Genomic DNA, 230,686 nt, shown 5'->3' with positions numbered 1-230,686 from the left:
TCGTCAAGCTTTTCGGTCCACCCCAGCTTTTCAGCAATGTCACGCCGTCCATGCTTCCACAGCAGCACAGAAAGCTTGGCGTAATGGAGACTATCAGAAGGCAGCGTGGTCAGCATGTTCATTGCTCAGCAGCGGTTACAGCTCAGTGGTTACAGCCAGAGACCTCCGATCGCGAAACGAAATCCGTTTGCAACGAGGGTGGAAACCCTTGGCGGAAAAGCAAACGCTATGCCGATGACGCCGATCGGCCATTGGAATCCGGTGCACGGTGACCGTGCGCCTGTTCATTGATGCAACGCCGACCACGCTGGTCGATTAGCGAACACTGCGTTGATGGGTCCAGCAGCGAGTGGCGATCCGTTTCAACGTGACTCGCAGTCGTGAAATCGAAATCGGCTTGGACAAAAAATGCGTCCCGGCGAATTGCTTTGTCCTTGCCGCGGTGGTGCGTTCATCCAGACTGCTGACGACGATGACCGGCAACACGCGTATCCGGCGGTCTTGCGAATGACGGATCGCCTGCAAGAGATCAAACCCGCTCCAGAGGGGCATTTCGACGTCGGTGATCACCACATCAACGCGTTGGTGCTGAAGCTGCTTGAAGGCTTCTTTGCCATTTCGGGCTTGAATTGTCGCGACGTCGAGTTGCCGAACCGCACGATCGACGATGGCTCGCATCGCCGGGACATCATCCACGATCAGCGCGGTTCGCATTCCCAACGACGTCAGCGACCGAATGGGTCCGTGAAACGGGATCGGCTTAATCATTCGGCTTACCTGGGTTTCAGTGTTGGAATCATCATCCCCAGCAACGCTGCCCCAGGATCAGGGCGCCCCCAAGATCAGGCCGTTTGGTTGTCCATTGCGGTTCTGTCGCTTGCGGAAGGAGGGAGGGCCGAAAGCGGTCGCGGAGATCGACCGATCACGGCGCTGCATGCCTGGAATGACCAGCTGAATTTAGTCAGCAAACCACATGCCGAAAGCCATCACGCTTCCAGCCAACCTTCCACATACAGCCGCTTCGTCCACAACATCGCGATCGCGACCAGCGGCGTGGCGAACACCACGCCCCAAAACCCGAACACCAACCCGGCGACGATCTGCGCCAGGATCACCGCCGCCGGAGGCAGCGAGACTTGGTGCTCTTGAACCATCGGCGTGATCAGGTAACTCTCGACAAACTGGATCGTCAGATAAAGCGCCAGAACACTGATCACCGCCGTCGACCCTTGTTGGGATGCCAGCAGCAAGGCAGGAATCACCGCCGCGATCCCGCCGAGATTGGGGATGAAGGTCACCAGGGCGGCGAAAACACCCAATTCCACCGGCATCGGGATCCCGATCACGGCCAGCCCGGCACCGAACAGACAGCCGACGATCAGCATCGCCAACAAGCGGCCGAGCATCCAGCGCCAAAGCGTTTCGCCGGAATCATCCAACAGCGTTGACAACCGGTCACGCCAACGGATCGGCACGCTCCGAATCGCCGCGGCACGATACTTATCCGGGTTAAACCCGAAATAGGCCGCCAGGATCAACAGAATCAAACAGTCGGCCAACCCTCCGAATGCGGTCGCGAAGAAGTTCTTGGCCAACCCGAGCGATTCGGTCGACGATGGCAACAGAGACGAGAGTTCGGACCCCTTGCTTAGATAACGCTTCACCAGCGGCTGCTCCTTGGCCGCCTGGACGACCTTGGCCACCGATGCGTCGACTCGATCGGTCAATCGCACGATCTGCTCGCTGGCCGAATTGGCAAACGCATAGGCCGAACCGATCGTCAGCAATAACAGCGCACCGATCACCAACGCGACCCGCGTGCGTCGCGACAGTCGATCCAGTAACCGACCGCCCAGCTTGCCTGCGATTCGATTGAGCACCACCGCAATCAAAATGGCACCAAACACTAACGGCAATAAATTGCGTGCCACAAACAATAACGACGCGACGGCCGCCACGGTGATCACCAATGCGCAGACGGTCAACGTGTTACGGACCAGGCGTTGATCGTTCATGAAAGCTCATCCGCCTGTTGCACCGAGTTGGCGACAGCCTCCGCGATCGCGGGGCTTTTGAACGTCAGGGTGCGGTAGGGGAACGGAATCTCGATGCCCGCGTCGTCCAATGCTCGCTTGATCGCCGCAACCACCTCGTCTCGACTGCGGCGGATCTCGACCGGTTTGGATCCCGTCCACCAGGCGACTTCGAAATTGATGCTGGAACTGGCAAACTCTTGGGCAAACACTTCAACGGTCCGTTTGCCCTGCACACTCTGGCACGACTGAACCGCCTGAGCGATCACGTCCCGCGATTGGTCGACATCTTCGTCGTACGCCACACCACAGATGATCCGGACGCGGCGTTGCGGCTGGCTGGTCAGCACGTCGACATTGTTTTTAAAGAGTGTGGCGTTGGGAATGACGGCCAGTTCTCCGTCGAGTTTCCGAATCATCGTGTTGCGGATCGTGATCTCTTTCACTTCGCCGGTCAGGTCGCCGCAAGTGATGTAGTCGCCACGGTCAAACGGGTACCGCCACAGAATCAGAATTCCGGCAAAGAAGTTTTCAAAGATGTCTTTAAACGCGAATCCGATGGCGACCGAACCGAGCCCCAGAACCGTCAAGGCTTTGGACGGTGTCATCCCGGGAAACGCGACCACGGTGGCAACCAAAAAGCCGACGATCCATATCAGGATCGCAGTGATCTGGTAAATCAGGTCTTTTAAACTGGCTCGCATCCCACGCTGATCCAACAGGCGATGAACGCCCCAGCCGACTCCCTTGGCAGCCAGACTGGTGAGCACCAGGATGACCAACGCCGCCAACAGCAGCGGCGATCGAGCCAGGAAATCAGTCCACAGTGTATTGAGCGAGTCTGCGACCACATCGCTGGTTGATTCCAAATCGACTTGGTGATCGACGGTCAATTCATTGATCACCGCCACCACATCTTCCGTTTTGCGGGCGACGTTGGCCGCCCACTCGCGGTGCTCCTCGGTGTCAGACTGTCCTTTTAGCGTCACGATACCGCTGTCGAGCACCACCTCCGCCTCGGACAACCAACCCGCCTTTTCAGCCGACTCATAGATCCTAACCAGACGTTCTCGGATCGCCGCATCGTCCGTCACGTCCTGCACCGAAACGGTCTCAGCGGGCTCATTGGCATCGCCACCTTCCTCTGGGACGTCAACCTCTTGAGCGGCAGCAAACGGATCCTGGGCGACGGCGAACGAAGGAAGTCCGAGCGACGGAAGTCCGGGCGACGCCAGAACGAGTGCGAAAAATAGCAGTGAGAATGGAAGTCGTGACATGATTTCGGTAAAGGTCTACTGTTGAAGATGCTCGATCTGATCGCCGATCAGATCGTTCAGGGATTCGTTCTTGGAGATCGCAGTCACCTTTTGCAGTGAAGAAACGAAGTAGCGAGTGACGTTCCGATCCCGCTTCACGTACGGGACCAATTGCGACAACATCGATTCGACGAAATCGGAATGAGTCACTTCGGTCGTGATGATCCTGACGTTTCCGTCGCAATCGGTGCGATGGGAGGAAGGAATCTTTCGCTCGGCGAGCTTGACCAGTCCGACGGACAGCCAATCGATACACTGCATGGCGGTAAACGGGTCGTTCACGCCTGGTGAAAGTGCCCGGGTCGCGACTTCGACGAATCGATTCAAGACAAAGAACACGTCCTGCGTCGGTGTCCGAATCGACCCGATGGTGACTCCGTGACGGACCTGGTCGGCGTGATCGTCAGACCAATCCTCCAGCGCGGCGACCTCCGCGATGACTTCGTTTTCGCGAATGAAATCACCCGGCCGTCGCAGCAATCGCACCGCGGTCGCGTTGGCTCTGGCAAATGCCAACAACTCGGTATCGTCGACACCTTGCAAGTAACCGCTGCGCGTCGCCTGGACCCGGTGCCGAAAATCAAACTCCGGTTCGGGCTGCTTCGACTTCACGGCAAAGGGGTCGCCGAGTGTTTCGGGATACAGCTCGTCGAACTTCGCCGTCATGTCTGTCGCCAGCCGCTGCAGTACCGTCGAGATGTGAATGCTGTCGGGAACATGGTGAATGAAATAGATCAGTTCGGCCACGCTGGCGATGGTCAAAACCAACGCGATGATCAGGGCGAACTGAGGCACAAAGGCTTCCATCGTCACGCCCATGGCCGTGGATTCCCAATTCCCGCGGATGACGCGAAGCACTAACAAGCAATACAGAAACGTCGCGACAAACGTCCCTAGCGTGATCTGGTTACCACGATCACGCATGAAGTTGTCTAGCAATCGGGGGCCGAAGTGGCTCGTGGCGTGCGACACGGCCAGGATAGTCAACGAGAACGTGACGCCGGCGACCGTGATCATCGAACCGGCGACCGTCGCGAGAAAAGCTCGCGCACCATCGGGCTGGTTCATCGAAGTGAACCAGAATTCCTTGGTCCATTCATTGCCGATCGCACGGTCCACCCAAATGGCGCCCTGCGACAAGACAAACGCTGCGATTACCATCAACGACGGGATGAACCAATAGCTGCCCTGGATGCGGTAAACGAGTTGCTGTAGGTAAGCCCTCATCGGACCAGGCTCGCTTGGGTGGACGCCGGACCACGATCGGCCGCGCTGGGATCGCACCCGATTTGCATGCTGATGCGAGTCGTCAGGTGGCGGTGGAACAATCGCATAATCGACTGAGAAAAAAGGGAATGGGGACGAATGGCACGGGCTTAGTGAGCCGACGGCGCTAGCCGCTGGCGTTGATACGCCTTTAACTCGGCGGCAAGGCCCGGGGCTAGCGCCGTCGGCTCAGCGTATTGGCTTAAGCGGTAAGGCCCGGGGCTAGCGCCTACGGCTCAGTGTATTGGCTTGAGCCCATGCCATTCGGAACGGGGGAAATGGGAAAGGATCCGGAATGCGGCCTGTCCTCATGAGGCATCGGCTCGAAACGCAGCGGGACGCAAACCGCGTTCCGATTGGGATGCGGCCGATCTGGGGACAACGGACCAGCTGTCGCCTGGACGATTATCGCCCAAGCTGCGCTCCGCCACTCCACTCGCTCGTCTGATTCCACCTCACTGACCCGGAATTCACTCCTCCGTTCCGCTTTGGCCCGCGATATGCGTCGCCTGAAGGCGGAGTCCCGTGATCGGGAACACGAACTTTACATCAACGGAGGACAACTCAATGGTTGACCGACAAGAACTTAGAGGGCAATGGAACGAAGTCAAAGGACGATTGAAGGAGCATTGGGGACAACTTACCGAAGACGATTTCCGTCGTGCCGAAGGGTCGGCCGACCAACTTGTCGGCGTGGTCCAACAGAAAACGGGCGCAACGCGGAATGAAGTCGAATCCTTCCTCGAAAATGTGCTCCATGGGAGCTTCACCGATCAAGCCGCTGATACCGTGCAGCACTACGCCGATGCAGCGCAGGCCGTCGCGGCCGACGCCGCAGCATACGCCCGGGATCACTATCGCAGGTTGGCAACCCAGTCGGGCGACTACACCGCAAAGGTTGCCGAAACCGTGCGAAGTCGACCCGCCGAATCACTGGCGATCGCCTTCGGACTTGGCATCGCGGCGGGCGCCCTGTTCTTCATGGGAAACAAGAAATAGTCATGGCCAATACCCTTGCAACGCGGAAGCAAGCCGAGGCGATCAAGCAGCGGATGTCGGAGATCCGGACGGAATTGCCGTATGACGTCGACGACGCGCGGCGGCGAGTCCGCCAGTTGTCGGACTGGAAGTACCACTTGGCACGGCACCCGTTGCCGGTCCTCGCGGTCGCGGTCGGGATCGGCTACTTGCTGGTCCCGAAAAAGCACTCCGGCGGGGAAGGCGGTGGGCGTGGTTCCGCAATCGGCCACTGCAATTGCTCAGCGGCCGACACCCAGACCGCATCGCCGCCAACCGTTAAACGGGGGTTCGTCGGAGGCGTTACCGGAGCGATCGCGTCATTAGCGATGAGACAGCTTACCTCGATCGCGGCCAGTCAGATCAACCATCTCTTGTCAAAACCGAAAACACCATGATTGCTCCAGCACTCCCGTCTCGCCCCCGCGACGATCGTCGCAGCGGCGACGCCGATCTTCCGCCGGGCGGCGATCAGACGCAAGGCGGAAAACTTGGTTTTATCCAGCAGACGATCGCCGATCATCCCACCTGGGCACTGGCCGCGGCCGGCGCCGTCGGTCTGACGCTCGGCTGGCTCGTGAAACGTCAACGGCGGTGATTGTGATGCAACAACAATCCAGTATTCAAAAAGTGATCCGCGACTTTGTCGACCTTTGGGAGTTGCAAATTCAACTGCTATCGGTCGATTCACAGGCTGCGAAGCGCAATGTTGCAAAGGCGATCGCTTGCGCGATGACCGCAATCCTGTTGACCGGTACCGGTTTGACGGTGGCTCTGTTGGGAGCCGGATTCTTGCTCGATGAGTTGACGCAGCTATCCACTGGAGCCGCATTATTGCTGCTCGGCGGTGCGACGTTGGTTTTCGTCGCGATCCTGCTTCTGATTGCGCTGCGGGCACTCAATTCGGCATCCGCTGCGATGAGTGAGTCGAAGGCGGAATTTGCCGAGAACCTGCGTTGGTTGAAGGCGACGTTGGTCGCTCCCCGGTCCTCACCTCGAAATCAATTTCGTCGTGAGTCATTTACCGACGACAGCGGTTACGGTCACCGCTACCACCCCCACTCAGAAACTGTTTCCCCACATTCACCGAGGTAAATTGATGTCCGACAAAACGACTTCCCGGTCCGCCACCTCCGACGCTGCGTCAACCGACTCGAGCAACCACAGCTCGCATGACAACGGTGGTGTCTCCAACCAAGCTCGCCAGACCGCCCATCGGGTCGCCGCCGGCGCGATGGAAATTGGCCAAGACGCCGCCCAGCATTACGTCCGAGAGCCCGCCAAAGACCTGTTCAGTCTGGCGAAGGACTACGCCAAGGACCACCCGGATGTCGCCGCTTGCTGGGCGTTCGGGCTGGGGGTCATCGTCGGTTGGAAGTTGAAGCCGTAATCGCGCATAATGGATCAAGTCAGGCGGAGATCGTTGGAAAAGGGCTTTCGGCCCAGTTGATGCTGCATTGACACGCTGGAAGCCGATCCCACACCGAGTGATCCGCCATGTACTCTGAAACGTCCGGTTCCCGCAAGACGCTCGGCGACGTTGACGTCCTGTATCACGATGGCATCTATCACCTGTTCCATCTGGTGCTGCCCAACCATGACTTCATTGCACACGCGGTCAGTGATAACTGTATGAACTGGCGGCGCGTGGAAAACGCGTTGTTCCTCGGGCACCCCGGATCGTGGGACGATTCGATGTTGTGGACGATCCACGTGTCACCCAATCCTCATCGACAGGGTTCGTGGCGGATGTTCTACACCGGGCTTTCACGTCGCGATCACGGACAAAAACAGCGGATCGGGATGGCCGAAAGTGACGATCTTTACACGTGGCGAAAAGCCCCGGTCAGCTGGAAAGACGGACGCTCGGCACTGCCGTATGATCTTCCCGGACGGCCGGCTCAACCTCCGTTCGAATACGACGCATCGAGTTGCTTTCCGCTCGATCCCGACGGTCGGTATTATGAAGCGGAATTCAATGAAGGGCGGCACTGGCTGTCGTGGCGCGATCCGTTTTATTATCGCGAGGGGAAACGGGGTTGGTTGTTGGCCGCCGGCCGCGTCAACCACGGGCCGGTCGTCCGGCGTGGCTGCGTTGCCGTGATGGAAGAGACCGCACCGAACCGGTTCGAAGCGCGGCCGCCGCTGCATCATCCGGGATTGTATGACGACGTCGAAGTCCCCAACCTGTTCAAGATCGACGGCGAATATTATTTGGTCGGCAGCATGCGTGAAGATGCCAAGATACGTTACTGGCACACCACCCAGATCGATGCTCCGTGGAGAAGTTATGCGGACAACGTGCTGCTTGCCGAGGGGAACTATGCCGGCCGAGTCTGTCAGGATGATCGCGGTCTGTTGCTTTGGAATTTCTTCACCCCCGGGGCCGCCGACCGGTTGTCCAACAATCTGATGCCGCCACCCAAACGACTTTCACGCTGCGAATCCGGTCAGCTGCACGTGCACACCTTCGAAGGGTTCCAATCCGTAATCGATCGCCCGGCTTCGTTGGACATGGACGGTCCGTTGAAGGATCAACGCGAAGGCGCGTTGGAGCGACCCGCCAGCGATGCCCTGGAGCTGCATTGCGGGTGTGGATTTCAGATCTTTGCGCTGCGCGAATCGTTCCGTTGTTTTCGCCTTCAGGCCTCGTTAAAGATGCTCAGCGAGGGCAAATGCGGGCTGGTCTTCCGTCTCGATCGCCAAACGCACGACGGCTACTACCTTTCGCTGGACCTGTTCAAAGGCGTCGCGCAGCTGCGAGCTTGGGGAAGCGGCCCCGATGGCAGCGGTGAAGAGATGATGCAGTTCCGCTCCATTCAGTCGGCCTTCTGGGAACAAAAGCAGCGTGGCGAAGCCGAAATTAAAGTGTTGGCCTACGGCAGTTACCTCGAGGTCTCCATCGGCGGACGCGTCAGGCTTTCTTTGGCCGACCAGACGTTCACACACGGCGCACTCGGTTTTTGTGTCGAAAGCGCACGAGTGCAGGTCACCGATTTGCGCGTCGATCATTACCTGCCGCCGGCGCAAACGGACGAGCATCTGGCCAACGGATAACCACGCGGCTGCCGGGGACGGGGGCCGACCACGCCCACACTGGCTCGTTTTCGTCCAGCCTGGTCGATCAGCGGCCAGTGATTGTTGCGATCCCCAACGAGCTGATCGTTTTCGAACCGTCGCGATGCGTGTGTCCCATTGCGTTCGCGCGTCTGTCGCCGTCGTCACATGATGGGCGCGCCGTTTGCACTCTGATGAGATCATTGTTCTTTTTTTCATCCTTGACTGCAATTTCGCTCGGAGCATTTCTTCGATGGACACCTGCAACCATCCTCCCCTGATTCAAACCAACCACGGTGTTTGTTTTCCTTTGGTCGGCCCAAAACGTGTCGATCAAGTCGAACTTCTAGAAGCGGTCGATTCCGAGGAGTTGACGACGCAACGACACGATGATGACACTGTCGAAACGGAGGCCGAGTCCGTAGCTGTGGCGGAAGGCTGATTCTGTGTAGCGTGTCTCGATCACCCACCCGGACCATTGTGAGTTCTTGATCGCGATCCCCCAGGTGCCTGATTGACGGCACCTGATTGACGGTGTCGTGCCCAACGCATTCAATCTCAGTGCATTCAATCTGCAGATGCGGGGCAGCACAGTGGGCGTGCGTTTGAGGTCAGGTCGGTCGGGGTTTCCCTGCTTCATCGCCCAAGATTCTTCTGGGGAAACGTGGAATGGGCGATTTTGTTTCGAATTTCTTTGACACCTCCGACTTCCCGGCGCGATGGCACTGTGGCAATTGGTCGGAGTTTCTCGGTTGGCTGCACATCGTCAGCGATGCCGCGACCTTCGGGGCCTATTTCGCCATCCCGGTTGTTCTGGTTCACTTCGCTCGCAAGCGAGACGACATCCCGTCCACCCGGCTGTTCTGGTTGTTCGCCGCCTTCATTTCGGCTTGCGGTTTGGTGCATCTGATCGAAGCGATCATCTTTTGGCATCCGCTCTATCGGGTGTCGGGGTTGATGAAATTCATCACAGCCGTCGTGTCGTGGGGGACGGTGATCGTCCTGGTGCAACAGATGCCACACCTGTTGCGACTGCCGTCGATCGTGGCAACCAACGAACGGTTGCAAGAAGAAATCGGTCAGCGGGAAGAGACACAGCGCCAACTAAGGCTGGTTAAGGCGCGGTATGAAGCGTTGCTGTGGGGGACGCGGAGCATTGTCTGGACGACAGATCCCGCGGGCGGATTTACGACCCCGCAGATCTCTTGGGAACGCTACACCGGACAAACGTGGACCGAACACCAACAATTCGGTTGGATTAATGCCATTCACCCCGATGACCGCCCTTCGTTGAAGCGTCGTTGGCAAGCAGCGTTGGAATCTGGAAAATACCAGGCGAGCGGTCGCATCTGGCACCAAGACAGCCAGGCCTATCGTACCTTTGCGGTGGAGGCGGTGGCGGTGAAGAACGACGACGGCACGATCCGCGAGTGGGTGGGCACCGTCGGAGACATCGAAGAACAACACCAAGCGCAGACAAATCTGGGGGTGATCCAATCGGAACTCGCCCGCAAGAACCGCGAGCTGGAATTGATCTACAAAGCGGCTCCGGTCGGCATGAGTTTGATCGACCGCGACCTGAGGTATTTGCGGGTCAACGAAACGTTAGCCAAGATCAACGGGTTCACCCGCGATCAACACATCGGACGGCGTGCCGATGAACTGCTGAAAGGGTTGAACGATCAGCTGTTGCCGATTTATCGCCGCGTGTTTGCTACCGGCCGGCCGGTTTTGGGCGTAGAAATCGTCGGCAAGACGCCGGCATCGGACCAGCAGCGGACTTGGTTGGCGAGTTATTATCCGCTCGAATTGCCCAGCGAAAGTGGCGATGCGAACAAAAATACCGTGACGGCCGTCAGCGCCATCGTGCAAGACATCACTGACCGCAAGGAACAGGAACAACGACTCAGAGAGAGCGAGCAAATCGCTCGGGCCGCCAGTCAGTCCAAAAGCGAGTTTCTGGCCAACATGAGCCACGAGATTCGCACTCCCATGGCCGCAATACTGGGCTATGCCGATGTCCTGCTGGGACACTTGCAGGATCCGGACAACCGCAACTGTGTCCTGATCATGAAAAAGAACGGTCAGTTCTTGTTAGAACTGATCAATGACATTTTGGACCTGTCACGGATCGAAGCCGGCAAGTTGACGATGGAGCCCGATGATTGCCCGCTGCCCCAAATGGTCGCCGACATCCAATCGCTGATGCTGGTTCGGGCCGAGGAAAAGCATGTCCGATTTGACGTCGAATTCGAAGGCAAGGTGCCACGGACGATCACGACCGACCCGATTCGGCTGCGCCAAGTTTTGATCAATTTGATCGGAAACGCGATCAAGTTTACCGACGAAGGTGAAGTGCGATTGAAAGTCCGATTCATTGATGATGCAGAACCGCCGGTGGTTGAATTTGCGGTGATGGACACCGGGATCGGGATGAGTGACGACCAGATCCGGCGGCTGTTTAAACCCTTCTCCCAAGGCGACTCGTCCGTCACGCGACGCTACGGCGGCAGCGGTTTGGGGCTCGCGATCAGCCAGCGTCTGGTCGAAATGATGAACGGCGAAATGGATTTGGTCAGCACCGTCGGTCAGGGGTCGACGTTTTATGTCCGTTTACCGATCACGTCGTTCGCGGAAATCCAACTGATCAAACCCGATTTGGTAACGCGAACCAGCGAACCGGAAGCCATGCTCGCTGCGCCGGCGCGACTTTCGTGTCGGGTGCTGGTGGTCGATGACCGACGCGACGTGCGACACATCAGCCAGCACTTCCTGGAAAAAGCCGGCGCGCGCGTGGCGACCGCCGAAGACGGCGGGCAGGGCATCGACGCGGCGATCGCCGCACGCGAGTCCGGCGAACCGTTCGACGTCATCGTGATGGACATGCAAATGCCCAACGTCGATGGCTTGCAAGCGACCGCGATGTTGCGCTCGCTCGGGATCCAGTGGCCCGTGATCGCCTTGACCGCCGACGCGATGAAGGGAGATCGCGACCGCTGCCTCAACGGCGGCTGTGACGATTACCTGGCCAAGCCCATCGATCAGGCCAAACTGGTCGCCATGGTCGCCCGGTACGCCCACCAGGTTCCGGTGGAGCGGTTACAGGAAAAACGCAAATCCCGGGCGAATCAGCTGCGGGCCAGCCTGGAAGATGATGAAGTCTAATCCCGCGATCCGGTCGCGTTTGGCCCGCGTTTTGCTTGATCAGCGACCACTCCGATCGACAAACCGCTACCGCGACGATATTTTTTTGTTTAGGTGATCTCCGATGCCAACAGGCGCCACTTTACCCCAACCGACGTCCACCCTCCTTTCCAAGTGGTCCAAAGCGATGCCTAACCTTTTAGTCATTGACGATGACCGAACCATTCTCGCGCTCGCGGAAAAGGCGCTCTCCCCGATCGCGGACATCACCACCGCCGCCAGTGCCGGCGATGGGCTGGCCGAGTTGCGCCGTGGGGCGTATGACGCGGTGTTGTTGGATATCCAATTGCCCGACCAGAACGGATTGGCCGTTTACTGCGAAATCCGGGAACACGATCGTCGGATCCCCGTGATCTTCATGACGGTCGAAGCGGCCAGCAACACCGCGATCGAAGCGATGCAGCTGGGCGCGTTCGATTACATCGCCAAGCCGTTGCACATCGAACCGTTGCGTGATCTGGTCGAAAAAGCGATCGAGCAACGCCAGATCAGCAGCGTGCCGGTCGCCATCTCGGCCGACGACGAAGGGGGGGATCAGTCGGCAGAGCTGTTTATCGGTCGATCACCTGCCATGCTGGACGTTTTCAAAGCAATCGGAAAGGTCGCCAAGCAGGACGTGCCGATTTTGATCCGCGGGGAAAGCGGGACCGGAAAGGAGCTGGTCGCGCGGGCGTTGTTCCAATACAGCCATCGCAGCGACGAGACGTTTCTGGCGGTCAACTGTGCCGCGTTGCCCGACAATTTGCTCGAAAGTGAACTGTTCGGCCACGAAAAAGGTGCCTTCACCGGTGCCGAAAGCCGCCGGATCGGGAAGTTCGAACAGTGTAACGGCGGCACCTTGTTCCTGGACGAGATCGGCGACATGGCCCCCTCGGTCCAGGCCAAAGTGCTGCGTGTGCTGCAAGAACAACGCTTCGAGCGGGTCGGCGGTAACAAAGAACTGACCACCGATGTCCGCATCATCGCGGCGACCAACCGGCCGCTGGAACAGATGGTCCAGGACGGCGATTACCGCGAAGATTTGCTGTACCGTCTCAACGGGGTGACGATCGAATTGCCGCCGCTGCGCGATCGTTTGAGCGATGTGCCGTCGCTGATCCGGTTCTTTCTCGCACAGGCCAAGAAGGAGTTCAATAAACCCGATCTGGAGGGGCTTTCCCCCGAAGCGGTCGATCTGCTGACCGCCTATGTCTGGCCCGGCAACGTCCGACAGCTACGCGCCGTCATCCGTCGCTGCGTGCTGGACACCGTGATGCCGGTCATCACCCCCGACACCCTTCCCGATGAGATTACCGGCTCCGTTTCGGTGGCCGAAAAGACGCCCCGTGACGATGCGGCGCCGAAACCAGAGTCCGTCGCCGGCAGTCAATTGCCTCAATTGGTGCAGCGTTTGCTGAATGAACGTTCGACCAATATCTACGCCGAAGCGATGGAGTACATGGAACGGTACGTCATCCTGAAAGTGTTGCAAGCGACCGACGGAAACCAGAGCCAAGCGGCAGAGATGTTGGGAATCACACGAGGAAAACTGCGAGACCGAATCAACTCGTACAACATCGTGCTCAAAAGCGACGTTCTGGTCGAGGAGTAACCGAAGACGATGAATGAATCTCAACGACAGCGCTTCTCCGATGCCCTCGTGCGAGTCGCCGGCGACGAGGAAATCTTGGAGATGTTGGCGAAGATCGCCGCCGAAGACGCGCCCGGATTGATGTCCCAATTGGACGACCACGTCAAACAATCCGAACTCGCCGAAGCAGCCCGCGTCGGCCATGCGCTCAAAGGTCTGTTGAGTACCTTCGAAACCGGCGAACCCACCTGTGAGCTACAACCGCTGATCGACGCCGCCCGCGCCGGCGACGAATCCACCGTCGTGTCGGTGCATTCGGCGATCCAGCCCGACCTCAACATCCTGGTGAATGAAATCGACGCCCTGGTCGGTTGAAAACTCGGCCACCTGCGGATCCGCCAACGTTCACCCCGCGGTGAAACTACCTGGGGGCAGGCCGCTTAGCGGCGATCGGTCCCTCGGTCGCTTGAATTGGAGGTGGAGCGATCACCATGATCGGCGGATGGTGCATCCCCGTCGCCCTGCCTCGGCGATAGATGTTGTCGCGATGCGGACGGTGCTCTTTGAAGCGTTCTGTTCAGACATCAGAGGAGAATACCGCGTTACCAGTGGCGGAACGGTGGGGTTCACCGAGCACGAGAAGTCAAACTCTCAATTCTCAACAAACGCACCACCCGTGCTTCGATGCAACACCTGGGTACGCCCGGCACGGGCATGATTGTGATGGGGTGAAAGTCGTCTGTGGTAGCGGAATTCGCCAAAAATTTCGGCTTTTCCCGTGTGAACTGCTGCGAGACGAAAGCCTTGGCGGCTTCCGCTACACATTTAGGGAGAAAGCCTCGACGAGGGCAACTGCTCAAGGGCGACCGACCGTGTGGAGGAAGCCTGGGTAACACCCCGAATGGTGCTACCCACGAATCAATCGCTACCACATGGAATTGCTTGCAGTCTCGCGTCGAGCGTTCGCCGCACGTTGATGGGTGGCAACAGATCGGCGCATCAAAGACGAAGGCAAGGGGGAGAGATTAAAACGCTGAGGCGCAGAGAGCGCAGAGGATAAGACGCTCAATTCCGTATCTCTGCGCCTCTGCGATTCAAAATCATTTGCGAGTGGTGCCATCCAACGCTGGCAATGATTTCTAAGCGATGCGTTCAATCACGGGCGCCGAATCGCGAATGATGTCACCCACTATTCAAGTGGGCACCATGGATTTGTTAGCAGTCGCGCGTTGTCCGAAAACTTGATGGGTGGCACCAATTGCGTTCCGCTACCCGCTTACAACCACCCAGTCACCCAAAACGGGCCCTGACCCTTTTTCTCCACCCTGGCGGTGGAGCAGGACGTGGATCGGAAGGAGAGATGGTAAAAAAATGGGAGGCTCAAAAGACGGTGCCGGTTTATTGCTGATTTTTTGACCAACCAATTTTTTGACCCCCACTCCTCACGATCGGGACATGCCATGAATTCGATAGCAGGTACAACGTCCGCTTGAATCATGGCGTGTCCCCGACGAGTGCGACAACGAAAATGACCCACAGGTGCTAGCGCGTCCCCGCGGATCCGAGGCTGCTTTTCATCCGTGGGACCGCTCTGTCATCCGTGGGCCAAATTGATTGCGGATTTGGGGCTGTCCTCTGGAGTCGTTTGCCGAAGGGCAGCTCACGCGGGAGTGCCGCACCTAACGCGTAGAAGCTTTGCGGAACGGGATGATGAATTCGGCTGTACGTTTTTCAGACGCGTTGGTCCGAAGCAGCAAACGTTCCGGTGCAACGACTTCAACTTCGTATCCCATCCGAGTCAATTGTTTCGTGAGCAGACGGCTCAATTCCTCGGACAATAACGAACGGGTGGCAATGGTGATTTCTTTACCCGTGAGTTTGGCAACGAAGAATCGTTCCGTAAGAACCCCCACATCAGAATCGCCGTACGACAAAAGTAACGTCGATTGAGTCAACGCTCGATCAACGAATGCCGACATCACTTTCAAGACCTTGGGGTCCAGGTTGAGTGTCGCTTGAACGTAAACTCTCTGTTTGGCATCGGTTTTTTCTGGCATCTCAAGGAAGCAGATCCACGCGTCTTGCTCCTCTGATTCGTTGCCGAGTGTAGGTGTACAAAGGAACGCAAAAACAACAAGACAACAGATCGCTTGAGAGAGATGACGAATCACAGCAACACCTCGAATGGATTCAATTCGACCAGAGAACGATTTGCGATCTGTCCGAGCATGCGTCGCAGCGGGGATAGATCGTGCGTGAGAACTTTATCGACCTTCAGGTGGGCCGGTCGCGCCGCTGAATTAGAACCGATCCTGGTGCAGCGTGCCAGTTTCTCGGTCCCACGCCGCCCGACGTTCAAGGATCGGGGTGCCTCCCGTTCGGTCGGTTCCGTCTATTAGTCAAAGAAGAACCCCTCGGACCAGATGACGCCCGCGACGGGGAAGCCGCGCGCCGATCGATCAATCGCTGGGCCACGAGGAACCAAGACGTCGGTCGAAATCCAACGCCGACGACCCTGCGGTCAGGAAATCTAAGAAGCTGGCGATTGCCTTAAGTCCAACCGCCTTGGCGGTGCAACAGCATATGAATTGGAAGGCGAGGTGGTCAAAAAATGGGAGGGTTAAAAAATGAAGCCAATTGCTTGCTGATTTTTCGACCACTCCCCCAAGGCTGGCCACTCATTCATCCAAGATGCCTGCCCCCGTTGATGCGTTCCATGAATTTGCTAGTAGTCTTGCTTCATGTGTTCGCCGTTCGTTGATGGGTGGCAACGGATCGGCGTACCAAAGACGAACGCAGGGCGAGAGATTAAAAACGCAGAGGCGCAGAGAGCGCAGAGGATGATGCACTCAATTCCGTATCTCTGCGTCCTCTGCGTCCTCTGCGACTCTGCGATTCAAAACCATGTGCGAATCGTGACACTCAACGCTGACGATAATCACTACGTGCTGCGTCCAACGACGGTGTCGAATCGCGAATGATCCCGCCCACGATCCAAGCAAGCACCATAAATTTCAAATTCGACTGGGGCGTGAACATCAAACCGGTCCGTGATGGTCGGGCCGTTCTGAAGTACTTGGCGCCGTACGTCTATCGCGTCGCGATCAGTGACAATCGGATCGTGTCGGTCGATGAGCAAGGCGTGACCGACAGCGACGGCCGTTGGCTCTGGCGGCGCCAGCTTGCTGTGCCAATCAGAGCAAAACCCAATCGGGTATTTCGCCGATTCCGAGCTTCTTGAACAGAGAATTTGAGCATCGGCTCTTCCGCCGGAGTGGACGCTGCCCTTCGGCTGCAAACAGGGATTAGAGAGAGACACCGCTCGTCATTCACGCGATGTCAAATTCTTATTGGTTATCCGCTTTCCCCAGGTTGCGTCGGCGGCTAAGGTCATTGCATCGACCACGGCCACACTCTGTTCACATGACCGCATTCCGGGCATTCGCCACCACGCTGCGGTTGCTGGGATACGCCGCGACAGTCGATCCACGCTGTGAGTAGTGCGAAGGGAGCTATAGCAAAGACCGCACCACAAAGAAAAAGCGGAACCCACCAACCTAGATAGTAGAACGGCGCGGCAGCAAGCAATGCCGCGACGATTAGCCAGAAAAATACGGCAGGTGGTGACGATCCGCCGGGTGCCGGCTGGTATCTATCCACACCGAAGCGATGTTTGCATTGCGAGCAGTGCATAGATTCTGTCGGCGAACGAAATGCGATCTATCCGGGCACGGGACGTGCAGGGATAGATCGTGCGTTGAAGTTTGTCGGCTCGACTTGGCCGGGTTCGGGTCGACCGCTATTAGAATCGCTGCAGTTACCACGTGCCAGCGTTGGCGTTTGATTCAATCGCTCCCACATGGAATTGCTAGCAGTCTCGCGTCGGGCGTTCGCCGCACGTTGATGGGTGGCAACGCTCTTGCCGTATCAAGAACGAGACCTGCGTACGAGATCGTCAACGCAATTCTCGCAAAAACCAAAAAACAACCCAAGACCAGTCCAATGGCACTACTGAGAGACTGGTTCCCTGGCAGTGAAATGAGCATTGTTTGGATCCCAATGCACAAGGCCAGCAAGATAATCAAAGCGAACACAAAAGCGAAAAACCGGGTGACACGCAATTCAACAGCAGGTTCGTTGAGATAGCGAGTCACCTGTTTCAAGAACAGCAAGAAGCAGATGTTGCTTAGAAGGCTCGGGAAAAAACTTAACGCAGCAATGGACGGAATCATATTTCCAACAGATTGCGTTACGAATACGTTCATCGCGATCGCAGCGAGGCGTAACGCCACTGCGATGCTTAAAAAAAGTCTGGCGTCTGTTTCTGGCGGGATACTAAAGCATAGAAGTTGTCCGGCAAAACCGGACAAGGAGAATACAAGAAGCAAGATCACGACAAGGAAAATGGTATCATGCACGGAGACTTGCAGATCCGCTGCCAGACAAATAAGTGTAGCCGGAAGCACTCCAGCGAGCGTCAAAACCGCGCCGCAAATACCGAAGAAGTATGTGAACAAGCCGACTCGCGTGCTTTTGTAGGCGCTTGCATCGAGAGTCACGGTGGACGCAGTCGAGTCCAGAGTTGCGACCGGTTGACCGACTGAATCCATTTCTAGGCCGCAAAGTCGGCACGCTCCGTCGTCCGTCGGGCGGACCATTACTTCGCAATGACGGCACAACGCTAATCGCGTATCGCGTTCTTGAGGTGGCGCCGCAGGAGCGGAAGGCACAGTTACGAAGGGCTTGTTGCAAAGTAAGCAGGTCGTAGCCTCCTTCTTGTGCGTTGTCAGTCCACAATAGGTGCATTTGCGAGGCATAGTACTTCAATAAAATATGACTCGGCGACTCCCCTTCATCGCGTTGTTACTCGCCGTTTTTCGCCCTGGGTTTAAGCCACCACGAAATTGCGCGGAGTGACCGTCTTTCGTAACTGTCTTCTGGTTGCTCCGACGCGAGAGACGCGGATTTGGTAATCACACAATCGACACCATATACGTCAGCAAGGAAATGCGGAAGTTCCTTAACGCTAAGATTCCACGTTGGCGCAATTTGCTCAAGCAGTTCGCCAAGCCGCAAATCGCAATCGTTGGCGACAGCGGGCAAGAATCTCGCGCAGTCCTTTTGGCCGCTGTAGTTGTTTGAATGTGTAAACAAGTGGAGCAACGTATCCAACCGTTCGCCGCTGGGAATCGCGAGGAAGCGTTTCTTCAGTTGAACAGCCCGATGTTTATGCACGGGCTTCCGAATGGCTTCAATGAATCGAAGCTGCTCGGATGATAGCTCCATTGATTCTCATGTAAGTCGGGTATCATCGACGATCACCCCCTTCACGGGCCGACCGGTTGCCGGTGAAGGTGGAGTGGGTGTCGCACACGGTGTAAAGGTCTGTCGATCGCAACAACGAGTGAACTGGGATGCATCGTTTGGTTCGCGCATTCGGTCGGCACGCCAGTGGGCACCATCGCCGTTGTTGGCCAATGTAGTCGATCGGAAGGGCAAGGGAAATTCGTTTCCCCATTCGACGGTCGGCACTTCGAGCGTTGGATTGTCTCACCCATGTTGGCACACAGGGCCGCCACTTGCATCTCTCGGACTTCATCGTCGTCAGTGGTCACCGCGTCGGCTTGTCGACTTCGGCCGAGTCGACCGTGCACCAAGTGAGACAAGAATCACGCAAAGACGCCAAGCCGCAAAGAAGCGGGGTCAAATCTTTGCGGCTTGGCGACTTTGCGTGAGGCCCTTCCAGCAAGTACGTCAGCGCACCTGTCGAACCCTGACTTCAGGAGCGAATAACAGGAAACGCAGGTCTGAAAAAATCGGATGGCGCATTTCGAGCGCACCAATCAAACCGTGGATGAATGATCAACCACAGAGGTCACGGAGTGACACAGAGAAGAGGTGGGCCGTTGCGGTCAGACGCCGGTTAGCAGCAGTGGAAAACCTGTCGATAAACAGCAAAATTTAGGTGCAAACAATGTCAGGAATTTTCAGCCCAAATCCCCGCGCCCCCTAGACACGATGCTTCAGATGTCTCCGTTGCAACCCATGGTTCTGCCCTCAGTCGCGTTCGCCGGAGGCTGGCGTGCCGTAATCAAGTTTGCGTTCCTAGGTGTTTACGATAGTAGTCGTCCCGGAAGGCTCGTATCTCGTCCTGGATCGCGTCCCAGGCATCCGCCCCGTCTTGTTGAGCAATGTGGTCAAGTGCAAGCGAATTGTAGCCGCGTTCATACGACAGCTTGTTGGAATCTGTAATGTCGCTGACGTGCTCGACGTGAATGTCGTAGCGTTCAGCCATAAGATCGTAGGTGAATCTTCCCCACGCCCCAATCAGTTGAGCGTACATTCTTCTCGTGCCATTCGCCCAGTCAGCAGCGGCCTCGTTTCGCCCGCGTTCGTATTCGTGTTGTATTAGTTCGATCGTTGAATCTCAGTTGAAGATCACCACGCCATCAGTGGCAGAACGTCCGCCGTTCACCGCGGCACGGCGAACGACATTGTGTTTTCGATTGACGCCGACTCCGCGCCTGCGTGTGCGGGCGGATGGTTCACGGGTCGGGCCACGACGACGGTTCGAACCATCGCCGCTGTTTGCCAAAGTACTCGATTGGAATCGTCACGGGAAATCGAACGTCCCTGGCACCACTCATTTCATTGGACAGTTGCAATGAAGCCCGGAGGGCTGGCACAGTGTCTGCCGGTGGTGTCAACCACCGGTCTCAAATGCAATGAACCACAGAGGCCCGAAGGGCCGGCACAATCAGTCTCCTAGCCGCCCGGAAGCGTTGGAAGCCCGAATACTGTGTCGGCCCGCTGGGCCTTGAGCATCGCTTGGAATCCGTCCCCGGTGGCTGACGCCCTCGTTGTTATACACAATTCATTCCCCTGATCTGGTTGCATTTGGACCAAAGCTTCGCCAACAACTACTGATGTCGTAGAGTCGTTCCATGCCGCGCATGACCGTATCGGTGCCAGGCTCGTCATGTCGTGGTCGGTCGATGTAGCCGCCAAGCCGAGCGATCATGCGGACGATCTCCTTCAACGTCGGTGGTTTCTTTGGCGGATCTTCCCCGGTGACGATCTTGTATACCGGCTGCCATTCGTCGGCTACGAATACTGCTTCACAGCTGACGTCTGGACATTCGCGACCGATCCGCACGCTGTAGAACGTTCGCCACGCCAAGATCATCGAAACAGCGAGACAACGCTCGAATCGTTCGATCTTTTCAAACCGCTTTGCTTCGATGCGAGTGCCTGATTTGAGAGTTCGGAAGAATACTTCGATCAACCAGCGAATGCAGTAGTAAGACAACACCAGCTCAATCTCTTCCTTGTTCGAAATCGGCATATTGGTCAGCAACAGCCAACTGATAGGCGTATCCCCTTCAGGCGGATCGATCTCGTGAGCCCAAATCGCGTTGACTTTCGTGGGCCGTAGGTGTCGATCGGGCCGATAGGGGTTCTTCAGTGTCAGCGTCGTTGCACGCACCTCGAGTTCGCATTGGCGTGCCTCTCGCGGTTGATTGCGTGCTCGTTTGTCACAGGCTAACTTGGGTTGGTGCGAACGAATCGTTATCGCTTTGGTGTAGCGTACTTTGCTCGCGGCGAGTTTTTCATGCAGATTTCCTGATGGCCGACCGTGCTGATCAACGATCGAACGGTCATAGCAACTGCGAATAATCCACCAAAAGTTCTTTGGAGAATCGGAATTACACTCGATGACTTCAAAGATGTCCGCTTCGCTGTCAGCCACGCAGACAACTTGCGTTTCGGGGTGCTCGCTAGCGATTAACTGTGCTTCGCGGTGGTTTTCAAGCCATCGCAGAGACTCCTTCTCTTCAATCGGCACTTTCTTTCGATCATCGGCTTTTGACGGACCTTCCTCGCGAGTCCAAAGTTCCGCTGCAACGGTTCCTAAGGGCGTGCCGGTGGGAGTGAACGCCATCAGCGGGTGAAGCAACTCGCCGTAGCGTGAACTGCCATCTAGCGGACCGGCCCCTTCTACTTGCGTGTTAGGTTTCGTCAAATCCAGTTCCGTCGTATCGTGAGCCAAGATGACAACTTCTTGCTCAGCAAGACGCTTATAGCAGGCATCTATATGGGGCGCTAAAATGTCCTCAAAGCAGATCGCATCGTTATCAAAAAGTCGGTAGGCTGCCGTTGTTTCGTTGTGTCCTGCGCCGACTGCAGCAGGAATGCTCTTGCTCGGCAAACCAGCCATGGCGGAGAGCACTTCGGCAAGTCGTTCATTTCGTCTCTTGTCGCCAAGATCCACCGTTTCTAATTCGTCAATCACCCATTGGCTCACCATCGCAAACACTCCGTTGCTACCTGTCGTGCACCTGAACTCCCTGTGAGCAACAGTTTGAGCGATTTCGCGAATCAATACATCATCAAAAATTTGTGTATAACAACGAGGGCTGACGCCACCGGCAGACACTCTGCCGGCCCTCCGGGCCACAGACACATCGCCCGGGCAGCCGGTCCGTTGGATTCAGCAATGACTTTAAGGTCGTCATATCAGTCGTCGGTTTGTCAGCGCACCAGTCAAACGACGAAACCAAATGCGAATCCCAGGAAACAGAGGTCTGAAAATCCCGATGGGGGCTCTTCGAGCGCATCAATCAAACCGGGATGTCAGGCCTAGGACCGCGATGGGAACAGCGGAAAAGAGAGCAACCACGAACGACGCGAAAAACACGAAAGTTGACCCGGCGTTGCCGCCACGCGTCGGGTAGGAGCGCGAACTTGATTATTACTTGGTCTCGCCGGCCGGGGGGCTTATCTGCCGCCTTATCCCCGGGTCGATAAGGATTTGGCGGTCTTATCCCCAGCTCGGCGGTAAGTGATCGTCGAATTATCCGGTTTTATGCTCGCATGAAAAAGCCGGGGGAGGTCTGGCGATGCCCCGGACAGGGGGGCTGGGCGTGATTGGCGAAATAAGGGTGCAGACGTTCAGGCTGGGGGCATCGGCTCGCATTTTTCTGACCGCCGCTGGCGTGGTTGCTGGCATCGGTGATCGGTCAGCAGAAAACCCCACGAAACTCCCGCGGGAGGGTTGCCCGCGGGGTGGTCGACTAAACTCACGGTTCATTGGAACTGTGCGAAATCTTCACCGTTCGGGGTAACCTGCCCCGTTCTGCTGCCATAAACCATCTGAAATGGCAATTGATCCCCCCTTCGACGATTCGCAGACCGAATCTGCTCTCCGGCGCGTTCGCAGCGGTGAAACCGCGGCGTTTGAGACCGTGGTGCGCGGCTACGAACGGCCGCTGCGGGCTTGGTTGGCCGCCCACGCGCCCCCGGGCGTGGATGTCGACGAGATCGCACAACGCAGTTTTTTGGCCGCGTTCACCCGCCTGGACGAATACCAACCGGGGACGGAATTCGCCGCCTGGTTGTTCACCATCGCCCGGTTTCAGCTGCGGACCGAGACGACCCGGCTGCGGCGGATCGCCGACTATCACGCCCGCTACGGCCCCGATCTGTTGCAGCGTGAACTCGACCGACGCAGCGACGAGACGCCGGAGATGTGGACGATGCGGCTGGAAAGTCTGCAAATGTGCCTGGACTCGCTCGGTGATTCGCTTCGCCGGTTCGTCACCTGGCGCTACGACGAGGAAATCCCCTTGGAAGAAATGGCGGCCCGCTGCGATCGCTCGGTCCCCGCCGTCAAGAAGCAGCTTTGGAAAGTCAGGCAGAAGCTGCAATCGTGTATCGAAACCCGTATGGCAACGGCGAAGGGAGGTTCGTCATGAATCCGGAAGATCGTTTCGCCCAACTTTGGACCGACTACCTGGAAGGCGAGTTGGATGATCAGTCGCTGGCGGAGCTTCGGGAACTGCTGGCGGCTGACGAGAGCCGCGTGACGTTGGCCGCGGATCTGTTTCAAACGCATCGGCTGTTGGGCTTGGTGGTCGAAGAGGAACCGTCACGCCAGGATGATTTCGTTCGCGAGACGATGGCCAAGCTGCCGAGTGATCCGGACGACTTTGTCGGCCGCGTGATGTCCAAGGTGCGGAAGACAAAGCCGGCGGATGCCGATCTGCGGGGTGCCGGTGGGGTGGATGACAAATCGCATCGACCGTACCGCCCGCCTGTCGCGGCCGTCGGACTGTGGGTCGCCGCGGCGGTGTTGTTGCTGGCCGCCGTGTCGTTTTATCTGCTGCCGGGCGGGCCGAACGAAATCGAAATCGGATCGACCGGAAAACCATCCACGGGAAACGCATCGGTCGGCGGCGAAGTGCGGCTGGCCAGCAGCGCGCGGGCGACGTTCTTCGGCGAGCTGTCGCCGCCGGTCGGGACGGTGCTGGTGCCGCAGCGTGAGTATGTGCTGATGACCGGGATGGTGGAGGTCGCGTTTCCGGCCGGGGCGTCGGCGATTTTGGAAGGCCCGGCGGTGTTCCGCGTGACCAGCGGTGAGAGCTTGGCGTTGGACGTCGGTCGTTGCAGCGTGCACGCACCTGATGGTGCCGAAGGGTTCCGCGTCGACACGCCGGCCAGTCGCGTCGTCGATCGCGGGACGCGGTTTGCCGTCAGCGTGTCCGAAACCAGTGTCACCGAAGTGCATGTGACCGAAGGGGCCGCGGATGTGTATGAGAACGCCGATCCGGCCGCGGCCGAAACGAACACTCAGACACGATTGGTCGGGGGTGAGGCGAAGGCGTTTTCCACCGCCCGCGGCATCAACGTCGATGCGGTGCCCTTTGACGCCGGTGTGTACCGGGACGGATTGCCCGATCGCGTGGTGTCGTATGAAGCGAGCGAAGCGGACGGCGGCGGTGCCGAGCTGCTTCGAAGCGTGACGATCCAACGTGGCGGACGCGTGATGAAGATCGCGGTAAGCGACTTGATCCCCGCGCGGTTGACCTGGTTCCGTGCCACCGAGCCGCGCGCGTTCCTGTGCGGCAGCCAGGAGTTGCCTGTTCCGTCGACCGACGTCGTCTTTGATCGCAGTTTGGTCACCGGCGTGATCAATCCCGACGGCAGCGAACAACCGCTGACGAGCGACCCGATCATGGAAGGCGATTCGGGGACGCCCGGCATGGCGTTTCGATTCGATCGACCAATTTTCAACGGGCCAGGGGCCGACGTGGTATTCTTTGATTTGCAAACGTTCGGCAACCCGATCGACGGAGACGCGTTTCACGTCAGCCCGTTGGTGTTTCGCGAGGGATTGCACTCGCACACGATCCGACACTACGACCTGACGATGGAATCCCCCGAGACGCAGGTGCTGGCGAACTTTTACGTTCATCTGTTCGCCCAACCGGCCGACTCGGTCACACAGTTGCAGACGCTCGGTGCGGTCCAACAACGCCAGGCGATGCGGTTCCGCGGGTTGGCCGTCGGGATCGATTTGTCCGATCTGGGTTACGCCCCAGGGGAGAGCGTCGACGGATTGTTTCTTCAAGACGCGCTGGATGACAAACACATGGTTGACCCGGTCTTCATCGCCGGCCTACCGGAGCTGAAATGAATATGGCAAGAGTGTCAAGAATCGCATGCGTGCTCTGCTTCAGCCTGCTGACCACGCCGCTGGTCGCCGCCGACGCCACGCCGGCCCAGCGTGATCTGTTCGAGATTCATGTTCGCCCGATGCTGGTCAAGCACTGCATCAAGTGCCACGGTGAATCCAAACAGGAGGGCGGGTTGCGGCTCGATTCATTCGACGCCCTGACCAAGGGCGGCGATTCCGGGCCGGCAATCGTGGCGGGCAAACCGGACGAAAGTTTGTTGATCGAGGCGCTGCGTTACGAATCGTTCGAGATGCCGCCGAGTGGTCAATTGGAAGATTCGGTGACCGCGGGAATCGAACAGTGGATCCAGGCCGATTCACCCTGGCCGACCGGACTGGTGCTCAAGCCGATGGCGAAGATCACCGACCAGGACCGCGACTGGTGGTGTTATCAACCGATCGCCGATCCCGATGTTCCGGAGGTGGATGATGAGGGTTGGTGCCGCAACGAAATCGATCACTTTGTCTTCCGGCGACTCGATCAAGAGGGCCTGCGCCCGGCGAGCGAGCCCGACGCTCGAACGCTCCTAAGGCGTGTCCATTTTGCCGTGACCGGTTTGCCGCCGCACGATCAAGCCGCCCAGTCGATCACGAATGATGACAACTGGTACGAAACGCTGGTCGATCAATTGCTCGACGATCCCGCGTACGGCGAGAACCAGGCGCGGTATTGGTTGGACCTGGTCCGCTACGCCGATTCGGACGGCTACAACGCCGATCATGGACGTCCCGAAGCGCACCACTATCGCGAGTACGCGATTCGATCGTTCAACGAAGACAAACCCTATGATCGATTTGTTACCGAACAACTGGCCGGTGATGAAGTCGATCCCGGCAACCGTGACGCGTTGATCGGGACGATGTATCTGCGTCATTGGATCTACGAATGGAACCAACGCGACGTGGAAGGCCAGTGGGATCAGATCCTCAGCGACGTCACTGAAACAACGGCGGACGTGTTTTTGGCTCAGGGATTGAAGTGCGCCCGCTGTCACGATCACAAGTTCGATCCGCTGTTGCAAAAGGACTACTACGCGATGAAGGCGTTCTTCGCACCGCTGCAACCGCGCGAGGACCAGCCGATCGCCGACGTTGAAACACGCACCAAGCATTTGCAACAACAGCAAGCTTGGGAGGCGGCCACGGAAGAGATTCGCCAGCGGTTGCACGAGATCGAAACGCCGGTGTTGCTGAAGCATGCCACGCGCGAGGGCTTTGACAAGTTCACCAAGGAGATCCGGTCGATGATCTCCAGCCGTCGTCCTGAACGCAGCCCCTATGAACATCAAATCGCATCACTGGCCTCCAACCAGTTTGACGTGCATCCGGAAAAACTGGCCGAGTGGCTGGACGAGGAAACCGAAGCCGAACGTCAACGCTTGCACAAACAGCTGGCCGAGTTCGATCATCTAAAACCCGAACCGCTGCCGACGCTGAAGTTTGTCGCCAGCGATGTCGGGCCGATCGCGCCGCCGACGACGATCCCCGATTCGGCGGATGCGTCGCCGATTGCTCCGGGATACCCGACGATTCTGGAGGACAAGCCGGCCGAGGTTCAACCGCCGCCGGCCGCGCTGCAATCGACCGGACGCCGAACGACGTTGGCACGCTGGATCACCGACGAAAACAACCCGCTGACGGCGCGGGTGATCGTCAATCGCATCTGGCAACAACACTTTGGTCGCGGGCTGGTGGAAACGACCAGCGACTTCGGCCACCTGGGCACGCCGCCGTCCCACCCCGAATTGCTCGATTGGTTGGCCCGCCGCTTCATGCAGGACGGCTGGAGTCTGAAAAAACTGCATCGGTTGATTTTGACTTCGGCGACCTACCGACAATCGTCCCAGCGACCGATGGACGAGCAACTGGCGAAGATCGATCCGCAGAACGTCTTGCTGTGGCGGATGACGCCGCGACGGCTGTCCGGCGAAGAGATTCACGATTGCGTGCTTTCGGCCAGCGGCGAAATGGGGAAAGGGAAACGGGCGATCTACAAAACGGTCAAACGCAACAAGCTGGATCCGCTGTTGGCAGCGTTCGACTTTCCCGATCGAGTGGAAAGTCAGTGCAAACGACACCGCACGACCACTTCGCCCCAAGCGTTGTTGTTGATGAATGATCCCTGGCTGCATGATCGGGCCAAACACTTGGCGGCCGAGATGGAATCGGAAAGCTTCGACACGCTGCTCCAGTCGGCCTACCAACGGTTCTTTTTTCGCGCACCGACCGACAAGGAGCTTCGGCAAGCCCGGCAGTTCGTCGAAACCTATCAATCGATCACACCGCAACCCGAACCGCCGAAGTTGCTGGCATCATTTCCTGGCGGGCGTTCGGCGATCGCGTTGAAATCCGACCCGCCGACAAAGATTCAGATCCCGCCGGTCAAACCACTGCAGCCGATGTCGGACGAAGGCGACTTTACCATCGAAGCGACCGTGATGTTGGATTCGCTGTATCCGGATGCGTCGGTGCGAACGATCGCGGCCAACTGGTCGGGCAATCAGTCACATCGCGGCTGGTCGCTGGGCGTGACGTCCACCAAGAGTGCGTTCAAGCCGCGCAACTTGATCCTGCAGCTTGTCGGATCACGCAAAGAACAGGGCGGCAAACCGGAATACGAAGTCGTCGCGTCGAACTTGCGGCTGGAATTGAACCGGCCGTATTACGTTGCCGTTTCGATCGACTTGGATGACCCATCGAAGGACGGCATCACGTTCTATTTGCAGGACCTGTCGAAACCAGATGCGAAACTGCAAGTTGCCGGTGTCGCACACCAGGCCCGCTGGGACGTGCAAGCCGATCGTCCGATCGAACTGGGCGGCCGCTCCGGTTCACATCGTTGGGACGGATTGATTCAGAACGTTCGACTGCATCAGACGGCACTTGGCGGTGACCAAGTGGCGCGGCAATTGGCCGGCGAGGGATCGATGTCGCATTTGGTTTTTGATGTTCAGTTTGACGATGCCGATGAATTGGGCCGCGATGTGTCCGGCAACAATCTGCATGCCATCGTCAACTCGGGTGATGACACGACGGCGTCACCCCAACAACGCGCCCGCGAGGCGCTGATTCACGCGCTCTTATGCTCCAATGAGGCGATCTATGTCGATTGATAATTCGAATCGCGAAACGATGTCACGTCGCCGGATGTTGCTGCACAGCGGCAGCGGGTTTGGTGCGATGGCGTTGGCGGGGATGTTGCCGCAGGACAATGCGGAGGCGGCCAAACGGTCGGCCCCCTCGCCGCTGGCTGCGAAATTGACAAACCATCCGGCGAAAGCCAAAAGCGTGATCTTTCTGTTCATGGATGGCGGGCCGAGCCACTTGGACACGTTTGATCCCAAGCCCGCGTTGGAGAAGCTGGCTGGCAAGCCGATCCCTGAAAGCTTTGGCCGGGTGATCACGGCGATGGGCGAATACGATTCGCCGATCCTGCCGTCGCCGCGGAAATGGAAACAGCACGGCGAAAGCGGGTTGTGGGTTTCCGACTGGCTGCCACACACCGCGGAAATGGCCGACGAGTTGGCCGTGATCCGGTCATGCTGGACCAACGGCATCAACCACTCCGGAGGCATCTGTCAGATGAACACCGGCAGCCAGTTCGCCGGACGGCCGTCGCTGGGCAGCTGGGTGACGTACGGATTGGGGACGGAAAACGAAAACCTGCCCGCCTTTGTCGTCATGCAAGAGGGCAAGGGACGCGTGATCAACGGTGCCCGAAACTGGGGCGCCGGGTTCATGCCGGCGATCTACCAGGGCACGACGATGCAGAAGACCGGCCAGCCCTTTGAAAACCTGAGCCCTCCCGACCACGTGGCGTCCGACCAGCAACGACGGGAACTGGATTTCCTGGCCCAGCTGAATCAACGTCATGCCGCCGAACGTCAAGACAACACGGATTTGGAAGCGCGTATCCGCAGCTTTGAACTCGCCTTCCAAATGCAATCCCACGCGCCCGAAGCGGTCGATTTGTCACAGGAGTCGGCCGACACGCATCGCTTGTACGGTCTGGACGATGACGCGACCGCACCCTACGGTCGCAATCTGTTGATGGCACGCCGGTTGGTCGAACGCGGCGTGCGGTTCGTGCAGTGTTACCACGGCGCGGGCAGCAAGTGGGATGCGCACGACAACATCGAAGACAATCACACCCGGATGTGTCGCGGCATGGATCTGCCGGTCGCCGGATTGCTGAAGGATTTGAAACAGCGAGGCTTGCTGGAGCAAACTCTGGTGGTCTGGGGCGGCGAGTTCGGACGCACACCGATGAGCGAAAAGGGCGACGGCCGCGACCACAACCCGACCGGTTTTACGATGTGGATGGCCGGCGGCGGCGTGCAAGGCGGACAGGCCTATGGGACGACCGACGAAGTCGGACTGCACGCCGTGGAAGATCGTTTGCATGTCCACGACATCCACTCGACGGTGCTGCACTTGATGGGCGTCGATCACCGCAAGTTGGTTTACATGCACAAGGGACGCCCGGAGCGGATCGATCAAAACGAAGGCCGCGCGTACACGGAGATCGTGGCGTCATGAGGTTGGGTCAGTGTTTATTCTTCTGTCTGGCGTTGTTTGTCGGTCTGGCATTGTTCTTCGGGGGCAGCGTGTTGGTTGCCCAGGATCAGGACAACGCCAACTCGGGTCCGCTCGCGCGCTGGGACTTCGGCGGCAACGATGTCGTTCCCGCAGCCGTTCGAGGCGGCGTTCAGCAGAATCTGCCGGGACCGCGCCCTCCGGAATTTCCCGACTTTGCCGCCGACAACACCGCCGTGCGCTTCGATGGCGGGTACCTGGCCATCACCGACACCGGGGCGGACAGCGAGTTCGACTTCACCGACGGGGATGCCGTCACGCTGGAGGCCTGGGTGAACCCGATCGGAATCCGTCCCGGAGATCTGTGGTATGTGATCGGCAAGGGGCGAACCGGTTCGCCGGGCTTTGCACGCGACAACCAAAACTGGTCGCTGCGATTGACCGGTGACAAGGGCGAAGCACGCGTGAACTTCTTATTCGCGACCGAGCCGTCCGGCGGCGACCAGCATTGGCACCGCTGGACGTCGAAGCTAGGGTTTCCGCTGAACACCGGGTGGCATCACATCGCGATCACGTATCGATTCGGCGAACCCAAATCGATTCGCGGTTTCGTCAACGGTCAGCCGACCGATGGCACGTGGGACATGGGCGGTGCGACCAGCGATCCACCGGTGGTCGATGACGACCAAGTTCGTATCGGCAGCCGTTTCAAAGGCATGATCGACGCGGTCGCCATCCACCGCGAAGTGCTGGATGACCAAACGATCGCGGCAAAGTTTCGACGCGTCGGTGGGCCTCGTGTGGTCAAGCTGCAACCGGAAGTCATGCCCGAGCTGGCTGATGTTCCCGAAGGCCGCGTCGTAATGCAGTTGTGCAGCGGTTTTCCGACACACGACCGCTGGTTGTACGACGGTGAAACGCAGCCGGACGAATCGGCGCGTTGGATCGGCGATGAATTCCTGATCCCACGGATCCCGCTCGAGTTCGATGACTGGGGGATTCGCACGGGCTGGAATGCGCCGGTGTTGATGCGGATGGCGGGCGATGTCGAGTTGCCGGTCGGGACCCATTCGTTCTTGATGCGTGCACGCGGGTTGGGGCGGCTGTGGATCGACGGCCAGCTGGTGGTGCGAACCAAGGCCCACAACAAGGCCCCGCCCAACGGCGAAGAACCGATGACACCGCTCGCCGTGCCGCCGTTGCCCGGAGTGCGAGTGCATGGGTACCGGCAACAAGAAGTCATCGCCGATGCGACGATCGAGCCCGAGGGCGAAGGCACCACGCGGCGGTGCCGAGTCGTGATGGAACTTGTCGTCGGCGGCAGCAGTCGACGCACGGAAACCGGCGAAGTCTGTGTGGCGATGTTGACCGACGACGGAACATCCTACGACGTCTTGGGCGCGGGGACGAAACGCTTTCCGTTGACCGATGCCGCCGTCGAGCCCGCACTGGACCGCATCGAAAACTCGCTCGCACGATTTGACGATGCCCGGCGCCGTGACGCCGCGGCATCGCAGGATTCGTTTTGGCGTCGCCGTCACGAGCTGGCCCGCCGATGGGCGGAGCAACACCCGACGCCGGAAATTCCCGCGTCGGAGACTCATCCGGTCGACGCGTTTGTCGAGCAAAAGATTGAAACCGCGCTGGCCGCATCGGCTGCCGTCGATGATTCCCAAGCCGAACACTTTCACGGCAAGGTCCTACCGCTACTCCGCGAACAATGTTTCCGCTGTCACGGCGAAAAATCCAAGGGCGGTTTGAAGCTGGATTCGCGCGACGCGGCCCTGGCCGGCGGTGAATCCGAGATTCCCGCGGTGGTTCCCGGAGATTTGGAATCGAGCGAGTTGATCAGTCAAATTCGCAGCGGGGCGATGCCGCCGACGGATGAAGGATTGTCCGAGCAGCAGATCGAATTGTTGGAGCAATGGGTCCGCGACGGAGCGGCTTGGCCGGCGCCGCCGTTGGAGGCCGACCGCGTCGCATTGGCGCCGATCGTCGACGACGAAGCGTTCTTGCGCCGCGTTTATCTGGATTCCGTGGGCGTTCCGCCGAGTGCGGATGAAGCAAGGGCGTTTCTTGAAGATGAACGCGATGACAAACGACAGCGTCTGATCGACCATCTGGTGGCCGACGAACGCTTTGCCGATCATTGGATGAGTTTCTGGCAGGATCTGTTGGCGGAGAATCCCTCGCTGCTGAACGCGTCGCTGAACAGCACCGGACCGTTTCGTTGGTTCCTGTATGATTCGATGCGAGACCACAAACCGGTCGATCGGATGTTGACCGAATTGTTGTTGTTGCGTGGCGGCGCGTCCGAAGGCGGCAGCGCCGGGTTCGGTGTGGCCGCGGAGAATGATTCGCCGATGGCGGCCAAAGGGCACATCATCGCATCGGCTTTCTTGGGCATCGAACTGCAGTGTGCACGCTGCCACGATTCGCCCTACCACAGCACGACGCAGCACGACCTCTATTCGTTGGCCGCGATGATGGCTCGCAAATCAATGAAGGTCCCCGCGACCAGTCGCGTCCCGGCCGGGTTCTTTGAGAACCAGCAAAACCGAGAATCGTTGATTCAAGTGACGCTTGCGGCGGACGAATCGGTCTCGCCCCGGTGGCCGTTTGCTCAACAAACCGGTGCGGTCGACAACGCGGACATTGATGCGTTGATGATGAAGCCGTCCGATACCCGCGAGCGACTCGCCGCACTGGTCACCGCGCCGCAGAACACGCGGTTTTCAAGCGTCATCGTCAATCGGGTTTGGAAACAGTTGATCGGAGCTGGCATTGTCGAACCGGTGCACGACTGGGAAGGCCGCGGTGCGAGTCACCCGGAGTTGCTGGACTGGTTGGCCCATGATTTCGTCGCGCATGGTTACGACCTGCGGCACTTGGTTCGTCGCATCGTGTCCTCGGATCTGTACCAGCGCGATGCGGTCGGAGCGAATCAGCAAGCGTCGCCGGAGCTGCGTTTCTTTAATGCACCGGAGCGTCGTCGATTGACGGCCGAGCAGATCGTCGATTCGCTGTATCAATCCACCGGAAATGCGATCGACGTTGAAGAGCTGACGTTTGTGCATGACGGTCGGCGTCCACTGAGTAACCGTCAAACGCTGGGGCAACCCCACCGCGCGTGGATGTTCGCCGACATCAAGAACGAACGCGATCGGCCCAGTCTGTCGCTGCCGAAAGCGCGGGCGGTCCTGGATGTCTTGGAAGCGTTCGGCTGGACGGGATCGCGTCAAATGCCGATTGCAGAGCGTGAGACCGATCCGAACGTGTTGCAACCGGGGATCCTGGCCAACGGCACGTTGTCGATGACCCTGATGCGGGCCTCGCGGGAGAGCGATCTGGCGCGTCTGGCGATCGATGCGGTGTCGCCGGAGGACTTGGTCGAGACGCTGTTTTTGCGCGTGTTGTGCCGGATGCCGAATCGGCAAGAGCGGGCGGAGTTCACCGACGCATTGGCCGAGGGTTTTGACCGGCGGATCATTCCCGACGCGGACGTGATGAGCTACCAGCCGCCGGCGCCGTTGCCGCTGGTGACCTGGTTCAACCATCTGCGTCCCCGAGCCAACGAGATTCAAGTGGAATTGGAACGTCGCGTTGCCGCCGGCCCGCCGCCCGACCCGCGGCTGGAAGCCTCCTGGCGGGAGGTCTATGAGGATGTCATCTGGAGCCTGGTCAACCATCGCGAATTTGTTTGGATCCCGTAATCGAGTCATGAACATGAGAGCTTTCACAAGACGCGACCTGTTGGCCGCCGGTGCAGCAACCGCGGGCGGAATGGCCCTCGCGTCTCAAGCACGTGCGAACCCATCCAGTCATGCAGCGCCGGGCAATCCGATCCAAGGCAAAACCGAGCACGTGATTTCGATCTGGCTCGGCGGCGGCATGGGGCAAATCGATACCTTCGATCCCAAACGCAAGGGCGATCCGAAGAAGAAGCAGGCGGGATCTTATTACGAATCCATCGACACCGCGGTCGATGGGGTGCAGGTCTGTGAACACTTGTCGAAGTTGGCGCCGTTGATGGATCGGGTCACGGCGGTCCGCAGCGTGCATCACGAAATGATCGACGAGCATGCCGCGGCGACCAATCGCATGCACACCGGCCGGCCGATCAGCGGAACGGTGACATATCCTTCGCTGGGATCGATCATCGCGCACGAACGTGGTGCCGCCGGCGATGCAGCCCCGCCGTACGTTTTGATCGGGTATCCGAACGTGACCCGTGGGCCGGGGTTCCTGGGTGCCCGCGACAGTTACCTGTATCTGACCGACACCAGCCAAGGCCCGGCGGGGTTGAGTCGTCCCGACGGGATCACGGCGAAGCGTCAATCGCGGCGCGAGCGGTTTCTGGCGACGCTGCAACGAAGTGACGATCCGACCGCCGAGCAGCGTTTACTGGATTACGACGCTGCGATCCGTCAGAGTTTGGAACTGAGCGGCCCGAGCTTCAGTCGCGTGTTCCAACTGGATCGTGAACCGGCCGATCTGCGCTCGCGCTACGGCGGCGAGTTCGGCCAGCGCTGTTTGCTCAGCCGCCGGTTGGTGGAGCGTGGCGTGCGGTTTATCGAAGTGTCGCACAACTTGAACTTTCTCAATGGTGCCGGTTGGGACGTGCACAATGCGGGAATCGAGCAACAGCACAAATTGATTCAGGAGATGGACACGGCGGTGTCGGCGTTGATCTTGGATTTGGAGCAAAAGAAGCTGCTGGACAAGACGTTGATCGTGATCACCAGTGAATTCGGACGTCCACCGGAGTTTGACAGCGGCGGCGGTCGGGGGCACCAAGGCACGGCGTTCAGTTGCATCCTGGCCGGCGGCGGGTTGGCCCACCGCGGTGCCTGGGGCGAAACCGATGAACTGTCAAAAAAGATCGTGTCCAATCCGGTCAGCGTGCCCGACTTCTTCGCGACGATCTTTGCCGCCGCCCAAGTCGACTACGGCAAGAACCTGTACGCCGGCGACCGCCCGGTCCCGATCACCGACCGCGGTCAACCGATCGCGGAGTTGCTGGGGTAGGTTTTTTTGGGGGTTTCGCTCGGTTCAACCGCTGTGGTGAAGAGGCCCGCGGTCGATAGGACCAAGAGGACAGATGGGACATATATGTCGTATGTGTCCTCTTGGTCCTATTGCACGATGGGTGCTCCGACTGGCACGACCAGCACGCACTTTGCCAACCCTCCAGAATCCTGCGTATCGCGTTTGAAAGAATCGCTATGATCGAACGACTTTGTCGCTACCCATTACTCCTGTTCGTGTTGTTGGCCGCGAGGTGTGTGGTGGCGGACGATTCGGGGATTCAGGTTTACGTTTCTCCCACGGGGTTGGATTCGCAACCCGGGACTTCAGAGCAACCGTTCGGCTCGATCGCACGGGCTCAGCAAGCGGTTCGTGCCGCTCGGGCTGGCGGTGATGATCAGGCGGTGACCGTTCACTTGGCTGCCGGTCACTATTCCTTGGGGCAGACCATCGTCTTTACTCCGTCCGATTCCGGTGCATCGCCGGAGCGTCCGGTGCGTTATCTCGGCGATCCCGCCGGCGAAGTCGTCTTGTCCGGCGGGCGGCGGATCGATGGCTGGCAGGTGGATTCCGAACATCCCGGCTTGTGGAAGACGCGCGTCGCGGTGCCGGAGTCGGAGGACAAAGACACAAGGCGGTTTGAACAACTGTGGGTCAACGGACGTCGCGCCACGCGGGCCAGAACGCCCAACGATGGCGACTTTTTCAGCTTGTTGGGCGTTGGTGAAACGCCCGTGGAATCATCGCCGTCAAGGATGAGACACACGTTCGCCACGCGAGCAAGCGATTTGGCGTCGCTTGGCGCTACCGATCAGGACGCGCTCCGCGATGCCCAAGTCGTCGTCTATCACAAATGGGACACCACGCGTGAATGGTTGGAATCGTGTTCGCCAAGTGAAGGTTATTTCACGACGCATGGCACTACGATGAAGTCTCACAATCCGATGAATCGCGATTGTTTGTACTTTTTCGAAAACTATCGCGATGCACTCGATGCCGCCGGCGAATGGTTCTTGGATCGACAGGGATGGTTGTTCTATCGTCCGCGTGAAGGCGAGACGATTGCCGAGGTCGAAGCGTTCTCGGCAGAGCTGCCGCGATTGTTTGAATTCCGAGGGGACGTCGATGATCCCCAGCGGCGCGTCCAACACATTCACTTTGAAGGGCTGACACTGCGGCACACCGAGTTTCGCATTCCCGAGCAAGGCATCCCGCCGAATCAGGCGGCGATGAACGTCGACGCCACCGCGATCCAGCTCGACGGCGCTCGGAACATCCGCTTTACCGATTGCGCGGTCGAACACATCGGTGGCACCGGATTTTGGTTTCGCCAGGCGTGTCGCGATTGTCGTGTCCAGCGTACCCGTGTGTTTGATGTCGGCGCCAGCGCCGTGCGAATCGGCGAGACTCGGCTGGTGCCTGAAACGGAGCGCACGTCGGCGATCACGGTCGACAATTGCATCTTGCACAGCGGTGGGCACAGCTTGCCGTGTGCCGTCGGGGTCTGGATCGGACACAGCGGCGACAATGCGATCACGCACTGCGACATCGCCGATTTTTATTACACCGCTGTGTCGGTCGGTTGGCGATGGGGCTACGCCGACAGCGGCGCGAAACGCAACCGCATCGAGTTCAATCATCTGCATCACATCGGGTACCGCATTCTCAGCGACATGGGCGGCGTCTATACCTTGGGGCCATCGGAAGGCACGCGAGTCGCCGGAAACGTGATCCATGACGTCTACGCGACACGCTATGGCGGATGGGGACTGTATCCCGACGAAGGCAGTTCGCACATCGTGTTTGAAAACAACTTGGTGTACGACGTCCGCGACGGCGGATTTCACCAGCACTATGGCCGCGAAAACATTGTTCGCAACAACATCCTGGCGTTCAGCGAAGAAGGGCAAGTCGCGGTGACACGCGCCGAACCCCACCTCTCGTTCACGTTCGAGAGGAATTTGGTTTACTTCGACGATGGTCAATTGCTCGGGTATTCCGGATGGAACAACGGTTCCAAAGTCGCAACGAACCACAACCTGTATTGGCGGGCCGGTGGCAAACCGATCGACTTCGCCGGCAAGAGTTGGCAGCAATGGCGCGACGCGGGGCATGATCAAGATTCGATCATCGCGGACCCGTTGTTTGTCGATGCCGACAATCGCGACTTCCGACTGCGGCCCGGATCACCCGCGTCCAAGATCGGGTTCGTCCCTTTCGACATCGCGTCGGCCGGCGTTCAGGGCGATCCGGCATGGAAAGACCTTGCCGCGTCAACGCGTTTCCGCGAACCGTATCAAGTTCCGCCGCCACAACCGATCAACGTCCACGATGATTTCGAATCCGACCGCCCGTTGTCGCTGGTCAGTCTGGCGACGTTGTCCGACGAAGGCCGAAAGTCGTCGTTCGCCGTGGTAGCGACACCTGATGGTGATGGACGTTGTTTAAAGGTGCAGGATACGGCGGACATGCGGGCTGCATTCAATCCCCACTTCTATTGGGACCCCCACTACACGCAAGGTGAGTCACGTTTGAGCTTTCGCATCCGCTTGGAACCGACCGTCGCGGTGTCATGCGAATGGCGCAGCAAGGGTCACCCATACCAAACCGGACCCAGTTTGCAATTCAGCGGCACGGCGGTGCACAGCCGCGGTCGCCTGTTGATCGACGTGGACGCGGAAACCTGGTTGCATGTCACGATGGAGGCGATGCAAGGAGATTCGGCCGGCCGTTGGCGGGCGACGTTTGTCTTGCCCGATGGTCGACGTCACGAAGTGGACGATTTGACGTGTGATCCTGGTTGGAGCGAAACCCGCTGGGTCGGGTTCATCGCGTCGGCACGCAGCAACGGCGCGTTTTATTTGGACAACGTCCGGATGGAAAACGACTGAAGTTGCTCGTAGCGGAAGTCGTCAACGAATGGTTGATTTAATCAGCCGTTTGGCGCGAGCCTACGGGCGCCAGTGCGTTTTCACGGTGTTGGAGGCCCGTACGCTCGCGCGAAACGGCTGATCCCACGTGTGATCGGAATAAATCAGAATTGCGTCAAGATTTTCGTTCACAGGGGTGCACGAAACTCTTGACGGGTTCCGCTACACGATTGACTCACTTACTCCGTTTTCAGGAAGTCGTATTCCGGGTTCACACATTTTCCCGCTGACGATTTGTAGACCAGTCGTAACGACTCGCGGCTTTCGGGATAGCGTCCCTTGTCATCGGTCGCGTCCTGCCACTGTTGCAATTGCTGACGATGTTCCTGGAGCACCGATTGGTAGTCCGGATTGTCGGCCAGGTTGATCGTTTGGTGGGGATCGGTTGTCAGGTCGTACAGTTCGTCTTCCGGGCGATGTTCGACGTCGTAGTAGGACGCTTGGAGCTTGCTGAGCTTTTCGGCGGCGAGCAGTTTGCGAAGCGTGACGAAGGTCGGGTAGTTTTCGCGGTATTGCGGCTGGTACAACGCGCGATCGGTTTTGTAGTTTCGGATGTATCGAAAACGCGGTGAGCGGACGGTGCGGATGCGGTCGATCGCGTTGCCCATCCGGTCGCGGGCCGAAATCACGTACTGGCGGGGCGTGAAGTCGTCGGCGAACAGATCGCGGCCTTCCATGAATTCCGGGATCTCGATCCCCGCCAGCCCCAGTGAACTGGCCGTGATGTCGATCCCGCTGACCAGATCCGATCGTGAGTTGCCGTGACGTGTGATTGAGTCGGTTCCGGCCGGCCAGTGGACGACCAGCGGAATCTTGGTTCCGTCCTCGTAGAGAAACTGTTTGGCCCGCGGCAGGGGGCTGCCGTGGTCGGTGAAGAAGAACACGGCGGTGTTGTCCCACAGGCCGTACTCTTTCAATGCCGAAATGATGGCGCCGACCTGCGCGTCGGTTTCGGCGATCTGTTCGTAGTGTCGCGCGATCGCGTTGCGGAACACGGGATGATCGGGGTACTGCGGCGGCACATTCACTTGAGCTTCCGCGACGCGGCTGGCGGCCGGATACTTTGATCCCGTTTCGCCTTCGAACTTTCCACCCTTGAGTTGGATTTGGCCGAAGAACGATTTGCCCTGCAATTGTTTCAACCAAGAAACGTCACGGCCGATCATGTGGCTGTTGACTTGTTTCCGGGTGGGCCGTTTGAACTCCGGCGAGTACATCGTGTCGCGATCGCGTTGGAAGTTGTAATCGTCCTTGGCCTCGTTGAAGGTCAGGTAGCCGGCGTCACGAAACAGTTCGGGGACCGTCACCACGTCGTCGGGCAACGGTTTTTTGATCATGGTGCGATGTTGATGCAGACCGTGGGTCGTTTGCATCGTACCGGTGATCAACGCAGAACGGGTCGTCGAACAAACCGGCGCCGGCATGTAGGCACGGGTGAACAAGACACCTTCCTCGGCCAGGCTGTCGATGTGTGGTGTTTCGGCCAGCGGGTCGCCGTAGCAGCCCATCCAGTCGCTCATGTCATCGACATAGATCCACAGAAGATTCGGGCGATCCGCCTGGGTGTTGTCGGCAGAGAGCGAAAGCAGAGCAGCCGCCAGCAGGATCAAAACGAATGAGAATCGCAGGGGATGCGAAAAAGGGAGAGGGATCATGTGGTGGACGTCGGGAAGTGATCGAAGGGGGAGACCATGGTTGGCCGGTGAGACTCGTTGGCCGGTGAGACCGCCACCTATCTTAGCCACGCTCGCCCCGACGTGGGAAACCACCGTTGAGTGACGGCAGGTAGCCGGACAGCGCCACTTTGCACGGGAAATATCGTAAATCGCCGGTCAAACGTAGCTACCTTCGCTAGAAGGTGGGGCACCGGGGGGGCCACGCTCTGGCGAGCGTAGCTACGTCAAAGCGGCGTTGTGCGGTTAGGAGCAATCGCTGGCCGGATCGCATGCCGGTTCGACTTTCGTCCAGACAAACAATTGTAGCGGCGGCAGGTTCATCGGGACGATTTCGGTTTTTGGGGGACCGAACAGCGGGCGGGCATAGTCTTTCACGTCGGAAACCACCTGATATGCGATGAAGACGCCTCCCGGACGAAGGACTTCGTGGACCGATTGGGTGATCCGCTTGGCTACCATCGGCGGCAGCTGGCTAAAGGGGATCCCCGAGACAGCCACATCGGCTTTGCCGAAGTCGTGTTTGGTCACGAGATCGATCAAGTCACAGGCATCAGCGAATTCCAAGGTCAGACGCGGGTCGGAGATGGCGCCCAGTGATTCCGCGAACGCGTCTGTTTTTTCGACCGCCAGCAGCCGAGCATCGGCCCGCATCGACTTCAGCAGCGCTTGAGTTGTACCACCGTCTCCCGGCCCGAGTTCGATGATGCGGCTGGCGGTTCGCACACAATCGCGATCGGCCAGATGTTCCGTCAAGAACGGCGAACTCGGGCAGACGGTGGCGACTTCAGTCGGGTTCTGGATCCAGGCCTTCAAGACGCACCACATCCGTTCGGCGAAACCGCGGCGTTTCGGGTGACCGGACGTGTGGCCTGGGGGCGACCGACGGACAGGGGAAAGGGTGGTGGTGGGCATGGGGATTCCGCTGGCGGGGACGTTGACCACGTGCTGGATGATTGATGGCGTGGTCAATGGAGCAACTGATGTACCGGTCGCCGTTTGTGACAGACGTCAACGGAGACTGTCGCCGCGCTTGATCTCTGGGCGATCACATTGGTTGCTAAGGGAGCAGCGACAGGTGCGCGACAGTCGCCGTGTTCTCCGAACTCGGCGCGTGCGATAAAGCGAAGCGTTGCGCCGCGCCGACCTCGGAGAGGACGGTGACTGCAAAGCCAATCGAAAGCCATGCGGCGCTCGACGGCTGGAAGCCTGTCCGTTTGTCGCTAACCGGCCCAGAACGACAGGGCGAGTAAATAGGCGAGCAGGCCGATCGGGTAGACGAAACCGACGTTGGCCATGTTGGAACCGGTCAGGTTATCCAGGGCTTCCTGGGTGTCATTGAGCTGGCCCAATTGACCGTCGCGTTTGGAGGCCGCGTAAACGGCGAAGAAGCTGACCATTTCCGGGATGCTGGTGACGACCCCAAGAATCCAGCCGGCGATGGCCGGATGCACTTTCAGTTCCTCGACCACGGTTTTGGTCGCATCGCCCAAAAAGATCCCGGCGACCCCGATCGCGATCAGCGTGGTCACGCCGATCGTGATCCCCAGATGAAGGTTGCCGACCGCATCGGTGCCCACGTTTTCATGGTGTACGCCGCGATTGATGCGGATATCCACAAACCGATAGACGACGAAGAAACCCAGCAAAATCGGGATCAGGTACCACTGGCTGTCCATGCCGAATCGCATCAAGACGATCGGGACCGCGACGGCGAGTCCGGCGAAGATGATTTCATCGAGAAACCGGATGTTAAACAGCTTGCCGAATTGTCGATAAAAGCCTACCGCCAACAGCATCAGAACGACGTTGATGATGTTGGAGCTGGCGATGTTCCACAGTCCCGCTTCCCAGACCCCGGCCAAGCCCGCGGCGACCAAGCACACAAATTCGGGAACCGACGTCGCGTATCCGGTCAGCTGGCCGCGCGCCTTGGCGCTCCAGTTCATCGCACTGGCGATGTGGTCGATGCCACGCAGCAGCCCGTACTTGACGAGCAAAATGATCGCCGCAGCGGAGACGATCATGATCAGCGCAGCCATTTCAAAACTCTAAGAAGGCGGTGAAAGAACGATCAATCCCACAATATAGGAAGAATTGGGATGGGTGCCAGATGCGATCAGCGGATGGTTGTCCGACGAGAATCTGAGACACAGCTAAGGGGACCGTCCAGCTTGGGGCTGAGGCAAAACGCGACAAATCCGAATGATCTGACTGATCGGGTAAGGGGTGGGCGGCGGAGGGGGTATGACGTCCTTTCTAGGTCGTCGCGCAGAGCCCCACGGGCGACGGCCCGGAAGGGCCATGGTACACCAGAAAACGATCGCCCTAAGCTGGACGGTCCCTAAAGCCTTAGACACCAGCGCGCGGACGGTTGCACGCGTGCGCTCGCGATGCTCTGATTGCTCCTCTCCCACTTTTACGCCCGTTCGAGAACGACCATGAATTCGACAGCTTCGGCGTCCGGCAAGGGACGGTCCCCGCTTTCCATGCTCCGCTTTGCCGTCATTTCCATCGCCGTTTTGGCCTTGGTTGTCTGGATGATTCTCCCCCCGATGGAGACACTTCGATTCCAAAAATACAACCTGGAATCCACACGGGCATTGACGCTGCCGTTGATCTCGCTGCCCGACGTCGGTCCACGTCCCGTGCTGGCGTTCTCGGCTGACGGACAGTCCGCCGCATTCATTTCAACCAGGGCCGCGGAGGACGATGAGGGCCAGCAAACACAGATCACGGTCATCGATGTCCCGTCGGGAACGGCCAAGGCGGGGCCCTTGGTCATTTCCAATTCACGCACACCTCCGTCCCTTGAGTTCAGCCGCGACGGAAACTTCCTGGCCGCCGCCGGTGCGACGGAGGTTCGCGTTTGGGATCTGCGTGATTCACGCGAGGTCACAACGATCACACTGCCCGATGTGCGACTGCAATCGCGGCGATACGTCGCGGTCAGCCCCGACGGATCCCGCGTCGCGACGTCGGTCCAGGAGCCCGATCAAGACCCCGGGATTTGGGTGTTCGAATGTGAAACGGGGCTGCCGTTGATCGAGATGGAACGTACCGCGGGCACCGCCAACGACGATCGGTTCGTGTTTCATCCGTCGGAGAATCAGTTGATCGGGCCGGCTGACTCCGATGGCGACCAATCGCATCTTTGTGTTTGGGACATCGGGTCCGGCAAAATCGTCCACGAGGTCATCGGGCACGAAGATTGCCAGACACTCGCATACACGTTCAGTCGCAATCACGACCGAGTGGCGGTGGCGATGTACCACGGGTCACGCGAGTATTATCCCTACGTGACGACGGTTTTCGATTCGGCCAGCTGGACGCCGGTGACCAAAATCGACAACGGCAACTACGTGTTTTGGATGGCACTCCATCCCGATGGCACTCACCTCTCGCTCGTCGACGGAAGCGGCGAGGCGGCGCTGTGGTCGGCCGACAGCGGGATTCGATTGCAGAACTTTCAACTCGGCCTGCCCAGCGCCACCGCGTTTGACCCCGACGGCGGGTTGTTGCTGGTCCGTAACGCCGACGACCAGCCCGATACGGCCTCCATCGTCACCCTCCGTGTGACGGACGGCGCGACTGAGTAGTACCCAAAGAGTCAGGCTTTCGGGCTCGTCGAGACAGCTGATGACACGCTGGAGGCCTTTCCCCGTGCATCTTCTCAAGTCATCGACGCCCGCGTCGTCGCATTAGCCCACCCGACGCAAACACGCCGATCAAAAAAGCTAGCGACGTCGGTTCGGGGATCGCGACCACCGTGATGGTTCCAAACGATTGACCGTCGGCGGCGACCAGGTCGGCCAACTGGTCTTCGTAGGCCCCGACGAGTGTTGAAAAACTGTCGTAGCGATCGCCCGCCGGAGCGCTCGAGCCCTCCGGGACCTCGATTCCCATGTGCGTGCCGATCAGCCCCAACTGACCGTCGATCTCAATTAGCGCGGCGTTGCCAGAATCGCCGCCGAGCAGTCCGATCTCGTCACGGCCCAAGCCACCCGTCCCGCCGTTGGCGTCGGTATCGTAAGAAAACCGAATGGTCCAGGTGTCGCCGCCACCGGAATCAAACTCCGCGATATCAATCGCATCGATCACGTTGCGACCGGCCCGCATCTGGTTGTCCATGGCGAAAAACGTCTGTCCGATCAAGACGTTCAGATCTCCTACCACGATCGGAACTGGCACGATGCTTGGGTCGACGTCCGAGGCGAGCGTGTAAACACGGATGTCGCTGCCGACGGGCCCTTGGCCGGGGAGCGATGTGGTCAAGTCCTGTGCACTCGTCGATTGATAGGTCCGTTCAATTCCATCGGTGCCGCGGAAGGTCACTTCAGGGGTGTGAACATGCGCGGCGGACACATAGTGACGCGGGGTGATCAACACGGCGCGTTGCAACGCCACACCGGAAAGCTGCGATTCGTCCATCAGAAACGTCGGGTTGATCGAGCCGTCGCTGGAGAATCGATCATGTCGCGTCGGATCCAGTCCGTTGATGATCGCCGCGGAACTGGAAGATTGGAGGGATAGCAGTGCAATCCCAAGGACGGCGAGCAAGCGAAGTGGAATCACGGAAAAGGTCTCGATGAACGCGAGCGTACGTGAGGCAAAGGAAGCACCTACGGTACTCCATTGCGATCGCCTCATCAAATGTTAGCCCCGGATGAGCGGTCTGAAATTACGACGTCCTTTTTAGGTCGTCGCGGTGAGTTCTAGGGGCGACGGCCCGGAAGGGCGAGTGCACTCAGAAAAGCGGTCGCCTGAAGGCTAGACACCAACGCCTACTCCAGACCCTCCAGAAACCGCTCCGCGTTCTCGAGGTGCTGATCGCGCTTCTGCTGGTCCATCTTTTCCGCCATGCTGCACATCATCGCCCAGCGGGGATTTTTTCCCAGTTCTTCGGTGTGGTTCCAGATCCATCGCCAGTAAAGTCCGTCCCATGTGTCGCACCACGGTGCCGACTTGTAGTGGCTCATTTTCTTGATGTAGGACGATCCGGAAAAGTAAGGTTTGGTCGTGATCAGCCCGCCGTCGGCGTTTTGACTCATCGCATACGCGTTGGGCACCATCACCCAGTCATAGCTGTCGACGAACATTTCCATGAACCAGCGATAGATGTCGTCGGGATCGATTTCGCAAAGAAACATGAATCCACCCAGCACCATCAGCCGTTCGATGTGGTGGCAATATCCGGTTTGCAAGACGCGCCGAATCGTTTCGTCGATCGGCTCGATGCCCGTCGTCGCGTCGTAGAAACACGCCGGCATCGGCCGGTGATGTTTCCAGTGGTTGGTCGTTCGCAATTTGACGCCCAAGTCTTGATAGGTCGCGCGAATAAACTCCCGCCACCCGATGATTTGACGCACGAACCCTTCCAGCGAATTCAGCGGCACGTCATGGTCCTCGGCGAATGACAACGTTTTTCGCAGCACTTCGTCCGGCGTCAGCAGTCCGATGTTCAGCGTAGGCGTCAGCACGCTGTGCCAGAGCCACGATTCACCCTGGACGATCGCGTCTTCATAGTCGCCAAAGTTGCCCAGTCGCTTTTCCAAAAACTGACTCAGCCAATACCGCGCCGAAGCTCGGGACGTCGGGTAATAAAGGGTGTCAATTTCCCCCGGATGGTCTCCGAAATGCTCTTGGACATAGTTGACTGCTTCTTCGTCGATCGCGTCACGTTTGGGATTCGGGATCGGCGGAAGCGATGAAAGCAGTTCCTTGGGGACCTTCTTGCGATTGTCCTCGTCGAAACTCCACTGATCGCCGACCGGATCGTCACCGTCCATCAAGACGTCCAGTCGTTTCCGTTGCCATTTGTAGAAGTCTGCCATGAACCAGCGGCTTTTGTCGGATCGGTACTCGTTGTTCTGCTCCGGCGTGTTCAGGAAACCGGGGTTGGGGAGAATCTTTAATTCCATTTGCAACTCGTCACAAGCCGCGCGCAGTCGCTTTTCGAAGATGAAATCGGTGGGATGTGCGATCGCAAGAGTTTCGCCCTTGCGTTCTTCTGGCGACATCGCCTTTTGGAGTTGATCGACGAGCTTGGGACTGTCTTTGTCATAGTCGACGTACTGCGTGGAAAACCCTTTGTCCTTCACTTCGGATTCGTAGCGTTTCATCGAAGCACGATGCAGCCAAAGTTTCTGTTTGTGGAACTTGGCCGGATAACGCCAGTCGCCGAAAAACAGCGCGTCTTCCAGCAAGACGACCTTCGACGGTTTCTCGCGCAGCCCCGGGTGATCGGAGAACAATTGATTGGGAAGGATGGCCAGGATCAACGTCGTTACCTCGGGCGGGAAATCGAGCGGCCCAGAAGGCCTTGGAACCGTGGGGAACTGTAGTGGATGGAGAATGGTTGTGCGTCGGGTTGTTGTGCGTCGGGTTACCGCAGCGCGTCATCGTGCAGCCCGTCAGACACGATTCGGCGATTCGCCGGGGAACGAAACTCTTGGCGAGTTCCGCTACCTCTGATTTCCCCCGGCATCGAGAGTTGACCCAGCACTAAAGTTCCGCCGGGTAACGAAAATCACTGTTACGTCAGACAACTAAACACGGAGAAAGCACATGGCTGAAACAAACGACACGAAGAACTGGCCCGAATTGGCAATCGGTTTGTATGACAAGCTGACCGGTCGCAACGCGGAAATCAGCTATTCGTTTGACAATTTTGAGTTGAACGTTCCCAGTTCGACGGCGCCGAATGCACCGAGCGCCCATTGGAAGATGAACGGAACGCTCCGCATCTCGACCCGCGACGGCATCAACGGCCAAGCGGGGTGAAGGTGAGTCATCGCAGGTCGCTGACGGTGGCGGGTTCGGTCCAATGCGAGGTCGACGGACACCGTTTTTCGGTTTCTGCGGGGCCGGAATCGATCGTCGTCGACTTCCCAGACATGCGTTCGCTTGTCTATGCGGCCCGCCATACGGGTCCCGGAGCCTCGCTTCGATCGCGTCTCAAACAGACCGGGAAAGTGCTGGTACGAACGGAAAACAGGCTCGATCTTTGGATCAAGGGTCAGCCTGTCGGTTCGCTGGGATTCGGTGTTCGCTCGGGCATCGGTTTATTGATGGGCGTTCGGCATTTCCGATTCGCTCTCGGCCCCCTGCTTCGTTCGCTAACATGAATGTGGGGAGAGGTTTCCCAGTCCGTCAGTGATCAACCGCATTCCAGCGGTGCAACGATTGAAACAGATTTTGGCGTGAACCGTCCGACATCAAATCACGAGCGGCGGTCGCGCCGCACCCCGGTGGCGGTGACTTTCGCACCCTTGCTACGGCCGACGTCCAGAGGGTTGTACTGCGAGGCGGGCGACTTCTATGTCGACCCGACGCGACCGGTCGATCGTGCCATCGTCACACACGCCCACAGCGATCACGCACGGTGGGGGTGTCGCCGCTATCTCGCTGCCGCACCGAGCGAAACGCTATTGCGAATGAGGCTGAGCGAGGAGGCGGAGTTTCAGTTCCTTCCGTATGGCGAATCGATTCTGATCGGTGGTGTTCGCGTCAGCTTTCACCCTGCCGGCCATATGCTCGGCTCGGCCCAAGTTCGCTTGGAGTATCGCGGCAAGATCGCGGTGGTGACAGGTGATTACAAGCTGAGTCAAGATCCTACTTGCCAGCCCTGGGAACCGGTCAAATGTCATTTGATGGTGACCGAAACAACCTTCGGCTTGCCGATCTATCGGTGGCCTCCGGCGGACTGCGTTCGTGATGAAATCAATCGTTGGTGGCGGCGCTGTCGCGACGACGGAAAGTGTTGCGTGTTGTACGGGTATGCGGTCGGCAAAAGCCAATCGTTGTTGGCGGGCTTGGATCCGAGCCTGGGGCCAATCTTCACCCATGGCGCGGTCGAAAAGGGAACGCAAGCCTATCGCCAGACCGGCGTGGCGTTGCCGGAGACTCGCTATGTCGGCAGCGTCGAGGGGAAACCGGATTGGAGCGGGGCGATGGTCGTGGCGGTTCCGAGTGCACACGGGACACCATGGATCAGGCGGTTCGGCCGCATCAGCACCGCGATGGCCAGCGGTTGGATGGCGGTGCGTGGATCGAGGCGACGGCGGGCAATGGATCGAGGATTTGTTGCCAGCGACCACGTCGATTGGCAATCGTTGCTGGAAGCGATCGACCAGTGCGATCCGGAGACCGTCTGGGCGACACATGGCTACACCGCCGCGGTGGCGCGTTTTCTGAACGAGAACGGCCGCGAAGCGCACGCGTTAGAATCGGGAGGACGACGCGAGGAGGATGAAGATGCGATCCCACCAGCCGACGAGTCGACAGGATGATTCGATTCGCCCAACTGTACAACGAACTCGACTCGACCACGAAGACCAACGAGAAGATCGCGGCGATGGTTTTCTACTTCGCCGACGCCGCTCCGTCCGATGCCGCTTGGGCGACTTATTTCCTGTCCGGCAATAAACTTCGACGTCTTGTGTCGACTGCCCTATTGCGGGACTGGGCCGCCCAGCGGGCCGGGATTCCACAGTGGTTGTTCGAAGAGTCGTATCACGCGGTGGGCGATCTGGCAGAAACGTTTTCGCTGGTCGTCCCGTCAGGGGAATCGCCAACCGACGAATCGTTGACTCGATGGGTCGAGTGCCGGTTGAAGCCACTGGGTTCGATGAGCGAAGCGGAGCAGCACGAGGCGGTGCTGCGGATTTGGGCCGACACGCCCGCGCGGATGCGGTTGGTGGTGATGAAGCTGATCACCGGCGCCTTTCGCGTCGGTGTCAGCAAACGCTTGGTCACCCGGGCGATCGCCGGCCACGCCGGGCTGCCCGTTGATGTGATTGCTCACCGGCTGATGGGAGATTTCGTTCCGTCGGCCGATGCGTTTGCGTCGTTAATCGACCCGGCGACCGGGGATGCGGTTCCGAGCAAGCCGTACCCCTTTTGCCTGGCACATCCGATCGACATCGACAGGGGCCCTGAGGTTCTGGGTGACGCGTCGGAGTATGTCGCGGAGTGGAAGTGGGACGGGATCCGTGGGCAAATTATCCGTCGGTCCGGCGCGAGTTTTCTTTGGTCGCGTGGCGAGGAATTGATGGAGAATCGCTGGCCGGAGATCGAGTCGGCGGCCGAATCGCTGCCCGATGGAACGGTACTGGACGGTGAGATCTTGGCGGCGATTCCCGGCGGTCCGGTCCTGCCCTTTTCTCAATTGCAGCGCCGGATCGGTCGCAAGAAGGTCGGTAAAAAACTGCTCGCCGAAGTGCCCGTCGTCTTCCATGCCTTCGACATTATGGAGCATCACGGCCAGGACATTCGCTCGCTCGGCTATGCCGAGCGCCGGGATCGCTTGGAAGAAACACTGGCATCGATCGAGCATCCGCATCTTACCGCGACCGAATTGATCGAAGGAGAAAGCTGGGATGTGTGGGCGGAAACGCGAGCGACCAGTCGCGGGCAAAACGCCGAAGGATTGATGCTGAAGAAGAAGGACGCACCGTACGACGTCGGTCGCGTTCGCGGCACGTGGTGGAAATGGAAAGTCGCCCCACACACCATCGACGCGGTGCTGATTTATGCACAGAAAGGTCACGGTCGCCGATCGGGATTGTTCACCGACTACACGTTTGCACTTTGGCAAGATGACCAGTTGGTCCCCATCGCCAAGGCATACAGTGGGCTGACGGATCAAGAGATCCGTCAGGTGGATCGATTCGTGCGACAGAACACCAACGACTCGTTTGGCCCCGTCCGAAGCGTCACTCCGACGTTGGTGATGGAACTGGCGTTCGAGGGACTGCAGCGGAGCGGCCGGCACAAGAGCGGGGTCGCGACACGATTTCCAAGGATCCTCCGTTGGCGGCACGACAAACGCCCCGAGGATGCGAACACGCTGGCGGAACTACTCGCATTGCTGCCGGAATCGTGACGCAGAACACCCAAAACGAAACGCCTGCCCAGGCCGTTGACCGCTACTTTGCGTCGCTGGGGTGGAAACCGTTTCGATTCCAGCGAAGTGTTTGGCGAGCCTACCAACAGGGGTTGAGTGGCCTGGTTCATTCTGCGACGGGCACGGGCAAGACGTTGGCCGTCTGGTTGGGGCCGATCCTCAAATGGATGCGGGAGAATCCGGATCGATCGAAATGGAATCCGAAGCGACCGCCGCCGTTGAAGGTGATTTGGATCACGCCGCTGCGTGCCCTTGCCGGTGACACCGAGAGTTCGCTTCGCTCGCCGCTGGACGCTTTGCAGATTCCTTGGCGGTTGGAGTCGCGGACCGGTGATAGCAAGACCAGCATGAAAGCGCGGCAACTGAAACGGATGCCGACGGCGCTGATCACGACGCCGGAAAGTCTGTCGTTGATGTTAACGCATGAAAGGTTGTTGGAGCAGCTTGCCGGCGTCGAAGCCGTCATCGTCGACGAATGGCATGAGTTGCTCGGCACGAAACGCGGGATCCAAACCGAATTGGCTCTTGCGAGGCTGCGTCGGCTTAATCCGAAGGCACGTACCTGGGGCGTCTCGGCCACGCTGGGAAACTTGGACCAGGCGCGGGAATCGCTGCTGGGCATCAATTCCGAATACCAGACCCGTTTGATTCAAGGCTACAAACGCAAGCGATTGAAGCTGGAGTCGGTGATCCCGGATCACATCGATCGCTTCCCCTGGACCGGACACATTGGAACCAAAATGGTCCCCCAGGTGGCCGAGTTGGTCGAACAGGTCAACAGCGTGTTGATCTTCGCCAATACGCGCTCGCAGACGGAAATCTGGTACCAGCAGTTGCTGGCACAGCGGCCGGATTGGGCGGGGCGGATCGCACTGCACCACGGTTCGCTGGACCGTTCGGTTCGTCGCTGGGTGGAAAGCGGTTTACGCGAGGGCTCGCTGCGGGCCGTCGTTTGCACGAGCAGTCTGGATTTGGGAGTCGACTTTACCGCGGTGGATCTGGTCGTCCAGATCGGCAGCCCCAAGGGTGCCGCGCGTCTGTTGCAACGGGCAGGCCGCAGCGGACATCAGCCGGGTGCCGAGAGTCGTCTGGCATTCGTGCCGACCAACGCGATCGAGCTGATTGAACTGGCGGCCGCACAAGACGCGATTCGATCCGGACACTTGGAAGCACGTCCCCTGATCAACAAACCGCTCGACGTGCTCGCCCAGCATGTCGTCACGATCGCGATCGGGGGAGGTTTTCGATCCGAAGAACTGCTTGACGAGATCCGGTCCGCCTACGCTTATCAATCACTCAGCAAACAAGAGTGGCAGTGGGTTTTGGACTTCGTCGTTCGAGGCGGTTCTTCATTGGATGCCTACCCCGATTTTCATCGCGTCAAGGTTGACGGTGAACGCTATCACGTCAGTGACCGTCGCACGATCACGACCCATCGAATGAATATCGGGACGATCGTTTCGGACGCTTCGATGGCGGTGAAGTATCTGAAAGGAACGACGCTCGGCAGCGCCGAGGAGAATTTCCTGTCGAAGCTTGAACCCGGTGATCGATTCCTGTTCGCCGGTCGCTTGCTGTCGCTGGTGCGGATCAAAGACAATGCCGCTTACGTCAAGCGGGCAACGGGAACTCCGGATGCCGTGCCGCGTTGGATGGGCGGTCGAATTCCGCTTTCCAGCGAACTGAGTGCCGCACTGCGGCGGAAGATCACCGAGGCGGCAGCGGGTAAGTTGGCTGGCCGAGAGATGAAGTCACTTCGAAACCTGTTGGAGCTGCAACAACGTTGGAGCATTCTGCCAAAGCTGGACGAGTTGCTGATTGAGAGGATCAAGTCGCGCGGACGATACCAGGTGTTCCTGTTTCCCTTTGAAGGCCGATTGGTCCACGAAGGGCTGGCCGCCTTGTTCGCCTACCGGATCTCACGCTACCAGAAAACGACCCTGACGATGGCGTGCAATGATTACGGGCTTGTGCTGGAATCGCCACACCCCATCGACCTTGCCGAAGCGATCGATCGCGGATTGTTTTCGACCGAGGATTTGATCGGTGATCTTTCCAACAGCATGAACGCGACGGAGATGGCAAAACGTCAATTCCGCCAAATCGCTCGTGTCGCCGGACTGATTCACCCGGGGTATCCGGGACAACAAAAAAAGGCCAGCCATCTGCAGGCCAGCAGCAATCTCTTTTTCGACGTTTTCTGTCAATACGACCCCAACAATCTGTTGCTGCAGCAGAGTCGTCGCGAGGTGCTGGACCTGCAACTGGAAGCGAATCGAATGTTCGCGGCGCTGGATCGTATCGGTGAAAGTCGAATTCGGATTCAAGAACCCCGCAAGGTCACGCCGCTTGCCTTTCCGTTGTTGGTTGACAAGTTGCGAGAACGCGTCAGCAGCGAATCATTGCGGGATCGTGTCGCGCGGATGCAAGCGGAACTGGAAAAAGCGGCGGATCGGTCGTCATCTCGAAAGAAGAAACAGAGTTAAACCCATTATCTTGGCGAACAAACTAATGCCCGACACCCTTGCCATCGAACTCGCCGGACACTCGTTTCGGTTATTCGCCCAACGCTGCATGTATTGGCCTGCCGAAGACATGCTGTTGGTCGCCGACACGCACCTGGGAAAAGAAGCAACGTTTCGTCATCACGGAATCCCAGTTCCGGTCGGCAGCACGCAGGGCACACTGTCGATCATCGCGAGTGTTGTGCGTCGAACCGGTGCAAACCGGCTATGCGTTCTGGGAGATCTCTTTCATGCACGGTCGTCATTATCAGCCGAGGTGCGCGAACACGTCGACGCGTTTTTTGACGATTTCGCACACTTGGAATGCTCGCTGATTCCAGGAAACCATGATGCCCAGGTCGGTCGACTTCCAGCTGCATGGTCGATCGAGGTTCGCCAGCCGGGTTTTCGAATCGGTACGGTCGCGCTGGGACATCATCCCATGGATCCTGCTGAGGGTGCGGAGCTGTACCTGTGCGGTCATCTGCATCCGGCGATCCGTTTTCGCAGCGGTCGCGAGTCCGCAGGGGTGTTCCCCTGTTTCTGGCACTCGGCCGGATGTCTGGTGTTACCGGCGATCGGAGAGTTTACCGGAACGCATGTGATTCGCCCGCGCCATAACGACGGGATCTGGTTCATTGCGGGCAATGAAGTGCATGCGTATTAACCCGGCCGTCGTGTGCGGGGACAGGGGCAGCAATCGGAGAGAAATGCTTCAATTTCATCGGGACGACGAATTGCCGTTGTTGCAATCCCGCTATGATGCGTCTCCGGCTCTTGCTTTTTGTTCTTGACGATCACAACGTGCGGACATGCTTGCGACCAAAACCCTGTCGGTAATGGGGAACCTCTTGGCGTTTGACGAGACAGCCCTGCGCGGCATCTCGATCGCCGTGGCGGGGATGTTGATTGTGATGCTGGCGTTGATCTTGATCAGTCTGTTCATCGCGGCGTCGCCACGGATTCTTGCTGCGGTTGCCAAAGTCTATCCGGAACCGGTCGAGCGGCATCGAAAGCGGACCGAGTCAAAAGACCGGGATGGTGGTGAGGAAGCCGTTCTGGCGGCGATCGGGTTTGTGTTGCACACCGAGTTTCAGAAGCAATGTGCGAGCGAAGACGGTCCATCAGCCAGAGATGGTTAAGGCTGACAGGCGACAATGGTTGGCATCGTGGATGGTGAAAGAAACCGATGGATATCCTGCTTGAGTTTGTAAAAACGACCGGCTTCTGGTCGATCGGCCTCGGTAACATCCTGATGATCTTGATCGGGATCGTGTTCATCGCCTTGGCGATCACGAAAGACTATGAGCCGCTGCTGTTGGTGCCGATCGGAATGGGAGCGATCGTCGGCAACGTCCCGCTGATCGAAGGTATGTCGTTAAGCGTTTACGACATGCACCGCTGGGTGTTAGAGGACGGCCAGGTCGTCTATCAGCCGGGCAGCGTGCTGAGTTACCTCTATTTCGGTGTCAGCTGGGGGATCTACCCGCCGCTGGTCTTTTTGGGCATCGGCGCGATGACAGATTTTTCCACGATGTTGTCCAATCCAAAACTGGTGTTGCTGGGTGCTGCGGCCCAAGTCGGTGTCTTTTTGACGTTCCTGGGTGCGATTTGGCTGGGTTTCGATCTCAAACAGGCCGGTGCGATCGGGATCATCGGCGGGGCGGACGGGCCGACTGCGATCTTTCTGTCGTCCAAGCTTGCACCCGAATTGCTGGGCGCGATCGCGATCGCGGCGTACTCCTACATGGCGCTCGTTCCGGTCATCCAGCCGCCGATCATGCGATTGTTGACCACGCGTCAAGAACGCTTGATCCGCATGAAGCCGCCGCGCAAGGTGTCGCGTCGTGAAAAGATGATCTTTCCCGTCGCGGCGTTTTTGATCTGCACCCTGGTCGCGCCCGGTGCGCTGGTGTTGTTGGGGATGTTGTTTTTCGGCAATTTGCTGAAGGAGAGTATGGTCACCGAGCGGTTGGCCAATACGGCGCGGACGGCGATGATCGACATCGTCACGGTCCTGCTGGGGTTTTCCGTCGGCGCCAGCACTGAAGCGAGCACGTTTCTGACGCGACAGTCGCTGCTGATTTTCGGACTCGGCGCCTTGGCCTTCGCGATCGCGACCGCCGGCGGCGTTTTGTTCGCCAAATTCATGAATCTGTTTTTGAAAGAGAAGATCAACCCGCTGGTCGGGGCCGCCGGCGTGTCCGCGGTTCCGGATTCGGCACGCGTGGTTCAGATGGTGGGCCAACAGGAAGACTCGCACAATTTTTTGTTGATGCACGCGATGGCACCCAATGTCGCGGGTGTGATCGGTTCGGCGATCGCCGCGGGTGTGTTGTGGGCGGTGCTCACGTAATTGTTTGTTGAGCGGATTTTGAGAACGAGGAAAACTGACGTGTCGAAGAAGAAGGTCAATTTCATGTGCACCGCGTTCCGCGACGGGTTTCAATCCGTCTACGGCGCCCGCGTGTTCACCAAAGATTTTCTGCCGGCCGTGGAAGCGGCACGCGACGCGGGGATCACCTGGTTCGAAGCCGGAGGGGGCGCGCGATTTCAATCGCTGTATTTCTACTGCAACGAAGATGCGTTCGACATGATGGACGCCTTTCGCGAAACCGCCGGTCCGGACGCGAACTTGCAAACACTCGCCCGCGGCGTCAACGTCGTCGGACTCGAATCACAATCCAGCGACATCGTGAAACTGCATGCCGACCTGTTCAAGAAACACGGCATGACGACGATCCGCAATTTCGACGCGCTCAATGACGTCAACAACCTGATCTACAGCGGCAAGTGCATCGTTCAGGCCGGATTAAAACACCAGGTTTGCGTGACGCTGATGGAATTGCCACCCGGATGTGTCGGTGCCCACGACGCGGAGTTTTACGCTCGCACGTTGCAACAAATCCTTGACGCCGAAATTCCCTTTGACGCTGTTTGCTTTAAAGATGCGTCGGGGACGGCAGTGCCGTCGAAGGTTTACGAGACGATCAAGCAGGCGCGGAGCATGCTGCCCGCGGGGACCTTCATCCATTTTCACACGCACGAGACGGCCGGCGTCAGCGTGCTGGCCAACAAAGCGGCGCTCGACGCCGGCGCCGACGCCATCGATTTGTCCATGGCGCCCTGTTCGGGAGGAACCTGCCAACCGGATATTCTGGTGATGTGGCACGCCCTTCGCGGCAGCGACTATGAATTGGATGTCGCCGTCGAAAAAGTGCGCGAGGCCGAAGAGGTCTTTAAGGATTGCATGAGCGATTACTTCTTGCCGCCCGAGGCGACCGCGGTCGAGCCGCTGATTCCCTGGAGTCCCATGCCCGGTGGCGCGTTGACCGCGAACACCCAAATGTTGCGCGACAACGGCATCATGGAGAAGTACCCGGAAATCATTCTGGCGATGAGCGATGTCGTTCGCAAAGGCGGGTACGGGACTTCGGTGACACCGGTGTCCCAGTTTTATTTCCAGCAGGCGTTCAACAACGTGATGTTCGGGCCTTGGAAAAAGATCGCCGAACCGTACGGAAAGATGGTGCTCGGCTACTTTGGGAAAACGCCGGTCGATCCCGATCCCGATGTCGTTCGACTGGCTGCCGAGCAGCTCAAGTTAGAGCCGACGACCCGGCCGGCGCTCGAGATCAACGACGCCGATCCGTCCAAGGGAATCGCCGCGGCGACGGCGGTGTTGGAAAACGAAGGGTTGCCGGTGACCGACGAGAACATCTTTATCACCGCCGCATGCAAAGAAAAGGGCATCAAGTTTCTCAAGGGCGAGGCCGAGGTGGGGGTGCGAAAGGTCGACCGATCGGCCGAAGCAGCCAAGGACCCCACGGCATCCAAGGTGGCTGCGAAGCGGCAGACCGGGCCGGCTGAGTACACGGTCACCGTCGACGGCGAAGACATCCGCATGGCCTTTGAAGGCGACGTCGTCACCGTCGGCAATCGCGTGTTTCGGGTCGCGATTCGCCCTGAAACCGCCACCGCGCTTCAACAGCAAGCCGCGAAAGCTCCCGGTGCAGTGACCGAAGTGAAGTCGCAAATGCCCGGCGCCGTTTTCAAACAGCTGGTGCAACCGGGCGATCACGTGCATTCCGGCGAACCGATCCTGATCCTGGAAGCGATGAAGATGGAAATGGAGATTCAATCCACCGTCGATGGAACGGTCGATGAAGTCTGCGTCGCGGTCGGTGACCATGTCACCACCGGGCAAGTTTTGGTGACGATCAAGTCCTGATTTGCCCGATTCGCCGTCAACTTATCCGTCACCACAAACACGGATCGCCTGCCGTCGATTAGGATGCAACGTCGGCTTGATGTCGATTCTGCATTGATTTTTTGGAGACGATGGTTGTGATCCGATGAGCAAGAAATACGCGTGGGCGGCGATCGTGATCGTCGTGGTCGCGATCACGGCGTGGGGCTTGACCCGGCCGCGATCTCGCACGACCGGAGGGCAGAACGCGACGCCCGATCCGATGACCCGCGAGATGCCCGGCCCGACTCCCGATGCTGCTTCGGTGTCGCCGAGCGAACAAACCACCTTGGTCGCAGCCAAGCCCGTGATCGACCGCACCAGCGGATACGTCGGGTCAGACTCCTGCAAGCCCTGTCACGAAGACTACCATCAATCATGGCACACCTCGTATCATCGTACGATGACCCAGCCGATCACGCCGGCAACGGCTCCGGCGGCGATCAACGGCAGCCAGGTGCAAGTGGAAGGGCAGGTCTACCGCTTCAGCCGTCGCGGTGACGAATTCTTCGTCGAGCTAAACGACCCGATCGCCGATGGGGATCGTTTGACGCGCCGGTTGGTCTTGATGACCGGATCGCACCACATGCACATCTTTTGGTACGAGTCCGGGTTGGAGCAAACGCCGGCGCAATTGCCGATTCTGTTCCTGATCGACCAGCAGCGCTGGATCCCTCGGCGGAGCGCGTTCCTTCGGCCGCCCAACATGGATAAGGAGCACGAGTTGGGACGCTGGAACGAAACCTGTTGCCAATGTCATTCGACCCATCCCCGCACACGGCCCCAGCCGAATGAATCTGCCTGGGACACACGGGTCAGCGAGTTTGGAATCAGTTGTGAAGCGTGTCACGGGCCGGGCGAAGGACACATCATCGTTCACAGCTCCGGTCCGGCCAAGCCGCAGAGGCTGGAGGGATCCGGGCCGGCTGTCGACGAAATTGTCAATCCCAAGAACCTGCCGGCGAGCACGCGTTCGGACCTGTGCGGCCAATGTCACGGCATCATGATGGTCGACATCGACAACGCCGCCGATCAAGAACAGTTTTTTACACAGGGCCGTCAGTTTCGTCCCGGTGATAATCTGGAAGAGGCGTTTTTCTTGCAGGTCGTCCGTGGCAGCGAAGAAAATTGGGACAGCCCAACCTTTCAAAGGTTCAACGCCATGCCGGGAAAGTTTCACGGTCACTTCTGGCCTGACGGTGAAGTGCGGGTTTCGGGACGCGACTACACCGGCATGATCGAGTCCAAGTGTTTCCAGCAAGGCGAACTGGCCTGTTTGTCGTGTCACACCATGCACCAGCAGGATTTGTCGTTGCAGTCTGAATGGAAAGACGACCAATTGAAGCCCGACATGCGGGGCGACGCTGCCTGCTTGCAATGTCATCCAAAGTACGCGGAACTGGGGTCGCAACACACGCATCACCCGATCGACTCGGCGGGAAGTCGCTGCATGAATTGTCACATGCCACACACCGTTTACGGGATTCTTAAAACGATTCGATCGCACACGATTTCCAGTCCGTCGGTGGCCACGACGATCGACACCGGCCGGCCTAACGCTTGCAACCTCTGTCACCTGGATCACACGCTGGAGCAAACCGCCACGTCTCTTGCCGACTGGTACGGGCACGACAAACCCGACTTGGCACCCATCGAGCAGGTCACGGCCGCTTCGCTGCTGTACTTTTTGGGCGGCGATGCGGCACAGCGCGTGTTGCAGGTCAATGCGATGGAGTGGCAACCGGCGCGCGAAGCATCCGGGACCGATTGGATGTCGTTCTATCTGCTGCTGGGCATGGAGGATCCCTACGACGCGATCCGGCTGATTTCCGAACGCGCGTACAAATCACTTCCGGGGGCGGCGCCGCTGCAGTACGACTTCCTCGCCTCGCCGCAGCAACGCGCCGCATCGCTCCGTCGCGAGTACCAAACGCTGCTGCAGAGCCGTTTACCTTCGCGTCAGGCGTTGTTGATCGGCCCGGATGGCCTTCTGGACCGGTCCCGTTTCGGGTTTCTGACACAGCAACGCAACGGCCGACCGGTCTATCTGCAGGAGTAGCCACACACAGACCATCGTATTCAATCGCTGCTGTTGGTGATTGAGGTGGCGAACTCAAGTGCGGAATGGTTTGCAGTGGACAGCTGATTGAAGATCGCGGACAGCAGCAAAGCGGCCCTTAAATTGGGGGGTGATGGCTTAAGGCCGAGCGCGGGGGGCGGTCGATGGTGAATGTCTTGAGCTGCACGAGCGCCGACGGAACCCTGCCGGTCAACACGTTCGGTCAAAGTTGCTTCTGGCATTTCGTACAGATACATTGGCTGCTCCCATTGATCAGCAGAAATGCCTGCACGCGAGTGCGGTGAGTCGATTGAAAACTGATGACGCTCCCATTTCATGTTGAAACCGATTCTCTCGATTGTCACCGGAAGCAAGATGTTCAACTCAGGTTTGGTGCGAAGGTTCGCGAGTGTTGTAGATTCAATCAGGGACCGGCGTAGATCACGGATACGTCGACGGGTCACGAGTCAATCGAGCAAGCAACGTCGGCGTCGCTCGCTTAGCGAGACGTTGGAACGACGCGATCTACTGGCTGGAGAGCTTGATCCGAGTTTTGGGTCGGCAGGGATCGTGTCGACAGAGTTTGCTTCAGGTGAGGGACGGTTCGAGGAGTTGGTCGATTCGACGATCGACAGCAGCGGGCGAACGGTTGCCGTGTCAAGCGGCGGGGCACTAGTTCGTTATGACGTTGATGGATCAATAGACACTACGTTTGGTGATCAGGGTGTTGCGCGACTTCCGATCTTTGGTCGAGCGGTGGAGTTGCAGTCTGACGGCAAGGTCGTTGTCAGTGGCGATCGGTTAGATGGTGCGATCCTTCGCGTGGCGGTGACGAGGTTCCTGAGCGACGGGACGTTGGATTCAACGTTTGGTGATTCGGGTGTGGCGGCGGCGCAGTTTGATTCCAACAGTGTTGCGGCATCGGAAATGGCAATCCAAAGCAACGATCGTATCGTCGTTGTTGGTTCACTACGTGACACGTCCAATACCATTCGAGACATTGCCGTCGCTCGCTTTCTGCCTGACGGCGATCTTGACACATCGTTCAGCGGTGACGGAAAAGTCACAACAGACGTCGCCGGCATCGACTTTGGACAAGACGTCGCGTTCGACCCATCGGGCAAAATCGTGGTTGCCGGATACTCGGGACCATTTGACGCTGAAGACTTCACAGTCGTGCGGTACAACACGGACGGATCGCTTGACACAAGTTTCAGTGGTGACGGAAAACAAACGATCGACATCGCATCGTTTGGAGATCGTTCCGGGGGCGTTGCGGTTCAGGGCGATGGGAAAATTGTGGTCGGCGGAGAAGCTCGCACGAGTAGTTTTGGTGATGCACTTGAATTTGCAGTGGTCCGATTAAACACGGACGGTTCGCTCGACAGCAGTTTCGACAGCGACGGAATCGTGACGACTGATTTTTTGTTCGACAACGATTCGGCGGGCGATGTCACCATCGATGACGCCGGACGCATTATTGCCGTCGGCACGGCCAGAACGGCTGGGTCGTTTAGTCAAACTCAGGTCGCGGTCGCACGGTACTTAAACAACGGGACTCTCGATGCGACTTTTGATGGCGATGGTAAGGCGACTTTCGATTTCGAAGGCAATGATGAAAATGCGAACCGAGTCACGCTTCAGGGCGATGGCAAGATCGTGGTTGCCGGAAGCGCCGTACCCGACTTCGCTAGTTTCAATGCGCATGATCTGGCGTTGTTGCGAGTGAATCCGAGTGGCTCGCTGGATTCGACCTTTGATACCGATGGCTGGGTCACGACCTCGCTCGACTTTTCTCAGGACGAGGGTCAAGCCGTGGCCGTGGGCGACGATGGAAAAATTGTGGTGGCCGGTCGCAGTCAGGGTGAGACATGGGATTTTGCGGTCTCGCGGCATCTGCCTGACGGGTCATTGGACCCCAGCTTTGGCGGTGATGGAACGGTCACAACTGCAGTGAGTTCCAACGGGATTGATGAAGCCCAAAGTGTGGTCATCTCCGCTGACGGACGCATCACGGTAGGAGGCAGGAGTGGATCGTTCTCGGACTGGGACTTCTCCCTGGTCCGGTACAACGTGGACGGGACGCTGGACACGAGTTTCAACGGATCCGGAAAGCGGATCATCGAGTTCGGGACCAGTGACGACAGCGGCTTTGATCTAGCGCTACAAGCCGACGGCAAGGCGATTTTGGTTGGCGGTGTGCGTCCCGGTGGCGGCTACGATTTTGGGCTCACGCGAATCAACGCTGATGGATCGCCTGACTTTTCATTTGACGGCGACAGTTTGCTGACAACTGATTTTGCAGGCGGTGATGATATCGCCTATGCGGTACAAGTTCTGGATGACGGGAAGATCTTGACGGCGGGATACGCCACCGTCAGCGGCAACGTTGATTTTGCTCTCGTTCGTTACAACGCGGACGGTTCGCTGGACACCACCTTCGGAAGCGCTGGTCAAGTGGCGGTGGATTTTGGCCTTTCGTCAGATTTCGGCCAAGAGCTGACGTTGCAACCCGATGGCAAGATTCTCGTGGCCGGCGGAATCGCTGACGCGTCGGGTTTTGATTTCGGACTCGCGAGGTTTCATGCCGACGGGTCGCTCGACACCAGCTTTGGTTCCGGTGGATGGGTGCGAACCGATTTCGACGGATTCAACGACGTGGCACAAGGGGTGGCCGTCCAGAGCGATGGTAAGATTGTCGTCGCAGGCTATGTGAACAACGGTGTCAACTTCGATTTCGGCCTCGCCCGCTACAACGCGGACGGAACCCTGGATGGTTCCTTCGGAGACGGGGGGCTTCAGCGAACGGCGGTCGGCGCCAGCGATGACTTTCTCGGAGATCTAGTGCTTCAGTCGAACGGCGATATCCTTGTCGCGGGACGTGCGTTCACGCCCGGAGGTGACGCCATTGTTGCGCGCTATCAGGCCGGTGTTGAAACGGCAAATGTTACGGTTGATGGAGACAGCAATCTCCTGATCACCGGAAACGAACAAGACGATCGTCGTCGCATCGAATCCGTTGGCACCGACATCGTGATCACCGATCAGGATCGCGTCCTGGTCACCAACATCCCGGGCGCTAGCGGCAGCGGGACGAATACCGTTACCGTGCCGAAGGCGTCGTTCACCGCGGGGATTGTCATCGATGCGGGTGGCGGCGCCGACACGCTCGTTGTGGATCTGAATGCTGGGAATTTCGATCGAGAAATACGATTCAACGGGGACGCCGGGAACGACGATCTGGTGCTTCAAGGCGGTAGTTTTTCTGACGCGACCTATAACTTTGCCAGTGCCAGTGATGGCTCAATTTCGATCGCGGGTAATGAAACGATCACGTACACGGGACTCGAGCTGATTGTCTCCACCGTTTCCGCGGCGAATGTCACCCTGACCTATTTGGGCGGATCGGAAACGATCGAACTGAGTGATTCGGGCAGCGGCGACAATCTGGTGACATCCAGTGCCGGCGAATCACTTCAGTTTGTCAGTCCCGGCACACGTCTGACAATCGATTCGGGTGATGGAGATGACGTAATCCGTGTCCTAGGGACAGAGGCCGGGTTTCGTGCCGGATTGTCGATCGTTGGGGGGACGGGCGTCGACACGGTGAGTGTGATGTCGCCGGTCACGACTTCCGGCGATTCGGTTTCGATTGATGCCGATGGCATTTCCCTGTCCGCCGCAATCGCGACTTCGGGCGGTGACGTGTCACTGCAGTCCAGCGGGGATATCTCGATCGCCGACCGCATCGCCACCGGCGGTGGACGATTTGAGGCACACGCTGACGGCGACGCCGACGGTGTGGGCGAGTTCAGGCTTGTTCAAGGTTCCCAAGCGGTCTTCGGAGGCGGCCAATCGCTTCTGCCACCCCCGACACTCGGTTTTAACGACCAGTTCGGACTTTCAGTCGCGATGGACGGAAACACCGCGGTCGTCGGTGCCCCGTTTGACGATGACGGTGGAGGTGATTCGGGTGCGGTTTATGTCTACACGCGTACGTCGACTGGTTGGACTTTTCAACAAAAGCTGATCGCGAGTGATTCATCCAACGGCGATCAACTTGGACGAGAGGTCGCAATTGACGGCGACACGATCGTTGTGAGCGCATTTAAAAATGATGCCGCGGGAATCGATGCCGGTGCCTTGTATGTGTTTACGCGACAGTCGGGAATCTGGACCGAGCAACAAAAACTGACGATTTCAAACGCCGTGGCTGGAGACCATTTCCCCGCCTCGGTCGCGGTCAGTGGCGACCGACTGATCGCCGGAGTGGGCAGCAAAGACGACAACGGGACGGATACCGGAATGGCGTACCTTTTCACCCGAACAAGCGGTGTCTGGAGTGAATCTCGTGTGTTTGTTGCACCGGCCCCCGACCCTTCAGACGGCTTCGGTAACGAGGTGGACATCGATGGGAACACGCTCGCCATTTCGGCTGCCGGTGATGATGATTTGGCGACCAATTCCGGTGCCGTTTACATTTATGTTCACGACGGAACGGATTGGGGCCTGCAGCAAAAGCTGACAGCGGCCGATCCGTCGGCGACGCCCAATTTCGGTCGTGCGATTTCGATCGATGGCGATCTTCTCGCGATCGGAGCTGCGACGGACGATACACCGTCGAGCAATTCCGGATCTGCCTATGTCTTCTCGCGATCTGGAACGACCTGGACGCAGGACCAAAAGCTCGTTCCGTCAGACTCAAGTCTGAATGCCGAATTCGGACGGTCTATCGCTTTGAGCGGCACAACCCTGGTCGTTGGGGCGCATTATGATCGCGAACTCGACTACCGGGCAGGTGCGGCGTACGTGTTCACTTCGTCACAAGGAAGTTGGAGCGAACAGGAAAAGCTGCTTGCCGAAGATGGCGGAAGCGAGGATCAGTTTGGACGTGATGTCGCGTTCAGCGGAGATGCACTCATGGTCGGTGCGTTTGGAAATGACGACCACGGCACGGATTCTGGTTCGGTCTATCTGTTCCAACAATCGACACCGGTCGAGGGCGGGCAGATCGCTTCGGAAACTGGCAATGTTGCCATCACGGCGGCTTCGGTCGCACTCGAGGGGGCGGTGTCGGGGACTGCGACGCTCTCGATCAGTCCTAGCACACCGGGCGCGAGCATCGGCCTGGGGGGAGCCGCGGGGGATTTCAATTTGGATGATTCCGAACTGGGGAATTTGATCGATGGGTTTAATTCGATTCAGATTGGTGGAGCGGATTCGGGAGTCATCAATCTGCAAACCGTGACGGTCACCGACCATTTGACCATTACCGGTTCGACGATCAATGATGCACCCATTGGAACGGATGTCGACGCGCCCTCGCTGACGCTACAAGCGTCGGTTCAGCCCGGCCAGTCACCCGGTGTGCTCACAGTCAATGGGAATGTTTCCGTCGAAAATGATCGTCCCGTTGTGCTGGAGTTTGGAGGTTCGAGCCCCGGGACGACGGGTGGCGACCACGATCAAATCGATGCATCCGGCCGCGTCGATCTCGGTAACAACATCGGGCTTTCCATGGCCGCAGTGAATGGATATGTCCCCAGTGGATTCCACGAATTTGTAATCATTCGCCGCAGCGGAGGCGCGGGAACATTTGCCGGTCTCCCGGAAGGCTCCACGATAAATGATTTCCTTGGGACCCCCGGCGTCGATGCGACGATCTCGTACCTCGGCGGAGATGGTGATGACATCGTTCTGACAATTGGCACGCCGACAATCGCACTTTCGGTGGAACCTGCCACGTTTGCCGAAACCGCAGGTGCGAATGCCGCTGTTTTGACCATTTCACGCAATACAGTCACGACCGATGCACTGACGGTCAATTTGTCCAGTGGTGATACCAGTGAAGTGACGATTCCGGCGACGGTCACAATTCCCGCCGGTCAGATTTCGCAAACCGTTTCGATCACCGCCATCGACGACCAAATCGTTGACGGGACTCAATCGTTGACGATTACCGCTGATGCCCCGGGATTTGCTTCCGCAAACATTGATGTTTCCGTTACGGATAACGAGCAAGCAGCAGTGCTCGTCTCACCGTTTGCAGGGCTGACCACGTCCGAAGGTGGAGGTGCGGCGGAGTTCTCCGTCGTCCTCAGTTCGGCGCCGTCAGCAGATGTTTCTTTTCGGTTGGTCAGCAGCAATTCAACTGAAGGCACCATTTCAACGGGGCTGATCACGTTCACGCCCGAAAACTGGAATATTGCTCAATTCGTTGAAATCGTTGGGCAAGATGATGCCATCGTCGACGGAGATGTTGGCTACACCATCATCACTGGCAGTACCGTGAGCGATGATCCAAACTACAGTGGCATCAACCCGACGGATGTTTTGGTCACCAATGTCGACAACGATGTTCTCGCTCTTTCACTTGAAGTTTCCCCGACGAGTTTTTCGGAGTCTGGAGGGACAGCAACGGGCACGATCACTCGAAACGACGCCGACTTGTCGTCGCCGCTCGTGGTCACTTTGGCATCGAATGATACCAGTGAAGCAATGGTGCCTTCGATGGTTAGCATCGAGGTCAATGCCGCCTCGGCAACGTTCGTCATTCAAAGTGTAGACGATCAGATCGTTGACGGAACGCAGACGGCAACCATCACAGCGATGGCAAGCGGCTACATCAACGGCGACGCCGGTGTCGACGTCCTTGATGATGATATTCCCGCCCTGGCTCTGATGATCGATCCGACCGGACTCTCAGAAGCCGGTGGTACATCGACGGGAACCGTCACCCGCAACGACGGTGATCTCTCGTCACCACTGGTGGTCACTTTGGCATCGAATGACACATCCGAGGCGACGGTGCCGGCGACGGTCACGATTGCAGCAAATGCCACTTCGGCGGCATTTGCAATCACCGGTGTGGACGATGCGATCGTCGATGGAACGCAAACCGCGACGATCACGGCGACGGCCGACGGCTATGCTAGCGCTGATGCTTCCGTCGACGTGACCGATGACGACGCTCTCAGTTTGACGCTGACGATCGACCCGGCGAGCATCTCCGAAGCGGACGGAATGGCAACCGGTACGGTCACCCGCAACGACGGCGACCTCTCGTCGGTGCTGGTGGTCACACTTGCATCGAATGACACGACTGAAGCGACGGTGCCAGCGACGGTCACGATTGATGCCAACGCAAATTCGGCCACATTCACCATCACCGGTGTGGATGACGCGATCGTCGATGGAACGCAAACCGCAACGGTCACCGCGACGGCTGATGGCTATGCTGCCGCTGATGCTTCCGTCGACGTGACCGATGACGACGCTCTCAGTTTGACGCTGACGATCGACCCGGCGAGCATTTCCGAAGCGGACGGAACGGCAACCGGCATGGTCACCCGCAACGACGGCGACCTCTCGTCGGTGCTGGTGGTCACACTTGCATCGAGTGACACGACTGAAGCGACCGTTCCTGCGACGGTCACGATTGATGCCAACGCAAATTCGGCCACCTTCACCATCACCGGTGTGGATGACGCGATCGTCGATGGAACGCAAACCGCGACGATCACGGCGACGGCCGACGGCTATGCTAGTGCTGATGCTTCCGTTGACGTGGCCGATGACGACGCTCTCAGTTTGACGCTGACGATCGACCCGGCGAGCATTTCCGAAGCGGACGGAACGGCAACCGGTACGGTCACCCGCAACGACGGTGATCTCGCGTCGCCACTGGTGGTCACTCTGGCATCGAACGACACATCCGAAGCGACGGTGCCGGCGACGGTCAGGATTGATGCCAACGCAAATTCGGCGACGTTCACCATTACCGGTGTGGACGATGCGATCGTCGATGGAACGCAAACCGCAACGGTCACCGCGACGGCTGATGGCTATGCTGCCGCTGATGCTTCCGTCGACGTGACCGATGACGACGCTCTCAGTTTGACGCTGACGATCGACCCGGCGAGCATTTCCGAAGCGGACGGAACGGCAACCGGTACGGTCACCCGCAACGACGGTGATCTCGCGTCGCCACTGGTGGTCACACTTGCATCGAATGACACGACTGAAGCGACCGTTCCTGCGACGGTCACGATTGATGCCAACGCAAATTCGGCCACCTTCACCATCACCGGTGTGGATGACGCGATCGTCGATGGAACGCAAACCGCGACGATCACGGCGACGGCCGACGGCTATGCTAGTGCTGATGCTTCCGTTGACGTGACCGACGACGACGTTCTCAGTTTGACGCTGACGATGGACCCGGCGAGCATTTCCGAAGCGGACGGAACGGCAACCGGTACGGTCACCCGCAACGACGGTGATCTCGCGTCGCCACTGGTGGTCACACTTGCATCGAATGACACGACTGAAGCGACCGTTCCTGCGACGGTCACGATTGATGCCAACGCAAATTCGGCCACCTTCACCATCACCGGTGTGGATGACGCGATCGTCGATGGAACGCAAACCGCGACGATCACGGCGACGGCCGACGGCTATGCTAGNGCTGATGCTTCCGTTGACGTGACCGACGACGACGTTCTCAGTTTGACGCTGACGATCGACCCGGCGAGCATTTCCGAAGCGGACGGAACGGCAACCGGTACGGTCACCCGCAACGACGGTGATCTCGCGTCGCCACTGGTGGTCACTCTGGCATCGAACGACACATCCGAAGCGACGGTGCCGGCGACGGTCAGGATTGATGCCAACGCAAATTCGGCGACGTTCACCATTACCGGTGTGGACGATGCGATCGTCGATGGAACGCAAACCGCAACGGTCACCGCGACGGCTGATGGCTATGCTGCCGCTGATGCTTCCGTCGACGTGACCGATGACGACGCTCTCAGTTTGACGCTGACGATCGACCCGGCGAGCATTTCCGAAGCGGACGGAACGGCAACCGGTACGGTCACCCGCAACGACGGCGACCTCTCGTCGGTGCTGGTGGTCACACTTGCATCGAATGACACGACTGAAGCGACGGTGCCGGCGACGGTCACGATTGATGCCAACGCAAATTCGGCCACCTTCACCATCACCGGTGTGGATGACGCGATCGTCGATGGAACGCAAACCGCGACGATCACCGCGACGGCTGATGGCTATGCTTCCGCTGACGCTTCCGTCGACGTGACCGACGATGACGGAGGAGGGAATTCTGCCCCGGAAATCCTTTCACTTGAGCTTTCAAACGATGCCAAAAGACAAGCCGGCTTCGGTGAGTTGACGCTTTCCGGTCTGTTTCAGGACCGTGATGCCGGCGACACGCACAGTGTTCTGGTCGACTGGGGGGATGGCCATTCGGCAACCTTGTCGGATGAATCGGTTGATCAGATCATTGACTCGTTTGAAGCGGTTCACGTCTATGATCGTAGCGGGGTCTTCGTGATCACCGTTTCAGTCGAAGACCAGTCGGGGGCAGCGGACACGAAGTCAATTACATCATACGTTGCCGGCGTTCGTGTTACCGAAGAAGGCGTTTTGGAAATCATTGGGACTGATGGTAAAGACCGCGTGAACCTGACGCAGAATAGCGGGCGACGTTCATCGGGAAGCTATCAATTGCGAGCAAAACTGAACTTGGGTAGCAGTCAACAACGGTACGACATGGAATTGGACGACCTGCAAGGCGTGTTCGTCGTGCTTCTGGCAGGAGACGATCGTGTTAAGATAGGTTCACGCGTCGGATTGGATGTGACGGTCTATGCAGGAGACGGTAAGGATGTGATTCATACCGGTGCAGGAAACGATTTTGTTTTCGGCGAAGCTGGAGATGATGTAGTGCATACCAGTAGTGGAAATGATGCTGTCGTTGGAGGTCCTGGAAACGACGTCCTCGATGGAGGGCTTGGTCACAATTTGTTGATCGGTGGACAAGGATCTGACAAGTTGCACAACCGCAATGATCGTCTTTCTGATTTGTTGATCGCTGGCTCGACAGTCTACGACAATGACGTTGCTTCCCTGCGGCAGATCCTCAATCAAATGTGGGTCGCACGGATCGAAGATGGTCATCCTCTGGAAGACATTGTCGAGGATTTGGCCTCATCGGTTCTCGCGCCGGGAAACACTGTTTTTAGCGATGAATCGATTGATCATGTAAACACCAGAAACAAATCTTCTGACGCGATCTTTGCGACTATCGCGGCAAACGACTCCGAATCAGATGATGTAGAGTTCGGCACTGACGATCTGGTTGTCGAGCTTGGACCGCTGGCGTAGCGTCGGGGTTCGGGTTTCTTGAAGGCAATCTCTGTGCGCTAAACATCGGAATTCACCTGATTTGCCGGCGCGTACGATTGGTCAGGCAGGTGGTTATGCCGGCGAGAACCAGAGTCGGTCCGGCTCGTAACGCCATCGAGGGCATTGCAATAACGGTCTGCAACAGCAGCACCGCCAGCATGACGACGCTGCCTACGGTAAAGATGCGTGCGCCGATCTTCGTGATCCCGTTGACGTTTTGCCCATTGCCTAGTTCTCGTGCCAAGAAGATGCTGATCATGCCGAGCACGATGCTGTAACTGTGTGTCATGCGTGTCAGCCGACGCGGTAAGTTGTTGTAGCCTCCCATGAACTCCGGCGTCGGAAAGGGGCCATCAAAGGCATACAGCCCGATCAACATCCCCACCGATGTCGATGCGGCGATCAATAACCAACCCCAACGTTCCAACAGGCCACCCTGTTTGAACGCAAACACACATCCCAGGTACACGCCGACCACGACCGCGGTCGACGGGATGGCCAACAAGTATTTCACATGCATGCTGGTGAAGCAGGCGAGGGCCAAGATCAATGGCATGCCGACAGCTCCGGTCGCCAGGCTGATTCCGCCCAGTCGAGCTTTGCCGCGATCGGTGCCGGCGCGGCGGGCGATTCCGTAGTACAGCAGGGTCAACACCGACAACGCAATTGCCGCCACCCGTGCCAGACGCAACATCCGCAAGCGGACACCGTCTTCACTGCCGAATTGCTCCAGAATCCAGGCCTCGGGCAAGATCGGACGCAGGCCCGCCATGAAGTCCATCAGCATCCCGAAGCAGGCCACCGGAAGGATCATTCTGATTTGGCGGGCGTAGACACCCGTCGGACCGACCCCCAACAAGAATGCGAAGCCGCTGAAGTTGACCAGGCTGCCGACCAGCACCAGAGCGTGAAACGCCGGTTGCCAGAGCGCGAGTGCATATCCGGCGCTGTAGCTGGCGGCTCCCACCGCGGTCAGCGACGCGGCGATCTTCCGCGACCGGTGATTGAACGCGGACGTTGCCAACAGATGCGCCATCGCAAGCTGCAAGAACGCCATCGCGATCACCACGCCGTGAGCGTGGCGGATCGCCAAGCGGACGCCGACGTCCGCATCGTTGGAATCAGCCGCGCTCAGTAACCAGGGATCCAATGCCGCCGCCAACGCCAAACCGATCAACAGCGTCGTCCACCCCAGCAAGCGGTTCAGCTTGCCCACCGCGACAAAGCTGGCATCGTTCGCTAGTGTCATGGTTTCGACGCTCCGACGGTTTGTACACTCCACGCTCTGGCGAGCGGAGCTACGGCGGCCCGTCGAAGCTCGGTCAGGCTATCGGCAGTTGGTCGTTGCGTTTGTGACGGCGAGAATACAGGTAGTACTGTGCGAATTGATTTCGCCGCCATTGCGTGAAGTCCTCGCAGTAAAGTCGTTCGGCGAGTTCATGAAACCCCTGCCGAAGCTGGCTGACCGACATCGGCGTCGGCTGGTAGTTCAAATCAAACAACGTGCACCGCTCCCAGGCGCCGGGGTACAGCAAGCGATTGTCTTTTTCCAGACGCCGATAAAGCGGTGTTCCCGGGAACGGTGTTTGATAGGTGATTTGGACGTCGTAAAGCTTGGCTTGCTCGGCAAAGTCGTACACGGCGTCAAAGATTTCCGGGCCGTGCCCGTCCAGGCCGAGGATGAAGCAGCCGTTGACGCGGATACCGTTGCTTTGAATCCGCTCGATCGCCTCGATGTAGTGTGGCCATTGTCGACGTTTCCAATCGTTTTTCAATTCGATCCCTTTTAACCCCGGCAGGATCGGACTTTCCAGACCGATCAACACTTCGGCACAGCCGCTGTCACGCATCATCCGCAACAGTTCTTCGTCTTCGTGTACCGACAGATCCGTTTCGGCGAACCACTTCACACGACGCTGCTTTAATTGTGGTAGCAGCTCTTTCCAATACGCCCGATGGATGAACGAGTTGTCATCGGCAAACTCGATAAACGGACGTGGCCAGATTTCGCAGATGCGATCGATTTCAGCGAGCACCTTCTTGAGGGGCTTTTGTTTGTACCGTCGCGTCAGCAAGATGCTCGATGCGCAGAACTCACAACTCCGCGGGCAGCCACGGCTGGTTTGCACGGTCAGCCGATTGTACTTGGAGATGTCCAGCAGTTCGTACGCCGGCATCGGTGCCTCGGTGAGGTTGAATTCCGCGCCCTCAAAGGAACTGTAGCGGCGTCGCAATCGGCCTGATCGGGCGTCGCGAAGCACATCCAGCCAGACCACTTCGCCTTCACCGACGACCACCGCGTCGCTGTGCCGGAGCGCTTCGTCGGGCAGTGACGTCACGTGCAATCCTCCGAGTACGACGGGGATCCCGAGTGCGCGGTACTGGTCGGCCAGCGTATAGGCTTCCTTGATTTGGGCGGTGAAGCTGGAGATGGCCACCAGGTCAAAGTTTTGTGGCAGCGGGTCGAGCTGTTTCAGGTCTTGGACTTCGAAGTACTCGATCGAATCCTCGGCCGGGGTCATGCCGGCCAGCGTCAGGAGTCCCAGGCTGGGAAGCGACGCAATCGTTTCACTTCGTTCGACGAAGCCGGGCAGCGTCAGCCCTTTGCGGAGCAGTTCCTGATCGCAGCAGCGAATACCACTCATCGCGATCAAACCGATTTTCATGATGGTGCTCCTGTAGGCGTTGTCCGAGTTAGGAATCAGAGAGGGGATGCCAGACGCGACGCGTAAGCGCGGCGCACCCTCGCGGTTACGAGGTCTTCGCTGGCGTTCTGTATTACCTTTCGCGCCAGAGCGTGGATTTCCGACGCATTCCACGCGCTGGCGAGCGTGAAATGCGTCATTGTCTCGCTAGTTCTGTTCAAGCAGTGACTTAAGTTTCTCCATGGATTGGTGTCCCCGTTCTCGAGCGCCGGCCAGCAATTCCTCCAAGCCGTCTTGGTCGGCGAGTTCGGCCGGGATCTCGGCTTCAACGTCCACCGTCAATCGGGTGCCGTTGCCGTCGGGTTCGGCGTTGTAGCTGAATTGACTTTTGATGCCGCCCTCGGTCGCAAACGAATAACGGCGCCCGGGGGCATAATGGACCGTGCGAGCGGTTCCCGTGAATTCATGTCCGAGTAGATCCCATTTCCAATCCCAGCTCTTGGTGACTTGACCCGGTTCGCCTCGGATGTTGGAAACGCTTTTCAGCGATTGCAGGTACTTCAGGCGGTTGCGAAGGTCGGCGATAAAGCGGATCACATCCTCTGGGTCGCGATCGATCGAGACAGAAACCTGGAGATTCTGTTTGGACATTTCCGGTGCTCCTTGGAAAAGGGGAGTTCGTCCGAACGAGTTTTGCGCCGTTGGGGAAGACGACGGGCAAACCCGATTCTAACGCGCCCCGGTGACAGAGAGCCCGCCGGTGGACCGACGCTGCGCCGCGATCAGGCAAGTTTGGCGAGCATTCCGTCCCAGCTTGGTTTTCGATTGGGCTGGACAGTCGCCGTCCTCTCCGAGGTCGGCGCGGGGCAAAGCTTCGCTTTTTCATGCACGCCGAGTTCGGAGAACACGGCGACTTTCGGAACGCATTGGAAACCTGCAAATCCAGCTGCGGTGAATTACTGGTGTTTCGCCAACGTTAGATATTGGGGTTGGGCTGCGAAGCGGTGACCGGAGATCGCCTAAAGGCTAGACACCAACACTTGTGTCAGTGCCGCTTGGTTCAGAAACGGGCAGCGGGCAAAACGATGGGGGCAAAACAATTGTTGACTGAAATCGTTTTGCCGCCTCTTCCCGGATCGGCCGAGTGAATGGGGGTAAGAAGATTTCTGGGGTAAGAAGATTAGCAGCTGCTTGAGTTGCCTTGGTGTGGTGTTTGTACTTCGGCTGAACGGCAAAAGAGATCGCTTGGAAATATTTACGATTGCGAGGAATTTCAGTGGTTGGAGCGTTTTTGGAAGCCCGGTTTCCGCTCGCTGCTGACCTGGTCGTGGCGGATGGCTTGGCCTTTGCTTGGGAATGAGTCCAGGGCTTGTTGCATGATCTTTCGCGCGGCTTGCGTTTCGGCGTCTGCGTCGTCGGTTGGCAGTGGCGATTTCTCCATCACATCGTCGAGGGTGTCGTACAAGTCGCCGTTGTCATAAAGCTTGTATCGCTTGTCACGGGCGTAGCGGACTTCGTAGTGATTGTATTTGTTGTCCAGCTTGGCGGCATAGGGGCGCGGAAAATAATAACCGTAGATCCACTCGCGTTTCTCCCCGGGTTGGCCCAGGCATTGCGGCCAGAAACTGATCCCGTCGCCGTCTTTGATCGCCTTCGGCGGCAGACCCGCCGCCTGGACGATGGTCGGAAAGAAATCGGAAAACGCGATCAGGTCCTCGTTGACTTGTCCCGGCGGGATGACTCCGGGCAGATTGACCACCAGGGGCACGTGCGTGCCGTAGTCGTGGGTGTAACCCTTGCCGCCTTTGATCGTGTTGCCGTCGAGCTCGGATGACAGCACGGCGTTGGTGCCGTTGTCGCCCGTGAAGATCACCAGTGTGTTGTCGCGTTTGCCGCTGGCTTTGAGCGCATCGACCAGGCGGCCGACGCACTTGTCCATGTACGCGACCATGTCGACGTAGTTCTGTTTCTGTCGTTTGGCCGTCCGCTTCGCCTTGTCGACTCGTTTGCCGCCGTCACTGTCCGGCGTGGGCACGAACGGATCGTGGACCAGGATCATCGGGTAATAAGCGAGAAATGGCTTGTCGCTTTTTGCGGTCATGAAGTCGATCAGGAAATCGGTCATCATGTCGGGACCGAACGTGTGGTCCGGTAGGTCCAGCAGTTTGCCGTTTTGGACAAAGGAGGGTTTCCAATAACGTTCTCTCGCTCCGCCGGGAATGTTCCACAAACACCAGGTGTCGAAACCCGCCTCGCCGGGCGTGATGCCCTTGCCGGCTTGCATGGTTTGCAATTGCCACTTGCCGGCCACGGCCGTGCGGTAGCCATGGGTTTGAAAATGGTTCGCGAACGTCGGTTCGCCGGCCGGGTAAATGCCGAAGTCCTGGTAATTGAAGACATTGCTTTTACCGGACATCAAATTGACGCGCGTCGGCGTGCACAGCGGCGTCGAGTGGGCGTTGGTGAACCGGATGCCCTGACGTGCGAGCGCATCGACCCGCGGCGTGTCGTATTCCTTGCTGCCGTAGCTGCTGAAACATTCAAAGCCGACATCGTCGGCCATGATCAACAACACATTCAGCGGGCGGTCCGATGCAGCGACAGGCTCGGTCGCACAGGAAGACGCCGCTACCCATGCGGCCCACAGGACGATGCCCGGCAATACCGTTCGAATGTACATGCTCTCTCCTTGGTGAAGACCAAATGCAATTTGATAACTAATAACGCATCTCGACAATGTCAAACTTTGGGACGGAGTTTGTTGACAGGGAGGGCTGGGCCCCGCGACGACCGCACCAAAATTAGGCTGCAAACGGCAGCTTTTCGACAAAAGCGGTGTTCCAGCCAGCGATTTGGCGTTTCCGCCGAAGACTCTTCTTCGCAGCGTCTCGGTTCAGAAACGCTGTGACGAACCGGCATGTGAGGCTCATCTTCGATTCAGCGTTCTTGGTTCGAAGTCGACTCGAATCCTGGTGATACACGGGATCGAGAACCCAGTGCATGCTTACGAGCATCAGTTATACTGGCGCAGCGATCGGAAATCTTAGCTACGGCTGGGACGACAACAAAAACAAGGCCAGTGAGAGCATCACCGGAACGATGAGCGGCTATGACGACGAAGATCGTCTGATCAATTGGGAACGCGACGACACCAACCTCGACGAATCCTGGGGGCTGTCGCTTTTCGGCGACTGGGACACTTTTGCCGAGAACACCAGCACTCAATCGCGAGTCCACGGTGACGCCCACGAAATCATCTCGGCGGCCAGTCAATCGGTCACCCACGACGTCAAGGGTAACATGACATTGATCCCGGCGGTCCTCCGTCCCGGCAGCGATCCATTGGCACTCTCGTGGGACCTCGACAATCGCCTTGTTTCGGCAGATGTCGACAACGACAGCACCGACGACGTGTTCTATCAGTGGGACGCACTCGGTCGCCGAGTCGCGCGCGACGATGGCACGACGATCAGCGTCTATGTCCAAAATGGCCAACAAACCGTCGCCGACTACACCTCAGCAACCGCGGCAACCAACCCCACCTACAACCACGTCTGCGCCAGCGACATCGCCGAACCCGTCGTACGTGACGGCACCGGCGGACTGCGTTACTACGTTCGCGGCCAACAGTACAGCATCACCGCGCTGACCGATTCGAGCGGGACGATCAAGGAAAGGTACGCTTACGATGCGTATGGTACGCCGACGATCACCGATGCATCGGGCACGGCACGAACGACAACGTCCGAAGGAATTCGTTATCTCTACACGGGGCGTGAGTATGACGACGTTCTTGACCTGTACCACTACCGCGCCCGCATGTACGACTCGACGGCGGGCCGATTCTGCTCCAGAGACCCTATTAGTTTTGATGGGAGTCGCTGGAACTTGTTCGAATACTGTGGTTGTTCTCCTGTCCTTCGCGTAGATCCTCGCGGGGAACGTTGGCAGACTTGGGTACTTACATGTGGAAACTGCGCCGCGGTACTTGGTCCAGGGGCACTGACCTGCATGGGTGCGAACGAGACATTTGATGACAGCTGGGAAGAGTGCATGACGTACTATGTAGGTAATTTGCCTTGGATCCATCGGCAAGCCGCAAAGGTGGCATGTGCTGGCTGTGTAATTCGCATCATTGGTCCACCGGTATATCGATGGGTACTCAGAAACGCCAGTTCCCCCTGCAATAACACATGGGAACAAATAGCAGTTCGCAGCGAAAGAGTCATAAGATTTTCACAGTTGATCAGATGACTTTAAAACCCCCAAAATTGCAGAGTAGTGACAGCCTTCTATCCTTGGTTTTGATTGGTGTGTTTTTCACATTGGTGACTATTGCCTCCCCGTTCAAACATGATCTAGCGGATCGTTGCTTCACGTACTTTGGGCTTTTTGCATCGTGTTACTTTGGGGTGGTATCTGCGGGAAGGCTTCTACCACGAGCGGCACGTTGGTGTCAGATTGAATTTATCGTTTTGCCAATTTGTGCGCTTCCCGCGTTCGTCGCATATGAGTTGATCTCAGGTGCCTATCCGTGGAATCAGATTTTTGTTTACGTCGGATTTTTCTGGTTGACGATTTTGATCGTGGCACTAGCAAGCATTTGCTTTCGCTCTTGCTCCCCCACACAATCAAAAGATTCATCTACGGAAGAGAATAAGGGTCAGAAGCCGAATTGGCAGGATAGTTAGTCTAGCAGCTACTCTCTTTAGACGCGCGGCGGAGGATGAAAAGGGGAAGGGAGGTGAATGGCACGGGCATAATCCTAAGCTGCTGTGGCGTAACGGTTTTGGCTTTACCGAATCTAATGGGGCAGAACCGAATCTAATGGGTCGGGCCTCTTAGATGAATCGGTCGAGGGATCAGCTTCCTAAAACACGAGACTAGACGCGAACAGCTTGGCGTGCACGATGCTCGCCACTGCCTTCGGCACGATGCCGCCACGATGGCGACCGTCCCACTTGGCGTCAGGCGTTGGACTCGGGCATGAGAAAGAGCGAAGCGCAAAGCGACCATGGACGTCGCGTCTGAAAGCCCGCCGGTGGCAGGGATGCCAGTCGAACACGATGTGCCATGGAAGCGGCGAGAAGAAAGAGGAGGAGTTGGGAGTGGGCGAGTTGGGAGCGAAGAGAAAGAGTGTGTCGTGGACAAGATGCCGTGATGGCATGAGCGTGTTCGACCGTAGCGAGGGAGGGATCGACCGAGCGGAGCCGGCGGTGTCTCCGGCGCGGCCAACGTCAACGCGAAGGATGAGCGGGGACGAAAGCGTACGAAGCCAGTGAAGAGAAGAGGAGACAAGGAGAAAGCAGAGGAGCAAGACAGCTCAGTTGATCGTAGGTAAGCGACGCCCGCCGGGACCGAGGCAGGATGCCGATAAGAACAGGCGGAGCCAGGATGGCGGAGCTCGTTATCTAGATGGGCGTAAGTGACCGCGACGAGCTGTAAGCGACGTAAGCCGGGAACGAGCCGATCGGTAAACCATCAACCGACAGCTTGTCTGTTCGGCCAAAGCCCTTTGCGAATCCCCGACAGGCTCCCCGGCTGTCGCGGGCGTGGCGTCCGAACCGTTGGTGTCCAGCCTTCAGGCGCCTCTTCACGACGCCTCCGGCGCTCGAACGTCCGGACAAGGATCGGCTAAAGCCTAGACACCAACTTCGACGCACGAAGCCACTTCTCTCTTCTACGTTTTTTGGCTTTCGCCGATTTCGGACTGATGCCGTCACCCGTGACCCTCCGGTGGCAGTCCGAGAGAAGGCGAGAGACGAAAAACCAAAGTGCGATCGCTAACACCAAGTGCGTTGACTTTAACGGTTGATGGCGAAGCGTTTTTCTACTTTTGCAGCGGTTGGCGGATTGCCCTGTTGACAACCAGGCGGAGCTGTCGCGTCATCGAGGTGCTCCCTGCTCTCGGGCTCATTGACCTTGATCACCACCGCCACCGATCAAGGCCGCCGCTATCGATGACAACCGAGGGACACGCAGCGCAGCCGGCCAGATCGCCAAGGCCACGCGACTCCGCTGGCGTGGATCTTTCCCCCGCGACCGCGCAGTCGCAAAGTTCCCAACTCAAGGTCAACCCGATGGCTTCGACGTTACAAACCCAAGTTCAAAGCGACATCGCTCACCTTCAAGCCGCTTCCGATTCACGCAGGTCGTTGCACCACAACGACCTAACCGCTCTGGCGTCAAACCTGATGCCAATACTTCGCAATGCCCGATTAATCAGAGCCTGGCCATAGGCGCATCGACGCGTCAGTGATGCCGCGTTCTTTGGTCGAGTGTCGTTCACGCGGCCGCTTCCACCCCGTCCGCTGATCCGGGATACCGGTGTGCGCGGACACAACCCCAAGGAAATTCAAAACGATGTCCAATTCACCTACTCGCTCGGTCCTGCTATCCCGTTACTTCACCCACTTGCGAATGAACAACTGGTCCCCGATGGCGATCTCCCGTCGCGATTACGCTCTTGGCAAGTTTATCGTCTGGTGCAGCGATCGCGGCATCGACAACGTCGCAGAGATCACAACCGAGGCGTTGTCCGCGTATCGTCGTTGGCTTTACCATCATCACAGCGTGAAGTCCACAACCGCACTCACTCGGGTGCGGGAGATCGCGAACCGGGCACGTAATGATCATCGGCCCCTGATCGATTAGAATATGCGGTTGCTCTTTCGCACGCTCCGTTCAGACAATCCCCCAAGGCCCATCGATGGAACCACATCAACTCACCGAAGCTGCGCTGTCACTTCCCGAACCTCAGAGAATCGAGTTGGCGGCTTCACTCATTTATAGTCTGGAACCGACGCCAGACCCAAACGCCGATGCTGCTTGGGCAGATGAGATCAACCGTCGACTAATTTCAATTGACGAGGGGAAGGTTAGCCTGCTTCCATCAGAAGACGTGCTGGCAGAAATGAAACAACGTCGAAATGGCTGAGTTGCCAACTAAATTTCACCCTGACGCGCGACTTGAAGCACTCGCGGCGCACGATCATTACGCCGAAAAAAGCAGTGTACTTGGTGAAGCGTTTGAAACCGAGTTGTCCAAGGCAATTGAAGCCATCAGTGCTAACCCGGAAATGTGGGCAAGTTATCTCTTTGGGACTCAGCGATATCTAATGCGCCGATTCCCGTTCGTTGTCGTGTATCGACGACGGAGCGAATCCATAGAGATCATCGCGGTTGCCCATGGTCACCAAAAGCCTGGCTACTGGAATAAACGATCGTAGCGACTCCGGCGACCCATCGGGGCACACGAAGCTTTTTCCGTACAGGGCGACATTGCGCAGGCTGTGATTGCACTGCAATGGTAGGATTCCCGTCGACTGAAACCCGTCGGTGACAGGATGTCAGTCGAAGAACGATGGCAGGAAGCGGGGAGAAAGAGGGGGAGTTGGGAGTGGGGGAGAATGGGGAGATTGTGTGGGTTTGCCCATAGCGGTGGTGCGATCGTCTGGGATTTCGCCTGCTAATCTTACTGCGCGTCGGCGATGTAACGGCGTTGGTGGTCCATCAGTTCGCCCAGTTCTTCCATGGTTTCACAGGTGCATTGGAAGGTGCACAGCAACATCTCGTCGGTCGAATCCTCGCCCCAGCGGACGGTCACCGGCGGCGAGTTCGGGTTGAGCGGGTTGTCCGACGAATTGTCAAACCAGGCGTCGACGATGATCTGGGTGCCTGCGGGCAGAACGATCGGTTTGGCAAATGAATACTGTCCTTGCCAATTAAAGTCCCAGTCTTTGATCCACAGCAGCGGTTTGCTGCGGCCATCGGGGGCTTTTGCCCAGACCTTCACTTCGCTGCCGAGCATGTGCATGTGGGGGACCAGATCCAGAAACATCGTCTGGACCGGTAGGGTGTACGTTGCCCGCTGGTGGTGGTGAGAGGCTCCCGCAGGAATCTCGATGTCCTTGTTGCCCACCTGGACTTCGACGACCAGCTGCCGGGCCGATCGGTGGGCAAAGTAAAGCCCGATCTTGGAGCGGTCCCGCTCGGTTTTTCCCGTCGTCACGTAGTGGATTTCCGCGACGATGTCGCTGCCCTTGTGTACCAGCCGCCCCATTCCCCGGGGCAATTTGCGTGGCGTCATCCCTGGAAACCAACTGGTCAATGTGCCTTGTGATTCAAATTGTGGCCCGCCGAAACCGGAGTACCCAGGTTCCGGGTCGGCTTCATCGAGTTTTCGTCCGGCTCGCCGCGTATCCAAATAAAAACTCGCGTGATGAACCGCCTGCGGCGTACCGGGGTGAAAGTCGATGGCGGTGATCAACCGGTCGTCGCTCAGTCGCGAGGGAATAACAAAGTACTGGCGGATGTCGGGACCGCTGGCGGGAACGGTGAACACGTCCTGCATCTCCAGGATCAAATCCGGTTCGCCCAACTTCCATCCTTTGACGTGCTGGATCGGGGGCGGCAGGTCGGCCGGATCGCCTTGGGGTTTGCCCGATTCGACCCAAGTCTCGATCAGATCGATCTGGTGGTCGCTCAGCCGCATCTCGTCGCGTAGCCGTGTGAATCCCGGCGCGGGTTTCCACGGCGGCATGTAACGGTCTCGAGTGACCTCCACGATTTGATTGGCGTGGCCGCTGACGTCGTCGTAGGTCAACAGCGGAAACGGCGCCGACTGGTTTTCCCGGTGACACGACGAGCAATACGTCTGGATGATCGGCGCGATGTCGCGGGTGTAGGTGACGCTGCCCTTGAGCGTCTTGTTCGGCGGCTGCTCCAACCGGCAGCCGATCGGCTCGGTCGAGGCAACGAGGATCGGTGTGCCCTCGATGGCCGAACGGATCGCGTCGTCCAGGTACTCCGCTTCCGCGGTTTCCTTTTTGCGTCCCAGCTGCACGTAGCGGTCGTCGATGGCACCGCTGTAGATGACGCGGCTGTGATGGTCGAGCACAAAGGCTTGGGGCGTGTGCGTCGGCGCGAGTGCCAATCGCAATTCACCGGAGCCATCAAACAAAACGGGAAAGCGAACCTTGTAGGTCTCGCTGTGGGTGATTGCGTCGGCACGCGTCACCGACGGATCGGAAACCACTCCGTAGAACTCCACGCCGCTACGGCGGTACCGCGACGACAGCTCATTGAGCTGTGGCAGATAACCGTTGCTGATCGGGCATTGTGTCGACATAAAGGTGACGACGACGGCTTTGGTGTCACCCCGTTCGCCCAACCGCCGGAGCCGTCCGTCCAGGTCGATGCCTTTGAGCTGGCCGACTGATCGCGGGTCCCCGGCGCTGGCCGATCCGCAGCCAACGCCGCCCAGCAGACAAACCGTCGCCAGTGTTGCGACGACCGCCGCTGGAAAACGAGCAAAACCGACCGATCCGTTCGTTGCGTGGACGATGGCTGACATTCCGTTTGAAAAGTGCCCCGGGGTGCCGATTCGACGAGTCGAAACGACGCACCGGGTAAGAAGAGGGGGTAAGCGCACTATACGCTTTCCCCGGGGGCACTCGCAACAATTTCGCGCCCGGATGTTCCGTCGATCTCTCGATTGAGGTTGCCGAAAATAGGTAAGAAGATTTCGGGGGTAAGAAAATGGTGGAATGCAGGATCAAACCGGGTCAGCCAATTTTCCTACCTTCAAAATCTTCCTACCTCTCTTTCTAGCCAGCGTAGCCTGCCGAGCCTGGGGAGGGATGGCAGAATGATGGGGGGCAGAATGATGGGGGGCGTGTCGGCTGTCGGCGAACGGTGCCCCGGCAAAAACTGGATTGAACAGGTCCCGCATCAACAGGCGGGAAGCCTGTCCCACGTTAGGCGGTGGCGAAATTGCGGTGCACAAGTGAGTAGACACAGGGGACAAGGACCAGTGTCAGGATGGTGCTAGCAATCATGCCGCCCATCAGGGCTCGGGCCAGCGGGATCATCGCCTCGTTGCCCGGTGCCAGCTGGAACGACAGCGGCAACATCGATGCGACCAGCGTCAGCGACGTCATCAAGATCGGTCGCAGCCGGACGCCGGCTGCCGAAAGCGCCGCATCGTGGGGCGACAGGCCATCGGCGCGACGGCGGTTGGCGAATTCGACCAACAGGATCGAGTTGTTCACCACGACGCCGATCATCATCAACGTCCCCATCAATGATTGGATGTTGATCGTCGTTCCGGTCAGGTACAGCACCAGCAACACGCCGCCGATGCCCAAGGGGACCGCCAGCATGATGATCAGCGGATCGGTGAACGAACGGAACTGAGCCATCAGCACCAGGTAAACCAACAACGTCGCGACCGCCAAACCGACTCCCAACAGGTTCATCCCGGACCGCATTTTCTCAACCGGTCCGCGGAGCGCCACACCGACGCCGTTTTCGAATTCCATCTCCGCCAGCACTGCTTCGATGTCTGCGGCGACCGAACCGATGTCGCGGCCGGAAACGTTGACGTGGACGTCGTTGACGCGGGAGATGTTGTAGTGGGCGATCTCGCCGGGAATGTTGACGCGTTTGACTGTGGCGACGTTGGACAGCGGAATCGTGATCGGCCCGCTGGGGGCATTGAGCGACAGCGGGATGTTGCGAATTTCATCCAACGACTCGAAGGTGTTGCTCTCGTATTGCACGCCCATGAAGAAGTCGACGCCGGTTTTTGGGTCGATCCAAATCGTCGGCGCATAACCGACACTCGACCCGAGTGCGGTCAACACCGTCTGGGCGACTTCTTCCTGGTCCAGTCCCAAGTACTTGGCGCGGGTTCGATCGACTTGCACATCGAACTGCGGGTAGTCCAGCGATTGTGCGATTTGGACGTCTTCGGTGCCCGCGATCGGACGGATGGCCTGGACGATCTGCTCGGCGGCGTCGCGGCATTGTCCCAGCGTGCCGGCGGAGACTTGGACGCTGATCGGTGTCGGCACCCCTTCGTTGAGCGCCATGTTGACGATGCCGCCGGAGACGAACAGAAACTCTTCGAGCGGATAGTCGGCCGCCAGCTTTTCACGCAGCTGGTTGACGTACGTGTTCGTGCTGGTCGAACGGTTTTCCTGCTTCAAGTTGACGATCAGGTAGGCGGTGTCGGGACCGGAGTTGGAACTGAGTACGGTGGAGAACCCGGCGCCTTTGCCGACCGGCAGTCCGATGTTGGCGATCAGCGTTTCGATTTCGTCTTCGGGGATTACCTCTTTGATGGTGTCTTCGATCTCCGCGACCAGTTTTTCGGTTTCAACCAGCTCGGTCCCCGGCAACGTTTTCAGCCGCAACTCGAAGGAACCCGAATCGACGCTGGGGAACAGTTCGGTTCCGATCCGAGGCAACAGCAGGAACGTCGCTCCGACGGCGATGACAATGACCAGGGCGCTGAACGCGGGCACTTTCATGGCGCCCCCGAGCAGTCGGCCGTACAGGCCTCGGGGCATCGCGTCGCCGCGATCTTCATCGGTCGGCTTGTGTCCGACCTTTTCGCGGATGAATGTCGCACAGAAGGCCGGCACGACGGTCAGCGCCAGAATATAGGACGCGCCGATCGTGAATGTGGCGGCCAGCGACAGCGGCGTGAACAGGTACTTGATCATGCCGGTCAAGAACACGGCGGGCAGGAATACGGCCAGCGTGGTGACGGTGCCGGCCAGGATCGCGCCGGAGACTTCCGCTGTTCCCTCACGGGCGGCGTCGAGCGCGGACTTTCCCATCCGCTGGTGACGGATCACGTTCTCGACGACGACGATCCCGGCGTCCACGACCGTGCCGATCGCCAACGCCAGACCGCCCAGGGTCATCACGTTGATCGTCTGGCCGCTGAACGCGAATCCGAGTGCCCCGATCAGAACCGCGAACAGGATGGTCGCGACGATGATCACCGTCGGCAGCAAGCGACGCAGGAAGACGATGACGACGATCGCGACCAACAGCGCGCCCAACGAGATCTGGGTCAACAGGTTGCTCATCGCCTTTCGAATGTAGCTGGACTGGTCGGACACCAGTGTGACTTCGGTGGTTTCGGGGATGTCCCCCCGCTCCTTCATTTTGGGAATCTCACTGCCGATGCCTTCGTAGATTCGGTCGACCACGGCGATCGTGTTTTCGCCCGGTTCGCGCAACAATGGGCAATACACACTGCGTTTTCCGTTGACCCGCACGATGTTGTATTGCAGCGCCGCATCGTCGACGACGCGCGCCACGTCGCGCACGAACACCGGACGCGCATCTCGCACGGTGATCGGAATCGCTTCGATTTCATCGATCGTCGGCAACGTGTTGCGGGGATGGATTTGGTAGTCGGTGCCGCCCAGGCGTGCGGTCCCGGCAGCGAGGACGAGGTTCGATTTTCGCAGCGCGTCGACGACATCGGTCGCGCTGATGTGATACGCCTGCAATTTGGCCGGATCAACGTACACCATCATCTGACGAAACTTGCCGCCGAAGGGGTGCGGGATCTGAACGCCTTTCAATCCGCCCATTTTGTTCCGCACGGCGTAGTAGCCGATCGTATAAAGCTCGGATTCGCTCAAACCTTCGCCGGAGATCGCCGCCAGCACGACGGGCAAGTTGGCCGGTTCGCTGCGAAGGGTGAATGGCCACTCGATGCCTGGCGGCAAGTGGAACATGTCACTGGCTTCCAAGTTGACGATGTCGTTCATCGCCGAACTGGCGTCGGCACCGGGTTGGAAGAACACCTTGATGACGGCCGCGCCGGGAACCGTGCGAGATTCCTGGTGTTCGATTTTGCCGGCCAGGGTCAATGCGCGTTCGACCCGTGACGTGACAGATTTCTCCATGTCCATCGTCGGCAGGCCCGGGTACGAAAAGAAGCTGACGACGACCGGCTTTTTGAAATCCGGCAGGATGTCGATTGTGATGCCGGGGATCACGGCCGCACCGAGCACGCACAGGGCGATCGAGCCGGCGAGAACGGCAAAGCGGTTGCGAAGTGAAAAGTGAATCAATCCCATCAGGTCAGTACTCAGGTGTCAGTTGGCCAGGACGGAGACCTTTTGGCCGTCGGTGAAACGCTTCAGATGGGCATCGATCACGCGTTGGCCGGGCAGCAATCCGGAGCGGACTTGGATCGAGTTGCCATCGTCGAGTCCGGTTTCGATCGCCGCGACGGTGACCGTGTCGTCTTGGCCGAGCACATAGACGGTTGCGTTGCCTTCTTCGCTGAAGCGGATCGCGCGCGAGGGCAACATGTTGGCGGCCACCTTGCTGCCCAGCTTGATCGACGCACGGCCGAACATGCCGGGCAACAATTTCCCCTCGGCGTTCTCCAACTCGACCTCGACAATCATGGTTCGCGTGCTCGGATCCAGGCTGCCCGATTGCCGGGTGACGGCCGCCGTGATCGCTGGTTCGCCGGAGAACGTCGGAAAGGTCAACGTGACTTCGTCGCCCGGGTTGATGTGTGCCGCTTCGGTTTCGGGAACCGGAATACGGACGCGGAGCTTGTCGATTTGGCTGATCACGAACAGCGGCTTGGTGGATGCCTGGTCAGCGCCGCTGCCGACCAGGTCACCGGGTTCGACGTTTCGTTGGGAGACGATGCCCGCCAGGGGGGCGCGGACGGTCGCGTAATCGATCATCACCTGCAACTCTTCCAATTCGCGCTCGGCGATCATCGTTTCGGCTTGGGCGGCTTCCAAGTCCGCTTCGGCAGCCGCCTTTTGTGCTTCGGTCACCGCGACGTTCGCCTTGGCCGATTCGATCGCGGATGCCACCGCTTGCTTGGCCGCCCGTTCGCTGTCACGTTTCTTTCGCGATTCGTCCAGCATCCGGTCCTGCAACGATCCACGCTCGACCAGATCGCTTGTGCGTTCGAATTCGGATTGGGCGGCGGCCAGAGAGGCGTCCACGCGGCTCATTTCGCTCTCGGCCTGGGCCAGACGCGCTTGGGAGGAGCGGACTTGGGCATCGGCCAGATTGACGCCGGCGGTCGCACGTTTCTCCTCGGCTTTGAGTCGCGCGATGCGGGCCTGGATGATCTGGCGTTGTTTTTCCATTTCGGGCACGTCGATTTGTGCCAGGACTTGGCCGGCCTGGACGACGTCGCCGATGTCGACTTTCAATTCGCTGACAAACCCGGGGACTTTGGCGCGGATTTCGGAGCGGTAGAAAGCGTGAACCGACGCCGGTTGCGTCGTTGTCGGCTGGATTTCCGATTCGGTGACGGCGACGGTTCGCACCGCCACCAGACGATCGGCGTCGGCCTTTTGGGCGACAGGGCCGGACGGTTGGCATCCGGAGAGCAGCAGCAGGGCTGCCGCAGAACCGAACGTGATTGCGTTGCCGAAACGACAGGTCATCGAAGGTTGGTCCGTATGTGGGAAGGGGGGAAGGCAGGACAGTCGGAACGACCGGCATAACCGCTACCGGTCGGCAAATCTCGCCGATACTGCCAAGCATCATAGTTGTGACAACGGTTTTTTTCGCTTGGGCATCCCGCGGAATTCGATAAACCAACGGTTGCAGTCGTCATTGTCGGAGCCTCCGTTTGCCGAAGCATGATCGGCAGGACCGCTGCCTCTGGCGCAACGGTGACAACAAGATGGACGGACAAAACCGATAGGCGGCAGGATGCCAAAACGAGTTCTGGTTCTCGGATTGATCAGCTGTATGGGGTGTGCGACCGGCCCCGATCAAGCCCGGTACGTGCCCGATGCGTTGCCGGCTGTCCCCGCAGACCAGGGCGTCGTGGAAACGACCGCCAACATCGATGTTGCCGCCCCCCCGGAGATCGCGAAAGCCGCCGCCGAACCGCGCGTCGCATTGGAGACGGATGACACGCTATCGCTGGTCGACTACATCGCCGAGGAAGATTGGGTGGCGGAGACAGAGCAGTCGAATCCCGCGCGGATGCCGATTCGTCAAGTCGCCGCGGAGTCGGGCGATGCGGAGCAGGCGGAAGCGAGCGTCGAGATGAATCTGCCGTCGGCACTGGCGATGGTTTCGGGGCAGCACCCGATCGTCGGTTTCGCCCGCTGGCGGGTCCAGCAAGCGTACGCCCAATTGGCTCAGGCCGAAGCGTTGTGGCTGCCGTCGATCCAAGCCGGTTTCAATTTCCATCGCCACGACGGCAACTACCAGGCCAGCAATGGTGACATCGTTGACGTCAACCGAAACTCCTTTCAGTACGGTTTGGGAGTCGGCGCCACCGGTGCGGGGACGACGCCCCGTCCCGGTTTGGTCGCCCAGTTCCATTTGGCCGACGCGATCTTCCAGCCGCGGGTTGCCGAGGCAACCGCCTGGGCCAGCGGACATGCCGCCAACGCGACACAGAACCGGCAATTGCTGACCGCGGCGCTGGCGTACATCGACCTGATCGCTGCACACCAAGACGTCAGCATCTTGGAAGCGTCGCGGGCCCGGACCGAAGAACTGGCCAAGATCACCGGGGATTTTGCCGAAGCCGGCCAGGGGCTCAAGGCGGATGCTGATCGGATGCAGACCGAGCTGGCACTGATGGAGAACCGTTTGATCGCCGCGGAGGAACAAACCGCCGTCGCCTCCGCCCGGTTGGCTGAAGCGATCAGTTTGAGCGGCCAGCCGAAGATCCGACCGATGGATGTCACGGTGGTTCCGCTGGAATTGGTGCCGATCGAGTCGGACAAGGCATCGTTGATCGCTGCAGGGTTGGCGATGCGACCGGAGCTGAAGGAATCCCAGGCGCTCGTCGCGGCGGCCTGCCAAGCGTACAGCCGTGAAAAGTACGCTCCGTTTGTGCCCAGCGTGCTGCTGGGATTCAGCACCGGTGGTTTCGGCGGTGGCTTGGGCAACGAACTGGATGACGTCAACGACCGCTACGACATCGATGCCCTGATGTCATGGCAGGTTCGTAACTTGGGCCTGGGCGAAAAAGCGGCACGGCGAGAGCAATCGGCGCGCGTCCAGCAGGCCAAGTACGAGCGCATCCGCGTGATGGACCAGGTGGCCCGCGAGATCAGCGAAGGCCACGCGAGGGTGCAGTCGCGGCATCGCCAGATCGCGGTGACCGAGCGCGCGATCGAGTTCGCGATGGATTCCTACGACCGCAACTTGAAACGGATCCGCGACGGCGAAGGATTGCCGTTGGAAGTGCTGCAGTCGCTGCAGGCGTTGGAGACCGCCAGCCGGGCGTACCTAAGTGCGGTCGTCGACCACAATCGCGCCCAGTTCGAATTGCAATGGGCCCAGGGCTGGCCGGTGCAGGGCGGGTGAGGAGTTGGGAGTTGGGAGTTGGGAGTTGGGAGTTGGGAGTTGGGAGTTGGGAGTTGGGAGTTGGGAGTTGGGAGTTGGGAGTTGGCAGAAAAATGGCGGTGGGGAAGAGGAGAAGGGTCAAAAAATTTAGTAGTCAAAAAATGGGTTGGTCAAAAAATGGGGGACCCCGCGGGACGCGATTGTGACCGTCGGACGACCGGCCGCTATTTTTTGACCACTAAATTTTTTGACCCTTTTCTTGTTCCGCGTCACTGCCACGTGCCGGCCGGATCTGCTGCGCCCCCTGCTCGCGCTGCGGGCGAGTGAATCAACCGGCCGTTATGCCCCTGGCGACCAACCGGGGCGGGGGACGGCGTGGATGACCGGCGGTTGGTCGCCGGCCAGTTTTTCAATCCGCTCGGCCATCTCGGCGACCGATTCGGGATCGGATAAGGGATCGATCGTGACGCGGAAGCAGACGGTTTGTTCGGGCTGGACTTCGACGACGCGATCGTGTGCGGCTTCGAAGGACCGTTGGTTGGGAAAATTGGTGGCCGGTTCGAGTCCGGTGACGTAGCCATCGGCGGTGTCGGCCGTGTTTTTCCAAAGCACGAAGCGCGGCAAGGTCTTGGTGCCGTAGGTGACCGCGAGGGCTTGGGAGGCGTCCGCGTTTTGCAGCATCGCGGTGGTCAGGTTGGTTTCGTCACCGCGGAGTTTGGCAAAGTAGACGCGTTCGACGTAGCCCGACTGCGGCCCGCCGAATTCATTGAAGCTCTCGATTTCGCCGGCGGAGAGTTTGTCTTTGGGGGCCAGTTCTTCGATCGGCAGGAGTAGCTTGGAGCCTTTTTCCAGGACGGGTCGGCCGACGTTGATGTGGTAGAGCATTTGCAACGTCGCCGGAGTCGAACGATCGTTGGTCACGTCGTCCAAAATTTGCACCGAGGGGCTGCCGGCGTGGACGCGGATTCGGCTGTTCAGGCGGAAATTGGAAAAGAACAATCGGCTCTCGCGCAGGTCGCCGATCAATTCCAGGCGTCCGGAAACCTCGTCGAATTCGACCTGCAATCCGTCGGCGGGAAGATTGGCGATCCGGCCGTGCAGCGGGTACACCAGCTTTCCGTTCTCGTCGTGCTCGGGGGCGCCGTTGCTTTCCAGCCCGCAGCGGACGACCAGTTCATCAAAGCCTTCCAGCCAGCCGAGTCCGCTGGGGTCATGAATCGGGACCAGCGAGGGGTGGACGGGGCCATCGACCGGAGAGTGCCAGCCGAAGTGGCCGGTGTCGGATTCGATGCTCCAGATTCCCATCCCGCGTGAGGGCAGCACATTGACGACGACGGCACCGGTGTCGATTCGGATGATTTCGACGCCATCGGCCCGTCCGCCGACGAACCGCCCGTGCCGCGTTTGGACTTTCCCTCGCGGAGATTCAACCGTGACCGAAAGCGGAGATTGATCGTCCCAAACCACGCTCTTGAGCCGATGATCGATCGAGCGAGCGGTCTTCGTTTTTGCCATCACTATTCCTAAATCTGTTTCCGCGGACGAATTGCCGCAGTTCAACTCGTCCGTCGGGTCGACGCGACATCGCGGTTCGCTGTTGTCGGTACAATGACGCCGGGGACGGGATCATTCTGACCCCGATTGTGTCCCATTTCGGGCCTGCCTGCATTCTTGTCGCACAGTGTTCCAATCAATACAACATGCGGGCAGACTTTCCGCCGCAAACGCTCAATAATAATCCTCTCCCCTCACAACCATATAGACATCCATGACCAATGTGAAGCTCGACGACGGACTCATCCGAGGCGATTCGGTCGCCTCGATTTTGGACTCTGCGATGGACGCCGGCGGCGGATTGCTGCGTCTGACGCCCACCTGGGTCCCACGGTCCTTCTTGCACCCGGGCCGTCGGATCAAGCTGCATCCGGGCGACTACTACCGATTCGGCGCCGACCGGGGCGGGATCGATGAACGCTGGTTCGGCAGCACCACCGACGCGGCCAACGACGGTCGCGTGTGGCACGAAGGCCAGAGTTTTTGTCTGTTCGAAGGCAAAAAATTCATGCTCAAGGAAGCCATCGCCGAACGCGGCAACGACATCGTCGGTGAAGCGATTTTCGGGAAATACAACCGCTGGCCCGTGTACAGCAAGTTCTTCGACAACATGGGCCCGATCCCGCACCACATGCACCAGTCGTTCGAAGACGCGGCGTTGGTCGGCCAAGAGGGCAAACCGGAAAGCTATTACTTTCCGCCGCAATTGAACAACGTCGACAACAACTTTGCCTACACCTTCATGGGGCTCGAGCCCGGCACGACTCCCGAAGACGTCCGTCGTTGCTTGGAAAACTGGAACGAAGGTGACAACGGGATCTTGGACCTCAGCCGCGCCTACCGGCTGAAACGGGGCACCGGTTGGTTGATCCCGCCCGGCGTCCTGCACGCCCCCGGCTCGCTGTGCACCTATGAACCCCAATGGGGCAGCGACGTGTTCGGCATGTACCAGTCGATCGTCGAAGGCCGCTATGTGCCGTGGGATCTGCTGGTCAAAGACATGCCGGAGGAAAAGCATCAAGACCTGGACTTCATCGTCGGCCAGCTTGATTGGGACAAAAATGTCGACACTCACTTTAAAGAGAGCAACTACTTGGAGCCGATTGTGGACGAGAACCGCAGCGGTGACGGCTTTGTCGACAAGTGGATCGTGTATGGGACCGTCGACGGCCAACAACGGTTTAGCGCCAAAGAGTTGACAATCGCCCCCGGGACCAAATGCACGTTGAAGGATCCCGGTGCGAGCAGCTGGATCACGGTGCAAGGTCGCGGACGGATGGGGGCGTTGGATCTGCAGACTCCCGCGATGATCCGATTCGGTGAAAACACGTCCGACGAAGTCTTTATCTCGCATGTCGCCGCAACCGGCGGTGTCGAGATCGAGAACTTGGGCACCGAGCCGCTGGTCGGTCTCCGCTACTTCGGCCCCGACACACACAGTGATCTGCCCAAAGGCGGCTCCTGATTCGACGTCTGTGTTCTATTAGAACCCTCCCCTCGCTACGCTCGCCCCTCCCGGTGCAAGGGAGGGGTTCTACCAACGCCCTTCATCCCCCAAGAATCGAAAGACACGATGAAACTTCATAACGCAATGTGGCCCGGATTGGTTGGCAAAGGCGATGGCCCCGACCAAGAGCCGCCGATCAGTTTGGAACACATGTTGGACCTGACGGCCGCGGCCGAAGTGAACGGGCGGAAGTTCGACGGCATCGATTACTTTCTGTTCTTGCCGCACACCGATCCGGAAGCCAGCGACGACGACCTGCGCAAGATCGCCGATCTGATCCAGTCCAAAGGCTTCAGCGTCGGTTCGTTGGTCGCACCGGTCTGGCCGGGCACCATCGGTGATTCGGCGATGGGCGACAAAGAGCAAACCGACAAGTTCCTCTCGGCGGTCAAAATGGCCTGCCGTGTCGCCGGCATCTTCAACGAACACGGCGTCCGCCAGTACGGCGTGATCCGGATCGACAGCGCCGAATTCGGCGTGGAAAAATGGCGTGAAGATCCCCAAGCGAGCACGGCAAAAATCGCCAACACGTTCCGCGAAGCGGCCAAGATCGCCGCCGACCACGGCGAGCGTTTGGCGGCCGAAGGCGAAATTTGCTGGGCCGGCATGCACAGCTGGAAAGACATGTTGGACTTGTTGGAAGCCGTCGGAATGCCCGAATCGCTGGGCTTCCAGGCCGACCTGGCCCACACGTACTTGTACCTGATGGGCTACAACGCCCCCGAACACGCGCTGTTGCACGAAGGGTACAGCGAAGAAGAGTTTTACGCGGCGTATGAGCAGATGACCGACAAGCTGCGGCCCTGGACGATCGATTTCCACGTCGCCCAGAATGACGGCGAAGTCCACGGCGCCGGCGACCACGACAAGACCGGCAAACACTGCCCCGCCGATGACCCCAACGGCAAATTGGACATCGTCAAGTGCGCCGGGTATTGGCTCAAAGACGCCGACCAGCGCGGCATCCAACACATCTGCTGGGACGGTTGCATGTTCCCCAACGCCACCCTGGAGCAGCCCGGAACCTGGAACACGATCCTGGACGCCATGATCAAGGTCGACGAGTCGCTGAAATAGTGCAGCATCGACTGGCTAGAAGCCTCACCCACTTCATCCCCTCACACCGCAACAAACAACTATGAAACCTCTCAACATCGGTATGGTCGGCTACGGATTCATGGGCCGCACCCACAGCAACGGGTACTGCCAGGCCAACCACTTCTTTGACCTGGAGTACAAGCCGGTCCTGAAAGCGGTCTGCGCGCGAAACAAGGACAAGGCGCAAGCGTTCGCCGATCAATGGGGTTACGAATCGATCGAGACCGATTGGCGGGAGATGCTCAAGCGTGATGACATCGACGCGATTGACGTTTGCACGCCCAACAATCTGCACAAAGAAATCTCGATCGCCGCGGCCGAAGCCGGCAAAATGGTGCTGTGTGAAAAGCCGATCGCGATGGACGTCGCCGAAGGCGAAGAGATGTGCGCGGCGGTCGAAAAGGCCGGTGTGGCCAACATGGTCTGGTACAACTATCGACGCGTCCCCGCGGTGACGTTGGCCAAGCAGTTGATCGATGAAGGCCGATTGGGACGGATCTTTCATTACCGGGCGAACTTCCTGCAGGACTGGACGATCAACGCCGATGTTCCCCAGGGCGGTGCGGCGACGTGGCGACTGGATGCCGAAGCCGCCGGCAGCGGCGTGACCGGCGACCTGCTGGCCCACTGCATCGACACCGCGATCTGGCTGAACGGCGGCATCACCGACGTTTCCGCCGTCGCCGAAACGTTCATCAAAGAACGAACGCACGCCGAAACGGGTGCCAAGCAAGCCGTCAAAATCGACGACGCCTGCACGTTCCATTGTCACTTCAACAACGGATCGCTGGGGCTGTTCGAATCGACACGCTACGCACGCGGGCACAAGGCGTTGTACACGTTGGAAATCAACGGCGAACACGCATCGATCCGCTGGGACCTGCACGACTTGCATCGGCTGGAGTACTTCGATCACAGCGACGATTCAATCGTCCGCGGTTGGCGCAGCGTCCACGTCAGCGACGGCGACCAACCCTACATGGGCAACTGGTGGGTGCCGGGATTGAACATCGGCTACGAGCACACCTTCATCCACCAAGTCGCAGACTTCCTGAAGTCGTTGGAAACGGGCGAGCCGATCGAGCCGAGTTTCCGCACCGCGCTGGAAACCCAAAAGGTCTGCGACGCCGTTTTGGCCAGCGCCAGCGACCGAGCCTGGAAGACGATCGAATAAGACGTCGGATGCCAGCACGACGCGTCAGCGAGTGGCCGTTGCGATTCGGTTTCCGGTAGTGGACGAGGCGACGAGTCCATTGGTAGTGCGATCCGCAGGGACTCCTCGCGTCGTCCACTACGGCTTCACTTGTAAATCAACAGGCCGTCACACTACGTCAGCCCGGCCAATTCGCTGGCGCGGCGGACGCGAGTGATGCCGATCATGTAGGCCGCCGTGCGTAGCGAGATGTCGCGTTCGTGCGCGTTTTGCCAAACGTGCTCGAAGGCTTCGGTCAGCGTGCGGTCCAGTTCTTGGCGGACGCGATCGAGTGTCCATCGGTAGTGCTGGCGGTTTTGCACCCATTCGAAATAGCTGACCGTCACACCGCCGGCGTTGGCCAGGATGTCGGGCAGGATCGTCACGCCGTGGTCATGCAGGATCCGATCGGCGTCGGGGTCGACCGGGCCGTTGGCCGCTTCGATGATCGCCTTGGCGGAAACCTGTTTGGCATTTTTTTCGGTGATCACGTTGCCGAGTGCCGCGGGGATCAAGATGTCCACGTCGGGCAGGGTCAACAACGCGTCCTTGGCCAAGACCTCGCATTCCTTGAATCCTTCCAGCAATCCATAAGGGTGTTGCAGCTTGTGGTGCAACGCGGCGGCGATGTCCAACCCTTGTTTGCGATAGTACGTCCCCGTGATGTCGCTGATCGCGACCACCGGGAATTGTGCTTCGGACAAGAACTTTGCCGCGTGGGATCCCACGTTGCCGAACCCTTGGATCGCGATCTTGGTGCCTTCGGGTTTCATCCCCAGTCGCTTGGTCAGTTTGACCGTCAGCGTTCCCACACCGCGACCGGTCGCTTCTTCGCGGCCTTTGGCGCCGTATTCTTCGACGGGTTTCCCCGTGATCACGGCGGGGTTGAATCCGTGGTACTTTTCCCACTGGTTGCGAAACCATGCCATGACGCGATGGTCGGTGCCCATGTCGGGGGCGGGGATGTCGGTGTCGGGGCCGACGATGTCGTGGATTTGATCGACGAACGCACGGGTCAGCCGTTCCATTTCGCGATGCGACAACGACCGCGGGTCGACGCCGATGCCGCCTTTGGCCCCGCCATAGGGAAGGTTGACGACGGCGGTCTTCCACGTCATCAGACTGGCCAGCGACCGCGTTTCGTCCAAGTTGACTTCGGGGTGGTAGCGCAAGCCGCCCTTCATCGGGCCTCGGCTGTTGTCGTGCTGGACGCGAAACCCGACGAACGTCGCCAGGGACCCGTCGTCACGTTCGATCGAAACCTGGACGCGAACTTCGCGGGACGCCATCAACATCGCCTCCCGTGCTTGGGGGCTCAGATCAAGGTGCTCGGCGGCGGCGTGGAAAAATCGGCGAGTCGCTTCAAAGGCTTTCATCGTGGTCGCCCGGTAGGGTGTTTCAAAGGGATCTGTATCAAGTGTAGCCCTGCGTGCGGTGGAGTGACGAGGTCAGGCCACCCGGCGACGCATTTGGGCGCGACGTTTTTCCGCCTGGTGGATCCCGATCACCCGTTGCTTGATGTCGACTTCGGCGGGCAACCACTCGGCCAGCTGACCGTTACGATCGTATTCTTCGGCCAAGGCCCTGATGGAGATCGATTCCACCTGCCGTCGCACCCAGGAGTTCCAGATGCCGATCGGGGCGCGAAGGGTTGCGCCGATCAGTGCCCACCCGCAATGAGCTTTGGGAATCGGGTATCCGGTGTACGATTCCGATTCCTCGGCTGCCCGCTCCAGCACCAGACCGATCGACGTGATCGCCAGGCAAAACAATTCCGCCAGGCACTCGATCGATGGCCCATCGAGTCCCTCGGTGGGGCTTTTCACACCCTGCCGAAACCGATAGCGTCGGACCAGCGGATCGCAGTGTTGGTTGGCGTAGCGGGCCGCGTGCAGCATCAACGAACCCAGCCATTCGGGTCCGTCGGCAAGCTCAATCACAGCGCGGATGCCATCCTGACGGGATTTCTGGACGATCCGATCGTAGGACCGATCAACGCTCCATTCCCACGGCCGATGGATCAAGGCCTCGCGCTGGTTGCTGACGGTATGCAGGGGATCGATCACGTCGGACACATAGTGTGACAGGACGCCGGCGGCGTGAGCGGCATCGCGAAACCGTTCGGCGCGGAGGTACTTTTGCAGCCGGCGATACCACTGGTAGGCGACGCGTGGCGCTCCACCCCACTCGCCGTCGCGAACGTGCAGCACGTGATTCTGGTAGTCACGAAAGCGGATGTCCGGGTCGAGCGCGCCACGCAGGTACGATCGGTGGTAGTACAGCAGCCAGGCCGCGAGTCGTTTGCCGGCATCGGAGCGGATCTGTGGCAGCGCGTCGATCGCGAATCGATGATGGGTGCCGATGCAGTGTGTGTGGCGAACGATCGTGTGCAACCGATTCATCATGGCGTCGATGTAGCTACGCTCGCCAGAGCTCGGATGTGTTTTCGCGACGTGCCGGTCGCATGCGTGGCCGCGCCGGGCCTTGCAGTTCGGCGGCATCGACGCGATTGAGGTGAACGTCCAGCTGCGGATACGGAATTCCGATACCGGCCCGATCGAGTTGGCGTTTGATTTCCACGGTCAACGATTCCGTCATCCGCCAATAGTCGGCAGATTTGACCCACATGCGGACCTTCCACTCGACGGCGCTGTCGCCGAGGTTGCTGAGGATGACCGCGGTTCCGCGGCCTTCCCCATGAATGGCGTCTTGCAAAAACGCGTCGGCTGCGGCGTGCAAGGCTTGACGTGTCGCATCGGTATCGGCGTCATAGTTGACGCCGACGATCACTTCGACGCGTCGATGGGCATGGAAACTGATGTTCTCGATCGTGCTGCCGCTGATCGAACTGTTGGGAATGATCAAGCGTCGATTGTCCGGCGTGTCCAAGGTCGTCGTGAACAGATCGATCTCGTTCACCTTGCCCGAGACGCCGGCGATATTGACGACGTCGCCGACTTTAAAGGGGCGGAAGACGATCATCAGAACGCCCGCGGCAAAATTGCTGAGCGTCCCCTGAAACGCCAATCCGATCGCAAAACCGGCGGCTGCCAAGATCGCCGCCATCCCGCCCAGCGGTGCACCGAGTTTGCTGGCCACCGCGGCGATCAGACTGAGCATCACGCTGTAGAAAATCGCCGTGCCCACGAACCGTCCGAACGTCTCGTCGATCCGCTGGCGAATCGGACGGCTGATGACGCGGGACAAGTACTTCGCGGCGAAGTAACCGCAGAAAATGACCGCCAATCCGATGCAGGCGGGGACTAAGTTGGGCAGCACGGTTTTCCCCAGGTACTCCGCCACGCCGTCAAAGTCGGCGTTGAGCATTTGGCTGAGCGCGCCGTCGAGTGTCGATTCGGGCGGCGTGTCACCGTCGGGCGCGCCGCCGGTTGTGGGGTCTGGAGTCGACATGCCGGCTTGAGCGAGCAACATCGCAATTCATCCTTGAATGACGGGGGAAAGGCGGGTTGAGCTCGCTGTACGAAATCCGACCGGCCGGCGTCAAGTGAGGTTTACTGCAGGTGCCGGTCGGCCATGTCCAGGTATTGCTGCCAATCGTAATCCGTCACGTCGTGCTTGCCGGTCCGCAGGTGATAACCGATCACGCCGCGGTTGATCGCTCGGTCCGCCGCAGGCATCTTTGCCGGTGGGGCGTCCCCGCCCATGCCACGCGTGCCCAACAAACGGTACACCGGGTCGGCCGCAGCGGCGGCCAGGAATTCGCCTTTCGGGTCGGCCCATTGATCCTCGCTGGCGCTGGCCACGTAAACCGGACGCGGTGCGATCAAGGCGATTAACTGATGCTGGTCGACGGGACAAGCGGATTCGTTTTCGTTGTACTCGGTGAACTGGTCACAGAACCAATGGGGAAAAACCGTGTTGATTCGACCGACCGTTTCACCGATCGCCCGTCGCGACAGGGCCGCACCGCCGCATCCGGAATTGTTGCTGACGACCATCGCAAAACGCGGGTCCGAAGCGCCGGCCCACAGCGAGGTTTTTCCCAACCGCGAATGTCCGATCACGGCGACCTTCGATGTGTCGACGCCGAGTTCGGATTCGGATTCCAAACAATCCAGGGCGCGGCTGAGTCCATAGGCCCAGGCCGCGATGCTGCCCCAACGCGATTCGGGGGCGACATCGGCCACTTGGCCGCCGAGCGCGCCGTGGATGCCGTTTTTGAATCCGTCGTCAAAGTCGGGGTCGATGTCACCGTAATAGATCGTCGCCAACCCATAGCCGCGATCCAAGATCATTTTCACCGGCCAGCGTGACGCGGTGGCGCCGCGCGATTTTTCATTCGCCTTGTTGCCGTCGGTGGTGCCATTTCGCCCCTCGCGGAACCAGCCCGGGTTCAATTCGATCGCCGGATCGGCATCGACGCCATGATTGCCTTGGAAATTCAATCCCAAGAACGCGGGGACGGGGCCGGAGCGTTCGTTGGGCACGTACGTCATCATCCGCATCGAGGGTGCGTCATCGGCCAAGCCGAAAAACACGTCGATCTCGCTGCGCGTGGCCAAGCCATTGAACACCGTTTTGCGGCTGACGACCTCGTGACGGATCGGGCAAGGTTTGGGTGAAACACCGTACACATGTTTTTCAAACAGGTCCAACAATTCTGGCCGGCGTACAGTGTTCCATTGCTCGGCCGACGTGATCGGTGCCCCGTCCTGGGAGACCAGCGGATCGGGCAGCGTGTAGTCGGGGATTTTCGACTCGTCATAATTCGGTTCAAACCCGCTCGCCGGCCCGATGGACGGACCGCAGGTCAGAATGAACATCCAACAACAGACCGTCCAGAGTCGTGGGGAGGTGAACCTTTGCATGATGATTGCCTTCGATAAAAGAGTGTCTTTCGATAGCCCATGGTGAATCTCGGCCCCAGATTGTAGAACGTCGCGACAGCGGCATGGTCGGTTTCATTCCCCAAAAAACGAAGATCCCCAATGAACCATACGAACCACGTGATCGGGAATATTATTTCAGCTTCGGCACGACTCGGACTCGGATACGCCGAGCGAATGCTCACGGGCGTTAGCGCCGACCAGTTCGCGCGATTTGCAACCGCTGACGGCCGCGTGATCGAATCCAATCACCCTTGCTTCATTCTCGGCCACCTCAGTTTGTACCCTTCCCGCGTCGTCAGCGAATTGGGCAAGGACGCGTCGTCGGTGCAGCCGAGCGAGACGTTCAACAAGTTGTTCAGCAAGGAAGCGAAGTGCGTTGATGATCCCGACGGGACGGTTTATCCCAGCATGGACGAAGTCGTTTCGGCGTTTCGCAGCGGATACGAAAAAGCGATCGACGCGGTCGAGCAAGCCCCCGATGACATCTTCCTTGGCGAGAACCCCAACGAAGCGATGCGGAGCAAGTTCCCAAACATCGGCGGAGCGCACGCGTTTTATTTGGGCGGACACATCACGTTGCACATGGGCCAGTTCAGTGCTTGGCGTCGGATGATGGGTCTGGGCCCGGCCTAGCCAGCGTGTCGCCGTGTTCTCCGAACTCGGCGCACGGGAAAAAGCGAAGCTTTGCGCGGAGCCGACCTCGGAGAGGACGGCGACGGTTCAGGAAAGAATCGAAAACGAGGCTGCGGTAAACCACTCGTGATTTGTCAGCGCTAACGTTTCGTGTTGTGTTTGTCGACCGGAGAGTTCGCCCAGGTAATTCACGCTCTGGCGAGCGTAGCTACGTCGAGGGACGTTGTCCGGGTTACTTCCCGATACAGAAGCGGCTGAAGACGCGGTCCAGAATGTCGTCGGTGTAGACGGCACCGGTCACTTCTCCGAGCGCGGCGGCGGCCAAACGAAGCTCGGACGACACATACTCGTGGCCGTCTCCGCCGTGGACATAGTCGATCGCCGAACCGATCGCGGTCTCGGCCGCGCGCAGGCTGCCGCCGCAACGGGCCGCCGTGGAGAGGATCGAGACGCCTTCGTTGGCATCGAGCGATTCGATCGAATCGATGATCCGTTGTTGCAGCGAGTCGATTCCGGTTCCGGCGAGCGCGCTGGTGCGGATCCAAGGATCGGGCAAGTGGCGGGCGCCGGGGCCATCGCATTTCGTCGCCACCCACAGGTCGATCGCCGCTTGGCGTTTGTCTTTGGCAAGCTCGCGCATCGCTGCACAGGTCGGTTCCCAATCGGACGATGCACTGTCGACACACCACAGTCGGATGTCGGCGTCGCGGCCGGCGCGGCGGGCTTGGAGCTGGGCTTGGTGCGAGATCTGCTGGAGTGATGAATCGCCATCGGCGGATTCGATCCCCGCGGTGTCGACCAGCACGACTTGATGATCACCCAGCTGCACGGGGACGGAAACGACATCGCGTGTCGTCCCGGCTTGGTCGGCCACGATCGCGGCCTCGTGACCGGCCAACGCATTCAACAGCCGGCTTTTTCCGGCGTTGGGCAGCCCGCGCAGGGCGAGGATCCATTGCGACGTGTCCCGCGTCCGCTCACTCAATTGCTTGCGGGTGGTTGCCAGCGTGGACCGGATCGCATCCAGTCGCTCGACCAGATCAGTGTCGCTGATGAATTGAATGTCTTCGTCAACGAAATCCAGTCCGGCTTCGACATCAGCCAACAGGTCCAACAATTGCCCTCTCAGGAATTCCATCGGTCGCGAGAGGTTGCCGGCCAGTTGGCGTAGCGCGTGATCGAGCGCGCCACGTCCTTCGGCTTCGATCACTCCCAGCACCGCTTCGGCTTGGGTGAGATCCAGTCGGCCGGCCAAGAAGGCGCGCAAGGTGAACTCCCCCGGCCGCGCCGCCCGGGCACCGAGTTCGATCGCACGGGCGACGATCGAATGGAGGACCGGCAACGAGCCGAAGGTGTGCAATTCCAGCGATGGCTGGCCGGTGTAGCTGCGTGACGTCGGCCAGATCAACGCGCGGACGGGGACGTCACCGAGCGGTTGCCCCAGGGTGATCGCGGTGTCGACACAGTGTGCCGAACCGTCGCTGGTCGGCATGATGCCCAACCGCTCGGCGATGTCGATCACGCCGGTGCCTGTCAAGCGAACGACACCACGGGTTGCCGGCATCGTCGACGACCCGATCGCGACGATCGTGTCGTCCATTTCGATGACAGTGCTGGTTCCCATGTCCGCTAAATGATTCTCGGCGAGCTCAGTGGCTGGAATTGACCGCCGAATCCGTCTTGGACGTCAGCCGTGCGGCCTTGCTGCCGGGCCGTGACGCCACCGATGCGTCCAAGCTGGGACCGGCCTGCTTGAGTGCGTCGAGAACCATGGATTGGGTGACGATGTCACGTAACACGATCGGCTTTTGGGGTGTCGTGCCCGGATAGATCGCAAGCAACGGGATCGACTTGCTGCCGAACTCGGTTTCCAGTTTCTTGACAATGTCGTCGGGCAAATCCGTCATGTCGGCCAACATCGGGACGGCATCCAGTTCCTTGAGCAGCTCGCTGGTCGGCTTGGTGTCCAGCGCGATCTCGGTGTTGAGGATGCAGTTGGGGCACCATGCCGCGGTGAAGTCCAGCATCACCGTTCGGCCGGCCGCCTGATGTTCTTGAAGTCGTTGTTCGTCAAATTTTTCCCAGCGAACATGATCGTCCGCGACGTACTGGACTTCACCCGGGCCCGCTGTCGGAGCCGGGTTGCGTTCCAGGTAGGCGAACCCGAACCAGCCGATTGCCACGGCACAGGCGACGCCGATGCTCCATCCCCGCAATCGTTTTTCGATCGATTCCCACGGCGGGACTTTTCCGATCACCCAACATCCGAACCAGACGCCGATCAGGGTGACGAAGACCGGCAGCTTTTGCTCGTCGCTGAACTGGTTGAAAAAGTAAGCGACGGTTCCCAGGAACAAGAACGCCAAGAACTCTTTCAGCGTCACCATCCAGTTCCCGGGCTTGGGCAGGAATCCGACCAGCGACGGGAACAAGCCCAGCACGATGTACGGCAGCGACATGCCCAAGCCGACGGTCATGATGACGGCGGCCGACTGGACGCTGTTGAGGTAGATCGTGTAACCGAGTGCCACACCCAAGAACGGCCCGCTGCACGGTGTCGCCAGGATCGTGGCAAACGTCCCGGTGAAGAACGCGCCACTGTACCCCTCCTTGCTCTGCAGGTTCTCCGACGACTTCCCGGTCGCCACTCCCGGTGTCGGCAATTCCCAGACGCCCAGGTACGACAACGCGAGGGCAAAGATCATCACCGTCAATCCGATCCGCACGGGGAAGTAGGCGAATTGCTGCCCCCATCCGAATGAAAAGACGACCGCCAGTACGGCCAGCCCGGCGAACACGCTCAGGATTCCGGCGACGTAGGCGAAGTTCAATAGCGCGACGCGTCGACGATCTTCACCGGCTTGTTGGACAAAGCTCAACACCTTGATCCCGATGACCGGCAACACGCAGGGCATGAAGTTCAAAATGAATCCGCCGCATAGTGCCAACAGCAAGATGAAGGGTAACGATGCCTTGGACCCGCCGCTTGTAAGGGCATCCGCCGTCGACTCGCTGCTTTCGGCCGTCTGGTTCGATTCGGCCGGTTGCGTTTGGACGACGGTTGCTGCAGCGTCCGGGGCTTCGGTTTGGCCGACCACCGGCTTGGCCGGGGCCTTGTTCAAATCATCGACCCACTGTGTTTCGGCAGCCTGATCGATCGCGGTGACGTACTTCGCGGATTTGATCTCCAGCGGGCCGAGCGTCGCATCGGCGGTGGCCGCGACCTTCACGACCGCGGTGAACTCGAACGCCATCGGACGCAGACAGCTCGTGTCCGTGCAGGCCTGATAGCAGACGTAACCGCGGATCGGATAGTCTCCCTGGGCCGTCCCCGCGGGAACCTTGATCGGCAATGACCAGGTCACTTCTCCCTTGTAGAACTTTACCGGTGGCGTGTCGGGGACGCCGGGGATCGATGGGAACAGCGACTTGGAAATGATCGGTTGATCCGCGTTGGGAAAACCGATCAGCAAACCGCGTTTTTCGGTGACGACAAAGTTGGTCGACGATTCGGAGTCATCGACGACGCTTTTGTAGACGTGAAAGTCGGCTTCGGGGCTGGCTCGGAAGACCAATCGTCCCTGACCGCCGGCGGCGATCGATGAAGAGACGCCGGCCGTCCAAGTCACGTCGTAGTCGTTGTCACGGAACGTCGTCGGCTTGGCTGCGGGATCGGCCAACAGGCTTGCCGCCTTCTTCGCCTCGCCGGCGTCCGCCGCCTTCGCGTCGGTTTTGGCCGCGTCGTCGTCTTGAGTCGCCAGTGATTGCGTGGCCGTATCCGTTGCATCCGTATCGATTACATCCTTCTCGGCTTGACCGGCGAACGTTGCCGTCAAGGTTTCGTTGGCCGGCATGCACGAGCCGCCGGTTTGGCAGACCAATGCTTTAACATCGACCTTGATCGGATCTTGGAAACCGGCGGGCAATTGGATCGCTGCCGACCAGCGAACCACCCCTTCGTGTTCTTCGATCGTGACACCGGGGTAGATGTCCGAGACGCTTTTCATCGGCGGATGATCGGGTTTGAATTTCCCGGCAAGCGACACCGATTTCGGAGACGCGATCGTGAACTTCGTCGGCAGCGGTCCGCCCGGCGGTTGCGTCGTCGAATAGATGTGCCATGACCGACCCACGGTGGCTTCGATTTCCAGCCGCCCTTGTTGCCCGTTGGTCACGTAGCTGGCCGACCAAGTCACCGGTTCTTGTTGCGACTCGCTCAGCCCGCCAAAACTGATTCCTCCAAACACATCGTCGGTCTGTCCCAGCGACGAGGCATCGAAGCTGCCTTGGGCGCTGGCGCTCGGTTGACCGATCGGCGTGAAACCGGCCAGGACGACAGCGACGACGGCGAGTGACGCCACCGATCGTGCAGCGAGCAACAGTGATGCCGTCAAGGAATCTCTGCCGCCAGACGCCAGAGGCCTGAAGTGATGTTTTCTTTTCATAGTGATCGTATCGCCACGGTGATCGCCGCCACGAGTGTAATGGTGGCGGCTAAAAAGCGTCAACGTTTCCATTACCCATCAACAGATTCGATTAATCGACGTAGCCTTTCGGACACAAGCTGCAAATCAGGGAATTGTCTCGACTCGCCAACCAACCAGACAACCCAGTTTGCCAGGCTGATCCAAAGTGATGACTCGGCAATCAGCAGTACCAGTGTACGAAACTCCGCACTGTCAGACGCCCCGAAATCGGTTTCCGGCCCGAGTGGCCGGCCCAGAATCCGGTCAGCTTGGCCGATCCGATCCGGCTTGGCAACTGACCCGGGGGCGGCCGATGGGGTGTCGCCTTGGCTGCCAGCGGGCCGATTTGGAAATGGCGTTGCGGCACGGTAATCCGCCAAAACTCGGTCGATCACGTCCTCCAACGTGCGGGAAGCGTGGGTGAAGCTGGCCGCCCAGCGGGCCAGATCGACCGCGACCGTGTCGATTCGCAAGGCGTCAAAATCAATGATTCCGCTGACTGCGCCTCCTGAAAAGAGCACGTGTTCGCGGTGGATGTCCCGGACAACGTACTGCAGCGGCCAGCGGCGACGAGCCAACGGGGCCAGGGCCGCGGACAATCGCGTCGCGGTGGCTGGCCATTTGTGCTGCAACACGCCTCTGGCCCGCTCCAACGCCGCGGCGACACTTGGGTGAACCCGGCCGTCCAGATTCGCGCTCAGAGTGCGCGGCAGCTGCTCGTCCAGCCAGGCGATCCGCTGCAACCGCTCGGCGAGCGCGGGGGCCGTTCGAAATTGCGAGGGCAAAGCCCCGCTGGGCACGTGTGTGAGCGCTTGGTGCAGGTCGGCGATCGCGCGGGTGCCACGGCCGATCAACTGCAGCGACGCGTCGTCGGTCAGTGGTCGCCCCGGCATCCAAGTGGCCAGCTCCCAAATCAGACCCGACGCGTCGACGGTGTACGTCCATCCGCGTGAATCGATCGGCTTGTACTTTGGTAGCAATTGGAACGTCGATGCGACGGTTGCGATCACTGAGTGGATTTCGTGGACGCGGTTCGGAGCAGTCCCCTGCGGCCAACAGCGCAGCACCAGCGTTTCGTCTCCGTCGCATCGAAACACCCGCGCGCCGCTCAGTCCCGGTGGCATCGGCGTGAGCTGATGCACACCGCGCTGTTCGGTAAGTTGCTTGCGAAGGGGCGCAGGGATCATAGTCGTCGCGGTGCGTTGTACGACGTCCTTTCCAGGTCGTTGTGCCGTTGTACGACGTCCTTTCTAGGTCGTCGTGGTGAGTCCAGCGGACGACGGCCCGGAACGGCCATCGTACTTGTCCTATCCCACACTATTTGCTGGGCATCGCATCGGCGAGTGCCGCCAGGGGGCCGGCCAGCGCGTCGTTTTGCGTGGTCAACGTGATCTGCCGCTGTGGCGCGATGGGGTCATCCGAGGCTGGGATGTCGATGTGAATCCAAAGCGTTTCCGGTGGCAGCACCGATTCGACGCGGTCGGCCCATTCGATCAGCACCCAAGTGTTGTCGGCATCGAACAGTTCTTCGACGCCCAACTCCAGGAACTCGTCTTCGTCGACCAACCGATACGCATCGAGGTGATGCAGTCGAATCGGTCCTGTGTGGATCGTGGCGTCGTAGCTGCAAAGCAGGGTGAACGTGGGACTGGTGACGTCTTCCGGATCGACTCCCATCGCGGCGGCCAGCGATTGGGTGAACGTGGTCTTTCCCGCGCCGAGTGTCCCGACCAGACCGATGACCAGTCGGGCGGGCATCAAGCGGACCAATTCGCCGGCCAACTTGCGGAGCCGGTCGAGGTCGACATCATTGAAGGTCAGGCTGGGCATTGCATTACGGGATCAGCCAGAACGCACCGGTCATCGCGGCCCCTTGAACCAGGGCTCCACGGGCACTGATCGGCACCGGCGGCACGATCCACGGGGCACAGTTGCCCGGGCGGTAGTAACCCAACGCGTACTGACATTCGTTCGGCGGATGGATTCCCATTTTGTACGGCAGGACGGCGATGTTGGCAAAGAAGTGGGCCGAAGAAACGACCGGTTGCAACCAGGGACCGGCGGTGTGTCCGTAGCGTTCCAGGTTGACCTGTTCAAAGTAACGCGGCTTGCTGCACAGATTGGACGCTTTCCAGGTCATGGTCAGCGGAGCCCACGAGCGTGGCGTGTAGTCAACCTTCGCGATCAGGCACTCTTTGGGCAGCCCCCAGTTTTCCGACAGGTAACCCAGGTCGCCTTCGCTGAGCTGGTTGACTTGAAGTTCTTGTTGCGTGCCGTCTTCGGTTTCGATGATGACTTGCTCGTAGGCCAGTCCGATGAATCGTCCGTTGGCGATCACGCTTCCGTCGATGTTGCTCCAAGGCCGGTTGGTCTGTCGCGATTCGAACTTTTCGCGCTGACGCTGATAGTCAGCCGGATCAAACAGATCGGGACGGAACGGAGGGCTGGGGTCCAGCGAAATCTTGTCGATGGTTTCACTCGCGATGCGTGCCCGGAAGTCTTCGCAGGACAATTGATTGGCCTTCAGCATCGAGGTGTCGCCGGGGATGCGTCCGATGGGGGCCTGGTCGGTGCGACCGTTTTGTTCCCGCTGTGTACGGTTTTGGTCAAACGGGTTTTCGTACAGGTACGAATCCGGTTGGCCACCGTCGGTAGGAACGCGATCCGAAGGCGAATCGGTCGGCACGTCGCCGGGTTGGACAGCCGGATCATTCAGCTGGGGGATCGACGGCGGCTGGGCTGATGACTGGTCTGCCGGCGCGTCGATCGACGGCTCGGGGATCACTTGCTGGTCGGGATCGCTGAGCAGGTCACGCATCGAAGAACCGTCGTCCGGCGTCGGCAGACTCGGTGCGGGCAACGATTGGGTGTCGGGGCCGACGCCGCGCAGTGCGTTCGGCGGAAGCTGCTCGGGGGCCGGCGCGGGGGTGCCCGCGGCGTTGCCCTGCGGTGCCGCACCGGGCAGGTCGGGAAGCGTCAGTCCGGGGGCAGAGTCATCGCCGGACGTTTGCGGGGCGATCGCAAGCTGGGCGGTTGCACCGGGGCGACGCTGCTGCAGCGCCACGCGCGCCGCCGGAGCGGATTGGGCCGCTGGAGATTGGGCCGCGGAAGCCTGGGCGGGTGCATTGAGCCCGTCGGCAAAGGGATTGTTGAAGAAATCGTTGGCCTGTGCCAGTCGTTCCGGGGCGCGCTGTGGGGCGGCCGCAGCGCGTCGGTAGTTGCCGACCGGCGCGGCGGTGTTGGGTGCGCTGTATTGGGTTTGGCGAACCTGGCCGATGTCTTGAAAATCTTGCGATTGCCGCGAAAGTTGGGCTTGGCGGATCGTTCGCGACACGGCGGCCTGCTGGAATGCGTTGGCCTGTTGGTGCGAGCTGGTCGGTTGGGACCGCATCGGGTTGGCAACCGCTTGGTGGTGGGCGACCTGGGCGACCTGGGCGACGCCGGACGCGGGCGCGGGATTCGCCGGCGGTGCAGGACTCGCCGCAGTCGCGGCGTGGGCGGGCGTGTGTCGCGGCGGCGTGGAGAAAACGTCTCGCTGGGTGACCGGTGCGGGCGGGGGCGTGACTTTGGGACTTTTGCGCCAACGCAGGTTCCAGCTGGTGTTGGCGGTCGCAGCGGTCGATGCGGCCGGCGTTTGAGCCTGTGCGTCCGCGGTTCCCACCAGGGCGGCCGACAGACAGGCCAGCGCCAGTGCGCGAGACGGTCCGTTCAGACGTCGCCTAATTTTGGTCCGACGAGTGGACGTCGGGGCTGTAATTGGGCGCTTCTTGAGTGATCGCAATGTCATGCGGGTGGTTCTCCCTAACCGTCGCTGCGGAAACGCGGATGAACCGTCCATCGCGTTTCAATTCGTCGATCGTCTTGGTTCCTAAATATCCCATGCCCGCTCGCAAACCGCCGACCAATTGGTAGACGTAATCGCTGAGCGGACCTTTGTAGGGCACACGGCCTTCGACGCCTTCGGGGACCAGTTTTCCAGCCTGGACTCCCTTTTGGCGATACCGATCGCTGCTGCCCTTGACCATCGCCCCCATCGATCCCATCCCACGGTACGTTTTGAACGTTCGGCCTTGGTACAGGATGACTTTCCCGGGGCTTTCGCTCAGTCCGGCAAACAAGCTGCCGATCATCACGGTGTTGGCCCCGGCGACGATTGCCTTGGTAATGTCACCGCTGAAGCGAACGCCGCCGTCAGCAATGACAGGTATGTTTTTCTGCTTGGCGACCGAAGTCGCGCGGAGGATCGCCGAGACTTGGGGCACGCCGACGCCGCTGATCACCCGCGTGGTGCAAATCGACCCCGGGCCGATTCCGACCTTGATCGCGTCCGCACCGGCATCGATCAGCGCCTGGGCCCCTTCCGCGGTCGCGACGTTTCCCGCGATCACATCGATGTCCCAGCCGGATTGTGCCTTAATCTCTTTGACCGTCTCGACCACATTCTTGCTGTGGCCATGAGCCGAATCGACGACCAACAAGTCCACGCCTTGTCGGATCAGCTCCTCGGCACGCTCCAGATCACCCACCCCGATCGCCGCTCCGACCCGCAATCTGCCTTGCGGGTCTTTGCACGCACGGGGGAATCGCTTCATCATGTCGATGTCGCGAATCGTAATCAGGCCCGTTAGTTTTCTATCTTCGTCAATCAGTAAAAGTTTCTCGACTCTTTTTGCCGTTAAAATTCGCTCAGCTTCCTCAAGCGTTACATTCCCCGTCCCCGTCACCAGGTTCTCACAGGTCATGACCTCGGAAATGGGGAGGTCTGGGTCTTCTAGGAATCGCAGGTCGCGGCGGGTCAGGATGCCAGCCAACTTGCGGTTTTCGTCCACGATCGGGATCCCGGACACATTGGCCTGGTCCATCAACTCGGCGGCGCGGCTGACTTTTTCGCCCGGTTGCAGCGTGACCGGGTCGACGATGATCCCGTTGGCCGAGCGTTTGACCTTCAAAACCTCTTCAGTCTGGGCCTCGGTGGACAGGTTCTTGTGGATGATGCCCAAACCACCTTCTTTGGCCAGTCCGATCGCCATTTCGGCTTCGGTGACGGTGTCCATCGGAGAGGACAGCAGCGGGATTTGCAGCCGGATTCGCTGGGTCAACTGGCTGCTGACGTCGACTTCGCTGGGGACGACTTCGCTGTAGCGGGGTTCCAGCAGGACGTCATCGAAGGTGACTCCAGAGTAGCTGATTTTGTCTTCAAACATGCCGAACATTCCTGACCGAGCGAAGCTGCGAAACGGGAAAAGCTTGGCAGTATGACGAAGACGGATCGGGAACGGAAGTCGCCAAACTACAGCGGGAATTCTTCTTCCGCAGCGGCTTCGGCGTACAGCGGCATGTGCCGGTAGTAGACTTCCAGGATCATGGTGGCGAAGGAGGTCAGGCACAGCCGCCCGGCTTCGCTCATGTGGGGGGCACCATTAAAATACCAGCTGCCCTTGGCACCTTTGGATTGATCCTGGGTTTCGACCAGCCAATCCCGCAATTCGGCGTTGAACTTGTCCCACTCCTTTCCGCCGTGGTGGCGGAGCACCTGGGCGGCATAGTAGTTGTAGTACAAGTCGGGCTTTTTGACGCCGATTTTGGCGAGGTGCCCGACGCCCTTTTGGATTCCGGGGTGGTTTTTGTCCCAGCCGGTGTACATCCGGCACAGCAGGCCGACGGCGGTGGTCGCCGGTCGGGGCGTGGTGGACGGTTTGTTGTAGCCGTAGATCGAACCGCCGTCGCTGGAGACGCGGTCCAGGAACAGTGTGGAGCCTTGGATGACGTTGGGCGGGATCATCAGGTGTCCCATGTGCCCACTTTTGAGCGCCATCACCTGCCAGCCGACGACCGACGTGTCGCCGCCGCTGGAGTCTTGTTTCTGGTACCGCCAGCCGCCGTCACGGCACTGCGCCAGGGCGATGTAGTTGAGTGCGGCTTGGGCCGGGCCGGCCAGGTCCGGATCACCTGTCATCGCGTACGCTTCGCACAGTGTGATCGCGGCCAGCCCGTGGTCGTACATGTTGCCGCCGCCGGTGTAATCGATGTAGGGCAATCCCTGTTCTTTTCCGGGTTTTCCGTTCTGAACCAGGAATCGCAAGCCGCCCATCACGACGTCTTTGAATTCACCTTTCAGGTGCGTCTGGCCGGCTCCCATGAACGGCAGCAGGGCCAGCGAGGTGGCGGCATTGAGTTGTTTGGCTCGGTTCGGCTGGGTGCAGCCGTTTCCACAGGCACCGCGACAGACCAATTCGTGTTGGAACGTCCACGCCCCGGCGGTCGGTCCGCTGCGGATTTGATGGCGTGAAAACCACTTCAGCGCTTCGGTGACCGCCGCTTCACTGCTGTCGGTTCCGCCGTATTTTCGCAGCAGTTTCTCCTTCATTTCCGAGCTTCGGCTGCCCATCGGCTTCATGCTCATCGAAGCCATCGACTGCAGCGTCGTCGCGGCGGGGGCCATGTCGGCCGCGAAATCGCTCATGTCCAACGGGACCGCAGCGATGTCCAGTGTGGGCACCTCCATCGCCACCGGTTCGACCATTTCGACCGGGTCGGTGATCTCCACTTCCTCGGTCATCTCCTCGGCCTCTTCGATTTCGCCGGGGTCGAATTCCTCGATCGAGAGTTCTTCGATTTCCGGGCCGTCGTCACCCGAGCTGGATGCCGTCAACACGTTGACGATCTGAATCGGATCGGCGATCGAGACCAATCCCAGGATCAGCAGGATCAGCGCGTGCACGAGCGTGCTGACCAACCACGCCGGCATCGCTTGGAAGACCAGAAACCGGTGACCTGTGCCGACCGGCTCGTCGTCGTCGCCTTCGCCCTGCTCCGCAGCGACCGTTTCGGTAACGCCAATTTCATTCGTCTCCAGGTCGTCGTTCATCGGGACTTGCGATTCGGCGCCGTCCAGTGCCTCATCGGGGCCCAGTGCCTTATCGGAATTGGCTGCTGTGCTCACGAAAGCGATTCCTGGAGTCGTGCGGAAGAAGAGGGGGTCACGTAGAAAACGGGACGACAGTGACCGAAATTGTCGACTGCTTGCCCCTTAAGTATAAGCGAATGAGGGATAAACCAGCACAGCTGAAATCCACATTCTGCAAACGCAATCGCTGCAGTTTTGTACCCACCGCGCGGATCGTGCCAGCTGAATCGATTGAAATTGCCTTCGCGTTTTGGGGGGGCTTATTCCCCTGGCGGGTTTGTTTCCCGCATCTCCACCCGCAGCGGTTCGTAGTCGGCGACCTGGGTCAAGAATGCCGGCACGGCGTTTCGAAACCGCTCGTTCAGCCGAATCTGACGGTCACCGTCGTGTTTGCCGATCCAGCCCTGATCCAGATCGATGATGATTTCGGCGTCGGGAAACCGCTCGGCTTCGGGATCGGAGAACCGCAGCATCATGCACTTGGTTTGCCCCAAACGCGATCGCATCGGTTCGTTCTTCACCGACGACCACAGGTAACTGCGGTCATCGAGCAGCAGGTGACGCAGGTGCCCCAGCCCCGGCATGCCGGTCAAACGAACCGGTTCGGCCCCCTCGCTCAGCAGCTCGGTCGAAGGTTCGCTCAGCGGTTCGGGCTGGACGATCAAGTGAATTTCCGCGGCCAACTGGAACGCCTGGATCGTTTCGGGCCCCCAAAACTTGGTGGTCTGCTCCAACCGTGTTCGCCGCGCCCAGATGCTCAGGGCGGCCCCGGCGATCCCGAACAGCACGACGCCCAGACCGATCAGAATTCCCCGCCGCGAGATCTGGGCGCGGGGGTCGTTGTATTTGTCGGCGTGCCGGTCGGTCTGGTCGTCGTTCGGAGAGGTCATCGGTTAAACTGCCGAAAAATTACAAGGGAGATCGATCTCGAAACGATCACCGAGTCCGTATAGATGACGACACAATGAATTCAGAGCTTGCCAGCGATCCCGGTGAAAGCACCGTTTCAGTCGACTTGGGTGATCGTAGTTATCCAATTCATATTGCCACAGGGGCAACCGGGCGATTTGCCGCTGCGTTTGCCAGATCGCTGGGCGATGTCAGTCACGTGCTGCTGATCTACGATGCCGCCGTCGAACCTTGGGCCGAGGCGTTGGCCGCGCAAATCCGCGTTGAATCCACCCGGGTCGACGCCGCGGCGGTGCCCTCGGGCGAGCCCAGCAAGTCGATCGCCCAGTTCGGCCAGCTGTTGGATTGGATGCTCGACCGGGGGGCGGATCGACGCAGCGTCGTCGTTGCCGTCGGCGGCGGGGTGATCGGCGACCTGGCCGGATTTGTCGCCGCATCGTTCGCCCGTGGAATCCGCTTCGTCCAAGTCCCGACGACGTTGCTGGCGATGGTCGACAGCAGCGTCGGCGGAAAGACGGGCATCAACCTGTCCGGGGCCAAGAACATGGTCGGTGCGTTCTGGCAACCCGAACTGGTTTGGATCGATACGCTGGCGATGAAGACCCTGCCAGACCGCAGCTACTTGAGCGGACTGGCCGAAGTCGTCAAGTACGGCGTGATCGACGATGCCGTCTTCTTTGACTACTTGGAATCCAACGCGAAGGCGCTCGTCGAACGTGATCCCGAGGTGTTGCGGTATGCGATCCGGCAGAGCTGTTTGGCCAAGGCTCGCGTCGTCGGCGAAGACGAACGTGAAACCAGCGGCCGTCGTGCGATCCTGAATTATGGACACACCTTCGCCCACGCCATCGAAGCGACAGCCGGGTATGGAACCCTGCTGCACGGCGAAGCCGTTTCGATCGGCATGCAAATGGCCGCCTCGCTGGCGATCCGGTTGGGCCGCTGCGATGCGGGGGTGCTGGAGCGTCAAACCGAGGTGCTGCAGGCTTGCCGGCTGCCGATCACGTTCCCCGAAGCCGACGTCGCCGCCATGCTGCCGGTGATGATGCGCGACAAGAAAGTCGCCCACGGAAAATTGCGTTTCATTTTGCCGACCAAGATCGGGCACGTGGAATTGGTCGGCGACGTCGATCCCGCCGAAGTCGAAACGGCAATCCGGGCGCATTGTTAGAGGTGGCGATTGGGGTAGGAAGATTTTGGAGGGCATGGGGGCCGAAGAATGACGAAACCCAAGTTGGAAGCATTGATGTCAGCACAACGCACAATGGCTCCCTTCTCCCCCGGCTTTGCGGGGGAGAAGGGCTGGGGATGAGGGGGCCAGCACCGCGGAAACTGGTTGGGTGTACGGCCCCTCACCCCCAACCCCTCTCCCCAAAACAGATCGCAGTCATCATCCTTCCGCGATCAATTTCAATTTCTGTTTACGCGATCTGTTTTAGGGAGAGGGAAGCCACGCTCTAAACTGCGGACCGATTTGTGTAGACACCAACGCACTGGAAGGGAGGGTGACGTCGCGTGTTCGATCGTTCCCCGCCTTAACTTGGCGCCTATGGGGTCGAGCGTAGCGAGGGGAGAGTCGATTCGTCCTCATGAAAGCCTTCTCCTACTTCAACACCGCCTCGGCCGTCCGGCGGCACGTACTCGCATACGACGAGCCAAATAGATTTAAATGGTTCAGCTGGTGGTACAGCATGTAGACGGCGACCCGCCGTCGCCAGCCGTCCGCCATCGGCCACTCGCTGACGTAAGCCTGTTCGAATTCGTCAGGGCAACTGCCAAACCACTTGATCATGCCCCACTCGGCCTCGCGACATCCCCGATACACCGCCGGGTCGATCAACGCGGGTTGACCCGCGGTGTCGAACAAATAGTTGCCGCTCCACAGGTCCCCGTGCAACAGCGACAACGTCTCCTCCCGCCCTGACAGCAGGTCCTCCATCCGGTCGATGATCCGCTGGCAATCGGACTTCAACGTCGCATCGGCCAGCCCCTGGTCGGTGGCCCAACGGATCTGGAACCCGATGCGTCGCGTGGCGAAGAACTCCGCCCACGAACCGCAGGCCCCATTGGGTTGCTCGGCCGACCCGAGGTAATTGTCCTCGGGCCAACCCACGGAATCGCCGATGCTCGCGCGGTGCAGCCGGGCCAGCTGTCGCCCGAATTCGCTGAACGCCTGGGACGATGATCGTGGGGCGGCGTTGGGAATGAATTCCATCGCCAAATACGCCTGTCCCTCCACGACATCGGTGGCGAAAACCCTGGGGACGCGGATCGCGTTTACGTCGGCCAATGCCTGCAATCCGCGGGCTTCGCAGCGAAAATTCGAAACCATGTCCGCCGAATTGCGTTTGATCAGCAGCTGAGTTTGTGGCTCGGCCGCGGGGAGATTTCCGGAGAGTTGCCAAGATTGCGGGTTATCCCAGCGAACCGTCACGACGGAGGCTTCGCTGATGCAACCTCCGCCGAGTGGACGCTGGTCGACGACGTCCAGTGGCGTGTCGAGTAATTCAGACAGGGTGTCTGCAAGCATGATGCGAAGCGATAATTTTCAGCACAAGAATGAAACCTGGCGGTGTCGGCGTGGGTATTCTACAGAGACGATACCGGCTCAATGTAGCTACGCTCGCCAGAGCGTGGAAAAAGCCCTGCGAGGAAGACGATGACACCGGGAATCCACCTTCTGACGAAGGTAGCTACGTTTGTTCCACGATTGACGTCCGTTCGCTAGATCCGAATTGTTTCCCCAACAATCATGATGAAGCTCCAAAAACGAATCCCATTATCCGCGGCCTGTTTCGCTTTGTTGCTCGGGTCATTGGTCCAGCCTTCACCGGCCGATGAACCCGTCGCCTCGCCCGCACTGGGCAAGCGTTTGACCCGCATCGATCTGGATGGCCATCGCGGCCGGCGCTGGCAGCTTGAGGATTTCCAGCAGGATTCCCATTTGGTCGTGGCGTTTCTGGGAACCGAATGTCCGCTGGCAAAGCTCTACGCCGTCCGGTTGCAATCGATGCACAAAACGCTCGCCGACAAGGGTGTCCGTGTGATCGGTGTGATGAGCAACCGACACGATTCGCTGTTGGACATCAGCGCGTTTGCGCAGCGACAAAGCCTGACCTTCCCGATCGTCAAAGACGCCGGTGGTCGACTGGCTGACGACCTCGGTGCGACGCGTACGCCCGAAGTGTTTGTGTTTGACGACCAGCGTCGACTGCGCTATCGGGGCCGTGTCGATGATCAGTATGGAATCGGATATGTCCGCGACAATCCACGTCGCAACGACCTGCGTGAAGCGATCGACGAGTTGCTGGCCGGCACAGAGGTTTCTGTTCCCCGGACCGAGGCGGTGGGCTGCATCATCGGTCGCAAGAAAGACGTCCAGACCGATGCGGCGGTAACCTACGGCGGGCAAATCGCAGCGATCCTCAACCGCCACTGTGTCGAGTGTCATCGCGAGGGCGAGATCGCCCCGTTTGCATTGACCGAGTACGAAGAGGTCGCCGGTTGGGCCGACATGATCGCCGAAGTCGTCCGCGACCAACGCATGCCGCCCTGGCACGCCGATCCCGAACACGGCAAATTTGCCAATGCCCGACGTCTGAGCGACGAGGAGAAGCAGTTGCTCTATGACTGGGCCCAGGCCGGTGCGCCGGCCGGCGACTTGAGCAACCTGCCGGTGCCGCCGGCCAAGGTCGCGGGCTGGCAATTGCCGCGCCAGCCCGACTTGGTGTTCAACGTCAGCTCCCAGCCGTTCGAAGTCCCCGCCGAGGGCGCCGTGCGCTATCAATACTTTCGGGTCGATCCGAAGTTGGATCACGACGTCTGGGTCGAAGCGGCCGAACTGAAGCCGGGCAACCGAAGCGTCGTCCATCACATCCTGGCGTTCGCGGTACCCAAAGGCCAACGCCGTGGGTTGGACGGCGCCCGCGGGTTCTTGGTCGGCTACGTTCCCGGGGCACGCGTCGAACCCTGGCCGGCCGGGCATGCCAAACGAATCCCCGCCGGCAGCGAGCTGATCTTTCAGGTTCACTACACACCGATCGGAACAGCGGCAACCGATCAAAGCGAACTTGGAATCTGTCTGGTCGATGAAGCGACGGTCACGCACGAGATCGTGACCACCAGCGCTGTCCAAACACGATTTGCCATTCCACCGGGCGATGCGGATCATCCCGTCGCAGCGGTCAGTCCCGAATTCCCTGCCGATGCGAAATTGTTAAGCATGAGTCCGCACATGCACGTCCGCGGCAAGTCGTTCGAGTATGCGATCAAGTCCACCTCCGAAGTCTTGTTGTCGATCCCGCACTATGACTTCAATTGGCAAACCACCTATGTCCTCAAGCAGCCGTTGCCGTTGGAGGCCGGTGATCGAATCGAGTGCCGGGCAGTGTTTGACAACAGCGCCGCAAACCTGAACAACCCCGATCCATCGAAGACGGTGAAGTGGGGAGATCAGACTTGGGACGAAATGATGATCGGCTATTACCACTTGTCGGTTCCCCGCGACCGCGACGATTCCGGCCCCACGACGGCCGAACGACGTCGGGCGGCGGTCGAGCGCGCCGTCCGACTCGCGACCTTCGATCGCATCGATCGCGACAAAGACGGCAAGCTGACCAAGGCCCAAACGCCACGCAAGCTGCATAAGGTTTTTGACGACCTGGACGCCGACGGCGATGGCGTGCTGACCCGCCAAGAAGCCGAAACGCAGTGACCCTTGCGAGCGAAGCTCCCTCCGTTGCCTCGCCACGTACGACGGCCCTTCCGGGCGGTCGCTCCGCACCGGTACGACGGCCCTTCCGGGCGGTCGATGCGCCATTGGCATACCACGTGCATCCATCATCCCCACGAAACCCGAAACTGTCGCAATGACAGTCTTCACCGGGCGACCGACCTTCAACTCTTTCGTGGAGCAATCGCAATGCGTATGGTTTTTCCGTCCCCCGCGTCGGGACGTTTGATGGATGAATTGGCCACGGATGTGGGAACACTCGTCGAATCCTTTTTCGGTGAGGCAACCGATCGGGGGCGTGCGGCGCGTCAGAATCGGATGCCGGTCCCGATGGACATCGATGAAACCGACGATGCCTATCAGGTGACGCTGGACGTGCCGGGTGTGCCGATCGAATCGATTGCAATCGATGTGCACGAGAACACGTTGACGATTTCCGGACAACGCGTGTCGGGTGCGAATGCCAAGTCCGATGAAGAAGCAGCGGAAAACGGCTCCGCCGCCGAAAACAATGAAGGTGCGGCGTCGACGGTCAAGCGTCATCGACGGGAACGCCCCAGCGGCAAATTCGAGCGGAAGCTGGAATTGCCGTTGGCGATCGAATCCGATGCGGTCACCGCGAACCTTTCCGACGGCGTGTTGGTCGTCTGGCTACCAAAGGCGGACCCCGAAAAAGGCAAACGCCGAATTCCGGTGACGAAGCGATAATCACCGTCAATTCCAACGCGGCGGGGCAGCAAAATGGCAAGTCCCGTCACGTAGGCGGATCACAGCCGCGGCCCGGGTGTTTACAATTCGTCGGGGCCGTTTGTCGTAGACGGCCACTCCGATCAGCGAGTCAGCACGAACGAATATTGGAATCGACCGATTGGGCGCGAAGCGAGAATCTGAAGAGTCCGAACTGATCGATCGGGCACTCGCTGGCGACCGTTCGGCGTTCGCGGACTTGGTGCGTCAAAACCAGGAACGCCTGTTCGCTTCGATGCTGCAGGTGACCGGGTCGCCGGAAGAGGCCGAGGAGGCGTCGCAGGAAGCCTTCATCCGAGCGTTCGTCAAACTGGACACGTTCCAACGCAACAGCCAATTCTTCACCTGGGTCTATCGGATCGCGTTCAACAGTGCGCTGACGATGCGCCGCAAGAAGAAGGCACGTGTTTCCCTGGACCAGCTTCGTGAAGAAAGCGGGTTGGAAATGGGGGGCAATGATGATGCCGTTGACGAACCGATGCTGCGCGATGAACGCGTCGATCTGGTCCGCCGTGCGATCGACACGTTGACCGACGAGCATCGGAAGATTCTGGTGCTCCGCGAGATGGACGAGTTCGCGTATGAAGAGATTGCAGAAGTCCTGGAGATCTCGATCGGCACCGTCCGCAGTCGACTCAGCCGCGCCCGACGTCAATTGAAGCTTGCCATCGAAGCGATCGAAAAGACGCAGTGACCCATGTCAGCGGGAAGCGTGACGGCCTGTTGATTTAATCAGCCGTTTGGCGCGAGCCTACGGGCGCCAGTGCGTTTTCTTGGGATAGGAAGCCCGTACGCTCGCGCGAAACGGCTGATCCCACAAGTGATCGGAGTAAATCAACGGGCCGGTGAGTGAGCGGCCCTTGTCGATCCCGATGCAAACGCCCGCCACTCGCTGACGCGTCGTGCTGGCATTCACGTGTTGTGCCGGCATTGGCTACTTGGCCAGATAGCTCGCCGTGTAATACGCCTGGGGATGCAGCAAGGGTTGCCCATCGGCGTTCTTAATCTTGTCGCACAAAAACTCGTGGACGTGTCCGCGTTGCAGTCCATCGACGACCAGGCGTACTTTCATGCGATCCTCGGACACGGTCGCTGATCGAATCGTCGGCTGCGTGTGGTCGACTTCGGGGCTGCCGTATTCCGAGCGATACTCGTACGTGTAAGTTTGCAATTGATAGAGCGCCGGGTCGGAAACCGAATTCGGATCGACGGCCTGAGTGAACTCGAGCTCAAAGCCATCGTTTTGCAAGCGGATCGCCAGGATTTCGAAGGGCGTCTTTCCGGTCCAATCGAGGCGTTCGATCGCAAACGGTCGCGGTCCGACCGAGCCCCAGCCGCGGTTGGTCCCGCCGACAAACAATGACCCGCCTGGCGTCATCTCCACGCCGACGTTCCCCGAGGCGAACCCCGATCGAAACGGAAAGCAAACGCCTTGGACATGACCGTCGACTTCTTCCAAGAAGACACGCATGATGGTGCTGGCCGATTGGTCGGCAACGAACAGTTGATTCTTGAACGGGCCGAACTTGCCGTCGGTGGTGTCACAAGCGATCCCCGAGGCGCTTTTGCCCATCTTGGTGTAGGGGAACAGCACGGTCGGCATGTCCAGTTCGTCGATCCGATCGGCTTCGATATGCAATCGCGAACCGCTCTCCGGTTCGACCGGTTTTGGTCCCATCGTCGATTCGGCGTCGGCGTACCATCTGAACCCGCCGGGGTGTCCGACGAACCGTCCTTGTCGCAACGGTTTCAGGGCGCAGGTGCCGTTCCATGGCCCTTGGTTGTCGGTGTAATACCAGCGCCCTTGGGCATCGGCGCCGATGCCGGCCGGGGAACGCACGCCACTGGTCATCGGCAACGTCTTGCCGTCGGGCGTGATCTTCATCGCCCAGCCACGGTACGGCACGTTGCTGTTGAACGAACCGGTCAAGCACAACGTGACGGCCATGTTGCCGTCTTCGTCGAACTTGGATCCGAACGCGTATTCGTGGTAATCGGTCGACACGCCCCAGCCGTCGGCCACGGTTTCAAACACGTCGGCTGCGCCGTCGCCGTCTTCATCACGCATCCGGGTGACTTCACAGCGTTGCGTCGCGTACAGCCAGCCCTCGCGCCAGGCCAGGCTGAGCGGTTCGTGCAATCCGCGTGCGAAAAACGAAAACTGGTCGGCAGTGACGGTCTCGGCCAGCGGGTCGGCGATGCGAAAGATATCACCACGACGACTGCACACGGCCATCGATCCGTCGGGCATCAGCTGGAATCCGCACGCTTCGATCACCTCGCCGATCGGGGTTTCGAACGTCGTGATGGTGTAGTAATCCGATTCTTTGGCGGATTGGGCCGATACGTGTGTGGCGGCGCACAGGAGCGCCGCGGTGGTCAGTGCGAGAAAGGGTTTCATGGGGGTCATGGTTGGTTGACTTCGTCGAACAGGATCGGCGTTACCACTGGATGATTTGGGTGAGCGTCACGGATGTTCCGGCGGGCACTCGGGCTCGCAACTCGCTTTGCCCGCGGGCGGAAATGATTTCACAGGGAACGTCGGCGATGGACAGTTTGAGCGGGCCGGCCTGGTACAAGCCGTCGCCGAGCGCTTCAATCTTGGCCGCCCGCAGGACCCGCCAAATCAGCCCGCGTTTGTCGAAATCGTCCGAGTCGTCGGGGCGGGTGATCGTCAGTTGGCGCTCAAATCCGCCCGGACCGAGCGGCCGGATCGAATCGGAGACCGTTGTGTCGCCGATCGAGTACAGGAACGTCGGGTTGCCGGCTTCATCCAGTCGGTAGCCGCCGAACTGGTATCCGAGATCGCGTCCCGATTCACTCGGCCACGTCATGTCGATCGAATCGCCGGGGGCCAGCGGCGTCCAGGGTTCCAGGGTGTGGATGGAATCGCCGGCCGGCGTCGTGCGGCCTTGACCGCGTCCGGTCCAATGTCTGGCCGCGTCGATGAACTCGTGCTTCCAGATCGAATTCAACCCCATCCGTTCGGCGTCCCAGATCAGGTTGACTTCGCCGGGGAATCCGACCGCGATGCCGCGACCGGAAACGCCTTCGAAAAAGTTGCGATAGATTCTCGGTCGCTGAGCCGCCGCCAACAGGATCGCGCCGACACGCAGCCCCGGTGGCTCCTTGGCCGATTCCCCCTCATTCAGATAGGACCACATCGCGGCGATCTGATTCGCCGGGTCGCCGTCGAACAGACCGGTAAACGCGCTTCGGCCTTCGGGGAAACTGTTGGGCATTCGTGTCCCCGGTCGATACTTCGTCGGGTCTTGCAGGTAGCGATGGAACCAATCGGCGCGCAATCGTTTGGGCATCGCCAGCAGATCGATGACACCGATGCCGCCGCCTTTGACATCGTTGTAGGAGTGGCATTTGATGCAAGACAGTCCGGTGGCACCGGTCAATTTCCGTCCGTCGTTGACATGGGCATCCTTTGCCAGTTCGGCCATCGTTGTGCCGCCGTCGGTTTCTTGGCGGTCCAGTCGCACCAAGCTTTGATGCAACAGGTCCAGGTTCCCGTCACCGAAGCCCGGCATCCGCGTCAGCATGTACGGACGTTCGTTCGCTCCGTGAGCGAACAGATCGGTCAGGTACGACGACTTCAATTTATCGCCGACATCATCCAGCGGCGGCGGCAACCGGCTCTCCCAACCCATCTCTGCCGTGGTCGTTTGAAACGACGCATCGCGTGCCGCTTCGGGGCCGCCCGACGAGCCGCGTCGATGACAGGCGTAGCAATTCAGCCCCGCCAGGGTCAGGTGGACCAGATCCGGATCGGTGATCGTCATCGCCGTCGATCGGGCCTCCTTTCGCAAACCGATCGCGTTTTCGATCGAACGTTTCTGTCGCGGCGACAAGTGAAAGTCGACCGCGGGGCGGGACACCGAATTGGCCAAACATCCGCGGTCCGTTCGAACGTCCGTCAATTTCGGAGCTTGGTCGACCGGCGGGCGTGACGATCCGAATTCATGGCACGAGGCGCATCCGGCGGACTGGAACAGTTGCCCGCCGCGCTGGACCGAATTCGGGTCCGGACGGAACTCGCTGGCCAGCAACGGTTCGGAGCCTTCCTTGTCATCGGTGATCACTTCGCGCAATTGGACACGGCCCAGCATTGGATCGTTCATGTGCGCTTCCAAGGCGACTTCGCCGGCATTGTTGAACCATTCGACGCGGACCGGGTACAGTCCCGCGGCCAATTCGAAGGTGGCCTTCTTGGTGACCTTGGGATGAATGCCGTCGTTGTCGATCTGGTGATCGCCGATGAACAACCGCGACCCGTCGTCGCTGGCGATGGAGAACTCGTATTTTCCCGCGCCCGCGATCCGAATTTGTGACTGGAACACCATGGCGGTGTGCAGCGGGTCGCCGTCGTGTTTCAGTTCCAGCCCCGAAACGAAGTCTTCGGAGACGGGTGTCAGTGCGTCAAAGTCGGGCAGCTTGTCCCACTGGCCTTTGTAGATCAGACGGCGAAATTTGACATCGCTGGCGCGCTCGGTGACTTTGGCCGTCAGATAGCTGGCGATGGCATAGGCGTCGCCCATCGAACCGACCAGCGACGGCATGCGGGCTCCCTTGCGTATGCGGTGTGGCTGGGCGATCAGTTGGGCCAGCGAATCGACGGTGTACTTCACATCCACCGGGCCCAAGGGAACCGTGGTCGCGGTGGGCGTTTCCGTCCCGTCAAAGGGCTGATGACAGGCCACGCACCCGACGCTGTGATACAGTTTCTGGCCGCGTTTGACCGCGGTCGGTTTTGCGGGGCGGTCGACCAGTTCGGAGCTGTCGCCGGCCAACATCAGGTAGCTGGCGATCGACGCGGCGGCCGAGCGACGTTGCTGGGCATTGAGTCCCATCCAGGGATCGGGCATCGTCGTCCCGGTCTTTGTTTTGTGGGGATCGGCGATCATGTCGACCAACGCGTCGGGGCGAACCCGCTGGCGCACCTCGGTCAGCACAGGGCCCGTTTTGATCGGCAACGCGCCTTCGGCACCGGCGTGACAGTTGACACAGCCGAGGCTGCTGATCAGCAGTTCGCCGCCGAGTCCGTTGGGGTCGTCGCGGCCGGCGAAGAAGCGTTCAAATCCGGGGACGATCGGCCGCGTTGCTTCGCGGGTTGCGTCGCGGGGGATCAGCCAGATGTTGCGAAAGCGGACGGGGTTTCCGTGATCTTGCAACACGATCGGTCCGTCGTCGGGGCCTTCGCGGTACTTGGCCGCGGTCGTCGTGGAGGGCACGGCGACATCGTTCTGGACCGTGACGCCATTGAGCCGAACGGTCATCCGTGCGTCGGACAGTTTTGTTTGGCCTTGGTAGCGCGCGGCGGTGAAGTCGACGTCGTAGGTTTGCCACTGCAGGGGAGGCAAACAGGCGTTGGAATCGGGGGCTTTGACGCCGTAGATCCCGCCGGTTTCGTTGGACGCCCCGGACAGCCCGAACGAGTCCAGGACTTGCGTTTCATAACGTCCTTGGTGATACACGCCGCTGTTGCCCCGGGCTTGTCCGCTGGCGGTCGGCATCCACGGGGTGCGAAACTCCAGGTGCAACGTGTAATCGCGAAAGGTCTGTTTGGTCTCGGTCCCCTGTTGCAACAGCCCGTCGTCGGTCAGGGTGCCGTTCTTCCAATTGGCCAGGGTTTCCGCCGAACCGTCGAACAACACGATCGCGTCCGGCGGAGGGGCGGCACCGAGCGTCGGCGAAGCCCGCTCGACACGATCGACTTCCAACGAGTCGGCCAGGTCCAGGACCGTGTCTTCGTCCCCCTCCAGCCGGCGCGGCGGGTTGCCCGCCGCGGCAATCCCCTTGAGCGCGACGTCGTAGACGATGATTTCAAATTCGCCATCGCCCCGCGCAACGACGTGCATGCTGTGCTTTTCGCCGTCGTATTCACCCTGGATGGCGAAATCGGGGTCCGAGCTGTGATCCCTTGGTTCGGCGGCCGAGACACAGGCGGCCAGCAGGCAAATCAATGTCGTGGAGAAAGACGCAAAACGCAGGGTTGCAAAACACAGAGTTGCAGAAAGCAGAGTTGCTGGGAGCAGGGACACAAGGCGCATGGACGATTCGACGGTAGGAAAGAAATCAATCGCTGTGGCGGAACTCGCCACAGCATACACGAACACATCAGTGATGGTACGGGATGATTTCTTGACCGTTGACCGAGGCTTGGGAGCGGTGGATTTCCAGATCCAAGCTGTAATCCATCATGGTGACCCGCCCGTCGGCGAACGCCACGTTCCAGCCGCCGTAGTGCGTCGAGCCGAAATCATGACATTCCAAGCAGTTGGCCCGCGAATCGACCTTGGGAGAACGCGCGGCGTAGCGGACGTACGAATGAGAGGAGATCGCAACGTCGTGGTAGCCGGCCAACGGCGAGCGGTCTCCGAACCCGTCTCCCGTTTCCAGCTTGTTCAGATCCATCGCCTTCTCGCCGATCAGGTAGGTGTTGCTCAACCCGTCAAAAATCGTGTTGAACCGCGTCCGTTGTCCGAGCACCCAGACGCCGTCGTGGGTTAGCCGGATCGCGGGTGCATCGTTGCTGTTGGGCGTTGCACTGGTGTCGATCTCCGCCGAACCGCCGTTCATCGCATAGTCGTTTCTGGCTCCCGAATCGCCATACCGCAAGCTGTACGGTTCGACCAACGGGTACGGCTCGGCATCCCGCCGTGACGGGCAGTGCAACGTTTCCACCGGAACGCGGACGAGCGACTGGATCCGATCCGATGGCGTCACGGCCAGCGATCGGGCCAGCGGTTGAATCCTGGTCGCCAGCTGCGGTTCTTCCAGGTACAGCAGCACCTGCGTGATCCATGTGCCTCCCCCGATGTGGGTTCGAAAGCGGTTTTCGCGTTGCGTGATCAGGAACCCCGGACGCTCCCCCCCATAGCCCGGCAATTCCTTGAACGCCGATTCGTAATTGTGACAGGCCAAGGCGACCTGCTTCAGTCGGTTCTGGCATTGGATCACGCGGGCCGCCTCCCGAGCCGCCTGGACGGCCGGCAGCAGCAATCCGACCAAGATCCCGATGATCGCGATCACCACCAGCAGCTCGACCAGCGTGAACGCGCGGCGGGAAGCGATGTGGCGGTGCGGCGATGAAGTCGAGGGATCAAGAGCCGGCATCGGATCAAACCTGCACAAAGATCGACAGACGAGCGGACGAGCGACGGGCATCAACGGACGCTCCGTTATAGGTGATCTCTCGCTGCGCTGCCAAAGCTTTTCCGATGCGTCGCCTGCTCGGGGACCTCAGCTGCGGATCCAAAACGACAAGGTTTCGGCCAATTGTTCGGCATCCAGGTACTCGTGGGCCAGCAATTCATCGCTGACCGCCGCGATCGCCGCCCAGCACAAATCGTCGCTCAGGTGGTGGTGCAGCAACACCACGACAGATTCCAACAGTTGCGTGCGGCGCCGTGGATCTCGCATCAGCCGTTCACCGCGTCGCCACGCCCAAGCCCAGTCGTGTTGCCAGGGCCCGAACGTGGCCGGATGCAATTTTTCGCCGCGGTAAATCATTTCCGCGACCGGGCCGGCAAGGATCGTCAACACCTCGCGCTGGACTTGCCAATCGCTGTGGGCGTCGACGCGCCCCCAGTTGACGTGGCAATCCCCGAACCGCTCGGGCAGCCAATCGTCCGCTTCGGCGTACAGGCCGACCGATTCGATTTCCCCGCCCAGGGCGAAGCCGACCACCGCGTGACCGGCTTCGTGATACGCGGTCAGGGTCTCGTCGTCGTCCATGATTTGGGGTTGGGCAGGAAGGTGACAGAAAAAGAGGGGGCAGAAAAACAGGAGGGCAGCCGACAAGAAAACGGATGACAAGAAAATAGAGCAGAACCTGCCCCCGCGCAAACCTGAAACCCGGAACTTGGAACTTCTCCCCCGACCGGGTAACTTACACCGCATGGCTGATTTAATCGCACAGGGACCGCAGAATTATCATCGTTGGCGTCGGGAGGTCCCCGATGCGGCGATGCGTCGCGATGTGGTGATCGGTCGTAGTGATGCGGATTGGAACGTCCCCTGGGATCCGATGATCTCACGGGCACATGTGCGGTTGATTCCCCAAGCCGACGGTCGGCTGGAAGTGATCGCGGTCGCTTCGGCGCGGAATCCGGTTTACCACCAGGGACGTCATGCGGTTCGCTTTGTGCTGGTGCCCGGCGACCACTTTGTGATCGGCAAGACGACGTTCACGTTGGCTGCGGCGACGGGCAAACGTTCTCCGGAACGCCTGGGGGATGGTGCCGCCGAAGACGAAGTGGATGTGACCGAAAACGTGTTCGATCACGTGGCCCTGCGTCGCAAGCACTTTCGAGACGTCAATGCGCGGATCGACGTGTTGACCCGGCTTCCCGATTTGATCGCCAGCAGCGACAGCGATCAAGAATTGTTGGTTCGGGTGACGAGTGTCTTGTTGCAATCGACGCCATCGGCCGAAGCGGTCTCGATCCTGTCGGCAGGGGATCTGCAGCACGATCCGGAAGCGCCGATCGAGGTGCTGCATTACGACAATCGCAGTGCGACGCTGGGCGGTTCACCGATCAGTCGACGGTTGGTCCAACGGTCGATCGAGAAACGTGAAAGCATTTTGAATGTGTGGGCGTCGGGCGATTCGATGTTGACCACCAGTGCGTTCACGGCGCGGGAGGACGTGGATTGGGCCTACTGCGTGCCGCTCCGCACCCAGGCCTGTCGCGGATGGGTGATCTACATCACGGGAAAGCTGCCGGACACCGAGATGATGACGGGATCGGGAAGTCCGGTGGATATTTCCGAGCAACTGCACGACGACGTCAAGTTTGCCGAACTGGTCGGGACGACGATGGCCAGTTTGCAACAGAGTCGTCAGCTGCAACGTCGCCAGGCCGCGATGAGCAACTTCTTTGCGCCGATCGTGATGCGTGCGCTCGCCAGCGGTGATAGCGAGAAAGTGTTGCAGCCCCGCGAGGCCGAGCTGACGGTGATGTTCTGTGACCTGCGCGGGTTCTCCAGCCGCAGCGAACAGGACTCACAGCAATTGTTGCAACTGTTGTCCGACGTCAGCGATGCGCTGGGCGTGATGACCAAACACATCCTCGGCTATGACGGGGTGATCGGCGACTTTCACGGCGACGCGGCGATGGGGTTTTGGGGATGGCCGCTGGCGCAGGACCGGTCGATCATCCAAGCCGCCGGTGCGGCCCTGGCGATCCAGGCCGAATACCATCGGTCGGACCTGGGGTTCCGCTGCGGCATCGGACTGGCCCACGGCCGTGCGGTTGCCGGACAGATCGGCACCAAGGATCAAGTCAAGGTGACGGCCTTTGGTCCGGTCGTGAACCTGTCCAGCCGGTTGGAGTCGATGTCCAAACGCTTCGGGGCGGAGATCATTCTTGACGAAGCGGCTCGGGCCGCATTGCTGGCAGCCGGCCGGCACGGATTCCGACTCCGGCGACTGGCCAAAGTCCGTCCCGCCGGCTTTGCCAGTCCGGTCGAGATTTCGGAACTGATCGGCGAGGCCGCCATCGGGACGCACCAAGTCACCGACGCACTGATCGCCGACTACGAAGCGGCACTGGATCTGTTTTGTGCCTCGGACCTGGACGGCGCGCTGCGGTTGTTTCGCTCCCTGCCGACCTGGGACGGGCCGACGCAAATGATGATCAAGCAGATCCTTTCGGGCGACAGCGAGGGTGACGTGATCGACCTGCCCAAATGATGGTGGCGCCGATTGGGTAAAAGGTGGTCGGTGGATGGGTGTACGACGTCCTTTCTAGGTCGTCGCGCTGAGCCCCACGGGCGACGGCCCGGAAGGGCCATCGTACCCCAAGAAAAGCATCGTCCTAAGCTGGACGGTCCCTAAAGGCCAGAGACCGCCGCCACAGCCAATGGACGGCCTGGTCGATTTCGCGTTCATGCTGGTCGGTGGTGATGCCGTCATGATCGAGGCCTTCCAGGATCACCAATCGTTTCGGCCCGGGCAGCGCGTCGAACACTTCCATCTGCAACGCCGGTGGGACCAACTGGTCGCGTTCGGACTGCAGCATCACCGTCGGGACCTGCGCACCGGGCGCCGTCAACGACAGGTTCATTTCCGGCGGAACGCTTTCGGCGATCGCGTCGGTCAAATGCCCCAGCGGGTATTGCCGTGCGACGCGTTTGACGGTCTGGATCAACGGCGGCGGGTTACGCAGAATCAACCCTTCGATCTGAACCTCCGGCCGCGAAGCCAAATAGGTGGCCGTCGCACAGCCGAGCGAGTTGCCGATCAACCAAATCCGCGGCCGTTGGGCTGGCAAGCCGCTGGTGACCAGCGACCAGAATCGAGACGCGCGGCGGGCGATGTTGGCCAGCGTGGCGCGGCCGCTGCTGGCGCCGTAGCCGGGTGCATTCCAGGTGCAGATCTTGACCGTCGATTCGGGCAGCTGTCGGCACGGCCAATCCGACGCCCGCTCGGCGCGACCGGCCGTCCCGGGGAATTTCAGAATCAGCAGGTCGATCGGTTGATGGTCCGGCGAGAGTTCGCCGCAGGTGCCGTCGCCGCGGGCCCGACGATACTCGACGAAATACTCATCCGTCATCCGGTCGACCGTCACCAGCACGCGTTCTTTGGGCGCATAGACCAGTTCGTTTCGCGAGGGCCGCAAAACGAATCGGTCTAACAGATGACGGCGGAACGAACGAATCATGGCAGCATCTTGACCGTCCGATCCGACGCTGTCTAGCTGGACACCGTCAGTTTGACTTCGCAAGGCTGACAAGCACAAGGCTAACAAGCACAAGGCTCACAAGAGCACGGCCACGTCAAGTTGACGTAGCTACGCTCGCCATAGCGTGGAGCACCCGGGAGATCCACCTTCTGGCGAAGGTCGCTACGCCCGTCTCATCTCGGTCCGTCTCAACGCGGCCCGGGCGCGTTGACGTGGTCGGCCGAGCGGTCTTCACCCGGCGTCATCACCCCGTGGCTGTCGCTCGTGTCCTCGGCGAGCGGTTTTCCGGTCTCGCGGTCAAACGTATCGGGCGACAATTTGTCCGGCACGCTGTCCCCGGTTTCGTCCATCCAACGCCGCAGCACCGCGACCAGTCGCTGCCGGGTTTCCGCGTGCTCGGGGTGTGTCGTCAAATTGTTCAACTGATGCGGATCGGATGTCACGTCGTACAATTCCACCTCCGGCCGCGGCGACAGGAACACATCGGCTTGGGCGTCGTTCAAGCTTCCCGACTCACGCAGGGCACGCAGTTGTTGGTGCGAGTCGCTGCGAACCGAATCCGCAGGGCCTTGCCAGGCCAGCTCCGGACGCCGGTTGATGATCAACAAATGATCGCCGTGACGCACGCCCCGCCCGAACGCTTCGTAGTCGTGCCAGTTGTGCTCCGAAAACGCGTACTCACGGACGGAGGCCGAGGCGTTTTCAAACAGCGGCAACATCGAAACGCCTTGCATCGTTTCAGGGATCTGGCATCCGGCCACCGACAACACCGTCGGCGCCAGGTCGATCACGCTGACCAATTGTTCGCTCGCGCCTTGCCACTGAATTCCCTTGGGCCAGTGGGCCACCAGGCCTGTCTTCATGCCCGAATCGTGCAGTCGCGTTTTGGCTCGCGGGAACGGTCGCCCGTTGTCGGCCAGCACATAAATCAGTGTCTCGTCCAACACGCCTTGCCGACGCAGTTCATCAACGACCACGCCGATGCGATAGTCGAAGCGAGTGACTTCGTTGTAGTACGACGCCAAATCCTGACGTGTTTGCGGGTCGTCCGACAAGAACGGCGGCACAATCACGTCCTCGGCACGGTGCATCGGCCCATACTCGGATTCCTTCCACTGCTTGTCCGCGTCCCAGCCGCGATGGGCGTCGTAGGATGCGAACCAAAAGAAGAACGGTTGGTCTTTGGGGCGGTCACGCGTCACACTCAACCAATTCGCCGAACCACTCGAGTCGCCTTTGACCCGCCCGGCATCGACGTGATCGAACGCCTCCGGTCGTGGCGATTCGCCTTTGCCCGGTGCCGTTGATTTCATGTGATGTTTGCCCGACAGCGCCGTGTAATAACCCGATTGCTTCAAGATCTCGGGGAACCATGGCAAGTGCAACGAGATCGGCTGGTGAAGTTCAGCCGCCTTGCCGTTGTTGTGCGGGTAACGCCCCGTGATGATGCTGCTTCGCGACGGGCTGCAACTGCTGGCGGTCAAGTAAGCGCGATCAAAACGAATCCCGCCGGCGGCCAGTTCGTCGATATTTGGCGTTCGCGCGGCGCGATTGCCGTAGCATCCATAATCGTTCCAACTGACGTCGTCGGCGATGAACAGGATGACGTTCGGCCGATCGGCGGCGAGTGCAGTTGATGCGTCAAGCAGCGCGAAACAACAAAAAAGCAGCGCGGTGCGACGAAGGGCAATTGATAGCATTTCAGATCCGTTGATGAACGGTAAAAAGTTGGGCGTTCAGACCGATCCCTAGCTTAATCGGTGCTCGAAACGGATGTGACACCGGGTATGATTCGAAAGCGGGAGCGGCTTCCAGCCTCTCCCACTTGGTTTGCCGGGGGTCAGACGGATGTTGGAGTCTCTTGACGATCGTTTGCGGCGGTTTGAGATCAACGCCGATGTGAAGCTGTCGCCGGCCGCCGATGGGTTGCGTGGGCAGGTCTGGCTGGCGCTGACGTCCAGCCACCTTGGCAAATCAACGCGTCTGCATGCCCAGGTCTGTCGCTACATCAGTCGTGCGATGATCGACGCGCGGCAAGCGGGGCGCGTCGTGTTGGTCGCGGCGGGTTCGGCGATCGAGCCCTGGGCGATGCGCGCGGCCGATCTTTTTGCGGTGCCGATGATACGGGTGGCGGTCAACGAGCCGATTGACGAGCACTCCGCCGATTTAGGTCGAGCGCTGGAATCGCAACCGCGGATCGAGGTTCGCGCCGACGACACACTGTGTCGCGACACGACGGTCGTCGCGCTGGCCGATCGCGTGGATTGTGTTTTTTGTCGGCCACGCGGCAATGTCCAGCGATCGCTGCGAACGCGTTTGCAGCGGGATCATGAACCGACCATTCGGATCGCGATTCATGACGACCGAGTGGACAAGAAAGCGCAACGCACCGCACGCGCGTTGATGGATTGCGGTGCCGTCGGATGGTATTGTTGTCCACACGGAGTGACGGACCCGTCGCCGACCGATTCGGCACCAATCCATTCGTCTCGGTGGGCCCTCACCCGCGGCGAGTGGTTGGTTCATTGCACCCGCAGCAGCCAAGGTCCTTGGCCGGGGCAAACCGACCGACAGCACCGCGACGCGTTGTTATTGGGTGGCCCCGCGTCGGCGACGGCGGAGCGCACGCCGCTGGATTCACTCGAACGGATCATCCGCATGCGTCGTTTGGTGGCGTCGGCGATTGCGAGCGATCGGGCCTGGCCGGTGGTTTGTTTTTCCGAGCAGTCGCTGGGGCGATTGTTGGCAGAACGCAGCTATCGATCGCATTTGCACCGCTGGGATTACGAACCGTACGGCGTCGCGATCCGAAAGTCGGCCGCGATCGCCGCCGGTTTCCAGCCGGTGATCTACGGCACCGCGAAGGACCGCCGCTGGATCCCGCCGCGGGATCAGTTCCGGTTTCAAGCGGTGGGCAAGACCTACGATTGGACGCGTGAATGTGAATGGCGGATCGCGGGTGACGTGGACCTGGACCGCTTTGATCGCCGTGACGTGCGCGTGTTTGTCGCAAACCAAGCCGATGTCGGTCGTGTCGCCGGTCGATTCGCCGTCAGCGTGGTGGGCTAAAACCTGGATACCAGCGCACGTTGGTGTTTGGCCTTTAGGCGACTCCCCCTCGCTGCAACGCAGCGACCCCGGGGCGGCTAAAGCCTGGACACCAGCGCACGTCGGTGTTTAGCCTTTAGGCGACTCCCCCTCGCTGCGAAGCAGCGACCCCGGGGCGGCTAAAGCCTGAACACCAGCGCACGTTGGTGTTTGGCCTTTAGGCGACTCCCCCTCGCTGCGAAGCAGCGACCCCGGGGCGGCTAAAGCCTGGACACCAGCAAGCCCGCGCCAACGATCTAACCGCCGCTCCCGGATTCGATTCGGCTTTCCATCTTCAGCACCGGCAAGCGTCCCCGCACATCGATTTGCGATCGGATCGATGCGGGGGTGTTGTCGGCCGGACGGGGGCGGTTTTCCGGCAACAGAGTCGGGGGGCGATAATGGGAGCCTTGGCGAGTGCCGCGACGTTTGAATTCCGTTTCGATTTGCAGTTTCAGCGTGGATTTTTCCAGGCACCACTGGGGACCGATCAGGTACTTCGGCGGTGCGTCGCCGCTGATCCGTTCGACGATCGTCGTGGGGGGGATGCGCTGCAGGAAATCGACGACGGTGGCGACGTAAGTGTCCTGTTGCATCAATTGAATTTTTCCGCTGGCGACTTCTTCGCCCAGCGGTGTGCCTTGGACGGCATACAGATTGTGCAATTTGATCGCATCGAACCCCAGCCGTGCCACTTCGTCGGCCGTCTGCATCATCATCGCGTGCGTTTCGCCCGGGATGCCCAAAATGATGTGGACGCAGCACTCAAACCCTTGACCGCGGCAGCGGTCGATGGCATTGACCAGGTGCTCGTGGTTGTGGGCGCGGTTCATCCAATCGAGCCCCGGCTGATGCATCGTTTGCATCCCCAGTTCCAGGGAGACGTAGTGGTCCTGGGCCAGCTTACGAGTCAAGTCGACGACACTTTCGGGGATGCAATCGGGGCGGGTGCCGATGGCCAGCCCGACGATGTCCGGGTGCCAGCGCAGCGCCATCTGAAAGACTTCTTCGAGTTGATCGACCGGGGCGTAGGTGTTGGTGGCGGGCTGGAAATACGCCAAAAACCCCGCGACCTGCTTGTAACGCCTGCGGACGCTGGTGATTCCGCCGTCCAATTGTTCCCCGACGCGTTTCAGCCGCACGCGGCGTGAGGGGCTGAACGAGCGGTTGTCACAGAAATTACAACCACCGCGGGCGACGGCGCCGTCGACGTTTGGACAGGTGAATCCGGCGTCGATACTGACCCGCTGGATTCGCCCGCCGAAGCGACGTCGCAGCGCGGCGCCGAACGCGTTGAACGGCAACCCTTCGCGCTGCCAAGCCAAACGATCGTTACAATGGGAATTTGTCAAAGGAGTCCGTTGCCAAACAGGGTTGCTCGATCGATAGTAGTAGGTGGCGGAGTTCCGCCCCTGATGATTTGATTCTTTTTGTAGCACGACCAGTCTACCGCGATAGACCGTTTTGCCACATCCCGCGAGGACGACGGTGAATTATTACGACGACGACGCCGATCTGGATTTTGCCGGCCCCTACGGCCAGTTGACGCCCGTCGGGGGCGGTGACCCGATCCCCTTGATCAAAGAACGACTGACCATCGGCCGCCGTGCCGAAAATGACATTCAGCTGAAGTTCAATAATGTTTCCGGCCAGCATTGTCGTCTGTCCCTGGAGCACGGCTATTGGTTCATCCGCGACATGAACAGCCGCAACGGGATCAAGGTCGATGGCCGTCCGGTGATCCGCAAACGGTTGGATCCGAAGTGCAAATTGTCGATCGCGCGGCACGAATACCTGGTCGAATACGACCCGCAAACGCTCGGCGCCTACGGTCCCCCGCCGGCCGATGACGAATACCTGGACGAACTGATGCGGAGCTCGCTGATGGACCGCGCCGGGCTCAGCAAACGCGACAGCAAAAAGCCCTTCGGCAACAAGGACCCGGAGTAAAACAAGGCCCCGGAGTAAAACAAGGACCCGGAGTGATTGGGGCGGGACGTAGCCACCTTCGCCAGAAGGTGGATCCACCGCGTTTTCCACGCTCGCATCGAGCGTAGCAAAATACTTCGTTACCTGCGGCTCAGTCTTACCTGCGGCTCAGTCCGCTTGAGCCGGAGCCTGTTGTGTCTCGGTGATGTCGACCCCCGCCGCACGTTTGGAAGTGTCCCCTTCGGCCGGCTCGCGGACGGTCGCGGGAACGTGGGGTGAATCTGGATCTCGGCGGCGTCCGCGATGGATCCGTTCGTCGTCGACGCGGCGGACGAAGATCCAGAGCGTGCCGCTGACCAGCAAGATCGACAGCAAGGCTGCGGCACCTTCCCACAGCAGGGTCTGTTTCATCACCCCGACCGGCGCGAACACCTTGCTCAGTCGGTACTGAACCAGCACCAGCAGATCGGCCTGATTGTCGCCGCCGGATCCGAACTTGCCTTCGCCGGGTACGGCGACCGGTTGCATCGCCGCGATCCAATTGCCCCCATAGGCCTGGGCGTCTTCGGCGACTGCCACGGGGTCTTGGTAATCGACATCGCCGCCGCGCAGCAGGTCGTCCATCTTGTCGGCCGCGACCTTGTACGGGTCTCCGGCGTTGCGCATCCCCGCCCGGTGTCGGGCTTCCAGGTACGGGTGCTGCAAGATCGTTCCGCGCACCTTGCCTTCCCGAGCCTCGACCAGCACGGCGACCTGATTGGCCCCCTCGTCGCCTTGCAGCAATTCAAAGTCACCCAGATTGACCGTGGCCACGAACACCGCGTCGGGCTCGCCGGATCGATCCTCGGACAAGTACACCGGACCGCTGATCGCGACCTTCCACAGCCCCGTCGCGGTGGACTGGAAGGCGGCCGACAGGTGCATGTGATCGAGCGGTTGGATCGAATCGATCGGGGTGTTTTTGGGCAGGTCGTTTTTCTGGGCGTGGTAGTACGTCCGATACGCGTAATTGCGTCCGGCACTGTTCTGATCACGTGCGACCGGGCTGTCATAGGCGATGGAAAAAATGGTGCCCCAGCGGTCGGTGACAAACATCGTCGCCAATCGCGGGATCCGCGAATCCTCGCTTTCCCGCGTGTACTGTTTCAAGCGTTCGTCCAAGTATTGATCCATCGCGACGCGCGCGGGCAGATCCAGCAGCGTGTCGCGGGTGTCGACCATTTTCAGGGCCCGTTCGCTGGTGCCCTGGTCGGCGATGATTTTCAGATTGCGACTGACCGCCGGGTCATCGAGCGCGGCGGCAAGGGACGCTCGAAAACCGGGTTCGTCGATTTCGTCACGGCACAATCGAAAGTAGCGTTCCAGTTCGCTTTCAAGCGTGCGCGCGGCAAACTTCGCCGCCAACTGGTTGCTGCTGAAGGCTTCCTTTCGCAGCGCCTGCTTCGTTCCTTCGCTGGCACGGTTGATCGTTCGTGCCGCGAAGATGCTGGTGGCGACCAACAACAACAGCGGCCCGAGAATCCCCAGCAACATCAGCGGTCGCTTCGCACGCATTTCCTCGCGGCGATCCAATCGATCCAGAATCTCCTGGACGTTGGTAAAGCGGTCCTCGGGGTTCGCGGCAAGACAACAGCTGACGATCCGGGACAGTTCGCGGTCCACACCGGAGCGTTGGATGTGGCGGACCGGCGGCGAGGCCTTTTGGATCGATTCGCGGTAGCGTTGCAACCGCTTGGGCAAGGAACCGGCCGTGTCGAGTTGTTCGATGATCGAATCCTCGCGGTACGGCGGGCCACCGGTCAGCATCCGGTACATGATCGCCCCGACCGCGTAAACATCCCAGGCACTGCTGGGCGTGGACTCCAGATCGGCCTGTTCGGGCGCCATGTAAAACAGCGTTCCCAAGGACGGCGACTGGTCGTGCGTCATCCGGCTTTGGCCAAAGTCAGCCAATCGCGGTTCGTGGTCCTCGCCCAACAGGATGTTGGCCGGTTTGAGATCGCAGTGCAGCACCCCCTTGCTGTGGCTGTGGTTGAGCCCGATACAGATCTTGCGAAACATCTGAACCGACTCGGCGACCGGCATCGCCCCTCGCTCGGTCAGTTCCTCCTCCAGCGAGCCCCCCGTGACCAGTTCCATCACATAATACGGCGGATCGCTGTCCCAGCCGACTTCCAGCACTTGGACGATGTGGCGATCGGAGGACAATTGCACCAGGTTTTTGACTTCGTGGCTGAGCAGCGACCAATTGACACCGCCACGGTGCAAGAAGAACTTGATCGCGACCGGTCGGCCGGTGTTCAAGTCCCGCCCGACCCAGACCTGCCCGAATGCGCCGCTGCCCAAAAATCGCTCCAGCCGATACCCTGGGACATCGGCCGGGGGTGTCGTAGCCTGCATCGACAGCCTTTTGCTGGTCGATCGGCCGCCCTCGGTTTGATACTGCGTTTGATCTTCGTTGCTCACTCCGTCACTCTCGCCCTCTTCGAGCCCACCGTCCGTCTTCGATGTATTTTCACCTTCTGCGATCACCGTGCTCCATTGTAGCGACCGAGGCACCGGAGAAATCCGTGGCGGAGCCAAAGCTTGCGATCGGTCGATGCATTCGTCCAGCGGCGGCCGAACGGTTCGCTCGCTGGACAACGCCACTTTGCACACGAAACATTGCGAATCGCCGGTCAGACGTCGCTACCTTCGCCGGAAGGTGGATCCTGGGCGTCTTCCACGCTCTGGCGAGCGTAGCTATGTCGAAGTGGCGCTGTCCAGCGAGGCTTCTGGCTGCCCTGGTCGTCGTCACGATCGCGCCGAAAACGATCGTCGCCCAACGTCCCGACCCGCAAAAATCGCGTCCGGCGGAAACCCGCGATCGGTCGGCCGACGATCGACCACCGCTGCCGCTTGAGCTTCCGCTCGATGGCCGCGACGGGCGCGAGTTGTTGTTGCGGAATTTTCGTCCCAATTCCAAGCTGGTTGTGCCGCAGAACCCGAGACACTCTGCGACGATGCCCGTGGTAGACGTGCACACCCACTTTCATTACCGGCTTCGTGACAGCAAAGAAGCCCTCGATGACTTCGTCCGCTTGATGGACCGCAACAACATCGCGGTCTGTATTTCACTCGATGGCAAGCTGGGTGACCAACTTGATCGTCACATGGAGTATTTGTGGACGGACTATCGTGATCGATTCGCCATCTTCGCGAACATCGATTGGCAGGGGAACGCCCCCCGAGACCAGCCGGCACTCTGGCCCTGCCACCGACCGGGGTTCGCCGAGCGGACGGCGGCGGAGCTTGAACAGGCGGCAAAACGCGGTGTCAGCGGCCTGAAGCTGTTCAAGCGGTTCGGGCTGAAGTACAAGAACCCCGACGGGACCTGGATGAAGATCGACGACCCGCGATGGGATCCGATCTGGGCCAAGTGCGGGGAACTCGGGCTGCCGATCATCATTCACACCGCCGACCCGGCCGCTTTTTTCGATCCCGTCGACGAAACCAATGAACGCTGGGAGGAACTGAGTCGCCATCCCGATTGGAGTTTTTACGGCGACCAATTCCCCTCGCGACAGGAACTGCTGGACGCCCGCAACCGTGTGATCAAACGCCATCCCGAGACACAATTCATCGGTGCCCACGTCGCCAACAACCCCGAGGATTTAAAGGTCGTCGCCGAGTGGCTTGATGAATACCCGAATCTGTGGATCGAACCGGCGTCGCGGATCGCAGAATTGGGACGCCAGCCTTTCACCTCGCGCGATTTTCTGATCCGCTATCAAGACCGTCTATTGTTCGGCACCGACGGCCCCTGGCCCGAAACGCGTGTCCGACTGTATTGGCGTTTCTTCGAAACCCGCGACGAGTCATTCCCCTACAGCGAAAAAGTGCCACCGCCACAGGGGATGTGGCAGATCTATGGGGTCGATCTGCCCGATGAAGTGTTGCGAAAGCTGTACTTTGAAAACGCGGCCAAGCTGATCCCGGGGATCGCTGAGCGGCTGGGGAAGGTGTCTCGCCGGACCGACTTGCGGGGAATCCATGCCAGCCCGACGCGTTAGCGAGGGGCGCCGCTTGGCCCCTCGCTAACGCGTCGGGCTGGCATGCTCGCGTCAATCACGCACCGTAGGCCAACACATCAAGCCGCCAAGAGTTTGGATCCTCCTTGGCAAATCGAACGCCGTTGGCGACTTCCGCGACGCCTCCAACCCACATCCTCATCACGAACCTTTTACCATGACTTCCACCGACCGATCTACACCCGAGCCGACGTTTGCAATGCTGTGCTGCGCCAACGGTGCGGAGAAACAGGTCAAGCAATCGATCGCAACTGCGGGTTGGCGTTTGGCGTTTTCGCGACCCGGCTTCGTCACCGCCAAACACGACGGTCAAGTCGAGTTGCCCAGCGGGACGTTCATTCGCACCGCCGGCTATTCGCTCGGTCATTTGAAAAACATCGATGGTGAAGCCCAGGTGGCCGGACTGGTCGACCTGTTGACCGAAAAAACCGTCCCCGGCCGGCCCTTTGATCAGCTTCACCTGTGGCCGCGTGACCGGCTTCCGATCGGCAAATTCGGTTTCGAGCCCGGTGTCGATGAGGTCGCCAAATTGGTCGCCCAGCGGGTGCACCAGTCGCTCGGCGGCGAATGGGTTCGCTGCGATCAACCGAATCGAATCGCCCAGCCCGGCGAGCGGGTGCTGGATGTCGTGTTGGTCGATCCCGACGACTGGTTTATCGGTTGGCACACCGCCGCCCAATGGCATTCTCGATGGCCCGGCGGCGTGCAACCGATCGAGCCGCAGTATGAACCGATTTCGCGGGCCTACTTTAAAGCCGCCGAATCGATCACGTGGAGCGGTTTCGATTTGGCTCCCGGCGACGTGGCGGTCGAAATCGGCAGCGCCCCTGGCGGCGCCTGTGGACGATTGTTGGAATTGGGACTGAAGGTGATCGGTATCGACCCGGCCGAAATGGATGATCGGATCGCCAACCATCCGAGGTTCAAACACCTCCGCGCCCGCGCCGGAGATCTTCCGCGGCGGGAGTTTCGAAACGTGAAATGGTTGTTGGCCGATTCAAACGTTAAACCGGAAAAAACGCTGACCACGATCGAAAACATCGTCACGCACCGCGAGTGCTCGCTGTCGGGCATGTTGCTGACGATGAAGCTGGGCGATTACGACGCCGCCGGACGGATTTCGACCTGGTGGCAGCAGATCCAGACCTGGAACCCGATCGACGTTCAAGTCCGCCAATTGGCCCGCAACCGCTGTGAAGTCTGCTTCGCGGTTCGATTGCGGTAGCGACCGCAAAGTCGGATAGTCGCCGTGTTCTCCGAACTCGGCGCCCCCGAAAAAGCGAAGCGTTGCCCCGCGCCGACCTCGGAGAGGACGGCGACTGTCCCGCCCGATCGAACACGAAGCTGCGGTAGACGACTAGGCTGTCATGCTCGTGAGATCGTAGTGGGAACCGCCGGGGATCCACCTTCTGGCGAAGGTAGCTACAGATGCACCGGCAGAAACAACTTGCTCTCGCCGGCCTGCTTGGCCGCCGGCGGGTCGATCCAGGCGGGGGTTTCGTCCTTGCCCAGGCTGTCGGAAACGGCGGATTTGAATCGTGCGACGATTTGGCCGAGCATCTCTCGTTGGCTGGCCGCGGTGACTTCAATTCCGGCTAAGTTGGCCACTCGACCACGGAAGACGTCACCTTCGCGGGCAAAATAGACGATGCAACCAAACGCAGGCACGTTGGCGGGGTCGATTCCGATCGGCAATCCCGGCCGCGCGGGCGGATCCGACGGGGTTGACGGTCTGGGGGTGTCGGGGTTCACCTTCGATTGCTCCTGTGCACTGGGATCCTGTCCGCTGCGATCGGGCCGTCGGGGGGCGTCCACCCAATGCCACCTACTTTCGATCACAAACTGAGCCGTCGGCGCTAGCCGCGGGCCTTGCAGCAATCCAAGGCCCGCGGCTAGCGCCGTCGGCTCATAGAGGTAGGTGCCATGGGGCGTCCGCCACCGGATCACACCGGAGACTGGCGGGGCGAAAAAACCTTGTCAGAAATCGGCCCCCGCAAAGTCAACAGGGACGCGATTCCCTTTACAATACAGCGGCGTGTTCATTCTGCCCACCAACTCCCATTCCCAAATAAAGCTCGCCGGCCGGCAACGCATGCGTCGCGTCACCGCTGCCGGTGAGTGAATGATTTTGAAAGGATCAACAGATGGAAAATCAACCGAGCCGACGTAACTTCTTGAAGACTTCCACTGCTGCCGCGGCCGGCGCGACCCTGTCCAGCACGATCGCTCGGACCGCCCACGCGCAAGGGGACGATCAAATCAAATTCGCCCTGATCGGCTGTGGCGGACGCGGAAATGGAGCTTCGGTCAATATCTTCAAGTCCGGCGGCAACGTGAAATTGGTCGCCGTCGCCGATGCGTTTGACGGCAAGGCGTCCGCGACGATCAATTCGCTGTCCAAGCGATTCAAGGACCAAGTCGACGTTCCCGCCGAGCACAAGTTTGTCGGTCTGGACGCATACAAGAAATTGCTGGAAGTCGAAGCCGATCTGGTCATCATCGCGACGCCTCCGGGTTTCAAACCGCAACAGTTCGAAGCCGCCGTCAACGCCGGCAAACACGTCTTCATGGAAAAACCCGTCGCCTCGGACGCCGTCGGTGTGCGACGCGTCTTGGCCAGCGTCGAAGAGTCCAAGAAGAAGAACTTGATGGTCGGCATCGGACTGCAACGCCGTCACGAAGCCCAGTACCTGGAAACCATCGGACGCATCCACGACGGCGCGATCGGTGACGTGATCGCCAGCCGCGTCTATTGGAACGGCGGCGGGATCTGGTATCGCAATCGAACCGAAGAACAGTCCGAAATGGCGTTCCAGTGTAACAACTGGTACCACTTCAACTGGCTCTCCGGCGACCAGATCTGCGAGCAACACATCCACAACCTGGACGTCGGTTGCTGGCTCAAGGGCGAATACCCCGTCGAGTGCAACGGGATGGGCGGACGCGAGCAACGGATGGATGGCGACCCGACCAAAAGTCAGATCTTTGACCACACGTTCTGCGAATACACCTTCGCCGACGGCAGCAAGATGTTCAGCCAAGGTCGCCACCTGAAGGGCTCTTGGACCCATGTCGCCGAGTATGCCCACGGCACCAAAGGAACCGCCGACGTTAGCGGATCAAAGATCTCCGGTGTGGGCGGCGATTGGCAATTCAGCGGCCAGCGGCAACAAGGCCACCAGCAAGAGCAAAACGATCTGATCGCCGCGCTCGGCCGGGGCGAGATCTATAACGAAGGCGAGTACGGCGCGCTGTCGACCTTCACCGCCATCCTGGGCCGCGAAGCATGTTACAGCGGAAAAATCATCAAGTGGGATGACTTGCTGAACAAAGGACGCGAACTGGCACCTGGGATCGATGACTACACCATCGACAGCCCGGTCCCCGAATCGGCATTGCCCGGCCCCGACGGCAAGTACCCGATCCCCGTCCCGGGACAATACGACCCGTTTGCGTGATCGCCCCGCACTGATGTGCAGGCCTTAGCCCTCGTTCCCAGGCTCCGCCTGGGAACGCAAATCTCCGGAGGCTCCGCCTCCGACCGTGTTGAGGCGGAGCCTCCAGGGCATCGTGTTGTACGACGTCCTTTCTAGGTCGTCGCACAGAGTTCCACGGACGACGGCGCGGAAGGGCCATCGTACAAGGCTAGACACCAGCGTCATTTGATCTCCGCCACCAAGGGCTTGTGCCAGGTCTTCGATTCGGCGGTGTAGTACAAGTACGCCCGGCTTGGTGGCCCGGTGTACTTGCCGGGGATCTCGGCCACGCAGGTGATCGGAATGCGTTTGAATTCGCGTGGCGCGAGCGTCCGCCAATACAGCACGACATCGCGTCCCCGCAGCTCGTAATAGTCGAGCTCTCCCGAATCCCGAAGCTTGTCCAAGCTTTCGATGACCGGTTCCAGCCCGCCGGGGATGCCCACGACGGCCACCGTCATCGGACATCCGACGTCGGTCGCGTTGTGGACCCTTGCGATGACGTCGATCGAATCGCCGCGGTTCACGTCGGCGGTTTGGATTTTCCCCGTGAAAGAAAGCTCCATCTGAATCGGACATTCGGGATCACTGGCGGGTGATGTGGTGCGTCCGTTGAAGTGGACGCTGAAAGGAAAGGTCGCGGCGGCGTCGCTGCGAAGCGTCAAGCGTGTTGAGGGATCGGCAACGAAGGCCTGGATCAACGACGGCGTCATCTCCCAACGTACGCCCTCGTCGACGCGTCCTTGCCAACGCACCGTTTCAACCACTTCGCCATCGATCAGCACGTCGACGCTGCCGCCATCGCCAGCGACCATTTGATCGTGCACGGCGATCAGCGCCTTGAGCGCCAGCACCGTGGCCTGGGTCGATCCGAATCCGCCGCCTTGGCGATGATCGATCAGCCATGCGGCCGCTTTTCTTGCGAGCTCGCGGTGGTCCTCGCTGCGCGACAGCGCCAGAATCGCCAGCGAGGTCGTTTCGACGGTGCGAGAGATCCCGCCACTTTGCGTGATCGTCGTCCGACCCACAAAGCTGCCATCGTCGTTTTGTGACTCGGCCAGCCGATCCAACAGCGTGTTTGAGGCGTCGGTTCGTCCGACATTGGCCAACGTGATCGCGGACAAGGCGATCAGGTAAGCGTCGTCACTGGCGGCGGCGACTTGCCGCATGGCGTCCAATTCGGCTGACAACTGCTCCACTGTACGTGACGCATCGCCGGCGGCCACGTCGGCTTGCGACAGCGCCCACAACAGGTACGCGTTGACGACCTCTTGTTGCACCGACCAGACGTGCAGGTGACGCGGGTTGCGTTGGAATCCGCCCTTGCCGTCACGCCGCGACAGCAACCACTCTCGGGTGCGTGTCAGCATGTCACGATCGATTTCGATGACCCGGGCCATCTCGGAAAACTGCATCAAACCGAACGCCGACAACGCTTCGTGTCCGGGATCGTTCCCGAACCACTCGTATCCCAGCATCGAACACTCATAGCTGGTCAGTTTGCGATAGCCGCGTCGCAGCAGCGACACCGTGCGTCGCTTCGACGCTTCATCGACGGCGCCCTCCAATTGCAACAATTGAAACGCCATCACGTTGGGGTAATTCGACGCCGACGCCTGTTCGAAACATCCATGCGGTTCACGCAAGATGCTCTCCAGCCCTGCGCTCAACTGCGACCGCGTGCTGGGAAAGAATTCCAGCCGGGCCGACAATGACCCGGCGACGATGGATTCAGGCAACTCGGCTGACAGTGATGTGGTCTTGGTCAGCGAACCCGAGGTGGTGACTTCGAACGGAAATCCATCGGGAACAATGCGGACTGAGCGTTCGACTTGGTCGGCGAGCGTTCCGCCTTGGAGCGTCGCCGAGACCCGGATCGTTGCTTCGGTTGGTTTGGCGGCATTGGAGACATCGATGGGGAAGACTTCGGTGACGCGATCTCCTGCGGCGATGGATGTCAGCGCGGTGTGACGTGCCGCGCTCAGTGAATCGTCCAGACCCAGTTGAACGTCCAAGGCGCCGTCCTGGTCGGTGGCATTGACCAGACCGACGGGTAGATCGATACGATCACCGCCGGTGACCTCCAAGGGCAACTTCGGTTCGACTTGAATCGGAATCTCAGTCACCACCGCACCGCCTCCGCTGCCCAGGCGACCGTCGCTGCTGTGTGCGTCGACGGCGACACGGAACATCGTCAGCGAATCCGACAGATCGAACCGAATGCTCGCCGTTCCCGTCGAATCAGTCACCATCATCGGGTTCCAATACAACGTTTCGGTGAAATCGCGACGCACGTCCGATTCGGTGACGCGATGCAAGTGGGCGTACTGACGGATCGGAAATCGCAGCTCGTCCATCAATTGATCGGCCAATGTTTTCGCATCCAGGTCACGGGACTGTGCCCAGCGCCGCAATTGTTCCTCGGAAAGACGTGAAGAGGAGGTTTCCGTCGGAACCTTGGCTCCGTTCTTTCCCAAGAACACTTGGACAACGCGTTGAACAAAGGGGGCTTCGGCGGGCGCCCCGGCTTCTTCCCGGCCCTCGATTTGTGCCGGGGCCGGTTGGCTGCTGACCGAGGGTGCATCCATCATGGGAGCGGCGTCACCGACGGCCATCTCATCGACCGCTTCCGACGTCGCTTCGACACGATAGTTTTCCTGGCTGCCTCCACAGCCAGATTGTGAAACCATGAATGCCACAAACAGCAACAGTCCCGCTGCGACGGCAGCCGATTTTTTCGGCCGAACCAACAAAGCGAACAACCAAAATGCTCCGATCAGGATCAACGCGATGCGGACCTCCGACACGAAACCGCGCCATGCCGTGGTAATGCGAATTCGATATTCGCGCATTTGAGCCGCGATGGTCGCGTCGTTCGTCTGTGGGCCGGCGACCAGTTCGGATCGTCGTCCGTCAAGCTCCAGCAAGCGCGTCAACGCCTCGCGAAACGTCTCGTTGAATTGATTCGGTGATCCGCTAACGAATCGCCGCCATCCTTGCGTGCCCAGCAATAAATCCAGACTCTCGGCCGCTTCGGGTGAATCGTCCAGATAGAAATCGGCGTGCTCCAAGTCTTCCGGCGATTGGATCTCGCTGGTCAACAGGAAGTGTGTCGCGATCGAGGGCACGTCCTGTTGCCGCAAGCTGAGTGCGGCGTCGTCGACGACGCGGACGCCGAGCACGGCACCGGGGACGCGTTGGTCGTTTTCATCGGTGACTTCGATGGTCATCCGCACCGATTCGCCGGGCGAGTGGACGCGCCGATCATCGTCCACGCTGGCGGTCACGTTCAATTTCTTGACGCCTTTGCGATAGACCAATCGTTCGACCAGCGGCGTCGCCGTCTCGCCTTGGGAGTCCAACACCGTGACGCGGATCACGCCGGCGGCGCGATCTTGAATCGGCACCGTCACGTTTGTGTCACCGATGCCGATTTCCGCCGTCGAGACACCGACCAGCTCGCCGCGACACACCAAGCGAACGAGGCACGATCGACGTTTGGTGCTGCGGATCGTCATCGAAATCGGCTCACCGGGGGCAAATACACCGTCACCGGTATCCAAGACCGGCAAGGCTTCGACGACCGACGGCAACCAGGGCGTTTCGGTGATGTCCAGTGGCGAGGTGATTCGCAAGGAGTAACGCTGGCCCGACTCGGGTTTTAACTCGAACCGTCCCATCCCGTCACGCACCGTTTGGACACTCGCGACCATCCGGCCGGCTTGCGACAGGATTTCGCCGGCAATCTCGATCGGGTTGCCATCGGTGTCGCGGGCGGCAAAGTAGACCCGGTTGGTCACGCCGCCGACCAGATAGCCGCCTTCGGGATAAAAGTCGACTTCGGCGCGTCCGGTGTGAATCGGGATCGGCCGGGCCGCCGTTTCGGTCACCGATCCATCGTCGATCGCGATCGTCAGCGTGCCCTCGCCCTGTCGGATCACCTTGGGCATTTCGAACGCCACACGAAGATCACCATTCAAACCCAGCGAATCGGTCGATTCGTGGATGACGGTGTCGTCGACGATCGCGCGGATGCGGACCGCCGCGGCGACGGGGATCGAATCATCGGCGCGGCGGACCGACAACGTCGCTTCGACGCGATCCGATGCGCTGTACGATCGCTTGGAAAACTCCAGCTCCGTTTTCAACCGGACCGCACGATAGCGACGTACTTCCAACTCACAAACTTGGTCCGGGAAGAATCCGTCCAGGCTTTTGGCGATCAAGTGGTAAGTCCCGCCGGCAGCCGATTCGGGAATCACAAAGGCGCCGTTGCCGACGCCTCGCTCGGTGACCCCTTCCAGAATCGCACCGGAAACAGCCGCGCCGCTGGCGTCGGTCAGTTCGAAGCGGATCGGGACATCGATGTGTGCCGCAAGCGTTCGACGGTTCAGCGTGACCGAGCGGAAGAACACCGTTTCGCCCGGACGATACACCGGACGATCGGTGGATAGAAACGTCAAACAGCGTGTCGGTTCCAAGGGGACGGTCAATCGGATCAGGTCCTTGCGACCGGTCGGATTGGCGTCGACGTGCAACACCGCATCACCGGGAATGGCCAGTTCGTCGGGCACACGTATCCGCGCCGGGCCTTGCCCCGACGTCTGGGACGTTCCAAAGAACAGAACGACGCCCTTGGAAATCACCTTGAACGAGATCGTCGCCGGAACCACCGGCATCGATGCATCCAATGTGCCGCCGGATTCCGGATCGGCGGACTTCGGACCGACGGCGACCAGGAATTCGTTGCGTGCCCCCGCATCCGTTCCGCTGACCGGCTGGACCGCGACGCGCAAATCGGCATCGGGCGTGGGGGGACGCTCGCTCCAATAGCGAACCGTGCTGATCGCGATGGCGAGCGTCGCCGCGGTTGCCAAGGATCCGATCCACAGACGTAAGAATCGATCCGGTGCCGCAGCCGCAACCGAGCCGGAGGGCGAATTAGCAACGTCGACGGTCGCATCATCGGAACAGACGTCGTGGACCGCGGGTGGCGGTGTAGCGATTGACGCGTTGATGGCCGGCGGAACCGTCGTCTTCTGGTCGGCCGCCGCACTGACCCTGGGCGGTGCGCTGACCTTGGCCGCTGCGGCCAGTTTCGACGCCACCAACAGCGTCTCGGCCCAGACCTGGGCGACGGTCGGATCGGTGTCGATCCGCTGCTTCAGCGCCGCGGCTTCATCCTCGTCCAGCAATCCGTAATGCAATTCCAACAGCGTTTGACGCAGTTCGTCGTCGTCGCTGGCAAACGTGTTTTGTTTCGGGTCGTGGTTCATGACAGGTCTCCCACGCATTGGCGAAGCTGGCGGATGGCAGAACGCATCCGGGTTTTGACGGTCCCCAGCGGCAACGACATCGCGTCGGCGATTTGGGAATAGGTCAGTTCGCCGTTCTGACGCAGCAAGAACACCTCTTGCTGTTCCGGCGGCAGCGTCGCGACGGCCCGCCGGAGCCGTGCGAGTTCTTCGTTTTTCATCAGCCCGTTCGGCGGGCTGTCAGCGGTCGAAGCCATCGGAAGGTCCTCGTGCAGGGAGGTTCGACGACGATTCCAGGCGGTTTTTCGAAAATCGCGACCGGTGTTCAGGGCGATGCGAAAGACCCAGGCCCGCAGGTTGTGGATGTCATCGATCTGGTGTCGGCGATGCCAACACTTCAAAAACGTTTCCTGCAACGCATCCCGGGCGTCTTCCATGTTTCCGACGACGTAATACAACGTGCCCAGAATCTCATCCGGGCAGGAATCGAAAAACACCTCCAAACGCCGGCATCGGGCGTCTTTCGTCGTGTCTTCGATCGATTCCGGATCGTCGGTCATGCGGTACGCCCGTGGCGGAAAATGCGTTGTCCGAAAAGTCAGACGAGGCAAGGGAGTGATCGGATTTTACAAAAACTGATACCATCGGCTTTTTCCCTGCCCGCTCTGCGAGTCTCCGGCGTGACACTCTCCTTGGCGTTCGACCGACTGCTCCAATCCGACCAGCCCCTGGACGGACTGGACGCTCTGATTTGGAACACCCTCCTCGGCGGCGCGGAATCGTCGCAGCATCCCTGGAATCTGGGAGCGTTTTCAACGACCGATCTTCAACGCGGGGCGATCCCGCAACCGAAGTGTCGCACCGTCGTGCTGCGCCATGCGGATCCGCGTCGCCATGCGGTCGACTTTTATACCGACGTGCGGTCGGACAAGGTTCGCCAGCTCAATGCCGCGGGTTCCCCCGCACCGGTGTGTTGGCTGTTTTACGATCCGGCGTCCAAGATCCAGCTTCGGCTAGACGGCGCCGCGGTGGTGATTGATGGTGACCAGGCCGACGAAGTGTGGAGACAAACGACACCGGACAGCCGAGCATCATATCTCTCCATCCGTCCGCCGGGCGAGCGAGTCAACGCGTCCCAACCGCCATCCACCGCAGACCGCTTCGTAACACGAGAAGAGTCCGAACGCGGGCGGGAGAACTTTCGAATCGTGCGGACGACGGTTCGGCACGCAGACTGGTTGTACCTCCGCCGCCAAGGGCACGTGCGATCGGCGATCGACTACGATGCGTCGGGCGGAATCGACGCGCACTGGGTGGTACCCTAGTGATCCGCCGCAGATTCGTTTCTGGGTTGCGTGTCGTAGCGGAAGCCGCCAAGGCTTTCGCCCCCCGGTGCGGCGTCGCCGCGCCAGTGCGAAACTCTTGGCGAGTTCCGCTACCGGAAAACCAAGCGGCGACGGAATACGAGTCGAGTGACCGCATTTTTTGATCACCCCATCGTTTGACCAACCTTATTTCCTGCGCCGTCGCAGCACCGCGGGAATCGCGAACGTCGTCAAGGCGAAAAAGGAGGACGGTTCGGGGACCGCCGTGATCGCCGCGTCCAAGAAATAGTTGGAACCGGAAGAGCCAAGTCCGGTGCTGCTCGCCGTGCGACCAAAGGCAAAGATATCGACGCGGTCGGGGGAACCGAAGCCATCATCGTATTCGATGGTGTAGGCTCCTTGAGCATCGGTGGTCGTCGTGCCAAGCAACACATTCGAGGCATCGAACAAGTCGACGGAGACGCCCACCAGCGCGTCCCCCGTCAGTCCATCAGTGACGTAACCGAAAAAAATCGAGTCGTCCATCGAAAACGTTTGGGCCAGGTGCTGAACTTGAGTGACATCACCCGGCCCCCAGCCCGCGTCAACGATTCCGATCCCGGCATGGGTAAAGTCACTGCTGAGCATCGAGTTGCGATGCCCCGGAGGGCTCTGGATGCCATCGATGCCAACTCCCCAGTCGATCGCAAACCCCATGTGCATCAGATCGGGACTGGGCGTCCAATCGGCCGCGATATTTTCTCCGGCCGATAACCAATTCACGCCCGCATTGGTGAACCGATCAGCAAGCCCCGGCGCGCCGGCAACCGCGTGCGGATTCGAGGTCATCCCGGCGTCGTTCTCGACCCATGTCGCGTACTGATGAGCCGACCATCCGATGTTGTCGCTCCAAAGGTAGGGGCTCAGTGAACCAGCGGTCGGCAAACTGTCAAACTGAGACTTGATCGTCGCTGGCACGGTCTGAAAGAAGTCCATGCTTCCGGTCACAAGATTGTTGCCGAAGTTGCTGGCCCACCAACCGGAAGTGTGCGTCGCTTGGCCAGACAAGAGCGAGTCGAATTGGACCTTGGTGCCACCGTACCCGAGCGTCTGAAATGCCTTGTACAGTCCATTTCGCGGGTCGGCGCGAAAGTCGTTGATGGAATTGAATGCGCTTTGCTCGTTGGCATCGGCGGCGCCATAGTTGATCGCCGTGAACACATCGGCGTGGGCGGTCGAAGCGAGTAGCGCCGAAAGCAGAACAATACGAAGCGCGAAACGAGGGCTCGTCAACTGAAGCATCGAAGTGATTCTCCCCAAAAGGTCTCGCCGTCCATCCCGGTGATCTGGAGAGAAGGCTCTGGTCGCGGATACTGGGTAACGATCGTAAGCGTTTCGTCGCCAATTACAACGCGTTTCTTTCAGCAGATCGTGACAATAGCGGCAATCATCGCGGCAGACCGAGAGATAACTGGCGAGATGCCGCCATTTTTGACCGACCCATTTTTGACCCTCGCCTTGTCTGCACGGCTTCCAGCAAGCGACGCGTTAAAAAAACGTTCCTCGGGCATCTCCGTTGGTGTCTAGCCTTGAGGTGATTCATGGTCGCTGCTCCGCAGCGACAGTGGGCGGCTAAAGCCTGAACACCAGCGATTGGCGCGTCTCACTACTCGCCCTTGTCTTTGCGGGCGCGGCGTTTGGCTTCCAGCAATCGCTCGGTGTAGCTGGTTTGTTTGGGGGCTTCGACGGATTTGGATTCCGCCGGCGTTGATTTCGTTTTGCCGACGTCTGACAACTCGACCGCGTCGTCGGACGGTTCGACGCGGGTGGGGTCAAAGCGAACAGCCGCCCGGCGTTTCTCCAAGCCTTCGTCGATTTGTGATTTGTTCTTTCGCAGCGCGTCGAGTCGCGTGACGACTTCGGCAGCGGAGTCTTTTTCGCCACGCATCTTTTTGATCGTCCGGCCGACCCAGCCGAAATCAAACGCGATGCGGCGGACCATGACGTCGCCGAGGAACAGACAACAGCCACCGAGCACGAACCAGGGCCAGGCGTCACGGATGCTGCGGGCGAGTGCCAAGCCGCCGCGGAAGACGTCGGTTTCGACCAGCTCTTCGCTGGCCCGATTTTCCAGCGGCGCGGTGACTTCGCCGACCGTCCCGCCGCGTGGTTCGGTCGCGGCCAGCGATTCGATCAACGCCAAGTTGGTTTCGCGCACGCGGTACTCGTCGCTATAGGGCACGGTGACGCCGGTCGTCAGCGGCGCCGCTCCGGGGCCGGGGACGACGTTGACGAAATAGCTGCCCGCGGTGGTTGCCGGGAATGATCCGACGTAACGTCCGGGGGCCGCCTGTCGCATCGAAAGCGGAATCGGGTTCAAGTCCGCATCAAGCGCGGTGGCGCTCATCTCCAGAAAATCCAGAAACGAATCGTCGCTGGCCAGTGCGTTGACGACGACTTGGACTTGGCCGTCTTTGACACTCGTGGCGATCGTGAACTTTCCCGTGTCGCCGGTCGGCCTCATCAGCCAACGCACCAGTTGGCTGTAGAATTTGTCGTAGTCGGCCCAGTCGTTCCAGGCGCCGGCCCAACGCGCCCCGGCGTCGGTCGTCAGCACCGCGGTGCGACCGAGTCCATAGGTCCATGCGGCCAGGATCGTGGCGTTTTCAGGTTGGTCCGGCTTGGGCGACTGGATCAACACTTGCGCCAGCGCGCTGTCCTTGGTTTGCGTCATCACAAACCCGGTGATCGGTGGCAACACGCGATCGATTCCGTCCAGCATCGCGTGCGGAAAGATCACTTCGGGGACGGCACCACCGGGCGGTTCATACACCAAGGGCTTGGACACGCGACGTGCTTCACGTTGGAAAATCCGCGGCAAGGCGCGGCCCGATTTGACGCTGTAGTATTTGCCGCCGGTTTGCGTCGCGATCCGTTGCAACCGCTGGCTGCCGGCCAGCCCGTGGGAGGCGACCGCGACGGTGCTGATCGTGATGTTGTTGTTCTTGAAGGCGGCGATCGTACCGGGCATCGGGTCGCTCGGGTCGCCGTCGGAAATGATGATGCAGTGCTTGACCGACGCGGGGGCTCCGGAAAGCGACTTCACCGCCATCTTCATCGCCGGATCGAATTGCGGCATGTCGCCGGGCGTCATCTTGCTGATCCGGGCGAGCATGTTGCGGCGATTCGGTCCGACTTCTAATAACCCCGGTGACGACGGATACCCGCCCCACAGCCAGGCGTCGCCGTTGAAGTTCCAATGGAGCACGCCGGCCAAGTCTGACGGCCCGAGTTGTTCGATGGCGGACTTGCAGATCACTTTCTGCCAGTGGTTTCCGTCGGCCATCTCGCTGGCGTGCATGATCAAGGCGAGCGCGCCGACGGCTTGCACCTTGGCGTTCTTGATTTTGAAATCGACCGGCATCGCCTTTTCGATTTCCGATCCCGTCCAGCCGCCGGCACCAAACGCTTCCGGGCCGCCGATCATCAGCAACCCCGCACCGAGTTGTTGCGTGTTGCGGACCAGCATTTCGATTTGCGGGTCGGTGAACGAAACGATCTCGTTCTCGTTGCTGCCCGAAACACGCGGGACGCCCGCCAGGATCACCGCGTCATAGGCTTGCAGTTCGGCAAGCGAACCGAACAGGTTGTCGTTGGCTTGAGTGACGACTTCGATGTTGTTGTCGCGCAGCCGGCCGACCAGCAGATCGAAATCGCCCAGCCGAGTTCGATCTTCGATCAATAGCACACGGCCCTTGCCACGCACGTGAGTGTACGCGGTCGCACTGTTGTTTTGACGCAGCCCGTCGTCGTCCTTGCTTTCGGGAACGAATTCCGCTTGATAGATGTACGGTGCGGGTTGTTCGATGGTGTGCCGCAGCGGAAAAACATTCTTGCCGGGCTCCAATGTGATGTCCTGTTCCAGCAAGATCGATTCGTTGTCGCCCACCTTTTGCTTGACACGAATCTTGCCCTGGGTCGGCTCACCACCTTCGCTCGGGGCGTCGGTGTAATTGTTGACGACGATCCGGGCCTCGAACGGCTGTCCCTTGCGAATGTCACTGGGCAAATCGATCTTCTCGACCAACACTTCGCTCTTGGCGTCCAGCATGACGGGAACCACGTCGATGCCGATCCCCGCGGCGGCGACGCGGGCAACCAACTTCCGTGCCTGCCCCAGGTTTTCGTTGCCGTCGGTGACCACCACGATCCGCCGCGCGGTGTCCTCGGGCATCGTGGCTTGGGCCAGATTCAACGCGGATTCCAAATTGGTCGCGTCGCCGCGATCCATCAAGCTTTCCAGACGCCGCAATCGAATCTCGTCGTCAAACGGTGGAATCTCGATCGATGCGTCACGGCCGAACACGATGATGCCGGCTTTGTCACCGCGTCGGCCGTCGCGGTGACGTTTGACGTTGCGGACGACAAAGTCCAACATCACCTGTCGTTTCGCGCTGGGAATGCTCTCGGATTGATCCAGCACGTACATCACCGTGATCACGTCGCTGACGCGAACCAATTGCACGCCGGCCAAGGCAAATACCAGAATCGTCCAGACGAACGTTCTGAGCATCAACGCCAATGCCCGCCGGGTTTTGCCCAGCACGCCCAACGACCGATAGCCCAGGTACCACAAGACGGGCAGCGCGAGCATCAACCACAGGTAAATCGGATGCTCAAAACTGAGACGATAAGGCAACATGGCGATTCGGTAGGTGGAGAGCAGCGGCGCGCGGGCCGTTTCCTTCTGGCGAAGAACGTAGCTTACCATCTCATGGCCGGGGGCACGACGAAGCAACCCTCCCCGGCCAGCCCGTGCGGTTTCACGCCTCGCTGCCGGGCTCCGCCTGGGAACGGCGATTGCCAGCGGCCCGTCTGGGGTGCACAGAATTTGGAATCTGCGGTGGTTTAGAATTCAAGCGAAATGATTCCGCGATGGATGTTCGACTCACAGCATCCATCAGGCAGCGAAATACGAGTGACATCAGCCGATTCGCGCAAGCGTTCGGGCCCCAGCGTCGATGAGGGCCCCAGCGTCAATTGGTGGCCCCAGCGTCAATTGGCGGCCCGTAGGCTGGCGCCAAACGGCTGATCCCAAGACAGTTTCGCGGAATCGAAAGCGCCACAATCCTACAAAAAACGCGGACAGATCGAACGATTCTGCACAGCCCAGGTTCGGTCCCAGGCTGCACGCGGGGTGTGTGGCCGGAGCCACACGTGCAGTGCGTTCCCAAGGCAGAGCCGTGGAACGAGCCCGAAGCGCGAGCGCCGCGGCACCCCTGAATCAACCGGCCACTAAACCGCCGGCTCGGCCCTCAGCGTCACCGCCTGCGGCACGGGCAGACGCCACATCGCAACGGCGGTCAACATGGCACCGAAGAGCCCCAAGCCGATGACGACCAGTAGGAACAGGGCCATCTCGGGCGTCGGATCCTGGTCTTGGGTTTCCGGCCCCAGCACGACCGCGAACACGCTGATCGAATTGTTAACGAAGTGCCCCAGCATCGCCGGGAACAGCGAACCACTCCGCCATGCGATCACGCCCAAATACAGGCCCAACGGGAACACCGCGATGATATGGATCAAGTCCATGTGGAAAATGGCAAACAAGGCCGATGACAGCAGGATCCCCAGTGCCGGACCGATGCGTCGATTGAGCCGTGTTTGCACATAACCGCGAAACAAAAACTCCTCACAGAATGCAGGCGTCGCGCCGATCAACAACGCCAACGGAACTAGAAAACCTGATTCACCGTGGCCGCGAAAGATGTCCGACATCATCTTCAAGCTTTCGCTTTCTTCCATCAGCGAACCGACCGCGATCGACGAGATCCAGCCGATCAGCGGGGTGGTCAGGGCGGCGGCCACCCAAGCCCAATACGGCCAATGCCCGCGGATCAGCGACAATCGCCGACTGAACCCGACCGGAGACAACCAGGCGGCGATCAGCGTCGGCATCACCAAGGCCACTTGCGGTGCGACGACCAATAACAACAGCCCGACGCGCGAGGAGGAAACCGTCCTCATCGCTTCGGCGCTGACCATCATCCGCGGGCTGAACTCGCCGTGAACGACGAAGAACGCGACCACCATCATCACCAGGCTGGACAGCAAAAACGTCGCCAGCGAAATCAACGGCAACAACAAAGACGGCCAGATTCGCGGGCGGTCCCGTTGCACCGACCGCTGCAGTCCATCGTCGCCATCCTCCGCCAACGCCGACGTGACGCTGGTCCCCTGTCTGATTGCACTCGGTGCCGAGTAGGGATTGGCGGCGTCTTGTTCGTGCGGCGGTTCGCCGAAAGGTTCTTGTGTCACTCGTTAGCCTAGACCGGATTTCTGGTCGTATCCGAACATCACGTTCATGTTTTGTATCGCGGCGCCGCTGGCGCCTTTGGCAAGATTATCAATCGCCGACAACAGCACCAATCGCTCTCCGTTGCGGCGCACCGCCATCTGAACATAGTTTGTCCCGGCTACATGTGCGGTCGCCGGCAAGTGATCGACCGGGGTCACGAAGGGGCTGCCGGCGTAACAATCGCGCCAACACTGCATGACCCGTTCAATCGCCGCGTCGGCCGATCCTACGCTGCGCCCTTCCTCGGCCAACCCCTCTGCGGGGCGGACGTAGATCGTCGACAAAATTCCCCGGCTCATCGGCGTCAGGTGTGGTGTGAACAAAACGTCGGTGGCGCGGCCTGAAATCCGCTCCACCAAATCCTCGATCTCCGGCTGGTGGCGATGACTGCCCACCGCGTACGCCGCGATCGATTCGTTGGTTTCGCAGTACAGCGTCCCCACCTTCGCGCTCCGGCCTGCGCCGCTGACTCCGCTTTTGCTGTCGATGATGATGTCGTCGCTGCGGATCAATCCGGCACGAATCAGCGGCGCCAGCGGCAGGATCGCGCTGGTCGGATAACAGCCCGGGTTGGCCACAACGTCGGCCGACGCGATTTCGTCGGCGTAAAACTCTGGCAACCCGTACACGGTCCGCCCGACCCGCTCCGGCCAGGGATGCTTGACGTCATACCACGATTCGTAGACCTCCAGCGAAGAGAGCCGGAAATCGGCACTGAAATCGATCACTCGCACCCCCGCATCGACCAATTGCTTGACCGTTTTTGCCGACGCCGCGTGGGGCAGACAACACATCGCCACGTCACAGCGTTTGCCGATTTCAGCCGGATCGAGTTCTTCCAAGTGCAGATCCAATCGCCCGGCCAACGAGGGATGCACCGAGGCGATCGGATTGCCCGCTTCGGCACGCGCCGTCGCCACCGTCAGCTCGGCGTGTGGGTGTTGGGTCAGCAATCGGGCGACTTCCAATCCGGTGTAACCGGTGGCGCCGATCAAGGCGACAGAGAGCGACATGGGGGCAACGACACTGTGGGCGAGGGGATGAAACAGCAACCGAACACGAGCATCGTTTGGCAAGCGCGCCGCAAACGCAAGCCGGCGCGGCAATTCGGCCGGACCGAACGCCGTCTTTGCACCCCTGTTTTAGGGGGTTCGGTTTTTTGGGATGTATGAATTCTAGGAATTCTTAGGATACGGATAACCACTAGGTGGGAGAAGGCATTACCCTGATGAGGTTTTCATTTGGTTTGCTCCGCCGTTTCCCCAGACGCATTGTCGGCGAGGCCGCCCATTGAGCCACTTTTCCGATGGGCGTCACCGGTTCGAGATTCTTATTTGTCTCCTTCTCCCGCGCTTGCTATGAATCCTCCTGCATCATCCCGTCGCAATAAAAAACGTTCCAAAAACCAACTCCGGATCGAGACACTTGAATCGCGACGTCTGCTTGCGGCGAGTCTCCAATCCGGTTCGGCAAGCATCGATGGCGATCATGAAACCGATCCCTGGGTGCAGGCGATGTTCCACGGGCCGGTGATGCCCGGCCGTCCGATCCCGCCGGTTCAAGGTGTGGCGGCGCTGGTGGAAGAAATTCCCGATAGCGATTTTCCGATCGGCTCGGACGAGGCCGAGAGCGGACCGAGCCAGGCACCGCTTTTCCCACTCGACGAAACGTTCAAACTGCACAGCCGCCCGGATTCCAATTTCACGCTCTACATGGACTTTGATGGGCACACGACGACGGGGACGAGTTGGAATTCCAGCTACGGGATTCCCAGCATCGAACACCCGAATTATTGGGGCGGGTATGGAACAACGTTCTCTGATTCCCGATTGGAATTGATTCAGGACATCTGGCGGGTTGTTGCCGAAGACTTCGCGCCCTTCGATATCAACGTCACGACCGAAGAGCCTGCTGATCTGGACGACCTTCGCTACAGCGGTCCCGGCGATTTGCGTTGGGGGACGCGGGCGGTGATGACGAAAGACTCGTTCGCCAATTGTGGCTGTGGCGGGCACGCGTTTATCGGCGCGTTTGATGATCCGCAAGACGAACCGGCACTGGTTTACAACGGCGGTTTGTACGCCGGCAGCGAAACGGTCAGCCACGAGGTCGGGCACCAACTCGGCCTTGGCCATGACGGCGTCGGCAACACCACCTATTACGGAGGCCATTCCGACTGGGGGCCGATCATGGGGGCTCCGTTCGGCAAGGAGGTCACGGTTTGGAACAACGGAGACTATTTTAACGCCAGCAACCCCGACCAGGACGATTTGGCTGTCATCACGCGCGCCGAAAATTTCCCGTATCTTCCCGATGACTACGGGAATAGTTTTCGATTCGCCGCACCGCTGCGGGAGTCGGGCGGCGTGAACGTCGAAGCGTTCGGGATTATTGAAAGAAACACCGATGAGGACTGGTTCAAGTTCTCCACCGGTGGCGGTGATGTTTCGATCAATATCGACGTCCTGGACGTGAAACCGAATCTCAACGTGTGGGCCGGTTTGTTCAATGCCGATCGAGAGATGATCTTGGCATCCAATCCCGGCAATTCCACGTCCGCCTTTCTGCAGGCCAGTCTGCCCGCGGGCGACTACCTGATCCGGGTCGACGGCGTGGCGCAGGACGGGTTCTATAGTGGATTCTTCTTCAACGAACCCGACCCGGCACCGTACACCGAAGATCCGCCGAGCGGCTACAGCGACTACGGAAGTCTCGGTCAGTATCGAATCAGTGGCACGATCGTCGACACGGGCGATCCGACCGTGTCGATCGCGGCCAATTCAGAAACCATCGGTGAAGGAGGCTACGCCGAGTTCACGATCACCGCCAGTGACCTGAGCAACGGGACGGTCACCGTCGGTGTTCGAGGGGTGCGTCAAGCCTCGCCCGGACTGCCTGCCCCGTACTCGACCGAACCCCAGGACTTCGTCGGGCCGCTGAGCCAGACGGTTTCGATTGTCAACGGAGTCGGCGTGGCCCGGTTCCTCACCAACTTTGACGGACTCCCCGAAGGCGGCGAGTTCTTTGAAGCCCACATCATCGATTCAGGCAGCTACGCCGTGGCCGACCGCGTCGCCGGAATGGAAATCGTCGAGGTCCTGTCGACTTACGCCATCGAAGCGACCGATACGGTGAGCTACGAAGGTGACCCTCCGGGCGGCTCGACGCATCAGTTTACGATCAACCGCATCGGCCCGGCCGGAATCGCCAACACCATCGGCTGGCAACGCGTCTACACCGGCAACACACCGGCAGACGATCTGGATTTCACCTCGCCCCAATCGGGCACCGTGTTCTTTGATGTCGGAGAGACCACCAAAACACTGGACGTTGATGTCCGCGGTGACTTTGAGATCGAATTCGACGAGAACTACACGATCGAGTTGTTTATTCCGACCGATGGCGCGTTCCTGCTCGACGCGGTCGACTATTTGGCCGATGGCACGATCCTGAACGACGAATCGATCCTGTCACTGGCGACGACTGCCCAGTACCGCGTCCGTCAAGTCAATCATGACAACGGTGCCAGTGACAACTGGGCGATCGACAATTTCGTGATCACCGGCACGTCGATCGATGATGATTTCGATTCGGTGATCGACCCCGAGGTCTGGGACGTCATCGAGAACGCGACCACGGCCAACACGTTCCCCGGGACCGACGGCAACGCATTGTTCTTCTCCGGCACGGGGCAGCGCTCCGCGACGACCGATCCGGTGGCTCCGCAATTGGGCGCCCGGGCGAATTTCTCGATCATCTTCGCCGATTCAAATAGCGGCGGTCTCGATGCGACCGAGAACGGCGACGACGTCGTGCTGGAATACTCCTACGACGGCGTCGAATGGAGAGAGATCCAGCGGTTTGACGAATCGCAGTATCCTCGTTGGACCGACGTCAGTGTCGTGCTTCCGGTCGATGCGACCTTCCTGCCCACCGTCGTCGAAGAGGGCAACTCGGGACCGATCACGCGGTCGGTCGGGATTCCCAGAACCGGTTTCCTTGACAAGGCGGTTTCGGTGAACTGGTGGATCCAGCCCGGCGGAACGAACCCCGTCGATGTGGATGATTTCGTCGGCGGCTTTGCCTCCGGTGTTGCGACCTTCGCACCGGGACAGAAAACCGCTTACATCGATATCCAGGTCCAAGGGGATCGCGACATCGAAAACGATGAAACGTTCCAGCTGATTATCTCCTCCAGCACCGCCGGCATCATCGACAATGCCGTGCTCAACGGCACCCTGCTCAATGATGATTTCGTGCTCGCCGAAATCAATGTCCGCGGCGCCAACGATCAACCGATCGAGGATGGAGACCCGGCCGCGCCCGGAAATGGGACGGATATGGGGGTCGTCGAAGTCCAGGCGGACACCCGCTCGCAAACTTTCACGATCGAGAACTACGGTTCGATGAACTTGGACTTGTCCTCGGTGTCGATCACCGGTGCCCACAGCGGTGATTTCTCCATCACCCAGCCGCCCGCGGCCGTGGTCGCACCCGGTGGATCGACCACCTTTGAAGTCACTTTCGATCCCTCGGCGGCGGGCCGACGAAATGCACGCGTCCTGATCGTCAACAACGATCCCAACGAGTCGACGTTCGCCTTCACCGTGTCGGGCCTGGCGACCAACCTGAGGGTCGAGCAGATTCAGGTCAACCATGGCGGCCGTTCCCGCAGCCAGATCGAATCGGTCAAGGTCATCTACAACCAGCCGGTCAATCACCAGTCGCTGGCCGGTGCCTTCGAAATCCGCAACGTCTCGACCGGACAGTCCGTTGGCTCCATCAAGGCCACCCCGGCTGACTTCAACGGCCGAACCGAGGTCTTGTTGACGTTCGAAACGCCCAACTCGGTCCCCGTCATCCTGGACGACGGCTACTACGAACTCCGCATCCGTTCGGGGGCAGCGATGTCGCTGGGCGCCGATCCCTACCCGATGCTCAATGACCATCTGTTCGGCACCGACCAATCCGGGGCCGTCGACCGGGCCGACGCGTTCTTCCGCTTCTTCGGTGATTCCGACGGCGACGGCGATGTGGACGGCCAAGATTATGGTCGATTCGGATCGACGTTCCTGCGTCCCAACACCTCGCCCAAGTTCAACGATCAGTTCGACGCCGACGGAGATGGCGACGTCGACGGACAGGACTATGCCCAATTCGGACAACGGTTGCTGAAAACCCTCTAGAAGTCCTTTCGCTGCTTGGTATTCGGGTTGCGGAACTCGACAAAAGTTTGGCACTGGCGCGGCGACGCCGCGCCGAGAGGCCGAAAGCCTTGGCGGCTTCCGCTACGACACGGGCTGCCCGCTTTTCCGTGGCACCCGAAGTTCAACAGTTGCCCAAGCACCAGGTCGTCGCGGGGAGTCGTTCACGACGGCGGCCCGGAAGAGCCATCGTGCCTGCAGCAGCGATCCTATCGCAGCGGCGGCGTGGCTTCGCGGGCGATGCTCAGATCACCGCCGGGGACATAGTTGCCGCTCAACAGGTCCGTCAGTTTGGCTCGGGCGTCGCGTTCCCGCGGTTGTTCCATCCCCGGCGGGCTGCCCCAAAACAGGTGCGTGTTGTCACCGGTGATGATTTCCAGCTTGGGCACCAGATTCATTCGCGGGTCGCCGCTGACGGTGATCTTGGCGATGCGTATCTGGTCGCGGACCGCGGCGAGCAACTTGGCCAACAGCGCCGCCGATTCGACGCGGCGGTCGCCGAACGGTGTCCCCTCGTTGCCGGTCGGGTATAGCTCCCAGACTTCGATGTGAATCAATTCCATCGCGTCGTCATAGGTCAGCCCGGCCGTGGGAAGTAGCATCCCTTCGCCATCAAGCGGCAGGTAGCCGTTGACGTCCGAAACCGGATAACCCAGGCTTTTCAGGTGCTCGGCGATCATCTGTTTCCAGGCCTCGCCCCCGGTGACGTGGAACGCGGCGACCGGCTGACGGTAATCCAAATCCAACTCGAACTTGCCCGCGGGCAGCTTTTGCACACGATGGACGTGTTGGACCCAGGGGTGGCTGGCAAAGGCTGACGCCAGTTTCGCCGTCACGCTGCGATCGGCCGGCGACAGGTCCATCAGACGCGTCGAGTCATAGACCTCGGCCACCAAATCGGTTCGCACGAACTCGTGGGGCGGAGAAATCGTGATCGATTGCCGGTCCAGACTTCGGTAATGCGTGGCAAAATGGTCGGCATACCAACGCGAATAGGCGACGTAGGAACCGACCAGCAAGAGCATCGGCCAGGCCAGCGACCAGGCGGCCGGCGCCGCAATCAATCGGCGCAGCAGTCGGCGGATCGGGCGATGATCGGTTTGCTCGCTTTGCTTGGCCATCCGGCCACACCTTCCCTGGAGAATGCTCGCCCCGCTCGGTCGAATCCGATCGACCGAACACCACGTCGTGTCAGGCTTACCAAATCTGTAGATTCAGCTGCAAGTCGATCCCGGTTTGCAGCAACACCTGCTCGCGAACCCGGTCGATCAATTTCAAACATTGGTCACTGGTCGCCCCGGGATGGGCCACCAAGTAGTGCGGACGTGCCGAATCAAGCGCCACGTCGCCTTCGCGGATCCCCGCCAAACCCACGCTTTGGATCAACTCTCGCGCCGGCATGGTGTCGGGGTCGATGAACGGCATCGCGATCCGTTCGGCTTCGGTCGGCCGAGCGGCATTGCGGGCGATCCACAGTTTCTGTAGCCGTTTGGTCAGTGCGATCGGGTCGGCCGCTTCGAGCTTGAAATCCACCTCCACGATCGTCAAACCGTCCAGCGCGGATTTGCGATACGTGAACCCGACTTCGTCTTGTTCGTACTGCTTGATGGAGCCGTCGGACTGCAGCACGCGTACGCGCTCCACTGCCGAGCCGATGTCACGGCCCCCGCTGGAAACGTTGCCCAGGACGGCGGCGCCCACGGTGCCGGGGATGCCCACCAAATGCTCCAAACCTCCCAGCCCGCCACCGACCGCCTTGACCACCGCATGGGAAAGTTTCCCGCCGGCGCCGGCGGTCAGCCGATCACCGTCGATCGACAACGCACTGGTCGCCGCCGATCCCAACGTGATGACCAGACCGTCAAAGCCCGATTCGCGGACCAGCAAATTGCTGCCCGATCCCAACACCCGCGTCGGTAAGTCGTTCTCGGCCGCCCAGGTCACCACCTGGACGATCTGCTCCAGATCGACCGGTTCGGCAAAAAAATGAGCCGGACCGCCGATCCCGAGCCAAACCAAGGGGGCAAGCGGCTCGTCGGAGCGGATCAGATGCTGAAGGTGTTCTGGGATCGTCATGGTTGGCTGGCACGTCAAATTCGCACGTCAATTTCAAAAGCGTTCGCCCATGACAACGCTCATGGGCCGAGCGAAATCATAACCGTCTGCGAGACGTTCCAGGTAGCCGGAATCGACCGATCTTCAGCCGCGGCCGAGCGAAACCGCCGAACGAATCAGATTTCGGACCGGCTGTTGGGTCTGGTAACCTTTCAGTTGATGACGCTTCCATTGCCCCCCGTTGGTGCGGGTGAACATGATGATCTGGGGCAGCATCCGCTCACCCTTGGTCAGCTGCTTGACCAGCTCGGGGTTGGAATCGCGATCCAAAACCGCGACACTCACGTCGTCCAGCTCACCGGTCTGGGCCATCGGCTCCAACGTGGTTTGTTTCAAAACGTTGCACGCCGGACACCAGGGGGCACCGACGACCACCATCAACGGCTTGTCCTGTGCGACCGATTCCCGGTAGGCCTCGGCATAATCGGTCTTCAACGATGCCGACGTGACACTACCCAGTACAACAGCTAACAGCAACGAAACCATTCCTAGCTCCTTTTTTCAAACATGAACACCGTTCGGCGATGGCGACACAATGTCGGTAAATGGATGGACCGGTTATGAAAAGACGCCGATTCATTCAGACGAGGAACCGCCGAGGGCTAGTAATCCCGTTGTTGTCCGACCCGACCCGCATCAAGCGTTGGTCGCCGGAATCGGCCAACAATCGTCCCTAAGGTGAGATCGTCTTTCTTTAACGAAATCTCGCCTTCTTCCTTCCTGGAACCATTCTGGGATGCTTGGTCAAGCCGTCCCGAAAATGCGGCTCAGGCAGAATGGGCGGAGTATATGGGTGGTCCGGTCGGCTTCAAGCCGTGCTGATTAGATTTCTGTGATTATCAAATTGTGGATTTGCGTGTTAAATTGAAGCACCCTCCAGCGAAACGGTCAGGCGGTCGCTAAGCTGCGGTTAGACAACAAGTTGGGGCGTGCCAATCGACGTTCGGCCGTACCAAACCGGAAAGTGTACAAAAGTGCATGTGTCGCGAGAATGGGACGATCGACGCCCTTGTTCAAAAAAGTTGCCCTACCAACCCTGGCTGGAAATCCTGTCATCGCCGCCCCGACTGCCCTGCCGCGATCGCGATTTCCGCTCGCATTCCGCCGAGTTTGAGATGTCGACCTGATGAAGCTTCGAATTGGTCTGATCGGACTCGGGGATCTGTGGCAGACCCGTTATCGCCCCGCCCTTCGCATGCTGGACGATCGTTTCGATGTCCGCGCGGTCTACAGCACGATTTCGAAACTGGCCGAATCCACCGCCGCCGAATTCCAGGCCGATCCGATCGACGGCTACCGAAGCCTGGTTTATCGCTGCGACATCGACGCCGTCTTGATCCTCAAACAATGCTGGCTCGGTTGGCTGCCGGCGCTGGCCGCCTGTCAGGCCGGCAAAGCGGTCTACTGGGCCGCCGGGTTGGACTTCGATCCGCACTGTCAAAACGCGGTGCTCCAGGCGATCGAACAGAGCGGGGTTTCGTTCATGGCCGAGCTGCCGCGCCGATTCGCCCCGGCGACGTTGCGTCTGAAGGAACTGATCGCGACACGCCTGGGCGCGCCGCGGCTGATCCGCGTGCATCGCCAGTCGATCAACGACCAGATGCCCGAAAACGCTGGGCCATCGGCCTGTCGCACCGATGACTCGGAACTGGTCGAACTGGTCGACTGGTGCCGCTACGTTGTCGGGACATCCCCGCAATGTGTCACTTCGGTTTGCCAGGAAAACACGTTTCAGTCGTTGATGCTGCAGTACGACTGCAATCCCCATCAAGGCGTGATCGCCGAGATCGCCACCGACGGCACGCTGCCGACGCGTTGGAAAGAAGCGGCGAGCTTCCGCTCGCCCGCCGCGATGAAAATCCAATGCGAACACGGCGTCGCGTTCATCGATCTGCCCAGCAGCCTGGTCTGGTTCGACGACGCCGGTCGCCACGTCGAATCGTTGGAAACCGAATCCCCCGTGGGCGAACGCATGCTGCGTCAATTCCACCGCAGCGTGACCAGTCTGGTCCGTGATCTGGGCGGACTGGTCGACGCCTACGAAGCCGCCGCCGTCGTCCAGGCCGCCCGCCAAAGCCATGAATCCGGCCAACGCGTGATGCTTCCCCAGTGAAAACCAGCCAGTAACATGCCTCGTTCCCGGGCTCCGCCTGGGAACGACATTTCCCAGAGGCTCCGCCTCGGGTTGCACGCGGTCGATGTGGCGGGAGCCACGTTTGCAGTGCGTTGCAAGGCGGAGCCTGGGAACGAGGCAGGAGATCGATTTGACGCATCGGTCTCATCGGTCCACTTGGTGCTAAACTCCACCTTCCGACGGTCCGGTCCCTTTTCCGTTCAGTCAGTACACCCGCATCGCCCGCACGCGATCGGGGCGTCCCTTGTAGTACACCCGCTCGCCCGGTCGCAGCGCGGCGGCGGGGCGACAGAGTTGTTCGGCGGATCGAACCGAAGGCCGTTCGTCGCGGCGGACGATCACGATTCGCTGCGAGGCGAGTGAAATCATCAGCGCGTCACTCGCGTCGATCGCGTCACTCGCTTCGATCGACGGCGACGGGGAGAACGTTTCGGAGGGCTGCGGTCGGGTCGGGTGGGTGGTTGGGCTCATGCGCGAATTCTTTGACGGCGCCGGACACGTTTGGTCCGCCCTGGTCGACCAATCGCACGCCGATCGAGTGCCCCGGCGACCGGCAAGAAAATCTGTACCGCGTGCGAGCGTCGCGGTTTTGCATCCTATGTTTTCGCAGGGTCGACTCCCAAATCCAGCCTTCGGCGGTCTCCGCCGGACCGTAAGCCCGGACGACCCTCACAAACCGAACGACTCGCACGGGACAGTTGGCCGTCCAAGTTGCCAACACGGCGAGGCACCACGAATTCACCCACCCAGCACCTCGCGGTCGCGCACTCAGGTAGGACGAGAACACAACTATGGCAGCTCGAACATTGCCCGGCAAAGCGGATAGTCGCCAAGATCAATTCGAAGAAATCAAGACTCGAATCCATGGCAAATTGGTCGACAAGCTCGACCTGTCCCGCGTCGGCGACATGAAGGGTGACGCGTTACGCCGCGAGATCCGTGTCGTCATTGAACACCTTTGTGATGCCGATGACGCGTTGCTGAATCGTCAAGAACGCGAGCGCATCGTCGACGAGGTGTTGGACGAAACCTTCGGCTTGGGGCCGTTGGAATTGATCCTCAAAGACCCCAAGGTCAGCGATATTCTGATCAACGGGCCCAAGAGCATTTACGTCGAAAAGGGCGGCCAGATGCAGAAGACCGACGTGGAGTTCCGCGACGGCAAGCACTTGCTGCAGATCATCGACCGGATCGTCAGTAAGGTCGGACGCCGCGTCGATGAAACCTGTCCGATGGTCGACGCGCGTTTGGAAGACGGCTCGCGGGTCAACGCGATCATCCCGCCGCTGGCCTTGGACGGTGCCGCGGTCAGTATTCGACGTTTCGGCAGCAACCCGCTGAAGCTGGAAGACCTGCTCAACTACAAAGCCTTCACGCCGGAAATGGTGATGCTGTTGGAAGGCTGCATCAAAGCTCGACTGAATTGCATCATCGCCGGCGGTACCGGTTCGGGTAAAACGACCCTGCTCAACACGCTGTCGTCCTTCATCGGTCACTCCGACCGGATCGTGACGATCGAAGATGCGGCGGAATTGCAACTGCAACAAGACCACGTCGTGCGTCTGGAAACGCGGCCGCCGAACATCGAAGGCAACGGTGCGGTGACCGCCACCGACCTGGTCAAGAACGCCCTGCGGATGCGTCCCGAGCGGATCATCATCGGGGAATGTCGTGGCGGTGAAACGCTGGACATGTTGCAGGCCATGAACACCGGCCACGACGGTTCGTTGACGACGCTGCACGCCAACACCCCGCGGGACGCGATCGCGCGTCTGGAGACGATGGTCATGATGGCCGGATTCGAATTGCCGGTCAAAGCGATCCGCCAACAGATCGCCGGTGCGGTCGACGTGCTGATCCAAGCCAACCGTTTGCAAGGTGGGCCGCGCCGCGTCACCGCGATCACCGAAGTGGTCGGCATGGAACAGGATACGATCGTGCTGCAAGACATTTACAAGTTCAACCAGAAAGGCATCGGGGAAGACGGCAAAGCATATGGGGCCTTCGAATGCTCCGGCGTTCGCCCCACGTTCATGGACAAACTGGAAGCCGCCGGCGTCCGCTTGCCCTCGAGCGCGTTCCGCGAGCGAGTCATGATGCAGGCCTAACCGCCGGCCGCCCCGAACGACCCAAACCCTGATCCCGACTTTTCGATCCCTTCGCTCTCCGAACCCCAACGACCTGATCTGACATGACCGGTACCGTCATCATCATTGCCGTCGGCATCTTTGTCGCCTCCCTGGTGGCACTGGCTGCCAACATGCTCGTCCCCGGCGGTGACAATACCGCAACCGAAGATCGGCTGGCGCAAATGGCGTCGCGTCGTCGCGTCAGCGGTGGCAAGCAAGCCGAAGAATCCGGTTCGTTGCTGATGGAGGGCGGGTTCGAAGATGCGTCCGGCCTCATCGGCAGCATCATGAAAAGTTTGCCGGGGTTGGGGGAATACCTCGATCAGGCCGATGTGCGGATGCCGCCGGCCCAGTTCGCAATGATTTGCATGGGGGCCTTCGGCGCAGGCGTCGCCCTGTGCCTTGCCAGCCCGTTCAAGTTGCTGGCCATCTTTGTCGGTCCGATCTTTGCCATGGTGCCCTTCGGTTGGCTGATGGTCAAACGCAAGCGGCGGCTGTCGAAGTTCGGCAATCAGATGCCCGAGGCACTCGAGTTGCTCGGCCGTTCGTTGCGTGCCGGCCACTCGCTGAACGCCGGATTCGGTCTGGTGTCCAAGGAGATGGAAGACCCGTTGGCCCGCGAGTTCGGACGTGCGTTCGAAGAACAAAACCTGGGCATCCCGCTGGACGAGGCGATCGAGGACATGGCCGATCGCGTTCCCAACATGGACCTTCGATTCTTCGCCACCGCCGTCGTGCTGCAACGACAAACCGGTGGTGATTTGGCCGAAATCTTGGACAAGATCGGACACCTGATCCGCGAGCGATTGCAGATCCTCGGTCAAATCCAAGCACTGACCGGGGAAGGCCGGATGAGCGGTGCCGTGCTGCTGGCGCTGCCGCCGGTGCTGTTCCTGGTCATGCTGAAACTGAATTACGAATACGTGATGATGCTGTTCACCGATGAACTGGGACGCTACATGCTGGGCTTCGGATTGATCACCCAGATCATCGGAGCCTTGGTGATCAAGAAGATCATCACGATCAAAGTCTAACCCGCATCCCGCCACCGACCGCCAGACCCGTCTTTCACCGGCCAACCGGATCCCAACGATGACCCTCCTGCTCGCCCTTTCGATCAATCCGATTTATGTCACCGCTGGCGCGATCTTCATGTTCGTGACCCTCGGCATGTGGTTCGTTCTGGCACGCGTCTCCGGAGACGACAAGCCTCGCGCCGAAGCGCGTTTGGACATGATGCGAAAGCGTCGTGCCGGCCAGGCGTCCGCCGTCGAAGGCGGCGACAAAGCCAACAAAAAGAACGAAGCCCTGACCGCGTACTTGGAGAAGGCCGCGACACCGTTGGCCGACAAGGTCAGCGGCAATGAAAAGGAGATGGGCCAACTGCGAGAGATCCTGATGAACGCCGGCTTCCGTCGCGAAGCCGCACCGGTCGTCTACAAGACCATCCAACTCGGTGCCTCCGCGCTCGGCCTGTTCATCGGCAGCACCTACGGGTTCTTCGCCAACGGATTCGGCCAAGACATGATCATCAAAGTCGGCGGCGGGCTGATCGTCGGCTTCATGATCCCCAAATTTGCACTCGGCATGATGGCCAAAAAGCGGATGGAAAAAATCTTCCTCGGCCTGCCCGATGCACTCGACTTGATGGTCGTCTGTGTCGAAGCCGGTCTGGGGATGGACCAGGCCCTGCGAAAGGTCGCCGAGGAAATGGAAAAGAGCCACAAGGAGATCGGCGAAGAATTCGGCATCGCCAACAAGCAACTTCAACTCGGACGCACGCGTAGCGAAGTGCTCCAGGCACTCGGTTTCCGCAGCGGCGTCGATGACCTGAAACAGCTCGCGTCGATCTTGATCCAAGCCGACAAGTTCGGCTCTTCGATCGCCGCGGCACTGCGGGTCCAAAGTGACGCCATGCGAACCCGCCGTCGCCAGATCGCCGAAGAGAAAGCGGCCAAGACCGCCGTCAAGATGATCTTCCCGCTCGTCTTGTTCATCTTCCCCGGCATCTTCGTCGTCCTGGTCGGCCCGGCCGGCATCAGCATGTACCGCAACATGCTCAGCCAATAGGCGGGTGTTTGTGGTAGCGGAAGCCGCCAAGGCTTTCGGCCTTCTACTCGCCGGCTTCGCCGACGAGAGCGAAACTCTTGGCGAGTTCCGCTACGGCACCGCCCCCCGCGCGACCGTGATTTCGACGTCGGCCACCAAGCGGTCGCTGTACTGGGACATCGTGAACGTGCCGCCGCGGAACCAGTTCAACAACGGGGCGACGTAATCGGCCGGTGGCACCGCCAGCGGCTCGTTGCCGTTCCACGCCGTGCTTCGCCAGCGTTTCTCGAGCTGGTCGTATTCATACTGGCCGCCCAGCGGGCATTGCAGCGGAACCCCCAGCACCAGGGTGACGTTATCGATCGCCTGTTCCGGACTGACGTGCAGCTGCTCGGAGAACTGGTTCAAGAACTCCGCGCCCGCACGGCTGGCTTGAGCGGCGTTCTGATACAGTTCGTTGTTCACCCAGCCCTCCAACTGGCTGCCGAGCAAGCTGCCGACGCGGCCGCGAACGGTCGCCGGTTGTCCGACGTCGGTGGCTTCCAGAAACGGCAAGGTGCTGTTGAGAATCTCCGGCTGAAACGACAGCACACTGAAACCGCCTCCGGTGTATCGGTACAGCCCGCCGATCAGTTTGGACATCCCCGGCCCGACCGGGCGTCCGCGCCCCAGCCCCAGCGGCAATCGGTCCAGCGCCCCCGGTTGCGGCCAGGCGCCCAGATAGGCCGGCAATTCCCGCAGCGCCCAATAGGTTTTCAAGATCCCTTCGAACTGGTCCGGTGCCGGCGGGAACGTGTCCTTGATGCCGGCGAACAGGTGCGTCGGCGGACCGATCTGGGCGCTGGCCACGTGCGCCTGGACCGCGACGATGTCGTCGGGCGCAAAACGCATTGCGACCGATGTGGGAGGTCCGAGCTGTTTGGCCCACTTGCCATACTTTTCCGGCGTCAGCGGAGCGATCTCGGCATGAATCGAAATCCGCTCCATGGTGGCGTCACCCGGGACGTCGTCGCGGCGCAATGCGACGATGATCGGATCAAGCTGCGGAAACCGTTCGCTGTATTCCCTGGCGATCCGCGTGTACCAGTCATACTCTTCGCGGGTGACCGATTCGATGTTCACATCGGCGATCGGCAGGAACGTTCCGCGGACCCCGCGCAGGGTGTCGATCACTTGGTCGCCGACGGAGATCACGCCGCTGCCGTCGCTGCGGTTGCCGAACGAGAGCGGCAAGAACCCTTTTTCGATCAACTCGTCCACGCCGAGGCTGTCACCGTTTTCCGCGACCACGCCCTCGGCCGTCGCGGCCAAGCGGGCCAAGTGGACCAGCGCGACATCGCTTTGGGCGCTCGACCGCCGCCGCAATTCGATCAGGTATTCCGGCGACACCAACCGCTGCAGCATCTCGGGCGAAAAGTACGCAAAGATCGTGTCGTCACGGGAAATCGGCACCAGCGACCGCGACAGTCGAAACGAATCGGTTGCCGCCAGCGACTCGCCGCTCTGGCCGACTTCGAAAAAACGTCGTACCAACGTCTCGCTGTTGGTGATCAAAAAATAACCGTCGTCTTCGGCCAGAAATGATCGCACCGAATTGTCCGCACTGGCCAAAAACGACACCTCGCGCCCGGCGATCGTGACGGTCTTCAACGTCACCGCGTCGTCGCTGCGGGCCCGATTGGAACGGTCCGACGTCAGGGATGAACGCAGCAGAAACGCATTGGCGGATTTCATGATCACGCCCATCGTCGCGCCGTCAGACGTGAACAGATCGCGGCCGATCACCGCTTGGTCCAAAACGACCGTCGGCCCCAGAGTTCGCGACAATTGATTGATCTTGACCGAAATCTGCCGCTGGAATCGAGCCGTCGCTTGCACTTCGGTCCCACGCAGCTTGACCATTCGACCCACATCCCCGCCGTACTCCTGGGCCAGATCCAGGAACCACAGGTAATTGTTGAACTCCCCGAACCGCAGATAAAAACACTCCGGCGGGACACGCGAAGCGATCGGTTCGGTGACCACATCGTCGTCGATCGGTCCCGGCGTCGCGGTCTGCCACTGGGGGCCTTCGGGCAATCCGACCAACTCCGAAGCCTCGTATTGCTTCTCGGCCGGCAGATTGACATCCGTCAGACCCGCGGCGGTGCGGCGAAACACTTCCTGCGTGACCGCTTCGGCGCCGCCCAAGTATTTCAGCGTCGCCAATAACGGATCGCCCTGGTCCTTGGTCTCGGTGAACCAGGTCGGCAAGGGGTTGCCCGTCCGTCCGCTCAGCATCGCCACCAAATAACTCTCCACCCAAGGCGGATAATCGCCGGCGTCGATTTGCTGCTTTGCATTGGCGGCATAGGTTTGCCACCAGCGGGCCGTTGACGCGCCAAACACGGCAGCGTCGCGAGTCGGTTTCAATTCATAAACACCGACATCTCCCAGGCCGTCGGCCAGTCGGACTCGAAACGGCGTCGTTCCCTTGAACAAGAACGTCGCCCGCCTGGCGACGATCTGACTGGTCGGAGCGTCCGAGTCGGTGATCTCACGCAGCAGCTTTCCCAGCCGTCCCAGCAATCGTCCGTTACCCGGCTCCGGCACCGGCCGCTCCGACGGGGGAACGATTCGCACCTCCACGTCCTCGCTGACCGGATAAAAAACCCGGCCCGAATCGCTGCTGACCGTCAGCGGCCGCGGTGCTTCGCCGATGATCGGGCTGGCCAGCGGCAGCTCGATCGTCGCAATGCCGTACTGCTGGTCGCCCGGCCCCAGCACCGCTGCGGCCAATACATCGACCGCCCGGGCCACCGGCGACGCATACGCCTGGGGAAGCAGGACGCACAGCAACGCGAACGTGAATCGCAAACAACGCATCAGAAAATCCTACGGGAATACTCGGCCGACCAATCGCCTCCGCCCGCCGGGTCGTCACCGGTCGCGGACTTCGCGATACTGTCGTGCAGCATGATTGGACGGATCGGTCGCCATCGGCAAGCCCGGCATCCGTTTTACGACAGTATCTCCCCCTAGACCCTATTTGGATAGCCAGACCCGTGGATAGCCCCTCCCGAAGCGGTGTTTTCGAGGCCAGCACCGACGCCCGACTCGAATCATTCGCCGAATCCATCAGTTTCGACCGCCGGCTGTTCCGCCAAGATATCCGCGGCTCGATCGCCCATGCCGACATGCTCCGCAGCGTCGGACTGATCAGCGACAATGATTTCACCGCCATCCGCGACACTTTGAAAGAAATCGAATCCGAATTCGAATCCGGCGACTTTCCGATCCGGCTGGAGTTGGAAGATGTCCATATGCACATCGAATCGGCGCTGATCGAACGCATCGGCGACGTGGGGCGAAAACTGCACACCGCCCGCAGCCGCAACGATCAGGTCAGCACGGATGCGCGGATGTGGATCCGCGAGACGCTCGACCAGGTCGACGTCCTGCTGGAATCGTTGCAACAGTCCTTCTTGGGCCGATGCGAGGGCGACATGGATGTGATCCTGCCGGCTTACACGCACCTACAACGCGCCCAGCCGGTGCTGGCGCCACACTACTGGTTGGCCTACATCGAAAAATTTCAACGCGACCGCGATCGGATCGCCGATTGCCGACGTCGCGTCAATCAATCGCCGCTGGGCGTGGCCGCCGTCGCCGGAACGACGCTGCCGATCGATCGCCGGCAAACGGCCGCGGCACTCCAGTTCGATGGCATCACCGCCAACAGCTTGGACACCAGCAGCGACCGGGACTTCATCCTCGAATCCGCTTTCGTGCTGTCCATGATCGCCTCGCACCTGAGCGGCTGGGCCGAAGAGTGGATTCTGTGGAGCACCGTCGAATACAACTTCATCAAGATCCCGCAACAGTTCTGCACCGGCAGCAGCATCATGCCGCAGAAGGTCAACCCGGACACGTTGGAATTGACTCGCGGCAAATCGGCGCGCGTGATGGGCAATCTGCAAACGTTGATGTTGCTGGTCAAGAACCTGCCGCTGGCCTACAACCGCGACCTGCAAGAAGACAAGCCGCCGCTGTTCGATTCCTTCGACACCGTCATCGCAATGTTAGAACTGGCGATCCCGATCGTCGCCGGCAGCGAGTTGCAGCGCGAGCGGATCGCCGCTCGGATCGAAGAGGGCTACTTGGACGCGACGACGCTGATGGAATGGCTGATCAAAAAAGGCATGCCACAGCGGACGGCCCACCATGCCGTCGGCGCGATCGTCGGCGCGGCGATGGCCGCCGACGTCCCGCTGGCCGAGTTGCCGCTGGAAACGATGCAACAACACGCCCCGGAAGTCGACGCGTCGATCCTGGAAGTCCTGGGGACAAAAAACGCGATCGCCGCCTTCACCAGCTACGGCTCCACCGCCCCGACCCAAGTCCGCGACCAAATCGCCGCCTGGACGAAGCGTCTGGCTAGCTAGCAGTCTGCCGCAACTCAATTTGCGTATTTGACGACGCGCTGCGAGTGTCGCCGTGTTCTCCGAACTCGGCGCATCGAAAAGCGAAGCGTTGCTAAATACCGCTACGTTACAGAGCCGAACATCGAGGACGGATCAAGCAATGATGTCGCGAACCGCTCAAGGATCTCGAATACGCGACGCGACATGTTGACTGGCGGTCGGCTGGGCAAGTGACAGACTTTCTTTCAAAACGTTGGCGGTTCGCTCCCAAACTGACAGTCGAGCACTCAGCAAACGGCGTCGGAAGCCAAGCATAGGAGCATTTTTTCTGCGCGGACGTTGACAACACGGCATTTACCTGTATTGTGCAGGCATTGAGGGAGGTGGATTCGCAGAGTGTGCCCCACTCCCGCAAGTCCGCTGTACCGTCGTGCCAACTCAAACGTCAGCCAGGTGCCATGTCTCCAGTAGAAAATCGCAACGTCCGACTTCCGCGTTTGGCGTTGGTGATTCGTCTGCTCTTCGCGTTGTTCCTGTTTGGAACGGGGATCATGACGATGAACTTTGCCATCAACGGTTACCCGGCTGGTGACCCGCCGGACGAAGTCGGGCAGTTCATGATCGCGTTACAGAAAACGGGCTATCTGATCTTTTGGGTCGGCTTATTCAAAGCGGTCACCGGCGGGTTGATGTTCTTCCGGCGGACAGTTCCGCTGGCGATCCTGATGTCGCTGCCCTATGCGTTCAACATTCTTCTTTACGTGACGTTTTTTGCGCATCAATATCTGATCATCGGCCTGCCGGATTTCGCCGCATGTGCCTTCCTGATTTACTGCCACTTTGATTGGTATCGTCCGATCTTTGCCGGCCCCACGGCAGCTCCCCTACCAATACCACAGGGCGATTGACATGCAATTCGGCTCGGAGTCCTCGCCTGGGTTCGCAATCGGGCGTGTCGCTTATCTGATCCGCACCGGAATGACAGCGGTGCTGAAGGCGGCCGGATGGCCGTTCTCGCCGGAGGAAACTCAGACGCTGATCTCGTTGCTGGATGCCGGGCGACCGCTCAGCATGAACGAGTTGGCGTCGCTGATGATTCGCGACCCGACGACCGTCAAGCGGCAACTGGATCGGCTGGTTGAACATCAATTCGTCCAGCGAAACGCATCCAGCAAAGACGCTCGCATCGTGATGATCAGCTTGACTCGCCGAGGCGAACAGCAGCTGCAAAAGGTCCTCCCCTTACTCGACGACCTCCGCAAAGTCGCATTGAAGGGGATTTCAAAGTCGCAGCTGGACGTGACGCAACATGTTCTGCGGGAGATGCAGAAGAACCTCTCGAACCACCTCTCAAAGGATTAAGCCATGAACACGACGATCGTATCTCTCTTCACCGCACGTTCCTGTATCGTCGGTCTGACGTGCGTTTTCGCGTTAACCGCGGGAGTTGCCCGTGGGCAGACACAGGTCGAACCCGACACCGCGCTGAGGATGCTCAATGCACAGCAACAACAATTCCAGCGAGGTGTTGTCAAAGTGTCCGACAACGTCTTCACCGCCGTCGGATTTCACGGCGCGAACACCTCGATGATCGTCGGCACCGATGGCGTGATCATCGTCGACACGCTCTTCGGTCCGGCCAGTGCGTCGAATGCGGCCGAGGCGTTTCGGCAATACAGCGACAAACCGGTCAAGGCGATCATCTATACCCACAGTCACGGCGATCACATCGGTGGAGCCAGTGCGTTTCTGAGTGATGAGCAACCGGACATCTATGCGACGGAAACCTTTGGTTCCGCCGAAGGTGTCAACAAGGCCGTGGATCCGGTCAAGCAAAAACGAAACGTCCGCCAGTTCGGTCGAAAACTCTCTGCGGCCGAAAGCACCAATCGTGGCGTTGCACCGGCCGGGACCGACGATAGCGACCGCGGCAAAGGGTTTCTTCCACCGACCATCACGGTCCCGGCCGGCGGATTGAAAACAACGATCGCAGGCGTCGAACTGGAGTTGCACCTCGCCCCCGGTGAGACCGACGACGCGTTGTTCGTCTGGCTGCCCAAAGAAAAGGTGCTGCTGGCAGGCGACAATTTCTACAGCTCCTTTCCCAACCTGTATGCGATTCGCGGCACCGCCTATCGCGACGTGCTGGATTGGTCCGAAAGCGTTGCGAAGATGGCCGCTTTGAAACCACATGCCGTGGTTCCTGGCCATACCATGCCCATCCGAGGCCAAGAAGCCGCCACCACCGCACTGAAAGACTATAGCGAAGCGATTCGCAGCGTGTACGACCAAACCGTCCGTGGCATCAACGCCGGAAAAGGCCCCGACCAGCTCGCCCACGAAGTCAAGCTGCCAGAGCACTTGAAAGACAATCCCTATTTGATCCAGTTTTATGGCACGGTGCCACACGCAGTGCGCGCCATCTACTGCGGATTGCTGGGTTGGTATGACGGCAATCCGACGACCTTGAATCCACTTGAGCCGCGGACGAAAGCGAAAAAGATGGCCGAATTGGCCGGCGGGACGCAAGCCCTGACCAAACAAATGGAAGCCGCCTTGGCAACACAGGACTACCAATGGGCGCTGGAGCTGGCCGACCACGTCAAATGGTTGCCCGATGCCGACAGACAACTCGCCCGAAAAGTCAAGGTCGCAGCGCTACGGGGACTGGCGGCTCGTGAGTACAATGCCCCCAACCGCAACTACTACCTCAGCTACGCCAACGAACTCGAAACCGGCCAGCTAAGCGAACTGTGGTTCTAGCAGTGTAGAAACGCTGTCTCAGCTGTTCCCCACCAGCCGTCCCGGCTGGCCCCTTGCCCTGCACAAGGTGAGCACTCCATGTTCAAGCAAGCACTCTTCGTTTCCCTCGCGCTGACCATCTCGCTTGCCGGCTGCAGCCAAACGCGATTACGCGCGCAGACCGCCAGGAACAACGTCCCGCTGTCGGCCACCGACGCGGACCAATGGAGAATTCGCTGGGACCGTTCCGATGACTTCAACGGCAATGAAGTGGACTGGAAAAAGTGGAACAAGTCGCCTGAGAACTTCGGTGCCTGGGTCTGGGACAACGAAAACAACGTCGCCGTCTCGGGCGGCGTTCTTCAAATCACGATGCGGCGACTGCCGACTCCGGTCGCGAAAGGCGGCAGGCCCCCGACGCCCTACACCTCCGGCATGTTGAAGTCTCACGTAACGGGATCCTATGGCTACTACGAGGCCAGGCTCAAGGGGGCGCCACTGTTCCCGGGCGTCTGCCCGTCGTTTTGGCTGTACAGCAAGATCGACGATTCGATCGTCACGGCTGGACAGACCCGGTACAGCGAAGTCGACATCGTCGAACTGACGCAGCGCGGCGATCGCGTCGCAGGCAACGAGCGGATCGCGGACTGCAACTTGCACGCGATCCTTGCCAACGGCAAACCGGGAATGCCGGGACGCGAGTGGCATCGGCCCAACGACGAACGTTTTAAGGCCGAGCAAGCGAACGAGTCGCGACTTCCCTTTGATCCCCGCGACGACTTCCATACGTATGGCTGCGAGGTCACGCCGGAGACGATCACCTGGTACATCGACGGCAAACCGATCGGTCAAAAACAGAACCGATACTGGCACCGCGAAATGAACGTCGCACTTTCACTCGGACTCCGCCCACCCTATTCGACCTACACCGTCAAAGGGTTTGTACCCTCGGACGTTGAAGGCAACGACGAATTCCCCACCACCATGAAAGTCGATTACGTCCGCGTCTGGGATCGAGTGAAGTAGCCAGTGTAGAACCGCTGTCTCAGCTGTTTCCCCCTGGCAGCGCAGCTGACAGATGACACACGCGCCGCCAGCTCGGCAGGCGACCCTAGCTCTACTTAGCGCGGCGATGGATCGGCTGTCGTCTCAACCACCCAAGTATTTCGAAACCTCACTTTCGAACCATGCTCCTGCAGCACGATGGGCGAAGTCACGCGCACGCGGACCGAATCGCCGCGTCGGTTAAATTGACAGGAATGCCGAACCGTCTCCGGAACCGCATCGACCGATACAGCGATCGCCATCGTGCCTTGGAGCTCTCCGCCTGGACGCCACGTTGTTTTCCTATTCCATCGACTATCATGAGCCCGTCCTCCAATCTACCGTCGCGGTCGAGAAGGCTCGCGACGGTGTGACCAATCATTTTTTCGAATGAAAGCAGGTCAGTGCAATCGGCGTGCCAAACTGGCGCCGTGAATCGCGGCATGTCGACTGCTTGACACGCGCCCGACCCAGTTCAACGTTCATGCCGGAACTGGACCTGATCGGTCACGCGAGATCACCGAGCTGTTTGCGAAGCCGCTGCAGCGTTCGGCTTTTGGCCTTTCGTACGGCTGTCGGCGAGAGTCCCAGCGACTCGGCCACTTCGGCGGTCGACTCGCCGTAGATGGTTGTGCGGATAAACGCTTGCCACGTCGTCGGTTCCACGCGCGACTCGATTTGCCGCATCGCCCGGGTCAGCAATGCGGTCGTGTCATCGGGCGAATCGGGCGGTGTTTCGGTGAGTTCACGGTCGTTGATTGCGTCGTGAAGTTCGGCGAATCGGGCATTCGCGGTGCTGCCACCACGGGCATCCGGTAGTGGTTTGCGGAACGACCTCAGGACTGCATTTCGCGTGATTCGCCACAGCCATCCGCGGAACGTCGCACCTTCGACGGTCAAATCAAATTCGCCGATGGATCGGTGCACAGCGAGGAAGACCTCCTGGCAAATGTCCTCTGCGGCCGCCGAATCGAGTCCGGTCCGCCCCGCCCAGCTCTTCACGAGCGGACCGTACAATTCAACCAGGTCTTGCCAAGCATCCGCGGAATCTCGCTGCAGCCGCAGGGCAAGGCTAAGGTCCGATGAGTCGTTCGGCGATTCCGCAAGCGTCGTCATACGTCGAGTTTACATGAAAACTGGGAAGCACGGTCTGCGAGGTGTCACAGCGGCGCATTGAACCTGGTGAATCGATCGATGAACTGCCTGCCGCTCATCAGGACTCCGATCGGCAGCAATCCGCGTGCCACCATGACTGCTATGACCACCACCGCAACTACAACGTGCCCCCCGGTCGAAACGCTTCGTCGTTACTGCCTCGGGGAGTATTCGGATGCCGATGGGGACCGAATCGAGAAACATCTTTCGGAATGTGCCGCATGTGAAGCAGCTCTTTCTGAATTGGATGAGACCAACGACTCGCTCGTTCGCCATTTGCCGCTGACGGGACATTCAGATCAACAGGGCGAATCCGGGTGGCTGCAACGACTGATGGCCTTTCCGCCAGATGACTCTGCGCCAACAACGACGAATGACGATATCGTCGATGAATGCCAAAACGAAAACAGCTTCGATGCCTACGAACTATCCGGCATTTTGGGCCAAGGAGGCATGGGCGTTGTTTATGCCGCACGGCATCGGCAGCTCGGTCGACCGGTCGCAATCAAAGTTGTCAATCCGAGACTGGTTGCGGCGAAAGAGGCTCAGCGGCGCTTTGACCGCGAGATTCAAGTGCTGGGAACGCTGAACCACCCGGGCATCGTGTCGGCAACCGACGCGGGCCGGATCGCGGGAGCGGCATACTTGGTCATGGAACGAATCGAGGGCGCCGATTTGGCGTCGATCGTTCGAAAGCAAGGGCCCCTATCGATCTCGGAAGCCTGTGAGATCGCTCGGCAGATCGCATTAGCGCTCGCATCGGCTCATGATGCCGGCGCGGTCCATCGCGATGTCAAACCATCCAACGTGATGCTTGATCAATCAGGACGAGTCAAGCTACTGGACTTTGGGCTCGCACATTTGGCCGAATCCGCGGGCAGCCACGAAGAAACTTCGCTGGGCCGACTACTGGGCACACTCGACTACATGTCACCGGAACAGGCTGGCGGCGAACAAGTTGGTCGTGCTGCGGATTTGTATGGACTCGGCGCAACGCTGTTCTTTCTGCTGAGCGGCCGGCCGCCAAAGGTTGCGGATCGCAGCCAAACTCTGCTTCGCCAATTGAAGGCGCTGACCGAAGACGCGGCGCCGAGGTTGAACGATGTTCGCGGCGACATTCCCGCGGAATTGAACGATTTAGTCGCAGCGCTGCTTGATCGCGATCCGGGGAAACGACCGGCCAGTGCGGCTCAAGTCGCCACCGAACTGAAAACATGGGCCGAGAGCGCAAGCGAATCGCTCTCCCAACTTGCCAGTTCCGTCGAGTCGCAAAAGCCGCTAATGACCGACGGTGCGGAAGTCGCTCGATCACTTTCCTCATTGCTCGGCCGCGACGCATCCCAGCGCACGTTGGCTGTAGCGTCGGACAGCGGCGGACATCACCGCGTGGGGTGGCTCATCGCGACGATGTTGATCGCCTTTGCCGTACTGATCTACTTCGGGATCATCGTTTTGATTCGGACCGACCAGGGCACCATTCGAATCGAATCCGAAGTCGCCGGAGTGACCGTGGAATTGCTCGACGAAGACGCTCAAGTCGAGCGACCGCGGATCGAGAGACAAGCTGGCCAAACGAAGGTGGAAGCTGGCAAATACCATCCGGATTCGTTGCTGGCTATCTTGCAACGATACAACGACGAAACGCGACAGGAGCGTCAGGAAAAGTTTACTCCTCCGATTGATGATCTGTCGTTGGAAGAGCTGATGGCAGCATTCAAGTCGGCGGCAAGGATGCATCGGAACAATGGCGAACACGCGATCGCCGATGCATTGGAAGATACCGTGACATCGAAACGACTGGCCGATTCCCTGGAGTTCGGTGGAGTGATGGGAGCGTCACAAAGGTCGCAAAGTGATGGCGAAGTGGTTTTTCGTCAAATCCTTCCCGGTCTGAATATCGAAACGGGGCCGAACAGCGCCAAGCTTGTGGTCCTTTCGCAAGCCGAACTCCGTTGGAGTCGCGATGGCTGGTCGTCGCCGGACTGGGGAGAGATCCATCCGCCGATCGACGGAACGTGGAAGCTGCATTCGGTCAAAGCCGACGGAGCGGATCTCGATGATGCCGCCTTCGAACGATTTTGCGAACAACACCCGGCATGGATGACCATCAGGATTTCGAATGAAGACGAATTGACCTTGGACGCAGAATCATCTCCTCAGCCATTCAAACTGAGACTGAGCTACCAAGACCTTTCACGATTTCAGATGGTCCGAGATGGGAAGAGTGCCTATCAGGGTCTCTTTATGGGCAACGGATTCATTGATGACACCGAACTGCGTTTGACATTGGACCTCAGTGGTGGTCCACCGCCACAGAACTATCGAACAGAAGGCACCGATGCCATCACGCTGGACTATCGCCGAGCAAAAGAGTCGATTGATTCGAAAGCGAGCAACCATCCGCAGTATCCGCCGTCACCGGAGTTTCCTCCCGTCAAGATTTCTATATTCGACGAAGATGGCGTTCCAGCGGCCGGCGCCAAAGTTGCGATGCGTTTTCGAAATCCCGCAAACGGAGCAGCCGAGATCGATGCGGAACACGTCACCGGCGCTGACGGAGTGGCCGTTGATCGGATTCTGCCCTACGGCAAATACTACGCCATCGTTAAAACGAGTGATGGTTGGTACATGAGCATTCGCGAACTGCCGGTCGAGTTTGGAAAAGGGATTCGCCTAAAGGTCATCGTGCCCTCTCCTCAGCATCGGGCAACGTTGAAGCTGGCCGCTGCGACAGGCCTTCACCAAATCGAAGGTTTGAAGAAACTCCCAATGGGCGATCTTCGCGATTACTTTACCAAAAGGAACTCGAGCTTTTCACCCATCACCACGCCGGAACCCAGCGACGATCTTGGGCGTTTCTCGACCTTTCCGACGCTTGGAAACGGCGTTGATCAACTGGCAGTGGCCATCCGATTTGACGTCCACCGGATCGTCCCGCAGCCTGCCGACAGCCCGCCAGAAGTCGACGGCGAGTGGATCTGGCTGCCGGACCATTTGCCGAAATTTCGTAGCTATTTCTTGATCGATGGCAAGGCCTCTCCGAAGCTGTCCGTCAACGTTTTTCATCGTCGTCCGGCCAAGGACGGGAAATTCTTTCGTGACTTGGGGTCGTCGATGCAAATCGGCTACATTCAATACGAGTTTGCAGACCCCATTCCGCTGCCAACCACCATTGACATTCCTGCCGGACTGGTCACCGTGCATTTGACGGGGATCTATGGTCGGGCCACGGCGGAGGTCGCAAGGTCGCTCGGCATCCAACCACCGAGCGACGACCAGCCGCGGATCTGGTTGTCGGAAAACGTCAAAGCCGATTCTGAATGGGTGCAGATGATCCCCGGGACAAAAGATTGGTTTTACCGCAAACCCGAACGCACCCACCATCATCATTTGTTGCGGGTCGAAAATGCGCTGACTGCCGACGAGACGATGGTGGTCGCACTTCATCCGGCGACTGATTGATCTGTGTTCGCGACGTCATTGACGCCGACTGAAACCTGTTCCAGGATGCCATCGCAAACTCATTTTCATCCTGAATCTCACGACCGAATCATGACCTGGTTTAAACAGCTTACCGGCATCGATGAAGAATCGCCTCAGCAAGTTCGCGAGCAGCTGTCGATCGACGGCGACAGCTTCGTTTGCCCCGACGGAAAACGAGTGGCATTCGGCCGCCTGGAAACCCCGAAACTCTCACTGCTTCGGCAAGCGGTTGCGAATCTGGAGATCCAACCACGTCCTTCGACACTCCGCGAGGTCGTCGGCGATGTCCGAGCCCTGCATGCCGATCCGGCCAATGCGAACGCCCTGTTCCAAGTCGCCTCGCAATTCAACCTGCTGGAAATGACCGGTCCGGCCGTCACGCCTGAACGCGGCGTTGGCATCTACGAGCATGACCACACGCAAGGGCCGACCTGTGCGATCGCGTGTGGAGCCGGGACGATCTACCGAAATTATTTCGCCGACGTCGATGGTCAGATCGGACAAACGGCCGACAAGCAACTCGACTGCGTCGTGGATCTCGGAACCGCACTCGGTAACACCAATGGTCGTCTATGGTCCATGCACAACGGCTACCTGTTTCCGACCGATGCCGGAATCAACGAAATCTCGACGAAACTACAGCAGATGACCGAAGACGAACTCGATCGGCTTCGCGGCGAGCTTCGCATCGGTTTGCAACATGACGCCGAAGTCACGCTTGACGGAGCCGACCACCGAGTCTCACAAGCCTATTGTTCGGCGCTGCCGGTCGCTTACGGCCGGCAACCCGAAGATCAATGGACCGACTTCGCCCGGCTGGTGCTCGATGCCGCTTACGAAGCCACGTTCGCCGCGGCGGTCCTCCACGCGGATCGCACCGGCGTCAACACGGTCTTCCTGACCTTGCTCGGTGGCGGCGTCTTCGGCAACCGCGACCGCTGGATCATCGACGCGATCGAGAGAGCCTTCAAGATCCATGCCGACTTCGGTCTCGATGTGCGGATCGTCTCCTACGGCAGATCGAAGCCCGCCGTCGCCCAGCTTGTTTCGCCCTAAAGAGCTGTTGCGTTGGGGATGGGGGTCAGGCGGAGTCGAATGAGCCCACGGATGGCAGCGCGAACCCACGGATAGATTGCGATCGGGGATCCGTGGGTTTGCGCTGCCATCCGTGGCTACTGACGGCCCATGTGATTCTGGCCGATCAGGGAATCCGATCCGGTCGGGCGTCCGCCGCCGCGACCGAATCGTCATAGCCAACGATCTCAGTTGGCTGTCACTTTGATGCGGCGAGGCTTGGCTTGCTCGGACTTCGGCAGGTGAAGCGTCAACACGCCATCGTGCAATTCAGCGTTGATGCGTTCGCTGTCGATCGCTTCTCCGATCGTGAACGTCCGGTGGAAGTCTCCGACGCCGTATTCGCTATACAGCATTCGATCGTCGTCGTGACGGTTGCAGACCTTTCCGTGAATCGTCAGTTGCCGATTCTCAAACGCGATGTCCAGGCTGTCAGGATCGACGCCGGGCAGGTCGCCGTAGAGGACCAACTCGTCGTCGCCCTCCCAAATATCGAATCGAGGGGAGAAGGTCGCTTGGTAGGTCTCTTCGCCGTTTCCGCTGTGGACGGACGGCGAATCGCCATTGCCATTTTTGGGATTGTGTTTGGTTGTTGTCATGGTGGTGCTCATTGTTCACCTCCGTTGTCAAAAATTGTGTTTGATAGGACCCTGCGGAGCGCGACGACGCTGTCGCGTGCTCCGTCAGTTTTCTGGAATGGGTCAGTTCGCTTTGACTTCGATGCGTCGCGGTTTGACGGCTTCGCTCTTGGGCAGCGTGATGTGCAGCACGCCGTTTTTGAACTCGGCCGATACCTTGTCGCCATCGACATCACCGGGCACTTCGATCATGCGACTGAATTTTCCATAGCCGCGTTCTTGGCGATGCCACGTGCCGTCCCCGTGTTCCGGCGGGCGTCGCTCGCCCTTGATCGTCAGCTGATTCCCCGTGACGTAGATTTCCAACTCATCCATATTGAAGCCGGGCAGTTCGGCTTCGGCGTACAGATTGTCGTCGTCTTCCCAGACGTTCAGTGCCGGATACGATCCGGCGGCAAACGGACGTCCCATCTCGTTGCCCGTTCCGCGGCGACCGAAGACCCGATCCATCTCGCGGCTCAGGCGGTTCATTTCGGTCCACGGATCCCATCGAGTTGCCAACATAGCATTACCCTCCTTTTACAAAGGAATAACGAAAGGTTGATCGTTCGAATCAGACGGAATTGCTGGCGGCGGAGCGGTGGATGCCACTTTTTGCCAGCCTCCCGCTTTCGGTCCTCTGACCGGCCCAGCCAACTTGGCAGGCCGTCGTGACACCGGTCCGAAAATGCAACGGGCGTGCCAAATTCTGACTTTTTTGTCCCAAAAAAAAGTGCGGACCAATCCCGCCGAAAGCCATCAAGGAAGTGACGCTCCTTTTTCTTGCTGTCCCAATTTGACCGATTGGCGCAAACTGGTGGGAGGGACATGCAACTGCGTTAGGCTGTTGAAATCAACCGGACAACGCGTGACGCACGCAAATCGAATCAGTCTATTCAGCGCGAAAGCAACCGCGCCGAGAAAAGGAACCGACCAAGATGAAAACTCTGCCGTCAACACTTCTATTGGCTCTATCGATTTTGACTTTTCCTGCACTCCCGGTGAACGCCCAGAAAGCCACTTCAAACCAGCCTGATCGTCACGGCAAGGCGGATTCAAATGATTCCTTGCCACGACCGAAGGTGATTATCTTCGATGTTAACGAGACGCTCCTCAGTCTTGATCCGCTGAAGGAGTCGGTGGGAAAGGTGCTCGGCGATCGTGAAGATCTGCTGCCCCTCTGGTTCTCGACGATGTTACACTATTCGTTGGTGGAGACGCTGAGCGGTGAGTACCACAGCTTTGGCGAGATCGGAACGGCAGCATTGATGATGGTCGCCGAGACGAGAGGCATCGAACTTACTTACGACGAGGCGAAGCAAGCAATCGTCACCCCGCTGCGATCGCTTCCTCCACACGGCGATGTTGCCGCCGGACTCCGAATGCTCAAACAAGACGGCTACAGGATCGTCAGTTTGACGAATTCGTCGTCTCTCGGTGTCGCAACGCAATTCCAGAACGCTGGTTTGTCCGACTTGTTTGAGAAAAGCTATAGCGTGGACGCGGTCAAAAAGTTCAAGCCCCACCCGGCACCGTACCGCAGCGTCTTGAGTGACCTGGGCGTCCCGCCGGAAGAGGTTCTGATGGTGGCCGCCCACGCCTGGGACCTCGCCGGTGCAAAAAATGTCGGGTTGCAAACGGCCTTTGTCCGACGCCCTGGCAAAGCACTCTATCCGAACGTGTCGGAACCCGATTACGTTGTTAAAGACCTGCTGGAACTCACCAAGGTCTTGCGGCAGAACGTGACTGAGTGATGAGTGATGTCAGCGGCGCACCTGCTTGGCATCCATGGGCCTTGACCGATGATTTTCCGCCCAATGAGTCGAACGCGCTAGTGCCGGGCTTTCGTAGTGCGGCTAGCGCCGTCGGTCCACCGCATGATCGTGAACCGTTGGCGCTAGCCTCGGGCCTTACATGGTTACGGTTGGGTTGACGGGCCCGCGGCTAGCGCCGTCGGCTCATGTGGTCGATGACGTTTCGCACGAGCTGCCGGTGGCACCGTGATTCACTTGGATTGATAACTCTGCTCGCTGTCGGCGGTGTAGCGGAGCACGCTTGGGACGCCGGTCCCGCGAGCCTCGGTGAGTTTCTCTTTCCACGCGACTTTTAAACGCTGTAGCGCCGCGGCGTGCTCCGGGGCGTTAATCAGATTCTGCAACTCATCGGGATCAGAATGAATGTCATACAATTCTTCGTACACCGGCCGTTCGCCCTCCAGGGACGCCTCGACGTAGTAGCGATAGACGGCGATGCCATCATCGTGCACGCCGTATAGCATCTCGTTTTGCGGGATGCCAAGTTCTTTTGCCACGCGAATCTTCCAAGCCGCCGGAAAGTTTTCGTTCCTGTAGTAGCGGATGTACTTCCAACGTTTGTCCTGCACCGCTTCGATTCGCGGGTTGCCGAAATGCGTGGACCAAAGGTTTTCCGTGAAAATGTATTCGTGTACGGGATGCTGATCGCCTTGGATCAGACCGCGGAGACTCTTGCCTTGAAAGGATTCGGGCGTGTCGATTCCGGCAAAGTCCAGCATCGTGGGTGCGATGTCGATCGACTGCACGAGTTGATCGCTGCGTCCGCCCCTCGCATCCTCGGGGGCCGCCGGGTGGTAGACGATCAGGGGGACGTGCGTCGTTTGTTCGTAACAGAACGCTTTGCCGCCGAGTCCCTGTTGTCCCGAATAGAGGCCGTGATCAGAGGTGAAGATGATCACGGTGTTGTCGTCCAAACCCTCGTCGACCAGTTTTTCGCGAACTTGACCGACCATGCGGTCGATGCCGGTCATCGCCTGCATCTGACGAGTGATACGCTCACGTGCCGTCTGTGGAGTGTCCACCCAGTTGTAGCCCGCCTGTCGGTTTTCGACCTTCAAAACATCTGGCGGCAGCTTGGGACGCTTGATGTCGGCTTTGGCCACGTAGTTCGCTGGCAAGGGAACTTCGATATCTCGGTACAACGTCTTATAAATCTGATCGTCGCTATCTCGCATCTGCATCGTACTGGTCCCCGCACCATGGGGCAGATTCAAGCACACGCTTAAACAGAACGGTCGATCGTCGGGGCGCGAATCAAGAAAACGCAATACTCCTTCCAGTCGATGGTCGTTGGACAAAAAGTCGACGATGCTTTCACCGACGATCTCCACCTGCGTGTCGTGCTTGGCCGACTGAAAGATCTCGTGGTGGTCTTTGGGGTAAAACCGAATGTGACCGTGCCCCGCATAGAAATAATCGAACGACTTTTCCATCAAACCACTGGTGTACCCACCCTTGCCGAGCGGTGCGTGGTTCTTGCCCACGTATCCGGTGTAGTATCCGGCATCGCGCATGATGACCGGATACGACTTCGCCCATGCCTCCGGCGCGACGCTCGTTCCGGAGTTGAAGTTGACGCCATGCTTTCGTTCGAATTGGCTGAGCAAAATCGAAATTCGGCTGGGCGTACAGATGGCACTGGTGATGTACGCCCGGTCGAAGAAAACGCCTTCACGCGCGAGTCGGTCCAGATTGGGTGTCTGCGTCACTTCGTTTCCATCACAGCCCATCATGCCGTACGATTGATCGTCGGTCAGAATGAAAATGAAGTTGGGCCGCTGGGCGAACGAATGGGGCGTGAACCACAGACAGACGCAGACAAACACCGCCAGAGACGGAATCGAAATCCGGATTCGACAGGTTCTCGGCAGTGGTGCGATGACGTTGTGAGCGAGCGACACGTTTCCATTCCAGTTGGGCGTTTTTGAAATTAATGAGGTCATTCGTGTGCATCGGTGCCTTCAAGTGTCCGGACGACCAGGTTGTCGAAATCGATGGACTGGCCGTTGACGGTGAATCCGAATTTCGTCTTTGTCGGATGGGCAATGCCGGGCGACTTCAGGCTGATCACCAGCTCGTCATTCAGAAACGCCTTCATGACGTCGCCGCGAATGCGGACCCGTAGTCGGTGCCACTGATTCGGATTGATCTCAATGGGTGCCTTTATGCGTGTGCGGTCAAGCAACTCCTGCAGCGCCGCGGCCTGTGCTTCCGGCAGGTCTTTGTCGGCACGCTGTTTGCGAACGTCCAGGTTCATGGCGCCGATCTTGTCGTCGCCAATCATCAAGTATTTCGGAAAGACCGAGGCGCGGCAGATGTGGCCGGCGTGCACGGACTTTTCATTGGCGTCATCGATCACCAGATTAATACTCTTGCCGCCGGCGAAACGAAAATCGAATTGAATATCGACATCATCGAAGTCCAACTCGGTGCGGATCACAGCACCGTGATCGTCCTTGGTCTGTTTTCCGATCAGGACGCCTTCGCTGACGCTCCAGGACGACTCGTGCCCACGTGCGGAGGTGTATTGCGGACCGATCGTGACGCGTCCTTCATAATCGTCGTCGAACGCGACTTTCCAGGTCGGGGGCTCTGATCCGCGCGCCGCCAGCGACCGGCCCTTGTCTGTTTGCGTCCTAGCCGGCGGTTCCGACGCGACGTTCGCACCGGGGGCGTTCTTCCCATGTGCTTTTTGCTCAAAATGCGGCAGAATGGCAAGCAATTTTTCTCGCTCGGCGCGATGGTCGGCGGAGACGGCGTCCCAATCCGTGATCTGTGGAAAGCTAATTAGATCCTCGGGTGTGTTTTCGACGTCCCACCACTTGCCGCGTCCGTCACGCATGACTTTGGTGCCGCGGATGATCTGTTCGTTGTCCTTGTATCCGTACAGCCACTCGCGGTGACTCGTCTTGTCGCCGAACAGGAACGGAACAAGACTCTCGCCGTTGATTTCGTAGCCGGAGGGCACTTCGCTGCCAGCGAGCTCGGCGATTGTGGGCAAAAAGTCGGACAGGTTGACCAGCACATCCTGCTCGCCACGTTTCGTCAGGCCGGGCGCCGAAATGATCAATGGGACATGAACGCCTTTCTGACGATCGGTGCTGTTCTTGCCATAGCCGCCCGTTCCGTTGTCCGCACAGAAGATAAAGATCGTGTTGTCGGCAATCCCCAGCTCGTCCAGCTTGTTCTGGTACAGCCATGCCTGATAGTCCAGATAGTTGACATGGTTGTGAATACCCGGCTCGGTCACGGTGCCGTGCGTTTCATAGTCGCCCTCATCGCCCGTGACATCCGGCTCGGTGCGTGTGTACTTCTGTCCGTCCCATCGCACGACCGGCGTCCCCGGCCAACTGCTTTCGGAATCCGGGGCCAGCCAATCGAATGCGTCGTGACCGAGGTGGGGGGTGTGATAGACGAAAAACGGCTGCTCCTTGGCAACCTGCTTTTCCATGAAGTCGAAGATGAAATCGAGCTCCACGTCGGGCCCATAAGTACCGGGACCAAACGTCGCCTTCGATTCAGCCGTGTTCGGCCACCACTGAAAATCCTGGTCGCCGTGGTTCATCAGCCGCACGTGCGGAAACCAGTACCAGCCGTGTTGTTGGTAGGTGTCGACGGCTTTGCCCGTATCCGCGTTCCGCAACACTTTCTCGCCGCTGCTCTTGTCATAGAACAGTTTGAAGTCGGTAAACGGGTTGTCCGTGTCGCTCAGATTCCCGGGCGTGAAGCAGCCCTGGTCAAATCCGAAGCGGTCCAGATCGCCGGCCATTTGTGTCTTGCCCGCCCAGTAGGTTCCGTAGCCGGCTTGCTGGGCAATGTGGCCGATCTGGTGTGGCGAACTCAGATACAACGGCCAGGTCACTTGCTTGCCGCTTTCATCGACATATTTCCCTTTCGACTTATTGCCCCACCATTTGTGCAGGTGCGCGTAGCGTCCGGTCATCATCATCGCGCGACTGGGCGAGCAAACCACCGACGCCCACGCGGTCTTGATCCAGCACCCTTCACCGGCCAACCGATCCAGCACCGGTGTCGACGCGCGGTACTGGGGATCACTGGTGTCGCCGCGAAGCGGAGGGCTCCAGACCGACGATCCGTAGATGGGCAGTTCGCGAGCGCTGATGTCATCGGCAAAGACGAGAACGATGTTCGGCCGCTCGGCCGCGACTGCCGACGCGGCACACAGTGTTGACACCAGGAAGGCGGTGAGGAGAGTTTGATTACAATACATGGTTGGTAGGACGGTATTTAGTTCTTGGTGTTCGATTGCATCCGCTAATCTTGGATCTCAGATTTGGGCTCGATCCAGATGTTGCGAAACAGGTTGGGATTGCCGTGGTGCTGCAAACTCATCTCAATCTTGGCCTCCATTTCGATTCGATCTTTTTGATTTTGGTGGAAGAGCGCGGTTGACAATCTCCGCTCTCGCGTTTTCCTCTTTTGCGACGTTTGCACCGTGGGGATCGAGCCAGAGCGGTCGCATGTTTTGACGGTCCCAATCCCTGATCAGACCTGTCAATCGCTCGACCAGGCCGGGATTCGACTCCGCGAGGTCGTGCCGTTCACCAGGGTCCTGGCTAAGATCAAACAGCAACGACTTTTGCTTGTACTGACTGATCACCAACTTGTCGTCGCCATCGCGAACCGCATAGCCATACCGATCGCCATCCATTGCGTAACGCCAAAACAGAGTTTCATGCGGGCGTGATTCGTTTTCGCCCTTCAAGAAGGGCAACAAATTCACCCCATCGAGCTTGGCCGTGACATCGGAATCGATCTGACAGGCCGCCAGCACGGTTGGGAAAATGTCGAGCGCGGACACGGGTGCCGAATAGCGAACGCCGCCGGGCAATCCATCCGGCCATGAGACACAGAAAGGGACACGGATGCCTCCTTCAAACAACATGCCCTTGTGTCCACGCAGCGGCAAATTGCTGGCGTGCGTGGTTCTGCCGCCGTTGTCGCTGTAGAACACGACCAGCGTATTGCCTTTCAAACCCCGCTGTTCAAGCTTGTTCATCACGCGGCCGATGCCTTCGTCCATGCCCGCCACCATTGCGCCGTAAACGGCCCGGCCGCCATATTCGATGTGATCCACTTTGGACAAGTGATCGGCCGTTGCCTGGTCGGGGGCATGCGGCGCGTTGTAGGCGAGATACATGAAGAATGGAGATTCGCGATGCCGATCGATGAAATCGATGGCTGCGTCCGAAAAGTCATCCGTCAGATAAGTGAGAGACGACGGATCGACGGGTTGCCCGTCTTTCAACACTCCGCCAAGCGGACGCCCTTTTTTGGGCGTCCCCCAATAGCTCATCCCTCCGCCGGTAAACCCGAACCACTCCTCAAATCCCCGTTCGGTAGGCCAGAACGGCTTGGCATCTCCCAGGTGCCACTTGCCGATGGCTACGGTTCGATAGCCGGCGGATTTCATGACATCCGACATCATTGTTTCGCCGACAGGCAATCCGGACGTCGGGTCATCCTCGGACGCACCGGGATTGCACTCGTGGCCGAACCGCTGTTGATAGCGCCCGGTCAAAAGACCTGCGCGACTGGGACTGCAATACGGATGCGAAGCATAGCCGGCTTCCATCACGATGCCTGATTCGGCCAACGCGTCCAGATTGGGAGTGGGAATGTCACACGGTCCGTTGAAACCGACGTCGCCATAGCCCTGATCGTCCGAAACGATCACGATGACGTTGGGGCGGTCGCTGGCCAGCAACAAACCCGCCAAACACAGTTGGGCAGATAAAAGCACCAATGTTTGCAAGATGTTTTGCACTCTATTCATCCTTCGTGACGATCAGCGGAATTTGGAGATTGAACGAATGACGGACGTTGTTTTCATCGATGCGGTCGGCGGCACACATCAACGCGACGGGAACTCCGTCTTCAATGAGGACCTGGGGGCGCTCCAGGTGGTCAAATCTCTCGGTCGTGCCGTCTTCCCACGTGATCGATCGGTCCGACAGTTCATGGTGCTTGGCCGGTTGCCAATCGATGCCGTCGACCGAATCGTAGTGCACCAGTGAAAACAACCGTTTCCCGTTTTCATGCTTGATGCGTTTGACGATCGCGCGGAACTTGCCGTCCTGGTACCAGATGTAAGGATCTTCCGCCGGAAAACGTTCGCCTTCGAACGTAAACACGGGATCGGGCATTTTCTTGAACGGGCCGGTCGGCTTTTCGGCGATCGCCACCATGTGAACGACCGGGCCACCGTTGGGCATGGGGAATTTCTTGCCGACCGCTTTGTAAACCATCAAAATGCTGCCGTCGGGGCGCTGGCAGACCGATGGATTGGACGTCATCAGTGCGTCTGCCGCTTCGTCGTCGTCACTGACATCCAGCACCGGTGTGTCCATGCGTGTCCATGGTCCGGCGGGATCATCGGCGACAGCGACGCCGATGTGTTGGTTGTTGCGGTGTTGCCAGTTCAGCAGCTGTTTACCCGGATGGCCAACGATTTCACCATCACCCGTGTTGCCCATGTGGTACAGGTAATACTTGTCGCCGAACTTGTGCACCGTCGGATTGTGCGTACACCAGCCATCCCAAAACGCTTTGCCACGACGCGGCAGCGCGACGCCGGTGTGTTGGTAGGGTCCGAGCGGATCATCGGCCACCGCATGCGCGATCTCGGAATCCGTCACCCATGCCCAACCGAGACTTTTTGGCCAACGCGAGTACAGCATGTGGTAACGACCATCGTCTCCTTTGACGACGCTGCCGCCCCAAATGCTTTGGGTGTCGCTGACGAAGACGGATTTCTTGGAGACCTTGCCAAACTCGATTTTCAAGTCGGGGGCAGATTGCCCGTTGATCGTCTCGGGCTGGCCCAATTTGGAACGCGTTTCATCGCCCACGGCAGGATACGACAAACAGGCCAGCAGGATCGCGGATCGAACAATCGTCTTCATTAGCTCGTTTAATTGAGGGTGCGTGTTCTGGTGAGATACTTCTGAACGGGAAGTCGCAGAGGAATCGGAGAGCGTGAGAGACGCATCAGTGTCCGAACTTGTAAATCTCTTTGATTTCGTCTTGATCTAACGCCGATTCCAGCATCATCAATTCGTCAATGCGTCCATCCAGGTTTCGAATCGGCTCGCCACCAACGGTACGCGGCTTGAGCCAGTTGCCGATTTCGGCCGTGCCAAATCGCAGCGGCCCAGACTTTGGCAAAACACCGTTGCCGGCCTCTTTGCCGTTGATGTAGTGCTGGATCGTCCTGTTACCCGAGTCGTAGACGGTTGCCAGATGCATCCACCGGCCCAACGACGCGACGTCTTCGACCGGGGAGGACGAGACACGCATCTGCAATCGATCGCGGCGATCTTCCTGGCTAATGCCCAGCTTCAACGCTCCCTCCTTGGCGATCTGCCAGTGCGGTTGCCACGGATCAAACGTATCGGTCAGCAACAGGGCCTGATTGACACCGCGAAGCTCATCCAGTCGCACCCAACACGCCAGGGTCAGTTGTGGGTATTCGCCAGGCACTTTCACACGCACGCGATCGGCAGCATTGTAGAAACCGATCGCCTTCTTCTGCGGCCAGCGTCCGGCCAGCGTTTCACAACCGACAATCGTCGCATGAGCCGTCGCTCGCGACTGGACCGCTAAATTTTCCACCCGCTTGCGATTCGGCTTGTGGTCGCTGGCGTCTTCAAAGGTAAAGTACAAAACCAAGTCCGAACGTCGTGCAAATCGATGACTCCATTGCTTCCATCGTTCGAAACGATCGGCAACCGACCGGTCAATCGCTGCGGCTGAGGGAAATTGATCCGGATCGAGGTCTGTCTCCCGAGTCTGGAACGCCGGACCGATCTCGACGCTTTCGCCTTCGCGCACCGAACGAGCACTGTTTTGTAGCGTTGTCTCCTCGGTCGGGAACAAGTCGACCAAACCATCAAAGACGTACACTTTCGAGACGCCACCGGCATCCGCCGCAATCGCAAACTCGGTCCCTCGATCCACCAGCCGCATCGAATCGGTCGTCACGGTAAAACCTTCGGCTTCCTCTGGAACGCTGGCCCTCATTTTCCCCGCGTGAAGATGAGCCCGTTCAAGCGAAACGAGCTCCACGTCGACCGGGCCTTCCAGATACAGCGTCACGCCATTGTAGATCCCGACCTCTGCCAAACCCGACTCCAACTGCAGTCGACCAGGGTGAAGGAATCGTGGCGCCTGCGATACCCCTTTCCACCTGTCTTCCGACGACTGAACCAGCATCGCAATCGAACCGATCGATGCATCCACTGCGGCGGTGGACATGTCTCGCCTGTTCCAAAGGCCGCCGAATTGAATCGAGACAGCAAGCAGCAGCATGGCGGCAAGCGATGCGATAACGGCCCATCCGATCCATCGACGCTGCCGACCGGCAGTTGCCGGCATCTTCGCGTCGACGCGCACTTGACCGGCGACGTCACGCAGGTTGCAGTCGAGCAGCAATTGATCTGCAAAAGCCTTTCGGAGCGACGGATCGGCGCAAAGCCGGTTATCCAGAGCCGCGACATCGTCTTCGTCCAGGCTGCCGAGCAAATACTGCTGAATCAGCTCTCGATCGTTCATCGCGCGAGCCCTCCTCCGGGTGCACCCGTTTTGACAGTCAGCTCCACGCAATCAGACAACTTTCCGCGGAGTCGACCGAGTTGCTTGTAGAGAGCATTGGCCGACTTGCCGATTCTCGCAGCGATGTCCTGGACCTCGACCCCGTCGCGGTACGCGGCCAGCACGAGTTCTCGCTGCTGTGGCGACAACTTCTGCAGGCAGCCTTGCAGCGCAGTGAGATTGGTTTCGTAGCGTTCGCGGTCGATCGAGTCGATCTCAACGGCCAGCAACTTGATCGCTTCCTCCGACAATACCAGTCGACGTCGCCGCGCGGAATTGATCGCCGAATGGCATTTTAGACGCACGATCACTCTGGCCCAGGGCAGGAAACCGTCCACGTTTTCGAGCTGGTCGATCTTTTCCCACATCGTCACGCCCGCTTCCTGCAACACATCATCGACGGCCATCCAGTCGGTCAGCATCGACCGCGCAACCACACGCAGCACAGGCTCATGCTGCACAAACAGCTGCATAAACTGCCTTTCAGTCAGTGTTTCGCCGGCGGAATCTTTCTCTGTCATGCTCACCAATGCCTCGAAAACCACGCACCTGCCGCACCATTTGACGATTATTCCAGAATAACGCCGATGGTGGTCTCAAGCATTGCGCCTTGTTATTCTTGCCTCTGACCTATGGAACTCGAGGAGGTAGCGGAATGTCGGAGTATCAATGGGTTGAGTTTCGTGCGGTTGACGCTCCGCTTGATGACGCGGCCATCCAAGGACGAAATCGCCCCGCGTATCAGAGAGCTGCCGAAGAATTGTCCGTGCTTGCCAGGGCATGTGGGAAATCGATGGCAATCGCCAAAGTGGAATCCATTCGCGCGAAGTTCCCCACCCGAAACGCATTGAGCAGCGAACTCAAGAAGGCTGGGTTTTAGGATGGGGGGAGGATTGCAAATTGCAAAATGAACATTGCAAATTGGCTATTGAGGACGTTCCGCAACGTGCTTCCTGAGCCGTAATGCGATACTTCGTCCGGAATGGAATCGAATACAAGCACGCAGCGCCGGCAAGTGTGCATGGGCGCAGGTCATTCACCCACTCGCTCTCGCTTCGGGCTTGTATTGATCACAACGGCGCGTTGTCGACTTGCACCGCCGAGTCAAGCAAACCTTCGGACAGATCATCGGCTTGCATTTTTCAGCCCTATTTCGCACTTCTGCAATCGAGTCTGAGACAATTTAAGATTTGCAATGTTCATTTTGCAATTTGCAATGCACCGATCGCTGCCGCCTTTCATGGCGGAAAAGTTTAGGCCTGATAGCCTAAAATCGGATTTTTCCTTGAAATGAGAGAGCCAAGCGAGATGAAAGTCATTGTCGATCTGTGCGTCGTCCCGATGGGCGTCGGTGTTTCGGTCAGCCAATACGTTGCCGAGTGCCAGGACGTCTTGCAGGAAGCCGGGTTAAAGCACCAGCTTCACGCCTACGGCACGAACATCGAGGGCGACTGGGATGAGGTGTTTGCGGCAATCAAGCGGTGCCACGAACGCGTCCACGCGATCGGCGCGCCGCGAATCACCACCAGCATCAAAGTCGGCACCCGCACCGACCGCGAACAATCTATCCAGGAAAAAATCGACAGTGTCACCGAGAGGAAGAACTAGTCTTCTGCCGCAGCTTGCCTTTCGGGTAGTGGACGAGGCGACGAGTCCATTCGTCACGTCAGGCCCAAGCGTCTTCGGTCAACTGGTGGATCGTCCCCAGCAGCGACTCGAGTTGATCGTGAAATGCCGACGATTGCTCTTGGCTGATCACTTCTGCACTTCGCAGCCCGAAGATCGCGCCGCGGGCATAGGCATGGCCGGCCAGGGCACGTTTGAGTTGGCTGATGGCGAGGGCGCGATGGGTGAGAGCACTGAAATCGTCGCTGGTCGCTTGGACAACGCCGCCAAGCATATCCATGCTCGCTCGCGTCAGGATCGAGACAAACGGCGACGTGTCGCGTTCCTCTTTGGCCAGCTTCATGGCCGCCATCAGAAACGACTCCGCTTCGGTCACCGCCGGGTGAGTATCCGATCGCGACGGCTGACTGTCGCGATCGAACGGATGTGACGGCAGGCTTTCAAGCCATGGCTGTTTCTGCGAGACGTCTTCGATCAGCCGCTCATCGCCATCGGCTGCCTCGCGGCTGGGAGGCGAAAAGCCTTCTTCTTGCATCGCCAACTCGAACGCTTCGTTGACCGACATGCCAGACGCCGTCGCTTCGGCGATTCGGCGCGTCATCCGTTCGCTGCGCAAGTCGTTCTTGCGACGCAGACGATCCATCGTTTCGATCTTCCCGAGATCGTCGACAGTTCCGCGATAGTGGATGGTGATTCCCATGATAGTTAGTTGTTCCGGACGGAGGTTCTTCCGCAGCACTTCTTGTATTTCTGTCCGCTGCCGCAGGGGCACTTGTCGTTGCGGCCGACCTTGACGCCCTCGTTGCGAATCGTGGTGCCGTTTCTGGAAACGTAATCGTCCTCGGATTCGCCAAGGGGCACAAACGACTCAAGTGGTTCGTCATCGTAGGGGCCGAATTCGACGTCCCAGTCGCTCTCGATGTCGCCGCCATCCAACCATCCCTCGACGTGGGAGACCAATCCGCTGGGAAAGTGAAGCCCTTCCATCGTCTCGTGAAAAATCGCGTCTCCCTGTGCAATCGTTTCTTTCACTTCGTCGAGGGAATAGAGTTCGTCGTCGATCACACCGGCGGCAAATGCTGCTTCGATCAGGGGCAGCTTTTGTTCGGCTGCCAAATCTTCCAAGCGTGTCACCAGGCCCTCGGCCAATTCGTCTTTGTTTTCAATCGCTTTCTCAAGGTGCCTAGAAAGCCACTCGATAGCCTCTTCCCGAGACCACGCCTCATCGCGAATTCGATACAAGGCTGTATCGCAGGCAGCCCAGCGAACGTAGACGTCCACCGACCGATCGCTGACCAGGTCGTCGATGTCGGACAGCTGATCTCCGGCAAGTGTGGCGATGACACAGCCGAAGTCCTCGGTGATTGCATCCCCGAATAATTTGTAAGACAAGTCGCCTGGCAATGAGATCGCCGCACGAATCGCCGGCCAGGCCTCCACCGCGCGAAACTCCGCCAGCAACAGCGCACCGTAAAAGTGGCCGCAGCAAGGATCAAGCTTTCCCAGCCGGCAATCATGGGTCGCGTCTTCAATTTGACGGATCAGCAGGGGCGTGATCTCTTGCGATCGCTTTCTCGCCTCTTCGATCGCATCGGCAGGAAAGCGGACATCGGGATCGTCCAAGTGATCGAGGATGGATTCAAGGTCACTGTGGGGCATGGCGCTGGTGTTTGGATCTTCCATGGTCATGTCTTGTTGGATGGGAACGACTTCGGTCCGCCGATTGTACCACGTCAAGACTTTCGTCCTCCTACGTCACGCGGCCAGATCACGTCGAAACTCTGTACGAGTTCCGCTATACGATTCATTCCACCCCGTATCGACTGAGAAACATCTCGACAGTGCAGGCGACGATTTGATTGCGTTTGCGGCGCGAGGGTGGGGGCTCTCCGTGGACGATGCTTGGCCAGAAAGCGAACGTGCGCAGCAAGCCGACAAATTGCATTGCCGCAAACTCCGCGTCCGCTTCCATTAGACAGCCTCGTCACAAGGCGGCTTCTACGGACTCTACGCCGCCGCACTCGGTTGGTCGCTCCGTCATCGGTTCGTCACGATTTCCGCATCCATCGGCATGTTGGTGCTTGCGACCCAGCTTCCGGTCTCCAGTGAGTTCTTTCCGCTCACACAGCGTGACCAGTTTGCCGTTGAAATCTACTTGCCCGAATCCGCTTCGATAGCGCAAACCAACGAAGCCGCTCGCAAAGTCGAAGCGGTGATCCGCGCGCTCAGCCCCCACGTCGATGCCGAAGGAAAGTCACACCAGCGTTTATTCAACATGCGAACCATCGTCGGCGGTGGCGGATCACGCTGGTACCTCGCCTGGGAACCGGAGAACCTGAAGCTGAACTACGCGGAAATCCGTGCCGGCAAGATTTCACTGGCGGCCATCGCAACCGTCAAACCGCAATGGCGACCGGAGACGATTGATCGACGCGATGGAAATCGAACGATCGAAGTCAGGTCGCGAATCGACTTCGGGGCGTCCGGCAACGACATCACGATACGTGTCTTCAACTCCGAGCCGATGAAGCAGTTGAAAGCCGAACTGCCGCCCGGATTTCGCATTGAGATCGGCGGCGCGCTCGAAGAGTCGATGAAGGCTCAATGGAAAATGTTCCGTTCGTTCGGTATGTCGTTCATCGCAATCATCCTGTTGTTGATTTTCCAGTTCAACAGTCTCGCCCGCACTTCGATCATCATCGTGACGTTGCCGCTTGCCCTGGCCGGCGGGCCGCTGTGGCAAGGCCTGGCCTGGCTGCTCATCTTCGGCCTGACCTTCGCCACCGTGCTGACGCTGTTCGTCATCCCGGCTCTTTACTCGTTCCTGTCACCCCCGGCTCACCCGACGGCTGTTGAATGATCAACCTTGGCAACCCTCCCCGCTCCAACCGCCAGCTCTTCCGCGCCCCTTGCTGGAAGAGAGGGAATCAAAAAGGCCCACGGATAGCAGTGCGAACCCACGGATGCCGCGCGGCCGGGGAGCCACGGATTCGCGTCGCCACCTGTCGGCAAGACCTTCCATGTGATTCGAGCACACGCGGTTCTATGAAGCGCCAGCCAAGCAGGAAGGCGGTTTCCAAACAACCTACGATGGCTCCCTTCTCCACGGCTTTGCGGGGGGAGAAGGGCCGGGGATGAGGGGCCGTGACCCGGAAACGCGGCAATTGCACGGCCCCTCACTCCCAGCCGCTCCCCCCAAAAACCGCTCGCCGTCAACGTCACGGGACGCTCAATGTCCATTCGCACGATCCGTAAGAGGCAGAAGGAGAGCGATACCCAACAGTGCCGACCGACGGGCGTCGCTCCACTCCGAACTCCCGTCTCTTCGGCCAAAGGCCGTTCACACCCCTAGCGTTGGGCGACGCCCAAGGTGTTTCTTCAGATGCAGAACACCTTCGCTTTGGCTTGATCGGTCATTGAAACTCCAGTGCCGAAGCGCCACCAAGATTTCGTCCCGTGTGTACGCAGCGTGAATGGCAAGGGGCTCAAACGCCGTTGTATTCCGACGTGCGATCAACGGTGAGTGCTTCAATCGGTATTCAAGGATGAGAACAAGGTTTTCGGCTCACCCTCAACGGCACAGTTTCAAGATCGGCCTTGCTGGACGAAACGGAAAAAGGTGGACTGAGTTTGTATCGGACGAGACGACGAGTCCTTGATCCGGCGGACGACGGGGAAGGGATTCGTCGCCTCATCCACTACGGGGTGAAGATTGCTCTGGCGGTTCTAGGGCGGTGAGTTCGTCCGCAAGTAGCTGGAGGATGTCCCTTGCCGTCGTGGTTCGGTCCGCCGGGGATTTCGCCAACGTGCTTCGCAGGATCCTTTGACGGGCCGCATCGGGTTGCGAACCGGGTTCGTCGTTGAATCGCTGATTCCCGATCGTTTCCATCAGGGTTTCGGAAGCACCGTTGCCCGCATTGGGGGCTTTCCGTAGAGGTACCAGTGGATCAGGCCGCCGATGGCGTAGATGTCGGTTTGGGGGCTGATGCGGCCGAAAGCGGGGGCGATTTGCTCCGGGGCCGCGAAGCCGAGGGTTCCGCCGAGCAGCGGCGATGAGGCTTCGAGGGAGGCTTGCGAGAACCCGAAGTCGGTGAGCCTACCGCAATCTAGATTTTGAGGGGGCTGGACAGTCGCCGTCCTCTCCGAGGTCGGCGCGGGGCAAAGCTTCGCTTTTGTGATTCGCCGAGTTCGGAGAACACGGCGACTGTCGGGCCGCATCGTCAGCTCGGAAATTGATTTGCGGTGGACGGCGAGCGATTGGCGTACCTTGGCGACTCGCCGTCGCACGGTGCGTTCATCGACGCCTGGCGGTTTGCCCGGCCGAGTGCTTTCACGAAGACACAACAATGGTCTACATCGACCCGGAGGAATGCATCGACTGCGGCGCCTGTGTTCCGGAATGTCCGACGGAAGCGATCTTCCATGAAGAGGAGGTGCCGGAAGAATGGCATCGGTTCATTGAGTTAAATGCGTCCAAGGCAAGGGAATGCCCGCCGGCGGAATGAATAGCAGGTTGCCAATGAACGGGAGGAGGGGGATATTGCAAATTGCAAATTGAACATTGCAAATTTGGAATTGGGAATTGGGAATTGATGACCGAGATTGGGGAGCGGATTGCGATCGTTGGATTGCGGGGAAATTCGCGGCGTCTTTCGGGAATTCCAACGTGCGTTCTACTGCAATTTGAATTTTGAAATGTTCAATTTGCAATTTGCAATCGAGGATGCGGTCATTGAGTTGACGGGGAGAGTCCTGACTGGGCGTCAAACGCAATGGACTCGTCGCCTCGTCCACTACGGGCGAGAGAGATTGCAATTTGCAATCAACCGAATTCGCCCACGCTACCCGAGCAATTTCCTCATCGCCGAGGCGACACCCAGGGTGACTTCGGTCATTCTGGGGTAGTCCAGCGTGTCCGGGGTGTCGGTGGCTTGGTGGTAATTGGGGTTGCGCAGAAAACTGGTGTCGGTCAGCATCAGCGCCGGGTAGCCCTGGTCCCAGAACGAGCTGTTGTCGCTCAGCCGGATCTCGTGAATCTTTTCCGGCAGGCAGATCGAGAATAGGGGCAGTCGTCGCGTGCCCCGCTTGAACCCGCGCCGGAATCTCCAGCACAGTTTCCAAGACGGCAGGTTGCCGACGGCCGCCAGAAAGTTGCCTCGCTGGGGAAAGAACCGATGCATCCATTTGGGAATCCCCGGCGGAACCGTCTGTGATCCTTTGGCCAGGCTGTAGTAGCCGACCATCTCCAAGCACAACATTCCGACGATGTTGTCGCCGCGCCCGCGCGACTGGCGGGCGTGATGCTGGCTGCCCATCGAATCCAGGTTGAAATACGGCGGCTCTTCGCAAGCGAAGGCGACGAAGCGCGCCGTCCGCTTGCCGGTGTGCTCACGCAGCAACCGACTGACTTCCAGCAGCACCGCCACGGCCGATGCGTTGTCGTCGGCGCCGGGCGTGCAGTAGACCGTGTCGTAGTGGGCGCCGAGCAACACGATCTCATCGGCTCGCTTGGTGCCGTGACGTTCGACGATCAGGTTGGTCGCTTCGTCGCCATCGGCGTCATAGCATTCACGCGTGTGGATGAGCCCCATCTCGGACCACTGGCCTTCGATGTACCCGATCGTGGCCTGTATCGTCTTCGGCTGACTCAACGTGCGCGGACCGATCAGTCCCGCAAGCCGATCGACGTGCAGGCGAAGGTTGGATTCGATGGATTCTCGGTCGATGGACATCGGGGGAATGCAAATTGCATCGCTACCTGGAAAAAAGTTGCCGAATCCAGAGTCGCAGAAAACGATCGATGATGACAAACGAGGCTTCCTCGCGTTCGATGAGATCGCTCGATTCCAAAGACTCCGCCGCCCGCTGCGCGTTGGATGCACGACGGAGCCCGAATCGGCGAGTGAAATCGGAGGAAAACGGCTTGGGTGGAAGCTCGCTTTGAGCAAGTCCTCGCAGGAAACGCTGCTCGTTCTTGGTAAGTGACTCCCATAGATTCACGTACGCATGGCTCTCCCGACGCAGCAATTCGGTGATAGCCGATTCAAACGCATTTCCAGTGACAGCATTCCCCTGATCGGTCATCGACCAGACAATATGACAAAGATGCTGCGTATAGAATGGATGCCCCCGGTCCGAACACATAGCTCTTCGATCGTCTGTCGGTCGATCTGCTTGTTCGCGTCTTGAAAACGCCGCCGACCCGTCGGTCGGCCACAAATCGACGTACACAGGGACAAACTGCTTTTTCGGAAGCTTGTTTAAGGCACGCAGGATGAGCGAAGTCTTGCCCATCCTGCGCTCCGCATAGACGAAACAGCGGCCAGCGGACTTCATCGTCTCCCTGAGGTCGCCCAGTTCTCTCGCTCGATTGCAAAACGCGCCATTGCCGACAATGCCACCATAAGAAAAGGGATTCATCACCACCTCCAGATTACGCAACCTGCGTTGCGCAGTTTGCGTAGTATTGGGCCGCTCAGCAAGTCCCGGAGCCGCCAATCATGTCCATGTCCGCTGTATTTTCCGTCATTGACCATAAGGCGGAGCGAGTCGGCGGAAGCCGTGAAAGAGAACGACGAACAGGAACAGTAAATTGCGGAGTAGCACCGCGATCGGGTTGACGGTCGGCGATTTCACCAAGCCGACGTCGTCGAGTGAATCGGCCAGCGTCGCGCCGAGACGCTGCATCCAAGGGACGCTGCGTGGCCATTCCCAAATCCCGTCCAACCATTCCGTGGGGATGCCCTCGCGCCGGACACCTGCGCCCACGATGCCACCGACGATCGCGGCCGTCGTGTCCGCGTCGCCTCCGCACTCGATGATGCGCGTCACGGCCCGACGGAAATCGTTGGGATGGGACAGCCACGCGTGGATTGCGACCGGGACGGTGTGGTAGGTGTATCCGGTCACGCCGCGATCCAGGCCGAGCGATTCGGCGAACGCCGTGGTGGTTTCCCCGGCGTCCAGGCTGCGGATTGCCTGGCGAAGCAGGTCGATCAGCTCCGCGCCACCGTCTCCCACGGCAACGACAACTTTGTCGAGCCAAAGGTTCGCGTCGACGGATTCCTGGTCCCGCGAGTGTTTGGCTGCCAACGCCGCGGCGATCGCACCGTATTCGGCTTTGGGATCGCAGTGGGTCAATCGCGAGGAAGCGCGAACCAAGTCCAACATCAGCGAAACGTCGTCCAACGCCGCGCCGAAGATCGCCGCCCGCATGGCGGGACCGTTTCCGGCCGAGAACACGCCTGCCCGTTGAGGATTGGCTCCGAGCCATAACTTGATTCCCGATCGCGCCGTCGCTTTGCCAACCCCTGCCGGCAAGGCCAGAATCCACCACCGCAAACGTCTGGAAAAGCTGCGCGTAAACCCTGCAACATCGCCGTTGGCGTCAATCAAAGACTGCGCGACCATGCAGGTGTGTTCGGTGTCGTCGGAGATCATGCCGCGACGAAAGAAAAAGCGGTACCGGTCGGGCGGGCCGAGCAGTTTAGGCGACCGCTGGGGCGAAATGCCTTCATAGGGCAACCCTAACGCATCACCGACCGCGGTTCCCAAAATGCATCCGACGATTGCTTCGCGATTCATGTCAGATTGAGTTTCTGGGCTGTTTCCATGGGCAAGAACAGACGCGACTTCATTTTGGGCAGGGAGATGAAACCGAACTTCGCATCGAAATCCATAGCCGCATTGTTTTTCGCGTCGACTACAACGAGAGCCGCGGCGATTTCTTTCGCCGATCGCGCGCATCGAGACAATGCGTCAGCGATCCGCAAGCAACAGGGAGAAAGTCAGGTTTTCAACTCGACTGACTGGACCGCCTTCCGCGGCGTTGAAACGTACATGATGGCTTCCTGTCCTGCCAAGCCAGACTGCTTCAGCAATTCAAAGTGATCGTACCGCTCAATTTGAAACCGATGGTCGTCGATACAAAAATATCGATGCATCAATTTTTCTTTCCGCATCGTGAATAACTGGATCTTGCCTTTCACAGGGTAAGTTCTTCCATCCCGAAGAGTCCGCTTCATCTGATGCCGGTAATGAAGAGTGAAGCCGCATAGGATCAGACCGAAAAACACCGTGACACCAACGTACGCCGACAAGGATTTCGTCCCGAAGTTGCCCGTGCGAATCATGTCTGCACCGAAGCCGAGGAAGGCGACTCCAAACACGATCGAGAAGGCGACCCATGCAAAACGTGAGTTGGCATCGTGTGTCCTTGAGATTCGTTCCTTCTGTGCTACCGAAAGTTCACCGGACTGATTGGCTGCAAGGTCGGCCTGAGAAAAGCCAAAGACGGTTGCCAGGGCAGTTTGCCCTTTGGATAGGTCATCCTCCTCCGTGTGCATTCTTTAGATTTACCTCCCACTCGAAAACCCTGCGGGGCCAAGACAGCTGTTTCATGAGGTCGATTGTAGCAAACGGGAGACCATCGCGGCTGAGGCGAGATTCGCTGTGCAATTGATGGATTCTTGAAGATCGGCACTTCGCTCATCGGATCGAACGACGGAGGGGGGATTGCAAATTGCAAGATGAACATTGCAAATTGGATATTGGCGCCGCTGATGAACGGATGGCTTGACGCGTTGGGCTTGGGCGCGATCTGCACCTGTCAGAATATCCTCTGAGCTGGATGGGGTGGGATGGAGGATGAAATGAACGCGTGAGGTACCCGAATCGCGTGACAGATCAGCGCTGTGGGTGCGCGATCCGCAGGACAGAGCGTCACGAGTCTCGATGTCGGTTTCCTCGGCGATCGGCCGGCGGCATCGTGGCGAGCGTCTGCACCCTGCTCGCGTCCCCCTGAACCCGAGCATCGAATCGGAACGCAGCACTCGCTCTTAAGCAATTCAAAATTTGCAATGTTCATTTTGCAATTTGCAATTCACCGACCGATCCGGCATTCCTCTCACTCTGATCTGCATGACCATCACGGTTGCCATCACGCCCGTTCATTTGGCGATTCCGACGCGAAATCATTTCCGAGCAGTCGCCGCAGGATGGGCGTTGTCATCAAGGTGGTGACGACGGCCATGATGACCAGCATGCTAAACACCTGATCCGGTACAACGCCCAGCTCACGGCCGACATTGATCGCGATCAGACCCATCAACGCCCTGGTGTTCATCATCACGGCCACGCATCCACTCTCGCGCCAGGACATTCCACCGAATCGCGCGGCGAGACCACAACCGAGCATCTTTCCAAAAACTGCGGTCGACAAAACCAATCCGCAAAGCACCCAATCGCGACTCGATTCGAGCAGTCCGACGTCCGTTCGCAAACCGGTGTAAGTGAAGAAAATCGGCAACAGCATCGCGTACACGAATTCCCGCAGCCGGCGTCCCACTGCATCGCGAAAGGCCTCTCGATCAGACAGCATCGCGCCAAGGACAAAAGGGCCAAAGATCGCAAAGATGCCGATCAAGTTTGTCGCCACTGCTGAGAGAAACACCAACACCAGAACGGCCGACAAACCTCCCACCGACAGGTCGCCACGGCCTTGGCAAAGTAGATCGCCCGTCCAACGCAACAAGACCGGGCGGACAATAAAAAAACACGCTCCTACGAATGCAAGCGTTGTCAAAAGCATTGTGGCGACATCCCAAACGGCAAATCCGCCGTGGATCAGCGCGCCGATGGCAGCCAGCAGAATCCAACCCAGTGCATCGTCAATCGCTGCGGCGGCGATAATGGTGGTCCCCAGTTCAGTTCGATGGATCTTCAACTCGATCATGATTCGGCCCAAGATCGGAATCGCGGTGATCGACAATGCGACTCCCATGATCAACATGAACCCGACCCGATCCACGTCGGGGGCTAGGACCGTGTGCAACCATGCGGCAAGACCTATGCCGAGCGCGAACGGCAACACGATGCCAGCTCCCGCGATCCCGACCGAGGTTTTGCCAACTCGGCGCAGGTGCGAAAACTCGAACTCCAGCCCGATCAAGAACATGAGCAGCACAAGCCCGAGTTCGCTCAAGACTCGAAAAACGGTGTTCGTGTCGTCAGGGAACAAATACTCCACTGCTCCGGGCGCAACGCGTCCAAAGACCGATGGCCCCAGCAGCAATCCCGCCATGATTTCGCCGACAACCTGTGGCTGCCCCAGCTTTCCCATCAGCCAAGCACCGGCTCGGGCCGCTGCGATGATTGCCGCCAGCTGCAGAAGAACGTGAAGAATCAGTTCCTGAAATTGATCGTGCATGAATGCGAATCGCAATTGACTATTTCAACAGGACACCTCCGCTGGGTAACAGTTGTGCTGATGCAACGGATGCCGGCTACCCATCGGCACCGATGGCATCGGGCTGTTTCTTGGTCAAGACTTCGTCGAGATCAATCTGAATGGGAAAACCTTGGTGACGGAACGATCACTAATCTACTTTGTCGGCGTGCGGTCGCCCAGAAAGATGCCATGGCGGCAGGCGGCCGCATGACACATCCTACACGGCGCCGTGGGGGTGATGATCCGGTCGGCCGCGACGGGTCTCAGCACTACATGGCAACCGGCTTGGCGTTGATCTGCGGCCAATACAAGGTTTCTCGGTTGTAGAAACCATCGGCTTCGCCGGCCAAAACAGCCGCTGCGTTTCGCAGCAGCGTTTGGTTCTCGGTGTTCCGTTTGATCAAGCCCGGGTTGCCCGTGGTGCTCATCTGACAATTCGCCGCGGCGGCGTCGAAGTCCATCGCCCCGCAGGCCTTGCGGAATTTCGGCCATTTCCCGGCACTGGCGAACCCCGGACCCATCGCCCAAGCCATGCTCAGCAGTGCCAGTTGTGCGTCGGCCGGCCAGGAGTCGAACGCTTGAAACTCGGTCACCTTCTTCAAATTCGCCTCATTACTATTGAGCTTCCGTTCGCAAAGATCATGAATCGCCGCTTCGGTCAGACGCAGCTTGGTGAGCGGGGCGCAGGCACGGTGCCCCTTCCTGGCCAAACCACGTGTTCCCCTGGGATCCTTGATCAGATTCCATTCGGCAACAATCTCCTGCTTGGTTGCCCGTCGGCCGGTTTTCTTGTCCACAAACGGGAGGGACGTTGCCGTGTTGACGGGGTCGATCAGATTCCCGATTCCGACCGTCACAAGCCCCTTGATGTCGGCGTACATGTACTCGACATAACCTTCCAGCGGCTTCGTGAAATCGAGAAACTTGCTTGAAACAGACGCACGCATGCTGCACCTCACTTATTCGATCTACCAGTGAAACGAACGGATTGAATTCGAAACGACTTGCAGTAACGGTGCGATGAGCTGGTTGTGTGTTTCTCCGCCGAGTGCGAGCGAATGAAGAGCGAAGTGAATCAGCCCCAATTATCTCGCGAGCCGTTTCCCGGGGCAAGGGCGTCGCGTTCGAAACGGCGGGAATCGCCGAGCGGGGTTCGGCGGATCTTTACGACACGCCCGAGGGGAAGTTTTTACACGTGACGGCGGCTGAAGCGACGCTGGTTCATGACGAGCACGCCGCAATCGCGCTACCAACGGGGTTCTACCGCGTCTGGCGTCAGCGCGAATACTCACCAGAAGAAATCCGCATCATCCGGGATTGAAATCATGAAGATGACGCCTCTGCAAGCTCGAGAGCATCTCCTTTCCGGGAAAACCACCGCGATCCGTGTCGACGGGAGCATCGACTTGGCGGGTACTGACAAATCTCGATGCGAATGTTTCGCCGCGTCGATGTCGATTATTCGACGCAACATTGCTGTCAGGAAGATGGAACGATCGGGCTGGGGCCGGGGGGCGCGGCAATTCACGGATCCATTCCATGATTCGCTGCTTATCGGCGACGGCATTGAACGCTACATGTCGATTTCGAAGCCGCTGCGGCTTTCGCGTGCGAGAAACGAATTGGCTTCGGCATCACCAACGATTTCGCGTTTGGCAGGATCCCACTTCAGTTCACGCCCCAAACGGATGGCAATGTTCGCCAAGTGGCACGTCTCCAGCATTCGGTTGTGCGACCAGACGTCGGAAATCGGCTGCTCTCGAGACTGCATCGCAGCGATAAAGTTGGCCGTGTGGTTTTCGCTGACCGGTCCGCCGTAGACCTCCTCCACCGCACCTTCGGGCAAGGGATTGTTTTCCAGGTCTTCAACGGGTTTGCCCGACAACCGACCGCGGTTCACGAAGAACCGGCCCTTGGTGCCCTCGAACAAGATGCCGTTGTCACCCTCGCTCGTGATGACCAGTGGAATGTCACCCGGCATGTTCGCATGAATCTCGAATTTCGTCGGCGAATTGTACCGATCATCGACGGTCGGGTAGCCATTCTTGTAGTCGACCGGAAGCGAATAGCTGACCGGCGTGATTCTGTTTGGTCCGGTGTCGCTGGCGCCGAGAGCCCAGGTCGCGATGTCGACATGATGGGCTCCCCAATCGTTCATCTGTCCGCCTGAATACTCGTACCAATTGCGCCAGGCATAGTGACAATTGGTGTAGAGAGGAACGCCACCGCCGTACCCCGTCCGCATCTCCGGCAAGGCTCGGTAGGACGCTTCGGGTGCCGGGCCGAGCCACGCGTCCCAATCAAGTCCCTCGGGAATGTCGACGGCCGGGATCACCGGGGAGCCCGTCGCCCCGTTGATGCCACAGGTAACCTTTCGGATCTCCCCGATCCGGCCGGCTCGGATCAGTGCGATGGCTTTCAAGAATCGATGCTCATTCTCGGTGCGCTGCATCGTTCCAACCTGAAAGACGCGGCCGGTTTGCTTCACGACCTTTTCAATCAGCTTGCCTTCGGCGATCGTTAGCGTCAACGGCTTCTCGCAGTAGACGTCCTTGCCAGCCAGCATCGCTTCGACAGAAATCTTGGTGTGCCAGTGATCAGGTGTCGCGATCATCACCGCATCGATGTCATCGCGCTCGAGCACCTTTCGGTAATCGCTGTAGCCGTCGGCCGCCTTGCCCGTCTTTGCTTTTAGTTTCTCATTGATCGCTCCGAGAACATTTGAGTCAACATCGGCGAAGGCAGCAAAGTCGGCGAACTTCGTCGACTTATCGGTGATGGTCCAGCCCTGGTTGCGGAGGCCGATCGTTGCGAAGACGGGACGTTCGTTCGGTGAATCCTGGGCAAAAGAAGAATTGCTGGTGCCAGCAATTACACCGCCCGCTGTCATCGCAGACGTCACCTGCAAGAAACTACGACGGCTCAGACGAGACGAATTGGTCATGGTTATCCTCTTTGGTGGATGCGAAGAAAACAAAAAAGCGTCAGGTGGGGGTGTTGAGTCGCTCAGGGGTTCGGTTCTGCGGTTCGCTCTGTCATGCGCTCAACCCGATGCGAGCCTGGGGATTTGCACTGAACACCAACCCTAATCAGTCTGGGGCATGCTTGGGCCATTTTGGGCCGAGCGGCTCGGCCTGGAACACCATCGTGGGGCCGTCGTCCTGGAACGTGAAATTTCTCAATCGCTACACAGTGTACATTGCGGCAGAGGCGAGGCGTACCCCCTGCCTCTGCGGACGGGGGCTTACGCAAGAGTCCGAGTCCAGATCATGTCTGCTATCAAGCTGTCTCGGCCGTTCAAATCGGGATCGGGAAGTAACAAGATCCGCGCATCGCTCGCAGGCAAGCCAGGCTGATGAATACACGCACGACCTTGCTGCTTGTCGAGCGCCGTCGGAATGTAAAATTCCTCCGCACGAATTCGCAATTCCTCATGGATCGTCAATCCGGCGACGAAGTTGCTGCCGACGCTTGGTGACGATTCCGTGCGATCGCAAGTCAGTCCTTAACAGCCGGTCGCCCCAGTTCCCGCATGCGTTGGCCGCCGTGATTGCAGGTATCACCGGCCGGGGCGACGCGCAGGAAACGGCGAGCTGCCGTTCCCCGAAGCGGACTCGTGGCGGACTCAACGCCCCTGCTGGTTCGGTTGCGTTTGAGCTCGGTATGACGACAATGGAATTGCTGTGAGTCATCGAAAGAGTGGAGTCGTCGTGCGAGAGATTGACCAAAAAGCGGCGATCATGATCGTCATCGAACATTTCGGCGATATTCAGCCGGGGACGAAGTGCTCTGCGGTCCTGTTCGACCGCGAAAGAATCCGTCGGGAACAGGAATTCCACGCCCAGCTCTATAGCGAAACCGGCGTCAACGATCCGGAGATCCGTCGCGCCATGGTGGCGGCCAATGTGCCCGATGATCCCTATTGGTTGGTCTCGCTGAAAACCGCCAGCGGCACGAGCGGCGAAAAAACGCGCCTCCACCGCGTCGATGCACGAACGGGCAAGGTACTTCCCGAACCGACGTAGCCGCACAGGGTCGTGTAGTGGACGAGGCGACGAGTCCATTCACCGCGGAAAATCCGTGAATTTCGTGCGCCAGCATTCTTGCGCTAGGCTCCTCGTGTCGTTTCCGATGCTAAGACCAAGAGCTGGACTCCTCGCGTCGTCCACTACGATGGAGAATCCCATGCGCAGAGACGAAGCAGCGAAAATAAGAGACAATTCGGTCCAACAAGCGCATCAACATGTAAAGGTCGTTGTCAGCGTACATTTCGCGTGCGGCGGCCGCGGGCGAGCTGGCTTGAGATGCATCAGCCCTCGATCAGCGATGAATTGACGGCGTTCATACTGCTGCATGCCCTTCGTTTTCCGCAATAGCGATCTTCCAAGGAGCGATTGCATGGAACTCACTCGCTTGCGCTTTCGCCGCACCTGCGTTTTGCTGGTTCTCCTCGTTTCGTCCGCAGTGCCTTCGACCGCAGTGCCTCCCGCGGCTGTTGTGGGCGGGGAAGGTGGTCCAGTCTTGGCCGCCGTGGAATCATTCTTGCCTGAATTGCCGCGGCTTTACGACACCGTCAAAAACTCGATCGTGCGGGTTGAAAAGACCGACTCAACCGACGGACCGATGGTTTCAACGGGAGTCATTGTATCTCCAGACGGACACGTCTTGGTGGGAAATGGCTTTGCCATGGTCAATGGCCTTGAATCGAATGAGGTGAAAATCCACTTAAGCGATGGTAGGACTGTCACTGCCAGTCGCGCGGGCTGGTCTCTCGAATGGAGGCTGTGCGTTGTGAAGATCAAGGAAACGGGACCGTGGCCCGCGATCGAACTTGGCTCCACGAAAGACTTGAAGGCGGGCTCTCCGTGTCTGGTGATGGGCATTCCGACACGCGGCGACACACGATTCGATGTATCGCCGGCGGCAAGGTACGGTTTCGTGGATCGAACGATGCCAGCTTGCTGGCTGACCACGACATGCTTTCCCGAGCTCTTTGACGCCTCGGCCGTCGTTGGGATGGATGGCCGATTGCTCGGCGTTTACACATGTTTTGCGGGCGACCAAAGCTATGTAACCGCCGTCGATCAATTCACCGCAAATCGCGTGGACTTTTTTGCAGGAAAGAATCTGGACTGGGTGCGTTATCCACCCAGCCAGGAATCGTTCTACCGCGTTGGGGCTGGTGCCCACCCCGAGATGCTTTCGCTAAGGAAGGGGGAGACGGCACTGGTTGATCCGAAGCCGCCCGCAACGACGGACGTTTCGCAATTGCGACAAGCTGAGCAAATCGCGAAACAGTCAATCGTGCGATTGGTGTCGAAGGATCGGCTTTCCTTTGACGGGGAACATTACGATCGCTGGAGCGGCGTCGTCGTTTCCAAAGACGGATTCATCGCGACCTGCGCCCACACCGAACACCTGCCGGGGGAGCGACTGACGGTTCGCTTTTCCGATGGTCGTGACGCAGACGCCGTCGCTCTCGGAACAAATCCGATCGCGGACGTTGCTCTTGCCAAGATAACATCACCCGGTCCATGGCCATGCGCGGAGATCGGTGATTCATCGACCCTGAAACCAGGAGACCCGGTCGTCCTTGCCGGGTATCCCGCCATCGAAAACAGGGAGTTTTCGCTCACACGAACACCGAGAGTCTATCCGGCAAGGGTCAGGCATCGTGTATACCTGCTGTGGGCCCATTACTTCGACACCGAGTACATTCGTTTTCATGGCGGGATGTCGGGAGGCGGCGCATTCGACCGACGTGGAAGGTACGTGGGCGTCTTTATGGGAGAAACCCACCACCGTTCAGAAGTCGTCAAATTGCAATGGGATAAGCTGAAACAAACCGAATCGATTGACACCGCGATCGGCGTGCAGCCCCCGCTGAAAAAACGTTTTGTCGCTGCGGGTGAGGGCGTGAGCAAGTCGCTCGTGGAAATACTGGTCGATTCTGAGCCGGCCGCCATCGGAATCATCGTCGGCGCTGACGGACTCGTTCTTACCAAGGCGAGCGTTCTAAGCGGCAACGTGACCTGTCGTTTGCCCGACCAGACCGTCGTCAGCGGCGAAAAACGAGCCGAGTCCAGCGAACATGACCTGGCGATTTTGAACATCGACGCCAGCGGTTTGGATGCGGCCGAGTTTCATCCAGAGAAACCGCCCACGATCGGACAAGTTCTGTGTGCAGTTGCTCCGGGCGAATCCCTGCATCCAGGAATCGTGTCGGTCGAAACACGGGCGATTCCACCGGAACCGCGTTGGAAAGGAGAAGCCGCACAAGATTCAACCGCAGGCCCCGCACTTTCCCGTGGGCTGAATTCGAACGGCCTGAAACTCCGGCGAGATGACATCATCACCTCGATCAATGGACATTCGACGCCGAGTGTTCCCATTTTGGCAGAAGTCTTGCGGAGCAGATTGGACGGCTATCTCACCGGCGATTTGGTCTCGGTCACCCTGCGACGCCACGACAAAGCGATGAAGGTTCGAACATCCCTGCCGCCTGCCCCGGGCGGGATCAGTTGGATGATGGGAGAGCACGACACGCCCAGGCGATCTGGTTTCGCGGCTGTCTTTGATACCGACATTGCGATTCAAAAACGACAGGTCGGATGCCCTGTCATTGACACTCAGGGCCGAATTCTTGGCGTCGCGATTGCCAGTCGTGGCCGCAACAAAATTCAACGTGGCCCCACGTCCGTTTTACCAAGTCAAATCGTTGACCGAGTGGCAATGAAGCTCATGGCTGAAGCGACCGACAACTGATCTTCACACCCGTGTTGGTTCATCGGGAAGCGGAATGTGCAGTCCGGCGAACTGCTGTCTAAAACACAGAGGTCGTAGTGCGGCTCGGCTTTCGAAGCCAGGCGGGCCTTGCTCGTGTCAGTCCTTGACCTCCAGAACCGCACGGTATTGGTCGAGATGCTGCTGATCGGAAGTGGACAATTTCTCGATCTGCACGACGACCTCACGTCCGTTGGCGGTTTCGAGTTTGACGTAACCCTGCGCCACCGCCAAGGCTTTTGCTTGAACCCGATAGCCGCCTTCCTTTGCGGTCCAGGTTCTGAACTGCTGAGCCTCCTCAACAGGCTCAGCGGCCGGTGAATCAGCATTTTCTTCAGTTGAGGCGAGTCGTACATTCGGCAGGGCATCGCCAAGTTCGATCAGACGTAATTGGGTGCTTGGACCTGGCGGTACGACCACCAGCCGATTCCACTCCGGCAAGCATTGGAAGCGTTCATCGAGCGGAACGACCGCAGGATCGTCCCGGGAAACACTCGGATCGGACAGGTCACCATCGAGCACGACGGTTCGATGGATCGTTGCTTCGGAACAAGAAGCAATCTGCCAGGTGAACAGCGGCGGGTTTTGGCTTGATGCCTTGACGATTTCCCCGACCGTCATGAAATAATCTTCGTTGGTCGTTGGAAGACTGATCGGCGCCTGATGTAGCTCGGTCAGATCAGCCGCGAGGACCGCCTCCGAAGTACAAAGCAGGCTTCCGGTGGCACTCGGTACGGCGTATCCCGCAAGTTTGGGAAGCCGCGTGTACTTCCAACGCGAACGGGACTTCGAAAGCAGATGCGCACCGACCTTCGAATTGCCGCTGATCCACATCGTGATCAACGTGCCGTCGTCATTGCTCCGTACGCGAAAGCCATCGGTCATCGGCATCTCATCGAACAAAGACTTCGGCGCCTGACCACGGATGCGTCGTTCACCGTCAATGTCGAAGCGATTGATTCGACCGCTACGAGGATTGATTTGGACGCAGGCGAGTTTTTGAGAACCAGATCGCTGAATGATTGCCACGATGGATCCGGATGACTTGCTGCCGCGACGCGCGTAGCGCACCACCGCCTCGTCCTCCAGAGGCCGCGTTGCGACGATCTCGAGGTCCGGAAGGGAAAATCGGGTAAGACTTCGCTCCGTCCGATTGAAGCCGATGATCTCGTCTTCTCCAGAGGCGAGTTCGTCAACTTTCGATGCATCCCGTTCGGCGACGATTTGCTCACTCTGCAAGTCGATACAGCGAAGCTTGCCGTCGGCGGTGAAGACAACCAGATAACGGTTTTCGCCCGCCCGCATCACACGGCGAATCAACGCGTTCAGGGCAAACGGTTTTTGGCCCACGGTCGGAATCGATTGTCCGGCGAGTTGATCGATCATGGAACCAGAGGCGCCGCCCGCAGAACGCGGGTCGCCGGAGCGGCTTGCTGTCTGTTCGACAGGGGACGACGGAACAGGATTGGTAAGTTCCTGCTCGGTGATTGTGAACGGTCGGCCGAAGTGGAGCTGTCCACTGGGATCGGTACTCTGCCATTGCATCACCAGCAGATCACCGCGGCCCGGGATTCCTGACAAGGGCATTCTTGCCGTCACATCTGCCCAGGGTGCGCGAGAAGACGGTCCGCCCTGCTGACACCGCTGCGGCTCGTTGTGTTGCGGCAGCGGCAGCCACGTGCTGCCCTGCAGCAGCTTTGGCAAAGGTTCATCAGACGCTTGCCGGAAGGCGAGCAGATGGTTGCTGCGCATCGCTTCGCGCACTTCCATCCCTTCGGGCAAGTTCAACTGAGCTTTACACGCGAGCGTGCCATTTTCGGACGCATAGGTAACTCGCGGATTACGCGGATACGGCTGCTGCAATTCAGCGAGCTTCCAATACGGAATACCAAAGCCGATGGAGGAACGATCAATTTTCGCAACCGAGACCGCGACCAGATTTCCTTCGGAGTCGATAATCGGACCGCCGCTATTGCCGGGATCGATACCACCGGATAGCTGAATCACAGCGGTCTCACCGAACCGCCCCAAGCGTACGCTGCTGACGCTGCCGGCGGTAATCGTGATCGACGGCTTTTGCCCATCGACTCCCAGCAATTCCCCAAAAGGAAATCCGGCGATGAAAACGCGCTGCGTTTCCTCCATTCGTGTTCCCGTCCGGGCAACGATCGGATCCGGCAAACGGTCGCTCACGACTTCGAGCAGTGCGAGGTCATCCCCGTAGTCAGCCGAAAATAATTTCGCTTCAAGGCGAAATTGTTCTGGCATCCCGCTATTGAGAAAGACATGGATCTTCGAACGATCCGGACGGCGAAGCGTCGGCTTGACGACATGATAGTTAGTCGCAACCAGGGCTCGATTTTCTCGGCGGCTTACGACGAAGCCGCTGCCACTGGCGATCGATTCACCGTCATCCGTCTCGATATACACCGTCGCGGATTTGAGCTTGCCTAATGCCTCGCGAGGCAATTGTGCCTCGGCGACCGAGGCAACAGCACTTGAAATCAGTAAAACGAAAGCGGCAGAATTCGCAGTTGGTCGAAACATGTCGCCCCTGTTTGTAAACATCCCAATGAACTGCCAATTGATAGGTATGATGATAGACAAACGGCTAGCTCGCGGGGGGCGGGGAATTGCTCCGGCCCGATGGACCCGAATGACCCGCGGACAACGATGTGCCCGCCGCTTTGCGATTTGATCATGATCACGTCGAACCGCTCGGTTCGAATCGTCCGCGTCATCGACGACCTGTCGATGCAGGAATCGGCCTGGCTGCGGGCAGCTTCTCCCGACGGCAGGGCCATCCTGGGCAGATAGAACGCTTACGGATCACATCTCCAGGGTCTTCAAGAATCGCTGGCCAAACCAGCCGTAATCCTGTCCATCCACATCACCGTCCCCGTCGTAATCCAGGCTAGGATTAAAACCGTCGTCGTTTTTATTCAACAGAAACGTCAAGCCGAATCGACCATAGTCGATTCCGTCAACGTCGCGGTCGGCATCGGTGTCGCCGAAGAAGCGAAAAAGTCGGTCGGTGGCGTCCGCACCAAATTCGTGGTCGGCACTCAGGGGCGCGCCGCCTTCCGAAGCCATCGTCTGGTCAGCCATCACGCGTAGCCGATAGTTCCCGTTGGCCAGCGAATTCCCGGATCCGCGTAAATCAACCAACGGACCACTGGAAAATCCGATGTCCACAACCGATCGTCCATCAACCAACAGCGGCGACAACTGCAAACCGCTGACGATCTGTTGGTCGTCTAAACGCAACAGTTCGAACGAGTCGGAAGACAAATCGACCGGACGATCAAAATGCACCGTTAATGACGTCACAACACTTCGCTGGACCTCGCCACCATTGACATCGACTCTGGTGACCGCCGGCCGGTACCGCGTGAATCCGGGCGACGGCGTCGCCGCCGCCCAATTCACCGCGTCGCCGGCATAGGCATTTTCCGATACCCGGTTAAGCGATGATCCGGCACCGTCCGCTTCGACGGCCCAGGGTGTGAGGTCATCGTAGAACACTTCATCGACCATGACGCGCGGCAAAACGGTTGGCTCGTCCACCGGAGCTTCGTCGGGTTGTTCCAATTCGACTCGGCCAAAGCTGTTGCCGAGGGAACCGCTAAACGGCCCGATCAAATCGACGGAGGCATCAATCCCGAAGTGAGTGCGGAACGCCTCGGCACGATCTAGGTTTGCCTGTGGATCAAACGACACAACGACCAGAGTCCCTCCAGCCGCAATGGAGTTCCCTGCAATGAAATCAAAGTCGCCGTCTCCACGCAATCGCCAATTGGTCAAGTCAATGGGCGTGTCCGCGTGATGATGCAGTTCAATGAACTCCAAGTCACTTGATTGTAGCGAGGGATCGATCGCCAACGCGGCCGGTGAAGGCTCCGATGGATGGTAATGTACTTCGCTGATCACGATGGGAGCGATCCGATGCGCGCCATTCTGGTCACCAAGCGAGGCCGATTCCAACGGTGCCAGGCGTCCCGTCCCGTTGGGAAGACGCCCATAGGTTTGAGAGTTGAATGCGGCGCTGACTGTGACGTTGTCGACGAACTCAGCGACCGCATTGCCCGCAGGATGAGCGATCGTGAGCCAGACTTCGTCGCCTTGGGAACCACTGAGCGCGAAGTGATGCGCAAGCGGATTCAGTGGGGTCGGATTGAAATCGGATTCATCGAAGACCAAATAGCCTCCGCCGGGAATCGAAGTGCCGGCCGGAATGGAGTACTTCAATGGATCGTCCCGGTCGTCGCTGAGGTACCAGCCGCTGACATCGATCGCCGATGCAGTCGTATTGTAAAGCTCGATCGCGTCCAGTTCCGGCGCGTCGGTGTGCGTCAATAATTCGTTGATGACGATTCCACGCGTCGGGCCAAACCCTTCTCCGGGCGTTCCGCCCGGAAGGATCTCTCCACGATAGCTGTACGGTTTATCAAGCCGCCCAATCGAAGTTCCGATCGGATCGGCAAGAATCAGCGACGCGCCCACGCCGTCCGGCGAGATCGGCCAGGGATCCGAATCCCCGTAGTCGAGATCGAGGATCGTCTCCGATCCGGCACCGATGATCTTCAGGCGTTCGCCTCCGTTGCTAAGTTTGCCAAAGTAGGATCCTGCAATCAGAGCCGGGTCAACTTGTGGATAGGCGTCCCGGAAAGCGACAGTGTCTTGGACGACAAGCAAACGCTCGTTCGCGCCGAGCATCGTTCCCGGTGCAAAAACGAATGGAGAACTGGGTCCATCGACGATCGAAATGCCTGACAAATCCAGCGTGGTTGCGACGTTGCCGGAACTGATGTTCATCAATTCGATGAACTCGGTGTCGTCAATGACGGGGTTGTAGTGGATTTCCGTGACGCGCAGATACTTTTGGGCGTCCGTCGGATTTCCGGCCGGCGTTTCCAGCGTATCGACGACGGTTCCGTCACCCGCAAACAACGTGATTGTCTCGCCACTGTAAGTCAACTGGCCGTCGTAGTTGCCCTGGATGAATAGCCGCTGCCCCGCAGATGGCCCTGAACTGCGATTCTGGAAGGCGACGACATCTTTGACGACGTACAAAGATCCGCCCGACGGGATCACGGTGCCGCCTTTGAATTGATGATTGATCCCACCTTCGATTCTCCATCCCGAAAGATCAACTGCAACCGCGTTGGGGTTGTTCAATCGGATGTACTCTTCGGTCTGCAGACCCGAAATCGGATCAGCGTCGTAGTCCAAGTCATCAAATTCGATTGGTGGATTCCCGACTTGTGGCGGCGGCACGTCGGGATGTCCGTCAAGGTAAGTCCGGCGCAAAGGGATGAATTCTTCAAGCAACTGTGTCGCAGCGGAGGCGGGCGTATGCGTGAAGTTGGCTTGGATTCCCCAAAGGTTCGCATCTTCAATCGCTTCCTCTGCGATCAGCGATTCCAGCAGCACGATCTGCTGCGCCAGATAGCTCTCGGATGTCGGGGACCCGGGGGCACCGTAGAACTGATCGGAAAGGGTTCGGATCCTCCGAGTGTACATTTCGCGAAACACGGGATCGGCATACAAACGCTGAATGACGTTGTTGCCGCCCGCATAAATATTGGAACCCGTGATCAGGTCGTTCTTGAAATAAGGCGGAGAAACGCTCGCGTCCCACTGGTGCCCCAAGGAAAGGTCTTGGTCCCACGGGAGCACCGACCACAATCCCGTGCCGCTGGTGTCGCGATACCAGTACATGTTTTTGTGACCGAAATCGTTGCTGGCGGCGACATTCTGAATCGCCAGGTAGTTCACGATGTCGGTGATGTCCAACGTGTCAAAGGTCCAGTCAAGAGCAGCGGCACCACTCAAGTTCTGTGCTCCGTCGACGATCGCCTGGAAGTCGGAATGATCTTCGTATTCGCGACTTTTCTTTTCGACTCGGTTGTACGCGTGGTCTAAGCGATTGTTGACCTTATAAAGTGGGTTGTCCGAATCCAGTCCAATGCGGTCGAGATACTCGGTGTCGCCTTCTTCGACGATATCGAACAGTCCATAAAAGTCGCCGTTGCGATAGATCATGACTGGAAACGCAAAATGATGCGCGTAGTCTGCTTGCGCGGACAGGTCGTACATCAATGTGTTACGCAATTTGGTTTGGTCGGCGTAGTTGGTCAGCAAGTTGAAATCACTCACCCGGTCCATGCCGGGTTGAAGACGAAACTTGTTGGCCGAGTTGGCGTCGAAATCGAACGACTTTTTCGGGAAGGCCGATCCTCGAGTTGATTGGCCATGGCTGTCGACGCGAACGTTGTCGTAGAACTCACCGTCGACAAAGATCGACGTTCGAGTGCCTGCGTTGGTTGACGCAGCCGACGGATTCTCCAGGAACCATTGAATGACAGGAAGATCGGTCGTGATACTCGGCTCGGCGACAACCGTTCCAAAGTAGCGGGGCGAATCGAGTGCGTCCAAGTATCGGGGTTCGTCTGTTTGCACGCCGAACACGTCCGATGCCGTGATTCGCCAGCGGATCATTTCACCGGAAACCAACAGGGTGCCCGGAATCTGGGCTGAGTAAATGCCGTCATTTGCAACCGCGTCGACGCCCGCTCCGTCGTCGCTCATCACCACCGAAGATTCGTTTTCGTACATCACGCGATAGTGCAATCGAACCGTGCTCGGTTCGACCGCTGCGGTGAAGTCTTCGACATTTGCCGTGATGACAATGTCCACGCCGGGGGATGCGGGAGACGCCGAAGAAGCCACATCTGAAATCATTGGTCCAAGTTCCATCCCATTCGAATTGGAACTGCCCGGAGTGGGCTGGATCAGATAGCCAGGGGCTCCGGTGATGGAATCAGAATGAAGATAGGGGACGGATAGAAAGTCGCTGCTGTTGGGGCGATTAAGAGCGTGAATCGCAAGCGTGTTCGGCCCGTTGACCAACAAATCCACATGAGCGGAAAGGTCGTAATCAACACCCGCAAGCGCAGAAGAGTCAGGATGGTTTACCGTCGCCGGGGTGTTGAATCCGATCGGGTCAGGAGAATTGGCACTGGCAACCGGTGTTCCATTCAAATACGCAACAAATCCATCGTCAAACTGCAACGTCAAACCAAGGTCGTTGATTTCGGATGCGTTCTCGATTTCGAATCGAATCCGCTGATAGACATTGGTCGTTCCATCGGGGACGTCGGTCAAAATCGAATTCGCGTAACTGGTCCCGCTTCCCGGATTGTTTTCGTACCCGATTGCCGCTCGTCCCAGTTCGAATCCAAAGTGATCCGCATCAAAGGAGTTCGCCGTCCAAGATTCTCCCAGCGAATCGTCGACCGGGATCAGGTAATGTGCGACACTCGTCGAGCTGACAAGTACTCCATCAACCAGACCGTAGGAGAGATTGGAAACTTGCGGTGGGTAATCAACTCCGCTGCCGCCGAACTCGCTCAGCACGGATTGATCCGGTGCAGTCAAAGCCAAGTATTCACCACCTCTGGCGAGGCTGAAATTGGTGTGCCAATTCCCGGTCGGGTCAACCAAATCGCGTGAGCTGGCAAAGACGATCAAGTAGTCACCGGGATCGAGCAACGTCGGCGCAGTGAACTCCCACTTGTTCGGATCCGCGGCGTCGTCTGTCAGGTGATATCCCTGCAGATCCACTGCTGTATCGGCATCGTTCCGGATTTCGATCCAGTCAGAATTCTGACCAAATCCATCAGTGATTCCGGACGTATTGCTGGCCATAAACTCCGTAAGGATGGGGTGTCCTGCCAGCAAGCAACGTCGTTCAAGGGGTTCGAAGCGAAACCGCTTCTTTCTTGGTCGATACACCAGTACTCATGCTTGGGAAGAGAGGAAGTCAGCACAAACGAACCAGACGGGGGCATGTTTTTCCCTAAATGCTGCTCCGAAATGATAAACCGAAGCTTCGTCGCATGCCAGCGATTCGTCCAGGTCGATCGCTCCGTGGGCCGGTGTCTCGTGTCATTAATATCGAATCTTTTCGTGTCACGAAATGAAAGATGCCCGCGATGGAGGTCTACTGTGCCAGAAGTAGAACGGAACTCAACACGACGATCGAACCAGCACCGAACATGCCAAGCAGCAGACGAGCACGGGTACCATCACGGTGAATGGGTCAGCGAGGTGGGCGTTCGCGAGGAATGCGAGACTTAAGATCGCCGAGCCAATCCCAGTAGAACCGTTGGGCGAGATCCACTTCGGCCACCATCACGGTGCCCCAATTTGAATCGTTCTGGACAAGCAGATTGCCGGCCTGGTTCCACACACCGGAAACCATTGCTCCTTTGGCGGCTTCGGTGTAGGTGCTGCTGACCAGTATGACCTGATTCTCGATCGCGCGCGCCGCAGCAAGCGTTGGGTTTCCGCCGGCGATCGGCATGGCAATCACCTCCGCGCCGTTGTCGCAGAGTCTTCGTGCGACCTCTGGAAACTGCACGTCCCAACAAATCATCATCCCGAGCTTTCCAAAACGTGTCTCGAAAACTGGATACCGATCACCGGGGGTCAGGCCGGCTTCGATCTCTTCACGTGGTAGGCAGACTTTCCGGTATTTGCCGATCAGTTTTCCGCTCGGCCCCAGAAGCACAGAGGTGTTGTAGAGAATCGCTCCTTCACGCTCGGTTAAACCAGCGACGATGTATAGATCGTGTTTTTTCGCCAAGTCGCCGAAGTACTCCGTTGAAGGACCGGGGATCGATTCAGCGCACTGCGACATGCTGCGACCGGACCGATAGCACGTCAAAGATTCGGGTAGGCAAACCAAGTCCGCGTTCTGGCCAGCTGCTTTTTCGATCAGCGGCGCGAATTGCTCGCACTTTTCGATCGCCGTTTGTCCAGCCTTCGGTCGAAGATGCACTGTCGCCAGTCGGGCTTTGCGAGATATCGGTTCGACATTCTCGAATCCAACGTTTTTCCATTGCACTGAACCTTTTGTCCAACGCAAACGCAGTTCAACTCGCGCCTGAGACGCTCCGTTGGGGACATGGTAGGAATCAGCGACCTGTATCCACTCACTCGCGCCATTTAACACATGGTCAGACGGATACTCTGGCCTTGCGATTTCATTTTTTCCCAGCACCATGTTTCCATGCACCTCGGCGGCTTTCACCATTTTGCCGTTGGCATTCAGCCAGGTGATTTTCACGAGAGCACAGCGCGCGGGGGAATTGACATGCTGCGTTCGTTTTAGTGCTCTGAATCGAACGGCACGGCCACCCAGTACATCGAACACCTTCATCCATGCTCCGTCCACGGTGTCGCGTTTTTGTCCGGAGAGTCCAAGGATCAGTTCGCCCGTATCGGATTCGAAGTGCGAGAATTCAGGTGCGATCTCAGGCCTGACTGACGTGCGATTCCAACCGTTGATCGATTCATCCGTCGCTTGACCCAGGGTCGCCGCAGGTAGACCAAGCACGAAAGTACATAAGGCACCGAGATGAGTGATTCGAAACATTTTTGAGATTCCCGGCTTGTGTATCGTGACGGAGCGTAACTTTTCGAACAAGTTTAGGTAGTGGACGAGGCGACGAGTCCCTCAGCGCAGGATTCCTCGCCTCGTCCACTGCATCAGGCTCTCTCCGACTGTTTCTCGTTGGTCCTAGCAACAGCCGATTCTGGAACTTCGAGTTCTTGAAACCCTCTCCACCTGATTGATGGAACCCAAACTCGCACGTGACTCCGGTAATGCTCGTACCGTGTTCCGAATCGATCCAGCAAGTCCCGCTCTTCTGCGGGGCGAACGAATGCATGCCACGCAAAGATTCCTGCGAGGGAATAGACAATGACCGGCACACTGCCGAGCAGCCAACCCACCGCAATCCCCTGGAGGATGCCCGCAAGGGCCATCGGATTCCGGACGAAGCGGTAAGGGCCGGCGACCACCAACTGCGGTGCGGTCGCTGTCGGCAGTGGTGTTCCGCCGCCCAGCGTTACCATCGACAGCCCACTCCATAGGCCGAGACAAGACGCCAGCAGGAACAGACCTGCCGATGCCTGGGCCTGGAACGGATGTTCAAACCGGCTCCAATTCAGAGCCTCCTGAAGCTCAACGATTCCCTTCGGCAGAATCCAGAGGAACACGCCCCAGAAAACCACAATCTGACCGAGGGTCGACAACAGTGAATTCAGCCGATTCATCGACGTCACTCGAAAGGCTGCGGGAACGTCGCCTTGCTTGCCTTGAATGGTGGCCATCGCAAGCGAGAGGCCCGCCATGCTGACCATCATCGCCGACGCGATCCACGCTTCACCCGTTCGTACGCTCGTGGCGATGCAAAACAACGTCGGATACCAACAGATCGCGGTCACACTCCAAACCGCGGTCGAGGCCCATTCGCGTTGCTGCCAGACGCTGACTGCGGCGATCCACGAACCACCCACGATCAAAGAAATGTCTGCGAGCCAAAAGGAGAGCAACACCTCGTCTGGCCAATCCTTTGGGCGAAACCATCCGATGTTTTCTGGATAAAGCGTCAACATCGCCCACCAAGCCACGACTCCAATCGCTTGCAACGCAAAATAGCCAGAAACGATTAGTCGAGGGTGCATGAGGGCAGCAAAACGGTCCGATTGGGCAAGGTTTCCAAGTATGTGGTTTGCTGATTTCTGTCGCCGGCGTTCGCACCGCGCCACTGGCGGAGCTCAATTATACCACGTTTCGCAAGCAATCGCCGAAGTTGGTACCACCAAGGAACGCTAGCAGGTCGAGGCCTATCTGAAGAAACGCCCGCGAAGGATTTTTCCTCCGCGAGCGCTTTTCGGTTTAGCTGAGTGTCCTGGCGTAAAATCGCGAACGGTTCCGCTCGAGTCCATTCTTGGCTCTTGACGAAGGCACTGGTTGCCGGGAGTGATGCGTAGACGATCGTGTCTCCGTCGCGGATCACTGGGCCGGTGAAGTGCTCCGAGGTCGCCGTGTCGATGGTCACGTCGGCCCCAACCTTTTGTACTCGCAGCTTGCAATATTTTCTTTGACGGCCAATAAAGCAGTTTCACTTCGGGGGGCGGAGATGCCGGAGATGGTGAGCGGCATGGGCAGCGTAAATCTCCAGAATCTTCTCGCGGGGCAAGCTGCCGAATCCAGGATGAGCAGCAAAGTCGCCAGAGTGACCAAGAAGCCGCCCAACGCTGGCGGCATATGCATCCACTTCGCTTGCATCATCTAAGCCGTCCGGTGGCTGAAATATTGAAGAGGCTCGGATTCCACGAGGTGAATTTCCGCTCAGCAACTTGGGCAACAACAGCCAACGCATCAGCGGCCGCAGTGGAGCAAAGATCGACATCCAAGCTGGATAGCCACCGATCGCGAAGTCTTGAACCAAAACCAAGTGCCGACAGATTTGCCCAAGCGACCAGTTTCCATGGCGGACGTAGCCAGAAGCCAACAGCATGCGGGCGTCATCGACGGCCGCTTCGAGATTGTTGAATTGCAATTGACGGAGGTCACTCATATGGCTTTGGCATCTCGGTAAAATCTGATTCTTTCGAAGCCCACTCTAGCTGGGCAGCGCCACTTTGCTCAAAAAAACACCGTGAATCGCCGGTCGAACGTAGCTACCTTCGCCGGAAAGTGGGTCCCCGGGGTTTTCCACGCTCTGGCGAGCGTCGCTACGCCAAAGTGGCGCTGTCCAGATAGCATTCCTATGCGACGTGATTGGTATTCGCCGGTGACCTCCCAGCATACGTCGAGGGAAGCATCGCGTCGCCTTTGTTAGACCGTTCGCGAACCGCGATAGTTCCAACTCGAGTGTTTGACACGGATGAAAAAGACCAGAACACCTTGAGCGAGGTCAGTATCTGCGAAGCATTGGAGCATCAAAGATGCTAGGGCGAGTGATGCTAACAGAAGCGGGCGCCACAAGCCTAATTCCAATGTCTCAACTCGCGTTTCAGCATTTCCTCGCCCTGTGACGAAATCTGGTCAGATGTGTACATTCGTCGAATTTCGGTGAATCCTAAGATTGTTGGAATGCTCTTGTCAGTAACCTGAGTCTCCATGAAGCTGAAACCACGTAGTCGCATCTGGGTCTCGCCTTGCACGGCGAATCCAACGGGGGAGTGGACTACGCAACAAGCTCGCAACTTCGACATGTTCCTTCAAGACGAGGGACTGCCGTGTGAGCTTCTCCAGCGAGACCAAGACTCGAAATACATCGATTCCTTTGACGAAGTCTTCCGGTCGACCGGCTGCAACATCAAAAAGACGCCAGCCCGATCACCCAACCTTCAAGCGTTTGTAGAGCGGGTGATTCAGACGCTCAAACATGAGGTGCTCAATGCCTTTTGCGTGGTCAGCGAGAAGCACCTAGACCACATCCTGAGCGTGTCCCAGGAATGGTACAACCAACGCCGAGGGCACTCCGGTCGGGATCATCGACCTCCAGTGCGCGACGAGGCAATCACACCAATCGATCTGACTGAGCACAAGGTTGTCTGTCACACTGAACTTGGCGGACATTTGAAGTCGTACTACGCCGCTGCGTGACCAACACGGTTGCTGAAGATTAATGGCAGTTGCATTCGCTGCTGATTCGGAGGCGCGCACCGCCAACCTGATAATTTCAGCTTCTTAATCGTGCAAAAATCCAGCTGATCACATCAAGAATCGAGATTTCCTAACGCGTCCAACCTGATCAATCGGGGACACCCAGCTGATAGAGACTCGCAACCTCTTTTGCAGCCAATGGTTCGCTATAGATCACGAACTCATCGATGCGGCCATTGAAATTTCTGATCGGGTAGGGCACACCTTCAGGCGGCAAGCCCCAGTTTCCGATCTCGCATCGTCCGAATGTTACCTTGCGTCCACCGCGATGATTCTCGCTTACCTCTCTGCTAACCTCTTCGCCATCCAAGTAGTGGATTGCTTCGCCGGTGAGCGCGTCGAAGGTGACGGCAACGTGGTGCCAACGCCTGGTCGCTGCGCCAATGACCGGTGGCGAATAGTAAATCTGTTCCCGACGATCCTGCTTCGATTGCTGGCCATCGCGCGTCGACGAGCGTAAGTAACTAACCGAAAACATCAACCGCCCATTCCGATCGATCTGCCAATGGGGTGCACCTTCTTCGTCACCATCCGACAATAGCAACGCGTTGTAATTTCGGTCCAATCCATCAACCCGAATCCAAGCGGCCAACGACAAACCGTCGTGTTTTTCGTCGCCGAGATTGATTCGAAGCCGATCGCCGGCACTTTTGAAGTCCAAGGCTGATTTCGTCGGCCAACGTCCTTCGACCCAACGTGCCCCGACTGCGGATCCCGCACGTGATGACTGCTTTGGGACGGCAAAGTTGTTGACAAGTCGGTCCCATTTCTCGTCTTCCCATTGCCAGAAAAGATAACAGCCAACGAGCCGTTCATCCGCTCGAACTGACTTCATAGAGGTCCACCATTGCTTGGTCTTCTGCTTGTAGAACTCCTCACGACGTTGCTCGAAGCGCTCCACACTCGGGAAGTCGCGCGGGCTGGCTCGCCCGGCAACGTGGGCCTTATTAGTGACGGCGTCGAGGCTTTCACCGTCGCGGATGATTTGCATTGGGGTTCCCGACAGGTACGCTTCCACCTCTCCATCAAACACGTGCACCGACGATTCACCTCTTTCGACCTTCACGCCAAACTCTGTGCCGAGGTCGATGACTTTCATTCCCGGTGCCATCAATCGGAACCCAATTGCGGGTGGAGGGACGTGGACGGTTACTTTTCCATCCAAACAGCGAGCCTCCCATGCACTTACGAGATCAAGTTCAGCGGCGTCCTCAATCAAAATGGTCGCACCACTAAAGAAATCGAGTTGCAGCCCACCAGAGACAAGCTTCAGCCGTCCCGGTTGTAACGAGTCTCCTTCCCGAAAGCTCGTGCCATCAGGAAACTTCGCATTCACCAACCTCGACACTACGGCACATCCCGTTTCGACAGCCTCCTTCGAATCGACCTCGGGGTTGGACGCAACGGAGAATTCTTCCCCAACTCGTCCGCGGTGATCGCGTCCGATTCCATAACCGACAACGAGCAACAGAGCCGCAGCGATAGCAGCGGCAAATCCCATCCAGCCGTAGGAAACACCTCCAAAACTCCTTGAGTTTGGTGCCGGAGATTCGCCCACGATCGAGTCGATTGCGCTTTCGCTGATTAACCTCAGATCGGCATCTAAACCACACAGGTCAACAAACTCGTCTCTTCGCTCCCTGGATTTTTCGAGCTCTGATTGCAATGCCGCCGAATCCGCTTCCGTGAGCGAACCATCCAACCAACTGGAAACATATTGTCGGAATGTTCCGTTCTTCATGATCCTTCCCCCATTGCAAGTGTGTCTTTCACACAATCGAGGAGCTTGTGGCGAAGTCGTTGGATCGACTTGTAAACGGCCTGTTCAGGACGCGATTGCTGGTGCGCGTACTCTCGGATGGTGGCACCAGGCTGATACACCGCTAATATCATTTTGCGTGGTTTCTCATCAAGCTTCTGCAAACAGCTCTCCAAGGCATGCTTGCGGTCAGCGTCGCTGGCATTGATGGTTCCCTGAGCGTCCGCCAATTGCTCTGCAAGCTTATCGGAAAAGACTAGCGGGCTGCGGGCCAACGAACGCCGGAACTTGAGCGCTTCGAATCGGGCGATTGTCATTAGCCATCCGCCAAATCTCTCGTGATTGTCCAACTCATTGAACTTCTTCCACGCGATGAGGCTTGTCTGCTGAACGATTTCTTCAACATCGTGCCAAGTCGGAACGAGCCTGCGCACGTAAGCTCTGACTGCCGATTCTTCTTCGATCAGCAGACGCATAAAAGTCTCGTAGCTTGCTTTTTGATCTGTCACGACCCGCTCATCGAAGAACCTGGAAATGTACGCCAGACGGATGTATCGACGAATCCGTTAGTAGCCAAACCGCCAGTTCTCTCCTGGGGTTCGCTTTGTTGGACAAGTGAAACTGCGATTTTCGTGAGAAAACGGGAAATTGTGGTGAACACAACGTCCAATTCCCAGACCATCGGGAGGGTCCAGCAAGAGAAACATCACCTTTAGCCCAGCGGGACCCATTTATGCAACGTCGTCAGTTTTTTGCTTTAATCTCCGCCTTCGCGGCATCGGCCGCGAAGGCTTCGTCGCTGCTGGCTCTAATCTTCACCCTCGGGATTTCGGCAACCGCTGATGGCCAGCAACCCAAAGAAGACGGGAAGACAACGATTCCGAAGGCCGTGCTAAAGCAGTTGGAGGAACACCTCGACGTGACCTTCGCCAAGTACGGAGATCGAACACTGCAATTGGACATCTTTCGTCCAAAGAACGCAACGGAAAAATTGCCGGCCATCGTCTGCATTCACGGAGGGGGATGGAGAAAGGGGTCCAAGATCAATCATCGCAAAGTCGCTCAGGTTCTCGCTGCAAAGGGATATGTGACGGCATCGATCGATTATCGTTTGAGCGGTGAAGCAACTTTTCCGGCTCATATCCACGACTGCAAAGCGGCCGTTCGCTTCCTGCGAGCAAACGCAGATCAATACGGTATCGACGCCGACCACATTGGAGCGATTGGCCATTCGGCCGGCGGCCACTTGGCGGCATTGCTGGCCACTTCGAATGACGTTGCGGAATTGGAAGGCGATGGCGGTAATACAGGTGTGAGCAGCACGATTCAGGCCGTGGTTCCTATGGGTGGTCAAACCGATTTCATGTCCGAGCGAAACCGAGAGGTATCCGCCAGCGCAGATATCTGGCAACAGTTCCTGGGTGGTTCGCAAGCCGAAGTTCCGGAAACGTACAGCCTAGCTTCACCGCTAACCCACCTCGACAAGAATGATCCGCCAGTATGGTTGATCACGGGAGAAAAGGATGACCCGAGCACTCGTGCCGAGTCTCTGCGCAAGAAGATGGACGAGTTCGGAATCCCCAATGGGCTGACCATCATCAAAGACGCTCCGCATCCATTCACCGTCAAGCAGGTTTGGTTCGATCAAATGATGGACGCGGCCGTTCCTTTCTTCGAACGAACTCTGAAGAGCCAGCAATGAATGAAGCACACTTCGCTACGCGAGCAGCTGGCTCCATCTTTCAGAACGAGAATCTCACGCAGGCAACAATTTGAATAATTCGACGCAAATCCAACTGGTGGTAGAAGAGGACATTGCGACCTTGTCTTTCGTGCCACCAAGCAGCAAACCACCGACTTTGGATCTCGAAGTCCTGCAACAGTTGGAGCTGCGTGTCGAAGAGATTGGGCGCCAGCAACCTCGTGTCGTTTTGCTTCGAAGTACCTCAGATCGCTTTTTTTGTGTCGGAGCGAACCTGACTGCATTAAAGGATATCGACGAGCATACAATTGCGCCCTGGGTTCTCGCGGGTCACAATGTCTTCAATCAACTCGAAGACCTTCCTATGCCGGTCATTGCAGTCGTTAATGGCTATGCCATGGGTGGAGGCCTGGAATTGGCAATGGCGTGTGATTTGATTTTCGCGTCTGAAGAAGCCAAGTTTGCCCAGTCCGAAGCATCCCTCGGCTTTATCCCAGGGTGGGGTGGAACCTATCGTCTCGCAAAACGAATAGGCAACTCAAAAGCAAAGTTCTACTTCTACGGCGGTCACTTGTTGGACGCGCGACAAGCCGCCGAGATTGGGCTGGTTGATCTCGTCGCGGCACCAAGCGAGCTCGAAAGCGATGTGCACAGCTACTGCCAGCGGGTTCTAACGACCAACCCGAACGCAATCGCACAATTCAAAAAGATTCTCAACGACCAAGATCGTACATCGCGAGATGAGAACGCGAACATCGAGGCGTCGCATTCGGTGAGTTGCCTGCAAGACCCCGATACAAAACAACGTCTACACGACTTCTTGGCCAAGAAGGGAAGGAAGTGATATGAGCCAAACGGAAGCATTAGCAGGAATCCGCATCCTGGACTTTAGCCACGTCTACCAGGGCCCCGTGGGAACACAAATTCTTGCGGACTACGGTGCCGACGTCATCAAGGTCGAGCGTCCGGGCAATGGTGACTGGAGTCGGTCATGGGGACCGTTTTCAAAAGATGTCTCCATGCCGTTTGCCAACTTGAATCGAAACAAGCGATCGATAACCGTCGACATGAAGCAGGACGAGGGAAAAGCTCTAATCCTCAAATTGGTCGAGAAAGCAGATATCCTTGTCCACAACTTTCGCAAAGGAGTCATGGAGAAGCTTGGCTTTGGCTACGACGAGTTGAAGGCGGTCAACCCAGGTCTCATCTATGCGACATCAAGCGGATGGGGCGATGCTGGGCCATATGCCGATCGAGGCCGCGCGGGGCATGACATGATGGCCCGAGCCGAAGCGGGTTGGTTTACGTTTTATGATGACGAAAAAACTCCCATCCCTGGCGGGATCAGTATCGACTACGCCGCAGGCCTCAATCTGATGGTCGGTATTCTCACCGCCCTGGCCCACCGACTTCGCACCGGGGAAGGGCAATTTGTTTCAACCGACTTGCTCAGCGTTGCGTTCCACGCCCATGCCTGGGACGCCGCTTCGCAACTGAACGGCGAAAAGATCGACCGACCCGCTGCCGTTGGCGGGACAGAAGCGGCGATCGACAAAGCGTTCAAGACGCTCGATGGATTCATCGAAATATCGCCCGTCTTTTCCGACAATGCTTTGCGAGACATCTCAGCGGCGATGGCTCTTGGAGACCTCTCGTTGAAAGACGAGTTCCGAACCGAGGACCTACAAGTCGCCAATCGCGACAAACTGAACGATATTCTGGCATCGGAGTTTTTGAAGAAGACCACTTCGCAATGGATGGACTCACTCGAGAGCCAGGGAGTCCTCTGTGCCCGCATCAACAACTTCCAAGATGCCGCGAACGATCCTCAAATCGCTTGCAACAACATGATTGTCAGCATGGAAGATTCTGAAGTGGGTGAATTGCGGATGCTTGGGACACCCGTGCGTCTTAAAGCGACACCGCCCCAGTTGAAGTCGTTCCCTCCCAAGCTTGGACAACACAACCGAGCCGTCGCTGCAGAGCTTGGGTACACCGAAGATGAAATAACCGATCTCTTTAAAAAGGGCGTGCTGGCGAATGAGAACTAAATGTCTATCACTATTCGCAGCGGCCGCTTTGGTGCTGCAATCTTTTGGCTGGTGTTCCGAAAGACCCAATATCGTCCTGATCCTGACGGACGATCAGGGCGTCAATGATGTCGGCTGCTATGGCAGTGAAATCCGTACTCCCAATATCGATTCTTTGGCTCGCGAGGGCGCTCGGTTCGACCAATTTTATGTCGCGTCCTCCATTTGCACTCCATCACGCTTCGCCATTTTGACTGGCCAGTACCCAAGTCGCTCGCAAGATGAACTTCTGGGCGCGTTGATGTACTTGGAGGATGAAGAGCGAGGCCTACGTCCGCATGAAACGACGATTGCCAGTGTGCTGCAAAAAGCCGACTACTCGACCGCATTGATCGGGAAATGGCATTTGGGGCACGGTGCAAAAGAATTCTTGCCAACACGGCATGGCTTCGACTTTTTCCGAGGCCACACCGGTGGATGCATTGACTTCTACACGATGTGTTACGGCAACGAGAAGGACTGGTACGAGAACGAAACGATCGTCGACAAGACTGGCTATGCAACGGACTTGATCACCGATGAGGCGGTGTCGTATCTCCGAAAGGAGCAAAGGAAAGAAGAGCCGTTTTTCTTGATGCTCGCCTACAACGCGCCCCACTACGGCAAAGGATGGGACGACGGAAACAAATCACCGATCAACATTCTGCAACCGCCGCCGAACGATTTGGCACGGGTCAGTTACATCGAGGACCCCACGCGACGCAAATTTGCAGCCAAAGTCGTCAATCTTGACGATGGCATCGGGCGTGTTCTGGAGGCCCTCAATGCATCTGGGTTGAAAGAGAACACATTGGTCGTTTTCGTGACCGATCACGGTGGCGACCCGAAGTATGGCGGACGCAACCTACCGCTCCGCGGCCAGAAAGCAGGCTTGTTCGAGGGTGGTATTCGTGTTCCTTGCTTGATGCGATGGCCAGCAAAGATCGGGCCGGGCACGAAGATCACCTCTGTCGTCAGCGCCCTGGACTTCTTCCCCACATTCTGCGAACTCGCGAATGTTGAGACTTCAACGACGAAGCCCGACGGCTTGGATTTGCTCGGCGTGATTTCTGGCGATCAAAAGCTTGAGAATCGAGAGCTCTTCTTTGAATTGGGTCGTCACGTAACCTTCCCGGGCAAGAGCTGGTATGCGTTGCGGAAAGGTGATTGGAAGTATGTGCAAACAGATTCTGGCGACGACTTCCTGTTCGACATTGCCAGCGACCCGAACGAGGAAGAAGACATCCAAGAGCAGCAAGCGGAGGTCTTCGCAATGATGAAAGCAAGGACGTTTGAGTTGGCGGAATCGTTTCGTCACGCTACCGACCGTCCCGTCAGTGAATCGGTTCGGTGATGATGCGCGAGAAACTGACAAAAACACTCGCCCTTTTCCTTCCCGGTGTTTTCCTGCTGGGCTTCAGTATCGGCACGGGAAGTGTGACTTCCATGGCGAAGGCTGGAGCCACGTATGGCATGTCGTTGCTTTGGACGATTGTCACCTCGTGCCTGGCAACATGTTTCATGATCTGCTTGTACGGTAAATACACGCTTGTCACCGGAGAAACAGCGCTCCAGGCGTTCCGAAAGCACATTCATCCGGTGGTGGGAATCTTTTTCATCGTTGCGTTGACGGCCGGCGTGTGCGGAAGCGTGATGGGAGTGATGGGCATTGTCGCCGAAATGTGTTCGGAGTGGTCCAGAACCTTTCTGTCTCGAAGCATCGCCCCGGTTTACTTCGCGGGCTTCTTCACCGTATTGGTCTATTTCATTTTCTGGAACGGCAAAACGAAAGTTTTTGAGCGGGCCCTCGCCTTGATGGTAGCGGTCATGGCAGCCTGCTTCCTGTTGAATTTTTTCATCACGATGCCTCCGCTGGTTGACATTTTGAAAGGGATGGTCCCAAACCTGCCAGCGTTACCCACATCCGCCGCCAATCAGGGGCAGGGACCGTTCCTTGTCATTGCATCGATGGTCGGAACGACGGTTTACTCTGGCTTGTTCATTATCCGAACGACGTTGGTCAAGGAAGCTGGCTGGACGATCAAAGGCTTCAAGCATCAACGCAATGACGCCATCGTTTGTACGACTTTGATGTTTCTTATCAGCGGTGCCATCATGGCCTCCGCCGCTGGCACCCTCTTTATCGAGGGCATTGGTCTCACCGAGGCGACGCAAATGGTCACGCTTCTTGAGCCGCTTGCTGGGAAGTTGGCCACGTCAATCTTCGTGGTTGGGATTGTCTCTGCGGGGGTGTCGTCCCAGTTCCCCAACGTGCTCATGTTGCCATGGCTGCTGTGCGACTACAACCAGTCCGAACGCGACATGACCATGCCGAGATATCGCGTCATGGTCTTCTTCATTTCACTTTTGGGCCTCGTCGTCCCCATATTTGAAGCTAGACCGGTTGTCGTCATGATCATCTCTCAGGCTTTCCAATCGATCGTTCTGCCAATGACCGTGGGCTGCATTTTGTATCTGGGCAACCGCAACGACTTGATGGGCGAACATTCACATTCACTGACGACCAACGCGGTGCTGTTCGCGATCTTCGCTTTTTCCTTAGTAACGTCTTGGATGGGGATTCAGGGCACATGGCAACTAATCACGACGCACTAAGCATTTCGTGATCAATAAGTGACGAGGTAGTGGACGAGGCGACGAGTCCTTGCGCACGGGACTCGTTGCCTCGTCCACTACGTCAGATCCACTTTAAGGATCGCCGAGAAAGATATCACTGGTAAGGACAATCTCAACCAAGTCCTGCAATCCACCGTCCCGCCGTTCGAGTTCGTCTAGAATTGTGTTAACCTGGGGTCGATCTGAGAAAGACAACTCACGACCCAAGGCGTACATCAAAAGTTTCTCGGTCAAACACCGCTCGAATTGTTCTCGTCGATCCACCAGAATTTCTTTCAATTCCCGCATGTCGCCAAACGCTTCCCCAGAGGGCAGTTTGCCGGAAGCGTCAACCGGCGTGGACGGTTTGCCCTCGCCGTCGGAATAGAACTCCCGAAACGCTCCCACTGCATCAAAGTTTTCCAAGGCGAAACCAAGTGGATCCATTTTCCGGTGACACTCGTTACAGGTAGCGATATCACGGTGCTTGGACAATTGGTCGCGAATCGAAGTAGCACCCCGAATATCCGGCTCAAGTGCGGGGACATCAGGCGGCGGTGGCGACGGAGGTGTGCCTAAAATGTTCTCCAAAATCCACACGCCTCTCACAACCGGCGAGGTATCCACGCCATTTGCCGTGACCGTGAGGATGCTCGCTTGTCCCAATAGTCCGCCCCGAAAGGAACCTTCCGGAAACTGAACCATTCGCGGTTCGTCACCAAGATCCGCGTATGCGATACCGTAATGCTTCGCAAGATTTCGGTCCAAAAACGAATAGCCAGCGTTCAAGAACTCTTCAACATTACGGTTTTCCATGAGCAGGCAGCGAAAGAACGCCTGCGTCTCTTCACGAAACGAGTCCTCCAGATCGTAAACGCTGTAGGCCTCATACTTCTTCGGGTCAGGCGTCAGGTTTCCTAATTTGTAAAGCCCCAGCCAGCCATCCGTGAAGTTTGCCACGAATGCTTCGGCCCGTGGGGCTCGCAGCATTCTCAAGACTTGATACTTGACTTCAATTGGCTCAAGTAGCGTCCCCATTTCGGCAGCATCCAACAATTCCTGGTCCGGCATGGAACCCCACGACGATCGCACCAAAATTAGGCTGCAAACAGGAGTTTTTCGAGAAATGCGGTGTTCCAGCCTGCGATTTTTCGTTTCCGCCTAAGACTCTTCTTCCGGGTGTCTCGCTTGAGAAGCGTCGTGAC

Annotated in this window: 156 protein-coding genes and 1 pseudogene (1 of these 157 running past the window's edge); 74 read left to right on the top strand and 83 right to left on the bottom strand. The window is 59.0% G+C overall.

Going from position 1 to position 230,686, the window contains the following annotated elements:
• The 5 genes from Mal15_RS33195 to Mal15_RS33175 form a co-directional block, all read right to left on the bottom strand.
• Positions 1 to 122 carry the 5' end (the start) of an ABC1 kinase family protein gene (locus Mal15_RS33195; protein ID WP_147871657.1) on the bottom strand. Its footprint begins 1,549 nt before the window's first position, so only the first 122 of its 1,671 coding nucleotides appear in the window; the start codon lies at positions 120 to 122; the stop codon falls past the left edge of the window.
• A 193-nt stretch (positions 123 to 315) separates the two neighbouring features.
• Positions 316 to 768 carry a response regulator gene (locus Mal15_RS33190; RefSeq protein ID WP_147871656.1) on the bottom strand — a complete coding sequence of 151 codons (453 nt, stop codon included), beginning with the start codon at positions 766 to 768 and terminating at the stop codon, positions 316 to 318.
• Positions 769 to 986: 218 nt separating this feature from the next.
• Entirely contained in the window at positions 987 to 2,015 is a 1,029-nt protein-coding gene (locus tag Mal15_RS33185; protein WP_147871655.1) for an AI-2E family transporter, read from the bottom strand.
• Positions 2,012 to 3,310: a mechanosensitive ion channel family protein gene (locus Mal15_RS33180; protein WP_147871654.1), complete on the bottom strand. Its 1,299-nt coding sequence runs from the start codon at positions 3,308 to 3,310 to the stop codon at positions 2,012 to 2,014. Before Mal15_RS33180 ends, Mal15_RS33185 begins: the two co-directional genes overlap by 4 nt.
• 15 nt (positions 3,311 to 3,325) lie before the next feature.
• Entirely contained in the window at positions 3,326 to 4,576 is a 1,251-nt protein-coding gene (locus Mal15_RS33175) for a DUF2254 domain-containing protein (RefSeq protein WP_147871653.1), read from the bottom strand.
• Between the two features lie 606 nt (positions 4,577 to 5,182).
• Here Mal15_RS33175 and Mal15_RS33170 point away from each other — a divergent pair.
• From Mal15_RS33170 to Mal15_RS33130, 9 genes are all read left to right on the top strand, one after another.
• Positions 5,183 to 5,614, top strand: coding sequence for a CsbD family protein (locus tag Mal15_RS33170; protein WP_147871652.1), 432 nt, complete (start codon positions 5,183 to 5,185; stop codon positions 5,612 to 5,614).
• 2 nt (positions 5,615 to 5,616) lie between these two features.
• Positions 5,617 to 6,030: a hypothetical protein gene (locus Mal15_RS33165; RefSeq protein ID WP_147871651.1), complete on the top strand. Its 414-nt coding sequence runs from the start codon at positions 5,617 to 5,619 to the stop codon at positions 6,028 to 6,030.
• Entirely contained in the window at positions 6,027 to 6,230 is a 204-nt protein-coding gene (locus Mal15_RS33160) for a hypothetical protein (protein ID WP_147871650.1), read from the top strand. The genes Mal15_RS33165 and Mal15_RS33160 overlap by 4 nt, the downstream gene beginning before the upstream one ends.
• A 5-nt stretch (positions 6,231 to 6,235) precedes the next feature.
• Positions 6,236 to 6,727 (top strand): phage holin family protein, encoded by a 492-nt coding sequence (locus tag Mal15_RS33155; protein WP_147871649.1) that lies wholly within the window; start codon positions 6,236 to 6,238, stop codon positions 6,725 to 6,727.
• A 4-nt stretch (positions 6,728 to 6,731) separates the two neighbouring features.
• Positions 6,732 to 7,022: a hypothetical protein gene (locus Mal15_RS33150; protein ID WP_147871648.1), complete on the top strand. Its 291-nt coding sequence runs from the start codon at positions 6,732 to 6,734 to the stop codon at positions 7,020 to 7,022.
• Positions 7,023 to 7,129: 107 nt separating this feature from the next.
• Entirely contained in the window at positions 7,130 to 8,689 is a 1,560-nt protein-coding gene (locus Mal15_RS33145) for a glycoside hydrolase family protein (protein WP_147871647.1), read from the top strand.
• 669 nt (positions 8,690 to 9,358) lie between these two features.
• Complete coding sequence (locus Mal15_RS33140) at positions 9,359 to 11,854, top strand: ATP-binding protein (RefSeq protein WP_147871646.1); 2,496 nt, start codon at positions 9,359 to 9,361, stop codon at positions 11,852 to 11,854.
• A 166-nt stretch (positions 11,855 to 12,020) separates the two neighbouring features.
• Positions 12,021 to 13,484, top strand: a complete 1,464-nt coding sequence (locus tag Mal15_RS33135) for a sigma-54-dependent transcriptional regulator (protein WP_147871645.1) — start codon at positions 12,021 to 12,023, stop codon at positions 13,482 to 13,484.
• 9 nt (positions 13,485 to 13,493) lie between these two features.
• Positions 13,494 to 13,838, top strand: coding sequence for a hypothetical protein (locus Mal15_RS33130; RefSeq protein ID WP_147871644.1), 345 nt, complete (start codon positions 13,494 to 13,496; stop codon positions 13,836 to 13,838).
• Between the two features lie 1,304 nt (positions 13,839 to 15,142).
• Here Mal15_RS33130 and Mal15_RS33125 read toward each other — a convergent pair.
• Entirely contained in the window at positions 15,143 to 15,634 is a 492-nt protein-coding gene (locus Mal15_RS33125) for a hypothetical protein (RefSeq protein ID WP_147871643.1), read from the bottom strand.
• An 851-nt stretch (positions 15,635 to 16,485) separates the two neighbouring features.
• Between Mal15_RS33125 and Mal15_RS35255 the strand changes: the two are divergent.
• Positions 16,486 to 16,611 (top strand): annotated as a pseudogene (locus Mal15_RS35255) (transposase); the annotation flags it as partial.
• Positions 16,612 to 17,308: 697 nt separating this feature from the next.
• Here the strand turns inward: Mal15_RS35255 and Mal15_RS33115 are convergent.
• The 3 genes from Mal15_RS33115 to Mal15_RS33100 form a co-directional block, all read right to left on the bottom strand.
• Positions 17,309 to 18,022 carry a hypothetical protein gene (locus Mal15_RS33115; RefSeq protein WP_147871641.1) on the bottom strand — a complete coding sequence of 238 codons (714 nt, stop codon included), beginning with the start codon at positions 18,020 to 18,022 and terminating at the stop codon, positions 17,309 to 17,311.
• A 1,532-nt stretch (positions 18,023 to 19,554) separates the two neighbouring features.
• A complete protein-coding gene (locus Mal15_RS33105; RefSeq protein WP_147871639.1) occupies positions 19,555 to 19,806 on the bottom strand; it encodes a hypothetical protein in 252 nt (83 codons plus the stop codon).
• Between the two features lie 531 nt (positions 19,807 to 20,337).
• Positions 20,338 to 21,771, bottom strand: coding sequence for an IS4 family transposase (locus Mal15_RS33100; RefSeq protein ID WP_147866711.1), 1,434 nt, complete (start codon positions 21,769 to 21,771; stop codon positions 20,338 to 20,340).
• Positions 21,772 to 22,621: 850 nt separating this feature from the next.
• Between Mal15_RS33100 and Mal15_RS33095 the strand changes: the two genes are divergently transcribed.
• From Mal15_RS33095 to Mal15_RS33065, 7 genes are all read left to right on the top strand, one after another.
• Complete coding sequence (locus tag Mal15_RS33095; protein WP_147871638.1) at positions 22,622 to 23,218, top strand: sigma-70 family RNA polymerase sigma factor; 597 nt, start codon at positions 22,622 to 22,624, stop codon at positions 23,216 to 23,218.
• Complete coding sequence (locus tag Mal15_RS33090) at positions 23,215 to 24,939, top strand: FecR domain-containing protein (protein ID WP_147871637.1); 1,725 nt, start codon at positions 23,215 to 23,217, stop codon at positions 24,937 to 24,939. The genes Mal15_RS33095 and Mal15_RS33090 overlap by 4 nt, the downstream gene beginning before the upstream one ends.
• Entirely contained in the window at positions 24,936 to 28,091 is a 3,156-nt protein-coding gene (locus Mal15_RS33085) for a DUF1553 domain-containing protein (protein ID WP_147871636.1), read from the top strand. The genes Mal15_RS33090 and Mal15_RS33085 overlap by 4 nt, the downstream gene beginning before the upstream one ends.
• Positions 28,081 to 29,517, top strand: coding sequence for a DUF1501 domain-containing protein (locus Mal15_RS33080; RefSeq protein WP_233903185.1), 1,437 nt, complete (start codon positions 28,081 to 28,083; stop codon positions 29,515 to 29,517). The genes Mal15_RS33085 and Mal15_RS33080 overlap by 11 nt, the downstream gene beginning before the upstream one ends.
• The gene (locus Mal15_RS33075) at positions 29,514 to 33,227 is read left to right on the top strand and encodes a DUF1553 domain-containing protein (RefSeq protein ID WP_147871635.1); all 3,714 of its coding nucleotides are present in this window, start codon (positions 29,514 to 29,516) and stop codon (positions 33,225 to 33,227) included. The genes Mal15_RS33080 and Mal15_RS33075 overlap by 4 nt, the downstream gene beginning before the upstream one ends.
• 13 nt (positions 33,228 to 33,240) lie before the next feature.
• Positions 33,241 to 34,542 carry a DUF1501 domain-containing protein gene (locus Mal15_RS33070; protein WP_199773777.1) on the top strand — a complete coding sequence of 434 codons (1,302 nt, stop codon included), beginning with the start codon at positions 33,241 to 33,243 and terminating at the stop codon, positions 34,540 to 34,542.
• 197 nt (positions 34,543 to 34,739) lie between these two features.
• Positions 34,740 to 37,433, top strand: coding sequence for a right-handed parallel beta-helix repeat-containing protein (locus tag Mal15_RS33065; RefSeq protein ID WP_147871633.1), 2,694 nt, complete (start codon positions 34,740 to 34,742; stop codon positions 37,431 to 37,433).
• Between the two features lie 218 nt (positions 37,434 to 37,651).
• Here Mal15_RS33065 and Mal15_RS33060 read toward each other — a convergent pair whose 3' ends face one another.
• The 3 genes from Mal15_RS33060 to Mal15_RS33050 form a co-directional block, all read right to left on the bottom strand.
• Positions 37,652 to 39,127, bottom strand: coding sequence for a sulfatase family protein (locus Mal15_RS33060; RefSeq protein WP_147871632.1), 1,476 nt, complete (start codon positions 39,125 to 39,127; stop codon positions 37,652 to 37,654).
• 264 nt (positions 39,128 to 39,391) lie between these two features.
• Complete coding sequence (locus Mal15_RS33055) at positions 39,392 to 40,060, bottom strand: class I SAM-dependent methyltransferase (protein WP_233903184.1); 669 nt, start codon at positions 40,058 to 40,060, stop codon at positions 39,392 to 39,394.
• 308 nt (positions 40,061 to 40,368) lie between these two features.
• Entirely contained in the window at positions 40,369 to 41,187 is an 819-nt protein-coding gene (locus Mal15_RS33050) for a hypothetical protein (protein ID WP_147871631.1), read from the bottom strand.
• 399 nt (positions 41,188 to 41,586) lie between these two features.
• Here Mal15_RS33050 and Mal15_RS33045 point away from each other — a divergent pair, with 399 nt between their 5' ends.
• A complete protein-coding gene (locus Mal15_RS33045) occupies positions 41,587 to 42,744 on the top strand; it encodes a WD40 repeat domain-containing protein (RefSeq protein ID WP_147871630.1) in 1,158 nt (385 codons plus the stop codon).
• A gap of 79 nt (positions 42,745 to 42,823) precedes the next feature.
• Here the strand turns inward: Mal15_RS33045 and Mal15_RS33040 are convergent, their stop codons facing one another.
• Together Mal15_RS33040 and Mal15_RS33035 are read right to left on the bottom strand one after the other, a co-directional pair.
• A complete protein-coding gene (locus tag Mal15_RS33040) occupies positions 42,824 to 43,720 on the bottom strand; it encodes a hypothetical protein (RefSeq protein WP_147871629.1) in 897 nt (298 codons plus the stop codon).
• Positions 43,721 to 43,929: 209 nt separating this feature from the next.
• Positions 43,930 to 45,426, bottom strand: a complete 1,497-nt coding sequence (locus Mal15_RS33035) for a cryptochrome/photolyase family protein (protein ID WP_147871628.1) — start codon at positions 45,424 to 45,426, stop codon at positions 43,930 to 43,932.
• A gap of 286 nt (positions 45,427 to 45,712) precedes the next feature.
• On the opposite strand from Mal15_RS33035, the gene Mal15_RS33030 reads away from it, so the two are divergent.
• The 9 genes from Mal15_RS33030 to Mal15_RS32990 all read left to right on the top strand — a co-directional run bounded on the left by Mal15_RS33030 (position 45,713) and on the right by Mal15_RS32990 (position 57,864).
• Complete coding sequence (locus Mal15_RS33030) at positions 45,713 to 45,928, top strand: hypothetical protein (RefSeq protein WP_147871627.1); 216 nt, start codon at positions 45,713 to 45,715, stop codon at positions 45,926 to 45,928.
• 467 nt (positions 45,929 to 46,395) lie between these two features.
• The gene (locus Mal15_RS33025) at positions 46,396 to 47,436 is read left to right on the top strand and encodes a ligase-associated DNA damage response exonuclease (protein ID WP_315854309.1); all 1,041 of its coding nucleotides are present in this window, start codon (positions 46,396 to 46,398) and stop codon (positions 47,434 to 47,436) included.
• Positions 47,433 to 49,031 carry an ATP-dependent DNA ligase gene (locus Mal15_RS33020; protein ID WP_147871625.1) on the top strand — a complete coding sequence of 533 codons (1,599 nt, stop codon included), beginning with the start codon at positions 47,433 to 47,435 and terminating at the stop codon, positions 49,029 to 49,031. Before Mal15_RS33025 ends, Mal15_RS33020 begins: the two co-directional genes overlap by 4 nt.
• Positions 49,028 to 51,538, top strand: a complete 2,511-nt coding sequence (locus Mal15_RS33015; protein WP_233903182.1) for a ligase-associated DNA damage response DEXH box helicase — start codon at positions 49,028 to 49,030, stop codon at positions 51,536 to 51,538. The genes Mal15_RS33020 and Mal15_RS33015 overlap by 4 nt, the downstream gene beginning before the upstream one ends.
• Before the next feature lie 25 nt (positions 51,539 to 51,563).
• Positions 51,564 to 52,223, top strand: coding sequence for a ligase-associated DNA damage response endonuclease PdeM (gene pdeM, locus Mal15_RS33010; protein ID WP_147871624.1), 660 nt, complete (start codon positions 51,564 to 51,566; stop codon positions 52,221 to 52,223).
• 145 nt (positions 52,224 to 52,368) lie between these two features.
• Positions 52,369 to 52,698, top strand: coding sequence for an OadG family protein (locus tag Mal15_RS33005; RefSeq protein WP_147871623.1), 330 nt, complete (start codon positions 52,369 to 52,371; stop codon positions 52,696 to 52,698).
• Positions 52,699 to 52,745: 47 nt separating this feature from the next.
• Positions 52,746 to 53,912 (top strand): sodium ion-translocating decarboxylase subunit beta, encoded by a 1,167-nt coding sequence (locus Mal15_RS33000; RefSeq protein ID WP_147871622.1) that lies wholly within the window; start codon positions 52,746 to 52,748, stop codon positions 53,910 to 53,912.
• A 39-nt stretch (positions 53,913 to 53,951) separates the two neighbouring features.
• Entirely contained in the window at positions 53,952 to 55,787 is a 1,836-nt protein-coding gene (locus Mal15_RS32995; RefSeq protein ID WP_199773776.1) for a biotin/lipoyl-containing protein, read from the top strand.
• A gap of 124 nt (positions 55,788 to 55,911) precedes the next feature.
• The gene (locus tag Mal15_RS32990) at positions 55,912 to 57,864 is read left to right on the top strand and encodes a cytochrome c3 family protein (RefSeq protein ID WP_147871621.1); all 1,953 of its coding nucleotides are present in this window, start codon (positions 55,912 to 55,914) and stop codon (positions 57,862 to 57,864) included.
• A gap of 20 nt (positions 57,865 to 57,884) precedes the next feature.
• Here the strand turns inward: Mal15_RS32990 and Mal15_RS32985 are convergent, their stop codons facing one another.
• Positions 57,885 to 58,247, bottom strand: a complete 363-nt coding sequence (locus Mal15_RS32985) for a hypothetical protein (protein WP_167547194.1) — start codon at positions 58,245 to 58,247, stop codon at positions 57,885 to 57,887.
• Between Mal15_RS32985 and Mal15_RS32980 the strand changes: the two genes are divergently transcribed.
• Positions 58,201 to 68,052, top strand: coding sequence for a Calx-beta domain-containing protein (locus Mal15_RS32980; RefSeq protein ID WP_147871619.1), 9,852 nt, complete (start codon positions 58,201 to 58,203; stop codon positions 68,050 to 68,052). The two genes, Mal15_RS32985 and Mal15_RS32980, sit on opposite strands and share 47 nt — an antisense overlap.
• A gap of 52 nt (positions 68,053 to 68,104) precedes the next feature.
• On the opposite strand, the gene Mal15_RS32975 is transcribed toward Mal15_RS32980, so the two are convergent.
• From Mal15_RS32975 to Mal15_RS32960, 4 genes are all read right to left on the bottom strand, one after another.
• Positions 68,105 to 69,322: a hypothetical protein gene (locus Mal15_RS32975; RefSeq protein ID WP_147871618.1), complete on the bottom strand. Its 1,218-nt coding sequence runs from the start codon at positions 69,320 to 69,322 to the stop codon at positions 68,105 to 68,107.
• A gap of 73 nt (positions 69,323 to 69,395) precedes the next feature.
• Positions 69,396 to 70,739 (bottom strand): B12-binding domain-containing radical SAM protein, encoded by a 1,344-nt coding sequence (locus tag Mal15_RS32970; protein ID WP_147871617.1) that lies wholly within the window; start codon positions 70,737 to 70,739, stop codon positions 69,396 to 69,398.
• A gap of 186 nt (positions 70,740 to 70,925) precedes the next feature.
• Complete coding sequence (locus Mal15_RS32965) at positions 70,926 to 71,369, bottom strand: SRPBCC family protein (protein ID WP_147871616.1); 444 nt, start codon at positions 71,367 to 71,369, stop codon at positions 70,926 to 70,928.
• 622 nt (positions 71,370 to 71,991) lie between these two features.
• The gene (locus Mal15_RS32960; RefSeq protein ID WP_147871615.1) at positions 71,992 to 73,398 is read right to left on the bottom strand and encodes a sulfatase-like hydrolase/transferase; all 1,407 of its coding nucleotides are present in this window, start codon (positions 73,396 to 73,398) and stop codon (positions 71,992 to 71,994) included.
• A 320-nt stretch (positions 73,399 to 73,718) separates the two neighbouring features.
• Here Mal15_RS32960 and Mal15_RS32955 point away from each other — a divergent pair, with 320 nt between their 5' ends.
• The 4 genes from Mal15_RS32955 to Mal15_RS32940 all read left to right on the top strand — a co-directional run bounded on the left by Mal15_RS32955 (position 73,719) and on the right by Mal15_RS32940 (position 77,947).
• A complete protein-coding gene (locus Mal15_RS32955) occupies positions 73,719 to 74,972 on the top strand; it encodes an RHS repeat-associated core domain-containing protein (protein ID WP_147871614.1) in 1,254 nt (417 codons plus the stop codon).
• A 2,109-nt stretch (positions 74,973 to 77,081) separates the two neighbouring features.
• The gene (locus tag Mal15_RS32950) at positions 77,082 to 77,372 is read left to right on the top strand and encodes a hypothetical protein (protein WP_147871613.1); all 291 of its coding nucleotides are present in this window, start codon (positions 77,082 to 77,084) and stop codon (positions 77,370 to 77,372) included.
• A 55-nt stretch (positions 77,373 to 77,427) separates the two neighbouring features.
• Positions 77,428 to 77,655, top strand: a complete 228-nt coding sequence (locus Mal15_RS32945; RefSeq protein WP_147871612.1) for an addiction module protein — start codon at positions 77,428 to 77,430, stop codon at positions 77,653 to 77,655.
• Positions 77,648 to 77,947: a type II toxin-antitoxin system RelE/ParE family toxin gene (locus tag Mal15_RS32940; RefSeq protein WP_147871611.1), complete on the top strand. Its 300-nt coding sequence runs from the start codon at positions 77,648 to 77,650 to the stop codon at positions 77,945 to 77,947. The genes Mal15_RS32945 and Mal15_RS32940 overlap by 8 nt, the downstream gene beginning before the upstream one ends.
• Before the next feature lie 245 nt (positions 77,948 to 78,192).
• On the opposite strand, the gene Mal15_RS32935 is transcribed toward Mal15_RS32940, so the two are convergent.
• The 3 genes from Mal15_RS32935 to Mal15_RS32925 all read right to left on the bottom strand — a co-directional run bounded on the left by Mal15_RS32935 (position 78,193) and on the right by Mal15_RS32925 (position 84,952).
• The gene (locus tag Mal15_RS32935; protein ID WP_147871610.1) at positions 78,193 to 80,073 is read right to left on the bottom strand and encodes a redoxin family protein; all 1,881 of its coding nucleotides are present in this window, start codon (positions 80,071 to 80,073) and stop codon (positions 78,193 to 78,195) included.
• Between the two features lie 403 nt (positions 80,074 to 80,476).
• Positions 80,477 to 83,605: an efflux RND transporter permease subunit gene (locus tag Mal15_RS32930; RefSeq protein ID WP_147871609.1), complete on the bottom strand. Its 3,129-nt coding sequence runs from the start codon at positions 83,603 to 83,605 to the stop codon at positions 80,477 to 80,479.
• An 18-nt stretch (positions 83,606 to 83,623) separates the two neighbouring features.
• Positions 83,624 to 84,952 (bottom strand): efflux RND transporter periplasmic adaptor subunit, encoded by a 1,329-nt coding sequence (locus Mal15_RS32925; protein ID WP_147871608.1) that lies wholly within the window; start codon positions 84,950 to 84,952, stop codon positions 83,624 to 83,626.
• A gap of 271 nt (positions 84,953 to 85,223) precedes the next feature.
• On the opposite strand from Mal15_RS32925, the gene Mal15_RS32920 reads away from it, so the two are divergent.
• Positions 85,224 to 86,843: a TolC family protein gene (locus Mal15_RS32920; RefSeq protein WP_147871607.1), complete on the top strand. Its 1,620-nt coding sequence runs from the start codon at positions 85,224 to 85,226 to the stop codon at positions 86,841 to 86,843.
• 318 nt (positions 86,844 to 87,161) lie between these two features.
• Here Mal15_RS32920 and Mal15_RS32915 read toward each other — a convergent pair whose 3' ends face one another.
• Complete coding sequence (locus Mal15_RS32915) at positions 87,162 to 88,337, bottom strand: aldose 1-epimerase family protein (RefSeq protein WP_147871606.1); 1,176 nt, start codon at positions 88,335 to 88,337, stop codon at positions 87,162 to 87,164.
• Between the two features lie 253 nt (positions 88,338 to 88,590).
• Here Mal15_RS32915 and Mal15_RS32910 point away from each other — a divergent pair, with 253 nt between their 5' ends.
• From Mal15_RS32910 to Mal15_RS32900, 3 genes are all read left to right on the top strand, one after another.
• Complete coding sequence (locus tag Mal15_RS32910; protein WP_147871605.1) at positions 88,591 to 89,841, top strand: cupin domain-containing protein; 1,251 nt, start codon at positions 88,591 to 88,593, stop codon at positions 89,839 to 89,841.
• Positions 89,842 to 89,949: 108 nt separating this feature from the next.
• On the top strand, positions 89,950 to 90,960 hold the full coding sequence (locus tag Mal15_RS32905; protein WP_147871604.1) for a sugar phosphate isomerase/epimerase family protein: 1,011 nt from the start codon (positions 89,950 to 89,952) through the stop codon (positions 90,958 to 90,960).
• A gap of 61 nt (positions 90,961 to 91,021) precedes the next feature.
• Positions 91,022 to 92,155, top strand: coding sequence for a Gfo/Idh/MocA family protein (locus Mal15_RS32900; RefSeq protein WP_147871603.1), 1,134 nt, complete (start codon positions 91,022 to 91,024; stop codon positions 92,153 to 92,155).
• 152 nt (positions 92,156 to 92,307) lie between these two features.
• Here Mal15_RS32900 and Mal15_RS32895 read toward each other — a convergent pair whose 3' ends face one another.
• The 4 genes from Mal15_RS32895 to Mal15_RS32880 all read right to left on the bottom strand — a co-directional run bounded on the left by Mal15_RS32895 (position 92,308) and on the right by Mal15_RS32880 (position 97,002).
• Positions 92,308 to 93,549: a Glu/Leu/Phe/Val family dehydrogenase gene (locus Mal15_RS32895; RefSeq protein ID WP_147871602.1), complete on the bottom strand. Its 1,242-nt coding sequence runs from the start codon at positions 93,547 to 93,549 to the stop codon at positions 92,308 to 92,310.
• A 72-nt stretch (positions 93,550 to 93,621) separates the two neighbouring features.
• Entirely contained in the window at positions 93,622 to 94,575 is a 954-nt protein-coding gene (locus Mal15_RS32890) for a zinc dependent phospholipase C family protein (protein WP_233903180.1), read from the bottom strand.
• Between the two features lie 16 nt (positions 94,576 to 94,591).
• The gene (locus Mal15_RS32885; protein ID WP_147871600.1) at positions 94,592 to 95,605 is read right to left on the bottom strand and encodes a mechanosensitive ion channel family protein; all 1,014 of its coding nucleotides are present in this window, start codon (positions 95,603 to 95,605) and stop codon (positions 94,592 to 94,594) included.
• Positions 95,606 to 95,685: 80 nt separating this feature from the next.
• Positions 95,686 to 97,002 carry a glucuronyl esterase domain-containing protein gene (locus Mal15_RS32880; RefSeq protein WP_233903179.1) on the bottom strand — a complete coding sequence of 439 codons (1,317 nt, stop codon included), beginning with the start codon at positions 97,000 to 97,002 and terminating at the stop codon, positions 95,686 to 95,688.
• A 120-nt stretch (positions 97,003 to 97,122) separates the two neighbouring features.
• Between Mal15_RS32880 and Mal15_RS32875 the strand changes: the two genes are divergently transcribed.
• Entirely contained in the window at positions 97,123 to 97,656 is a 534-nt protein-coding gene (locus Mal15_RS32875) for a DinB family protein (protein ID WP_233903178.1), read from the top strand.
• A gap of 232 nt (positions 97,657 to 97,888) precedes the next feature.
• Here the strand turns inward: Mal15_RS32875 and Mal15_RS32870 are convergent, their stop codons facing one another.
• From Mal15_RS32870 to Mal15_RS32835, 8 genes are all read right to left on the bottom strand, one after another.
• Entirely contained in the window at positions 97,889 to 99,280 is a 1,392-nt protein-coding gene (locus tag Mal15_RS32870) for a tRNA modification GTPase (RefSeq protein ID WP_147871599.1), read from the bottom strand.
• Positions 99,281 to 99,305: 25 nt separating this feature from the next.
• On the bottom strand, positions 99,306 to 102,050 hold the full coding sequence (locus Mal15_RS32865; protein WP_167547191.1) for a protein-disulfide reductase DsbD family protein: 2,745 nt from the start codon (positions 102,048 to 102,050) through the stop codon (positions 99,306 to 99,308).
• Between the two features lie 122 nt (positions 102,051 to 102,172).
• Positions 102,173 to 103,309, bottom strand: a complete 1,137-nt coding sequence (locus Mal15_RS32860) for an aminoglycoside phosphotransferase family protein (RefSeq protein ID WP_147871597.1) — start codon at positions 103,307 to 103,309, stop codon at positions 102,173 to 102,175.
• Between the two features lie 130 nt (positions 103,310 to 103,439).
• Positions 103,440 to 103,952 (bottom strand): tRNA (adenosine(37)-N6)-threonylcarbamoyltransferase complex ATPase subunit type 1 TsaE, encoded by a 513-nt coding sequence (tsaE, locus tag Mal15_RS32855; RefSeq protein WP_147871596.1) that lies wholly within the window; start codon positions 103,950 to 103,952, stop codon positions 103,440 to 103,442.
• Between the two features lie 4 nt (positions 103,953 to 103,956).
• On the bottom strand, positions 103,957 to 105,783 hold the full coding sequence (locus tag Mal15_RS32850) for a hypothetical protein (protein WP_147871595.1): 1,827 nt from the start codon (positions 105,781 to 105,783) through the stop codon (positions 103,957 to 103,959).
• Between the two features lie 58 nt (positions 105,784 to 105,841).
• The gene (guaB, locus tag Mal15_RS32845) at positions 105,842 to 107,326 is read right to left on the bottom strand and encodes an IMP dehydrogenase (RefSeq protein ID WP_147871594.1); all 1,485 of its coding nucleotides are present in this window, start codon (positions 107,324 to 107,326) and stop codon (positions 105,842 to 105,844) included.
• 86 nt (positions 107,327 to 107,412) lie between these two features.
• Positions 107,413 to 109,065: a prenyltransferase/squalene oxidase repeat-containing protein gene (locus Mal15_RS32840; RefSeq protein ID WP_233903177.1), complete on the bottom strand. Its 1,653-nt coding sequence runs from the start codon at positions 109,063 to 109,065 to the stop codon at positions 107,413 to 107,415.
• 224 nt (positions 109,066 to 109,289) lie between these two features.
• Positions 109,290 to 109,919 carry a hypothetical protein gene (locus Mal15_RS32835; protein WP_147871593.1) on the bottom strand — a complete coding sequence of 210 codons (630 nt, stop codon included), beginning with the start codon at positions 109,917 to 109,919 and terminating at the stop codon, positions 109,290 to 109,292.
• A gap of 74 nt (positions 109,920 to 109,993) precedes the next feature.
• Between Mal15_RS32835 and aroB the strand changes: the two genes are divergently transcribed.
• The gene (aroB, locus tag Mal15_RS32830; protein WP_147871592.1) at positions 109,994 to 111,109 is read left to right on the top strand and encodes a 3-dehydroquinate synthase; all 1,116 of its coding nucleotides are present in this window, start codon (positions 109,994 to 109,996) and stop codon (positions 111,107 to 111,109) included.
• A 432-nt stretch (positions 111,110 to 111,541) separates the two neighbouring features.
• Here aroB and Mal15_RS32825 read toward each other — a convergent pair whose 3' ends face one another.
• Entirely contained in the window at positions 111,542 to 112,468 is a 927-nt protein-coding gene (locus Mal15_RS32825; protein WP_147871591.1) for a fructosamine kinase family protein, read from the bottom strand.
• A 222-nt stretch (positions 112,469 to 112,690) separates the two neighbouring features.
• Between Mal15_RS32825 and Mal15_RS32820 the strand changes: the two genes are divergently transcribed.
• From Mal15_RS32820 to Mal15_RS32810, 3 genes are all read left to right on the top strand, one after another.
• The gene (locus Mal15_RS32820; RefSeq protein WP_233903176.1) at positions 112,691 to 114,652 is read left to right on the top strand and encodes a redoxin domain-containing protein; all 1,962 of its coding nucleotides are present in this window, start codon (positions 112,691 to 112,693) and stop codon (positions 114,650 to 114,652) included.
• A gap of 207 nt (positions 114,653 to 114,859) precedes the next feature.
• Positions 114,860 to 115,378, top strand: coding sequence for an Hsp20/alpha crystallin family protein (locus tag Mal15_RS32815; RefSeq protein ID WP_167547190.1), 519 nt, complete (start codon positions 114,860 to 114,862; stop codon positions 115,376 to 115,378).
• A 160-nt stretch (positions 115,379 to 115,538) separates the two neighbouring features.
• Positions 115,539 to 116,111 carry an RNA polymerase sigma factor gene (locus tag Mal15_RS32810; RefSeq protein ID WP_233903175.1) on the top strand — a complete coding sequence of 191 codons (573 nt, stop codon included), beginning with the start codon at positions 115,539 to 115,541 and terminating at the stop codon, positions 116,109 to 116,111.
• A gap of 240 nt (positions 116,112 to 116,351) precedes the next feature.
• Here the strand turns inward: Mal15_RS32810 and Mal15_RS32805 are convergent, their stop codons facing one another.
• The 4 genes from Mal15_RS32805 to Mal15_RS32790 form a co-directional block, all read right to left on the bottom strand.
• Positions 116,352 to 117,827: a DUF7133 domain-containing protein gene (locus tag Mal15_RS32805; protein WP_390623448.1), complete on the bottom strand. Its 1,476-nt coding sequence runs from the start codon at positions 117,825 to 117,827 to the stop codon at positions 116,352 to 116,354.
• Between the two features lie 31 nt (positions 117,828 to 117,858).
• The gene (locus Mal15_RS32800) at positions 117,859 to 121,389 is read right to left on the bottom strand and encodes a family 16 glycoside hydrolase (RefSeq protein WP_167547189.1); all 3,531 of its coding nucleotides are present in this window, start codon (positions 121,387 to 121,389) and stop codon (positions 117,859 to 117,861) included.
• A gap of 154 nt (positions 121,390 to 121,543) precedes the next feature.
• Entirely contained in the window at positions 121,544 to 122,542 is a 999-nt protein-coding gene (locus Mal15_RS32795) for a DUF1559 domain-containing protein (RefSeq protein WP_147871586.1), read from the bottom strand.
• 126 nt (positions 122,543 to 122,668) lie between these two features.
• Positions 122,669 to 123,163 carry a cell division protein FtsH gene (locus Mal15_RS32790; protein ID WP_147871585.1) on the bottom strand — a complete coding sequence of 165 codons (495 nt, stop codon included), beginning with the start codon at positions 123,161 to 123,163 and terminating at the stop codon, positions 122,669 to 122,671.
• Positions 123,164 to 123,326: 163 nt separating this feature from the next.
• On the opposite strand from Mal15_RS32790, the gene Mal15_RS32785 reads away from it, so the two are divergent.
• Complete coding sequence (locus tag Mal15_RS32785) at positions 123,327 to 125,123, top strand: adenylate/guanylate cyclase domain-containing protein (RefSeq protein WP_147871584.1); 1,797 nt, start codon at positions 123,327 to 123,329, stop codon at positions 125,121 to 125,123.
• A 124-nt stretch (positions 125,124 to 125,247) separates the two neighbouring features.
• On the opposite strand, the gene Mal15_RS32780 is transcribed toward Mal15_RS32785, so the two are convergent.
• Together Mal15_RS32780 and Mal15_RS32775 are read right to left on the bottom strand one after the other, a co-directional pair.
• On the bottom strand, positions 125,248 to 126,093 hold the full coding sequence (locus Mal15_RS32780) for an alpha/beta hydrolase (protein WP_147871583.1): 846 nt from the start codon (positions 126,091 to 126,093) through the stop codon (positions 125,248 to 125,250).
• A 209-nt stretch (positions 126,094 to 126,302) separates the two neighbouring features.
• Positions 126,303 to 127,814, bottom strand: a complete 1,512-nt coding sequence (locus Mal15_RS32775; protein WP_147871582.1) for a sulfatase family protein — start codon at positions 127,812 to 127,814, stop codon at positions 126,303 to 126,305.
• Between the two features lie 148 nt (positions 127,815 to 127,962).
• On the opposite strand from Mal15_RS32775, the gene Mal15_RS32770 reads away from it, so the two are divergent.
• A complete protein-coding gene (locus tag Mal15_RS32770; RefSeq protein WP_147871581.1) occupies positions 127,963 to 129,183 on the top strand; it encodes a hypothetical protein in 1,221 nt (406 codons plus the stop codon).
• Positions 129,184 to 129,458: 275 nt separating this feature from the next.
• Here Mal15_RS32770 and Mal15_RS32765 read toward each other — a convergent pair whose 3' ends face one another.
• Entirely contained in the window at positions 129,459 to 130,553 is a 1,095-nt protein-coding gene (locus tag Mal15_RS32765) for a TIGR01212 family radical SAM protein (protein ID WP_233903174.1), read from the bottom strand.
• Positions 130,554 to 130,689: 136 nt separating this feature from the next.
• On the opposite strand from Mal15_RS32765, the gene Mal15_RS32760 reads away from it, so the two are divergent.
• Entirely contained in the window at positions 130,690 to 131,151 is a 462-nt protein-coding gene (locus Mal15_RS32760; RefSeq protein ID WP_147871579.1) for an FHA domain-containing protein, read from the top strand.
• A 147-nt stretch (positions 131,152 to 131,298) separates the two neighbouring features.
• Here the strand turns inward: Mal15_RS32760 and Mal15_RS32755 are convergent, their stop codons facing one another.
• Positions 131,299 to 133,689: a protein kinase domain-containing protein gene (locus Mal15_RS32755; RefSeq protein WP_233903173.1), complete on the bottom strand. Its 2,391-nt coding sequence runs from the start codon at positions 133,687 to 133,689 to the stop codon at positions 131,299 to 131,301.
• A gap of 185 nt (positions 133,690 to 133,874) precedes the next feature.
• On the opposite strand from Mal15_RS32755, the gene Mal15_RS32750 reads away from it, so the two are divergent.
• Together Mal15_RS32750 and Mal15_RS32745 are read left to right on the top strand one after the other, a co-directional pair.
• On the top strand, positions 133,875 to 135,182 hold the full coding sequence (locus tag Mal15_RS32750; protein ID WP_147871578.1) for an amidohydrolase family protein: 1,308 nt from the start codon (positions 133,875 to 133,877) through the stop codon (positions 135,180 to 135,182).
• Positions 135,183 to 135,357: 175 nt separating this feature from the next.
• Positions 135,358 to 136,425: an SAM-dependent methyltransferase gene (locus Mal15_RS32745; protein ID WP_147871577.1), complete on the top strand. Its 1,068-nt coding sequence runs from the start codon at positions 135,358 to 135,360 to the stop codon at positions 136,423 to 136,425.
• A gap of 197 nt (positions 136,426 to 136,622) precedes the next feature.
• On the opposite strand, the gene Mal15_RS32740 is transcribed toward Mal15_RS32745, so the two are convergent.
• Positions 136,623 to 136,952 carry a hypothetical protein gene (locus Mal15_RS32740; RefSeq protein ID WP_233903172.1) on the bottom strand — a complete coding sequence of 110 codons (330 nt, stop codon included), beginning with the start codon at positions 136,950 to 136,952 and terminating at the stop codon, positions 136,623 to 136,625.
• A gap of 392 nt (positions 136,953 to 137,344) precedes the next feature.
• Here Mal15_RS32740 and Mal15_RS32735 point away from each other — a divergent pair, with 392 nt between their 5' ends.
• A complete protein-coding gene (locus Mal15_RS32735) occupies positions 137,345 to 138,658 on the top strand; it encodes a Gfo/Idh/MocA family protein (protein ID WP_147871576.1) in 1,314 nt (437 codons plus the stop codon).
• 200 nt (positions 138,659 to 138,858) lie between these two features.
• Here Mal15_RS32735 and Mal15_RS32730 read toward each other — a convergent pair whose 3' ends face one another.
• Positions 138,859 to 143,952, bottom strand: coding sequence for an MG2 domain-containing protein (locus Mal15_RS32730; RefSeq protein WP_167547188.1), 5,094 nt, complete (start codon positions 143,950 to 143,952; stop codon positions 138,859 to 138,861).
• The gene (locus Mal15_RS32725) at positions 143,949 to 144,491 is read right to left on the bottom strand and encodes an RNA polymerase sigma factor (protein ID WP_147871574.1); all 543 of its coding nucleotides are present in this window, start codon (positions 144,489 to 144,491) and stop codon (positions 143,949 to 143,951) included. Before Mal15_RS32725 ends, Mal15_RS32730 begins: the two co-directional genes overlap by 4 nt.
• Positions 144,492 to 144,611: 120 nt before the next feature.
• Here Mal15_RS32725 and Mal15_RS32720 point away from each other — a divergent pair, with 120 nt between their 5' ends.
• The gene (locus Mal15_RS32720) at positions 144,612 to 145,256 is read left to right on the top strand and encodes a PNPOx family protein (protein ID WP_167547187.1); all 645 of its coding nucleotides are present in this window, start codon (positions 144,612 to 144,614) and stop codon (positions 145,254 to 145,256) included.
• 186 nt (positions 145,257 to 145,442) lie between these two features.
• On the opposite strand, the gene Mal15_RS32715 is transcribed toward Mal15_RS32720, so the two are convergent.
• The 4 genes from Mal15_RS32715 to argC form a co-directional block, all read right to left on the bottom strand.
• On the bottom strand, positions 145,443 to 146,537 hold the full coding sequence (locus Mal15_RS32715; RefSeq protein WP_147871572.1) for a CAP domain-containing protein: 1,095 nt from the start codon (positions 146,535 to 146,537) through the stop codon (positions 145,443 to 145,445).
• Positions 146,538 to 146,901: 364 nt separating this feature from the next.
• The gene (locus Mal15_RS32710; RefSeq protein ID WP_147872798.1) at positions 146,902 to 149,937 is read right to left on the bottom strand and encodes a VWA domain-containing protein; all 3,036 of its coding nucleotides are present in this window, start codon (positions 149,935 to 149,937) and stop codon (positions 146,902 to 146,904) included.
• Positions 149,938 to 150,530: 593 nt separating this feature from the next.
• Entirely contained in the window at positions 150,531 to 151,553 is a 1,023-nt protein-coding gene (locus Mal15_RS32705) for a type II CAAX endopeptidase family protein (RefSeq protein ID WP_147871571.1), read from the bottom strand.
• A gap of 3 nt (positions 151,554 to 151,556) precedes the next feature.
• The gene (gene argC, locus Mal15_RS32700; RefSeq protein WP_147871570.1) at positions 151,557 to 152,606 is read right to left on the bottom strand and encodes an N-acetyl-gamma-glutamyl-phosphate reductase; all 1,050 of its coding nucleotides are present in this window, start codon (positions 152,604 to 152,606) and stop codon (positions 151,557 to 151,559) included.
• Positions 152,607 to 152,951: 345 nt separating this feature from the next.
• Between argC and Mal15_RS32695 the strand changes: the two genes are divergently transcribed.
• Entirely contained in the window at positions 152,952 to 156,779 is a 3,828-nt protein-coding gene (locus Mal15_RS32695; protein WP_147871569.1) for a choice-of-anchor D domain-containing protein, read from the top strand.
• A gap of 227 nt (positions 156,780 to 157,006) precedes the next feature.
• On the opposite strand, the gene Mal15_RS32690 is transcribed toward Mal15_RS32695, so the two are convergent.
• From Mal15_RS32690 to Mal15_RS32680, 3 genes are all read right to left on the bottom strand, one after another.
• Positions 157,007 to 157,918: a cell division protein FtsQ/DivIB gene (locus Mal15_RS32690; protein WP_147871568.1), complete on the bottom strand. Its 912-nt coding sequence runs from the start codon at positions 157,916 to 157,918 to the stop codon at positions 157,007 to 157,009.
• Positions 157,919 to 157,994: 76 nt separating this feature from the next.
• On the bottom strand, positions 157,995 to 158,873 hold the full coding sequence (locus Mal15_RS32685; RefSeq protein WP_147871567.1) for a UDP-N-acetylmuramate dehydrogenase: 879 nt from the start codon (positions 158,871 to 158,873) through the stop codon (positions 157,995 to 157,997).
• 123 nt (positions 158,874 to 158,996) lie between these two features.
• Positions 158,997 to 159,398, bottom strand: a complete 402-nt coding sequence (locus Mal15_RS32680; RefSeq protein WP_147871566.1) for a thioredoxin family protein — start codon at positions 159,396 to 159,398, stop codon at positions 158,997 to 158,999.
• 640 nt (positions 159,399 to 160,038) lie between these two features.
• Here Mal15_RS32680 and Mal15_RS32675 point away from each other — a divergent pair.
• Positions 160,039 to 161,025: a Gfo/Idh/MocA family protein gene (locus tag Mal15_RS32675; protein ID WP_147871565.1), complete on the top strand. Its 987-nt coding sequence runs from the start codon at positions 160,039 to 160,041 to the stop codon at positions 161,023 to 161,025.
• A gap of 225 nt (positions 161,026 to 161,250) precedes the next feature.
• On the opposite strand, the gene Mal15_RS32670 is transcribed toward Mal15_RS32675, so the two are convergent.
• Positions 161,251 to 161,517 (bottom strand): hypothetical protein, encoded by a 267-nt coding sequence (locus tag Mal15_RS32670; protein WP_147871564.1) that lies wholly within the window; start codon positions 161,515 to 161,517, stop codon positions 161,251 to 161,253.
• 320 nt (positions 161,518 to 161,837) lie between these two features.
• Between Mal15_RS32670 and Mal15_RS32665 the strand changes: the two genes are divergently transcribed.
• The 3 genes from Mal15_RS32665 (at position 161,838) to Mal15_RS32655 (ending at position 165,245) form a co-directional block, all read left to right on the top strand.
• Positions 161,838 to 163,154: a CpaF family protein gene (locus tag Mal15_RS32665; RefSeq protein ID WP_147871563.1), complete on the top strand. Its 1,317-nt coding sequence runs from the start codon at positions 161,838 to 161,840 to the stop codon at positions 163,152 to 163,154.
• Between the two features lie 83 nt (positions 163,155 to 163,237).
• On the top strand, positions 163,238 to 164,209 hold the full coding sequence (locus Mal15_RS32660) for a type II secretion system F family protein (RefSeq protein ID WP_147871562.1): 972 nt from the start codon (positions 163,238 to 163,240) through the stop codon (positions 164,207 to 164,209).
• 58 nt (positions 164,210 to 164,267) lie between these two features.
• Positions 164,268 to 165,245: a type II secretion system F family protein gene (locus tag Mal15_RS32655; protein WP_147871561.1), complete on the top strand. Its 978-nt coding sequence runs from the start codon at positions 164,268 to 164,270 to the stop codon at positions 165,243 to 165,245.
• A gap of 90 nt (positions 165,246 to 165,335) precedes the next feature.
• Here Mal15_RS32655 and Mal15_RS32650 read toward each other — a convergent pair whose 3' ends face one another.
• Positions 165,336 to 168,089 carry a hypothetical protein gene (locus Mal15_RS32650; protein ID WP_147871560.1) on the bottom strand — a complete coding sequence of 918 codons (2,754 nt, stop codon included), beginning with the start codon at positions 168,087 to 168,089 and terminating at the stop codon, positions 165,336 to 165,338.
• A gap of 179 nt (positions 168,090 to 168,268) precedes the next feature.
• Between Mal15_RS32650 and argH the strand changes: the two genes are divergently transcribed.
• From argH to Mal15_RS32625, 5 genes are all read left to right on the top strand, one after another.
• The gene (gene argH / locus Mal15_RS32645) at positions 168,269 to 169,648 is read left to right on the top strand and encodes an argininosuccinate lyase (protein WP_147871559.1); all 1,380 of its coding nucleotides are present in this window, start codon (positions 168,269 to 168,271) and stop codon (positions 169,646 to 169,648) included.
• A 437-nt stretch (positions 169,649 to 170,085) separates the two neighbouring features.
• Positions 170,086 to 170,535, top strand: coding sequence for a hypothetical protein (locus Mal15_RS32640; protein WP_147871558.1), 450 nt, complete (start codon positions 170,086 to 170,088; stop codon positions 170,533 to 170,535).
• A gap of 1 nt (position 170,536) precedes the next feature.
• Positions 170,537 to 170,989: a MarR family winged helix-turn-helix transcriptional regulator gene (locus Mal15_RS32635; RefSeq protein ID WP_147871557.1), complete on the top strand. Its 453-nt coding sequence runs from the start codon at positions 170,537 to 170,539 to the stop codon at positions 170,987 to 170,989.
• Positions 170,990 to 170,992: 3 nt separating this feature from the next.
• Positions 170,993 to 172,390 (top strand): alkyl/aryl-sulfatase, encoded by a 1,398-nt coding sequence (locus Mal15_RS32630; protein ID WP_147871556.1) that lies wholly within the window; start codon positions 170,993 to 170,995, stop codon positions 172,388 to 172,390.
• A gap of 78 nt (positions 172,391 to 172,468) precedes the next feature.
• On the top strand, positions 172,469 to 173,395 hold the full coding sequence (locus Mal15_RS32625) for a family 16 glycosylhydrolase (protein WP_147871555.1): 927 nt from the start codon (positions 172,469 to 172,471) through the stop codon (positions 173,393 to 173,395).
• A 525-nt stretch (positions 173,396 to 173,920) separates the two neighbouring features.
• Here Mal15_RS32625 and Mal15_RS32615 read toward each other — a convergent pair.
• The gene (locus Mal15_RS32615) at positions 173,921 to 174,529 is read right to left on the bottom strand and encodes an RNA polymerase sigma factor (protein WP_147871554.1); all 609 of its coding nucleotides are present in this window, start codon (positions 174,527 to 174,529) and stop codon (positions 173,921 to 173,923) included.
• 141 nt (positions 174,530 to 174,670) lie between these two features.
• Between Mal15_RS32615 and Mal15_RS32610 the strand changes: the two genes are divergently transcribed.
• Both Mal15_RS32610 and Mal15_RS32605 read left to right on the top strand, forming a co-directional pair.
• Positions 174,671 to 178,030 carry a serine/threonine-protein kinase gene (locus Mal15_RS32610; RefSeq protein ID WP_167547186.1) on the top strand — a complete coding sequence of 1,120 codons (3,360 nt, stop codon included), beginning with the start codon at positions 174,671 to 174,673 and terminating at the stop codon, positions 178,028 to 178,030.
• A 90-nt stretch (positions 178,031 to 178,120) separates the two neighbouring features.
• Positions 178,121 to 179,107: a hypothetical protein gene (locus Mal15_RS32605; protein ID WP_147871552.1), complete on the top strand. Its 987-nt coding sequence runs from the start codon at positions 178,121 to 178,123 to the stop codon at positions 179,105 to 179,107.
• Positions 179,108 to 179,313: 206 nt separating this feature from the next.
• Here Mal15_RS32605 and Mal15_RS32600 read toward each other — a convergent pair whose 3' ends face one another.
• Positions 179,314 to 179,724 carry an Hsp20/alpha crystallin family protein gene (locus Mal15_RS32600; RefSeq protein ID WP_147871551.1) on the bottom strand — a complete coding sequence of 137 codons (411 nt, stop codon included), beginning with the start codon at positions 179,722 to 179,724 and terminating at the stop codon, positions 179,314 to 179,316.
• A gap of 102 nt (positions 179,725 to 179,826) precedes the next feature.
• A complete protein-coding gene (locus Mal15_RS32595; RefSeq protein ID WP_147871550.1) occupies positions 179,827 to 180,267 on the bottom strand; it encodes an Hsp20/alpha crystallin family protein in 441 nt (146 codons plus the stop codon).
• 557 nt (positions 180,268 to 180,824) lie between these two features.
• Between Mal15_RS32595 and Mal15_RS32590 the strand changes: the two genes are divergently transcribed.
• The gene (locus Mal15_RS32590; protein ID WP_233903170.1) at positions 180,825 to 181,496 is read left to right on the top strand and encodes a haloacid dehalogenase type II; all 672 of its coding nucleotides are present in this window, start codon (positions 180,825 to 180,827) and stop codon (positions 181,494 to 181,496) included.
• 251 nt (positions 181,497 to 181,747) lie between these two features.
• Here the strand turns inward: Mal15_RS32590 and Mal15_RS32585 are convergent, their stop codons facing one another.
• From Mal15_RS32585 to Mal15_RS32560, 6 genes are all read right to left on the bottom strand, one after another.
• Complete coding sequence (locus tag Mal15_RS32585) at positions 181,748 to 183,499, bottom strand: sulfatase-like hydrolase/transferase (protein ID WP_147871548.1); 1,752 nt, start codon at positions 183,497 to 183,499, stop codon at positions 181,748 to 181,750.
• A complete protein-coding gene (locus tag Mal15_RS32580) occupies positions 183,496 to 185,787 on the bottom strand; it encodes a sulfatase-like hydrolase/transferase (RefSeq protein WP_147871547.1) in 2,292 nt (763 codons plus the stop codon). Before Mal15_RS32580 ends, Mal15_RS32585 begins: the two co-directional genes overlap by 4 nt.
• Before the next feature lie 123 nt (positions 185,788 to 185,910).
• Positions 185,911 to 187,344, bottom strand: coding sequence for a sulfatase-like hydrolase/transferase (locus Mal15_RS32575; protein WP_233903169.1), 1,434 nt, complete (start codon positions 187,342 to 187,344; stop codon positions 185,911 to 185,913).
• A gap of 1 nt (position 187,345) precedes the next feature.
• Positions 187,346 to 188,482 carry a glycoside hydrolase family protein gene (locus Mal15_RS32570; protein WP_147871545.1) on the bottom strand — a complete coding sequence of 379 codons (1,137 nt, stop codon included), beginning with the start codon at positions 188,480 to 188,482 and terminating at the stop codon, positions 187,346 to 187,348.
• Positions 188,483 to 188,567: 85 nt separating this feature from the next.
• Positions 188,568 to 190,130: a LamG-like jellyroll fold domain-containing protein gene (locus tag Mal15_RS32565; protein ID WP_147871544.1), complete on the bottom strand. Its 1,563-nt coding sequence runs from the start codon at positions 190,128 to 190,130 to the stop codon at positions 188,568 to 188,570.
• Positions 190,127 to 190,690, bottom strand: coding sequence for a sigma-70 family RNA polymerase sigma factor (locus tag Mal15_RS32560; RefSeq protein ID WP_147871543.1), 564 nt, complete (start codon positions 190,688 to 190,690; stop codon positions 190,127 to 190,129). The genes Mal15_RS32565 and Mal15_RS32560 overlap by 4 nt, the downstream gene beginning before the upstream one ends.
• Before the next feature lie 134 nt (positions 190,691 to 190,824).
• Between Mal15_RS32560 and Mal15_RS32555 the strand changes: the two genes are divergently transcribed.
• Both Mal15_RS32555 and Mal15_RS32550 read left to right on the top strand, forming a co-directional pair.
• Entirely contained in the window at positions 190,825 to 191,049 is a 225-nt protein-coding gene (locus tag Mal15_RS32555) for a hypothetical protein (protein WP_147871542.1), read from the top strand.
• 428 nt (positions 191,050 to 191,477) lie between these two features.
• Positions 191,478 to 191,777, top strand: a complete 300-nt coding sequence (locus Mal15_RS32550; protein WP_147871541.1) for an MTH1187 family thiamine-binding protein — start codon at positions 191,478 to 191,480, stop codon at positions 191,775 to 191,777.
• 58 nt (positions 191,778 to 191,835) lie between these two features.
• Here the strand turns inward: Mal15_RS32550 and Mal15_RS32545 are convergent, their stop codons facing one another.
• The 3 genes from Mal15_RS32545 to Mal15_RS32535 form a co-directional block, all read right to left on the bottom strand.
• Complete coding sequence (locus Mal15_RS32545; protein WP_147871540.1) at positions 191,836 to 192,495, bottom strand: hypothetical protein; 660 nt, start codon at positions 192,493 to 192,495, stop codon at positions 191,836 to 191,838.
• A gap of 5 nt (positions 192,496 to 192,500) precedes the next feature.
• A complete protein-coding gene (locus Mal15_RS32540; protein WP_147871539.1) occupies positions 192,501 to 193,532 on the bottom strand; it encodes a DUF1186 domain-containing protein in 1,032 nt (343 codons plus the stop codon).
• Between the two features lie 67 nt (positions 193,533 to 193,599).
• Positions 193,600 to 193,740, bottom strand: coding sequence for a TetR/AcrR family transcriptional regulator C-terminal domain-containing protein (locus Mal15_RS32535; protein WP_233903598.1), 141 nt, complete (start codon positions 193,738 to 193,740; stop codon positions 193,600 to 193,602).
• 126 nt (positions 193,741 to 193,866) lie between these two features.
• Between Mal15_RS32535 and Mal15_RS32530 the strand changes: the two genes are divergently transcribed.
• Both Mal15_RS32530 and Mal15_RS34840 read left to right on the top strand, forming a co-directional pair.
• A complete protein-coding gene (locus Mal15_RS32530; protein WP_233903168.1) occupies positions 193,867 to 194,655 on the top strand; it encodes an efflux RND transporter permease subunit in 789 nt (262 codons plus the stop codon).
• Positions 194,656 to 196,051: 1,396 nt separating this feature from the next.
• Positions 196,052 to 196,300 carry an indolepyruvate ferredoxin oxidoreductase subunit alpha gene (locus tag Mal15_RS34840; RefSeq protein ID WP_233903597.1) on the top strand — a complete coding sequence of 83 codons (249 nt, stop codon included), beginning with the start codon at positions 196,052 to 196,054 and terminating at the stop codon, positions 196,298 to 196,300.
• Positions 196,301 to 196,636: 336 nt separating this feature from the next.
• Here the strand turns inward: Mal15_RS34840 and Mal15_RS32515 are convergent, their stop codons facing one another.
• The 6 genes from Mal15_RS32515 to Mal15_RS32490 form a co-directional block, all read right to left on the bottom strand.
• Positions 196,637 to 197,527, bottom strand: a complete 891-nt coding sequence (locus tag Mal15_RS32515; protein WP_147871535.1) for a M28 family peptidase — start codon at positions 197,525 to 197,527, stop codon at positions 196,637 to 196,639.
• Positions 197,528 to 197,549: 22 nt separating this feature from the next.
• Entirely contained in the window at positions 197,550 to 198,215 is a 666-nt protein-coding gene (locus tag Mal15_RS32510) for an ATP-binding protein (protein ID WP_147871534.1), read from the bottom strand.
• 105 nt (positions 198,216 to 198,320) lie between these two features.
• Entirely contained in the window at positions 198,321 to 199,379 is a 1,059-nt protein-coding gene (locus Mal15_RS32505; protein WP_147871533.1) for an ADP-ribosylglycohydrolase family protein, read from the bottom strand.
• A 203-nt stretch (positions 199,380 to 199,582) separates the two neighbouring features.
• The gene (locus Mal15_RS32500; RefSeq protein WP_147871532.1) at positions 199,583 to 200,140 is read right to left on the bottom strand and encodes a hypothetical protein; all 558 of its coding nucleotides are present in this window, start codon (positions 200,138 to 200,140) and stop codon (positions 199,583 to 199,585) included.
• Between the two features lie 593 nt (positions 200,141 to 200,733).
• On the bottom strand, positions 200,734 to 202,002 hold the full coding sequence (locus Mal15_RS32495; protein ID WP_147871531.1) for a cation:proton antiporter domain-containing protein: 1,269 nt from the start codon (positions 202,000 to 202,002) through the stop codon (positions 200,734 to 200,736).
• A 290-nt stretch (positions 202,003 to 202,292) separates the two neighbouring features.
• Positions 202,293 to 202,970, bottom strand: coding sequence for a lysozyme family protein (locus Mal15_RS32490; protein WP_147871530.1), 678 nt, complete (start codon positions 202,968 to 202,970; stop codon positions 202,293 to 202,295).
• A gap of 86 nt (positions 202,971 to 203,056) precedes the next feature.
• On the opposite strand from Mal15_RS32490, the gene Mal15_RS32485 reads away from it, so the two are divergent.
• Entirely contained in the window at positions 203,057 to 203,344 is a 288-nt protein-coding gene (locus Mal15_RS32485; protein ID WP_147871529.1) for a hypothetical protein, read from the top strand.
• A gap of 252 nt (positions 203,345 to 203,596) precedes the next feature.
• On the opposite strand, the gene Mal15_RS32480 is transcribed toward Mal15_RS32485, so the two are convergent.
• Entirely contained in the window at positions 203,597 to 204,967 is a 1,371-nt protein-coding gene (locus Mal15_RS32480; protein WP_147871528.1) for a Gfo/Idh/MocA family protein, read from the bottom strand.
• A gap of 739 nt (positions 204,968 to 205,706) precedes the next feature.
• On the opposite strand from Mal15_RS32480, the gene Mal15_RS32475 reads away from it, so the two are divergent.
• Together Mal15_RS32475 and Mal15_RS32470 are read left to right on the top strand one after the other, a co-directional pair.
• A complete protein-coding gene (locus Mal15_RS32475; RefSeq protein WP_233903167.1) occupies positions 205,707 to 206,048 on the top strand; it encodes a hypothetical protein in 342 nt (113 codons plus the stop codon).
• 328 nt (positions 206,049 to 206,376) lie between these two features.
• On the top strand, positions 206,377 to 208,788 hold the full coding sequence (locus Mal15_RS32470) for a trypsin-like peptidase domain-containing protein (RefSeq protein WP_147871526.1): 2,412 nt from the start codon (positions 206,377 to 206,379) through the stop codon (positions 208,786 to 208,788).
• 117 nt (positions 208,789 to 208,905) lie between these two features.
• Here Mal15_RS32470 and Mal15_RS32465 read toward each other — a convergent pair whose 3' ends face one another.
• The 5 genes from Mal15_RS32465 to Mal15_RS32445 form a co-directional block, all read right to left on the bottom strand.
• On the bottom strand, positions 208,906 to 211,353 hold the full coding sequence (locus tag Mal15_RS32465) for a trypsin-like peptidase domain-containing protein (protein WP_167547184.1): 2,448 nt from the start codon (positions 211,351 to 211,353) through the stop codon (positions 208,906 to 208,908).
• Positions 211,354 to 211,635: 282 nt separating this feature from the next.
• A complete protein-coding gene (locus Mal15_RS32460) occupies positions 211,636 to 216,516 on the bottom strand; it encodes a lamin tail domain-containing protein (RefSeq protein WP_167547183.1) in 4,881 nt (1,626 codons plus the stop codon).
• A 394-nt stretch (positions 216,517 to 216,910) separates the two neighbouring features.
• On the bottom strand, positions 216,911 to 218,248 hold the full coding sequence (locus tag Mal15_RS32455) for a carbon-nitrogen hydrolase family protein (protein ID WP_147871523.1): 1,338 nt from the start codon (positions 218,246 to 218,248) through the stop codon (positions 216,911 to 216,913).
• A 113-nt stretch (positions 218,249 to 218,361) separates the two neighbouring features.
• Positions 218,362 to 219,342: a methyltransferase family protein gene (locus Mal15_RS32450; protein WP_147871522.1), complete on the bottom strand. Its 981-nt coding sequence runs from the start codon at positions 219,340 to 219,342 to the stop codon at positions 218,362 to 218,364.
• Between the two features lie 440 nt (positions 219,343 to 219,782).
• Positions 219,783 to 220,241 (bottom strand): DUF1569 domain-containing protein, encoded by a 459-nt coding sequence (locus Mal15_RS32445; protein WP_147871521.1) that lies wholly within the window; start codon positions 220,239 to 220,241, stop codon positions 219,783 to 219,785.
• A 545-nt stretch (positions 220,242 to 220,786) separates the two neighbouring features.
• Between Mal15_RS32445 and Mal15_RS32440 the strand changes: the two genes are divergently transcribed.
• A complete protein-coding gene (locus Mal15_RS32440; protein ID WP_147871520.1) occupies positions 220,787 to 221,275 on the top strand; it encodes an integrase core domain-containing protein in 489 nt (162 codons plus the stop codon).
• A gap of 148 nt (positions 221,276 to 221,423) precedes the next feature.
• Here Mal15_RS32440 and Mal15_RS32435 read toward each other — a convergent pair whose 3' ends face one another.
• Together Mal15_RS32435 and Mal15_RS32430 are read right to left on the bottom strand one after the other, a co-directional pair.
• Complete coding sequence (locus Mal15_RS32435; RefSeq protein ID WP_147871519.1) at positions 221,424 to 223,076, bottom strand: LamG-like jellyroll fold domain-containing protein; 1,653 nt, start codon at positions 223,074 to 223,076, stop codon at positions 221,424 to 221,426.
• Positions 223,073 to 223,603, bottom strand: a complete 531-nt coding sequence (locus Mal15_RS32430) for a sigma-70 family RNA polymerase sigma factor (RefSeq protein ID WP_233903166.1) — start codon at positions 223,601 to 223,603, stop codon at positions 223,073 to 223,075. Before Mal15_RS32430 ends, Mal15_RS32435 begins: the two co-directional genes overlap by 4 nt.
• Positions 223,604 to 223,827: 224 nt before the next feature.
• Between Mal15_RS32430 and Mal15_RS32425 the strand changes: the two genes are divergently transcribed.
• The 5 genes from Mal15_RS32425 to Mal15_RS32405 all read left to right on the top strand — a co-directional run bounded on the left by Mal15_RS32425 (position 223,828) and on the right by Mal15_RS32405 (position 229,481).
• On the top strand, positions 223,828 to 224,796 hold the full coding sequence (locus tag Mal15_RS32425; RefSeq protein WP_147871518.1) for an alpha/beta hydrolase: 969 nt from the start codon (positions 223,828 to 223,830) through the stop codon (positions 224,794 to 224,796).
• Between the two features lie 70 nt (positions 224,797 to 224,866).
• Positions 224,867 to 225,640: an enoyl-CoA hydratase/isomerase family protein gene (locus Mal15_RS32420; protein ID WP_147871517.1), complete on the top strand. Its 774-nt coding sequence runs from the start codon at positions 224,867 to 224,869 to the stop codon at positions 225,638 to 225,640.
• A gap of 1 nt (position 225,641) precedes the next feature.
• Complete coding sequence (locus Mal15_RS32415; protein ID WP_147871516.1) at positions 225,642 to 226,847, top strand: CaiB/BaiF CoA transferase family protein; 1,206 nt, start codon at positions 225,642 to 225,644, stop codon at positions 226,845 to 226,847.
• Complete coding sequence (locus Mal15_RS32410; RefSeq protein WP_147871515.1) at positions 226,837 to 228,219, top strand: sulfatase family protein; 1,383 nt, start codon at positions 226,837 to 226,839, stop codon at positions 228,217 to 228,219. The genes Mal15_RS32415 and Mal15_RS32410 overlap by 11 nt, the downstream gene beginning before the upstream one ends.
• Positions 228,219 to 229,481 (top strand): Nramp family divalent metal transporter, encoded by a 1,263-nt coding sequence (locus Mal15_RS32405; RefSeq protein ID WP_147871514.1) that lies wholly within the window; start codon positions 228,219 to 228,221, stop codon positions 229,479 to 229,481. Before Mal15_RS32410 ends, Mal15_RS32405 begins: the two co-directional genes overlap by 1 nt.
• Positions 229,482 to 229,574: 93 nt before the next feature.
• Here Mal15_RS32405 and Mal15_RS32400 read toward each other — a convergent pair whose 3' ends face one another.
• Complete coding sequence (locus Mal15_RS32400) at positions 229,575 to 230,552, bottom strand: DUF1588 domain-containing protein (protein WP_147871513.1); 978 nt, start codon at positions 230,550 to 230,552, stop codon at positions 229,575 to 229,577.
• Positions 230,553 to 230,686: the final 134 nt, after the last annotated feature.

Origin of the sequence: Stieleria maiorica (genome assembly GCF_008035925.1) — a bacterium.
Classification (GTDB): Bacteria; Planctomycetota; Planctomycetia; order Pirellulales; family Pirellulaceae; genus Stieleria; species Stieleria maiorica.
The sequence above is the reverse complement of the archived record's forward strand: the minus strand, read 5'-3'. Positions and strand labels throughout refer to the sequence as shown.

What these genes read in the sequence shown, in the direction of transcription:
- Mal15_RS33190 (WP_147871656.1), bottom strand. Translation starts at nt 768, where the DNA reads ATGATTAAGCCGATCCCGTTTCACGGACCCATTCGGTCGCTGACGTCG.
- Mal15_RS33185 (WP_147871655.1), bottom strand. Translation starts at nt 2,015, where the DNA reads ATGAACGATCAACGCCTGGTCCGTAACACGTTGACCGTCTGCGCATTG.
- Mal15_RS33180 (WP_147871654.1), bottom strand. Translation starts at nt 3,310, where the DNA reads ATGTCACGACTTCCATTCTCACTGCTATTTTTCGCACTCGTTCTGGCG.
- Mal15_RS33175 (WP_147871653.1), bottom strand. Translation starts at nt 4,576, where the DNA reads ATGAGGGCTTACCTACAGCAACTCGTTTACCGCATCCAGGGCAGCTAT.
- Mal15_RS33170 (WP_147871652.1), top strand. Translation starts at nt 5,183, where the DNA reads ATGGTTGACCGACAAGAACTTAGAGGGCAATGGAACGAAGTCAAAGGA.
- Mal15_RS33165 (WP_147871651.1), top strand. Translation starts at nt 5,617, where the DNA reads ATGGCCAATACCCTTGCAACGCGGAAGCAAGCCGAGGCGATCAAGCAG.
- Mal15_RS33160 (WP_147871650.1), top strand. Translation starts at nt 6,027, where the DNA reads ATGATTGCTCCAGCACTCCCGTCTCGCCCCCGCGACGATCGTCGCAGC.
- Mal15_RS33155 (WP_147871649.1), top strand. Translation starts at nt 6,236, where the DNA reads ATGCAACAACAATCCAGTATTCAAAAAGTGATCCGCGACTTTGTCGAC.
- Mal15_RS33150 (WP_147871648.1), top strand. Translation starts at nt 6,732, where the DNA reads ATGTCCGACAAAACGACTTCCCGGTCCGCCACCTCCGACGCTGCGTCA.
- Mal15_RS33145 (WP_147871647.1), top strand. Translation starts at nt 7,130, where the DNA reads ATGTACTCTGAAACGTCCGGTTCCCGCAAGACGCTCGGCGACGTTGAC.
- Mal15_RS33140 (WP_147871646.1), top strand. Translation starts at nt 9,359, where the DNA reads ATGGGCGATTTTGTTTCGAATTTCTTTGACACCTCCGACTTCCCGGCG.
- Mal15_RS33135 (WP_147871645.1), top strand. Translation starts at nt 12,021, where the DNA reads ATGCCTAACCTTTTAGTCATTGACGATGACCGAACCATTCTCGCGCTC.
- Mal15_RS33130 (WP_147871644.1), top strand. Translation starts at nt 13,494, where the DNA reads ATGAATGAATCTCAACGACAGCGCTTCTCCGATGCCCTCGTGCGAGTC.
- Mal15_RS33105 (WP_147871639.1), bottom strand. Translation starts at nt 19,806, where the DNA reads ATGTACGCTCAACTGATTGGGGCGTGGGGAAGATTCACCTACGATCTT.
- Mal15_RS33100 (WP_147866711.1), bottom strand. Translation starts at nt 21,771, where the DNA reads ATGGTGAGCCAATGGGTGATTGACGAATTAGAAACGGTGGATCTTGGC.
- Mal15_RS33095 (WP_147871638.1), top strand. Translation starts at nt 22,622, where the DNA reads ATGGCAATTGATCCCCCCTTCGACGATTCGCAGACCGAATCTGCTCTC.
- Mal15_RS33090 (WP_147871637.1), top strand. Translation starts at nt 23,215, where the DNA reads ATGAATCCGGAAGATCGTTTCGCCCAACTTTGGACCGACTACCTGGAA.
- Mal15_RS33085 (WP_147871636.1), top strand. Translation starts at nt 24,936, where the DNA reads ATGAATATGGCAAGAGTGTCAAGAATCGCATGCGTGCTCTGCTTCAGC.
- Mal15_RS33080 (WP_233903185.1), top strand. Translation starts at nt 28,081, where the DNA reads ATGTCGATTGATAATTCGAATCGCGAAACGATGTCACGTCGCCGGATG.
- Mal15_RS33075 (WP_147871635.1), top strand. Translation starts at nt 29,514, where the DNA reads ATGAGGTTGGGTCAGTGTTTATTCTTCTGTCTGGCGTTGTTTGTCGGT.
- Mal15_RS33070 (WP_199773777.1), top strand. Translation starts at nt 33,241, where the DNA reads ATGAGAGCTTTCACAAGACGCGACCTGTTGGCCGCCGGTGCAGCAACC.
- Mal15_RS33065 (WP_147871633.1), top strand. Translation starts at nt 34,740, where the DNA reads ATGATCGAACGACTTTGTCGCTACCCATTACTCCTGTTCGTGTTGTTG.
- Mal15_RS33060 (WP_147871632.1), bottom strand. Translation starts at nt 39,127, where the DNA reads ATGATCCCTCTCCCTTTTTCGCATCCCCTGCGATTCTCATTCGTTTTG.
- Mal15_RS33055 (WP_233903184.1), bottom strand. Translation starts at nt 40,060, where the DNA reads ATGCCCACCACCACCCTTTCCCCTGTCCGTCGGTCGCCCCCAGGCCAC.
- Mal15_RS33050 (WP_147871631.1), bottom strand. Translation starts at nt 41,187, where the DNA reads ATGGCTGCGCTGATCATGATCGTCTCCGCTGCGGCGATCATTTTGCTC.
- Mal15_RS33045 (WP_147871630.1), top strand. Translation starts at nt 41,587, where the DNA reads ATGAATTCGACAGCTTCGGCGTCCGGCAAGGGACGGTCCCCGCTTTCC.
- Mal15_RS33030 (WP_147871627.1), top strand. Translation starts at nt 45,713, where the DNA reads ATGGCTGAAACAAACGACACGAAGAACTGGCCCGAATTGGCAATCGGT.
- Mal15_RS33020 (WP_147871625.1), top strand. Translation starts at nt 47,433, where the DNA reads ATGATTCGATTCGCCCAACTGTACAACGAACTCGACTCGACCACGAAG.
- pdeM (WP_147871624.1), top strand. Translation starts at nt 51,564, where the DNA reads ATGCCCGACACCCTTGCCATCGAACTCGCCGGACACTCGTTTCGGTTA.
- Mal15_RS33005 (WP_147871623.1), top strand. Translation starts at nt 52,369, where the DNA reads ATGCTTGCGACCAAAACCCTGTCGGTAATGGGGAACCTCTTGGCGTTT.
- Mal15_RS33000 (WP_147871622.1), top strand. Translation starts at nt 52,746, where the DNA reads ATGGATATCCTGCTTGAGTTTGTAAAAACGACCGGCTTCTGGTCGATC.
- Mal15_RS32990 (WP_147871621.1), top strand. Translation starts at nt 55,912, where the DNA reads ATGAGCAAGAAATACGCGTGGGCGGCGATCGTGATCGTCGTGGTCGCG.
- Mal15_RS32975 (WP_147871618.1), bottom strand. Translation starts at nt 69,322, where the DNA reads ATGACACTAGCGAACGATGCCAGCTTTGTCGCGGTGGGCAAGCTGAAC.
- Mal15_RS32970 (WP_147871617.1), bottom strand. Translation starts at nt 70,739, where the DNA reads ATGAAAATCGGTTTGATCGCGATGAGTGGTATTCGCTGCTGCGATCAG.
- Mal15_RS32965 (WP_147871616.1), bottom strand. Translation starts at nt 71,369, where the DNA reads ATGTCCAAACAGAATCTCCAGGTTTCTGTCTCGATCGATCGCGACCCA.
- Mal15_RS32960 (WP_147871615.1), bottom strand. Translation starts at nt 73,398, where the DNA reads ATGTACATTCGAACGGTATTGCCGGGCATCGTCCTGTGGGCCGCATGG.
- Mal15_RS32955 (WP_147871614.1), top strand. Translation starts at nt 73,719, where the DNA reads ATGCTTACGAGCATCAGTTATACTGGCGCAGCGATCGGAAATCTTAGC.
- Mal15_RS32950 (WP_147871613.1), top strand. Translation starts at nt 77,082, where the DNA reads ATGTCCAATTCACCTACTCGCTCGGTCCTGCTATCCCGTTACTTCACC.
- Mal15_RS32945 (WP_147871612.1), top strand. Translation starts at nt 77,428, where the DNA reads ATGGAACCACATCAACTCACCGAAGCTGCGCTGTCACTTCCCGAACCT.
- Mal15_RS32940 (WP_147871611.1), top strand. Translation starts at nt 77,648, where the DNA reads ATGGCTGAGTTGCCAACTAAATTTCACCCTGACGCGCGACTTGAAGCA.
- Mal15_RS32935 (WP_147871610.1), bottom strand. Translation starts at nt 80,073, where the DNA reads ATGTCAGCCATCGTCCACGCAACGAACGGATCGGTCGGTTTTGCTCGT.
- Mal15_RS32930 (WP_147871609.1), bottom strand. Translation starts at nt 83,605, where the DNA reads ATGGGATTGATTCACTTTTCACTTCGCAACCGCTTTGCCGTTCTCGCC.
- Mal15_RS32925 (WP_147871608.1), bottom strand. Translation starts at nt 84,952, where the DNA reads ATGACCTGTCGTTTCGGCAACGCAATCACGTTCGGTTCTGCGGCAGCC.
- Mal15_RS32920 (WP_147871607.1), top strand. Translation starts at nt 85,224, where the DNA reads ATGCCAAAACGAGTTCTGGTTCTCGGATTGATCAGCTGTATGGGGTGT.
- Mal15_RS32915 (WP_147871606.1), bottom strand. Translation starts at nt 88,337, where the DNA reads ATGGCAAAAACGAAGACCGCTCGCTCGATCGATCATCGGCTCAAGAGC.
- Mal15_RS32910 (WP_147871605.1), top strand. Translation starts at nt 88,591, where the DNA reads ATGACCAATGTGAAGCTCGACGACGGACTCATCCGAGGCGATTCGGTC.
- Mal15_RS32905 (WP_147871604.1), top strand. Translation starts at nt 89,950, where the DNA reads ATGAAACTTCATAACGCAATGTGGCCCGGATTGGTTGGCAAAGGCGAT.
- Mal15_RS32900 (WP_147871603.1), top strand. Translation starts at nt 91,022, where the DNA reads ATGAAACCTCTCAACATCGGTATGGTCGGCTACGGATTCATGGGCCGC.
- Mal15_RS32895 (WP_147871602.1), bottom strand. Translation starts at nt 93,549, where the DNA reads ATGAAAGCCTTTGAAGCGACTCGCCGATTTTTCCACGCCGCCGCCGAG.
- Mal15_RS32890 (WP_233903180.1), bottom strand. Translation starts at nt 94,575, where the DNA reads ATGAATCGGTTGCACACGATCGTTCGCCACACACACTGCATCGGCACC.
- Mal15_RS32885 (WP_147871600.1), bottom strand. Translation starts at nt 95,605, where the DNA reads ATGTTGCTCGCTCAAGCCGGCATGTCGACTCCAGACCCCACAACCGGC.
- Mal15_RS32880 (WP_233903179.1), bottom strand. Translation starts at nt 97,002, where the DNA reads ATGCAAAGGTTCACCTCCCCACGACTCTGGACGGTCTGTTGTTGGATG.
- Mal15_RS32875 (WP_233903178.1), top strand. Translation starts at nt 97,123, where the DNA reads ATGAACCATACGAACCACGTGATCGGGAATATTATTTCAGCTTCGGCA.
- Mal15_RS32870 (WP_147871599.1), bottom strand. Translation starts at nt 99,280, where the DNA reads ATGGGAACCAGCACTGTCATCGAAATGGACGACACGATCGTCGCGATC.
- Mal15_RS32860 (WP_147871597.1), bottom strand. Translation starts at nt 103,309, where the DNA reads ATGATCCCTGCGCCCCTTCGCAAGCAACTTACCGAACAGCGCGGTGTG.
- tsaE (WP_147871596.1), bottom strand. Translation starts at nt 103,952, where the DNA reads ATGCCCAGCCTGACCTTCAATGATGTCGACCTCGACCGGCTCCGCAAG.
- guaB (WP_147871594.1), bottom strand. Translation starts at nt 107,326, where the DNA reads ATGTTTGAAGACAAAATCAGCTACTCTGGAGTCACCTTCGATGACGTC.
- Mal15_RS32835 (WP_147871593.1), bottom strand. Translation starts at nt 109,919, where the DNA reads ATGACCTCTCCGAACGACGACCAGACCGACCGGCACGCCGACAAATAC.
- aroB (WP_147871592.1), top strand. Translation starts at nt 109,994, where the DNA reads ATGAATTCAGAGCTTGCCAGCGATCCCGGTGAAAGCACCGTTTCAGTC.
- Mal15_RS32825 (WP_147871591.1), bottom strand. Translation starts at nt 112,468, where the DNA reads ATGCTTGCAGACACCCTGTCTGAATTACTCGACACGCCACTGGACGTC.
- Mal15_RS32820 (WP_233903176.1), top strand. Translation starts at nt 112,691, where the DNA reads ATGATGAAGCTCCAAAAACGAATCCCATTATCCGCGGCCTGTTTCGCT.
- Mal15_RS32815 (WP_167547190.1), top strand. Translation starts at nt 114,860, where the DNA reads ATGCGTATGGTTTTTCCGTCCCCCGCGTCGGGACGTTTGATGGATGAA.
- Mal15_RS32805 (WP_390623448.1), bottom strand. Translation starts at nt 117,827, where the DNA reads ATGACCCCCATGAAACCCTTTCTCGCACTGACCACCGCGGCGCTCCTG.
- Mal15_RS32795 (WP_147871586.1), bottom strand. Translation starts at nt 122,542, where the DNA reads ATGCCGGCTCTTGATCCCTCGACTTCATCGCCGCACCGCCACATCGCT.
- Mal15_RS32790 (WP_147871585.1), bottom strand. Translation starts at nt 123,163, where the DNA reads ATGGACGACGACGAGACCCTGACCGCGTATCACGAAGCCGGTCACGCG.
- Mal15_RS32785 (WP_147871584.1), top strand. Translation starts at nt 123,327, where the DNA reads ATGGCTGATTTAATCGCACAGGGACCGCAGAATTATCATCGTTGGCGT.
- Mal15_RS32780 (WP_147871583.1), bottom strand. Translation starts at nt 126,093, where the DNA reads ATGATTCGTTCGTTCCGCCGTCATCTGTTAGACCGATTCGTTTTGCGG.
- Mal15_RS32775 (WP_147871582.1), bottom strand. Translation starts at nt 127,814, where the DNA reads ATGCTATCAATTGCCCTTCGTCGCACCGCGCTGCTTTTTTGTTGTTTC.
- Mal15_RS32770 (WP_147871581.1), top strand. Translation starts at nt 127,963, where the DNA reads ATGTTGGAGTCTCTTGACGATCGTTTGCGGCGGTTTGAGATCAACGCC.
- Mal15_RS32750 (WP_147871578.1), top strand. Translation starts at nt 133,875, where the DNA reads ATGTCGAAGTGGCGCTGTCCAGCGAGGCTTCTGGCTGCCCTGGTCGTC.
- Mal15_RS32745 (WP_147871577.1), top strand. Translation starts at nt 135,358, where the DNA reads ATGACTTCCACCGACCGATCTACACCCGAGCCGACGTTTGCAATGCTG.
- Mal15_RS32735 (WP_147871576.1), top strand. Translation starts at nt 137,345, where the DNA reads ATGGAAAATCAACCGAGCCGACGTAACTTCTTGAAGACTTCCACTGCT.
- Mal15_RS32730 (WP_167547188.1), bottom strand. Translation starts at nt 143,952, where the DNA reads ATGAACCACGACCCGAAACAAAACACGTTTGCCAGCGACGACGACGAA.
- Mal15_RS32725 (WP_147871574.1), bottom strand. Translation starts at nt 144,491, where the DNA reads ATGACCGACGATCCGGAATCGATCGAAGACACGACGAAAGACGCCCGA.
- Mal15_RS32715 (WP_147871572.1), bottom strand. Translation starts at nt 146,537, where the DNA reads ATGCTTCAGTTGACGAGCCCTCGTTTCGCGCTTCGTATTGTTCTGCTT.
- Mal15_RS32710 (WP_147872798.1), bottom strand. Translation starts at nt 149,937, where the DNA reads ATGTTGCCTTATCGTCTCAGTTTTGAGCATCCGATTTACCTGTGGTTG.
- argC (WP_147871570.1), bottom strand. Translation starts at nt 152,606, where the DNA reads ATGTCGCTCTCTGTCGCCTTGATCGGCGCCACCGGTTACACCGGATTG.
- Mal15_RS32695 (WP_147871569.1), top strand. Translation starts at nt 152,952, where the DNA reads ATGAATCCTCCTGCATCATCCCGTCGCAATAAAAAACGTTCCAAAAAC.
- Mal15_RS32690 (WP_147871568.1), bottom strand. Translation starts at nt 157,918, where the DNA reads ATGGCCAAGCAAAGCGAGCAAACCGATCATCGCCCGATCCGCCGACTG.
- Mal15_RS32685 (WP_147871567.1), bottom strand. Translation starts at nt 158,873, where the DNA reads ATGACGATCCCAGAACACCTTCAGCATCTGATCCGCTCCGACGAGCCG.
- Mal15_RS32680 (WP_147871566.1), bottom strand. Translation starts at nt 159,398, where the DNA reads ATGGTTTCGTTGCTGTTAGCTGTTGTACTGGGTAGTGTCACGTCGGCA.
- Mal15_RS32675 (WP_147871565.1), top strand. Translation starts at nt 160,039, where the DNA reads ATGAAGCTTCGAATTGGTCTGATCGGACTCGGGGATCTGTGGCAGACC.
- Mal15_RS32670 (WP_147871564.1), bottom strand. Translation starts at nt 161,517, where the DNA reads ATGAGCCCAACCACCCACCCGACCCGACCGCAGCCCTCCGAAACGTTC.
- Mal15_RS32665 (WP_147871563.1), top strand. Translation starts at nt 161,838, where the DNA reads ATGGCAGCTCGAACATTGCCCGGCAAAGCGGATAGTCGCCAAGATCAA.
- Mal15_RS32660 (WP_147871562.1), top strand. Translation starts at nt 163,238, where the DNA reads ATGACCGGTACCGTCATCATCATTGCCGTCGGCATCTTTGTCGCCTCC.
- Mal15_RS32655 (WP_147871561.1), top strand. Translation starts at nt 164,268, where the DNA reads ATGACCCTCCTGCTCGCCCTTTCGATCAATCCGATTTATGTCACCGCT.
- Mal15_RS32650 (WP_147871560.1), bottom strand. Translation starts at nt 168,089, where the DNA reads ATGCGTTGTTTGCGATTCACGTTCGCGTTGCTGTGCGTCCTGCTTCCC.
- Mal15_RS32640 (WP_147871558.1), top strand. Translation starts at nt 170,086, where the DNA reads ATGTCTCCAGTAGAAAATCGCAACGTCCGACTTCCGCGTTTGGCGTTG.
- Mal15_RS32635 (WP_147871557.1), top strand. Translation starts at nt 170,537, where the DNA reads ATGCAATTCGGCTCGGAGTCCTCGCCTGGGTTCGCAATCGGGCGTGTC.
- Mal15_RS32630 (WP_147871556.1), top strand. Translation starts at nt 170,993, where the DNA reads ATGAACACGACGATCGTATCTCTCTTCACCGCACGTTCCTGTATCGTC.
- Mal15_RS32625 (WP_147871555.1), top strand. Translation starts at nt 172,469, where the DNA reads ATGTTCAAGCAAGCACTCTTCGTTTCCCTCGCGCTGACCATCTCGCTT.
- Mal15_RS32615 (WP_147871554.1), bottom strand. Translation starts at nt 174,529, where the DNA reads ATGACGACGCTTGCGGAATCGCCGAACGACTCATCGGACCTTAGCCTT.
- Mal15_RS32610 (WP_167547186.1), top strand. Translation starts at nt 174,671, where the DNA reads ATGACCACCACCGCAACTACAACGTGCCCCCCGGTCGAAACGCTTCGT.
- Mal15_RS32605 (WP_147871552.1), top strand. Translation starts at nt 178,121, where the DNA reads ATGACCTGGTTTAAACAGCTTACCGGCATCGATGAAGAATCGCCTCAG.
- Mal15_RS32600 (WP_147871551.1), bottom strand. Translation starts at nt 179,724, where the DNA reads ATGACAACAACCAAACACAATCCCAAAAATGGCAATGGCGATTCGCCG.
- Mal15_RS32595 (WP_147871550.1), bottom strand. Translation starts at nt 180,267, where the DNA reads ATGTTGGCAACTCGATGGGATCCGTGGACCGAAATGAACCGCCTGAGC.
- Mal15_RS32585 (WP_147871548.1), bottom strand. Translation starts at nt 183,499, where the DNA reads ATGACCTCATTAATTTCAAAAACGCCCAACTGGAATGGAAACGTGTCG.
- Mal15_RS32580 (WP_147871547.1), bottom strand. Translation starts at nt 185,787, where the DNA reads ATGTATTGTAATCAAACTCTCCTCACCGCCTTCCTGGTGTCAACACTG.
- Mal15_RS32570 (WP_147871545.1), bottom strand. Translation starts at nt 188,482, where the DNA reads ATGAAGACGATTGTTCGATCCGCGATCCTGCTGGCCTGTTTGTCGTAT.
- Mal15_RS32565 (WP_147871544.1), bottom strand. Translation starts at nt 190,130, where the DNA reads ATGAACGATCGAGAGCTGATTCAGCAGTATTTGCTCGGCAGCCTGGAC.
- Mal15_RS32560 (WP_147871543.1), bottom strand. Translation starts at nt 190,690, where the DNA reads ATGACAGAGAAAGATTCCGCCGGCGAAACACTGACTGAAAGGCAGTTT.
- Mal15_RS32555 (WP_147871542.1), top strand. Translation starts at nt 190,825, where the DNA reads ATGTCGGAGTATCAATGGGTTGAGTTTCGTGCGGTTGACGCTCCGCTT.
- Mal15_RS32550 (WP_147871541.1), top strand. Translation starts at nt 191,478, where the DNA reads ATGAAAGTCATTGTCGATCTGTGCGTCGTCCCGATGGGCGTCGGTGTT.
- Mal15_RS32545 (WP_147871540.1), bottom strand. Translation starts at nt 192,495, where the DNA reads ATGGGAATCACCATCCACTATCGCGGAACTGTCGACGATCTCGGGAAG.
- Mal15_RS32535 (WP_233903598.1), bottom strand. Translation starts at nt 193,740, where the DNA reads ATGCAATTTGTCGGCTTGCTGCGCACGTTCGCTTTCTGGCCAAGCATC.
- Mal15_RS32530 (WP_233903168.1), top strand. Translation starts at nt 193,867, where the DNA reads ATGTTGGTGCTTGCGACCCAGCTTCCGGTCTCCAGTGAGTTCTTTCCG.
- Mal15_RS32515 (WP_147871535.1), bottom strand. Translation starts at nt 197,527, where the DNA reads ATGTCCATCGACCGAGAATCCATCGAATCCAACCTTCGCCTGCACGTC.
- Mal15_RS32510 (WP_147871534.1), bottom strand. Translation starts at nt 198,215, where the DNA reads ATGAATCCCTTTTCTTATGGTGGCATTGTCGGCAATGGCGCGTTTTGC.
- Mal15_RS32505 (WP_147871533.1), bottom strand. Translation starts at nt 199,379, where the DNA reads ATGAATCGCGAAGCAATCGTCGGATGCATTTTGGGAACCGCGGTCGGT.
- Mal15_RS32500 (WP_147871532.1), bottom strand. Translation starts at nt 200,140, where the DNA reads ATGCACACGGAGGAGGATGACCTATCCAAAGGGCAAACTGCCCTGGCA.
- Mal15_RS32495 (WP_147871531.1), bottom strand. Translation starts at nt 202,002, where the DNA reads ATGCACGATCAATTTCAGGAACTGATTCTTCACGTTCTTCTGCAGCTG.
- Mal15_RS32490 (WP_147871530.1), bottom strand. Translation starts at nt 202,970, where the DNA reads ATGCGTGCGTCTGTTTCAAGCAAGTTTCTCGATTTCACGAAGCCGCTG.
- Mal15_RS32480 (WP_147871528.1), bottom strand. Translation starts at nt 204,967, where the DNA reads ATGACCAATTCGTCTCGTCTGAGCCGTCGTAGTTTCTTGCAGGTGACG.
- Mal15_RS32470 (WP_147871526.1), top strand. Translation starts at nt 206,377, where the DNA reads ATGCCCTTCGTTTTCCGCAATAGCGATCTTCCAAGGAGCGATTGCATG.
- Mal15_RS32465 (WP_167547184.1), bottom strand. Translation starts at nt 211,353, where the DNA reads ATGTTTCGACCAACTGCGAATTCTGCCGCTTTCGTTTTACTGATTTCA.
- Mal15_RS32460 (WP_167547183.1), bottom strand. Translation starts at nt 216,516, where the DNA reads ATGGCCAGCAATACGTCCGGAATCACTGATGGATTTGGTCAGAATTCT.
- Mal15_RS32455 (WP_147871523.1), bottom strand. Translation starts at nt 218,248, where the DNA reads ATGTTTCGAATCACTCATCTCGGTGCCTTATGTACTTTCGTGCTTGGT.
- Mal15_RS32450 (WP_147871522.1), bottom strand. Translation starts at nt 219,342, where the DNA reads ATGCACCCTCGACTAATCGTTTCTGGCTATTTTGCGTTGCAAGCGATT.
- Mal15_RS32445 (WP_147871521.1), bottom strand. Translation starts at nt 220,241, where the DNA reads ATGAGTGACCTCCGTCAATTGCAATTCAACAATCTCGAAGCGGCCGTC.
- Mal15_RS32440 (WP_147871520.1), top strand. Translation starts at nt 220,787, where the DNA reads ATGAAGCTGAAACCACGTAGTCGCATCTGGGTCTCGCCTTGCACGGCG.
- Mal15_RS32435 (WP_147871519.1), bottom strand. Translation starts at nt 223,076, where the DNA reads ATGAAGAACGGAACATTCCGACAATATGTTTCCAGTTGGTTGGATGGT.
- Mal15_RS32425 (WP_147871518.1), top strand. Translation starts at nt 223,828, where the DNA reads ATGCAACGTCGTCAGTTTTTTGCTTTAATCTCCGCCTTCGCGGCATCG.
- Mal15_RS32415 (WP_147871516.1), top strand. Translation starts at nt 225,642, where the DNA reads ATGAGCCAAACGGAAGCATTAGCAGGAATCCGCATCCTGGACTTTAGC.
- Mal15_RS32410 (WP_147871515.1), top strand. Translation starts at nt 226,837, where the DNA reads ATGAGAACTAAATGTCTATCACTATTCGCAGCGGCCGCTTTGGTGCTG.
- Mal15_RS32405 (WP_147871514.1), top strand. Translation starts at nt 228,219, where the DNA reads ATGATGCGCGAGAAACTGACAAAAACACTCGCCCTTTTCCTTCCCGGT.
- Mal15_RS32400 (WP_147871513.1), bottom strand. Translation starts at nt 230,552, where the DNA reads ATGCCGGACCAGGAATTGTTGGATGCTGCCGAAATGGGGACGCTACTT.